The organism is Hoeflea sp. TYP-13 (genome assembly GCF_040932035.1).
Classification (GTDB): domain Bacteria; phylum Pseudomonadota; class Alphaproteobacteria; order Rhizobiales; family Rhizobiaceae; genus Hoeflea_A.
On the sequence record NZ_JBFRBB010000001.1, the window covers coordinates 914,364 to 1,142,032 of the forward strand.

217 protein-coding genes (2 of these 217 cut by a window edge) are annotated in these 227,669 nt (G+C 58.5%); 127 read left to right on the plus strand and 90 right to left on the minus strand.

All coding sequences use genetic code 11. From position 1 onward, the window contains the following. Together ABVT35_RS04240 and ABVT35_RS04245 are read left to right on the plus strand one after the other, a co-directional pair. A protein-coding gene (locus tag ABVT35_RS04240) for an ArsC family reductase (RefSeq protein ID WP_368465032.1) crosses the window boundary here: on the plus strand, positions 1 to 234 show its 3' portion. Its footprint begins 111 nt before the window's first position; the window shows 234 of its 345 coding nt (coding positions 112-345); its start codon lies off the left edge, out of view; it ends in the stop codon at positions 232 to 234. 147 nt (positions 235 to 381) lie between these two features. Beyond that, positions 382 to 1,416 carry a LacI family DNA-binding transcriptional regulator gene (locus ABVT35_RS04245; RefSeq protein WP_368465033.1) on the plus strand — a complete coding sequence of 345 codons (1,035 nt, stop codon included), beginning with the start codon at positions 382 to 384 and terminating at the stop codon, positions 1,414 to 1,416. A gap of 200 nt (positions 1,417 to 1,616) precedes the next feature. On the opposite strand, the gene ABVT35_RS04250 is transcribed toward ABVT35_RS04245, so the two are convergent. Continuing rightward, positions 1,617 to 2,843, minus strand: coding sequence for a PotD/PotF family extracellular solute-binding protein (locus tag ABVT35_RS04250; RefSeq protein WP_368465034.1), 1,227 nt, complete (start codon positions 2,841 to 2,843; stop codon positions 1,617 to 1,619). 78 nt (positions 2,844 to 2,921) lie between these two features. Then, positions 2,922 to 3,929 carry a GntR family transcriptional regulator gene (locus ABVT35_RS04255; RefSeq protein WP_368465035.1) on the minus strand — a complete coding sequence of 336 codons (1,008 nt, stop codon included), beginning with the start codon at positions 3,927 to 3,929 and terminating at the stop codon, positions 2,922 to 2,924. A gap of 196 nt (positions 3,930 to 4,125) precedes the next feature. Here ABVT35_RS04255 and ABVT35_RS04260 point away from each other — a divergent pair, with 196 nt between their 5' ends. The 11 genes from ABVT35_RS04260 to ABVT35_RS04310 all read left to right on the plus strand — a co-directional run bounded on the left by ABVT35_RS04260 (position 4,126) and on the right by ABVT35_RS04310 (position 14,684). Beyond that, positions 4,126 to 5,232, plus strand: coding sequence for an ABC transporter ATP-binding protein (locus ABVT35_RS04260; protein WP_368465036.1), 1,107 nt, complete (start codon positions 4,126 to 4,128; stop codon positions 5,230 to 5,232). Next, entirely contained in the window at positions 5,232 to 6,128 is an 897-nt protein-coding gene (locus ABVT35_RS04265; protein ID WP_368465037.1) for an ABC transporter permease, read from the plus strand. The genes ABVT35_RS04260 and ABVT35_RS04265 overlap by 1 nt, the downstream gene beginning before the upstream one ends. Before the next feature lie 10 nt (positions 6,129 to 6,138). After that, positions 6,139 to 6,996, plus strand: coding sequence for an ABC transporter permease (locus ABVT35_RS04270; protein WP_368465038.1), 858 nt, complete (start codon positions 6,139 to 6,141; stop codon positions 6,994 to 6,996). Continuing rightward, on the plus strand, positions 6,993 to 7,739 hold the full coding sequence (locus ABVT35_RS04275) for an SDR family NAD(P)-dependent oxidoreductase (protein ID WP_368465039.1): 747 nt from the start codon (positions 6,993 to 6,995) through the stop codon (positions 7,737 to 7,739). Before ABVT35_RS04270 ends, ABVT35_RS04275 begins: the two co-directional genes overlap by 4 nt. 11 nt (positions 7,740 to 7,750) lie before the next feature. After that, positions 7,751 to 8,509 carry an SDR family NAD(P)-dependent oxidoreductase gene (locus ABVT35_RS04280; RefSeq protein WP_368465040.1) on the plus strand — a complete coding sequence of 253 codons (759 nt, stop codon included), beginning with the start codon at positions 7,751 to 7,753 and terminating at the stop codon, positions 8,507 to 8,509. Between the two features lie 121 nt (positions 8,510 to 8,630). After that, positions 8,631 to 9,773 (plus strand): PotD/PotF family extracellular solute-binding protein, encoded by a 1,143-nt coding sequence (locus tag ABVT35_RS04285; protein ID WP_368466269.1) that lies wholly within the window; start codon positions 8,631 to 8,633, stop codon positions 9,771 to 9,773. Between the two features lie 65 nt (positions 9,774 to 9,838). Continuing rightward, positions 9,839 to 10,945, plus strand: a complete 1,107-nt coding sequence (locus ABVT35_RS04290) for an ABC transporter ATP-binding protein (protein ID WP_368465041.1) — start codon at positions 9,839 to 9,841, stop codon at positions 10,943 to 10,945. Positions 10,946 to 11,010: 65 nt separating this feature from the next. After that, entirely contained in the window at positions 11,011 to 11,892 is an 882-nt protein-coding gene (locus ABVT35_RS04295; RefSeq protein WP_368465042.1) for a polysaccharide deacetylase, read from the plus strand. A gap of 20 nt (positions 11,893 to 11,912) precedes the next feature. Continuing rightward, positions 11,913 to 12,236 (plus strand): hypothetical protein, encoded by a 324-nt coding sequence (locus tag ABVT35_RS04300; RefSeq protein WP_368465043.1) that lies wholly within the window; start codon positions 11,913 to 11,915, stop codon positions 12,234 to 12,236. Further along, the gene (locus ABVT35_RS04305; RefSeq protein ID WP_368465044.1) at positions 12,233 to 13,288 is read left to right on the plus strand and encodes a GTP-binding protein; all 1,056 of its coding nucleotides are present in this window, start codon (positions 12,233 to 12,235) and stop codon (positions 13,286 to 13,288) included. Before ABVT35_RS04300 ends, ABVT35_RS04305 begins: the two co-directional genes overlap by 4 nt. Further along, on the plus strand, positions 13,281 to 14,684 hold the full coding sequence (locus ABVT35_RS04310) for an amidase (RefSeq protein WP_368465045.1): 1,404 nt from the start codon (positions 13,281 to 13,283) through the stop codon (positions 14,682 to 14,684). Before ABVT35_RS04305 ends, ABVT35_RS04310 begins: the two co-directional genes overlap by 8 nt. Before the next feature lie 240 nt (positions 14,685 to 14,924). Here the strand turns inward: ABVT35_RS04310 and ABVT35_RS04315 are convergent, their stop codons facing one another. The 3 genes from ABVT35_RS04315 to ABVT35_RS04325 all read right to left on the minus strand — a co-directional run bounded on the left by ABVT35_RS04315 (position 14,925) and on the right by ABVT35_RS04325 (position 17,736). Further along, a complete protein-coding gene (locus ABVT35_RS04315) occupies positions 14,925 to 15,767 on the minus strand; it encodes an MBL fold metallo-hydrolase (RefSeq protein WP_368465046.1) in 843 nt (280 codons plus the stop codon). A gap of 81 nt (positions 15,768 to 15,848) precedes the next feature. Then, entirely contained in the window at positions 15,849 to 16,721 is an 873-nt protein-coding gene (locus ABVT35_RS04320) for an NHL repeat-containing protein (protein WP_368465047.1), read from the minus strand. 193 nt (positions 16,722 to 16,914) lie between these two features. After that, the gene (locus ABVT35_RS04325; RefSeq protein WP_368465048.1) at positions 16,915 to 17,736 is read right to left on the minus strand and encodes a cysteine hydrolase; all 822 of its coding nucleotides are present in this window, start codon (positions 17,734 to 17,736) and stop codon (positions 16,915 to 16,917) included. A gap of 127 nt (positions 17,737 to 17,863) precedes the next feature. On the opposite strand from ABVT35_RS04325, the gene ABVT35_RS04330 reads away from it, so the two are divergent. Then, positions 17,864 to 18,784 (plus strand): helix-turn-helix domain-containing protein, encoded by a 921-nt coding sequence (locus ABVT35_RS04330; RefSeq protein ID WP_368465049.1) that lies wholly within the window; start codon positions 17,864 to 17,866, stop codon positions 18,782 to 18,784. Positions 18,785 to 18,790: 6 nt separating this feature from the next. On the opposite strand, the gene ABVT35_RS04335 is transcribed toward ABVT35_RS04330, so the two are convergent. From ABVT35_RS04335 to ABVT35_RS04350, 4 genes are read right to left on the minus strand one after another with little or no spacing between them, the layout of a single operon-like run. Beyond that, on the minus strand, positions 18,791 to 19,846 hold the full coding sequence (locus tag ABVT35_RS04335) for a 4-oxalomesaconate tautomerase (protein WP_368465050.1): 1,056 nt from the start codon (positions 19,844 to 19,846) through the stop codon (positions 18,791 to 18,793). Then, on the minus strand, positions 19,839 to 20,510 hold the full coding sequence (locus ABVT35_RS04340) for a 4-carboxy-4-hydroxy-2-oxoadipate aldolase/oxaloacetate decarboxylase (protein ID WP_368465051.1): 672 nt from the start codon (positions 20,508 to 20,510) through the stop codon (positions 19,839 to 19,841). Before ABVT35_RS04340 ends, ABVT35_RS04335 begins: the two co-directional genes overlap by 8 nt. Then, entirely contained in the window at positions 20,510 to 21,463 is a 954-nt protein-coding gene (locus tag ABVT35_RS04345; RefSeq protein WP_368465052.1) for a catechol 2,3-dioxygenase, read from the minus strand. The genes ABVT35_RS04340 and ABVT35_RS04345 overlap by 1 nt, the downstream gene beginning before the upstream one ends. A gap of 4 nt (positions 21,464 to 21,467) precedes the next feature. After that, positions 21,468 to 22,205: a PIG-L deacetylase family protein gene (locus ABVT35_RS04350; RefSeq protein ID WP_368465053.1), complete on the minus strand. Its 738-nt coding sequence runs from the start codon at positions 22,203 to 22,205 to the stop codon at positions 21,468 to 21,470. Positions 22,206 to 22,344: 139 nt separating this feature from the next. On the opposite strand from ABVT35_RS04350, the gene ABVT35_RS04355 reads away from it, so the two are divergent. Then, entirely contained in the window at positions 22,345 to 23,529 is a 1,185-nt protein-coding gene (locus ABVT35_RS04355; protein WP_368465054.1) for a LysR family transcriptional regulator, read from the plus strand. A gap of 23 nt (positions 23,530 to 23,552) precedes the next feature. Here the strand turns inward: ABVT35_RS04355 and ABVT35_RS04360 are convergent, their stop codons facing one another. From ABVT35_RS04360 to ABVT35_RS04380, 5 genes are all read right to left on the minus strand, one after another. After that, complete coding sequence (locus tag ABVT35_RS04360; protein ID WP_368465055.1) at positions 23,553 to 24,908, minus strand: MFS transporter; 1,356 nt, start codon at positions 24,906 to 24,908, stop codon at positions 23,553 to 23,555. A gap of 90 nt (positions 24,909 to 24,998) precedes the next feature. Then, complete coding sequence (locus ABVT35_RS04365; RefSeq protein WP_368465056.1) at positions 24,999 to 25,538, minus strand: GNAT family N-acetyltransferase; 540 nt, start codon at positions 25,536 to 25,538, stop codon at positions 24,999 to 25,001. A 179-nt stretch (positions 25,539 to 25,717) separates the two neighbouring features. Next, a complete protein-coding gene (locus ABVT35_RS04370; RefSeq protein ID WP_368465057.1) occupies positions 25,718 to 27,121 on the minus strand; it encodes an aspartate aminotransferase family protein in 1,404 nt (467 codons plus the stop codon). Further along, a complete protein-coding gene (gene fdxA / locus ABVT35_RS04375; protein WP_368465058.1) occupies positions 27,118 to 27,441 on the minus strand; it encodes a ferredoxin FdxA in 324 nt (107 codons plus the stop codon). Before fdxA ends, ABVT35_RS04370 begins: the two co-directional genes overlap by 4 nt. Continuing rightward, complete coding sequence (locus ABVT35_RS04380; protein ID WP_368465059.1) at positions 27,438 to 28,868, minus strand: KamA family radical SAM protein; 1,431 nt, start codon at positions 28,866 to 28,868, stop codon at positions 27,438 to 27,440. Before ABVT35_RS04380 ends, fdxA begins: the two co-directional genes overlap by 4 nt. A gap of 187 nt (positions 28,869 to 29,055) precedes the next feature. Here ABVT35_RS04380 and ABVT35_RS04385 point away from each other — a divergent pair, with 187 nt between their 5' ends. From ABVT35_RS04385 to ABVT35_RS04400, 4 genes are all read left to right on the plus strand, one after another. Further along, the gene (locus tag ABVT35_RS04385) at positions 29,056 to 29,964 is read left to right on the plus strand and encodes a LysR family transcriptional regulator (protein ID WP_368465060.1); all 909 of its coding nucleotides are present in this window, start codon (positions 29,056 to 29,058) and stop codon (positions 29,962 to 29,964) included. A 257-nt stretch (positions 29,965 to 30,221) separates the two neighbouring features. Further along, complete coding sequence (gene dctP, locus ABVT35_RS04390) at positions 30,222 to 31,196, plus strand: TRAP transporter substrate-binding protein DctP (RefSeq protein ID WP_368465061.1); 975 nt, start codon at positions 30,222 to 30,224, stop codon at positions 31,194 to 31,196. Positions 31,197 to 31,323: 127 nt separating this feature from the next. Continuing rightward, positions 31,324 to 31,845, plus strand: coding sequence for a TRAP transporter small permease (locus tag ABVT35_RS04395; protein WP_368465062.1), 522 nt, complete (start codon positions 31,324 to 31,326; stop codon positions 31,843 to 31,845). Continuing rightward, entirely contained in the window at positions 31,845 to 33,158 is a 1,314-nt protein-coding gene (locus ABVT35_RS04400) for a TRAP transporter large permease subunit (RefSeq protein ID WP_368465063.1), read from the plus strand. Before ABVT35_RS04395 ends, ABVT35_RS04400 begins: the two co-directional genes overlap by 1 nt. 86 nt (positions 33,159 to 33,244) lie before the next feature. Here ABVT35_RS04400 and cofH read toward each other — a convergent pair whose 3' ends face one another. From cofH to ABVT35_RS04455, 11 genes are read right to left on the minus strand one after another with little or no spacing between them, the layout of a single operon-like run. Further along, positions 33,245 to 35,608, minus strand: coding sequence for a 5-amino-6-(D-ribitylamino)uracil--L-tyrosine 4-hydroxyphenyl transferase CofH (cofH, locus tag ABVT35_RS04405; protein WP_368465064.1), 2,364 nt, complete (start codon positions 35,606 to 35,608; stop codon positions 33,245 to 33,247). Next, positions 35,605 to 36,270, minus strand: coding sequence for a 2-phospho-L-lactate guanylyltransferase (gene cofC / locus ABVT35_RS04410; RefSeq protein ID WP_368465065.1), 666 nt, complete (start codon positions 36,268 to 36,270; stop codon positions 35,605 to 35,607). Before cofC ends, cofH begins: the two co-directional genes overlap by 4 nt. Then, positions 36,267 to 37,229 (minus strand): 2-phospho-L-lactate transferase, encoded by a 963-nt coding sequence (cofD, locus tag ABVT35_RS04415; protein ID WP_368465066.1) that lies wholly within the window; start codon positions 37,227 to 37,229, stop codon positions 36,267 to 36,269. Before cofD ends, cofC begins: the two co-directional genes overlap by 4 nt. Then, positions 37,226 to 38,059 (minus strand): coenzyme F420-0:L-glutamate ligase, encoded by an 834-nt coding sequence (cofE, locus tag ABVT35_RS04420; RefSeq protein WP_368465067.1) that lies wholly within the window; start codon positions 38,057 to 38,059, stop codon positions 37,226 to 37,228. The genes cofD and cofE overlap by 4 nt, the downstream gene beginning before the upstream one ends. Beyond that, positions 38,013 to 38,687, minus strand: a complete 675-nt coding sequence (gene npdG / locus ABVT35_RS04425; RefSeq protein ID WP_368465068.1) for an NADPH-dependent F420 reductase — start codon at positions 38,685 to 38,687, stop codon at positions 38,013 to 38,015. The genes cofE and npdG overlap by 47 nt, the downstream gene beginning before the upstream one ends. Positions 38,688 to 38,724: 37 nt before the next feature. After that, complete coding sequence (locus ABVT35_RS04430; protein ID WP_368465069.1) at positions 38,725 to 39,156, minus strand: PaaI family thioesterase; 432 nt, start codon at positions 39,154 to 39,156, stop codon at positions 38,725 to 38,727. Positions 39,157 to 39,165: 9 nt separating this feature from the next. After that, positions 39,166 to 40,098, minus strand: coding sequence for an LLM class flavin-dependent oxidoreductase (locus tag ABVT35_RS04435; RefSeq protein ID WP_368465070.1), 933 nt, complete (start codon positions 40,096 to 40,098; stop codon positions 39,166 to 39,168). 29 nt (positions 40,099 to 40,127) lie between these two features. After that, a complete protein-coding gene (locus tag ABVT35_RS04440; RefSeq protein ID WP_368465071.1) occupies positions 40,128 to 41,630 on the minus strand; it encodes a class I adenylate-forming enzyme family protein in 1,503 nt (500 codons plus the stop codon). A gap of 9 nt (positions 41,631 to 41,639) precedes the next feature. Next, a complete protein-coding gene (locus tag ABVT35_RS04445) occupies positions 41,640 to 42,659 on the minus strand; it encodes a TIGR03617 family F420-dependent LLM class oxidoreductase (protein WP_368465072.1) in 1,020 nt (339 codons plus the stop codon). Between the two features lie 13 nt (positions 42,660 to 42,672). Continuing rightward, positions 42,673 to 44,355 carry a hydantoinase B/oxoprolinase family protein gene (locus ABVT35_RS04450; RefSeq protein ID WP_368465073.1) on the minus strand — a complete coding sequence of 561 codons (1,683 nt, stop codon included), beginning with the start codon at positions 44,353 to 44,355 and terminating at the stop codon, positions 42,673 to 42,675. After that, complete coding sequence (locus tag ABVT35_RS04455) at positions 44,352 to 46,424, minus strand: hydantoinase/oxoprolinase family protein (protein WP_368465074.1); 2,073 nt, start codon at positions 46,422 to 46,424, stop codon at positions 44,352 to 44,354. Before ABVT35_RS04455 ends, ABVT35_RS04450 begins: the two co-directional genes overlap by 4 nt. Positions 46,425 to 46,752: 328 nt before the next feature. On the opposite strand from ABVT35_RS04455, the gene ABVT35_RS04460 reads away from it, so the two are divergent. From ABVT35_RS04460 to ABVT35_RS04485, 6 genes are all read left to right on the plus strand, one after another. Further along, positions 46,753 to 47,253 carry a MarR family winged helix-turn-helix transcriptional regulator gene (locus ABVT35_RS04460; protein WP_368465075.1) on the plus strand — a complete coding sequence of 167 codons (501 nt, stop codon included), beginning with the start codon at positions 46,753 to 46,755 and terminating at the stop codon, positions 47,251 to 47,253. Between the two features lie 274 nt (positions 47,254 to 47,527). After that, positions 47,528 to 48,724: a DegT/DnrJ/EryC1/StrS family aminotransferase gene (locus ABVT35_RS04465; protein WP_368465076.1), complete on the plus strand. Its 1,197-nt coding sequence runs from the start codon at positions 47,528 to 47,530 to the stop codon at positions 48,722 to 48,724. A 115-nt stretch (positions 48,725 to 48,839) separates the two neighbouring features. Further along, positions 48,840 to 49,727 carry an NAD(P)-dependent oxidoreductase gene (locus ABVT35_RS04470; protein ID WP_368465077.1) on the plus strand — a complete coding sequence of 296 codons (888 nt, stop codon included), beginning with the start codon at positions 48,840 to 48,842 and terminating at the stop codon, positions 49,725 to 49,727. Between the two features lie 40 nt (positions 49,728 to 49,767). Next, positions 49,768 to 50,397, plus strand: a complete 630-nt coding sequence (locus ABVT35_RS04475; RefSeq protein ID WP_368465078.1) for a flavin reductase family protein — start codon at positions 49,768 to 49,770, stop codon at positions 50,395 to 50,397. 4 nt (positions 50,398 to 50,401) lie between these two features. Next, entirely contained in the window at positions 50,402 to 51,268 is an 867-nt protein-coding gene (locus ABVT35_RS04480) for a fumarate hydratase (protein ID WP_368465079.1), read from the plus strand. 8 nt (positions 51,269 to 51,276) lie between these two features. Beyond that, positions 51,277 to 51,894, plus strand: coding sequence for a fumarate hydratase C-terminal domain-containing protein (locus ABVT35_RS04485; RefSeq protein WP_368465080.1), 618 nt, complete (start codon positions 51,277 to 51,279; stop codon positions 51,892 to 51,894). Positions 51,895 to 51,960: 66 nt separating this feature from the next. On the opposite strand, the gene katG is transcribed toward ABVT35_RS04485, so the two are convergent. Then, positions 51,961 to 54,162 (minus strand): catalase/peroxidase HPI, encoded by a 2,202-nt coding sequence (gene katG / locus ABVT35_RS04490; protein WP_368465081.1) that lies wholly within the window; start codon positions 54,160 to 54,162, stop codon positions 51,961 to 51,963. Positions 54,163 to 54,431: 269 nt separating this feature from the next. Between katG and ABVT35_RS04495 the strand changes: the two genes are divergently transcribed. The 3 genes from ABVT35_RS04495 (at position 54,432) to ABVT35_RS04505 (ending at position 56,239) form a co-directional block, all read left to right on the plus strand. Continuing rightward, complete coding sequence (locus ABVT35_RS04495) at positions 54,432 to 55,361, plus strand: LysR substrate-binding domain-containing protein (protein ID WP_368465082.1); 930 nt, start codon at positions 54,432 to 54,434, stop codon at positions 55,359 to 55,361. 174 nt (positions 55,362 to 55,535) lie between these two features. Next, entirely contained in the window at positions 55,536 to 55,844 is a 309-nt protein-coding gene (locus ABVT35_RS04500) for an ArsR/SmtB family transcription factor (protein ID WP_368465083.1), read from the plus strand. Further along, positions 55,841 to 56,239 (plus strand): VOC family protein, encoded by a 399-nt coding sequence (locus ABVT35_RS04505; protein ID WP_368465084.1) that lies wholly within the window; start codon positions 55,841 to 55,843, stop codon positions 56,237 to 56,239. Before ABVT35_RS04500 ends, ABVT35_RS04505 begins: the two co-directional genes overlap by 4 nt. Before the next feature lie 360 nt (positions 56,240 to 56,599). Here the strand turns inward: ABVT35_RS04505 and ABVT35_RS04510 are convergent, their stop codons facing one another. Beyond that, positions 56,600 to 57,442 (minus strand): helix-turn-helix domain-containing protein, encoded by an 843-nt coding sequence (locus tag ABVT35_RS04510; protein WP_368465085.1) that lies wholly within the window; start codon positions 57,440 to 57,442, stop codon positions 56,600 to 56,602. 125 nt (positions 57,443 to 57,567) lie between these two features. Between ABVT35_RS04510 and ABVT35_RS04515 the strand changes: the two genes are divergently transcribed. Further along, positions 57,568 to 57,804: a DUF2061 domain-containing protein gene (locus tag ABVT35_RS04515; protein WP_368465086.1), complete on the plus strand. Its 237-nt coding sequence runs from the start codon at positions 57,568 to 57,570 to the stop codon at positions 57,802 to 57,804. An 87-nt stretch (positions 57,805 to 57,891) separates the two neighbouring features. On the opposite strand, the gene ABVT35_RS04520 is transcribed toward ABVT35_RS04515, so the two are convergent. Continuing rightward, positions 57,892 to 58,668 carry a DNA-binding transcriptional regulator gene (locus tag ABVT35_RS04520; RefSeq protein ID WP_368465087.1) on the minus strand — a complete coding sequence of 259 codons (777 nt, stop codon included), beginning with the start codon at positions 58,666 to 58,668 and terminating at the stop codon, positions 57,892 to 57,894. A gap of 110 nt (positions 58,669 to 58,778) precedes the next feature. Between ABVT35_RS04520 and ABVT35_RS04525 the strand changes: the two genes are divergently transcribed. Genes ABVT35_RS04525 through ABVT35_RS04545 form a run of 5 tightly spaced genes read left to right on the plus strand, consistent with a single transcriptional unit; the run spans position 58,779 to position 65,183 of the window. Beyond that, a complete protein-coding gene (locus ABVT35_RS04525; RefSeq protein ID WP_368465088.1) occupies positions 58,779 to 59,747 on the plus strand; it encodes a DUF6282 family protein in 969 nt (322 codons plus the stop codon). 41 nt (positions 59,748 to 59,788) lie between these two features. Continuing rightward, positions 59,789 to 60,778 carry a fumarylacetoacetate hydrolase family protein gene (locus ABVT35_RS04530; RefSeq protein ID WP_368465089.1) on the plus strand — a complete coding sequence of 330 codons (990 nt, stop codon included), beginning with the start codon at positions 59,789 to 59,791 and terminating at the stop codon, positions 60,776 to 60,778. 51 nt (positions 60,779 to 60,829) lie between these two features. Continuing rightward, on the plus strand, positions 60,830 to 61,978 hold the full coding sequence (locus tag ABVT35_RS04535; RefSeq protein WP_368465090.1) for a TAXI family TRAP transporter solute-binding subunit: 1,149 nt from the start codon (positions 60,830 to 60,832) through the stop codon (positions 61,976 to 61,978). A 1-nt stretch (position 61,979) separates the two neighbouring features. Further along, the gene (locus tag ABVT35_RS04540; protein ID WP_368465091.1) at positions 61,980 to 63,941 is read left to right on the plus strand and encodes a TRAP transporter permease; all 1,962 of its coding nucleotides are present in this window, start codon (positions 61,980 to 61,982) and stop codon (positions 63,939 to 63,941) included. A 36-nt stretch (positions 63,942 to 63,977) separates the two neighbouring features. Beyond that, a complete protein-coding gene (locus ABVT35_RS04545; protein WP_368465092.1) occupies positions 63,978 to 65,183 on the plus strand; it encodes an alanine--glyoxylate aminotransferase family protein in 1,206 nt (401 codons plus the stop codon). 14 nt (positions 65,184 to 65,197) lie between these two features. Here the strand turns inward: ABVT35_RS04545 and ABVT35_RS04550 are convergent, their stop codons facing one another. The 3 genes from ABVT35_RS04550 to ABVT35_RS04560 are packed head-to-tail and all read right to left on the minus strand — an operon-like array spanning position 65,198 to position 70,496. Then, positions 65,198 to 66,502: an NAD(P)/FAD-dependent oxidoreductase gene (locus tag ABVT35_RS04550; protein ID WP_368465093.1), complete on the minus strand. Its 1,305-nt coding sequence runs from the start codon at positions 66,500 to 66,502 to the stop codon at positions 65,198 to 65,200. Positions 66,503 to 66,531: 29 nt separating this feature from the next. Beyond that, positions 66,532 to 68,079, minus strand: coding sequence for a trimethylamine methyltransferase family protein (locus ABVT35_RS04555; RefSeq protein WP_368465094.1), 1,548 nt, complete (start codon positions 68,077 to 68,079; stop codon positions 66,532 to 66,534). Continuing rightward, the gene (locus tag ABVT35_RS04560) at positions 68,076 to 70,496 is read right to left on the minus strand and encodes an FAD-dependent oxidoreductase (protein WP_368465095.1); all 2,421 of its coding nucleotides are present in this window, start codon (positions 70,494 to 70,496) and stop codon (positions 68,076 to 68,078) included. Before ABVT35_RS04560 ends, ABVT35_RS04555 begins: the two co-directional genes overlap by 4 nt. A 91-nt stretch (positions 70,497 to 70,587) precedes the next feature. Here ABVT35_RS04560 and ABVT35_RS04565 point away from each other — a divergent pair, with 91 nt between their 5' ends. Both ABVT35_RS04565 and ABVT35_RS04570 read left to right on the plus strand, forming a co-directional pair. Beyond that, entirely contained in the window at positions 70,588 to 71,256 is a 669-nt protein-coding gene (locus ABVT35_RS04565; RefSeq protein WP_368465096.1) for a TetR/AcrR family transcriptional regulator, read from the plus strand. 489 nt (positions 71,257 to 71,745) lie between these two features. Further along, positions 71,746 to 72,471 carry a response regulator gene (locus tag ABVT35_RS04570; protein ID WP_368465097.1) on the plus strand — a complete coding sequence of 242 codons (726 nt, stop codon included), beginning with the start codon at positions 71,746 to 71,748 and terminating at the stop codon, positions 72,469 to 72,471. A gap of 34 nt (positions 72,472 to 72,505) precedes the next feature. Here ABVT35_RS04570 and ABVT35_RS04575 read toward each other — a convergent pair whose 3' ends face one another. The 6 genes from ABVT35_RS04575 to ABVT35_RS04600 all read right to left on the minus strand — a co-directional run bounded on the left by ABVT35_RS04575 (position 72,506) and on the right by ABVT35_RS04600 (position 80,255). Next, a complete protein-coding gene (locus ABVT35_RS04575) occupies positions 72,506 to 73,876 on the minus strand; it encodes a NahK/ErcS family hybrid sensor histidine kinase/response regulator (protein WP_368465098.1) in 1,371 nt (456 codons plus the stop codon). Positions 73,877 to 73,882: 6 nt separating this feature from the next. Then, a complete protein-coding gene (locus tag ABVT35_RS04580; protein ID WP_368465099.1) occupies positions 73,883 to 75,058 on the minus strand; it encodes an FIST N-terminal domain-containing protein in 1,176 nt (391 codons plus the stop codon). Positions 75,059 to 75,208: 150 nt separating this feature from the next. Beyond that, positions 75,209 to 75,592, minus strand: a complete 384-nt coding sequence (locus tag ABVT35_RS04585) for a DUF779 domain-containing protein (protein WP_368465100.1) — start codon at positions 75,590 to 75,592, stop codon at positions 75,209 to 75,211. Between the two features lie 76 nt (positions 75,593 to 75,668). Beyond that, positions 75,669 to 77,201 (minus strand): aldehyde dehydrogenase, encoded by a 1,533-nt coding sequence (gene adh / locus ABVT35_RS04590; RefSeq protein ID WP_368465101.1) that lies wholly within the window; start codon positions 77,199 to 77,201, stop codon positions 75,669 to 75,671. Positions 77,202 to 77,389: 188 nt separating this feature from the next. Next, a complete protein-coding gene (locus ABVT35_RS04595; RefSeq protein WP_368465102.1) occupies positions 77,390 to 78,355 on the minus strand; it encodes a GAF domain-containing protein in 966 nt (321 codons plus the stop codon). A 133-nt stretch (positions 78,356 to 78,488) separates the two neighbouring features. Continuing rightward, positions 78,489 to 80,255 carry a PQQ-dependent methanol/ethanol family dehydrogenase gene (locus ABVT35_RS04600; protein ID WP_368465103.1) on the minus strand — a complete coding sequence of 589 codons (1,767 nt, stop codon included), beginning with the start codon at positions 80,253 to 80,255 and terminating at the stop codon, positions 78,489 to 78,491. Positions 80,256 to 80,586: 331 nt separating this feature from the next. On the opposite strand from ABVT35_RS04600, the gene ABVT35_RS04605 reads away from it, so the two are divergent. Continuing rightward, on the plus strand, positions 80,587 to 81,561 hold the full coding sequence (locus ABVT35_RS04605) for an ABC transporter substrate-binding protein (RefSeq protein WP_368465104.1): 975 nt from the start codon (positions 80,587 to 80,589) through the stop codon (positions 81,559 to 81,561). Between the two features lie 118 nt (positions 81,562 to 81,679). Continuing rightward, positions 81,680 to 82,285, plus strand: coding sequence for an ABC transporter ATP-binding protein (locus tag ABVT35_RS04610; protein WP_368465105.1), 606 nt, complete (start codon positions 81,680 to 81,682; stop codon positions 82,283 to 82,285). Here the strand turns inward: ABVT35_RS04610 and ABVT35_RS04615 are convergent. The 6 genes from ABVT35_RS04615 to ABVT35_RS04640 are packed head-to-tail and all read right to left on the minus strand — an operon-like array spanning position 82,225 to position 86,876. After that, positions 82,225 to 82,764, minus strand: coding sequence for a tetratricopeptide repeat protein (locus ABVT35_RS04615; protein WP_368465106.1), 540 nt, complete (start codon positions 82,762 to 82,764; stop codon positions 82,225 to 82,227). The genes ABVT35_RS04610 and ABVT35_RS04615 overlap by 61 nt on opposite strands. Positions 82,765 to 82,775: 11 nt before the next feature. Further along, entirely contained in the window at positions 82,776 to 83,567 is a 792-nt protein-coding gene (locus ABVT35_RS04620) for an ABC transporter permease (RefSeq protein WP_368465107.1), read from the minus strand. Continuing rightward, complete coding sequence (locus tag ABVT35_RS04625) at positions 83,564 to 84,283, minus strand: ABC transporter ATP-binding protein (protein WP_368465108.1); 720 nt, start codon at positions 84,281 to 84,283, stop codon at positions 83,564 to 83,566. Before ABVT35_RS04625 ends, ABVT35_RS04620 begins: the two co-directional genes overlap by 4 nt. Then, positions 84,280 to 84,735, minus strand: coding sequence for a hypothetical protein (locus tag ABVT35_RS04630; RefSeq protein WP_368465109.1), 456 nt, complete (start codon positions 84,733 to 84,735; stop codon positions 84,280 to 84,282). The genes ABVT35_RS04625 and ABVT35_RS04630 overlap by 4 nt, the downstream gene beginning before the upstream one ends. Positions 84,736 to 84,752: 17 nt before the next feature. Beyond that, the gene (locus ABVT35_RS04635; protein WP_368465110.1) at positions 84,753 to 85,709 is read right to left on the minus strand and encodes a YVTN family beta-propeller repeat protein; all 957 of its coding nucleotides are present in this window, start codon (positions 85,707 to 85,709) and stop codon (positions 84,753 to 84,755) included. Positions 85,710 to 85,712: 3 nt separating this feature from the next. Continuing rightward, a complete protein-coding gene (locus tag ABVT35_RS04640) occupies positions 85,713 to 86,876 on the minus strand; it encodes an ABC transporter substrate-binding protein (protein WP_368465111.1) in 1,164 nt (387 codons plus the stop codon). A 161-nt stretch (positions 86,877 to 87,037) separates the two neighbouring features. Between ABVT35_RS04640 and pedF the strand changes: the two genes are divergently transcribed. After that, the gene (pedF, locus tag ABVT35_RS04645) at positions 87,038 to 87,733 is read left to right on the plus strand and encodes a cytochrome c-550 PedF (RefSeq protein ID WP_368465112.1); all 696 of its coding nucleotides are present in this window, start codon (positions 87,038 to 87,040) and stop codon (positions 87,731 to 87,733) included. Between the two features lie 13 nt (positions 87,734 to 87,746). Beyond that, positions 87,747 to 88,646 carry a substrate-binding periplasmic protein gene (locus ABVT35_RS04650; protein ID WP_368465113.1) on the plus strand — a complete coding sequence of 300 codons (900 nt, stop codon included), beginning with the start codon at positions 87,747 to 87,749 and terminating at the stop codon, positions 88,644 to 88,646. A gap of 38 nt (positions 88,647 to 88,684) precedes the next feature. Here ABVT35_RS04650 and ABVT35_RS04655 read toward each other — a convergent pair whose 3' ends face one another. Continuing rightward, positions 88,685 to 89,572, minus strand: coding sequence for an FAD:protein FMN transferase (locus ABVT35_RS04655; protein ID WP_368465114.1), 888 nt, complete (start codon positions 89,570 to 89,572; stop codon positions 88,685 to 88,687). After that, positions 89,569 to 91,665: a 4Fe-4S binding protein gene (locus ABVT35_RS04660; protein WP_368465115.1), complete on the minus strand. Its 2,097-nt coding sequence runs from the start codon at positions 91,663 to 91,665 to the stop codon at positions 89,569 to 89,571. The genes ABVT35_RS04655 and ABVT35_RS04660 overlap by 4 nt, the downstream gene beginning before the upstream one ends. A 112-nt stretch (positions 91,666 to 91,777) precedes the next feature. Between ABVT35_RS04660 and ABVT35_RS04665 the strand changes: the two genes are divergently transcribed. Beyond that, positions 91,778 to 92,566 (plus strand): ABC transporter permease, encoded by a 789-nt coding sequence (locus ABVT35_RS04665; RefSeq protein ID WP_368465116.1) that lies wholly within the window; start codon positions 91,778 to 91,780, stop codon positions 92,564 to 92,566. Between the two features lie 46 nt (positions 92,567 to 92,612). Here ABVT35_RS04665 and ABVT35_RS04670 read toward each other — a convergent pair whose 3' ends face one another. Then, complete coding sequence (locus tag ABVT35_RS04670; protein WP_368465117.1) at positions 92,613 to 93,299, minus strand: FadR/GntR family transcriptional regulator; 687 nt, start codon at positions 93,297 to 93,299, stop codon at positions 92,613 to 92,615. A 178-nt stretch (positions 93,300 to 93,477) separates the two neighbouring features. Between ABVT35_RS04670 and ABVT35_RS04675 the strand changes: the two genes are divergently transcribed. From ABVT35_RS04675 to ABVT35_RS04745, 15 genes are all read left to right on the plus strand, one after another. Next, positions 93,478 to 94,821, plus strand: a complete 1,344-nt coding sequence (locus tag ABVT35_RS04675; RefSeq protein WP_368465118.1) for an NAD(P)/FAD-dependent oxidoreductase — start codon at positions 93,478 to 93,480, stop codon at positions 94,819 to 94,821. Positions 94,822 to 94,887: 66 nt separating this feature from the next. Then, a complete protein-coding gene (locus tag ABVT35_RS04680) occupies positions 94,888 to 96,360 on the plus strand; it encodes a glutamine synthetase family protein (RefSeq protein WP_368466270.1) in 1,473 nt (490 codons plus the stop codon). A gap of 138 nt (positions 96,361 to 96,498) precedes the next feature. Next, positions 96,499 to 97,368, plus strand: a complete 870-nt coding sequence (locus ABVT35_RS04685) for a glutamine amidotransferase (RefSeq protein WP_368465119.1) — start codon at positions 96,499 to 96,501, stop codon at positions 97,366 to 97,368. Beyond that, positions 97,356 to 98,225 (plus strand): GXGXG motif-containing protein, encoded by an 870-nt coding sequence (locus tag ABVT35_RS04690; RefSeq protein WP_368465120.1) that lies wholly within the window; start codon positions 97,356 to 97,358, stop codon positions 98,223 to 98,225. The genes ABVT35_RS04685 and ABVT35_RS04690 overlap by 13 nt, the downstream gene beginning before the upstream one ends. A 22-nt stretch (positions 98,226 to 98,247) precedes the next feature. Then, complete coding sequence (locus ABVT35_RS04695) at positions 98,248 to 99,603, plus strand: FMN-binding glutamate synthase family protein (protein WP_368465121.1); 1,356 nt, start codon at positions 98,248 to 98,250, stop codon at positions 99,601 to 99,603. A 12-nt stretch (positions 99,604 to 99,615) separates the two neighbouring features. Further along, the gene (locus tag ABVT35_RS04700) at positions 99,616 to 100,029 is read left to right on the plus strand and encodes a hypothetical protein (RefSeq protein WP_368465122.1); all 414 of its coding nucleotides are present in this window, start codon (positions 99,616 to 99,618) and stop codon (positions 100,027 to 100,029) included. Positions 100,030 to 100,033: 4 nt separating this feature from the next. Further along, the gene (locus ABVT35_RS04705; RefSeq protein WP_368465123.1) at positions 100,034 to 100,882 is read left to right on the plus strand and encodes a carbon-nitrogen hydrolase family protein; all 849 of its coding nucleotides are present in this window, start codon (positions 100,034 to 100,036) and stop codon (positions 100,880 to 100,882) included. Next, positions 100,879 to 101,484: a hypothetical protein gene (locus ABVT35_RS04710; protein ID WP_368465124.1), complete on the plus strand. Its 606-nt coding sequence runs from the start codon at positions 100,879 to 100,881 to the stop codon at positions 101,482 to 101,484. Before ABVT35_RS04705 ends, ABVT35_RS04710 begins: the two co-directional genes overlap by 4 nt. A gap of 157 nt (positions 101,485 to 101,641) precedes the next feature. Next, positions 101,642 to 102,604, plus strand: a complete 963-nt coding sequence (locus tag ABVT35_RS04715) for an ABC transporter substrate-binding protein (RefSeq protein ID WP_368465125.1) — start codon at positions 101,642 to 101,644, stop codon at positions 102,602 to 102,604. Between the two features lie 92 nt (positions 102,605 to 102,696). Further along, entirely contained in the window at positions 102,697 to 103,719 is a 1,023-nt protein-coding gene (locus ABVT35_RS04720) for a glycine betaine/L-proline ABC transporter ATP-binding protein (protein ID WP_368465126.1), read from the plus strand. A gap of 3 nt (positions 103,720 to 103,722) precedes the next feature. Continuing rightward, on the plus strand, positions 103,723 to 105,693 hold the full coding sequence (locus ABVT35_RS04725; protein ID WP_368465127.1) for an ABC transporter permease: 1,971 nt from the start codon (positions 103,723 to 103,725) through the stop codon (positions 105,691 to 105,693). Further along, positions 105,693 to 108,062, plus strand: coding sequence for a DUF1989 domain-containing protein (locus tag ABVT35_RS04730; RefSeq protein WP_368465128.1), 2,370 nt, complete (start codon positions 105,693 to 105,695; stop codon positions 108,060 to 108,062). Before ABVT35_RS04725 ends, ABVT35_RS04730 begins: the two co-directional genes overlap by 1 nt. A 546-nt stretch (positions 108,063 to 108,608) precedes the next feature. Beyond that, complete coding sequence (locus ABVT35_RS04735) at positions 108,609 to 109,964, plus strand: ammonium transporter (protein WP_368465129.1); 1,356 nt, start codon at positions 108,609 to 108,611, stop codon at positions 109,962 to 109,964. Positions 109,965 to 109,990: 26 nt separating this feature from the next. After that, the gene (locus ABVT35_RS04740) at positions 109,991 to 110,209 is read left to right on the plus strand and encodes a hypothetical protein (protein WP_368465130.1); all 219 of its coding nucleotides are present in this window, start codon (positions 109,991 to 109,993) and stop codon (positions 110,207 to 110,209) included. Positions 110,210 to 110,479: 270 nt separating this feature from the next. Then, positions 110,480 to 111,325 (plus strand): bifunctional allantoicase/(S)-ureidoglycine aminohydrolase, encoded by an 846-nt coding sequence (locus ABVT35_RS04745; protein ID WP_368465131.1) that lies wholly within the window; start codon positions 110,480 to 110,482, stop codon positions 111,323 to 111,325. A gap of 42 nt (positions 111,326 to 111,367) precedes the next feature. Here ABVT35_RS04745 and ABVT35_RS04750 read toward each other — a convergent pair whose 3' ends face one another. The 7 genes from ABVT35_RS04750 to ABVT35_RS04780 are packed head-to-tail and all read right to left on the minus strand — an operon-like array spanning position 111,368 to position 119,286. Next, a complete protein-coding gene (locus ABVT35_RS04750) occupies positions 111,368 to 111,964 on the minus strand; it encodes a cysteine hydrolase family protein (protein WP_368466271.1) in 597 nt (198 codons plus the stop codon). A 12-nt stretch (positions 111,965 to 111,976) separates the two neighbouring features. Next, entirely contained in the window at positions 111,977 to 114,028 is a 2,052-nt protein-coding gene (locus ABVT35_RS04755; RefSeq protein WP_368465132.1) for a hydantoinase/oxoprolinase family protein, read from the minus strand. Beyond that, positions 114,025 to 115,764 carry a hydantoinase B/oxoprolinase family protein gene (locus tag ABVT35_RS04760; RefSeq protein WP_368465133.1) on the minus strand — a complete coding sequence of 580 codons (1,740 nt, stop codon included), beginning with the start codon at positions 115,762 to 115,764 and terminating at the stop codon, positions 114,025 to 114,027. The genes ABVT35_RS04755 and ABVT35_RS04760 overlap by 4 nt, the downstream gene beginning before the upstream one ends. Further along, a complete protein-coding gene (locus ABVT35_RS04765; RefSeq protein WP_368465134.1) occupies positions 115,761 to 116,627 on the minus strand; it encodes an oxaloacetate decarboxylase in 867 nt (288 codons plus the stop codon). Before ABVT35_RS04765 ends, ABVT35_RS04760 begins: the two co-directional genes overlap by 4 nt. Further along, the gene (locus ABVT35_RS04770) at positions 116,624 to 117,118 is read right to left on the minus strand and encodes a 3-isopropylmalate dehydratase (RefSeq protein ID WP_368465135.1); all 495 of its coding nucleotides are present in this window, start codon (positions 117,116 to 117,118) and stop codon (positions 116,624 to 116,626) included. The genes ABVT35_RS04765 and ABVT35_RS04770 overlap by 4 nt, the downstream gene beginning before the upstream one ends. Next, positions 117,115 to 118,395, minus strand: coding sequence for a 3-isopropylmalate dehydratase large subunit (locus ABVT35_RS04775; RefSeq protein WP_368465136.1), 1,281 nt, complete (start codon positions 118,393 to 118,395; stop codon positions 117,115 to 117,117). Before ABVT35_RS04775 ends, ABVT35_RS04770 begins: the two co-directional genes overlap by 4 nt. 36 nt (positions 118,396 to 118,431) lie before the next feature. Beyond that, complete coding sequence (locus ABVT35_RS04780; protein ID WP_368465137.1) at positions 118,432 to 119,286, minus strand: GntR family transcriptional regulator; 855 nt, start codon at positions 119,284 to 119,286, stop codon at positions 118,432 to 118,434. A 291-nt stretch (positions 119,287 to 119,577) separates the two neighbouring features. On the opposite strand from ABVT35_RS04780, the gene ABVT35_RS04785 reads away from it, so the two are divergent. Then, entirely contained in the window at positions 119,578 to 121,020 is a 1,443-nt protein-coding gene (locus tag ABVT35_RS04785; RefSeq protein WP_368465138.1) for an aldehyde dehydrogenase family protein, read from the plus strand. A gap of 20 nt (positions 121,021 to 121,040) precedes the next feature. Here the strand turns inward: ABVT35_RS04785 and ABVT35_RS04790 are convergent, their stop codons facing one another. Further along, positions 121,041 to 121,679: a TetR/AcrR family transcriptional regulator gene (locus tag ABVT35_RS04790; protein ID WP_368465139.1), complete on the minus strand. Its 639-nt coding sequence runs from the start codon at positions 121,677 to 121,679 to the stop codon at positions 121,041 to 121,043. 376 nt (positions 121,680 to 122,055) lie between these two features. Here ABVT35_RS04790 and ABVT35_RS04795 point away from each other — a divergent pair, with 376 nt between their 5' ends. From ABVT35_RS04795 to ABVT35_RS04855, 13 genes are all read left to right on the plus strand, one after another. After that, positions 122,056 to 123,165, plus strand: coding sequence for a sugar ABC transporter substrate-binding protein (locus tag ABVT35_RS04795; RefSeq protein WP_368465140.1), 1,110 nt, complete (start codon positions 122,056 to 122,058; stop codon positions 123,163 to 123,165). Between the two features lie 77 nt (positions 123,166 to 123,242). After that, positions 123,243 to 124,208 carry an ABC transporter permease gene (locus ABVT35_RS04800; RefSeq protein WP_368465141.1) on the plus strand — a complete coding sequence of 322 codons (966 nt, stop codon included), beginning with the start codon at positions 123,243 to 123,245 and terminating at the stop codon, positions 124,206 to 124,208. A gap of 6 nt (positions 124,209 to 124,214) precedes the next feature. Then, positions 124,215 to 125,720, plus strand: coding sequence for a sugar ABC transporter ATP-binding protein (locus ABVT35_RS04805; RefSeq protein ID WP_368465142.1), 1,506 nt, complete (start codon positions 124,215 to 124,217; stop codon positions 125,718 to 125,720). 11 nt (positions 125,721 to 125,731) lie between these two features. Continuing rightward, positions 125,732 to 126,673, plus strand: a complete 942-nt coding sequence (locus ABVT35_RS04810; RefSeq protein ID WP_368465143.1) for an ABC transporter permease — start codon at positions 125,732 to 125,734, stop codon at positions 126,671 to 126,673. A gap of 19 nt (positions 126,674 to 126,692) precedes the next feature. Next, positions 126,693 to 127,742 carry a zinc-binding dehydrogenase gene (locus ABVT35_RS04815; protein WP_368465144.1) on the plus strand — a complete coding sequence of 350 codons (1,050 nt, stop codon included), beginning with the start codon at positions 126,693 to 126,695 and terminating at the stop codon, positions 127,740 to 127,742. 54 nt (positions 127,743 to 127,796) lie between these two features. After that, positions 127,797 to 128,366, plus strand: coding sequence for a flavodoxin family protein (locus tag ABVT35_RS04820; RefSeq protein WP_368465145.1), 570 nt, complete (start codon positions 127,797 to 127,799; stop codon positions 128,364 to 128,366). Then, entirely contained in the window at positions 128,366 to 128,665 is a 300-nt protein-coding gene (locus ABVT35_RS04825; protein ID WP_368465146.1) for a putative quinol monooxygenase, read from the plus strand. Before ABVT35_RS04820 ends, ABVT35_RS04825 begins: the two co-directional genes overlap by 1 nt. Before the next feature lie 48 nt (positions 128,666 to 128,713). Continuing rightward, positions 128,714 to 130,213, plus strand: a complete 1,500-nt coding sequence (locus ABVT35_RS04830) for an aldehyde dehydrogenase family protein (protein WP_368465147.1) — start codon at positions 128,714 to 128,716, stop codon at positions 130,211 to 130,213. Then, complete coding sequence (locus tag ABVT35_RS04835) at positions 130,213 to 131,811, plus strand: GMC family oxidoreductase (protein WP_368465148.1); 1,599 nt, start codon at positions 130,213 to 130,215, stop codon at positions 131,809 to 131,811. The genes ABVT35_RS04830 and ABVT35_RS04835 overlap by 1 nt, the downstream gene beginning before the upstream one ends. Positions 131,812 to 131,961: 150 nt before the next feature. Continuing rightward, on the plus strand, positions 131,962 to 132,555 hold the full coding sequence (locus tag ABVT35_RS04840; protein ID WP_368465149.1) for a TetR/AcrR family transcriptional regulator: 594 nt from the start codon (positions 131,962 to 131,964) through the stop codon (positions 132,553 to 132,555). Further along, positions 132,552 to 132,812, plus strand: a complete 261-nt coding sequence (locus ABVT35_RS04845; RefSeq protein WP_368465150.1) for a hypothetical protein — start codon at positions 132,552 to 132,554, stop codon at positions 132,810 to 132,812. The genes ABVT35_RS04840 and ABVT35_RS04845 overlap by 4 nt, the downstream gene beginning before the upstream one ends. Next, positions 132,809 to 133,963 (plus strand): SRPBCC family protein, encoded by a 1,155-nt coding sequence (locus ABVT35_RS04850; protein WP_368465151.1) that lies wholly within the window; start codon positions 132,809 to 132,811, stop codon positions 133,961 to 133,963. The genes ABVT35_RS04845 and ABVT35_RS04850 overlap by 4 nt, the downstream gene beginning before the upstream one ends. Next, the gene (locus tag ABVT35_RS04855; RefSeq protein ID WP_368465152.1) at positions 133,960 to 135,021 is read left to right on the plus strand and encodes a 2Fe-2S iron-sulfur cluster-binding protein; all 1,062 of its coding nucleotides are present in this window, start codon (positions 133,960 to 133,962) and stop codon (positions 135,019 to 135,021) included. The genes ABVT35_RS04850 and ABVT35_RS04855 overlap by 4 nt, the downstream gene beginning before the upstream one ends. Positions 135,022 to 135,105: 84 nt before the next feature. Here ABVT35_RS04855 and ABVT35_RS04860 read toward each other — a convergent pair whose 3' ends face one another. Then, positions 135,106 to 135,924, minus strand: a complete 819-nt coding sequence (locus ABVT35_RS04860) for an aldo/keto reductase (RefSeq protein ID WP_368465153.1) — start codon at positions 135,922 to 135,924, stop codon at positions 135,106 to 135,108. A 236-nt stretch (positions 135,925 to 136,160) separates the two neighbouring features. Here ABVT35_RS04860 and ABVT35_RS04865 point away from each other — a divergent pair, with 236 nt between their 5' ends. The 3 genes from ABVT35_RS04865 to ABVT35_RS04875 all read left to right on the plus strand — a co-directional run bounded on the left by ABVT35_RS04865 (position 136,161) and on the right by ABVT35_RS04875 (position 139,391). Continuing rightward, positions 136,161 to 137,744, plus strand: a complete 1,584-nt coding sequence (locus ABVT35_RS04865) for an acyl CoA:acetate/3-ketoacid CoA transferase (protein ID WP_368465154.1) — start codon at positions 136,161 to 136,163, stop codon at positions 137,742 to 137,744. Between the two features lie 66 nt (positions 137,745 to 137,810). Beyond that, entirely contained in the window at positions 137,811 to 138,122 is a 312-nt protein-coding gene (locus ABVT35_RS04870) for a Dabb family protein (RefSeq protein WP_368465155.1), read from the plus strand. Positions 138,123 to 138,128: 6 nt separating this feature from the next. Further along, on the plus strand, positions 138,129 to 139,391 hold the full coding sequence (locus ABVT35_RS04875) for a glycerate kinase (RefSeq protein ID WP_368465156.1): 1,263 nt from the start codon (positions 138,129 to 138,131) through the stop codon (positions 139,389 to 139,391). Here ABVT35_RS04875 and ABVT35_RS04880 read toward each other — a convergent pair. Both ABVT35_RS04880 and ABVT35_RS04885 read right to left on the minus strand, forming a co-directional pair. Continuing rightward, the gene (locus tag ABVT35_RS04880) at positions 139,375 to 139,857 is read right to left on the minus strand and encodes a MaoC family dehydratase (protein ID WP_368465157.1); all 483 of its coding nucleotides are present in this window, start codon (positions 139,855 to 139,857) and stop codon (positions 139,375 to 139,377) included. The two genes, ABVT35_RS04875 and ABVT35_RS04880, sit on opposite strands and share 17 nt — an antisense overlap. A gap of 7 nt (positions 139,858 to 139,864) precedes the next feature. After that, positions 139,865 to 140,887, minus strand: a complete 1,023-nt coding sequence (locus tag ABVT35_RS04885) for an aldo/keto reductase (protein ID WP_368465158.1) — start codon at positions 140,885 to 140,887, stop codon at positions 139,865 to 139,867. Between the two features lie 191 nt (positions 140,888 to 141,078). Here ABVT35_RS04885 and ABVT35_RS04890 point away from each other — a divergent pair, with 191 nt between their 5' ends. From ABVT35_RS04890 to ABVT35_RS04910, 5 genes are all read left to right on the plus strand, one after another. After that, entirely contained in the window at positions 141,079 to 142,224 is a 1,146-nt protein-coding gene (locus ABVT35_RS04890; RefSeq protein WP_368465159.1) for an acyl-CoA dehydrogenase family protein, read from the plus strand. Next, a complete protein-coding gene (locus ABVT35_RS04895) occupies positions 142,221 to 143,000 on the plus strand; it encodes a 3-ketoacyl-ACP reductase (RefSeq protein ID WP_368465160.1) in 780 nt (259 codons plus the stop codon). The genes ABVT35_RS04890 and ABVT35_RS04895 overlap by 4 nt, the downstream gene beginning before the upstream one ends. Positions 143,001 to 143,008: 8 nt before the next feature. Continuing rightward, positions 143,009 to 144,160: a dihydrodipicolinate synthase family protein gene (locus ABVT35_RS04900; RefSeq protein WP_368465161.1), complete on the plus strand. Its 1,152-nt coding sequence runs from the start codon at positions 143,009 to 143,011 to the stop codon at positions 144,158 to 144,160. Beyond that, complete coding sequence (locus ABVT35_RS04905; RefSeq protein ID WP_368465162.1) at positions 144,160 to 145,035, plus strand: sugar phosphate isomerase/epimerase family protein; 876 nt, start codon at positions 144,160 to 144,162, stop codon at positions 145,033 to 145,035. Before ABVT35_RS04900 ends, ABVT35_RS04905 begins: the two co-directional genes overlap by 1 nt. A gap of 123 nt (positions 145,036 to 145,158) precedes the next feature. Beyond that, positions 145,159 to 146,931: a M14 family zinc carboxypeptidase gene (locus ABVT35_RS04910; RefSeq protein WP_368465163.1), complete on the plus strand. Its 1,773-nt coding sequence runs from the start codon at positions 145,159 to 145,161 to the stop codon at positions 146,929 to 146,931. Between the two features lie 68 nt (positions 146,932 to 146,999). Here ABVT35_RS04910 and ABVT35_RS04915 read toward each other — a convergent pair whose 3' ends face one another. Then, the gene (locus ABVT35_RS04915; RefSeq protein WP_368465164.1) at positions 147,000 to 147,347 is read right to left on the minus strand and encodes a hypothetical protein; all 348 of its coding nucleotides are present in this window, start codon (positions 147,345 to 147,347) and stop codon (positions 147,000 to 147,002) included. A gap of 152 nt (positions 147,348 to 147,499) precedes the next feature. Here ABVT35_RS04915 and ABVT35_RS04920 point away from each other — a divergent pair, with 152 nt between their 5' ends. From ABVT35_RS04920 to ABVT35_RS04930, 3 genes are all read left to right on the plus strand, one after another. Beyond that, a complete protein-coding gene (locus ABVT35_RS04920) occupies positions 147,500 to 148,621 on the plus strand; it encodes a helix-turn-helix transcriptional regulator (protein WP_368465165.1) in 1,122 nt (373 codons plus the stop codon). Between the two features lie 200 nt (positions 148,622 to 148,821). Continuing rightward, positions 148,822 to 149,274, plus strand: a complete 453-nt coding sequence (locus ABVT35_RS04925; RefSeq protein ID WP_368465166.1) for a MaoC family dehydratase — start codon at positions 148,822 to 148,824, stop codon at positions 149,272 to 149,274. Next, complete coding sequence (locus ABVT35_RS04930) at positions 149,267 to 150,484, plus strand: nitrate/nitrite transporter (protein ID WP_368465167.1); 1,218 nt, start codon at positions 149,267 to 149,269, stop codon at positions 150,482 to 150,484. The genes ABVT35_RS04925 and ABVT35_RS04930 overlap by 8 nt, the downstream gene beginning before the upstream one ends. A 35-nt stretch (positions 150,485 to 150,519) precedes the next feature. Here the strand turns inward: ABVT35_RS04930 and ABVT35_RS04935 are convergent, their stop codons facing one another. Beyond that, positions 150,520 to 150,678 carry a hypothetical protein gene (locus ABVT35_RS04935; protein WP_368465168.1) on the minus strand — a complete coding sequence of 53 codons (159 nt, stop codon included), beginning with the start codon at positions 150,676 to 150,678 and terminating at the stop codon, positions 150,520 to 150,522. 232 nt (positions 150,679 to 150,910) lie between these two features. Beyond that, positions 150,911 to 152,251: an aspartate aminotransferase family protein gene (locus ABVT35_RS04940; protein WP_368465169.1), complete on the minus strand. Its 1,341-nt coding sequence runs from the start codon at positions 152,249 to 152,251 to the stop codon at positions 150,911 to 150,913. A 146-nt stretch (positions 152,252 to 152,397) separates the two neighbouring features. Between ABVT35_RS04940 and ABVT35_RS04945 the strand changes: the two genes are divergently transcribed. From ABVT35_RS04945 to ABVT35_RS05000, 12 genes are all read left to right on the plus strand, one after another. Continuing rightward, entirely contained in the window at positions 152,398 to 152,946 is a 549-nt protein-coding gene (locus ABVT35_RS04945) for a cupin domain-containing protein (RefSeq protein ID WP_368466272.1), read from the plus strand. 133 nt (positions 152,947 to 153,079) lie between these two features. Then, a complete protein-coding gene (locus tag ABVT35_RS04950) occupies positions 153,080 to 153,907 on the plus strand; it encodes a methyltransferase domain-containing protein (RefSeq protein ID WP_368465170.1) in 828 nt (275 codons plus the stop codon). A gap of 132 nt (positions 153,908 to 154,039) precedes the next feature. Further along, positions 154,040 to 154,246 (plus strand): dodecin, encoded by a 207-nt coding sequence (locus ABVT35_RS04955; protein ID WP_368465171.1) that lies wholly within the window; start codon positions 154,040 to 154,042, stop codon positions 154,244 to 154,246. A gap of 24 nt (positions 154,247 to 154,270) precedes the next feature. After that, entirely contained in the window at positions 154,271 to 154,732 is a 462-nt protein-coding gene (locus tag ABVT35_RS04960; RefSeq protein WP_368465172.1) for a metallophosphoesterase family protein, read from the plus strand. Between the two features lie 346 nt (positions 154,733 to 155,078). Further along, positions 155,079 to 156,815: an ABC transporter substrate-binding protein gene (locus tag ABVT35_RS04965; RefSeq protein ID WP_368465173.1), complete on the plus strand. Its 1,737-nt coding sequence runs from the start codon at positions 155,079 to 155,081 to the stop codon at positions 156,813 to 156,815. Positions 156,816 to 156,954: 139 nt separating this feature from the next. Beyond that, positions 156,955 to 158,019: an ABC transporter ATP-binding protein gene (locus tag ABVT35_RS04970; protein WP_368465174.1), complete on the plus strand. Its 1,065-nt coding sequence runs from the start codon at positions 156,955 to 156,957 to the stop codon at positions 158,017 to 158,019. A gap of 12 nt (positions 158,020 to 158,031) precedes the next feature. Continuing rightward, a complete protein-coding gene (locus ABVT35_RS04975; RefSeq protein ID WP_368465175.1) occupies positions 158,032 to 159,114 on the plus strand; it encodes an ABC transporter ATP-binding protein in 1,083 nt (360 codons plus the stop codon). Continuing rightward, complete coding sequence (locus tag ABVT35_RS04980; RefSeq protein WP_368465176.1) at positions 159,114 to 159,977, plus strand: carbohydrate ABC transporter permease; 864 nt, start codon at positions 159,114 to 159,116, stop codon at positions 159,975 to 159,977. The genes ABVT35_RS04975 and ABVT35_RS04980 overlap by 1 nt, the downstream gene beginning before the upstream one ends. Before the next feature lie 11 nt (positions 159,978 to 159,988). Beyond that, a complete protein-coding gene (locus ABVT35_RS04985) occupies positions 159,989 to 160,786 on the plus strand; it encodes a carbohydrate ABC transporter permease (RefSeq protein WP_368465177.1) in 798 nt (265 codons plus the stop codon). Further along, on the plus strand, positions 160,783 to 161,064 hold the full coding sequence (locus ABVT35_RS04990; protein ID WP_368466273.1) for a DUF2160 domain-containing protein: 282 nt from the start codon (positions 160,783 to 160,785) through the stop codon (positions 161,062 to 161,064). Before ABVT35_RS04985 ends, ABVT35_RS04990 begins: the two co-directional genes overlap by 4 nt. Before the next feature lie 125 nt (positions 161,065 to 161,189). Next, on the plus strand, positions 161,190 to 161,585 hold the full coding sequence (locus ABVT35_RS04995; RefSeq protein ID WP_368465178.1) for a BlaI/MecI/CopY family transcriptional regulator: 396 nt from the start codon (positions 161,190 to 161,192) through the stop codon (positions 161,583 to 161,585). Further along, the gene (locus ABVT35_RS05000; RefSeq protein WP_368465179.1) at positions 161,572 to 162,714 is read left to right on the plus strand and encodes a M56 family metallopeptidase; all 1,143 of its coding nucleotides are present in this window, start codon (positions 161,572 to 161,574) and stop codon (positions 162,712 to 162,714) included. Before ABVT35_RS04995 ends, ABVT35_RS05000 begins: the two co-directional genes overlap by 14 nt. A 50-nt stretch (positions 162,715 to 162,764) precedes the next feature. On the opposite strand, the gene ABVT35_RS05005 is transcribed toward ABVT35_RS05000, so the two are convergent. The 4 genes from ABVT35_RS05005 to ABVT35_RS05020 form a co-directional block, all read right to left on the minus strand. After that, entirely contained in the window at positions 162,765 to 164,078 is a 1,314-nt protein-coding gene (locus tag ABVT35_RS05005) for a TRAP transporter large permease (protein WP_368465180.1), read from the minus strand. A 10-nt stretch (positions 164,079 to 164,088) separates the two neighbouring features. Continuing rightward, complete coding sequence (locus tag ABVT35_RS05010) at positions 164,089 to 164,595, minus strand: TRAP transporter small permease (protein ID WP_368465181.1); 507 nt, start codon at positions 164,593 to 164,595, stop codon at positions 164,089 to 164,091. Between the two features lie 63 nt (positions 164,596 to 164,658). Continuing rightward, positions 164,659 to 165,681: a TRAP transporter substrate-binding protein gene (locus ABVT35_RS05015; protein ID WP_368465182.1), complete on the minus strand. Its 1,023-nt coding sequence runs from the start codon at positions 165,679 to 165,681 to the stop codon at positions 164,659 to 164,661. 133 nt (positions 165,682 to 165,814) lie between these two features. Beyond that, positions 165,815 to 168,166 (minus strand): cytochrome P450/oxidoreductase, encoded by a 2,352-nt coding sequence (locus ABVT35_RS05020; RefSeq protein WP_368465183.1) that lies wholly within the window; start codon positions 168,164 to 168,166, stop codon positions 165,815 to 165,817. 96 nt (positions 168,167 to 168,262) lie between these two features. Here ABVT35_RS05020 and ABVT35_RS05025 point away from each other — a divergent pair, with 96 nt between their 5' ends. Further along, complete coding sequence (locus ABVT35_RS05025) at positions 168,263 to 168,940, plus strand: IclR family transcriptional regulator (RefSeq protein WP_368465184.1); 678 nt, start codon at positions 168,263 to 168,265, stop codon at positions 168,938 to 168,940. Between the two features lie 12 nt (positions 168,941 to 168,952). On the opposite strand, the gene ABVT35_RS05030 is transcribed toward ABVT35_RS05025, so the two are convergent. Next, positions 168,953 to 169,456: a MarR family winged helix-turn-helix transcriptional regulator gene (locus ABVT35_RS05030; protein ID WP_368465185.1), complete on the minus strand. Its 504-nt coding sequence runs from the start codon at positions 169,454 to 169,456 to the stop codon at positions 168,953 to 168,955. Between the two features lie 227 nt (positions 169,457 to 169,683). Here ABVT35_RS05030 and ABVT35_RS05035 point away from each other — a divergent pair, with 227 nt between their 5' ends. The 13 genes from ABVT35_RS05035 to ABVT35_RS05095 all read left to right on the plus strand — a co-directional run bounded on the left by ABVT35_RS05035 (position 169,684) and on the right by ABVT35_RS05095 (position 183,998). Beyond that, positions 169,684 to 172,047, plus strand: coding sequence for a bifunctional salicylyl-CoA 5-hydroxylase/oxidoreductase (locus ABVT35_RS05035; RefSeq protein ID WP_368465186.1), 2,364 nt, complete (start codon positions 169,684 to 169,686; stop codon positions 172,045 to 172,047). A 4-nt stretch (positions 172,048 to 172,051) separates the two neighbouring features. Then, entirely contained in the window at positions 172,052 to 172,480 is a 429-nt protein-coding gene (locus ABVT35_RS05040) for an acyl-CoA thioesterase (protein ID WP_368465187.1), read from the plus strand. Positions 172,481 to 172,518: 38 nt separating this feature from the next. Further along, complete coding sequence (locus ABVT35_RS05045; protein ID WP_368465188.1) at positions 172,519 to 174,063, plus strand: class I adenylate-forming enzyme family protein; 1,545 nt, start codon at positions 172,519 to 172,521, stop codon at positions 174,061 to 174,063. A 31-nt stretch (positions 174,064 to 174,094) separates the two neighbouring features. Beyond that, positions 174,095 to 174,664 (plus strand): carboxymuconolactone decarboxylase family protein, encoded by a 570-nt coding sequence (locus tag ABVT35_RS05050; protein ID WP_368465189.1) that lies wholly within the window; start codon positions 174,095 to 174,097, stop codon positions 174,662 to 174,664. 67 nt (positions 174,665 to 174,731) lie between these two features. Further along, the gene (locus tag ABVT35_RS05055; RefSeq protein ID WP_368465190.1) at positions 174,732 to 175,886 is read left to right on the plus strand and encodes an ABC transporter substrate-binding protein; all 1,155 of its coding nucleotides are present in this window, start codon (positions 174,732 to 174,734) and stop codon (positions 175,884 to 175,886) included. Between the two features lie 35 nt (positions 175,887 to 175,921). Further along, complete coding sequence (locus tag ABVT35_RS05060) at positions 175,922 to 176,848, plus strand: branched-chain amino acid ABC transporter permease (protein ID WP_368465191.1); 927 nt, start codon at positions 175,922 to 175,924, stop codon at positions 176,846 to 176,848. Next, entirely contained in the window at positions 176,845 to 177,834 is a 990-nt protein-coding gene (locus tag ABVT35_RS05065) for a branched-chain amino acid ABC transporter permease (protein WP_368465192.1), read from the plus strand. The genes ABVT35_RS05060 and ABVT35_RS05065 overlap by 4 nt, the downstream gene beginning before the upstream one ends. Further along, positions 177,831 to 178,580 carry an ABC transporter ATP-binding protein gene (locus ABVT35_RS05070; protein ID WP_368465193.1) on the plus strand — a complete coding sequence of 250 codons (750 nt, stop codon included), beginning with the start codon at positions 177,831 to 177,833 and terminating at the stop codon, positions 178,578 to 178,580. Before ABVT35_RS05065 ends, ABVT35_RS05070 begins: the two co-directional genes overlap by 4 nt. Beyond that, positions 178,577 to 179,272 (plus strand): ABC transporter ATP-binding protein, encoded by a 696-nt coding sequence (locus ABVT35_RS05075; protein WP_368465194.1) that lies wholly within the window; start codon positions 178,577 to 178,579, stop codon positions 179,270 to 179,272. Before ABVT35_RS05070 ends, ABVT35_RS05075 begins: the two co-directional genes overlap by 4 nt. Before the next feature lie 26 nt (positions 179,273 to 179,298). Further along, positions 179,299 to 179,754, plus strand: coding sequence for a cupin domain-containing protein (locus tag ABVT35_RS05080; RefSeq protein ID WP_368465195.1), 456 nt, complete (start codon positions 179,299 to 179,301; stop codon positions 179,752 to 179,754). A 9-nt stretch (positions 179,755 to 179,763) separates the two neighbouring features. Then, positions 179,764 to 181,014: a flavin-dependent oxidoreductase gene (locus ABVT35_RS05085; RefSeq protein ID WP_368465196.1), complete on the plus strand. Its 1,251-nt coding sequence runs from the start codon at positions 179,764 to 179,766 to the stop codon at positions 181,012 to 181,014. Next, a complete protein-coding gene (locus ABVT35_RS05090) occupies positions 181,011 to 181,406 on the plus strand; it encodes a RidA family protein (RefSeq protein WP_368465197.1) in 396 nt (131 codons plus the stop codon). The genes ABVT35_RS05085 and ABVT35_RS05090 overlap by 4 nt, the downstream gene beginning before the upstream one ends. A gap of 174 nt (positions 181,407 to 181,580) precedes the next feature. Beyond that, positions 181,581 to 183,998: an FAD-dependent oxidoreductase gene (locus ABVT35_RS05095; protein WP_368465198.1), complete on the plus strand. Its 2,418-nt coding sequence runs from the start codon at positions 181,581 to 181,583 to the stop codon at positions 183,996 to 183,998. Between the two features lie 45 nt (positions 183,999 to 184,043). On the opposite strand, the gene ABVT35_RS05100 is transcribed toward ABVT35_RS05095, so the two are convergent. The 3 genes from ABVT35_RS05100 to ABVT35_RS05110 are packed head-to-tail and all read right to left on the minus strand — an operon-like array spanning position 184,044 to position 187,091. Continuing rightward, complete coding sequence (locus tag ABVT35_RS05100; RefSeq protein WP_368465199.1) at positions 184,044 to 184,922, minus strand: LysR substrate-binding domain-containing protein; 879 nt, start codon at positions 184,920 to 184,922, stop codon at positions 184,044 to 184,046. Further along, positions 184,919 to 185,920 (minus strand): GlxA family transcriptional regulator, encoded by a 1,002-nt coding sequence (locus ABVT35_RS05105; RefSeq protein ID WP_368465200.1) that lies wholly within the window; start codon positions 185,918 to 185,920, stop codon positions 184,919 to 184,921. Before ABVT35_RS05105 ends, ABVT35_RS05100 begins: the two co-directional genes overlap by 4 nt. 37 nt (positions 185,921 to 185,957) lie before the next feature. Continuing rightward, positions 185,958 to 187,091, minus strand: coding sequence for an aminotransferase class V-fold PLP-dependent enzyme (locus ABVT35_RS05110; protein WP_368465201.1), 1,134 nt, complete (start codon positions 187,089 to 187,091; stop codon positions 185,958 to 185,960). Between the two features lie 249 nt (positions 187,092 to 187,340). Here ABVT35_RS05110 and ABVT35_RS05115 point away from each other — a divergent pair, with 249 nt between their 5' ends. Further along, a complete protein-coding gene (locus tag ABVT35_RS05115) occupies positions 187,341 to 188,048 on the plus strand; it encodes a Crp/Fnr family transcriptional regulator (RefSeq protein ID WP_368465202.1) in 708 nt (235 codons plus the stop codon). Next, complete coding sequence (locus ABVT35_RS05120; protein WP_368465203.1) at positions 188,045 to 188,632, plus strand: DUF4202 domain-containing protein; 588 nt, start codon at positions 188,045 to 188,047, stop codon at positions 188,630 to 188,632. The genes ABVT35_RS05115 and ABVT35_RS05120 overlap by 4 nt, the downstream gene beginning before the upstream one ends. Here the strand turns inward: ABVT35_RS05120 and ABVT35_RS05125 are convergent. The 17 genes from ABVT35_RS05125 to ABVT35_RS05205 all read right to left on the minus strand — a co-directional run bounded on the left by ABVT35_RS05125 (position 188,627) and on the right by ABVT35_RS05205 (position 207,515). Then, complete coding sequence (locus ABVT35_RS05125) at positions 188,627 to 188,893, minus strand: cytochrome C oxidase subunit IV family protein (protein ID WP_368465204.1); 267 nt, start codon at positions 188,891 to 188,893, stop codon at positions 188,627 to 188,629. The two genes, ABVT35_RS05120 and ABVT35_RS05125, sit on opposite strands and share 6 nt — an antisense overlap. 4 nt (positions 188,894 to 188,897) lie before the next feature. Next, positions 188,898 to 189,455, minus strand: coding sequence for a cytochrome c oxidase subunit 3 family protein (locus ABVT35_RS05130; RefSeq protein WP_368465205.1), 558 nt, complete (start codon positions 189,453 to 189,455; stop codon positions 188,898 to 188,900). Beyond that, a complete protein-coding gene (locus ABVT35_RS05135; protein WP_368465206.1) occupies positions 189,452 to 191,395 on the minus strand; it encodes a nitric oxide reductase activation protein NorD in 1,944 nt (647 codons plus the stop codon). Before ABVT35_RS05135 ends, ABVT35_RS05130 begins: the two co-directional genes overlap by 4 nt. 9 nt (positions 191,396 to 191,404) lie before the next feature. Further along, a complete protein-coding gene (locus ABVT35_RS05140) occupies positions 191,405 to 192,214 on the minus strand; it encodes a CbbQ/NirQ/NorQ/GpvN family protein (protein WP_368465207.1) in 810 nt (269 codons plus the stop codon). Continuing rightward, a complete protein-coding gene (locus ABVT35_RS05145; protein ID WP_368465208.1) occupies positions 192,214 to 193,584 on the minus strand; it encodes a cbb3-type cytochrome c oxidase subunit I in 1,371 nt (456 codons plus the stop codon). Before ABVT35_RS05145 ends, ABVT35_RS05140 begins: the two co-directional genes overlap by 1 nt. Before the next feature lie 12 nt (positions 193,585 to 193,596). Beyond that, positions 193,597 to 194,049 carry a cytochrome c gene (locus ABVT35_RS05150; protein ID WP_368465209.1) on the minus strand — a complete coding sequence of 151 codons (453 nt, stop codon included), beginning with the start codon at positions 194,047 to 194,049 and terminating at the stop codon, positions 193,597 to 193,599. Between the two features lie 227 nt (positions 194,050 to 194,276). Further along, a complete protein-coding gene (locus ABVT35_RS05155; protein WP_368465210.1) occupies positions 194,277 to 194,987 on the minus strand; it encodes a hypothetical protein in 711 nt (236 codons plus the stop codon). A 161-nt stretch (positions 194,988 to 195,148) separates the two neighbouring features. Next, complete coding sequence (locus tag ABVT35_RS05160) at positions 195,149 to 195,544, minus strand: c-type cytochrome (RefSeq protein WP_368465211.1); 396 nt, start codon at positions 195,542 to 195,544, stop codon at positions 195,149 to 195,151. 24 nt (positions 195,545 to 195,568) lie between these two features. Further along, positions 195,569 to 196,504, minus strand: a complete 936-nt coding sequence (locus ABVT35_RS05165) for an FAD:protein FMN transferase (RefSeq protein ID WP_368465212.1) — start codon at positions 196,502 to 196,504, stop codon at positions 195,569 to 195,571. After that, entirely contained in the window at positions 196,501 to 197,028 is a 528-nt protein-coding gene (locus tag ABVT35_RS05170) for a nitrous oxide reductase accessory protein NosL (protein ID WP_368465213.1), read from the minus strand. The genes ABVT35_RS05165 and ABVT35_RS05170 overlap by 4 nt, the downstream gene beginning before the upstream one ends. Further along, complete coding sequence (locus ABVT35_RS05175) at positions 197,025 to 197,849, minus strand: ABC transporter permease (RefSeq protein WP_368465214.1); 825 nt, start codon at positions 197,847 to 197,849, stop codon at positions 197,025 to 197,027. The genes ABVT35_RS05170 and ABVT35_RS05175 overlap by 4 nt, the downstream gene beginning before the upstream one ends. Then, positions 197,846 to 198,775, minus strand: a complete 930-nt coding sequence (locus ABVT35_RS05180) for an ABC transporter ATP-binding protein (RefSeq protein ID WP_368465215.1) — start codon at positions 198,773 to 198,775, stop codon at positions 197,846 to 197,848. The genes ABVT35_RS05175 and ABVT35_RS05180 overlap by 4 nt, the downstream gene beginning before the upstream one ends. Then, entirely contained in the window at positions 198,772 to 200,031 is a 1,260-nt protein-coding gene (locus tag ABVT35_RS05185; RefSeq protein WP_368465216.1) for a nitrous oxide reductase family maturation protein NosD, read from the minus strand. Before ABVT35_RS05185 ends, ABVT35_RS05180 begins: the two co-directional genes overlap by 4 nt. Before the next feature lie 2 nt (positions 200,032 to 200,033). After that, positions 200,034 to 201,935: a TAT-dependent nitrous-oxide reductase gene (nosZ, locus tag ABVT35_RS05190; RefSeq protein WP_368465217.1), complete on the minus strand. Its 1,902-nt coding sequence runs from the start codon at positions 201,933 to 201,935 to the stop codon at positions 200,034 to 200,036. Next, the gene (locus ABVT35_RS05195; protein ID WP_368465218.1) at positions 201,928 to 203,958 is read right to left on the minus strand and encodes a 4Fe-4S binding protein; all 2,031 of its coding nucleotides are present in this window, start codon (positions 203,956 to 203,958) and stop codon (positions 201,928 to 201,930) included. The genes nosZ and ABVT35_RS05195 overlap by 8 nt, the downstream gene beginning before the upstream one ends. 238 nt (positions 203,959 to 204,196) lie before the next feature. Next, positions 204,197 to 205,384, minus strand: coding sequence for an NnrS family protein (locus ABVT35_RS05200; protein ID WP_368465219.1), 1,188 nt, complete (start codon positions 205,382 to 205,384; stop codon positions 204,197 to 204,199). Positions 205,385 to 205,439: 55 nt separating this feature from the next. Next, on the minus strand, positions 205,440 to 207,515 hold the full coding sequence (locus tag ABVT35_RS05205) for a 4Fe-4S binding protein (protein WP_368465220.1): 2,076 nt from the start codon (positions 207,513 to 207,515) through the stop codon (positions 205,440 to 205,442). A gap of 130 nt (positions 207,516 to 207,645) precedes the next feature. Between ABVT35_RS05205 and ABVT35_RS05210 the strand changes: the two genes are divergently transcribed. From ABVT35_RS05210 to ABVT35_RS05270, 13 genes are all read left to right on the plus strand, one after another. Further along, positions 207,646 to 209,400, plus strand: coding sequence for a cytochrome D1 domain-containing protein (locus ABVT35_RS05210; RefSeq protein WP_368465221.1), 1,755 nt, complete (start codon positions 207,646 to 207,648; stop codon positions 209,398 to 209,400). 64 nt (positions 209,401 to 209,464) lie between these two features. After that, positions 209,465 to 210,256, plus strand: coding sequence for a uroporphyrinogen-III C-methyltransferase (gene cobA / locus ABVT35_RS05215; RefSeq protein ID WP_368465222.1), 792 nt, complete (start codon positions 209,465 to 209,467; stop codon positions 210,254 to 210,256). Continuing rightward, positions 210,249 to 210,560 carry a cytochrome c gene (locus ABVT35_RS05220; RefSeq protein ID WP_368465223.1) on the plus strand — a complete coding sequence of 104 codons (312 nt, stop codon included), beginning with the start codon at positions 210,249 to 210,251 and terminating at the stop codon, positions 210,558 to 210,560. The genes cobA and ABVT35_RS05220 overlap by 8 nt, the downstream gene beginning before the upstream one ends. Next, a complete protein-coding gene (locus ABVT35_RS05225; RefSeq protein WP_368465224.1) occupies positions 210,557 to 211,723 on the plus strand; it encodes a cytochrome D1 domain-containing protein in 1,167 nt (388 codons plus the stop codon). Before ABVT35_RS05220 ends, ABVT35_RS05225 begins: the two co-directional genes overlap by 4 nt. Positions 211,724 to 211,726: 3 nt before the next feature. Further along, on the plus strand, positions 211,727 to 212,719 hold the full coding sequence (locus ABVT35_RS05230; protein ID WP_368465225.1) for an AsnC family transcriptional regulator: 993 nt from the start codon (positions 211,727 to 211,729) through the stop codon (positions 212,717 to 212,719). Next, positions 212,716 to 213,180 (plus strand): Lrp/AsnC family transcriptional regulator, encoded by a 465-nt coding sequence (locus tag ABVT35_RS05235; protein WP_368465226.1) that lies wholly within the window; start codon positions 212,716 to 212,718, stop codon positions 213,178 to 213,180. The genes ABVT35_RS05230 and ABVT35_RS05235 overlap by 4 nt, the downstream gene beginning before the upstream one ends. Beyond that, positions 213,177 to 213,668 (plus strand): AsnC family transcriptional regulator, encoded by a 492-nt coding sequence (locus ABVT35_RS05240; RefSeq protein WP_368465227.1) that lies wholly within the window; start codon positions 213,177 to 213,179, stop codon positions 213,666 to 213,668. Before ABVT35_RS05235 ends, ABVT35_RS05240 begins: the two co-directional genes overlap by 4 nt. Beyond that, positions 213,668 to 214,876 carry a heme d1 biosynthesis radical SAM protein NirJ gene (nirJ, locus tag ABVT35_RS05245; protein WP_368465228.1) on the plus strand — a complete coding sequence of 403 codons (1,209 nt, stop codon included), beginning with the start codon at positions 213,668 to 213,670 and terminating at the stop codon, positions 214,874 to 214,876. The genes ABVT35_RS05240 and nirJ overlap by 1 nt, the downstream gene beginning before the upstream one ends. 4 nt (positions 214,877 to 214,880) lie before the next feature. Beyond that, positions 214,881 to 216,398, plus strand: coding sequence for a cytochrome D1 domain-containing protein (locus tag ABVT35_RS05250; RefSeq protein WP_368465229.1), 1,518 nt, complete (start codon positions 214,881 to 214,883; stop codon positions 216,396 to 216,398). Next, positions 216,355 to 217,107 (plus strand): sirohydrochlorin chelatase, encoded by a 753-nt coding sequence (locus ABVT35_RS05255; RefSeq protein WP_368465230.1) that lies wholly within the window; start codon positions 216,355 to 216,357, stop codon positions 217,105 to 217,107. Before ABVT35_RS05250 ends, ABVT35_RS05255 begins: the two co-directional genes overlap by 44 nt. Continuing rightward, positions 217,104 to 217,370, plus strand: a complete 267-nt coding sequence (locus ABVT35_RS05260) for a hypothetical protein (protein ID WP_368465231.1) — start codon at positions 217,104 to 217,106, stop codon at positions 217,368 to 217,370. Before ABVT35_RS05255 ends, ABVT35_RS05260 begins: the two co-directional genes overlap by 4 nt. 324 nt (positions 217,371 to 217,694) lie before the next feature. After that, a complete protein-coding gene (locus tag ABVT35_RS05265) occupies positions 217,695 to 218,120 on the plus strand; it encodes an antitoxin Xre-like helix-turn-helix domain-containing protein (protein ID WP_368465232.1) in 426 nt (141 codons plus the stop codon). Continuing rightward, entirely contained in the window at positions 218,117 to 218,797 is a 681-nt protein-coding gene (locus tag ABVT35_RS05270) for an RES family NAD+ phosphorylase (protein ID WP_368465233.1), read from the plus strand. Before ABVT35_RS05265 ends, ABVT35_RS05270 begins: the two co-directional genes overlap by 4 nt. A 14-nt stretch (positions 218,798 to 218,811) precedes the next feature. Here ABVT35_RS05270 and ABVT35_RS05275 read toward each other — a convergent pair whose 3' ends face one another. Beyond that, entirely contained in the window at positions 218,812 to 220,179 is a 1,368-nt protein-coding gene (locus tag ABVT35_RS05275; RefSeq protein ID WP_368465234.1) for a CoA transferase, read from the minus strand. Between the two features lie 77 nt (positions 220,180 to 220,256). On the opposite strand from ABVT35_RS05275, the gene ABVT35_RS05280 reads away from it, so the two are divergent. Both ABVT35_RS05280 and ABVT35_RS05285 read left to right on the plus strand, forming a co-directional pair. Continuing rightward, positions 220,257 to 221,390, plus strand: coding sequence for a citrate/2-methylcitrate synthase (locus tag ABVT35_RS05280; protein ID WP_368465235.1), 1,134 nt, complete (start codon positions 220,257 to 220,259; stop codon positions 221,388 to 221,390). A 197-nt stretch (positions 221,391 to 221,587) separates the two neighbouring features. Then, positions 221,588 to 222,028, plus strand: coding sequence for a hypothetical protein (locus ABVT35_RS05285; protein WP_368465236.1), 441 nt, complete (start codon positions 221,588 to 221,590; stop codon positions 222,026 to 222,028). A 31-nt stretch (positions 222,029 to 222,059) separates the two neighbouring features. Here ABVT35_RS05285 and ABVT35_RS05290 read toward each other — a convergent pair whose 3' ends face one another. From ABVT35_RS05290 to ABVT35_RS05305, 4 genes are read right to left on the minus strand one after another with little or no spacing between them, the layout of a single operon-like run. Then, entirely contained in the window at positions 222,060 to 222,791 is a 732-nt protein-coding gene (locus ABVT35_RS05290) for a FadR/GntR family transcriptional regulator (RefSeq protein WP_368465237.1), read from the minus strand. 30 nt (positions 222,792 to 222,821) lie between these two features. Next, positions 222,822 to 223,562, minus strand: coding sequence for an ATP-binding cassette domain-containing protein (locus ABVT35_RS05295; protein ID WP_368465238.1), 741 nt, complete (start codon positions 223,560 to 223,562; stop codon positions 222,822 to 222,824). Next, positions 223,559 to 224,572: an ABC transporter permease gene (locus ABVT35_RS05300; RefSeq protein ID WP_368465239.1), complete on the minus strand. Its 1,014-nt coding sequence runs from the start codon at positions 224,570 to 224,572 to the stop codon at positions 223,559 to 223,561. The genes ABVT35_RS05295 and ABVT35_RS05300 overlap by 4 nt, the downstream gene beginning before the upstream one ends. Positions 224,573 to 224,632: 60 nt before the next feature. After that, positions 224,633 to 225,613, minus strand: coding sequence for a substrate-binding domain-containing protein (locus ABVT35_RS05305; protein WP_368465240.1), 981 nt, complete (start codon positions 225,611 to 225,613; stop codon positions 224,633 to 224,635). 190 nt (positions 225,614 to 225,803) lie between these two features. On the opposite strand from ABVT35_RS05305, the gene ABVT35_RS05310 reads away from it, so the two are divergent. The 3 genes in view from ABVT35_RS05310 to dgoD are tightly spaced (at most 39 nt apart) and all read left to right on the plus strand, a layout consistent with a single transcriptional unit that may run on beyond the window. Next, positions 225,804 to 226,574, plus strand: coding sequence for an SDR family NAD(P)-dependent oxidoreductase (locus tag ABVT35_RS05310; protein ID WP_368465241.1), 771 nt, complete (start codon positions 225,804 to 225,806; stop codon positions 226,572 to 226,574). A 39-nt stretch (positions 226,575 to 226,613) separates the two neighbouring features. Further along, the gene (locus tag ABVT35_RS05315) at positions 226,614 to 227,375 is read left to right on the plus strand and encodes an SDR family NAD(P)-dependent oxidoreductase (RefSeq protein WP_368465242.1); all 762 of its coding nucleotides are present in this window, start codon (positions 226,614 to 226,616) and stop codon (positions 227,373 to 227,375) included. 21 nt (positions 227,376 to 227,396) lie between these two features. Further along, a protein-coding gene (gene dgoD, locus ABVT35_RS05320) for a galactonate dehydratase (RefSeq protein ID WP_368465243.1) crosses the window boundary here: on the plus strand, positions 227,397 to 227,669 show its 5' end (the start). The gene runs 903 nt beyond the window's last position; only the first 273 of its 1,176 coding nucleotides appear in the window; it begins with the start codon at positions 227,397 to 227,399; the stop codon falls past the right edge of the window.

The window sequence follows — 227,669 nt, forward strand, 5'->3', positions numbered from 1 at the left end:
GTTGAACGCCTCAAGGCGCAGATCGACCGGGCGGGATTGGAAAACCTCGTCAATAAAAGAGGAACGACCTGGCGAAAACTGCCCGAGGAAGACAAGGCCAAACTGGTTGACGGAGACTCTGCCATAAACCTGCTTCGGGAAAATGCATCCATGATCAAACGTCCGGTCCTTGAGGTTGGCGATGATGTGCTCGTCGGTTTCAACGAGGAGATATGGAGTGAACGGCTTACCTGATGTAAGACGGCGCGTTGCCACGTCGCCGGGGCCTGTCAGGATCCGCGCGACGTGGTAGAACCTTCAAGCTGCAAGTCGCGAAAGCAGAATTTGTACTTTGCGGCTTTGAAAGTTTCGGCCAGGCAAAACAGGCGTTTGCTCTGAGTGATGACCAAAATAGAACCAGGCAAAAACAACCCGACGGTCCAGGACGTGGCCCGTGCCGCCAATGTCTCGACGGCAACGGTCAGCCGTGCTCTGTCCGCGCCTGATCGTGTATCGGAAAAGGCACGGGCACGCGTCGCGGAGGCCATTAAACAGACCGGCTATGTTATCAACCATGCGGCGCGCAATCTGCGGCGCCGGCAGACGGGCACCATCGTTGCGCTTGTTCCGGACATTGGCAATTCGCATTTTTCAAACATCCTCAACGGCATCGAAAGCGTATGCGCGGAAAATGATCTGAACGTGCTGATTGCCGATACGCGAAAATCCTCCATGTCACGCACAAGGCTGCAGACCTATTTCAGTCACAACAATTTTGATGGGATCGTGATCCTTGATGGCGAAATTTCGGTTGAGGAAATGCGCGGTTCGAATCTTAACCTGCCGCCAGTGGTTACCGCGGGCGAATGGTGTTCCGATCCAACGGTACCGGTCGCCCTTGTGGACAATCTGAAGGGTGCGGAATTGGCCGTCACACATTTGATCGAACAGGGTCACCGGTCAATCGGCCACATCTCTGGCCTGCTGACACACCAGCCCGGCAGGGACAGGCTTGAGGCGTTTCGCACAACGTTGTCCCAGTCTGGCATCGATCCTACTGGTGCCTGGGTCTGTCAGGGGGATTACTCGCTCGCGGCTGGCAAAAATGCCGCTCTTGCCTGGCTTGATATGAGCAGCAGGCCGACAGCCGTGTTTTGCGCAAGTGACCGCAGCGCGTTTGGATTTATCTCAACCCTGCACCAGGCCGGAGTTGTGGTTCCGCGTGACGTATCCGTTGTCGGGTTCGATGACATTGACGTGGCACAGCATTATATCCCGGCGCTGACCACGGTCCATCAACCGCGCAGAGCCGTCGGGTCGTCCGCCGCACGTCATCTGCTCGCGTTAATGAGTGGCCATATGCCGGAAAATCGGCTTTTGCGGCTTGATCCATGGCTTGTGGTGCGTGAGAGCACCGCTCCACCCGGCTCCGGTTGATGCAAAACTGGATGGTGTGCCGCCAGTGTCCAGTTGCTTATAATGGCGAAGCCCAGGCAGGGATTCCGCGCATAACGTCCGCGGCTATTGTTCATCAGCGTGACAGTATTTTTGAATCGGTTTCTCAAGTCATTGAATCAGGACTTGCGCCGCGGCCGGCAAACACCGGATTTTGTTGAAACAATCGAAGGACGACGGCTCTACGGGGAAATCGCGTGCTCCCAGCGCCTGACGAGATAATTGTGCTCTTCCATGACCGCATCCCAAACAACGATCCGGTCGATGCGGTCCTTGTAAGGGCCGCCGCCGCGGCTTTCGCCGACCTCGTAAACAATCTGTCCCTCAGAATCGGGAATTGGGCTTGCGGCCGGTTTGCCCTCGTACCAGAAGTCCCACTCGGCCGGTGTCAGATGTTCGCGAACCGCCTCCGGGTTGGACATGTAGGAGCCTTGGCGGGCCATGACCGCGCCGGCGTATCCGTCAAGCCACCAATTCAGATAGTCGTAGGCAGCGTCCAGTTCGCGGCTTTTGAGATGGGCCGACAAAGCCATTCCGCCGAACCAGCCGCGATATCCCTCAACCGGTGCGACCATTGTTACCGGGACACCCAGTCGCCTGAGCTTGACGGCACCCGACCACCACAGGCTGCCGATCAGGTTCGCTCCGCCCCGCATGGCCGCAATCGCTTCCGCCTCGTCCGCCCAGATCTGGCGAAAGTGCCCGCGAGAACAGTATCCTGCCAATCTGTCCGTCACCGCTTCGATCTCCTCGAGAGACAGATTTCCCATATCCGCAACGTGCAGATCATTGCGGGCCTGCAACGCCAGCAGCATGTCCAGGCAGCCGATGGCGGCATCGCGCTGCAGGATGACCTTGCCCGACCACTCCGGATCAAGCAGACTTCCCCAGCTGTTGATTTCATTTGCATGATCGCCGACCACTGCGAAGCTGTCGGCGTTGTGCACGGTCGGGACCATGCTGATGCGGTCCGACTGAGAAGCGCCAAGGGATCCGTCAAGCTGAACGTAAAGGCGTCTGCTGGGATCGCCTCCCGAGGTGGGGGTCGCCGACGGGGAGAGTTTTCCGGTTTTTGGCAGATCGTTGATCTGGTCCCAGCGGTCGATCCTGTCGATGTCAATTCCGCGAATGGAGCCGGTCGGCCAGATAAGGTCAAGATCGTGGAACCACTGGTCGTAGACATCGAAACTGTGCGGGGCCATGGCACCGCGCCGCTGCGCTTCTGTTCCGTCGAGAGTGATGAAGTCCAGTGACAAGCCGAGATCACGCTCTGCCGCATGCTTCAGCGGCTCGATCTGGGTGACGGACGTTCCCAGCACACGCAGGGTCGGTTTGCCGGCATTGACGGCCGGCGTTGCCAGTTCCGCATCCGCAGCTGCGACATCATCCGTTGGCTGGCCACTATCCATCGACAAATCAATCCTTGGGGAAAATCGACTGTTGTTCTAGTTCATCCCGTATTGGCAGTCCACCGGATGGTTATCCGGCTACGGCACGCGCTTGACAAGGTATCTCGGAAACTCCGGTTCCGGAAACACGGACAGCGTCATGAGCCTTTGCCGGGTGCGGCGCGCGGCCAGATGCAGATGCTCTTCGAGTGCCTGGGCCGCCATCTGATAGGCGCCGCGCATGATGAATTCCAGAACGATCGCGTGTTCGCGCAGAGAGTTGTTGAATGGACCCGTGCCGATGAACGACGCGAATACGCGGTTCACGACAAGTGCCAGCTGGCTTTGATGAACCATGCGCATCAGGTGCCCGTTGCTCGAGCCGGCGAGCAGCCTGACATGCATGTCGGTTTCCAGTTCTTCCAGCTTGTCGCTCGAAAGGTCGCTCCCCTGGTCGAGGCCGCTTTGGAGCCTGCTCCACATAGCCTTGATTTCGGTGGCGGGAAGGCGCGGCGCGCTTTCCTCGAGCGCCAGCGGTTCAAGTTTGCTGCGTACCGCGAAATACTGAGCAACCTCGCGGGCGGTCAGCGGGCCGATGATCCAGTGCGAACGGCGGTTCTTGTCGATCAGTCCGCGATCCTGCAGCCGGGAGAGCAGTTCACGCACGACGGTGCGGCTGACATGATAGTGGTCGGCCATCGCCTGCTCGTTAACGCCGAACCGGCCAAACGGCAGGGCGTGAACCAGGACGGTTTCAAAATCCCGCGCAATACGCTGGGATGTGACGGGCGCCGGATCGGCGGAATCCTCTTCCGAAAGGCCGAGCATCGCATGGGTAAGCGCGGTGCGCACCGGATCGCCCGGACCGTCTCCCTTGACGACAAATCCCCGCCCTTCGAAGCGCAGCAGGAGGCCGCGGTCGCACAAACGGTTCAAGGCAACGCGCACCGGCGTACGGCTGGTGCCGCAGAGTTTCGATATGGGCCCCTCCATCAGCACAGTCTTTGCGGGCAGGGTTCCGCTTTCGATGGCGCTGGCGACCAAGGTTTCGATAACCGCGTATCGCGGTGCGGACTGATCAATTGAGGAGGTTTTGTTGTTGCTCATGTTGCCCTGTTTCTTTAAATGAACATTGTGTACTTGATACAATAAATACGAAAAATTATCCAGCAAAATATGCCGAAAAGATCGGAAAATCGAAAGAATTTACACTTTTTTGAAATCAATAATTGACTTTTGAACACAAAAAGCATTATTGAGTCGTTCCCATGGATTTGGTTCTTCGAATTGAATGGGGGCGCAGATGATGGAACTGCAGGGGCTGACGAAGTCATATGATGGCGTTCCGGCCATCGCCGATTTCAGCCTCGACATCCGGGATGATGAATACGTAACGCTCCTCGGGCCGTCCGGTTCGGGTAAGTCCACGCTCCTGCGTTTGATCGCCGGGCTCGAGCGTCCGGATGCCGGCTCGATCATTCTCGACGGCACGAACCTGACGGGAACGCCTACCCATCTGCGGGGGCTCGGTTTCGTTCAGCAAAAGTTCGGCCTCTTCCCGCATATGTCGGTGCGCGAGAACATTGCCTTCGGTCTGCGCTATCGGCAGATCGATCCGGTTACCGACCGCAATGAGCTCGATGCACGTGTTGAAGACATGCTCGAACTGGTCGGTCTGGATGGCTTCGGCGATCGTATGGTTGGCGAGATTTCAGGGGGGCAGCGGCAGCGCGTCTCGCTGGCGCGGACGCTTATTTGCGAACCCAGAATATGTCTCCTCGATGAGCCGCTGGGCGCACTTGACGCCAATCTGCGTGAGCGCATGACAATCGAATTGCAACGCATCCGTTCGACCCTTGGCGTCACCTTCATGCATGTCACCGGAAACGAGGCGGAAGCGCTTGCCATGGGTGATCGCATGATTGTCCTGAATGAGGGACGGGCTATACAGATCGACACGCCCGACACGATCTTCAACCACCCCGGATGCGTGCAGGCGGCAAGGTTTCTCAACACCTACAACATCCTGCCCGGCGGCATGGAAAACGGCCACTTCCTCAGCGCCGGCACACGCCTGGCCGCTCCGCGCGGCATTGGCGACGCAGCCCACTATGTCATTCGCCATGACCATATCGACATACGCGCCGGGGGCACCGAGCCTCGCGAGGGTTTCGCCCACATGGAAGTGGAATTCATCGCCAGTGAGTTTCTTGGCGCACGCGTGATTTACTTCTTCCGGCGTCCCGACGGCGGCGTCATCGAAGCCGAACGCCATCTCAGCGTTGTGCGACCCAAAGACATCAGGCGAGGCGAAACGCGTGTGCTGCATTGGCCGGTCGATGATGTCCTGTTCTACGACCGCGACGGCGACCTTCTCGAAACCCAATCGTCAGTTCTGGAGGCCGTGTGATGAGCGTATTGTCTGCCGAGGCGGTTGGTGAAGCCCACCGCGAGAGTTTCTGGCGCCGACATCTGCATGTCTTTCTGCTTGCGCCCGGCGTTGCCTGGATGGTGCTGTTTCTGATCGTTCCGCTGATCATGATGGTCTATGTCAGCTTCTGGACACAGACGACCTTCGCAATCAATTCGACGCTGACGACAAAGTCCTGGTCCACATTCTTTGCTTCCGAAACTTACTACGGCGCGCTTGTCCGCACTTTGAGGCTCTGGCTCACGGTGCTTGCGCTGACCTTCATAGCGGGTTACCCGACGGCGCTCTTCATCGGGCAGTTCGTGCGCAACAAGACCTTTCAGACGGTCCTGCTCGTAACCTGCGTCATACCTTTCTGGACGTCTTTTCTGATCCGGGTTCTGGCATGGCGGCCGATGCTCGGCAAAGAGGGCGCTATCAACATCGTGCTTGAGAAACTCGGGCTGATATCGGGGCCGATCGAAGTGCTGTTGTTCACAGAGCTCTCGGTCATCATCGGCATGGTGCAGATCTATGTCGTGTTCATGGTCGGGCCGATTGCATTCATGCTTGCGCGCATTGACGACAGTCTTCTCGAGGCAGCTCGTGATCTCGGCGCATCACCGATGACGATCTTCCGTAAAATCATCTTCCCGCTCAGCCTGCCGGGCGTTGTGGTTGGCGCGATCTTCGTGTCCGTCATGGTGCTTGGTGAGTTTGCAACCGCCTCGGCGCTGTCGGGCCGCAAGGTCAATCTTCTCGGCAACATCATCGTTACCCAGGTCGGGTCACTGAAATGGGCCTTCGCCGCCGTTGTCGGGGTCGTGCTGACCGCCGTCATGGCGGTGGTGATCACGGGCCTGTTGCGGCTCGTCAATCTGCAAAAGGAATTGTGAGGAGCTGGCCATGCATCATCTTGTCGGACTTCGCTGGCTTCTCGGGCTCTACACGGTCCTGTTCATAGCCTTTCTCTACGGGCCCTTCGTCGTCATGGGCATTCTCAGCTTCCAGCAGGGGCCGGAGGGCGGACCGCAATTTCCAATCCGCGAATGGTCGACCTTCTGGTACGAGCACGTTCTGGGGTTTGCGCCGCCGTCCCGCATTGCGCCGCTGCCGATTGCCGAAGCGCTCACCCGATCGGTCTCCCTCGCATTCGCGACTATGGTGGTTTCCACCGTGCTCGGCACACTCACCGCACAGGCCTTTCGCACGAAGTTCAAGGGCTCCGGCGCCGTCTTCTATCTCGTGGTGCTCGGCATGATGGTGCCCGGCGTTCTGCTCGGCCTTGGCATGGCGCTCGTCGCCGATCAGTTCGGTATTGACCGGACCTGGTGGGGCACGGCCTTCGTGCTGCACGTCGTCTACACCTATCCCTTTGCCTTTCTGGTCATGCTGGCGATCTTCAACCGCTTTGACCGCTCGGTGGAGGAGGCGGCCTGGGCGCTCGGCGTTCCGCCCGGCCGCACATTCCGCAAAGTCACCTTTCCGATGATCTTCCCCGGCGTCCTTTCCGCCATGCTGTTTGCGCTGACGCTGAGCTACGACGAATTTCCCAGGACCCTTTTTACCAGCGGTTCCGACGTCACCATGCCGATTGCGATCTACGGCACCTTTGCCGTGGAGATCCATCCCAACCTCTTTGCATTCGGCATTTTGACGACGCTGTTCTCCTTCGCGGTCCTCACCGTTTACGGGATCCTCATGGGCATTTCGACACGCCGGGCGCGTGCGCGGTTTGCGGATCTGCAGGAGGAGATCGCATGAGCGCCCTGTCGATGCACAACGCGATCGTGACGGGCGCCGGCGCCGGTATCGGCCGGGCAATTGCTCAGCGGCTGGCAGCCGAGGGTGCACGGGTGGTCGTCAACGATCTGGCGCGGCACGCAGCCGATGAAACAGCGTCACTGATCAGGTCGGCCGGCGGTGCGGCGATGGTCAGCAATGGGGACATCTCAACGCCCGAGGGCATTGAGGACGCATTCCGGCAGTGCGAAGAAAACTGGGGCTACTGCAGCCTGTTGGTCAACAATGCCGGCATCGTGCAACAAACCCGTTTCAGCGAAATGGATTTGGACGACTGGGACCGCATGATCGCGGTGCATCTGCGCGGCTGTTTTCTCGGATGCCGGCGCGCCATCGGATCGATGCTGGAACGCGGCAGTGGCGTCATCGTCAACATTGCCTCGCAACTCGGCCAGATCGGTGGTGTCGAGCTTGTCCATTATTCAGCGGCAAAGGCCGGGATCATCGGATTGACCAAGGCGCTCGCCCGTGAAGTCAGCGCGCGAGGCGTGCGGGTCAATGCGGTTGCGCCAGGCCCGGTCAACACCGAGCTCGTCATGGCGCTTTCGCAGGAATGGCGTGAGGCCAAGGCGGCGGATCTGCCGCTCGGGCGGTTCGGTGAACCGCAGGATGTTGCCGCAACAGTGGCATTTCTCGCGTCAAAAGACGCCAGGACCTATGTCGGCCAGACACTCGGACCGAACAGCGGCGACGTGATGTTGTGAGGAGCCAGGAAATGACATCCCAGACAGTTTTGATAACAGGCGCCGGCATCGGCATCGGCAAGGCCACGGCATTGGCTTTCGGACGCGTCGGGTACCGGGTCATCGTCACCGACATATTGAAAGATGAAGGCAGGGCGGTTGCCGAAACACTCTTAGGCGAGGGCGCTTCAGCCGAGTTTCTAAGCCTGGATGTCTCATCGACCAAGCAGTGCGACGCGGTGGTCCGCGACATCGAAGACCGTTTCGGCGCACTGGATTGCATCGTCAACAATGCCGGCATTGCCCACAAGGTACCGCTCGACGAATTGAGCGACGACAAGTGGGATCACACGCTGGATGTGGATCTGAAGGGCATGATGCGTCTGGCGCGCGCCGCCGCACCCAAGATGAAGGCGAGGGGTTCCGGTTCGATCATCTGCCTGTCCTCGATCATGGGCGTTGCCTATGGCTGGGACAGCCACGTCCATTATTCGGCCGCCAAGTCCGGCGTGGTCGGACTGGTTCGCGGTCTTGCCGTTGAACTTGCAACGAGCGGCATCAGGGTCAACGGCGTTGCGCCCGGTTACATCCGCACCGCCCAGGCCCTTTCCGAGGAACATTCGCTCGGACCTGCGGGCCTTGAGGCAGCAGCGTCTTTCATACCGATGGGCCGGGTCGGCGAGCCTGAAGACATCGCCGACGTCATCGTCTTTCTGGCGTCCGATGCGGCGCGCTACCTCACCGGGCAAGTCATCACGGTCGACGGAGGACTTCTGGTCGGCCGCTACTGAATAACAACAAGAAAAACGCACGTTTGAAACCAACTGATTAGGGACGAACACCATGAGAAACTTCACTATGAACCGCCGCCAGTTCCTGGCAACAACCGGGGCCGCCGGGTCAGCCGCCCTTATGCATCCGGGCATGTCATGGGCGGGTGGCAATCTGAATGGGCTGCAGCTCAGAACGGTTGGCCTGTCGGTCACCGTTCAGGAACGCATTCTGAATGACTTCAAATCCAATTCCGGCGTCAGCGCGGTCTCCGGCAAAGCCGATATTTTTCCGAATACCCAGACGGAGCTGTTGTCGGGCTCCAATGCCTATGATTGCTGGGAAACGATCGGCGAGCGGCTTCCGGCCATGACAGAGACCAACACCATCAAGCCGATTGCCACCTCGGATCTTTCGAACTGGGGCAACATCCGCTCGACATTCATCGATACGGATCCCCGGATTGGAGCCGACGCACAGATCTCGGGACAGATCTGGGCCGATGAGGGCAAGACCCAGCTTTGGATGGTTCCCACCGTCTATAATTTCGACTCCATCGGCTATCGGCCGGACCTCGTGAGCGCCGAGGAAGCCAATACCTGGACGGCATTGTTCGATCCGAAATTCAAGGGCAAGACGGGCCTGAACGTCGATCCGCTGATTGCCTTTGGACAGGCTATTCTTGCCATGAATTCGCTTGGCCTGCTGGAGGTCCAAAATCCCGGCAACCCGAATGCCGAGGAAATCGACGAAGCCGCGAAATTCCTGATTTCCAAGAAGAAGGACGGTCAGTTCAGGGCCCTTTGGGGCGATTTCGGCGAACTTGTCAATCTGCTCGCATCCGGTGAGATGATACTCGCGGATGCCTGGCAGCCGGCGGTCATGGCGGTCAAGGCGCAGGGAATCGAGTGCTCCTATGCGGTTCCCAAGGAAGGCTATCGCGGCTGGTCGATCGGTATTTCACTCATTGGCAACTCCCCGAATGCCGATGCCGTGAAAGCCTATGCCGATTACTGGCTGTCAGGACCGCCGGCAATCATCGTCTCCGAGCAGGGTTACTACTCGCCGACAACGAACATCAAGGACGTCATGTCACCGGAAAAATACGGCTTCTGGTACGAGGGCAAGCCATGGGTCGGCCCCGGCGAAAGAGGCATCAAGGAAGGCGATGTGCGCGATGGCGGCTCGCTCGATCAGCGTGCCAGCCACGTATCCTACTGGCATCAGTGGCCCGCCGAATATGACCACCTCATCATGCGCTGGGACGAGTTCCTGAGCGCCTGACCGGCAGCAGCGGGAGGGGCCCACCGGCCCCTCCCATCAGGCCCCAATCGAAGAAGATATCGACCATGAAGCAATACGATCTGGAACTGCTCAACATCGGCAAAGTGTATCCGGGAGGCAACTCGGCGGTGGAGGCTTTCGATCTGCAGGTCGAGCCGGGAGAATTCATTTCATTTGTCGGCCCGTCGGGCTGCGGCAAGACCACAACGCTTCGAATGATTGCGGGACTTGAGGACATCACATCCGGAAAGCTGCTGATCCGCGGCCGTGACTACACGAGCGTATCGGCAGAAAGGCGCCCGACCTCGACGATCTTCCAGAACTACGCGATTTTTCCGCACATGACCGTTCGCCAGAACATCGGCTTCGGACTTGATGTGCGCAAGGTCGAGGCGGGTGACAAAAAGCGCCGCGTAGACGCGATTATCGACAAGCTGCAGCTCGGCGATGTTGCCGGTGCAAAAGAAGGCTCGCTGTCAGGTGGACAGAAACAGAGGCTGGCGCTCGCCCGCGGATTGGTAACCGAACCCGATATCCTGCTTTTGGACGAACCGCTAGGCGCATTGGACGCGAACCTTCGAAAATCCATTCAGGAAGAGCTGAAACTGCTGCAGCGGTCGCTGAACATAACATTTGTGTTCGTCACCCACGCCCAGTCGGAAGCCCTGTCGATGGGCGACCGGGTTGTGGTCATGAACGACGGCCGGGTCGAACAGATATCAGCGCCCTATGAGCTTTATACCCGTCCGAAGTCACCCTTTGTCGCCCGGTTTATCGGCCGCAACAACCTGTTTGAAGGAACCTTGAAAGAAATCCGCAAGGATCGGGTGGTTGTGAATACGGTGTTCGGCACGCTGCGGGGCACACCGGGATTCGATGTCGAACGGGCACGGTCGGGAAGCGAGGCGATTGTCGTCGTACCATCCGAATATATCGAAATTGACGGCGCAGGCACCAAGGCGGCGGATCCTGATTTCGACAGTGTCGATGGTGTGGTCCGATCCGTCGATCAGGTCGGCCAGCTTGTCTATCCGACAATCGTCATCGATGGCGGCCGTGAGCTGCGCCTCGAAACCTATGCCGAAAAGGTCGCCGGCCGCGGGATCGAACCGGGCGGCAGGGTGACTTTGCGGTGGAAGCCGGTGCGGGCAACAGTCGTGTTTGATCAGTAGCCGGCAAATCAATTTGTATATCAAGCAAGGGCCTTTTTCAGGTCCGCAACCTGGAGGAAGTCAAAATGGCTAAGGAAATTTTTTGTGCCTTTGGTGTCGATGTGGATGCTGTCGGCGGCTGGCTCGGTTCATACGGGGGTGAAGACAGCCCCTGCGATATTTCGCGGGGACTGTTCTCCGGCGAAGTCGGCTCGATGCGCCTTTTGAAACTGTTTGATCGCTGGGGCATCAAGACGACCTGGTTCATCCCGGGACACTCCATCGAAACCTTTCCCGAGCAGATGCGTGCAGTGGTCGAGGCAGGCCATGAGATCGGCATGCATGGCTACAGCCATGAAAATCCGATTGCCATGACGCCCGAACAGGAAGAAGCGGTGATGGATAAATCCATTCACCTCATCGAAAAGCTCTGCGGCCGCCGCCCGACCGGTTACGTCGCACCCTGGTGGGAGTTTTCACCGGTCTCCAACGAATTGCTGCTCAAGAAAGGCATCAAATACGACCACTCGCTCATGCACCGGGATTTCGAGCCTTACTATGTGCGGGTCGGAGACAGCTGGACCAAGATCGACTATTCCAAGCATCCGGAAGAATGGATGAAACCGCTGGTGCGCGGTCATGAGACCGATCTCGTGGAAATCCCGGCCTCCTGGTATCTGGACGACCTGCCGCCGATGATGTTTATGAAGGCGGCGCCCAACAGCCACGGTTTCGTCAATCCACGGCATCTGGAAGAAATGTGGCGCGACCAGTTCGATTGGGTCTACCGCGAAATGGACTACGGCGTCGTCACCTTCACGCTCCATCCGGATGTATCGGGCAAGCCGCAGGTCCTTTTGATGCTCGAGCGTCTCTACAACCACATCATCAGCCATCCGGGCGTCAAGTTCACCACATTCGACGCGATCGCCGATGACTTCACCCGGCGCTCACCGCGCGCGGCGTAACCGATCGGGAGCTTGAAAACATGTGCGGTCTTTGCGGATTGCTGGGCATCGTCCACTGGACGGAAATATCGGCCCACCGGCAGGCCTTTACCGGAATGGCCGCTCCGACAGTGCGCTCGGAGCGGATCGCACGGACCAAACTCATCAATGCGGTGCTGGAACCCCGGCGCATCAAGGTCGGTGATTTTCAGGCGGCGAGCTATGTCGTCTCTTCGCCGACCGGGCGGCGGGAAATCGTCGATGATCTTCAGGCCGTCTGGACGGCGATAGAGCGTCTTTCCGGCACACCGGTCGATCCGCTGGACGAGGGCTATCTTCAAGACCTTGCGCAGGTGCGTCGATGATCCCGGTCAATGTCATCACGGGATTTCTCGGTTCGGGAAAAACCACGCTGCTTAAGGAAATTCTGCGGCATCCGGATTTCTCCGATGCGGCCGTGATCGTCAACGAGTTCGGCGAAGTCGGCCTCGACCACATCCTGCTTGAGCAAGTGGAAGAAGGGGTTCTTCTGCTCGAAAACGGCTGTGTCTGCTGTACGATCCGGTCCGATCTCCAGCAGACGATCCGCGCGCTGCAGGACAATGTGGCGGCGGGACAGATCGAACCGTTTCGGCGGGTATTCATCGAGACGACCGGATTGGCGGACCCTTCGCCGATCGTCTCGACGTTGCTTGCCGAACCTGTCATACGCAATCATTTCCGTGTTGGGAACATCCTGTGCACGGTCGATGCCGTTACCGGCTTGCGCGCGCTTGAACAACAGCCCGAGGCGGTCAAGCAGATTGCCGTTGCCGACCGGATCCTGATCACCAAATCCGATTTGGCGGATGAGCCTGCAACGGATCTGCTTGAAAACGAGGTTAGGCGGCTGAACCCGTTCGCACCGACACGCCGGACGATCGGCTCCGGCTTCGAGGCCTCCAGCCTTTTTGCCCGCGATGTCGGCACGGAAGAAGGGCGGGCAAGGGAGGTTGCAGACTGGTTTGAAAATACCAGCCATTCGCACGGCCATCAGCATGACCACAGCAACCAATCCGGTTCGGCACGGGCCTTTACGATCGAGTTTGCAAACCGGATCGACTGGGCCGCCTTCGGTATCTGGCTGACCGCGCTGCTGCACGCCCATGGGGAAAGGATCTTGCGGGTTAAGGGCATTTTGAATGTTCACGAAAGCCAAACGCCGGTCGTTATCCACGGCGTGCAGCACATGGTTCACCCGCCGCTTCATCTGGTGCGATGGCCGGATGAGAGCCGCAAATCGCGTTTGGTGTTCATTACGCGCGGCATTGAAGAAGCCAGAATACGTGCATCCTTGAAAGCCTTCCTTGCGTTGGCGGAACGAATGAAGGGCGGTACCGAAATACCGGCCGTCGATGGAGTTGAGTATCATGGTTGATCTGGAAGAACTGTCTTCCCGTTCCGCGGCCGCCGTCGGGCGTGCGCTTGCGGCAGGCGAGGCGAGCCCTGTCGCCTTGGCAGAACACCTTTTGAAAAAGGCTGAAGCCGGCAGATCCGGCAACATTTTTATTGCGCTCACCCACGAACGCGCCATGGCCGAGGCGAGGGCGGCTGAAAAGCGGCTTGCATCAGGCCAGCCCCTGTCACCGATGGACGGTGTTCCCATTGCCTGGAAAGATCTGGTGGACCTTGCCGGGCAGCGCACAACTGCTGCCTCGAATATCTATCGGGGAAGCGAACCGGCGCGGATCGATGCGCCAGTCGCTTCAAATGCGACGGCCGCCGGTATGGTGACATTAGGCAAGGTGAATCTTACAGAATTTGCTTATTCCGGTCTCGGACTCAACCCGCATTTCGGAACGCCGCACAATCCTCACAGCAACGGTGTGCCGCGTGTTCCGGGCGGGTCTTCGTCCGGTTCGGCGGTGGCGGTGGCGGCCGGTTATGTTCCCTGCGCCATTGGTACGGATACGGGCGGTTCAATTCGCATACCGGCTTCGTTCAACGGTATTGTCGGCTACAAGCCGAGTGAGAGGCGCATTAGCAAGGAAGGGGTTTTCCCGCTGTCGCGTACACTGGATACGGTTGGCCCGCTGGCCCGTTCCGTGGAGGACTGCGTGCTGTTGGATGCCGTCCTGCGCGGTGCGGTAACAACTGGGGTGCGGCGCAGATCCATCTCCGGCCTGAAGATTTGCGTTCCCGAAGCCGTAGTGCTGGACGATCTCGAACCGGCGGTCGAAGCCAATTTCCGTGACAGTATCAATCAGCTCGAGGCGGCCGGTGCGCGCATCATTCGAGGCCCTTCGGAAATCTTCAGAAAAACCGCGCAGCTTGCGCAGGACCACGGTACGATCACGGCGGCCGATGCCTATGCGGAGCACCGCCATCTGGTTGACGGATCGTCCGTTCGGAAAATCGACGCGCGGGTCGTCTCCCGCATTATGGGCGGCAAGGCGATGTCGGCTGCGGACGTCATAACGCTCAGCCGTGAAAGGGAAGCGCTCGCAAAGGAGCTGGCACAGTTCGTTGATGACGGTTTGATCGCAATGCCGACAACGGCCATCACTGCGCCTGAGGTCAAACCGCTGGAAGCTGACGAAGAGCTGTTCCACAAGACCAACCTGAAAGTGTTGCGCAACACATCGCTCGGAAATTTTCTCAATATGCCGGGGCTCGCCCTGCCCAACGGAACGGATACCGAAGGTCTGCCGACAAGCCTGTTGATTTGCGGCACCAGTGGAACCGATGAGCGACTGCTCAGCTTTGGCCTGGAGATTGAACGCACATTGGGCAACCGTGAAGGTTTCAACAGCGCTCCCGCACGCAACCGGTGATGAGCCGGAAGCGGTCTCCCGCATTGCGCATCGGCCGTGCCGCATGATTCAGTTTGTGAACAACGTCATTCGCAGTCTTCATCATGTTTCGTAAGCCGGTGAAATGATTCATGCAATCAGCATCGCTGTTTGCCTGTGTGGGGCGAGCTGAGTTACCGGGCGTTGGCAGAAGAAACCGGCATGAAGCGGGCCGGGCGTCACGGCATCTGGCTGCGTATGACAGGCTCAGGCCCGCAAATCTTAGTTCACCTGTCCGCTTTCGGTCAGGAACCGGGCCATGCCGCGAATATTCGGCTCGCGCCATGTGTCGTATTGCCCCCAGTCGCTGAAATCATCGAGCATGATGGTCGATACCAGTTCGTCGACGCTTTTTCCGGCCTTGAGACCGGTCAGCACCTGGGCACGCAGCATTTCCATATAGATCCGCGCATCGATCGCGTCGGCTTTAACCCCGACATTGCCATGGGCCGGTGCGAATATTTCGAAGTCGAGGGTTTCAATCTTGCGCACCTGGTCGATCCAGCCGTCGATGTTGGAATTCGGCATGTCCCGGAAGGGCAGCCGTTTGGGCGATGCCGCATCGGTGATGAACGCGACATTCTCCGGCCGCACCACAACGGCGATCAGGTCCTTTCCGTGGCCTTCGCCGAGCCAGGTAAGCTCAATCGTCTTGCCGCCGATATTCAGCGTGTGAATGTCGTCGAACCGCTTCGTCGGTGCAACACCGTCGATGGCGTCAGGCGCATTGGCATGGGCTATCACCTCAATGCCATCTGCAAACACCTGTCCGCCAGAGGCGTGATCGAGGTGGCTATGGCTATAGATCAGATGGGTCACTGGTTTGTCCGTAATGGTATTGAGGTTGTCTTTCAGCCATTGCGAAGCGTCCGTATTAATCGTGTCGACCAGGACGACACCCTCGTCAGTCACCACCAAAAGACCGAAGTGAAAATTATTCTGGAACCGGTAGACGTCACCTGCCACATTTGTGATGCCTCGCTTGGCGTCCTGGGCGCCGGCGACTGTCATTGCAAACGCCGCTGCTGCTGCAATAGCCAACAGTCTCAAAAGGATCTTTGTCATGGAGTATCTCCTTTTTCCGGGTTCGGTAATTGCTCTATTTCTTTCATCGCAGCCGTGGCGAATGGACCGCGGCGATGCGGCTTAGTTGACGACAATCGTGTACCGGACGATGCGGTTGTTGTCGGAATCGGCGATGTAGTAGTTGTTGCCGTCAATCGCGACACCTTCCGGATCATCGAACAGATTTGGGCCCTTGCCCGGCAGGCCGCTGCCCAGAACGCCGAGAAGGCTGCCGCCGTTGGGCCCGTCCGGATCAATCAACAGCACCCGGTGCGCATCCTGATCGGCCACTACCAGCCGTCCGAACGGATCCACATCGAGGTAGCGCGGCCCGGCAAATCCGAACTTCGGATCGTCCAGTGTCTGCAGGAGGGTCAGGTCGGGCGCGAATTTGACCAGCCGGCGACTGAAATTATCGGCCACCCACAAATTGCCGTCCCGGTCCTCAGCAACGTCATGCGCACCAAAAAGGCCCTGGACCGCGGCTACAGCCGTGCCGTCCTTGTAGGCGACGAGTGTGCCTGTGCCGCTTGCCATTGCGTAGATCGTGCCGTTCGTGTGGATCACCGCCCCTTCGGTGCGCGGCGCGGCGAGAATGGCGGATGGCTTCGGATCACTTCCCTCGAGACGGTCAAAGACCATGACGGCACCAAGGCCCGTGACGGCAACGGCAGCACGACCGTCAGATCCGAAAGACACATCATGGACACCCGGCAACCGGCCCGCGGCAATCACCTCGACCAGTTCCAGGGAATCGGCGTCGAGCACGGCGATCCGTGAGCCGAATTTGTCCGCGACATAAAGCCGTCCGTCGGGTCCGATAGCCAGATCATGCGGATCGTTCAAAACGGATGGACCGGCGAGGTCAAAGGACGCAAATGGTCTTGGACCATCATCGGCCAGTGCGATGGAGCCTGTGGCGGCGGCGAACATCAGTGACAAAAACCAACGCATCGGCAAATCCTCCAGACAGCAAAGCCTAGCATCGGTACGGGGCAACGCCAGCGTCGCGGCGGTAACATTTTCGCGACACGCTGCACTCGGGCCACGCGGTACGGGATCCACCACAGCCTATTGTCAGCAGCAATTTGTCCGGGGAATGCGCTTAAAAGGCGTGCGCACCGCAATGGGTGCGCACGCCTGCAAGTCAGCCTGCCTCGTCGATTTTCTGCACCACCTCATCGGTGGTCCACACCGCATTGGCCATGTAGCGGAAATTGGTAAGCGCGGCGAGATAACCGTCGCCTTCAGGCAGCATCGCGGCAGCCGTCGCGTCCTTGATGACAGCAATTTCAAATCCCTGCTCGAGCAATTCGCGCATATGCGATTCCGTGCACAGATTGGCGGACATGCCGGCGAGGATTATCTGATCGACCCCGTTCTTGCGCAGTTGCAGGGCAAGGTCGTTCGACTCGTTGCCGTAAAGCTTGTGCGGCGATGTAACGATGGTCTTTCCGTCATTGATATATTGCTTGTACTGAGGCATCCAGTCGGCGCCCGAGTTCTCGAACCCTTCTGTCGTCAAAGCACCTTTTCGGTCAAACATGCCGATCTTGTGCATGAGTTTTTCCAGAGCGCCCTCGAACCGCCACCCCTTGTCGGTCGGGTAGTAATAGTGAGGCGAGACCGCAACGGTCAGGTCGCTGGCTTTAGCAGCCTTGAACAGCCGTTCGATGTTTTCAACGGTGTTATTGCGCTCGACGCTCGCGCCGACGACGGCCCAGGTCACACCGTCGGGGCTGAGGAAGTCGATTTGCGGATCGGTCACCACAAGCGCGGCGCGGCTGAGGTCGAGCTCCATGTCGCTGGGCGGCAGGGCCGGCTTTGCCGGATCGGCATAGGGGTCGTCCTCGGCGCTGGCATTTTTCGCGGCCAGCGTGGTTGCGGACGCCGCAGCAGCCGCCACCGCGATGCCGCTTTTCAGCGCCTGGCGCCGGTTGATGGTTTTATGGTTGTGATGTTCGCACATGGTCATTCTCCCTGCTGGCTTGTGTGATGCCTCAAGGATGCACCCAAAAATGTGCCTTTTTGTCCGAAATATGTCCTTTTAGGCATAGGAATGTATTATTCAGTCCAGCCGCTGCTATGATCATGCCATGAAGTTTGAACATGTTTTCAACGAGATGGAGATTGAAGCCGATCCGTTTGCGCTGTGCGAATTGAACGGCAGATGCGATCTGGGGCTCGGGCGTTTATCTGGGGCAACGCTGCACTACATTCTTTCAGGGCACGGGGAAATCATACTGCACGACCGGCCGTCCATCGGGGTGGAGCAGGGATCACTTGTGCTGATACCGGCGCTTCACTCCCACACTTTGCGAAACTTCGGTGAACCGGGCCAACCCATCCCGAAATGCCGTCCGGCTGAACTCAGCCTTGCACAGCATTTACAAGGTGATCCATCGTCGCGCCCGGGCACCAAATTGCTGGCGATCTGCAGCCGCGTGAATGTCGGCCTGCGCGGTGTCGACGGTCTGGTGGAACTGGTGCGCGAGCCACTCGTTGAAAGTGTCGGAACAGACAGCGCGATGACAGGCCCGATTGAGCAACTTCTGCAGGAATTATCCAGACCGGCACTCGGCAGCCGGGCGATGATCAGGGTGCTGCTGCTTGAATGCATGATCCGGCTTTTGCGCAAGCGGCTTCTGGCACGCGACCCGGCACTGGACTGGATGGCGGTTCTCGTCGACGGGAGGCTCTGGAGCGCACTGCGTCTGATGCTCGACAAGCCTGGGGATCCGCACAGTGTTGAAAGTCTGGCGAGCGCTGCCGGCATGAGCCGCTCGTCATTTGCCGAGCGTTTTTCTGCCGCCTACGGCAGTGGTCCCATGAGACTTCTGCGGGACCTGCGTATGAAGCGCGCGGGCTCGCTGCTCGAGCAAACCGAACTGCCGGTGAAACGCATTGCCGAGCAGGTCGGATTTCAAAGCCGCAGTGCGTTCACGCGAACATTCGAGAATGTGACCGGGAAAACACCGCGTGGCTTCCGCGCTGAAGCCCGGCGAAATGCGGAGTGAGGAAGGTTACAGAAAGACAATTCCGTCAAAGAGCTTCCTTGCCGTGCGCAGCATGCCGGTTTTGATTGCAGCCCCGTCCAGACCCGGCTCGACCAGCACAGGTGTCTGGCCGCTGGGATGCTCTATCTCAAGCGTCTTCTTGTCTCCCTCCGGCAGGTCAGCGACTACATGGGCCACAGAGCCTGGCAACATGGCTGCGTTCGCAACGCTGGTGGCTCCGAACACGCCGATCGATGCATGGCAACGGTGAGGAATGAAGGTGCGGGTGCATATGGTCCCGCCATTTTTGGGTCCGGCGACCAGCGTCATTTTCGGAACCGATTTTTCGCGCACGTCGCCAATATTCATTTCAAGGCCCGCTTCGAGCCGGATGGCCTCCACCTGGTTGCGCAGCGCGTCATTGGCTTCGAGCGCCTCGCGGGTCTCATAGCCGGTTATGCCGAGATCCGTTGCTCGAAGGATAACGCAAGGCATACCATTGTCGATGAGCGTGGCATCGAACCCGTTGATACGATCGACCGGATTGCCGGTCGGAAGGAGCGCGCCGCAGGTCGAGCCGGCGATTTCGTTGAAATTCAACGCCACCGGTGCATGGGTTCCGGGCACGCCGTCGATCCGGGTGTCACCCCTATAAGAGACCTTGCCGCCCGGTGTCTTCACCAGCGCTTCGGCTGTAGTACCGGTGTTTTCCATAAAGATGCGCACGCACGTAACGCCGTCCTGCGCCTCTACGAAGCCGCGCTCGATTGCAAACGGCCCGACACCGGCAAGGATATTGCCGCAGTTCTGGGCGTCCGTGACGATCGGCTGGTCGACAAAGACCTGAAGGAAAAGGAAATCCACATCCACGTCTGAACGCCCGGAGGGTCCGACAACGGCAACTTTCGAAGTCAGCGGGTTGGCACCGCCCAGCCCGTCGATCTGGCGCGCATGGGGAGACCCCATGATCGACATCAGCATTTGATCACGCTTGGCCGGGGAGGCGGGCAGATCCTCCTTCCGGAAATAGCCGCCCTTTGAGGTGCCGCCCCGCATCCACATGGCCTGAATGCCCTCAGACATATTTCAGACCCTTTAATTCGAGCCGCTCACGCATGCCGTAGATATCAAGTCCAAGTTCTCCGGCGGCGAGGCGGCTTCGCTTTTCTTCCTCGGCCTGCAGCCGCGCACGTGCTTTTTCAAGTACGTGTGCGGCCTCCTTTCTGCGCACGACGCACACGCCGTCATCGTCAGCAACGATCACGTCGCCCGCCTCAACATAGGCTCCGGCGCAGACCACGGACACATTTACGGAACCCGGCGTTTCCTTGACTGTTCCCTCTGCCGAGATTGCCTTCGACCAGACTGGAAATCCCATTTCGGTCAGGTCGCGCACATCGCGCACACCCGCATCGATAACAAGACCGGCCCCGCCGTGCGATTGCATTGACGTTGCGAGCAAATCGCCGAAATAGCCGTTGTCGCATGGCGATGTTGGCGCCAGGACGAGAACATCACCGGCCTGCACCTGCTCGATCGCCACATGCACCATCCAGTTGTCGCCGGGCGGCGCTGAGATGGTGACCGCGGACGCCGCAAGTGCGGCGCCCGGGTAAATCGGTCTCATATAGGAAGCCATGAGGCCTTTGCGGCCTTGCGCCTCGTGCACTGTCGCCACACCCGCATCGGCAAGACCGGCGATGACATCCGGACCGGCGCGTTCGATGTCCTGAACGACTATGCTCATTACGCTTGCGCCTTTTTGTCGACAGGAGGTGTTCCGTGGGTATGGAAGCTTTCGATCGTCTTTAATCCCCAGGCCTGCCCCTTCATGCGCTCGGCCTCGGTCCAGATCACCGGTTCCCAATCGGGCGCCAGCAGAAGCCGGGCACCGGCATTGGCCACTTCCACCCGGTTTCCGGCGGGTTCATAGACGTAGAGGAAGAAAGTTCCCTGCACCGCATGCTTGTGCGGACCGGTTTCGATGTAAACATCGTTTTCCAGGAAAATATCGGCGGCCCTGAGCACATCTTCCCGTTGGTCGACCGCATATGTAACGTGATGAAACCGGGCCGGCACGCCGGTAAGATCGCGCGTGAAAGCAATGTCATAGGTCTTGTTGTTGACCGTGAACCAGCATCCGGCAAGGGTGCCGTCATCAAGAACGATCTGTTCGGATACCGTGCTCCCGAGAGCCTTCGTCATGAAATCCCGGATCGCTTCGACATCCGGCGCAAGCAGGTTGAGATGGTCGAGCCTGCGGGGTGCGACCCCGCGCCCATGGAAGCGTTGCGCAATGTTCTTCAGAGCCGGTTTTTCTTCCGGCGGCGCCTCGTAGCGGCGTGTATCCCAGTAAATCTCGAAGATGTGACCGGCCGGATCGCGGAACCGGTAGGCGCGGCCATGCCCCAGGTCGCCATCGGTCCAGCCGATGCCGCAACCCATTTCTTCTATGGCCGCAACCCGCCTTTCCAGCGCCTCGGGAGAACTGACCCGGTAAGCTATGTGGCCGACGCCGGTTGTTTCATGCGCCGTCAGCTTGAGCGTGTGGAACTCGTAGTCGTCCCAGGCCCGCAGGTAGACGGAGTTGCCTTCATGGCCACTCTCGCTCAGCCCGTAGACCCGTGTGAAGAAATCAAGGCTTTCATCGAATTTGTTTGTGTAGAGCTCGATATGCGCCAGGTGTGCTACATCATTCATGGTTTTATAGCTCGTCTATTGTCCGTGGATATACCGATTGAAATCCCTCTGCATAACGCGCTGTTCTCCCACCTGCCTGTCCGCCTGAGTTGCGCCGGAAGTGGTTGCCGCGGTTCTGTGCCGCGTTCGTGTAGTAGTCCCAAAGGTGTTCCTGGCCCCGCATGCATTCGATGGCGGCCCGTTTCCTGTCCCAGACGTCGGTGATGTCGAGGAAAGTGTCGGGCTTCCAGCCCATCTGCTCTGTCTGATGGGGTTCGAACAGATAGAGCTGCGGAGCGCCGAGGACCTGTTCGCCCGGGTTGTGTCCCCAGGCCTGAGCGATCATCCTGCACTCCATGGCTATGCGGGTCGCATAGGCGTGGTCGGTATTGTACGGATCGTGGTGCGAGTGGCTGAGCATGAATTGCGGCTGCACCGCGCGGATTACGTCCACAAGCCGGAATTTGGCGTCCCGGTCCATATCAAGCGGATAGTCGCCGAGGTCGAAGAACTGGATATCCTTGACCCCCAGCGCCTGAGCGGCGTTTTCGGCTTCGGCACGTCTTTCCGACTTGACCCGTTCAAGTGTCATGCCGTCCTGCTTCCAAAGCTTGGCGCTCTCGCCACGCTCGCCATAGGACAGACACACAACGCTCACGTCGTAGCCGAGTTTGACGGCGTGCAGGGCGATCGCCCCGCCGCATCGCCAGACGAAGTCGGCGGAATGGGCGCTGATCACAAGAGCTGTCTTTTTACTGGTCATAGGTGCGTGGTGCTCGATCCTGGTGTGAGAATACCCTTTCATTTGATCGCAGCGAATTCTGAAAGCCAGTTGAATTCTTTACCAGTGTGATAAGTTTTAGCTATAGACGATGAACACATCGCACTGATAAAGAGCGCAGATGAACTACAATTTTCGTCACTTGAGAGCGTTTCTGTCGATTGCGGAGAAAGGGTCCGTAACGCAGGCTGCGAGTCAAATCCACCTGTCGCAGCCGGCATTGACACAGGCTATTGCCAAACTTGAAGCAATGCTCGGTGTTTCTCTGTTCGAGCGAACAAACCAGGGAATGTTCCTTACCGAAGCCGGCAGGATTTTTGAAAACCGCGTATCGCGCGCCATTGATTTTCTGATGGGTGCGTCCGGGGTCCGGCCCGCTCTGCGGCTGCGCCATCTGCCGTCCAACTCGCAACTCACCGCACTGTTGGCGGTGGTCGATGCCGAGAATTATTCTCTTGCCGCGCGAAGGTTCGGTATAGCCCAGCCCACCGTTTACAGGGCCGTGAAGCAACTGGAAATGGACGCGGATCAGCCGCTCTTTGAAAAGACCTCACACGGGATAAGGGCGACAAGGGCAGGGGAGATGTTGGCTTTGTCCGCCAGGCTCGCATATGCGGAATTGGCCCAGGCGGAGACCGAACTGGCAAGTTGGCAAGGCATTGAAGCCGGTGAAATAGCCATCGGTTCGCTGCCGCTTGCCCGGTCGTTTATCATACCGGCCGCCATATCCTCGTTCCGGCAGGAAAATCCGAAAACACGCATTCGTGTCGTCGACGGGCCCTATGACGATCAATTGGGCTGGTTGCGCAGCGGTGAGATTGATTTTCTCGTCGGGGCATTGCGGTTTCCAGTGCCCATAGAGGATATCGAGCAGGAGGAACTGTTTGCAGATGTCCTGACGATTATAGCAGCACCAACCCACCCCCTTGTTAAAAAGGGATCTGTTTCATTGGAGGATCTGTCCCGGTATCCTTGGGTTGTTGCGCGACAGGGAACGCCGACGCGGCATTATTTCGACGCACTCTTTTTGCCGCTCGGCAATGATCTTCCCGGCAATCTCGTGGAATCCGGTTCATCAATTCTGATGCGGCGCCTTCTGATGGACGATCGCCATCTGGGGTTTATTTCCCGCCACCAGGTGCAGGGCGATATCGAGCAGGGGCTGCTGGCCCAAATTGAGTTTGAACTGGGTGACACGCCCCGGCCAATCGGTATATCGTCACGTCGGAACTGGAAACCCACCGCAGTGCAGGAAGGCTTTTTATCGCTCTTGCGCAATGTTGCCCGTGACCGCCGGGATAGCTGATATTGCAACGGCCAATTCGGCCATCAGGATTTGCCGTCGCTCTTGCTTTTTGCCGAAAAAGTTGACGGCGGGGCAATCTGCCGTGAGATCACGGTTGTGAGGGCGGCAGTGATGAGGATGGTCACCGCTGAAAATACAAACACCCACGATCCGACCCAGGTGTAAAGCAAACCTCCGCCAATCAGCCCGGCGATGCTGGCCGCCGCGCCCATGCTGCTCGCAAGGCCCTGGACTGCTCCCTGAAGCTGATCGCCTGCCTGTTTGGAAAGCATGGCCATAAAGGTGGGCCACATGAGGCCGTTGCCGAGCGCTATCAAGGCACCGGCGCTATAGACAAATGCCCACTGGTTCCAGATAAGCAGAGCGAACCCGCCGCCAAGAATCAGGCTTCCGGTCACGACAAGTGTCTTGTCCGGGACCCATTTGGACAATGCGGAAAGCAACGGTCCCTGAACAAGCACCATCAGCAGGCTCAAAAAGGCAAAGAACGTTCCGGTGTCGGTAACGGTCCAGTCCAGCCCAATGGCCGAATGGGTTGGAAAGGCGACATAGAAAAAGCTGAATCCCAGCATCACAAGAAAATTCACCGCAAGCATTGCCGGCATCTGCGGTATCTTCATGATGTCACCGGCAGGAGTCTCGTCGCAGCCGCTCAGCTTGTAGCCTTCCTTGGTTTCCTGTCCGAAAATCTTGCAGGCGTTCGGCATGCCGGGCTTGTAATCGAGCAGCTGTTGTCTGCTCTCTTTCAAACCGAACGCGATCAGCAAGGCGGCGAAAACCGAGATCAATAGCGCGGCGATAACAGGCAAGACCTCGCCATAGATTGTGGCGCCGAGGATACCGGCAAGGGCAGGGCCAAGGATAAAACCCGCATTGGTCGACATCGCCATGCGGCCGAAATTTTCCGCCCGGTGCTCCTCATCGGTGATGTCGGCAAGGTAAGCGTTGGCGACGGACACATTGCCTCCGGTAAGGCCATCGGCGGCGCGGGCGGCAAATAAGATGACGAGAGGCAATGTCAGTGTGAACTGGCCGAGAATTCCTGAATCGACTTCGAACAGCGCATCGGCAGGCAGGAAAAATGCTGCAAGGAAAATGACCCAGGACAGCAGCGTACCCAACTGGCTTATGAGCAAAACCCTGCGGCGGCCGATACGGTCGGACCACCTGCCGAGAAACGGAGCGCCGATCAGCTGAAAGGCTGAATAGGTTGATGCCAAAGCGCCGAAGATGATGGCATTCCCGCCCCATTTGGCGACCAGGAAAACCATGAACGGCAACACGATGCTGAAGCCGAGTGTGCCGACAAAATTGACGGACAAGATAGGCAGCAATGGCAAGAGGCCAAAAACAGGCGATCCGTTTTGATCTTTAGGCAATCGAACATCTCCCGATCCTGCAGACATCCTAAGGTCAGGACCCGCATATATGAAAGGGAGTAACGGATATATGGAGCCCAGACCGGCTGGTCACCAAAGCTCTGGTTTGTCGAGTGCCTCGACACAGCGAGACGGACCCGACAACGGCTCTTGTTCCATGCCAGACAGCGATAGTCCCAACCAACCATGCGGTTGGTTCAATTTAAGAGGCGCCTGGGCAAACTCTTCGGTGATCGGCCGGAACCCAACCCTGGAATAATAGTTTGGGTCGCCATAGGTTACGGCAATATCAATTCCCTTTTGGCGCAATTCGTCCAACCCGTAAGCGATCAGCTTCTGTCCGACACCCTTCCTCTGCCGGTCGGTCTTTACCGCAACCGGAGACAGGATGAAAACCGTGCGATCATCCTGTTCATAGTTCAGGCGGGAAAAGAAGATACAGCCGACAAGTGTCTGGTCGTCATATGCGGAAAATACAAGCAGGTCCTGATCCGGTGTTGTCTCCATCAGCTCGTCCACCAGCCGGCCGATGATCTTACCTTCCTCGGCGCCCTCAGAAGCAGTAAAGGTCGCCGAAAAAAGTCCGGAAATCTCCCTTTCACGACCGATATGGCCGGAAAAGAACTCCATTATACCTCTCCATCTCAGGCGGAGGTCCGTCGTTGCTTCGTTAGACCGCCACTGCATGTTGTTGAAGGCGTTTTATCAGCGCTTCACAAGTCTGCAAAATTGGCAATCCACACGCATGCAGTATCAATGCCTGCATCCGTAACCTTTCGGTGCGGAACACGTTCATTACCGGTGCTGTTCTATTCCTGGTGAGCCATCGATTTGGCGTCTTCCGGCGATTGTGCGGAACGGGGCGGATGCTGAGGCGCGGGCTCGTCTCCCTTTTCGAGAAGCGGCCTTATCGCGACAAGCGCACCGTGGACCGCATCGCAAAGCCTGTCGATCTCGGCGTGACCCATCGGCGTCGACAGAACCGCGGAACCTGTGTGGATCAACATGACGCCGCGCTCATAAAGCGCGGTGATAAATGTGCCAAGGGCGCGCTTTTCATTCGGCGACGGGTGCGCCTCGCGGTAATTGCAGGGCGCGTTCGCCTTCAGATGGATACGCATCAATGAACCGGCTCCGGCCACGCTGGCGGGCACGTCAGCAACGCTGATCGCCTCGGTAATGCAAGCGCGGGCGTAATCGCCGAGTTCGTTAAGCCGGCTAACGCCTTCTTCATCATATGCGGACATGGCCACCAGGCCAGCCGTCATCGTGACGGGATTGGCCGAAAACGTGCCGGCAAGAGGCAGTCTCAATCCCTGTTTGCCCTGTTCGAACACGGCCATGACGTCTTCATGTCCGGCCAGCGCACCGACCGGGAATCCGCCGCCGATCATTTTACCAAGCGAAACAAGGTCGGGCCGGACACCGAGATTCGTGTGCACGCCGCCATAGCCGTTGCGGAAGGTGATGACCTCATCGAACATGAGCAATACGCCGTTCCTGTCGGTCCATTCGCGCATAGCTTTGGCAAATTGTTGGGAAACCGGGATCATGCCGATGCGATGGGGGACCGGATCGACAATGACGCAGGCGATCTCGCTCCTGTGTTCGTCCAGGATTGCGATGGCTTTTTCCGCGTCGTTGAACGGCAGAACAACCATGTTCTCAGCAATGGCCTCCGGCGTTCCCCGGGCGAGGGGAACCGCTCGGGGGTGGTTTGCGTCGCCCCAGTTTTCAGGCGTGGAACCCTGGCTGACCTCGGCGAAGTCATAGGCGCCGTGATAGCTACCCTCGACCTTGGCGATCTTTGGGCGGCCGGTGAAGGCGCGGGCGGCTTTCATGCCCGCCATGACCGCTTCCGTGCCGGAATTGACGAAACGGATCTTGTCGAAGGCAGGCGAGCGTCCGCAAAGATGCTCTGCAAACTGCACTTCGGCTTCGGTCGCCATAGTAAAAGCCGTTCCGCGCCGCAGCTGCTCGGCCACGGCCTCAACAATCGGTTCATATGCGTGGCCATGGATATGGGCCGCAACATTGTTTGCAAAATCGAGGCGCTCAGTGCCGTCGACATCGAAGACCCTGCAACCCTTGCCATGGCTGACATAGCGCAGCGGACCATCGGAAAGCAGCGTGTTGCGGCTCACGCCGCCCGGCAAAACCCGCCGGGCGCGGTCAAACAGCATTGCGCTTTTTGAAGATGTCTTTGCGGTCATCGCTCCAGATACTCCAGTTTTCCCGAAACCCCGTCCCATTTGGCCGCATCAGGCATCGGCTCCTTGCGCTCCGCAATATTGGACCAGATCTGCGAAAGCTCGCTGTTGATTTCGGCGAACCGTCTTTGCTCGTCGCTAAGATCGCTGTCGGCGACGATGGCATTTATCGGGCAGGCCGGCTCGCAGTCTGCACAGTCGATGCATTCATCCGGGTGGATGACGAGGAAGTTCGGCCCCTCGTAAAAACAATCGACCGGGCAGACCTCGACGCAATCGGTGTATTTGCACCGGATGCAGTTTTCGGTGACGACGAATGTCATGCCGCCTTTTCCAGGCCTTTGAGGCTGATGCCGTACATGGAATAGAGCTCTGCCTCGTCAAAAAGCACCCGGTCGTCATAACCGCTGAACCAGATGGCTTCCGGATTGCGTCCGACGATGGTCACCTTGGCCCGGTCCGGTGCATCCGCCGCCGATCTCAGGAGCTTGAAGATGAGGACGCCGTTTTCAGCGCCCGGCAGCCCCGGTATCGGTTCGTTGGTGACGGCAGCGACTTCGGTCTTGCCCTTATAGTGGGTGATGGAAAGCCGTGCATGCGCCTCGACGCCCGACAGGCCCTTTTGCGATTCATTGAGGATTGTCCAGGCTTCCTCGATCGGAACGTTGAAGGCCTTGTGGCCGACAATGTCACGGCCGCAGAAGAAGTAGTGGTTCTCGACGCCGTTGCGCTTCAGCTCGCGCTGCATGATGCGAAGCGCATCGGGATCGTTGTTGATGCCCTTTATGATCGGCGCCTGATTGTCGATGTTGATCCAGTTGCGCCGGCGCAGGCCCTTGACCGCCTCTCGCGTGTTGTCCAGCCACTGCAGGCTGCCGTTGGAATTTTCAACATAGGACCCGTCCGCCGCTTTCTTCAAAAACTCGTCCGGGTGGTTGAAATGCACCATGATGCGCAAATTGGTTTCCGGATAGGTTTCATGGAAACGGTCGAGCATGTCGAGAAATGCATCGTCAAAGCGGTCCGGAAAGAAGGCCAGTTCCTTCGTGCCGATGCGGATGGATTCGATACCGGCTTCGGCAAGGGCGGCAAGCCAGGCTGCAATGTTCTTGTTGCCGAGAACCATCGGGTCTCCGCCCGACATCAGGATTTCGCGCAGCTTTTCACGGCCGGTATCCGGATGCCTGCCGCCATTTTCGTCAACAAGGCGGTTGTGTTCTTTGATGTAGGGGATGAGTTCGCTGATCTGGGCAAGGCCCTTCGGGGCAACGGTTCCGTCGGGCCTGGTGACTTCCTTTTTTGCTATCAGCTCTTCGCGATAGCAAAACCGGCAATGGGCCGAACAGGTTGAAGCGACATAGATAAGACCAAGCTCGTATTTGTGGATCAAACCCTCGACCGGGCTGTAATCCATCTGCTTTCCGGGGTCTTCCGCTCCGTCCAGATCCACGGTTTCCTTGGGGCTCGCCTTGATCAGAACCTGCATCGGAAGGCTGTTTTTGGCCTGTTCGAAATAGTGGCGCGTGATCTTGACCGGCATGCGTTTTTGAACGTCGCGATCCGAATTTTCCAGCGCCGCCAGAGCGTCCAGTTCACCCTGCGAGTAGAAGGATTTCATATCGTCCGGGACATCGCCGGTGAGGAACTTTTTGATGCCGGTAATGATCTCGCGGTTGTATTTCGCGTTTTGAACCTGGTCCAAAAACGCCTGTTCCCGTGCGGATGGGACATATTTTTCAGGCTTTGTCATATTACCAAAAGTCCTATTATTTGCAGCAATGTTGCCGTCGGATTCAATGTGCATGGTTTGTGTCCAGGTTCGCATTTGCGCAAAAAGCCCGGTTTTATTGCAATGCTTGCCCAATGACGGTCATATCGTCTACAGTCGAGCGCGAAAGCTCAAACGATTTATCGTCATCAATTAGTTACTTTTGGTAATGGAAGAATTCTATCCAAGAAGATTGTTGCCCAGCACCAGTATGCTCATCGCATTCGATTCAGCTGCCCGAACAGGCAGCTTTACCGCTGCTGCCGAGGAGCTCAATCTGACGCAGGGAGCGATCAGCCGGCAGGTGCAGGCGCTGGAAAACCAGCTCGATGTGAAACTGTTCCGGCGTGCCAACAAGAAAATCACCCTGACCGATGCCGGAAGAGCCTATGCGCGGGAGATCAACGTAGCGCTGAAGCGGATACAGACCGCGTCGCTGTTCATCAAGACGAATCCGCGTGCCGGCCTGTTGAACATAGCCATTTTGCCGACCTTCGGCACACGCTGGCTGATGCCGCGCTTTCCCTCGTTTCTTGAACGCAACCCGGAGATCACCGTCAATTTCGTAACCAAGCTGTCGCAGTTCGATTTTGGCGAGGAGGGCCTTCACGCCGCCATTCATTTCGGCCTGCCGGACTGGCCGAATACGGTGAGCACGTTTTTGATGCGCGAGGAATCGGTTCCCGTCGCCTCGCCGCAGTTTTTGGAGCAGCGGGAGATAAAGCAGCCCGAAGATCTTGCACAAGCTCCCTTGCTGCACCTGACCAGCCGTTCACAGGCGTGGGCGGACTGGCTCGAGGCAAACGGCGTATCGGCATTCGAGCGCCAGGGGCTTTTGTTTGAGCAGTTCTCAACCGCCGCACAGGCCGCGGCGGCCGGGCTCGGCGTGGCGCTGTTGCCCAAATTTCTGATCAACAAGGAGATCGGGCAGGGGGAATTGAGCGTGATTTTCGACAAATCCGTTCCGACCAGTTCGGCCTACTATCTCATGGTGCCCAATGAGAGCACCGATTACGCGCCGGCTGTTGCCTTCAAGGACTGGCTTCAAGAGATGGCCGGAGAGCAATCCCATCAATAGGATGCTTTGATCGGCCGTTGCAGCGGTCTGCGTCCGCCGTTTTAGTCATCAACGCGACCGGTCCCATTCTCCCATCGTCGATTCTGCATTGTGGATTTTGATGGATAATCGAAAATTACCCAATGAATTCAATGGTTGACAAAATAGGTAGTATACTACATAATATTGGCCACAGCGTCGGGAGTTTCCGACAGTTGACCGGATCGGAAAAAGCAGCGGGAACAGTTGCGATCCAAACGGCAAATAGGAGGATACAAATGAACAAGCTTCTGAAAATTTTGGCAGCCGCAACAGTCGGATTGGCTGTTTCGACAGCCGCATCGACCGCCGCGGACATGAAGATGTTGACGGCGTGGGGTCCAAATCACTCCGGCACAGCCAACATGGCCTATGGCTATATCAAGCTGGTGGAAGAGATGACCGGCGGCGAGGTGTCGATCAAGCCGAGCGGGCCTGAAGTGGTTCCGGGCGGCAAGCAGCTGCAGCCGGTCTCATCGGGTGTTTTCGATCTTATCTACACACACGGTCTCTATCACACCGGTACCACCGGCATCGGTGCCGCCATTGATGCGGTGAACGGCGACATCGAAAAACGCCGTACAAGCGGCGTGTGGGATTGGGTGGACAAGCACTATCAGGAAACCCAGAATCTGAAGGTCCTGTCCATCCCGACGGCGACAACCGGTTTCCGGTTTTTCCTCAAGGACGAAATGGATCCCGGCAAGAAGCTTGACGGCATGAAAATCCGTGCACTGCCCTCATACAACAAGATTGTAGGTTCCCTTGGCGGAACGGCGGTGGTCATTCCTTTTGGCGAACTCTATTCAGCCGCTGAAAAAGGTGTGATCGACGGGCTGGTCTGGCCGAGCGTCGGCGCAGTCGGCTTCAAGTTCCATGAGGTTACCCCTTATCTTGCCGAGCCAGCATTCGGTACAGTGTCCTATCTCATCATGATGAATCTGGACAAGTGGAATGCGTTGGACGCGGACACGCAGAAAGCCATGCTCGAGGCCGGTCACAAGCTGGAACAGGACACGGTCGGCGTTTTCAACAAGTTGCTTGAAGAAGAAAACGCGATGATGGTTGAAGGTGGAGCAAAGACCACCAGCATCGGCTATTCGCTTGAGGAAGCAAACAAGCTGTTTGCCGATCGCGCCATGGAAGTTGCCGTAGAAAAGTCCGGAGCCACCGGAGAAGCATTCCGGGACTTCGTCGCCTCGAAAGGCATGTAAAATCACTCCCTGGACTTATCCGCCGTGGTTGCCACGGCGGATCTTTTTCAGCAATGGACATGTTTCCGGCTGACACGCTAGGCTGGAATCAAAGGCCTCACACCGCGCCGACGGGACAACATTCGCCATGAATAGAGTTCTTGCCAGGTTCTTTGCTATCCACGATTGGCTTACGCAGGCAGCGGCTGTCCTTGCCGCGTTCGGGTTGATTGGCATCGTCATTTCCTATGTCTACGAAGTGGTCACCCGCTACTTTTTCAACGCGCCAACGGCATGGGTCAGCGACTTCGTGTCATACGCCTTGTGCGCATCGATATTCCTTGCCTTGCCGAAAGTCACGAAGGACAAAGGACACGTCGCGGTGACAATTCTGGTCGATATCGTGCCTAAAAGAATTGCCGACACGATGCACACCTGCATCAACCTCATCGGCTTTGGCTGTCTCGGCTTTGCCGCCTATATCAGCCTTCAGGAAAACATCCGCCAGTACACCAAGAACATCGAGACCCTGGCGATTGTCCCTGTTCCCCAGTGGTGGATTTCGAGCTTCATTACCTTCGGTCTTGCGCTCAGTTCGATCTATTTCCTGCGTTATGCCCCGGCATCGCAGCGGGTTCAAAACGACGTTCTAGCTGAGAGGCCCGGCTGATGGAGTGGTATATTACCCTTTTGGCCGGTGTCGCGATCCTGTTCGCGCTGTTTTTATCCGGCGCGCCGATTTTCCTGGCGTTTCTCTTTGCCATCCTGACCGGTGTCTATTTCATCATCGGACCCGCCGGTTATCCGATGTTTGCCAACAGCATTCTGGACACCGCGTCCATAACGTCGCTGGCCTCCATACCCCTTTTTATTTTGATGGGCGAGTTGCTGTTCCGCTCGGGAACGATGGATGTGCTGTTCGATTCCATCGATAAGCTCGTTGGCCGGGTGCGCGGACGCCAATACGTGCTCGTCGTCGTTCTGTCGGCCGTATTCGGCGCGCTGTCCGGCGTCGCCATGGCCGTCGCTGCCATGCTTGGGCGTGCGATCATGCCGGGCATGCAGGCGCGCGGCTACGACCGCGATATTGCCGCCGGTCTGATCGTCAGCGGCGCAAGCCTGGCGCCGATCATTCCCCCAAGTCTTCTGGCAATCATCGTCGGGTCCATTGCCGATGTCTCGATTGCAAAACTCCTGATCGCCGGTGTCATGCCAGGTCTTCTGCTCGGCGGGATATTCCTGGTCTACGTGTTTGGACGAATTGCCATGAATTCGAAACTGGCACCGGCCAATGTCAGCACTGAGCGCGGCGACATTTCCTTCGGTGAGCAGGCAATGGCGCTGGTGCGCGTATTGCCGTTTGCGATCGTCATTTTCTCCGTGATGGGTTTCATTATGCTGGGCATAGCGACGCCGTCGGAATCGGCTGCGACCGGTGTTTTGGGCGCGCTCATCACAGCAGCCATCTACCGCAATCTCAGCCTGAAGATGATCGGGGATTCGGTGATGGCGTCAATCACCGTCTCGGCAATGATCCTCGCCATCATGGTCATGTCGAAGATGTTTACGCAACTGCTCGCTTTTACCGGCGCGACCAGCGAGCTTGTCCAGCTTGTCGCCAATCTCGGCTTCGGCCCGATTATTATGCTGATCATCATGCTCGCGGTGCCGTTTGTACTATGCATGTTCATCGACACGATTGCGGTAATCCTTCTGACCATACCGATCTATCAGCCTGTCGTGACAAGCCTCGGGTTCGATCCGGTCTGGTTCTGGCTTCTGTTCCTGATCAACATCACCCTCGGCGCGATCACGCCGCCCTTCGGCTACACGCTGTTTGCCTTTAATGCCGTGGTGCCGGAAATGACCATCAGCGATGTCTACAAGGCGACCTGGCCGTTCGTGGTTCTGTTTCTGGTCGGCATTGCCGTCATTATCATGTTCCCGGGCATCGCAACCTGGCTGCCGAGCCTGACCGGGTGAGGCGTTCAATCGACAATCAGTGAAATGGATGCACATCGCGGACGGCAGCGTGTCGTCCGCGATGTGTGTTTTCCGTTAAGTTACAGTCAGATAATTGCTGGCGCGGTCAATGATGCCTGGCGGCGCTCGGGCGTGGCATTGCCGTAAAGGGTCGTGCGCTGGCGTGACGGCCTGCCGAGTTTTTCGAGCAGCGCCTCCATGGCCTCGGGCGTCATTTCCTGGCCGTGTTCGGCCCCGGCAGAGCGGGTGATCGTCTCGTTCATCAACGTACCGCCGATATCGTTGACGCCGGCGGACAGGCAAGCCGCGAGGCCTTGCGGACCAAGCTTCACCCATGATGCCTGAATATTGGTGATGAGCGGGTTCAGTGTCAGCCGCGCCACCGCATGGATCAGCAGCGCCTCACGCCATGTCGGACCGCGTCTGGAGCCGCCCTTGAGGTAGATCGGCGCTTCCATGTGAACGAAGGGCAGGGGCACGAACTCGCTGAAACCGCCGGTGCGTTGCTGCTGTTCGCGCAGCCTGAGAAGGTGCCTGGCCCAGTGCCGGGGCTGATCGATATGGCCGAACATGATCGTGGCGGTGGTTTTCAGTCCCAGCCGGTGGGCTGTATCGACAACCTCGAACCATTCGTCGGTGTTGATCTTGTCCGGGCAAAGGCGCGCGCGCACCTCGTCATCGAGGACCTCGGCGGCGGTGCCGGGCAGGCTTCCGAGCCCCGCATCGATCAGCTGTTCGAGAAAGGCGGCAATGGGAATGCCGAGTGTCTGTGCGCCCTGATGGATTTCAAGCGGCGAAAACGCATGGACATGAAGTCCCGGCACTTCGGATTTGATCGCTTTCAATATTTCCAGGTAGGTCCGGCCGGTATAGTTCGGGTGAATGCCGCCCTGGAGGCAGACCTCCACTGCACCGCGGTCCCAGGCCTCTTTGGCCCTTCGGGTAATTTCATCAAGGCCGAGATCATAGGGCCGGCCTCGCAGGTTCTCGCTCATCTTGCCCTTTGAAAAAGCGCAGAAACGGCACTTGAAATAGCAGATATTCGTATAGTTGATGTTGCGCGTCACGACGTAACTGACGGTATCGCCGCAGACCCTTCGGCGCAGTGTATCTGCGGCCCGGGTGACCTGCCGGATTTCTCCGTCACGCGCTGCCAGCAGCCGCTCGATTTCGGGCAGCCGCAAATCACTGCCGTCTATGGCTCGGTCGAGGATCCGGTCGAGTGCCCGGTCCTTGATGAAATTCGGTGTTCGTTTTTGTCGCGGCAGCGTTTGCTCTGCAATGCCGGGAAACCAGTCATCGGTGCGTGCCAGTCCGTCCGCATCGATTGCGTCAAGCACCTGCGACCGAAGGCCGGCATCGAGCCACTGATCTCCGTCCTCGGCAAATCGCGGATATATGCCGAGCCTTTCAACAAGGATCTTGCCGCAAGAAGCGGTATCGTCCGCGAGATGGTCGAGATGCGGCCAGGGGGCTTCCGGATTGACGTGGTCGGGCGTAACCGGTGACACGCCGCCCCAGTCGTTCAGGCCGCTGGCAAGCAATTCGGAGGTGCATCCGGCAGAAAGGTTCGGCGGTGCCTGGATCGATATGTCCGGCCCGAATATCAGCCGAGCAATGGCAATTGTCCATTGCAGGTCGGCAAGGTCCGGTTCCGGCGCGTCAGCCATGCGCGTGCCCGGCTTGGCGCGGAAATTCTGGATGATGATTTCCTGGACATGGCCGTAGCGATCATTGAGATCGCGCAGGGCCAAAAGGCTCTCGATCCGCTCGCGCCGGGTTTCGCCGATACCGATCAGGATGCCGCTGGTGAACGGCACCTTCTGCCGGCCTGCTTCTTCAATCGTGGCAAGCCTGACCGTCGGATCCTTGTCGGGCGAACCGTGATGGCAACCGCCCCGTTCCAGGAGCCGCGGCGACACGCTTTCCAGCATAATGCCCATCGACACGGAAACTTCCCGAAGGGACGCGATTTCATCCGTATCCATGATGCCCGGATTGAGGTGCGGCAACAGGCCGGTCTCACGGAAGACCATTTCGGCCATGGCGCGCAGATAGGCAAGGGTGCATTCATAGCCCAGATCATCCAGCGCCTTGCGCGCCGCCGCATAGCGCAGTTCCGGCTTGTCGCCGAGGGTAAATAGCGCTTCCTTGCAACCGGCCTCCTTGCCCTGCCGGGCAATTTCCAGCACTTCCGCCGGGCTCAAATAGGCGGCCCCGAGGTTTCTTGGCGCCTTTGCAAAAGTGCAATAATGGCAGACGTCGCGGCATAACTGGGTCAGTGGGATGAACACCTTGCGCGAATAGCTGATCAGCCTGCCATGGCCGGTGTCGCGAACCGCTGCGGCGCGGGCAAGCAGGGCGTCCTGCGGCTGTTCAAGCAGCGCAAAAGCCTCTGCCTCTGACAGGCGCGATGCCATTGCACCGATATTGATCATCATGGTGTTCATGCTGCCCCCCTGTCGATCATCTGGTTAGTCACCGAGCCGCGCAATTTGCCGAGAAACTCATGTGTGGCGCCGGCAGCGGTGCACATTGCCAGATCGTGAAGATCGGCGGGTGTGTCTATGTCGAGGGCCATGCCCGGGGCGTCCAGTATCTCCGGCTGAATTCCGCACGTCTGTGATGCATATTTGTAGCCGGCAAAACTGTTCGGGCCGAAAGCCGGCCGGATGTGGCCCTTGGCGGAAAGGAACAGCCCGTTGGTGCCTTCCTGATCACGCGCTGCGACAAGACGAATGGTTTTTGCGCTTTTGTCCGCCGGTGCAATCAGCGCGGCAATTTCCGTGCTTGTTGCCAGTGGGATATCGCCCGGCAGAATGGCGGCATTCCGTTCCGATGAAACTTCCGCCAGTCCGAGAATGACCGCCTCGTTATAACCCTTCGCCTGCGTTTCCCGGACCGTTTGCGCTCCATATTTGCGGGCGATGTCGAACACCGCATCGTTGCTTGCGACAACAAGGGCGCCGCTGTGATCGAGCGCACTGACGGTTGCAAGCAGATCCTCCAGCATGGCCAGCACCAGCCCGGAGCGTTCTGAAGGGGTCAACACACCGGAAAGGCGTTGTTTGGCCAGCGTGAGGTTCTTTATCGGGATTATGATCTTGGTCAACGTTCAATACCTCCACTCAGCCGGGCGGCAAAGCCGACGGTTCGGTTGGCAAGTTCAATGCGGTCGTTCAGATCGTTCATGATGGTCGGTGCAACCTCGACCTCCATTCCGAGATCGGCAATGGCGGGTGCGAGTTCGGCGTCCATTTCGTCGATGACCAGCCCGTCGATAAACCCGCGATAATGCCGCGCGATTTCAAGGGCCGAAGCCGGCATGCCCAGTTCCTTCATCATCTTTGCCGCAGGTCCCTTGAGCGCTTCGCCGCCGACGATGGGCGAGACGGCGACAATGGGTGCTCCGCTTTTACGCAACATATTGCTCAGTTCCGGCACGGCGAGGATCGGCGCGACGCTGACGAAAGGGTTTGAAGGCGCAATGATGATCACCGCGGGATTTTCCTTCAGCGCGGCAACAACTGCCGGGTTGGGCTGTGCCTTCTCGATACCCTCGAATTCAAAGCCGGTCACCGTGGGCGCGCAACGCTCGCGAACGAAGTAGTGCTGAAAGGCAAGTCGGCCTTCGGGCGTATCGACCATGGTTGCGACGGGCTGGTCGCACATTGGAAGAATGGGAATCTTGATGCCCAGCGCGTCCGAAATTTCCGCCGTGACCGCACTGAGGCTTGAACCCTTATTGAGCCGGTCCGTGCGCAGGACATGCAGGGCAAGGTCGCGGTCGCCGAGATTGAACCAATCCTCGCCGCCGATCTGGCGCATGGCTTCCATGAAACCCCAGCTTTCGCCGGCACGGCCCCAGCCGCGCTCGCGGTCTGCAAGGTCTGAAAGCGTGTAGATCACCGTATCGGTATCGGGGCAGATCCGCAGGCCGAAATGATCGAAATCGTCGCCGGTGTTGGTTACGACCAGCAGCCGTTCGGCGGGCAGTGCGTGTGAAAGGCCGAGGACCAGCTTTGCGCCGCCGACGCCACCGGACAGGGCAAGGATACGGTCGTTGCTCATCGGAACAAATCCTCGGATATGTCGCGGATGAGGTCCGCCGCGGGCCGGGCAGGGGCGTTGTCCGATGCGCTGAATTCAAGCCCGCGGATCAGAACCACGGGCCGGCCCTCTGCGCCCTGTCCCTGAACAAGAGAGGCGGTTGCGGCCAGTTCGTCGGCAATCGCCTGCTGACTGACTTGGAGTTCACGGCCGAACATGTCCTTTTCGCCGCGCTGGTCCCAAAGGCTTGGAACGCCGGCAGCGCCAATCGCCACGCCCGTTGTCCCGAGCCGCCACGGACGGCCGAAACTGTCATTGATGATGACACCGACATCAGCATCCGCGCGAATGCGAAACTGCTCTCGAAGCTCCCCGCAGGACCGGTCAGGATCGGTAGGCAGTAGCAGCACGTTGTCTTCACCATCCTCAGAGGCGACATTGGAAGCGTCTATACCGGCATTTGCCATGACCCAGCCGTTGCGGTGTTCGGTGACCAGAACACCCGGCACCTGACGAATGACCGCGCGGCTTTCGGACAGGATCACCTCCGCCAGCCGTGGATCCTTGTCCGTGGCCTCAGCCACGTCTCTGGCCCGCTGGCTCGGAACGACCGTGTTCAGATCAACCAGCCTGCCTTCCGATTTGGAGACGATCTTTTGCGCTAGGACGACAATATCGCCGTTTTCAAGTGTCAGGCCGTTGCTCTTCAGAACATCGACAACAATATGCGCCAGATCGTCTCCGGGAACGATCATGGGAAAATTGTCGAGCGCCTGAATGGTCAAGGCCTTGGTCATGTCGCTGTCAGCTCTGAGCTGGCGCTGGATCGCCTGTGATTCGAATACCGGCACCGGGAATCTTGTACTGACCGTTGATGAAGATCAACGCCGATGTCAACGCTTCGGCAACGGCTGAATTGTCGATCCGCCCCGCATGCCAGGCTTTCATGCCGGCGTCGGTCGCAAGCGCAACGACCTGGTTCCGCGCCTCAGGGTCGTTTCCGCATACCAGCACATCGCAGTCGATAGCGTGATCGAGATCGGCCAGATGCGCAGCTGCAACGTTCTGAAAAGCCGAGACGACACGGACGTTCTCGCCCAGAATTTGTTGCACTGCCTTGGCGACCGATCCGCCCTCGGGAAGTTGCACGGTGCGCACCTTGGGTGGCATCAGCGGGACAGTGACATCGATCAGGATTTTGCCGTCAAGATGCGGGCGAATGGTTTCAAGCGTGGCTGCGTGGCTGGCATAGGGCACCGTCACAGCAACGATGTCGCCCTGTGCGGCGGCCTCCGCGTTCTCCAGCCCGGCAATCTCGGCTCCGGCCTTGGCCGACAGCTCGCCTGCTATCTCCTTTGCCCGCGCACCATCGCGCGAACCGATTGTCACGGCATGGCCGGCCCTTGCCCAGCGAAGGGCCAGTCCGGCGCCCAGCGCGCCCGTGCCGCCGATGATTGCAATTTTGATTTTGTCGGTCACGGTTCAGTCCTCCCAAACCAGTTTCAATTCTTGACGGTTAAACATTGTTCTTCGGTGGCCGGATCGCGTAGCAGGCGCGGCCGACGGCGACCAGGGTTCCGTCATCGTCGCAAATATCGACGTCCACAAAGCCCGCCGTTCGCCCGGACCGCCGCACTTTCGCGGTGGCTGTCAGGTCCGATGCGCCGGCAAGTCTTAGAAAGTCGGTGCTGAAATTGAGCGTCAGCATTGGTCCTGCCGCGACCAGCATCAGAGCATAGCAACCGGCTATATCGACCAGTGAGGCAATGACACCGCCATGCCATTGGTTGGTGTCGGGCTGGCGCTCGAATTCGGGACGCCAGTGAACCTTGAGAACCAGCGATTGCCGCTCGTTATCAACCTCCAGCACCTGCGGGCGGAAGAGCTGATGGTACAGCGATCGGCTGATCCGCTCCTGTATGTCCGATACCGTGAGTTGGTTGCTCATGGGTTCCCCTCAAACCGTGGTCATTTTCTGCAATTGCGGCAGGATTTCCGTAGCGCATTTGTTGACATAGTCCATGCGCTCTTCCGGCGGCATGACGAGCGCGATAACGATGTGGTTCGCACCGGCCTGTACATACTGACCGAGTTGCTCGACGATCCTGTCCGAAGGGCCGTAGGCGCAATATTTGTCGACTATCTTTTCAAACGGCATGTTGAAGCGGAAGCTGAGCTGCTCGATGGCACGGTTGCGCGCCTCCTGAACGTCGTCATGCATGCTGACATACATGAAGCTGGTAAAGGCGAAATCATCGGCCAGCGGACGATTGTATTCCTCGGCAAAGCCTCTGATCTTCTGCACCGATTCCGCCAGCAGGTCCGGCGTGTACATATAAGGCTGCCAGCCGTCGCCAAGGCGCGCGGCGCGGCGCATGGCCGGATCGCTCCTGCCACAGACCCAAAGGGGAGGGCCGCCCGGCTGGTGCGGCGTCGGCAGCATGTCGACGTCCTCCAGCTTGAAAATCTCGCCGTCATAGCTGAAGCGCTCTCCGCTCCAGTATTTGCGCATGATCTCGATGCCTTCATTGGCCCGCTTGCCGCGCTCGCCCATGGAAACGCCGCAGGCCTGGAACTCGCGCGGATAGTCGCCGCCAATGCCGACCGATGCGACCAGCCGGCCCTTCGACAGGATATCGAGCGATGTGAGTTCCTTGGCCATGATGGTCGGATGCCGCAGCGGTAGGATCAGCGTCGACGGTATCAGCTTGATCTTTTTAGTCACCGCCGCCGCATGGGCGAGAACCGTGACGACGTCGAGAATGGGGCGAAAGAAAACCATGTGCTCGCCCGTGGTCAGGAAGTCGTAGCCGGCCTCCTCGACCCCGGTGAGCTGTTCGGGTTCCCAGACGTCTCCGTCTACGTGAAATCCGACCTGAACCCTTGCCATCTTGTTCTCCCGTGCCTTTTGCCCGGCCCTCAGGCCGACTTGCGTTGTTCGATTTGTTTCTGGACCAGTTCTTCGAGATCGTTGCGACGCACTTTTCCGATGGCCGACAGGGGGATCTCGTCAATCTCAGTCATGAATTCAGGCCATTTGGCCTTGTCCAGACCGACCTCTTCACAATGCGCCCGCAGATCGTTGAGCGTGACCTCACCTGCCGCAACGACCACGGCCGCAAGGCGTGAGCCAAGCCTGTCATCCGGATAACCGACGATAGAGACATCGGTCACCGCCGGATGCCCGAGAAGCACATTCTCGATTTCCAGCGGTGAGATGTTCTCACCGCCCCGCAGGATGATATCGCGGGCCCGTCCGATCATTCGGATATAGCCGTCCGGACGCTGTTCGGCGGCGTCGCCGGTAGCGTACCAGCCATCGGGTTTCAGCTTTCCACCCGGATCGCCGCTCCAGTAGCCGGTCATCATCTGCTGCGGGCTGTGAAGCTCCAGCTCGCCGTCGACCACCCGTGTTGTTGTGCCGGGCAGGGCAATGCCGTCTGTCTCGAGCCGACGTTCAAGTTCCGCGTCGAGCGGAACCGCCGTCACGGCCCCGGCCTCCGAGGTGCCGAAATAGGACCAGATCTGGCAGTTCGGCAGTGCTTTGAGCCCGCGCTTTACCAGCGGCCGTGGCACCGGCGCGCCGGCGGAAGGGAAGAAACGCAGCGTCTTTAACCGGTCGCCGCCATTTTCCTCTGCCCACGTCACCGCATCCATGAGAAACGGCGTGGGGGCGACCGTGAAAGTACATCCGTGCCGCTCGATCAGGTCAACCGCCGTCTCGATGCGCCAGCGCGGCACCAGAACCATGACCGAATTCAGCAACAGGGACATGCGAACCCCGAACAAAAGCGCCACCGCGTGACCCACAGGCGATGAAACCAGGATCGGATCATCCGCCGTCAGGCCGAAATGCTGCGCAAAGACTTCCGTTTGCCGCTCGAGTGTCGCAGCGGTATGCATCGCAGCTTTCGGCGTGCCGGTCGTGCCCGATGTGCAGGCCAGCCAGACGATATCGTCCGGCTTCGTTGCGATGGGCTCTTCCGGGCCGATGGGTGCATCCTCATTCGGGCGGAAGCGGCGTTCTCCCAACTGGTCGAACAAAGGATTGTCGCCGACGAGATGTTCGGTCAGGATGACGCAGCTTGCATCGAGGATTTCTGCCAGTTCCGTGATGCTGGTTCCCGCTGCCCATGGCAAATTGACCAGGACCGCACCGCACAGCCGGATTGCCAGGTAGTCGACAACGAATTCAATGACATTGGGCCGCGCGACAATGACACGGCTGCCCGGGGTGACGCCCTGCGCGATCAATTGTCCGGCCCGGGCCCGGGACTGGGCGATGAGTTCGCCCACGGTAATCTGCCGGTCGGGCTCGGCAACGGCGAGCGAGTCCGGGTCACGCCCGCAAAGACGCGCCCATTCCTCGGCAATGAAGTCGCGGTCCGTCGCGATGCTGTCCATGTTTGCGCTCGTGCTCATGCCGCCCCACTAGATCTTCTTGATTTCGGTAACCAGATTTCCGACTTGCTCGTCGGTCAGCCCTTCGAACCAGGTTTCGTCGATCTGGATTCGGTTGACCTTTCCGCCGTAGCGCTTCTTCAGCGCACCCGGCAACGCATCCGGCTTGGCGATCACCGCATAGGCTTCCAGCATCTCGTCGGTTACGAGATTGCCCATCTCCTCCCATTTGTTTTCGCGGGTCATGGCCGCGAAATCCTCCTGGCTGACGGTCCAGCCGTGCATTGACAGCATTTCCTTGTATTCGGGTGTCGAGGCATAAAGCGCCACGCGCTCCTTCAGCCCCTTGACCACCTTGTCGATGCCGGCATCCGACGTGGCGCATCCGATAAAGCCGTAACCGCCGAGGTCGAGGTCTTTCAGCTTTCGGCCCGAGCGTTCCAGGCCGATTTCAAGGTTCGGCAGCATAACCTCCTCGTGCCATTTCCAGGTGATCGGATCGCCGGGAAGATGGCCATCGGCGAGTTCGCCGCACAGACGGCACATATATTTGTTGATCGCCGCCAGGTGTATTTCCGGGAAGCCGGATTCCAGCGGCCCCGGGTTGTAGTAGGGGATCATCAGATTGTGCTTGTAGTAGATCCCGTCATAGTCGAGCCTGGTGCCGTTCTGCCAGCAGTCCCAAATCGCCCGCAGCGCGTTGATGTAGTCCTTCATACGCCTTACGGGCGGCTGAAAATCCATGCCGAAGCGACGGGTCAGATGCGCCTTGATCTGCGAGCCGATACCCAGTTGAAACCGGCCTCCCGACAATTCGTTCAGCGACCAGGCGTCATAGGCGGTGGCCATCGGGCTGCGCGGGAAGGCGACAAACACCCCCGTCATCATCTTGATCTTTTCCGTCACCATCGCACCGGCAGCGGCCGAAAGCGTCGGCGGAACGGTGAGTTCCAGAAGGGTGGTGCCGTCATAACCGAGCCGCTCCGCCCGCGCGATCGCATCGGGTATCGCGGAAAGCTTCTTTGGCCGAACCATGGAATAAACGTGCATTTGCCTTACTCCGTCAGTTTGCTTGCTTGTAATGGCGATCGACAAACTCGTCAGAGTACTTGCCGCTGTTGTGATCCCGCGCGACCGCTTCCGGGTCGCGTTCTGCGGGATTACCGTAACCGCCGGCCCCCGGCGTCTCGACCGCTATGAGGGCGCCGAGCCGGACTTCCACCTCGTTTGGCTTGTCATCCAATCGCCGCTCGCCGTCCTTGTCGCGGATCAGGAACCGCCCCGAAGCGCCGTCCTCGCCGCCGAACAGCCCCCAGGGCTGATACCGGAACCGTTCGCCCGCTCCGTTAAACACGCATTCATGATCCACCGGGGTCAGAACCCGGCGCAGTCCCATACCGCCCCGGAACTTGCCCGCACCGCCGGAATCCTCAACGAAACTGTATTCTTCGACCCGTAGCGGATATTCCTGCTCGATCGATTCCACCGGCAGGTTCGACGTATTGGTGATGCCCACCTGCACCCCGTCCTTGCCGTCCTTTGTCGCCCGTGCGCCCATGCCGCCACCCAGGGTCTCAAAATAGAGGTAGGGTTTTCCGGTACGCGGATCGACGCCGGAAAAGACCGCGGTGGTGTTGGCTCCATTGGCTGCGGCGATTACCTTGTCTGGCAGCGCCTTGCTGAGCGCACCGAGCGTGACGTCGATCACCCGCTGGCAGGCATGCGCCCGTGCCGCAACAGGCGCGGGAAATTCGCAGCTCAGCAGCGACCCGGATTCTGCATGGATGTCCACGACATCTAGCACTCCCTGGTTGCTGGGCATCTCTGAATCAAGGGCGGCAATCAGTGCATAATTCACGCTGGCCTGCACCGCGTTGATCGTGGTGTTGATGTTGCCCTTTACCTGCGGGCTGGTGCCCGAGAAATCCAGATGGATGCGGTCGCCGCTCACCGTCAGCTTCAGACAGATCGGGATATCGAACGTATCAATGCCGTCGCCGTCCATGAAGTCGCTGAATTCGTAAACCCCGTCGGGGATTTCGGCGATGATCGCCCGCATGCGCGTTGCCGTGCGCGAGATGATCTCGTCGAATGCGGTCAGGACGTTTTCAAGCCCGTGGACCCCGACAACTTCCATGAACCGTCGCTGGCCCAGCCTGCATGAGGCAATCTGCGCATTGTGGTCGCCGCGCCGTTCTTCGGGCACGCGCACGTTCAACAGCATGATGTCCATGATGTCCTGCTGCAGCTCGCCCCTGCGAAACAGCTTGACCACGGGAATGCGCAGGCCTTCTTGATAAATCTCCGACATGCCACCGGCCATCGAGCCTGGAACCATACCGCCGATATCGGCGTGGTGGGCGATGTTGCAGACAAAGGCGACCAACTCGCCCTCGACGAAAATCGGCATCGCATAGTTGATGTCCGGAAGGTGCGTGCCCCCGGCGGTGTGAGGGTCGTTGGCGACGAATATATCACCTTCGTGGATGTCATCGCCGAACTTTTCCAGCACGCATTTCATCAAGCCGCCCATGGACGCGATATGGATCGGCAGCGTCAGCGCCGCCTGCACCACAAGCCGGCCTTCACGGTCGACGATAGCAATCGAGTGGTCCTTGCGTTCCTTGATGTTGGTCGAATAGGACGACCGCATCAGCGCCACAAAGCATTCATCGGCGATCGAGCGCAGCCCGTTGGCAATGATCTCCAGCCGGATAGGGTCGAGTTCAGGGGCGTCGATGCTCATGCTGTGCCCTCCTTATTGATTTTGATGATCAAATGTCCGTCGGGCGTCATTTCCGCGACGTCGCCGGGATAGACCGGCGTCGTCGTGTCCATCTGCTCGATGACCGCCGGACCGGTGATGCGTTGGCCGGGCTGCATTTCCGCGCGATCATAGATCCGGGCCTCGACCGGTTCATGAGCCTCGAAATACACCGGGCGCCGGTCGCGCGGGGTCGGCGTGCCGGGATCACCGGCCACATCCGGTTTGTCGGGGAATTCATGCAGCTTGGCGCTGGCCGAAAGCCGCACGTTGACGATTTCGATCGGGTCGGTGTCGCTCGAATAACCGTAGGCCACGTCATGCGCCTTGCAGAAGGCCGCATGAAGGTCCGCCGCGTTGGGCACATCGGTTCCGCTGAGCGTCGAACCGCCGGCAACCGGAACGGCCAGCTCGAAATTCTGGCCGACATAGCGGGCGTCGACCACCAACTGCACATGCCGCCCGCCTTGCGGGGCGTCTTCGCCGTCGAACCACTCGACGGCCCGGTCGTGCAGTTCCTCCAGCGTCAGCGCCAGTACCTTGACGCCATCCTCATCGATGGCAAAACGCCGGCTCGATACGAAATCTTCCTTCAGATCGGAGACCAGCAGCCCTTGCGCGCAGACGATCCCGGGCGCCGCCGGTACGACCATTTCGTGCATCCCCAGACTCACCGCCACGTCGCGGGCGTGCAACGGGCCGGCGCCGCCAAAGGGCATCAGGACGAATTCACGCGGGTCATGGCCGCGTTCCACAGAAATGGTGCGGATCGTGCGAACCATGTTGGCGACCACAATGCCGAGAACGCCGTGTGCCGTGCGTTCTACGGAAAATCCGAGGCGGTCGGCTATCGGCTGGTACACCTTGCGCGACAGTTCGGGATCGAGCCCCATATCGCCGTCGAGCAGGCCCCGGGACGACAGGCGTCCCAGCAGAAGATTGGCGTCGGTCGTGGTCGGCTGGTCGCCGCCGTTTCCATAACAGGCGGGGCCCGGATAGGCCCCGGCGCTGATCGGACCGGCCTTCAGCAGACCGTCACGGTCGAACCAAGCAACCGAACCACCACCCGCACCGACTGTTTCAACGTCGACGCAGGGCATCCGGATCGGGAAGCCGGCAACGTCGCGGTCGAATGCAAGATCGACTTTGTAGTCGCGGATCAGGGCGACGTCTGCGCTGGTGCCACCCATATCAAGGGTGATGATGTTCCGGCGACCGGTCTGGCGGGCGACATGGGCTGCGCCCACGGCTCCTGCAGCCGGACCGGAAAGCGCCGTGCGGACGGGAAACTCCCGCGACCGTTTCACCGACATCAGGCCACCGCTGGATTGGTTGATGCCCAGGTTGGCGTCAGGAGCACGGTCCGCAACACCCTTTTCAAGCGTCTGCAGATATTCCCACATGACCGGCTGCAGATAGGCGTTGAGAACCGTTGTTGAAAGCCGTTCGTATTCGCGGAATTCGGGCTGCACCTCCGACGACAGCGATACGGCGATTTCCGGTGCGCGCGAGCGAAGCGCGGCGGCGAATTTCTCCTCATGTTCCGAATTGCGGAAGGCGAAGAGGAAGCCGATGGCGCAGGCGCCGGTTCCGCTGGCGATCACCGCATCGATGGCTGCATCAATATCGGCATCGGTCGGGCTGCGGACGACCTCGCCCTGTGCGCCAATGCGTTCGTCCAGCTCTATGCGATGCTCACGGTCGGCCAGCGGAGCGGGGTGATCGTTTTGCAGGTCATACATATGAGGACGTGTCTGGCGACCGATTTCCAGCAGATCCCGAAAACCCTTGGTCGTGACAAGGGCGACACCGCTGCCGGTCCGCTGGATCAGCGCGTTGGTGCCAACTGTTGTTCCATGGGAGAGGCGTTCGATGTCATCAAGCGGAATCTCATACCGTTCGCACAGGTCAGAGAGACCCGACAGGATCGCCTGTGCCGGGTTTGCTGGCGTTGAGGGCGTCTTTCCGACATGAAAAATGCCCGCTTCGTCGTTGGCCGCGTAAAAGTCGGTGAAAGTTCCGCCGACATCCACACCTATTGTCCAGCCCATCCAACTGCCTCCCGGAAGAACATTGAGTAAAAAGTGCGTGCAAGAAACAGCTGTATGACAGCCCGTTTGCATAATAGGTAGTATACTACGTAATTTTCGGGAGTCAACGCTAATGACCGCGTCAGTGTCTGTCTCGCCGCTGTGCTGCAAGCTCCGGTTCAAACGGCGTCGATTGTGAGGTGGCATTGAAGAATGGATGCGGCAGGTTTGCAGGCCTGATGGCCCTCGGCTGGCGAAGGAAAGGCTTTAAGCTTTAAATAAGTGAAAAAATTGGGTAATCACTTTTCAGCCAATTTGCCTGCAACCGATCCATGGAAATCGAAACGTTATGAACGAGACGACACCGAAACGACGCGACTTTACCAGCTTGTGGGATCGGCCGGGGTTTCTCATCCGGCGGCTGCATCAGATTCATGTCGCTCTGTTTTTGGAAGAGTGCAGCGAATTCAACATCACGCCTGTGCAGTTCGGTGTCCTGACAGTGCTCTATGATCGAGAGACACTCGACCAGGTCACCATTGCCAACCAGATTGGCGCTGACAGAAATACCGTCGCGGATGTCATCCGGCGACTGGAGCGGCGCGGCCTGCTTGAACGGCCGGTCAGCGTGGCGGACAAACGCGCCAAGCTTGCGCGCATCACCGATGAAGGTCATGCATTCGTTGAAGCGGTACAGCCCAGGATGATCGAGGCACAGCGCCGTTTCACGCAACCGCTCGAGCGCGAAGAATACGATATTCTGATGAAATTGCTGCGCAATCTCATGCAGGAAAACAACGAAGCAAGCCGCGCACCGATGCGACCGGGTGTGCTGCAGCACGATGCCTGACTGTCCTTCATAGCCGGAACGGTTCGGATTGACGACCGGCAGCAGCGCGTGATTCTGTTTGTGAAGTGAGTGAAGCGATGCCTACGGCCCGGGCCGTAAGCCAATGAAATGAATCCTGATATCGGACGAGTACAAGGCCCGATTGCCGTGAATGGCGCGAAGCAGCGTGACTGGTTTGTTCTTCGGAATTGGTCACATGCACCGTCAGCCCTTTTGCCTATGATATGCCGTCGATCGCCAAAATCACCGGCTGAACAACAGGGCGGACCAATTCATGGCATCTCGTTCATTCCGAGGCAGTTTCACACAGCAGGAGCCGATCCCTGAGGACGCAATCGATGCGGCGGTTTCTGTTTTGCGCAGCGGTCGCCTGCATCGCTACAACCTGGCCGAGGGCGAACCCGGTGAAACCGCGCTTTTGGAGCGGGAATATGCCGACTGGCAGGGCAGCGCCTATTGTCTCGCGACGGCATCAGGTGGGCAGGCGATGCAGATTGCGCTGCGGGCTTCGGGTGTCGGACCCGGAGACAGGGTTCTCACAAACGCCTTCACGCTGGCGCCGGTGCCCGGTGCGGTTGCGGCGGTGGGCGGCGATCCCGTGCTCGTCGAAATTGACGAGAACCTGCGGCTGGACATGAATGATCTCGACGCAAAGGCGCGCGGCAGCGGTGCAAAATACCTGCTCGTGTCCCATATGCGGGGCCACCTTTGCGATATGGACCGGCTGATGGAAATAGCTGCACGGCATGGTCTGAAGGTGATCGAGGATTGCGCCCATACGATGGGCACGCGCTGGAACGGCAGGCGATCGGGCAGTTTCGGACTGGCCGGATGTTTTTCGACGCAGACCTACAAGCACCTGAATTCAGGAGAGGGCGGTTTGCTGACGTCGGACGATCCCGATCTGATGGCCCGCGCCACGATGCTTTCGGGAAGCTACATGCTGTATGCCCAACACGGCGCGGGGCCCGATGAATCCCAATTCGGCGAGGCGCGCTATCAAATGCCCAACATGTCGGCCCGGATGGATGCGTTGCGTGCCGCGATCCTCAGACCGCAACTGCGCGGGCTGGATGACAACATCGCGCGCTGGAACGAGCGATACGAGGCCGTCGCGTCGCGATTGCGAAGATGCCACGCCATCGCCATGCCCGAACGCCCGGAAAGCGAAGACATGGTCGGCTCGTCAATCCAGTTCCGCGTCCCGTCGCTTGACCCGGATGCTTGCCGCGGCCTGCTTGACGCCTGTGCTGCGCGGGGCGTCGAACTGAAATGGTTCGGCGGCACAGAGCCCAATGGTTTTACCTCCGCACACGGCTCCTGGCGTTACATGCGGGAACAGGATCTGCCGCGAACGGATGCAATCATGGCGGCGCTTTTCGACATGCGGCTGCCACTGACATTTTCGCTGGAAGACTGCGCGTTGATCGGGGACATCATCGTCGAAACTGCCATGGAAGTAGCACAGTGAAGGCTGAAATGCGGAAAGCCGCTGACCTGATGATTGGTTTGCCCTGCAATTTCAACACGTGAAACGCATTTGGAATTTGATTTCGCATGCGTTTTCTATGGCCTAGTAATGTTGCATGACAAATGATCAATCAAAGCGGCCTGACATGCACGTCGGAATCATCGGGCTGGGAAAAATGGGAAGCGCCATGGCCTCGCGCCTGGCGGAAGCGGAATTCATCGTCTCCGCGTGGACGAGGCGCGGCGTCTCAGAACAGGATGCCGAGGCTCTTGGAATAGAGGCAAAGCCGGACATTGCCTCCCTCCTTGAAGAATGTGATGTGGCCATTCTGTCGCTCCCGGACGATGCTGCCGTCATCACGGTTCTTGACCAGATTTGCCGTAGCCGACTGGATGGCAGGCTGATCGTTGATACCAGCACTGTCAGTCCCGATACATTGCGCAGCCGTATTGCAGCAATCGAAGCCGCCGGTGGTTCGGCGATCGACGCACCGATTTCCGGCTGGCCGCAGATGGTCGCGAGCGGCAGGGCCGGAATCTATATCGGCGGAAAGGAAGAGGATGTCGCGCGTTTCATGCCGATCGCCGCAGCCCTTTCCAACCGCATTCACCACGTCGGTGAACCGGGCGCGGGCGCAGCGGCAAAGATTGTCAACAACATGATGCTGACCGGCTATTGGCAGTGCCTCAAGGAGGCAATGCAGATTGGAAAGAAAGCCGGTTTAAGCGCTGAAAAGATGTTGGAAATTCTATCTGGAAGTCCCGCGGCAAACGGGTCCCTTGCAGGCAAGGCACCGGTCATATTGGGGCAGTCCGATGCCGTGAGTTTTACTGTCGACGGCGTTGTCGGTGATCTGACGCTCTTTACCGAAACGGCGGATCGGTTGGGTGTCGACACCCCCGCCATCGCCGCCGCGCTTGCCAGTTTCAAAGCCCATGGTGAAGCCGGCAATGGTGATGCCGATTTCATTACCATGGTGCGCAATGCCTATGATCAGGCGTAGCGTGAGGTCTTCACCCTGTTGAAACAGCACAAAGAAAAACATGTTTTTTGAACCCAAAAACGGGCACGGTCTGCCCCACAATCCGGTTGCCGCCTGCGTCGCGCCACGCCCGATCGGCTGGATTTCCACCCTGAGCAAGGACGGGATCGGAAACCTGGCGCCCTTCAGCTATTTCAACCTGGTGCACAATTTTCCGCCGACGGTTGCCTTTGCCTGCAACGGTCTGAAAGCCGATGGAAAGCCCAAGGACAGTTGGGTGAATGCGAAGGAAACCGGTGAATTCGTCTACAATGTCGCGACCTACGAACTGCGGGAAAAGGTCAATTTATCTTCGACGTCATGGTCGGCCGATATCAATGAAATGCATGAGGTTGGCCTGACACCCGAACCGTCACGGATCGTCAAGCCGCACCGGGTGGCGGAATCGCCGATCCATTTCGAATGCAAAACCATCGATATCCTGCACCTGCCGACCGAAAGGGAGGAAAACCCGAGCACCGTTGTCTTTGGGCAGGTGGTTGGCGTGCACATCGCCGAAGACTGCCTGACCGGCGGACTGGTGGATTACGATAAGGTGCAGCATCTGACCCGATTGGGTTATCTCGATTTCGCGACCATCGGTGAACGTTTTGCCATGCCGCGTCCCTATCACAAGACCGAGCAGGATTGAGACCGTGATTTCCTACGATCAGATCAAACAGGTTTCCGCCGATCTCTATGAATGGTCTTTGAAGAAGATCCCCGAAGACACCAAGCTGCGGCTGGCCGAAGCCTATGCGGAAGAGAGCGGCGAGGGCGCCAAAAAAGTGCTCAATTTCATGATCCGCAGTGCTGAAAGGGCCGAGGAAAAAGACCGGTTTTTGTGTTCGGATGCCGGCGTTCCGGTCTATTCGGTCAAGATCGGCTCGCAGGCCGTGTTTTCCGGCGACATCAAGCGCGCCTTTGCCGACGGTTTCGAGGATCTGGTAGGCCGTATCGATCCTCCGCTTTTGAAATTCGTGCAGAACCCGCTGACCAACGAGCGCTCGTACAAGGGCAAGGACATGCCCATTGTCAGTTGGGACGTGATCGACGGCGCCGATTACATTGACATGACCTGTTCGCCGAAGGCGCTGGGTTCCGGCCGCTGGGCGGCACTGGAGATCTTTGTCTATCCGAGCCTTGAGGACATCGAAAAATACATCATGGAAACCGTCATCCGGGCGGGCTCGCAACACTGTCCGCCGGTGATGATCGGCGTCGGCATAGGCGGCTCCTTCGATCACGCCGCCAAGATGGCGAAACAGGCAACACTGCGTCCGATGGGAACGGAAAATCCCGAGCCGATCCTGGCCGATATGGAAAAGCGCCTGTTGAAGGCCATCAACAAGACCGGCTTCGGGCCAATGGGGCAGGGCGGTGATACCACGGCGCTCGGCATCCATATCGACTTTTCCGCCGGCCATGGCTTCACCCCGGTCGCCGTCTGTTTCAATTGCTGGATCAACAGGCGCACCCGTGCCCGCATCTATAATTCCGGCGAAATCGAGCGCGTCGAATAGAGGCCTGAATGAGCAAGACCCATGAACTGACATTGCCGCTCACGGATGCCGATATTCAAACGCTCGAAATCGGCGATCTCGTCTATCTGACTGGCGACATCGTCGTCACCGTCGGTCTGCCGACGCACAAGCGGATCGCGGAGTTCATCGATGCCGGCAAGAAACTGCCGATGGATATTGAGAACGGCATACTGTGCCAGGTCGGCTGTTATGTCGAAGAACAGGGCGGCAAAAAGGTCAGCCGCTATATCAACCCGTCAACGAGCACCCGGTTCGAACCGTATCTTCCGACGATCATCGCCGGAACCGGTGTGAAAGCCATTGGCGGCAAGGGCGGGGTCGGGCCTGAAACCATTGCGGCGATGAAAAAGCACGGCTGCGTTTATCTCTCCTTCATCGGCGGCGCCAGCGCGCTGACTTCGGAGGCGGTTCTCGATGTTGTCGACGTCGCGTGGGAGGATTTTATCGTCCAGTTCCGCCTGACCCGTTTGCGGGTCAAACAACTTGGCCCGCTGACGGTGGGCGTCGACGCGCGCGGCAACTGTCTCTACACAAATCTGAAAAATGACGCGCAACAGATGCTCGACGGGTTGATGGACGAACTCAATCGCGACCGGCGGGTTTAGAGCCAACCCGGATTTGCTTCGGAGCGCGGCCGGGTTCCAGCCGCGCTCGAATGTCATATGACTAGGTCAGGCAAGGTCGAACCGGTCGAGGTTCATCACCTTGTCCCAGGCAGCTACAAAGTCGCGCACGAATGTCTCCTGCGCGTCCTGGCTTGCATAGACTTCCGCAACGGCCCGGAGCTGGGAGTTCGAACCGAAGATGAGGTCGACACGGGTGCCGGTCCATTTCGGCTCGCCACTGTCGCGATCGCTCCCTTCGAAGACATCACCTTCATCTGAAGTCGCCTTCCAGGCCGTACCCATGTCGAGAAGGTTCACCAGGAAATCATTGGAGAGTGTCTCCGGCCGATCGGTAAATACGCCGTTTTGGGACTGTCCGACATTGGCGTTCAATACGCGCATGCCGGCAACCAGCACAGTCATTTCGGGCGCGGTCAGGGTCAGCAATTGCGCACGATCGATCAGAAGCTCCTCCGCTGATACGGTGTATTTGCCCTTGAGATAGTTGCGGAACCCATCGGCGACCGGCTCGAGTACGGCGACGGATTCCACGTCGGTCTGTTCCTGTGACGCATCGGTCCGGCCCGGCGTGAACGGCACCGTCAGATCGTGTCCGGCGTTCTTCGCTGCCTGTTCCACGCCGGCGCAGCCGCCGAGGACGATCAGATCAGCGAGGGACACTTTTTTCCCGCCCGACTGCGCGCTGTTGAAGTCCTGCTGAACCCCTTCGAGAGTTTCGAGCACCTTCGCCAACTGCGCGGGCTGGTTGACTTCCCAGTCCTTCTGCGGCGCGAGACGGATCCGTGCGCCGTTTGCGCCGCCACGCTTGTCGGAGCCGCGGAAGGTGGCTGCCGATGCCCAAGCGGTCGAGACCAGCTCTGAAACAGACAGCCCCGATTCGAGGATTTTCGCCTTGAGACCGGCAATGTCATCCTCGTCGATCAGTTCATGATCGACTGCCGGAACCGGATCCTGCCAGATCAGCTCTTCGGCCGGGACTTCAGCGCCCAGATAGCGCGAACGGGGACCCATGTCGCGGTGCGTGAGCTTGAACCAGGCCCGGGCAAATGCATCTGCAAACGCGTCCGGGTCTTCATAAAAGCGCCGCGATATCTTTTCGTATTCGGGATCGAAGCGCAAAGAGAGGTCTGTGGTCAGCATCGACGGCGTTTGGCGCTTTGACGGATCATGTGCATCCGGCACCGTGCCTGTTCCCATGCCGCCCTTCGGGATCCACTGCTGGGCGCCGGCCGGGCTCTTTGTCAGTTCCCATTCATAGCCGAACAGGTTCCAGAAGAAGTTGTTGCTCCATTTTGTCGGTGTTGTCGTCCAGATAACTTCCAGGCCGCTGCCGATGGCGTCGCCGCCCTTGCCGCTGCCGAAGCTGCTCTTCCAGCCAAGGCCCTGCTCTTCAATGCCGGCGGCCTCGGGTTCGGGGCCGACAAGCGCCGCATCGCCCGCGCCATGCGTTTTGCCGAAAGTGTGACCACCGGCGATCAGCGCAACGGTCTCCTCATCGTTCATGGCCATGCGGCCAAAGGTGTCGCGAATGTCATGTGCAGCGGCAACCGGATCCGGATTGCCGTTCGGCCCTTCCGGATTGACATAGATCAGGCCCATCTGAACGGCAGCGAGCGGGTTCTCGAGATCCCGGTCTCCCGTGTAGCGCTTGTCTTCCAGCCAGACGTCTTCGGCACCCCAGTAGATGTCTTCTTCCGGCTCCCAGACGTCTTCGCGTCCACCGGCGAAACCGAAGGTCTTGAAGCCCATAGATTCCAGCGCGCAGTTGCCGGCAAGGATCATCAGGTCGGCCCAGGAGATTTTCCGGCCGTATTTCTGCTTGATCGGCCACAGCAGCCGGCGTGCCTTGTCGAGGTTGACGTTGTCGGGCCAGCTGTTGAGCGGTGCAAAACGCTGCGTGCCTGACGACCCGCCCCCACGGCCGTCCGCCGTGCGGTATGTACCCGCGCTGTGCCACGCCATGCGGATGAAAAGCGGACCGTAGTGACCGAAGTCGGCCGGCCACCAGTCCTGCGAATCCGTCATCAGCGCATAGAGATCGGCTTTCAACGCTTCAAGGTCGAGGCTCTTGAATTCCTCGGCGTAATTGAACGCCTCGCCCATCGGATCGGACAGGGAAGAGTTCTGGTGAAGCATCTTCAGATTCAACTGATTGGGCCACCAGTCCCGGTTAGACCTGGCGCCAAGTGACGTGCTTCCGTGCATTACAGGGCATTTGCCTGCGTTCTCAGCATTTTTTCCGTCCATATTTCTCTCCCATTGAGGCTAACTGAATTGAACTGTTCAAAGGACGAACATCATTTATGTATTGCATAGCGGGCCGGTTTCACGGCCTGTGCGAACCCAAAGTGTCAGCATAGCAGATGTTCGGGAAATCAGTGACATCTGCATTGTCAGTCTAGGTGACACGAAGCGGTATTGGCACTGGCTGCTCCTGATCGTCGCTTTACCTCCTATATCAAAGCCAATCCATTAGTTTAAGTTGGATTTACTGATTGTTGTGATAAGATCATCTTATGATGAATCTGACCCTCAAACAGCTTCGATATTTCGATGCCCTTGCACGGCACGGTCACTTCGGGCGCGCGGCTGATGCCTGTGCGATCTCCCAGCCGGCATTGTCGATGCAGATCAAGGAGCTGGAAGAAACACTGGCGACGGAGCTCTTCGAGAGAGGTGCACGCCAGGTCCGGCTTACCGGCTTTGGAGAGGAGTTTGCCGTGCGGGCGCGCGACATCCTGCGCTCGGTGAATGAACTGGGAGACCTGGCGCGTGCCTCGCAGGAGCAGCTTGTCGGTCGGTTGCGGATAGGCGTTATCCCGACAATCGCGCCTTACCTGCTGCCCACGATAATCGGCAACCTCACGCGCATGCATGAAGGCCTCGATATTCATGTGCGCGAAACCCAGACCGCGAAATTGATTCAGGAACTGGCGGATGGCCGTCTTGATACGGCAATCGTTGCTCTGCCGGTGTCGGAACCCTGGTTGACCGAGGTAGCGCTGTTTGCCGAGGAGTTCGTTCTGGTCCGGCCTGGTGAGGATGAGGGAAAGCCGGTGCCCGATCGTGAAATGCTCCGTGAAATGCGCCTGCTTCTTCTTGAGGAGGGACACTGTTTTCGCGACCAGGCACTGTCGTTCTGCAATTTGCGCTCGGCGCTTCCACGCGAGTTGCTGGATGGCAGTTCCCTTTCCACCCTGGTCCAGATGGTCGGTGCCGGCATCGGTGTTACCTTGATCCCGGAAATGGCGGTGGCCGTGGAGACACGTTCGGCTTCGGTGTCCGTTGCCCGCTTCAACAGTCCCCAACCCTCGCGGACAATCGGCATGGTCTGGCGAAAGACAAGCCCGCTGGCAATGCAGCTCATACAGATTTCCGAGGTCGTCCGGCAGTCAGCCGATACACTGCGCGAGCAGCACAGCCGGAGCGCGGATATCCGACAGTGATCGTCCCTTGACAACGGTCCCTTGTGTCAAGAGCGCATGTCCAAAAAAGCGGCCTTTCAATAAACGCACCTTAACGACTGCAACGCGGACGAAACTGCCGTTCGTTCCGCCAATTGTGAGGTCCGCTTCGCAATCAAACTTGATATGCAGTAAAATTACTGCATATTAGAACTGATGACAGATGATCAGCTCGATCTTATTTTCAAGGCTCTTTCTGACAGCACGCGCCGCCGCATCATCGACCATCTGAGCAAACAACCCGCTCAGTCATTGTTCGAGGTATGCGCGGCATCGGTTGCAGAGGATGGCATCGCTTTGTCCCGACAGACGATTTCCCAGCATCTAGCTGTTTTGGAGAAAGCTGGGTTGATCGAGACGACATGGAAGGGACGGACGAAAGCCCATTCGTTGAGCGTCAACGAAGATCATATCGCTGCTGCAGCATGGCTCGTGAATTACAAACAGAACGGAGAAAAAACATGAAAATCTATGTGACTAACGTCTTTGTCGACGAACAAGACAAGGCAGAAAAATTTTACACTGATGTTCTCGGCTTCACGGTGAAAAACAATATCCCATTGGGGGAAAATCGTTGGCTGACAGTCGTGTCGAGCGAAGACCCCGAAGGAACAGAGTTGCTGCTCGAGCCAAGCGACCACCCTGCTGTGAAACCCTACAAGGAAGCACTGGTTTCAGATGGCATCCCTGCACACTCTTTTCAGGTGCAAGATCTTGACGCGGAGCGGCAAAGGTTGGGCGACCTTGGCGTAGAGTTTACTGTTGAGCCAATGGATGCTGGGCCGGTTCGCATGGCGGTTTTAGACGATACCTGTGGGAACCTTATTCAGCTGATCGAGATGAAGGACGCCGCCCCATAGTAACGTCACATAAGTCAACATGATCTCGACCCGAACGACAAATACCAGCCGTTCGGGCAAGGGGCGGTCGCTCCTGTCACAACAGCTACGCGTTCGCAGTTGGCGGCGTGTTGTCGAATGATCTCCGCGATGGCATCCGGTTCCGATGGAACCGCTCCTTCGAAAGGTCTCGCGCCACCATCATCAAGAGCGCAGATATGCGTATCGGCCACTGATACGTCCAAACCAACGTAGGTCTTTCTGATCTCTGTCTCTTCTTTCATATAATGGTCCCCCAAATAACGGTTCAACATGCACCGATATTGGAGGTGGAGTACCGGACCATTGTCACTCTATATCAAATCCGCGCAGGGCCGATGATCATTGTTTGATCAGGGAATTGATATGGTCCGGAACATGACGTGCATCCACCTTGGCTTCACGGACCAGCCAGTCAAAGTGTTCGGTTAAAGAACGCACCCGGTCCAGCTCGCGGAATGTCAGATAGCATTGACCGATATAGACAACGGCAAGGTTGGGACCGAATATGGTAACGGGGGCGCTGAACTCCGTATGCGCGTCGAACAGAAAGATCCTGAGCCTGGGGAACATTTCCCGACACGTGGCGGAAATCACCTGCAATTGTTCATTTCGAATGTCCTGAGAAAGCCCTTCGTAATACCCGGTGCCTTCGGCGCAGGCTTTAAGCTCGTGGATCGGCAGCGATATCTCATAGTCCGATGCGCCCGTCTGCAACCAATCGAGCTGGCCGCGCGTTGATTCGACCGCTTGCGCCAAATGCCTGCCGCGAAACGAGGAATATTCCCAGTCCAGCATCCGTTCCGTTTTCAAAATGTCGGGCATGGTCGCCGGAACATGCCGTATCTTGTAACCGGCTGATTCCCGGTGCCAGGCTAGAAGCTGTTCGTCGGCGGAGCTGCGCTCCGCGGGGCTGAGAGCCATTGCGGCGGCAACAATATCTCCGGGCCGCTCGGGCCGGTTTGTCAGCCCCAAGAGCCAGTCCGCGCTCACGCCAAGTGCCGAGGCAAGGTCGGCCACAAGCTGTCCATTGGGCAGGCGCGGCAAGTCGGCATTGAGGAGCTGACCGATCGTTGAACGGTCGACTCCTGTTTTCCTCGCCAGTTCGCTGCGCGAAACCTTTTCGTGCTCCATCGCCTCGTGCAAGCGGCCCTTGAACATTTCGGAACGATCTCGCCTGTCCATTTCTAACACCAATGCAGAATAAAGTCACCAAAGCAGATATATTGCAGCGTAAACACAGAATGTCCAGCCCGGAGCAATTGCGATAGAGGATGGAAAACAAACAGATTTTCAGATTGGACGCCAGGATGGACAGCAAAAAGAGACTCTTCACAAAGTCCGTAACGTGGCAGCTCGCCGGAGTTGCAACAATGACGCTCATTGGCCTGCTGTTCACTAGATCCGTTTCGGCGAGTGGCGGCATCGCAATTACCGGCTCACTTGTCGGGTTTTTCAGCTACTTTCTGCACGAACTGGCCTGGACGAAGATACCCTGGGGCCGCGTCAAGGCGGAAGGCATAAACACCGACGGAAAAGAGGTTTGACCACTTCGGACATGAGGGCGAGAGCCGAACCGTCGCACATTTTCACAGCGCAACCGATGCCGTTTGAAGTGCCATGCCTTCGTCCCGCTAGCTCAAGCGGCTGATGTCCCTTGAAATTCTGTTGACCGCTGTTTGCAGCTTGCCGGAAAACTTTTGAACGGCATCCTGGCGCCGGTGGGCGGCTCGATAGTAGGTAATGCCGAGCGTGCCGAGTACACGCTCGCCGTTCATGACCGGCATGGCAATCGTGTTGGACGATCGCGGTTCCATATTGGCGTCGCGCTCAGCAAAGCCCTGTTCTTTGACGGTCCTTAATTTGCGCCGCAAAAGAGTTTCCTTTTCGGCAATCTTTGCCTTGCTGCCTTCTTCGCGCTGCATCAGGATTTTGATCAGCATGTTTTGCTGTTCGGGAGGGCAGAACGCGAGATACGCAAGACCCAGCGCGTGATGGTTGAGGGACAGCCGCATATTGACCGTGGCGTGGAATGGCGAATTGGGACTGTCGGGAATGGTTGAGTAGCGCACAATGACACAATCGTCATGCAGGATTGCGATCGTCGCCGGCCACATGAAGTGGTTGGTCAGGGCCGCCGCATGGGCGCGGCCTGCCTCCACCACCAGCGGGTCTCCATGAAATCCTGCGCTCAATGAGGTCACTTTCGAGGTGACCTGATAGCCACCGTGACGTGGATCGTTAGACACATATCCGGTCTGTTCCAGTGTCTGCAGCAGACGCACGATTGTCGGCTTCGGCAGTCCGGTCGCATCATGCAGGTCAGAAACGCGCGTCACCCGGTTCTGGTTCAGATGTTCGAGTATCAAAAGCGTACGCTCAACCGCGCGTACCGGTGAAAATGACGTCATGTCCGGGCCCCGTTTTGTCTTCGCTCAAATACCGAAAAATTTCATACCGTGAAACGATGCGAATAACAAATTGCGACGAACAGGCGCCGTATCTACCGTCCGAGGCATCGATGATGCGTAATCTGGAGCAGGAAATGTTGAACCCGAACGAACAGCAGGATGATGGCGGGCAGATGTCGGAACGGGTCGACGCTCTCATGAAGGGCTCGATCGATCTGCACGTCCATTCCGGCCCCTCGGTGATGGCTCGCAAACTCGATCACATCGACGAGATCAAGGAAGCGGCAGCGGCCGGGCAGCGGGCCATTCTGATCAAGGACCACTATTATCCCGGCGCTCCGATCGTCAACCTGCTGAAGCCGCATATGGAAGAATACGGCGTCGAACTTCTCGGCGGCATTCCGCTCAACAATACGTCGGGTGGTCTCAATCCCTTCACGGTCGACACATTCCTCAAAATGGGCGCCAGCCTTGTCTGGATGCCAACCTCGTCGGCGGCCAACCATATCCGCTCTACCCATCGCAAGAAGCGCCTTGTGACTGCCAAACCGATGCGCCCGGCCGAAGGCATCTCGGTCGTCGACAACAAAGGCAACCTTGTCGACGAAGTGAAGGAAATCCTTGATCTGATCGCGGAATTCGACGCGGTTCTGTCTTCCGGGCACCTTCACATCAGCGAGATCTGGCCGCTGTTCGAGGAGGCGAAGGCCCGCGGCGTCAACCGTCGCCTCGTCAATCACCCGACCTATGTGGTGGGTTGCAGCCTCGCCGATATTACGGAGCTCACCGAGGGCGGCGCAGTCGTCGAGCATTCCGCCGCGTTCTACATCGAAAGCAAATTCACCTGCTACACGCCCGAAGAGCTTCGCCAGCACATCGATGCCGGTGGTGTCGACCGCACGGTGCTTGGTTCGGATCTCGGCCAGAGCGGCAACCCGAGCCCGGTGGAGGGCATGCGCACCCTCATCGAAATGTGCCTGAACCTCGGATACAGCGATGAGGATATCCGCAAGATGACCACCACGAACTGTGCCCGCATCATTGGCTTTGAGGGCGCGAATTTTGATGGATCCAACTGAGTTCGGATCGGCGAAAACAACAGAAACAGGAAATTCCGACTATGAAATTCTGCCGGTTTCAACGCAAAAACGGTCAAAAGGCGATCGGTCTTGGCTGCAATGACGATCGGGATATTGCCGACCTTGCGCCGATCTACGAAAAACTGAAGGAAACCGATCCTTCTCTAGAGGCATACCTTTTTCCCAACAGTCTCAAGACGATGATCGAAGATGGTGATTTGGCAATCGCGGCGGCTCGCGCGGTACAGCGGGCGGTCGAGGGCGAAGCCGCCGATTCAAACGGGGCTTCAGCGCACATCATTCCCTTTGCCGGAACGCACATCTTCGCGCCGGTGGACGACCCGCAGAAATTCTTCGCCATCGCCATCAACCGGCACGGCGGCTGGGATACGGCGGTCAAGCCGGACAACCCGCATGCCACCTATTTTACCAAGCTTCCGTCCTGCATCGTTGGCCCCGCAGACACCGTCAGGATCCCCGATGTTGGACAGGTCGGTCCTGAAATTGAGCTGGTGATCGTCATCGGCAAGGGTGGTTACGACATACCGGAAGAAAAGGCGCTGGACCATGTGTTCGGCTATGCCGTTCACAACGACATCACCGCCCACGATATGCGGAAGAAAACGGAATGGATCCGCATGAACCGGGCTGACGGTTCGCAGGAACACCTGACCTATCCGGGGCGCTACAAGAATTTCGACACGTTTTCGCCGATGGGGCCGTGGCTTGTCACCCCTGACGAGGCGCCGCATCCAGATGAGGCGGTTCTGGATGCCTGGCTCAACGACGATCACGTGCAGCACGGAACGACCGCGGAGCACGTATTCAACGCGGCTCACCTCATCTCCTATCTGTCGCGCGCCCACGCGCTCAAACCGGGTGACATCATTTCCACCGGCACGGTCGGGCCCGTTGAGCCATGGACCATGGCGACGATCGATCTCGGAAAAATCGGCGGAACCATGCGCTCGTCGATCGAAGGTCTTGGAAGCATGGCAAATCCAATCGAATTCGTGCCCGGCCTCAAATAACGGCCGGGTGGATTGCTGTCGCAACAACGAATTTTCAAGGGAGGAAGAACAGTGAGTATCAATTTCGCAAAATTCACGGCAACGGTGGCGCTCGGCGCGCTCATTGCCGGAAGTGCACTGGCGGCCGACGATGTCGACCTGCCAAAGACCGTGTCCTGGACGGCGTACAGTGTCGGCAGTACGGGTTACGGCCAGTCGGTCGCGATCGGCAAGGCGCTTCAGGACGGGTATGGCGTTACGTTGCGCGTGGTGCCGGCCAAGAACGATGTGTCGCGGGTCATTCCCGTCATGAAGGGGCAAATCGACTTTTCTGCCGCGGGATCAGGTGTCTTTTATGCCGTCGAAGGGGTACTGGGTTGGGCAAAGCCCGAACTCGGGCCGCAGCAATTGCAGATGGTCATGAGCTCGACCGGCAACAACTGTCTTGCGCTTGGCACGGCCAAGGATGCCAATATCAAAACAGCGGCAGACCTGAAAGGGAAACGGCTGCCATGGGTTTTGGGATCGCCGTCGCTGCAGACGAATGTGACGGCATTTCTGGCCTATGGTGGCCTGACCTGGGACGATGTCACCCGCGTTGATGTTTCGGGATTCGATGCTGCGTGGAAAGCGCTGGTCAACAACCAGGCCGACGCCATGACGTCGTTCACCACCGGCGGCGGCACGGAACTTGACGCATCGCCGCGTGGCCTGGCATGGCTGGAAACACCCCATAGTGAAACTGAAAACTGGAAACGAATGCAAATGGTCGCACCGCACATGGCCAAGCGCGTGGCAACAGCCGGCACTAACCTGTCGAAGGACAATCCGCTCGAATGCGGTGGATTTCCGTACCCGATCCTGGTTACGGCGCCCGACCGGGACGAGGCTCTGGTGCACAATATGGCCAAGAGCATCAGCGAGCAGTTTGACAATTTCGTCGAGGCGGAGCCGTCAGCCGTCGGCTGGGCCGACGGTCGCCAGAACTTCCAGTGGGTGCTGCCCTACCATTCCGGTGCAGTCGAATTCTGGAAGGAAAAGGGAATGTGGTCGGATGAGGCCGCGGCCCACAATCAGAAACTGCTTGATAGACAGGCGATCCTTGCCGCCGCGTGGGAAGGCATGGCCGACAAGAGCGGTGACGATTTCAAGGACCGCTGGATGGCCGTTCGCGCCAAGGCGCTGACGGATGCCGGCATGGCACCGGTTTGGGATAAGTAGCGTGCAGGAAGACGACGACAAGGCGGCACCGAGCCGCTTCCGCTCACTCCCGGCGGGCTGGTTGTGGCCAGTCAGGGCAGGGGCTCTCGCCCTTGTTCTGCTGGCCATAAACCAGGCATTCAATCTGCATTTCTTTATCGGTGAAACGCTGCTGGCGAACCGGTATATCTACACGATCCTAATGATCGTCATTCCGTCGATCTATGTCCTGCTGCCGATGCATGCGCGGGCGCCGAAAGACCGGGTGCCGTGGTACGACATTGTCCTGGCGGCGCTGTCCGTCGCGGTGATCGGCTTCCTCGTCGCCAATTCATTGCGGATGATCGAGAACGGCTGGGAGCTGGCGGCACCGCAAAACGCGGTCTATGTCGCAATGGTCTTCTGGGCGCTGATCTTCGAGGCGTCGCGTCGTGCGGGTGGCACATCCTTGGCCGTCATTGTCGGCTTTGCCTCGCTCTATCCGCTCTTTGCCGATGTCATGCCGGGCCCCATCGAAGGTTTCTCGTTCCCGATAGACACCGTCGCCGCCTATCACGCGATGAGCAATGAAAGCGTCATCGGCATTCCGATGCGGGCCTTTGCCAATCTCGTCATCGGCTTCATCATTTTTGGCGCCGCTCTGCAACACACGGGCGCCGGTTCCTTCTTTATCAATCTTGCATTCGCGCTGCTTGGCCACATCCGTGGCGGACCGGCCAAGGTGGCGATCGTCGCCAGCGGACTGATGGGTTCGATGAGCGGTTCCGTGGTCACCAATGTCATGACGACCGGTGTCATGACCATCCCGGCCATGCGCCGCATCAAGCTGACCGCGCCCTTTGCGGCAGGTGTTGAGGCCTGCGCGTCGACCGGAGGCGTCCTGATGCCGCCGGTAATGGGGGCGACCGCCTTCATCATGGCGAGTTTCCTTGGCGTTTCCTATGCCAGCGTGGCGCTGGCGGCGGTCATCCCGTCCTTCCTCTATTTTCTTGGCCTATTCGTGCAGATCGACGCACGGGCCGCGCAGGAAAAGATCGAGGGGCTGGACCGTGCGGAACTGCCATCATTGAAAAAGACGCTGAAAAGCGGCTGGTATTATCTTTTTGCCTTCGCGCTGCTTGTTTACCTGCTTTTGTATTTGCGCCGGGAAATGCTCGCGCCCTTTTACGCGACGCCGGTGCTGATCCTGATCAACCAGTTTGCCTCGCCGGAAACCCGCTGGGGCTGGAAAGAACTATTCGGCTTTTTCGACACACTAGCGAAGCTCTTTGCCGAACTGGTCGGCGTACTGGCCGGCATCGGTCTGATCGTCGGTGCCTTGTCGATGACCGGGCTTGCGGGCACTCTGGTCAACGATCTCCTTTCGATTGCCGGCGGTTCGCAATTGCTCCTGCTCATCATCGGCGCGGCAACCAGCTTTGTTCTCGGCATCGGCATGACGGTGACAGCGGCCTATATATTCCTCGCCATCATTCTGGCGCCGGCGCTGATTGCCACCGGGCTCAATCCGCTGGCCGTACATCTCTTCATCTTCTATTGGGGCATGCTTTCCTTCATCACCCCGCCGGTGGCGCTCGGCGCGTTCGCGGCCGCATCGGTCGCCAAGGCCTCGCCCATGATCACCGGTTTTGAAGCGATGCGGCTCGGCAGCGTGATCTATTTCATACCGTTTTTCTTCGTGCTTGATCCATCGCTCATTCTCGAGGGAAGCATCTTGCAGACCCTTGCCGTGCTGGCTCTTGCCATCGCGGGCATCGTGTTCTTCGCCAGCGCCATGCAGGGTTATCTCGTCGGTGTAGGCAGGCTCAAATTGGTTGAGCGGATTTTCTTCCTGGCCGGCAGCCTGCTACTGCCGCTTCCCGGCGAAAGCGTCTTGCCATTGGCGCGGATCGAAATATTGTTGCTGAGCACGGCGCTGATCCTGCCAATGCTCGCACTGGCGGCCCGGCGCAATCTCAAACCCAATGAGCTCGTCAGCGCCTGACGAACCGTTCCCAGTTTGACGAAGTGAGTAGCCGCGATGACGCTTGCCAATGGCCGCGAGTTTGTACTGATCCCCGGACCTTCGATCCTGCCGGACCGGGTACTGAATGCCATGCACCGGGCGGCGATGGATATCTATGCCGGTCCGATGCTCGGCGTGACCGACGACTGTCAACACGGCCTGAAACGGATATTCGGAACGGACGGCGACACCTACATCTATGCCTCGAACGGTCACGGTACCTGGGAGGCCTCCCTGACCAACCTGTTTTCCAAGGGCGAGAAGATCCTGGTCCTGGAATCCGGACGTTTTGCGACCGGGTGGGGGGAAATGGCGACCATGCTGGGCCTCGATGTCGAGGTGCTTGCCTGCGACTGGCATTCGGCTATTGACCTTGACCGGCTTGAAGAACGGCTGCGCAATGACAGGGAGCAGGCGATTTCGGCTATCCTGGCCGTCCAGGTCGACACCGCCAGCGGCGTCGTCAATGATATCGGCGCGTTGCGCAAGGCAACCGATGCGGCCGGGCATGGCGCACTTCTCATGATCGACGCGGTTGCTTCACTTGCCACCATGCCCTTCGATTTCGACGGATGGGGCGTCGATGTTGCCGTTTCCGGTTCCCAGAAGGGGCTGATGTCGCCCGCCGGGCTGGGCTTCGTCGCCGTCAGCGCCAGGGCCAAGGACAAACACCGGCAGGCCGGCTTGCGCACCCCCTATTGGGATTGGACGGCGCGCGACGGCAAGGTCCATTATCAGAAATATTGCGGAACGCCTCCTGAGCAGCTGCTGTTCGGCCTGCAGGAGGCGCTGAAAATGATCTTCGAGGAAGGCCTTCCGTCTGTCTTCCGGCGACACGAGGCCATTGCAGATGCCACCCGGGCAGCAATCGCTGCGTGGGAGGCGGCGGGGGCAACCTTCAACATCCGCGAACCCGCCAGCCGCTCCAATTCTGTTTCGGTGTTCTGCTTCGAAGATGATCTTGCGACGAGGATTATTGACTATTGCAAGGTCAACTGCGGCGTGACGCTCGGTGGCGGGCTCGGCCAACTGGTGGATCAGACAATCCGCATCGGCCATATGGGCCACGTCAACCCGCCGACCATTCTTGGCTGCCTGGGCAGTATCGACATGGCTCTGGCCTCCATGGGCAAACAGCTTCCGCAGACGGGCGTCGGCGCGGCTTCCATGGCGCTTGGCCGATACGCAGCGGAAACGTCACATGCCCAGGCACAGGCCTAGAACGGCAGCGCGTCTTATCCAAGCACCGAAAAGCTGCTTTCCTCATTGATTTCCCGCTTGCGCGAGTAAAAGCCGACATCGATCCGGCGCTGGATTTTCGGCAGGTCGAACTGCAGCGAGGCTTCATCGTGGTCATTGCCTGCTTCGCAGTACTCAACGAGGCGGGCCATCATCTTGCCGGCAATCGGCGCGTTCTTGAACTGGTTGCCGCTTGAGCCGATGGCCATGTAGTAGCCGGGCAGTGCCGATTTGTCGTAAATCGGGATCCAGTCGTCCGAAACATCGTAGAGATCGACGACGCCCTTCGTCTGGTTAGGAATGCCGATGCCGGGAACGCGCTGCGCAAACCGGTGCGCCTGATGGGTCCACTGGTCCGTGAAATTTGTGTTGTAGTCGTCGGGATCGACCCATTCGCGTGGATCGCACTCGGGGTCTTCGCTGCCGACCAGAATGAAATTGCCCTTTTCCGGACGGCAGTAGCAGGCGATATCGCTGTCGGACGTAACGAAAGCCTTGCCGAAAAAGTCGAAATTCTCGGGCGCCGGCATATGCACGACTTCCTGCCGCAGCGCCCGGGTCTGGATTGTCATGTCGTCCAGCACACCGGCCATGGCGTTGATTTTTGCCGAATGGGGCCCGGCGATATTGATGACGACCGGGGCATGAACTTCGGTGCCGTCGTAGAGTTTGACACCCGAAACGCGCCCGGATTCGGTGAGCACTTCGACTACGGCCCGGTTGAACAGGAATTCACCGCCGGCCGATTCCGCCGCGCGCTGGAGATTGTGTGTGGCAAGCTGCGGGTCGGTGATATATCCGGCGGTGGGGAAATGAACGGCGCTTTCAACGCTGCCGGTACCGGGTAGTCCGAAACCCGGATCGTCCATGCGTTTCGCTGGCCAGTAGCTCGTCAGATCGTAGATCGGCAGCCGTTCTAGGATTTGCCCGGTGCCCCAGCGTTCAAAGGGTATGTCGAGCTCCTCGCAAATGTCGGTGTGCTTGCGCATGAACCCGTTCTGTTCGGTGCACATGACAAGGCAGCCGGTTTCCCTAAATTCGGCAAGGCCGCGCTCATCCTCGACGCCCAGATAGTCGGCCCATTCGCGCCAGTAGTGATAGCCCTCATAGGCAAAGGCCGTGCCTTCAAGCGTCGAGTAATGCACCCGGATGATGGCGCAGGAACCGCTGGTCGAGCCGTAACCGGCGGCCGGGTTCTTGTCCACGGAGATTGTACGTATGCCGGATCTGTTGAGCTCCAGCGCGGTTGCAGCGCCGATCACACCGGCACCGATGACAATTGCATCTGTCGTTAGAGCCATTCGATATTTCCCTCTGGTTGGCCGAACGATTAATCGACGGGAGGCGCGCCGCCCTCGCGTTTTCTTCTTTCAACAAAATCGGTTATCGCATCGAGCCGGTCCTGCGGCAGTGCCGGCGGTTCGAAGTCCCTGATAATCTGCTTCCACATCGTGTGCGCCTGCTCGACCGTCTGCAGCCCGCCGGCTTCTTCCCACTGGCCGAAATTCGTCCAGTCGCGGATAAGCGGTTCGTAAAACTGGTCGGAGTAGCGCGCCATCGTTTGTTGGGCCTCGAAGAAATGCCCGCCCGGCTGCACTTCCGCTATGGCCTCGAAGCCGATCGCATCTTCCGTTGCTTCAACCGGTTTCATAGCCTGGGCGATCGTCTGGCAGACCTCCAGATCCATGATGAATTTCTCGTAGGATATCGTCAGGCCGCCCTCCAGCCAGCCGGTCGAGTGTATGATGAGATTTGCGCCGCCGAGGACCGCGCCCCAAATGCCCAGTTGCGTTTCTGCGGCGCTTTGCACGTCGGGCGCATTGCCGGCCGTACCGGTCGCGGACCGCCAGGGAATACCGAGGCGGCGGGCCAGTTGGCCGGCTCCGAAATTGGTTCTGATATGTTCGGGCGTGCCGAAAACCGGGGCGCCGGACTTCATGTTCACATTCGACGAGAATGCGCCGTAAATAACCGGAGCACCGGGATTTACCGCCTGTGCGAGTACTGTTCCGGCCATGGCTTCGGCGTGGCTGAGTGTGAGCGAACCGGCTTCGGTTATCGGCGCCATAGCGCCGGACAGGCAAAACGGCGTGATTATTGACGGCTGCCCCCAGCGGGCAAAGTCGATAATGCCCTGCGCCATCGGAACGTCGATCTGGCGGGGGGAATTGGTGTTGATGACCGTATAGGTCCAAATCCGCTCCCTGAAAGCCTCTTCGCTCAACCCGCGGGCAAGGCGGATCATCTCGAAGCTGTCGAACACCTGACCGCTGCCGCGCGCATAGACCCAGGGCACCTTGTTCGAAGTTTCCAGCTGCACCTTTCCGGCCAGAAGGTGGCGCTCATGGATGGGAACATCCTGCGGCTCGATCGACGGCGCCAGGAACGGGATAATGTCGAAATGCTGCTGCAGTTTGGTAAAGTCGACATAGTCTTCAAGCGTGCCGGGCCTTCGGCCCCGTTCCGTGTCGGTAACGTTCGGGCAGCCCGCACCCGGTCCAAAGAGCAGCGCGTCCTGATCGATGTCGAGGGCAATGCCGTCACCGCCGTTCCAGACCATCGAATGCGGTGCCTTAGATACCAGTTCGGTGACGAGCTCGCTCGGGAAATGCACCATCATCTCGTCGCGTATCTCGCAACCGGCATCGCTCAGGATGCGCCGCGCCTCGTCGTTGAGGACGCGAATCCCGAGTTCCTGAAGCACACGCAGCGATGTCCGGTGGATCGCCTCTACTTCGTCTTGCGACAGGACTTCGACGCGCGGCAGCGTGTTTTTGATATGCTTGTAGTAGCCTGCGTCAGCGTGGCTCTTGTCGGCGCTTTGCGCCTGCCGTCGCCGTCCGCGCCTGCGGGCGGGCGTATTTAAATCCGTTGTCACACGCGCATCCTTTCGCCTTTCGGGTCATGCGGGCATTGCGCTATCACCTTTGCCGCCCGTTCCCTGCCGACCACGTGGGTGGTGAGGTCCGTGCCGACTTGCGCTATCTCGGGATCCAGAAGCGCAAGAGCGATGCTTTTGCCCACACAGTGACCATAGCCGCCCGATGTAATGAAACCCACCCGCTTGCCGTCGCGCCACACTGGTTCAAAGCCTGACGCGTCTGCGTCGTCTGCGTCGATTTCCAGTGTCACCAGCTTTTGTTTTGCTGAATTCTGCTGCTTTTCGCGCAGCGCTGCTTCACGGCCGATAAAATCGACTTTCCCGAAGTCAATCCAGCGATCCATGCCTGTCATGCCGGGCGTGTAGCCCTGTGTGAACTCGGCTGACCAGATGCCAAAGCTTTTTTCGAGCCGCAAGGCGTTCAACGCATAATATCCGAATTCGCGGATGTTGTGCCGGGCACCGGCCTCTAGCAGCATCTCGCGCAGCGTGACATGCTCGCTGGCGTGGCAGTTGATTTCAAATCCGAGTTCGCCGGCTACCGACAGCCGCCCGACCCGGGCGCGGATCAGACCGACATCAAGCGGTCTGCAGCCCATGAATGGCAGCGCACCGTTGCCGACATCCTCGTGTGTCAGTGCCTCCAGCACCTCTCGGGACTTTGGCCCGGCGAGCGCAAATCCGACGATGTCATCCGAGATATCACGAAGCCGCACGTCGCGCTCGGCTTCGCTCAGATGTTCCTCGAACCAGCGCATGTGCCATTCGCGCAGATAATAGGAACCCATGATCCACCAAACACCGTCTCCCCAGTTGAAGACCGTCAGGTCACCCTTCAGGCGGCCATCATGGCCAAGCATCGGCGCAAGCCGTGCGTGACCGGCACCGGGCAGCCTTCCGGCCAGGATACTGTCGAGCCAGGCTCCGGCGTCGTTGCCCCTGACTTCGTAGCGAGAAAAGCCCGAAATATCGATAAGGCCGACACTGCTGCGCACGGCACGGCATTCCTCGCCGACGATTTCGAACGCATTCGAACGCCGCAGGGTTGGCGTTTCCTCAAATCCATGCGGGGCGAACATCAGCGGCACTTCAAGGCCCCAGCTGCAGCCCCAGATTGCTCCGGCCGCATCCATTCCCCCATAGGCCGGCGCCTTTTTCAACGGCCTTCCGGCAGGAAGCTGCTCGTTGGGATAGGTCATGATGAACCGGCGCGAATAAAACTGCCCGGTCGTCTGCTTGATATATTCGCGGTTCGAGGCAAAGTCTCCATATCGCGCGATGTCCATCGACCATGCATCGGCTTCCGGCTCTCCATGGATCATCCATTCGGCAAGCGTCTTGCCGACGCCTCCGCCCTGCAGGAAGCCGGCCATCACGCCGCAGGCGAGCCAGTAATTCCTAACGCCGCGCACCGGCCCGACCAGCGGGTTTCCGTCGGGAGAGAACGTGAAGGCGCCATTGACCCAGTTTTTAACGCCCGCATTTTCAAGCACCGGATAGCGCTGGAATGCCATCACAAGTTCTTCGGAAATCCGGTCCGTGTTTTCCTGCAAAAGTTCAATGCCATAGTCCCAGGGTGCGCCGTCGACACTCCAATGGGCGGGGTTGGTTTCGTAGATCCCGACAAGCACGCCTTTCTGATCCTGCCGCATGTAGGTGAACCGCTCCAGATCCACCATCATCGGCAGTTCCCGGTCGAGCGCGGCAACCTCCGGAATGGTTTCAGTCAGGAAATAATGGTGCTCAAGCGGGGAGACCGGCAGTTCGAGGCCGACCATGCGGCCAAGCTGCTTGGCCCACAATCCACCGGCATTGACGACATGCTCGGCATGCACCGTGCCTCGTTCGGTAATCACATCCCAGCTCGCATCGCTGCGTTGCCGCAGTTCGATAACCCGGTTGTGTTCAATGACCTTCGCACCGTGCTTTTTCGCCGCCCCGGCATAGGCCTGAACGGTCCCGGTCGTGTCGACATAGCCTTCACGGTCCGCCCACAGGCCGCCGATCACATCGCTGGTGTCGAAGATCGGGCATTGTTCCTTGATCTCGTCCGGCGTCATGAGGCGGCAATCATCAATGCCGATAGTCTGGAATACCCGGTATGCCGATTGCAGCCACTCCCAGCGGTCCGGCGCGGACGCAACGGAGATGCCGCCGGTCATGTGCATACCGATGGACTGGCCGGATTCCTTTTCAATTTGGGAAAGAAGATCAATCGTGTAGGCTTGCAGCGCGGCCATGTTGGGGTCGGCGTTCAGCGCATGAACGCCGCCCGCCGCATGCCAGGACGATCCGGCCGTCAGAACGGAACGCTCCATCAGGCAGATGTCACTCCATCCGAATTTCGCAAGGTGATAGAGAACCGATGCGCCAACCACTCCACCGCCGACAACGACAACACGATAGTGATCCATTTGACCCTCCGCGATAAAATCCGACCGTGACTGTAGCTCAAAAAATGAGGCTGGACTAGACATAAGTGTCCAGATGTTGGAAATTGACAATATGACCACAACCAACACATTGAATATTGAAGAAAAAGACTCTGACAATGCCAAGCGCACGACGCGCGAAGAGTGGATCGACCTTGCCAAGGACATTCTTGTCGGCGAGGGCGTTGAAAACCTGAAGGTGATGTATCTGGCGCAAAAGCTGAACGTGTCACGCTCGAGTTTCTACTGGTTCTTCAAAAGCAGGCGTGATCTGCTCAACCAGCTGCTGCATCATTGGGAGCACAAGAATACCGCCAGTATCGTCGAACGGGCAAAGCGGCCGTCCCACACCATAACCGAGGCGGTGATGAATGTGTTTGAGTGCTGGATAGACGAAGCTTTATACGATCCGGGGTTGGATTTTGCTGTCAGGGAATGGGCAAGACGGTCGGCCGACGTACGGCAGCTTGTCGACCAGGCGGACAGCACCCGGGTCTTGGCGATTGCCGATATGTACCGTCGTCACCAGTACGACGAGACCGACGCTTTCATCCGAGCGCGCGTTCTTTACTTCATGCAGGTCGGCTATTACGCGCTTGAGCTTCGCGAGCCGATGGACCTCCGTCTTTCCTATCTCGAGGCCTACGTGCGCAGTTTCACCGGCAAGGATCCGTCAGCAAAGGAACTCAACCGCTTCCGCAATATTGTGAAGAAATATGCAAAGCCTTCTGGCGGAAACTGAATTCCATCTCGCCAGCAGGGCTAAATACGCTCGATACTGTACATATTTGTACAGATTTCGCAAAACTTCGTTTTCGTGGTGGTTGAGCTGCTGATCACGTCAACTCACCGGTTGATGAAAATGTTCCGGAATGAGGTATGGGCCTGGATCCGGGAAAGTGTACAAAGCCGTTCGCGATTGTCTTGAACAACCTGTGAATGGGCAGGATTTCGCCGCAGTTAAACAAGATCGGCGCCACTTGTTATGTTACCAATGGCTTATATATCTACTTATTGGGGTAAGCGCGAAAAACAGGAACGGATTTGAACACAGATTAATTACGGCTCCAGGTAAAACGCGCTTCAAACAAAGATCGATAGGGGTGATCGGGCGTTTGTTGCGAAACATGAAAAAAGCGGAAACCAACCCGCCTGGGACTTCTCAGGCCATGTGCCTGCGCGCTTTCGCCTGCGGTCGGCCGGAGTTTGCATTAAGTTCGGATATGCTATCATGACCGGACATTGTTCTGCATTTTCGATGGAAAAGATGGCGAAGGTACTGATTGTCGATGATCATCCACTATTCAGCGAAGCGCTTCTTAGCGCTCTGAAAGTGGCCTATCCGAAAGTGGAGACCATCGATACGACAAGTGTCGGCAGCGCGATCGAAATTCTGACGCAGGACCGGAAATTCGACCTCGTGCTCCTTGATCTCAACATTCCCGATGCTGACGGCTTCAACGGCCTGATGAAAATTCGCGGGCTCTTTCCGCGGCTTCCCGTGGTGGTGGTCTCCGGTCACGATGATCCAAGGGTTATCGAGGAGGTGATGTCCTACGGTGTGGCCGGCTTCATTCCAAAATCGACCAAGAAGGCGGAACTCGCCAATGCTGTTCAGGCGGTCATGGAAGGCGCGGTATATCTACCGGAAGATTTTCAGCCCCGGCAGCCAAGTGACGACGATTTGAAGCGCAAGGAGATGATCTCCCGGATTGCCACGCTGACGCCCCAGCAAATGCGCGTCCTGCAGATGATGCGGGAAGGGCTGTTGAACAAGCAGATCGCCTACGAACTCGACGTCGGCATGACCACGGTCAAAGCCCATGTCTCCGAGATTTTACGCAAGTTGAACGTTTACAATCGAACCAAGGCGGTCATTGAGGTGTCCCAACTGGATGCGGCGGAATTGCTTGATCTGATGGGACCCGAAAATCCGGCATCAAATGATCCCGCATAAACCAGAAATGCTCTAGAGCGAAGCCGCCGCTATTTCAGTACATTCCGTAGTTGGTTGCCCGGTTGCGTTTGCGCGACAGCAAATTGGCCATCAGCGCGCGCAGTTCGGCAGGCTTCAGCGGCTTGTGCATCAGTTCCAGGCCCAATGCACGTACATTTTCCGCAAGTTCGTCGTCTGCATCGGCCGTGATGATGACCGCCGGCACGTCTGCGCCCAGATGACGACGAATGTCACTGGCGATCTGTGTGCCGAGTTCGTCATTGTCGAGATGCTGGTCTGCAAGAACGATGTCGGGCTGCCAATCCCGGTTGCTGAGCAATTTTCTGACATCCTCGTACGAATAGGCAATTCGCACCGAACATTGCCAGCGTTCCAACAGGCTGGTCATTGCCTGCACGACTGCGGGATCGTTTTCAATCAAGAGGACATGAGCGCCGTAAAGAGCGTTGACGGGCTGCTGCAGATTGGAGCTGCCATCGCGTATTTGAAAGGCGATCGCGGGGTTTGAGATGGGCAGTTGCAGTGCGAATTTCGTGCCCCTGCCGGGTTCTGATGAGACCGACAGTTCGTGACCGAGCGCCGCAACCATGCGCTGAACGATGGAAAGGCCCAGTCCGAGACCACCACGATATGCGCGTTTGACAGAATTGGGCTGCGCGCCGCGGTAGAATTCCTCAAAGACGGCTTCGATACTGTCTTCCGGAATACCGATTCCCGTATCGATTATTTCGATGCGCAGATGACTGCCGCGTTCTCGCGCACCGACAAGGACACTGCCTTCCGGCGTGTAATTGATCGCGTTGGAAATGATGTTCTGTAATATACGGCGCAGCATCGTCCGGTCAGACGCGACGAAGTGGTCCGACTGCCGAAAGCGCAAGTTCAGGCCACGCTCGGCTGCGATTGGTTCAAAATCAGTGCGCAGTCCTTCGAGCAGTGCCTTCAACGAAACGTCCCGCACGTCCGGCTTCATGACACCGCTGTCGAGCTTGGAAATATCGAGCAGCGTCTTGAGCAACTCGTCCATTGTCGCCAGCGACTTTTCGACCTGCCTTGCAAGGGATTTGCCTTCCTCTGTGGTCTGCAGGTCGGCAAGTGTCGAGATGGAAAGACTGGCGGCGTTCAGGGGCTGCAGGACGTCATGGCTTGCAGCGGCCAGGAACCGCGTTTTGGAGATATTGGCTTCTTCCGCTGCCTCCTTGGCAGCATTAAGCGCCTGGTTGGTATCTTCAAGCCGGCGCAGCGCGAGAGCCAGTTCGTCGGTGCGTTCGCGCACCTGTTTTTCAAGGCCGATTGCGGTCTGAAAAAGCGAAAACGCATTGCCCTGCTGATCCATGGAGCGTTCAACCTGCTCCATAAGAGCCGCATTGATCCGCTTCAGTTTTTCAATCTCGCTCAGGGCCATTGTCGCTTACTCGGCAAGGTCAGCGGGGGCGGCGCCGAATGCAATTCCGGTCAATGTCTGGTTGAGGTGCATGGAGCGGAATTGTTCGCCGTAGGTGCAAAAACCAGCAACATGGTGATCTTTGTAAAGGGCTGAAAGCGCCGTAAAACTCTGCCGGTTTTGCGCATCCAGTTTTCTGAGCACACAGTCAAACCCGAGCAGCACGTCGATGCCGCCGAGTTCTTCGTCCACTTCCCGCAATTTTTCGCTGGTCGATTCCACCATGCCTTTCGGCTGGGCGATCGTCAGGACGATGCCATTGTCGATTGCGCAGAAAAATGAAAGCGATCCGTCCGGATTGAGTTTTTGAATGGAACGGCAATAGAAATCGCCGCCGATCCGCACGACAACAGGATGGGAAGCGAAACTCATTGGCCCAAGCGAACCCGGATCGATTCCGATGGCTTCCGCATAGGCCTTTGCCGCAGGTTCGGCGTTGAGTTCCATGACTGTACGGCTGTCCGGATCCGATGCGGTAACAACCAGCTTTTGGGTGGTCGGCACAAAATTGTCCGTCTTGAAAACGCGAAACGGCACCTTGCTGTGCACGAATATGACAATGGCGGAGTCGCTTTTGACCTGACCGTTCATGATCAGCTTGGTGTTGTGGAACCTGAGATTGTCACCGGCCGACCCGCCGATCAGTGGAATGTTGTCCAGGCTCCAATAGAGCGCCGATGTAAAGGCCTCTTCCGCGAGAGAAAGGCCGTCAATCAGCAATACGCTGAAGATGGATGATCTGTCGCTCTCCTGTTTGCCGTTTTCCATCTCACGGCGCATGTCGCTGATTTGCGTGACGACATCGTCCATCGAGCAGGTGGACAGATCCTCAATAAGGGTTGCGGATGCCGAGAAACGGTCGGCCGGAAACAGCATGGCGACGATCTGGCCCTCACTATAGCCGGCCGGGGTAATTTCCCCCGCCGTCGAGCAGCCGGCATATCTCAGATCCGGCGCCCGGTCGCTGATGGCGCGTGCCAGCGCCTCGGCCTCAAATTTTTCCTGACAAAAAAATATCGAGGCCAGGGTTGCGTTGGCTTCTGCTGCCGCAATCGCGAGATCGTCAGCGAATTCCTCCGCGGAAACGTCGCTTCCGAATACGATGACGATACCGCAGGAATATGCCGTGCGTTCGCACTTCACCGCCTGCTGTTCCTCCCTGTTGGCGATCCTGCGATCGCGGGCTCAGTATCTATGTCGATGAAAAAAGATGCAACCGGGTATGCGCTCCATCGCCCGATCGGATGGCGATCCGGTGATGCTGAACACGTGCCGAAGCCGGGCTGAATCGGCCTAGCCCTCGGCCTGTTCGAGTGCGGTGAGTTCGCCTTCGCTGAAGATGCGCGACCGGGTAAGGAAGCGGCGCTCCCTGCCATTGTCGAGAGAAAACATGCCGCCGCGGCCGGGCACCACGTCCAGGATCAACTGGGTATGTCGCCATACCGAAAATTGCGGCCCGCTGATATAGACGCGGATGCCGGCAATCTCGCCGAGACAGACATCCTGTTCGCCGATCTTGAAGTCGTCCGTTGGATAGCACATGGGGGATGAACCGTCGCAGCAGCCGCCGGACTGATGGAACAGAATGTCCGGATGGTCTCTCCTGATTTCTTCTATCAGTTCCAGTGCGGCCGGTGTCGCTGTTACCCTCGGCGGTATTGATGCTTTGTCTGCCATGTGTGCATTCCTGCCTGTTTACGAATGCAAACTCCCGCGGTTCAGCGACCGCGGGAGCAAGCATGGTTTCAAAGGCTCAGAAGAAGCCCAGCGCGTTGGGGCTGTAGCTGACAAGCATGTTCTTTGTCTGCTGATAGTGGCCAAGCATCATCTTGTGGGTTTCGCGGCCGATACCCGACTGCTTGTAACCGCCAAACGCCGCATGCGCCGGATAAAGGTGGTAGCAGTTGGTCCATACGCGACCCGCTTCGATTGCCCGCCCGAAGCGGTAGCAGGTATTGGCGTCACGGCTCCAGACGCCCGCGCCGAGGCCGTAGAGCGTGTCGTTTGCGATGGCGAGAGCCTCGTCTTCGTCCTTGAAGGTCGTGACCGAAACCACCGGTCCGAAGATTTCCTCCTGGAAGACACGCATCCGGTTGTGGCCTTTGAGCACTGTTGGCTTGATGTAGTAGCCATTGGCAAGTTCACCCGGCATGGAAGCTGCTTCGCCGCCGGCAAGCACCTGGGCGCCTTCCTGCCGGCCGATATCGAAGTAAGAGAGGATCTTTTCCTGCTGTTCCGAGGACGCCTGCGCACCGATCATCGTGGCTGAGTCCCTTGGGTCTCCCTGAACGATCGCCTCGACGCGCTTGAGCGCCCGTTCCATGAACCGGTCATAAATGGATTCATGGATGAGGGCGCGGGAAGGGCAGGTGCAGACTTCGCCCTGGTTGAGAGCAAACATCGCAAAGCCTTCGAGGGCCTTGTCAAAGAAGGCGTCGTCTTCGTTGGCTACATCCTTGAAGAATATGTTCGGAGACTTGCCGCCGAGCTCAAGGGTCACCGGAATGATGTTGTCCGAAGCATATTGCATGATCAGCCGGCCCGTTGTCGTTTCGCCGGTGAATGCGATCTTTGCAATGCGGTCGGACGAAGCGAGCGGCTTGCCGGCTTCAAGGCCAAATCCGTTGACGATATTGAGAACGCCGGCGGGCAGGAGATCGGCAATCATCTCGGCCCAGAGCACGATGGTTGCAGGCGTCTGCTCGGCAGGTTTAAGAACGACGCAATTGCCCGCCGCAAGCGCCGGCGCCAGCTTCCAGGCCGCCATCAGCAGCGGGAAGTTCCAGGGAATGATCTGTCCGACAACACCGAGCGGCTCATGGAAATGGTATGCGACCGTATCGGCGTCGATCTCGCCCATCGTGCCTTCCTGTCCGCGGATGCAACTGGCGAAATAGCGGAAATGGTCAATGGCCAGCGGAACGTCGGCTGCCGTCGTTTCGCGAATGGGCTTGCCGTTGTCCCAGGTTTCAGCAAGCGCCAGTGTTTCCAGATTGTCTTCCATCCTCTGGGCGATTTTCATCAGGATGTTGGACCGTTCCGTAACGGACGTCTTGCCCCAGCCCGTCTTCGCAGCGTGGGCGGCATCGAGTGCGGCATTGATATCGTCCGCGTCGGACCGGGCGACCTCGCAGATTGCGCCGCCGGTCAGCGGCGAGATATTGGTAAAATACCGTCCGGCGCGGGGAGCGGCAAATCCGCCATTGATGAAATTGTCGTAGCGCGCGGCAAATGGCGATCCGGACGCTGAACCGGATTGCGGGCGTTCGAGGGTATCGGTGGTCATTTCGGTTTCCTCCACATGTAGAAGTCAAAATGCGTGCAGTCATTTCGATGCAGCACAAACGCCCAAAGCGGCGTCTGGGTGCAACCTAACGAGAGGAAACAGGCAATCAATCCAATGGTTTAAATGAGGCGCCTCGTGTTGTTTCAAATGTGAGACAACTTGGCGAGACAATTCAAATCTTGGTTATTTTAACGCAGGCCAAGGCTCTTGAGGCGCCGGTACATGGTGGCGCGTCCGATACCGAGATCTTTGGCCGCTTCCGAGATATTGCCCTTTGAACGTGCAAGCGCCCTTTGGACTTCCCCGCGTATGGCGGTGCTGATATCCGAGCGCTGGCGCCGGCCGACAAGAACGTCATTCGCCGGCCGCGGTGTGCTTGACCAGCCGTCGCGCAATTTGAAGAGTTTTCTGGCGGCGCGCGTTGCGCCGACGATCAGGTCATCCTGGTCGATTGCGAGTAATACGGGACCGCTTTTCAAGCCGGCTTCGGCAACGACAATGCGCGCTTCCGAATAGGCGGCGTGAAACAGCTGCGCCTCGATATGGCGGGCGGCGTCATTGACGACCATGGCCATGATCCGGGCATTGGACTCGGTGTGATCGGACCTGCAGGTGGACACATCGAGGGCGGCGATCAAACGTCCGCGATGATCAAAAATAGGCGCGTCGATGCAGCTCATTTCCGTATTGCGGGTGTGAAAATGCTGGCTCCGGTGAACGATGACGGGTTGTTTCTCCGCAAGGCAAGTTCCGATGCCGTTTGTGCCCTCGGTCTCCTCGCGCCACACACCGCCCCGGTGCAGTCCGACCGCGGTGAATTCTTCCTGATCTCCGGGCTTGCATCTTATGTCGCATACAACGCCATCGGCGTCTGTCATGATGACGCAGCAGCCGGAATCGCCAAGCGCGCAAAACAGCCGGTCGAGAGCAGGTTGGGCGAGTGAAAGCAGTTCGGATATCCGGTCCTTTGCCTTGTTGAGTTCTGATGCGGTCAAGGCGCAGGGGCGTTGCTGTGCTTCCGGGTTCAGGCCGTGATAGACGAGGGACCGGCGCCACGACGCCGCGATAGGCGATTGGGCAACAATGGCAGAACCCGTTATGCCGTAAACATTGTCGGCATGGTTCTGTCCGGGATCCAAATTGAGTACTTCCACGGTCTCCTCCCTGGATAAAGACGCTCTTCGGATCTTTCATGTCGGCCGGTCTGCGTTATTCGGCCCGCGCTCCGTATTGAGCAAAAACGCGCGCCGGAGGGCGCGCGTTGGACGGTATTTCAAGCACCGGTCATCAGTTCGAGGACGCCAGTTGCTTGGGCAGTTTGAAGGTCCAGAGCGTCCCGCCCTGATTGAGGTAGTTCACCTTTTTGGCGACTTCCCCGCCCCAAAGCGGAACGGCGCCGCCCCAGCCCGATATGACGGAGACATATTGCTCGCCATCCTGTTCCCAGGTAATCGGCTGGCCAACGATGCCGGAACCGGTCTGGAAGGACCAGAGGACCTCTCCCGTCTCGTCGTCGAGAGCGAGGAACTTGCCCTCGGGCGTTCCGGTGAAGACAAGACCACCAGCTGTGGTCATGACGCCGGCCCAAAGCGGTGCCTCGTTCTTGTACTCCCATTTGACCTCACCGGTGTCAGGGTCGATCGCCTTGAGAGAGCCGATATAGTCTTCGAACAGCGGCTTGATGGTGAACCCGGAGCCGAGATAGGCGGCGCCCTTCTTGTAGGTGATCGGCTCGTTCCAGATATCCATGCCCCATTCGTTGGAAGGCACATAGAAATTGCCCGTCTTTTGGCTGTAGGCCATTGGCATCCAGTTCTTGCCACCCAGGAATGAGGGAACGGCAAAGACGGTTTCACCCTTTTTGCCGTCAGCCGCAGAAGCCGGGTTGCCCGGACGGTTGTTCTCGACATAGATCGGACGCCCGTTTTCGTCGATGCCTTCCGCCCAGCTGATTTTCTGCACGAACGGATAGGCATTGACGAACGCGCCATCTTCGCGGTTGAGCACGTAGAAAAAGCCGTTCCTGTCGGCCGTCGCAAAGCGCTTGTTGCCGCTCTTGTCGGTATAGGCAACGACTTCGTTGACACCATCGAAATCCCATCCCTCGCGCGGCGTCGTCTGGAAATGCCATTTGATTTCGCCGTTGTCCGGATTGATGCCGATGCGCGAGGCGGCGTAGAGATTGTCGCCCGAATTGTCACCCGTCGGCTCACCCGCATTGCGCAGCCAGCTGTTCCACGGGGCAGGGTTGCCGGCACCGAAGACCAGCGTATCGGTTTCGATATCGTAAGAGCCGCCGAGCCAGGTTGCCCCGCCGCCGGTCTTCCACATGTCGCCAGGCCATGTGGCGTTGAGCGTACCTGTCATCGAGCTTTCTTCGCCCTTGAAGGTGCCCATGTGGCCTTCGATGACCGGACGGGTCCAGACGATCTCGCCGGTATCGGCATCACGAGCCTGAACTTCGCCGACAATACCGAATTCGCCGCCGGAATTGCCGGTTATGACAAGTCCCTTCACGATCAGCGGTGCCGCCGTATAGGAATAACCTTCCTTGTAGTTGGCGATTTTCTTGCGCCAGACGACATCACCTGTTTTCAGGTCGAGCGCGACGATACGGGCATCGAGCGTGCCGAAATAAATCTTGTCGCCATAGATAGCGGCGCCGCGGTTGATCACGTCGCAGCAGGGCAGAATACCTTCAGGAAGGCGGGCATCGTATTGCCAGACTTCTTCACCCGTTTTCAGATCGATCGCATAGAGTCGCGAATAGGACCCGGTGATATACATCATCCCGTCATAGACAAGGGGCTGGGTTTCCTGTCCGCGCTGTTTTTCGCCGCCGAGCGAAAATGCCCACGCGGGCATCAGGTTCTTTACGTTGTTCTTGTTCAGGGTTTCAAGCGGGCTGTAGCGCTGCAGATGACGCCCCATTCCGTTTGTGACGATCTGCGATGTGTTTGCCTGATCGTTCGCCAAATCCTGTTCCGTGACGTCGGCCTGTGCGACGGTCATCGCAAGCAGGCTGACGGTCGCTGTCATCATCAATCGACGCATTTGCTTCCTCCCAGAGCTATCAAAATCCGCACGCATCCGGCTGGTTGCAGGCGGCAACTCTGGACTTATCCCAAGAAAGAAAGAGCGGCGGTATTGCACCAAGGTACAAAGCACGCACGGCATGGCGTCGGAATTGAAGCGTAAGGCGAGCGGTGTTTTGGGTGTTGCGAAACAGGCGGAATAAGCGACACTTTATCAATGGGTTAGGACGGCGTTGTCGCGTCATGCATGATGGTTGCTGAATAGGCGGAAGGTAGCGTGTGTTCTTGTCCTTAAGTCCAATTCCGGGATCGGACGATGGTGTTAGGGTCAGTCAAAATGGGAGGAAACCATGCGTGCAGCAACAGCCCTTTTGGGGGCGTTCCTGGCCGTCGTCGCTTCGTGCGCCGCAGCCTTTTCCGAAACACCGACAATTCGCATCGCGGTGCTCAAATTCGGCACGGTCAATTGGGAATTGAACACTATCAAGTTCCATCAGCTTGATGCCGAAAGGGGCTTTTCTCTCGATATCAAGGGCATGGCCGGCGGACCGGCCGCAAGGGTTGCGCTTCAGGGCGGGGAGGCGGACATGATCGTTGCCGACTGGCTCTGGGTCGCGCGCCAACGAGCAGCCGGCAAGGACTATGTTTTCATTCCCTATTCAAAGTCGGTGGGCGGGCTGATGATCCCGGCAGACAGCAAAGCCACGACTCTTGCCGATCTTGCAGGCAGCAAAATCGGTATTGCCGGCGGGCCGCTCGACAAGAGCTGGCTGATCCTCAATGCCTATGCCAGCAAGATGCACGGCATCGATCTTAAGAACGAGACCGAGCAGGTGTTCGGAGCGCCGCCTTTGATCTTCAAGACCGCGCTTTCGGGCGATCTCGACGGGGCGATCAACTATTGGCACTTCACAGCCAAGATGGAAGCGGGCGGCATGCGCAAGCTGATTTCGACATCCGACGCTGCCGAAGCTCTTGGCCTTGATCCCGACATGCCTCTTCTTGGCTACGTGATTGACGGAAAGCTGTTGCGGGACAATCCGGGCCTTGTCGAAAATTTCACCGGGGCGTCGCGGGCCGCCAAGGCGATTTTGGCGGAAGACGACGGCGAATGGGACCGTTTGAGGGATGTTATGAAGGCAAAGTCCGACGGCCAGTTTGAAGCATTAAAAGCGGGTTTTCGTGCCGGAATTCCGGCCGCGGGACCGGTTGACGAAGACTCGGCGAGGCGCATGTTCAATCTTATGTCCGAGCTTGCCGGTGAAGAGCTGGTCGGCAAGGCAACAGAGTTGCCAGATGGCATATTTGTCAATCCCGGAAGTTGAGGCGGATCTGACGGCGTCAGGCCACAGAGGGGCCGGTTGCGGAAACAGCAGGTTGGATCCGCAACCGGCCTGCCTGTCTTTGGCGCTGCGATCTTTTTCTTATGGGCACGAACCCGTATTGGGTGCCATAGAGCTGACATTGCAGCCGGGCGAGACCGCAGCAATTACCGGGCGGTCGGGGATCGGCAAGACCACATTGCTGCGCATTCTGGCCGGACTGGAAACGGCGTTCGAAGGTGAATATTCGGTCCCGGCGCGTTTGAGCATGGTTTTTCAGGAGCCGACGCTGCTGCCATGGCGCTCCGCGAAAGATAATCTTTGCCTTGTGGCCGGTGTCGATGACGCTGCGGCATGGGCAACCCTTGCCGAGGTCGGACTTGAAGGCAAGGGCGACATGTTTCCCGATCAGTTGTCCCTTGGCCAGCAGCGCAGGCTGGCATTGGCGCGCGCCTTTGCCAACGACCCGGATGTTCTTTTCATGGATGAACCGTTCGTTTCACTCGATCCGGCCATGGCGGACGAAATGATGGCCCTTTTCGCACGGCTGCGCGCCCACCGATCCACCGCCACCGTACTTGTAACCCACAGTCAGAGCGAGGCCGATAAGCTTGCCTCCCGCATTTTAACGCTGGACGGATCGCCCGCCTGCATCACCCGGGAGCGTCAGAACAGGGGTGCGTATTTCCAGTTGTCCGCATCCGGCGTTACGACATCAAAGTCGTAACCGGAATCCCTGAATACCTGAGCAGGCGCCAGCCCTTCACGTGCAGCTTCGTCAATCATACGCCGGCCAAGCGCTTCGTTGCGGGCAGTGCCGTGGCCGCGCATCAGGTTGATGCCGTGATTGAACTTGCCAATCGGGTCGCCGGCTTCCGCAGCGCGTTTGTCCCAATCAGCGGCGGCATCCGGATTTTCAGACGCGCCCAGACCGTTGTTTTCCATCTGGCTCATCCATGTCATCGACCCTGTGTAACCGGCCCTCGCGCAGACCTCGAAAAGTTCGCGGGCCAGTTTGTGCCGACCAGCCTTGGTGATGAAATAACCTGCCGCGCAGGTCGCCATGTCGGTCTTGCCCATACGGATGTTTTCCATCACACGGTTTACCGTCATTTCTTCCGGATTCAGTGTGCCGCCAGGTTCGATCTGAGCCGAAACCGGACCGGTGGCCAAGGTCGCAGCAACGAATACTGCATATTTCAACATGATCGGTATCCTCATTTTTTCCGGCGCATCGTTCCACGCGACGGGTCATATCCCCAAAGGGCCAGCGCCATGAAAATGCCGGCCGCCAATAGGGTCCACAGGAGCGCCGTTCCATTCCACTTTGCATAGAGCGCAAACCGGATCAGCTCGACAGCGTGCGTAAAGGGATTCAACGCGCATATCTGGTAGAGCAGGCGCGAACTCTCGGCCATCTTCCACAGCGGGTAGAGAGCCGAAGACAAAAAGAACATCGGGAAGATGACAAAATTCATGACCCCGGCGAAATTCTCCAGCTGCCTGATCAGAGAAGACAGCGCAAGGCCGAGCGCGCCGAGCATCAGTCCGGCAGCAAGGAGCGCAGGCAACACCAGGATGTAGCCAAGCCAAGGCATCGTTATGCCGAAGATCGCCGATATCGCCAGAAAAACGGCGACCTGAAGGATCGAGATCGCCGTGCCCGCCAGCAGTTTGCAGAACAGCAGCCACCAGCGCGGCAGTGGGCTTGTCAGCAACAGGCGCATTGAGCCCATTTCGCGGTCGTAGACAAGCGAGAGCGAAGACTGCATTCCGTTAAAGAGCAGGATCATGCCGCACAATCCCGGCACGATATAGGTCTCATAGGTGATGTAGGTCTGGTAGGGCGGTATGATGGACAACCCAAGGGCCGCCCTGAATCCGGCGGCGAAGACGAGAAGCCAGACGAGCGGGCGGACAAGCGCCGCAACAAAGCGGCCGCGCTGATGCATAAAGCGCTGAATCTCGCGCTTCAATATGGCACTAAGGGCAATTATCCAGGCGGTCATCCCGGCGTGGCCGTCATCTGAAGGAATTGCTCGGAAAGCGGCTTTTTGTCGGTGATCTCCGCAGCCACGCCGTCTGCCAGAACGCTGCCTTCGTGAAGAACGACAAGACGGTCTTCCGGTCGCACTTCGTCGGTCAGGTGTGTTGCCCACAGCACCGTCAGTTCGCTGCTGTAGCAAAGCTCGTGCACATGGTTGGTGATGCCGGCCCGCGAAGCCGCATCGAGACCCGCCGTTGGCTCGTCGAGCAGGAGAACCGAAGGCCGGTGAATGAGCGCCCGGGCAATTTCAGCGCGGCGGCGATGTCCGCCATTGAGGTCGCGGGTGCGTTCATTTGCCCGCTCCCGCATGCCGAGACGGTCCAGCGCCGCCTCGATAGGCATGCCCGCCTGACGGCCGGAAAGACCGTGCAGCGCTGCAAAATACTGCAGATTGCTTTTGACAGTCAGGTCGAGATCAAGCGTTGTTTGCTGGAAGACCACGCCGATTTCCGCCAGCGCCTTGCGCGGCGCTCTCGCAAGGTCGTGACCGGCAATGCTGATTTGGCCCAGCGGGGTTGTGAAAAGGCGGGTCAAAAGCCCGAACAGGGTCGACTTACCTGCGCCGTTGGGGCCGAGCAGGGCGCAAAAGGCACCTTTCCCGATGCTGAAGCTCACATTGTTGAGCGCGCGCTTTGGGCCATAGGAAAATGAAATCTCCGATACGGACAGACCGGTCACTTTATGATGATCTCCAATCGCTGTGTCTCGCCGGTGGAGCCTGGGACCTTCAGGAAGTAGCTGCCGGGTTTGACGGCAATAAAGCCGACCTCCATGGTTCCCGCTTCGTCGAATTCAACGCTGTCCAGCCCCAGCGGCCGGATTTCCAGGCCTTTGATGACGATCTCGTCGATCCAGATCGCACGGAAAAACTCCGCACCGACAAGCGCCAGTTCCTGGCTGCCGTCGGCTTCGATTTCGATTTCGTAGTAAGTGCCCGACTTCAACTCGAGGGGCGCAGCGGCAAGCGGCATGCCGGCCGAAAGCGTGATCGGCGGCAGGTCTTCCTTGTTTCCGCCTGACAATAGGCCGGCGAGGCCAAAGCCGTTGTCATCGTCGTCGTCATTTTGCCCGGCCATTGCACCAACCGGGATCAGCAGCATGATAGCCAAAAAGGCGGCAAATCTCTTCATTGTTATCTCCTACGGGTTCAGGGGCGCAGTGCGGCACCCCAGGGGAAGCGGCCCACTTTGATTGTCTTGATGGCCTTGCGGTTCGCCACATCGATCACAGTCACATCGCCGGAGACGCCGTTGGTCGTAAAAAGCTGAGACTTGTCAGGCGAAAAGGCCATATGCCAGACTCGGCGTCCGACGAGGATGTAGTCCTCGACTTCATTGGTTTGCGTGTTAACGACGGCGACATGGTTCGCCGGCCCGAGCGCCACGAAAGCGTATTTTCCATCGCCGCTGAATTCGAATCCAACCGGTTGAACGCGGTCGCGGTGTATTCCCTGGATCTCGAAGCCGATCTTGGCCATTTCGGCTTGGTCTTCGACGTTGAAGATCGTGATCGTTCCGCCGATTTCGGAACTCACCCACAGGTCGCTGCCGTCCTCTGTGAATTCGGCGTGACGAGGCCGGTTGTCGACGAGCGTATTGGCAAATAGCTCCTGCGTTTCCGTATCGATCCAGTGGGCCATATTGGTCGTTTCGGAGGTCGTAATCGCAATTTTTCCGTCCGGAGATACCGCCATGCCTTCAGGCTCGACACCGACATTGATCTGCGCAATGACCTTGCGCGTTTCCGTGTCAACCACGGTGGTGACTGCATCGTCCTCATTGGCAATATAAAGATGCCGGTCGTTGGGATGCAGCACGAACTGCTCGGGATCCTCGCCCGAGGGCAGGTCGTGCAGTATCTTGCCTGTCTCCGGATCCATTACCTGAACCGTGTCACTGTCCGAAGCGCAGATATAGAGACGGCTGAAATCCTTCGAGAAAGTGATGCCCCTTGGGCGCTCGCCGGTTTCGATTGTGCGGATCACTTCGAGCGTTGCGATATCGATGACGCTGATCGTGTCGTCTTTCTCATTGGTGACCCAGATTTCCGCCGAATGGGCCGGCATGGCGAATATGAGCGCGAATATCGATATGAGTCGTCTCATCGGTTACTCCGTAAAGGCCTGGCATTTACTTTCGGGCTGATCGAGCCCCAGCGTGTCGAGCTCGGTTCGCTGATGCAGAAAGCCCTCAAGTGGCGCCATCGCGACAAGGGCGCGGGGATGAACAATCGGTATGGGCTGCCGCAGCTGGCCGTTCCAGCTTCGGTAATTCATCGGTCGCCCCTTGAACCCGGCCAGCTCGAACTCGTCCGAGATCAAATATTCCCGGAGCGTGGCTGCATCGGCGGACTTAGTCCGTGTCACGGCCTCGCCGATCGACCGAATGGCCGCCCAGGCCGCATAGTCCTTTGATTGCATGCCGCGACCCGCAAAGTCGGCAAACCGGCTTTGCAGCTGGGCCGCGCCCCATTGTTCGACGACCGGAGCCCATGTAACGGCCGTCAGTCCTTCCGAGCCAGTTACAGGGCGGGCCTGCCAGGTGTTGTAGAGAACATAGCGCCCGAAATCCCCGGTCTCGTCGGCAATCAGCAGCGCGTCATAGTCGCCGAGATCCTGGGTAAAGAGCGGCACTTCCTGAGCCGCATTGCGCCGCATGTCGGCGTCAAACGCCCAGGTCTTCTCGGTGTCGATATCAAGGCCGAATTTTGCCGTCGAGTTTCTAAGCGTATCAGCGAATGCAACATCAGCCGGATGCACCCCCGCAACGAGCGCGAGATCATCCCAACGTTTGCGCACCAGGAACTGTGCCAGCGCATCCGTGCGCATGGCATTTGATGGCAGTGTGTGGAGGATGTTACCGCGACAGTCCTCGCTGCGCAGGCGCGCTTCCGGCGCGGCGACATTGAAGATCACCGCCCCGGCGGCCTTGTCTAAATCAGCGACGGCAAGCAGATCGTCCGGCGGGGCATCAATGACCAACAACTGCGTGTCGGCGAGTGCGGCATTCGCTGCCTCTCTCAGATCGTCATCGGGCGCGATGGCAGTGTATGTGAGTTCGTAGCGCTGACCGAGAAATGATCCGGTTGTCTGATTGTCGGCCAGACCGACCCGGGCACCGGCGAGGCCCAGATTGTCAGGAGGTGAATCCAGATTTGACAACGTCGGCGGTGCTTCGACATCCTTGCGCAAGTAGTGAATACGCAGATCGACATCGGCAAGTGCCGTGCCGGCAAAAAAGATCCCGCCCAAGCACCAGACAATGCGAAACATGACGTCCTCCTGACGGAGAGCCTCGCAACGAATTGTCGGGAATAAAATTGCACTTAGGTCCAAGGCAAAGCCTTGGCACCAAAGTACACTACCGCCACCGGGGCGGCGGTCCTAATCATGTGGCGAACAGACAGTTTCGTGCATGTTATTGGGAGGAAACAATGGCAACCACGCGCACGCGTATGTTTATGGCGATGTTCGGCCTCGTGGCTGCAACCGGCCTCGCATTTGCTCATGGAGATGTGGCGCCTCAACCCGTCGACACGGATGCCTTGCCCGATATCGGCGACGAATGGCTGACGGAAAACCCCTACCGGGATATGGGTGAAGATGTCTGGCGGACTGCGATCGACATCGGCTCCTCCGGTTACAACCAGAACTGCGCGCGCTGCCACGGGCTTGGCGCGATTTCCGGCGGACTGGCGCCCGATCTTCGCTATCTAGAAGCCGAAGAGGAAGGCGATGAGTGGTTCATGGATCGCTTTCAGACCGGCTATACGCAGAACGGCATCACAAAAATGCCTGCCTTCGGCGAACTTCTGGGCCAAAAGGCGGCCTGGGCAATCCGGACCTATGTCGAAACCCGTCCGGATGAGGGTGCATTGGACGACTTCACACCGCGCCTGAAGGAATTGCGCGATCTGCTGGCCGAATGGGGCCAGTCCGACGGCGATGGTGCCGATCCGAAAACGGTATCCATGGAGCTTGCCGAAATTGCGACAAAGATCGAAACCGGCTCCGGTGCGCCGACGGCTGACAGCGTCGCCTTTCGCGCCTCCCGTCAGATCGACGGAACAACGGCATCCTACAAGGCTGCAGCGGAAACACTGACGGTTGGCCTGTCCGCGGCCGAGTAGATATGGATGGTCAATGCACGGGGCGATTGGATACCTGATTTTGACGCTTGCGGTCAGCCTCGCAGCGAGCGGGACTGCATCCGCCCGCTGCAAGGATTTTGTACCCGGACCAAAGCCGCAAAATGTGGGTCGCGACATTGTCGGACAGGAACTTGATCAGATAATCGACCGCGGTTTCATCGAGTTCGCGGTCTATGAGGATTTTCCGCCTTATTCATACAGGAAAGGCAGCGCCAGCCGCGGCATCGATATTGAGATCGGCCGGATGATTGCCGCTGATCTGGGCGTGGAGGCGCGATTCAATTTCGTTGCCGCCGGTGAAAATCTCGACGCGGACCTCAGAAACAACGTCTGGAAAGGTCCGATAATCGGCGGTCGTGTGTCGAACATCATGCTGCATGTCCCCTATGACGGTGAATATGCGTGCCGCATCGAGCAGGTCGTATTCACGGGCCAGTATTTCGAAGAGGCGATCGCCATTGCCTACAGCGAAAGCGAATACGGCGACGAGCCGCCTGTGCCTGCTTATTTTCGCTACGACACCGTGGGTGTCGAGAACGATTCCATATCCGATTTTTACCTCACGACGCTCTTTGGCGGTCAGCTCGGCAAAAACATCCGGCGTTTTACGACCGCCGCCGAGGCGATGGCGGCGCTCGCCTCGGGCGAGGTGAAAGCCGTCATGGGTCCTATGGCGCAGCTTGAATTCGGTTTGAACGATGAAGTCGGCATTCATCAGCCGCCGCTTCCCGGATTCGCCGTCGGTCGCTGGACGCTAGGCGTTGCCGTCAATTTCCGCTACCGGCCGCTTGCCTATGCGGTTGACGATTCCATCCGCAACGGTCTTGAGAGCGGCCGTGTGGAGGAGATTTTCGAGAGTTATGGTCTGACGTTTTCACCGCCTGTGCGTTGAGGTGCTAAACGTATTTGGTTTTGAACGAGCACGTCCCGTCAAACGGTAACCATATCTCCGGCACTGTCGATGAGCGTGACGCGTTTGATACCCGGAAGCCGCTGGGAAATCCTTTGAACCAATTTCAGATCGGCATGACAAAGCGCGGTCGAAAGGCCGTCGGCAATGGTCGCCGAATGCGCCTCGACACTGACGGTGGACCAGACCGGCGGGCCGCCGGTGACCGGATTCAGTATGTGGGATTCGGCGGCAGAAAGCTGCAGGGCGCCGGGGCTGGATGTTGCGATGGCACAATTCGAAAGTGTCCGCTGCGCCAGCAATCCATGCACAGGATCCGAAATGCCCACACGCCAGGGGCCGCCGACAGCCCCAAATTCTCCCATATTGACGAGTGTTCTTGTTGCGCCAGCCTGGCGCATAAGGTCGACGATGAGGTCAGTAGCAAACCCCTGCGCAATACCGTTCAGGGTTATTTCCTGACCCGGTGAAAGCCTGATGTGGCTTCCATCGCGCCTGATGCGATGCCAGCCTACAAACTGTCGTTTTGGAACATCGAGATTTCCTTCCGCAAGCGCCCGCCATAACGGCTGGACGGTCGGATCGAACAAGCCGTCCGTGGCGCGGTGGACTATCCCCGCCAGTTCCATGAGCCGGTGAAACCGCGCGTCCTTCTCAATCAGAAAGCCTTTGCCATTCAGACGGGACAGCGACGATTGTGGATCGAAAAGGCTGAACAGATTTTCGACATCGCGAAGCGTCTTTTCTGCGTGCTTCAGCAGCGGCAAAGCCCATTCGTCTGGTCCGTGCAGCGTGATCTCGGCGTCGGCGCCAAACGCCCGCCCTTGCCACCTGACAGGCGATGCCGCGGCTGCCGGTGAAACGGTGCACGCTGCCGCCAGCGTGAGGAAGCGTCGGCGGGTAATCATTCGGCGGCAACCTTGCTGTACTGCTTTCGCGCCGCAAGAATGAGCGGTACGCATTGTTTTTCGTCGTCGTGGATTTTTACGCAGTCGAGGCATTGGAAACATTCCGAATAATCAACCGTGCCAGACTGCGAGATAGCGCCATATTTACACTTGACCTTGCAGAGCTGGCAGGGGCTGCCGCAGGCGCTGCGCCGGTCGATCCAGTCTCGCCCGCGGAACAATCCGCCAATGGCCATAACGGCGCCGAGCGGGCAGACATAGCGGCAGAAACCCTTGAACAGCATCGTTCCAAGCAGCAGCCAGGAAACCGCGTAGACGACGAAATACCATTCGCGCACGAAATAAACGGTGATGGCGGTTTTGAACGGTTCGATTTCGGCGACGGTGTCGATTTCCCCAGGTGCGACAAAGACGGTTCCGACGAGCCCTGCCAGAAGCACATATTTGATGCATTTGAGCCAGGCGTCCCAGCGCCTGGATGGCTCGTATTGCGGCAGACGCAGCAATCGTCCGATATGATGAGCAAATTCCTGAAGTGCGCCGAACGGACAAAGCCATCCACAGAACAGACCGCGCCCCCACAGGACAAATCCGACTATGGCCGCCACCCAGATGAGCAGCGAAAACGGATCATAGAGCAGGAACGAAAAACTGGCCCTGTCGATGCCGGCGCGCAACGCGCCAAGGACCGTGACGATCGAAAGCTGTCCCTGTCCCCACCAGCCGACGAATCCGACGACAAAAGCCAGAATGCCGAGCCTTGCCGGTGTGAATTGCTCCAGAGAGGCCATTTTGCCTTGCTGCCAATATAAAATGCCCATCAGGCCGATAAGAAAGGCGGCCAGTACGATCAGATCAGGCGCGCGGTTGAATAGGGCGTCCTGCCAAGGGGGAACCGGCTCCACGATGCCGGGGCGCATAAAGAAACGTTCATCGGTGCTGTGGGTTGAAGACAGCGTCACGCTGCCGACATCCGGCTGGAAAATACCGTGCTCACGAACCGCCTGAACATTCAGCGTCCAATCGCGTGTCGGATCGAAGCCGAGCCGCCTGTCGGTGCGCAGGATCATGGCTGTTCCGTCATGAAGGTCATCGGGCAGGTCGTCATTCAACTCGACCAGCAGATCAGCATCGCGCAGCGCCACCGGAAGCCCGTCCTGTTCCGCGGAAAGCCAGTCCGGCGCCGTATTGCGGACAAAGGCATCGGATACCAGACCGTGCCGTCCCGCATCGATGATCAACAAAGGTTCATCATAGGTCGATATAGACAGAAAGTTCTGCAGCTCATCAAAACTGTCGTCGGACAGGACCGTCCGCGCAATGGATGGCGGACCAAGATCGATGATCCACAAATCGAGATAGACGCCGTCCGGATCATCTTGTGCTTCCGGATCGTCCTCCTCCCACAGGGTGCCTGCAAAGGCCGCATCGACCTCGTGGTTCTGCACCGTTTTACGGGTAACAAGACCGGTGTCGACGAGATCCTGCCAGGTAAGCGTTTCGTCATGATCCCTGTCGGGGTAGGCGGGCGGACCTGTTGAAACGCCCTGCATCTTTTCACGGGCAACCGCGAGTGTCGCTGCAAGAACGCTCTCATGTGCAATGCGGATACTCGCGGTCGCTTTGGTGACACCATCGAGATAGACGAGCGAACTTCCGGCATCGCCGTCGCCATAGGGTGTTCCGACAACAAGTGACGACGAAATGGAGTGGCCGCGATACTGTTCAAAGAACTTTTGAAAGGGCGCTTCGCCGAGGCCTGAAACAAAGATCGGTTCATTGTGCGTGATCAGCCGCACATCCATGAACCGGCCGTCGAGGTCGAGGATCACGAGAATATTGATCGGCGTGCCGGAAAAGCCGGGCAGGGGGGCAAGCGGCTCGGTCTCGAAGACAAACCCCGCTTCAGCGCCGCCCGAATTCAGCAGTGTCCATACACCCTTGTCATTGACCGCCGGGCCTATTGAGAAGGGCGGCATGACATAGTCCGCCAAAATCTCCTTCGGCAGGCTTTCGGCGCGCGCCGGCAGAACCGACAGGCAAACCGCCGCGAGCAGCACGCATAGGAACCGGATATATCGAAACTCTCCCATTGTGCGGGAGCTTAAAGGCAGACAAATGCGCCAAACATTGTACCTAAGTCCGAAATAACCGGCGCCGGATGTGCTCTATCATGGGCCCGTTGCGAAATTGGATCTTTAAGGGATGCCGGTGCAATTGCAGGAACAGCGCGAAACCCGCTCGCGGGATTTCGGCGTCATGGGTCTTTCCTTGATCGGCCTGGTGGGCGGTTGGGCTGCTCTGGCGTGGGCGCTGAATGATGCGACAATTCTCCCCGGGCCGGCAACCGTGTGGAACGTGATCGCAGCTGAATTCTGGTCCGGTGCGCTTATCTTCCACACTGCCGCAACACTCGCGCGCGTGTGCGCGGCATTTCTGTTGGCGATGTCCATCGGAACGTTTGCCGGACTGGTGCTCGGTCTGGTTCCGCGCCTCAATAGGTGGGCCGATCCGTGGGTCGTCTTTTTTCTCAATCTTCCGGCCCTTGTGGTGATTGTCCTTTGTTATCTGTGGATCGGGCTGAACGAGGTGGCCGCCATCGTTGCGGTCGCAGTCAACAAGACTGCCATGGTGACCGTAACGATCCGCGAAGGTGTGCGGGCGATGGATCCCAAGATTGCCGATATGGCGGCCGTATACCGACTTGGTCTTTGGAAGCGACTGCGGCACGTGTGGCTGCCGCAATTGACCCCGTTCTTTTCGGCAAGTGTGCGCAATGGTCTGGCAGTCATCTGGAAAATTGTATTGGTCGTCGAATTCCTCGGCCGCGCCAACGGGGTCGGATTTCAGATTCACCTTTATTTCCAGCTCTTCGATATCGCCTATGTGCTTGCCTATTCGCTGACATTTGTCGCGGTCATGCTGTTCATCGAACGTGGTCTGGTTCAGCCCTGGGAGGCGCGGGCGTCGCGTTGGCGCCGGCGGGCTGCATGAGGCATTTGGTTCGGTTTGTGCTATTGGCCTGAAGCAGCCATTAAGCTCAGGTCGCCGCTGCGCGGGTGAGCGACAGCCGGGCTGTCTCCAGGTGGCTCTTCATCAGTGTTGCCGCGCGTTCAGGTTCGCGCGTGCGGATGGCGTTGAGCAGTTGGCGGTGCTGGGTGTTGTATTGGCTGATCGTTGCTTCATTGAGCGTTAGGCGCAGCATGCGCGACCACTGTTCTTGACTGCGGACCGAGTTGATCTGTCCGACCATCCAGATCAACAGGCTGTTGCCGGTGATCTCCGCCAGAAGATTGTGAAATGCCGCGTCTGCGACTGAAAACCCGGTGGGGTTGGAAACGCAGGATTCCATTTCCGACAGAAGCTCTTCAGCGCGCACAAAATCCGGCTTTCTGGCATGAAGAACAGCCAGCCTGCAAATATGCGGCTCCAGTGCAAACCGGGCATCGATCAGCTCCAGCGGCCGGGCATTGGCAACGATCGTATTGGTTTCCTCGACAGGCTCGAAGGTCACATAGGTACCGCTGCCCGGACGCACATCAACCAGCCCTTCCTTCTCGAGCTGATTGAGCGCTTCACGGATCGTGCCACGGGCAACATTGTAATCTTCGGCAAGTTTGCGCTCAGGCTGCAGCCTTTCGCGCGCGGCCAGTCGGCCTGCCTGGATTTCGCGCCGCAGCAGTCCGGCAATTTCGGCTGAACCCATTCGCGTCTGCTGTTGATTCATGGTGTCTCCTTGTTCCAAAATTGTACCAATATATCTAAAAACAGTCAAATTTTAAAAAACTGGACCAAAATAGGTTGCACTCTGGTACACTTTGGCATAGCGTTCGATGTCAGCGGCTCTAGAATGTGTTGGTCTGTCGAGCGGTTTTCAAGGCAGATCATGGATACTGAGGACAGTTATGGGTTTTCCGGATCGTGCAGAATACGTCATCGTTGGAGCGGGAATCCACGGTCTTTCGACTGCCTGGCGGTTGGCTGAACGCCTGATTGAGCAGGGCAGGGAAGTTGAAGGTCGCATAATTGTTCTCGACAAATCAGGAATCGCCTCGGGTGCCTCCGGTATCGCTTGCGGCGTTGTTCGCAACAACTATTTCCAACCGGCCATGCGCAATTTGATGGCGCATTCGGTGGGTGTCTGGGAAAGCGACCCGGAAGCCTTCAGCTATCACCCCGTCGGATACATGCAGATTTCCTGCGAAGCAATGCATAATGACATTGCACAAATCTATTCCGAGCAGCAGGCAATCGGATACGAGAGCGTTTTCATCGAGGGTGCAGACGCGTCAGCCAGCTACATGCGCGGCATATTCGACGACTGGCAGGCCAAGGGCATCACCTCTGTTCTGCACGAAAAGCGCGGCGGCTACGCAAACAACACGACATCCATATACGGCCTGGCCAAGAAGGCTGAGGCACTGGGTGTCCGCATAATCACCGGCGTCGAGGTCAAGGGCTTCGTCACGCAAAACGGGTCGGGAGCGGTGGCTGCCGTCGATACAAACCGCGGCATGATTTCCTGTGAGCATGTCGTCATCGGCGCCGGACCGTGGGTACGCGATTTCTGGAACATGCTTGATCTGCCGAAACAGATCACCGTGAAGGATCTCGACGGCACTATTCACGACAATGTGGACATGTGGCGGTTCTGGCAGCTGGAGGAGGGCGTTCTTCAGGTCGATCCGGGAATGATGCTGACCAATGACGGCAAGATGCCGCCGGTCATCCATGTCGATACCGACGCGCCGCTTTATTCGGATGTCGACAAAAGCCTCATAACCGACGAGATGTGGGGCATCTATTACAAGCCTGACTGGCACTTCGGTGGAATTCAGGGTGGCGCCTCCCCCTACAAGGTGGAAACACCGGTGGATGAGGTGGCGATCGACCCATACGGGCCGTCCAGTCCGGAATTCGTTTCCAGCCATGAATTTGCCCATATGTGGGTATCGGCCCTGGCCCATTGCCAGGCGCGATTCGAAGGTAAAATGCCCAAATATCACCGCGAACCATCGGGCGGTATCGGTTGCTTCACACCAGACAGCTTCCCGGTATTCGATCGCTTTCGCGAAAACGTTTCAATCATTGCCGACAGCAACCACGGCTACAAGATGCTCGGTGTCGGGCGCCTGGTCGCCGATGAGGTGATGGGTGACGAACAGGAGTTGCTGAAACCATTCCGTTTTGACCGTTTCAGTAAGGGCGCGCTCCATCCGACATCGAGCAGCCCGTTTCCGTGGAGCTGACCGACGGCATTTGAAAGGGACCAGAGATCCCGTGGCCATTAAATAGGGAGGATATCCGTGGCACGTATGGATATTGAGAATTTTGTAGAAGCCGATGGCAGGGACGCACAGATAAAGGAAGTGCGTGCCAAGATCGATGAGCTGGGTATCGAGTATCTTTACCTGCAGTTCGTTTCCGTCACCGGAAAAATCATGGGCAAGGGCATCCCGGCCGACCACTGGGAAAGCGTTGCCAAAAAGGGCTTTCAGCTGGTTTACGGCGCCACGGTGAACCTTTTCACCAACCGGCACGGCGAATATCTCGGCTACGGGCCGGAAGCGGCCGAGCTTGTGGGCATTCCGGAGCCGGAAACCATGATGCAGTTGCCGTGGGACAAGCGCATCGCGCGTTTCTACTGCACGCTCTTTCGCAACCGGGAGGAAAAAGAGGATCCGGGTGGTTTCCTGACGTCCGATTGCCGTGGCAACCTTCGGCGCCTTCACGCCGATTTTGCCGGAAAACACGACGGTCTGCGCCTGCGCATGGGCACGGAACCGGAAATGATGTGGCTGAAGAAGGACGAAAACGGCAAGCCCGCGGGTGGCTTTTCCAAACCCTATTGCTATCACATCGATCAGTTCGAGAGCCTTCGTCCGGTCTATATGAAAGTCATGGAATACTCCCGCGCCATGGGTCTCGACATGATCCAGGGCGACCATGAGGATGCGCCGGGTCAGCTTGAGCTCAACTGGATGTTCGACGACGTTCTGCGTAACGCCGACCGGTTGACGACCTATCGCCAGATCTGCGCCCAGGTTGCGCGCGAGTTCAACCTGATCGCCTGTTTCATGACCAAACCGTTCATGGGTGTTTCCGCCTCCGGCTGCCACCACAATATGTCGCTGTGGCGCGGCGGTGAGGACCATCTGCGTCCGACCGGAAATGATCCTGAAAACCTGCCGGGCATGAGTGAAAACTACATGTATGTCTCGGGCGGCACGAACACCTTCATGCCGGACGGCGACGACGTTCAGATGCCGGGCAAGGCCGGACTCGCGGCCATTGGTGGCATTGTCCACCATCTTCGGGCCCTCACGGCCATCGGCTCGTCCACGGTGAACTCATATCGGCGTCTCTGGGACACCGGATTCTGGGCACCGGTTTTTGCCGACTGGGGTTTCCAGAACCGGACCACGGGTCTGCGCGTCTCTGCACCGGGCCGGTTTGAGTACCGTTCCGTTGATTCCATGGTCAACCCGTATCTGATGGGCGCTGCAATCCTGGCGGCCGCCGATGACGGGATCGACAACAGTCTCGACCCGGGCGAACCGGAAGAACGCAACATCTACGAAGCCATCGAGGCCGGCAAGGATGTCAAAAAGCTGCCGATGTCGCTTGGCGAGGCGTTGGAGGCTCTGGCCGCGGACGAGGTCGTTCAGCGGGGTCTGCCTGGTGAAATGTACCGTCTGTACCACGAATACAAGTGGGACGAGTGGGAGCGTTTCATGCACACGGTCACCGAATGGGATCAGGACACCTACATGGAATGCCTGCCTTAAGGAAAAACAGCGCGGCGTCGCAACGGACGCCGTCAATCAGACAAACACGTTAATATTGGAGGATCGCATTCCATGTGTGGGATTGCAGGACTTATCCACCGAAGTGGCAGTTCGAATGTTGGTCTGGAAATGACCTCGATGCTGCAGGCCCTTAAGCACCGTGGACCGGATTCAACCGGATTTGCGGTCTACGGCCCGCCAAATCCAGGCGACTACGTTATGCGGGTGAAGGTGGCCGAACGCGAGGATATCGAGCGTGGGCATGGCATCATGGACGTTATATCCGGACGCATCGCAGAGTTGGAAAAAAGACTCGACGCGCACGGAGCCAACGTCAAGCAGAAGGACGAGGCAACGCCTTATGCACTGCGTTATGTCATGAGCCATGACGGCGACACGGCGGCGATGGCCGCTAATATTGAGGAGATCGACGGGGTTGAAATCCTTTCCTTCGGCAACGGCCTTGAGCTTATCAAGGACCTTGGCGATGCCGGCGAGGTTGCCGAAACCTACCAGCTGAATGATTTCAACGGAACGCATGCTATCGGTCACACCCGCATGGCGACGGAGTCGGATGTCGATATCCGCTCGGCGCACCCCTATTGGGCATTCCCGTACAACGATGTTTCGGTGGTGCATAACGGTCAGATCACCAACTACTGGCTTATGCGCAGACAGATGGAGCGCAAGGGCCACCGGTTCATGTCGAACTGCGACTCCGAACTGTTGGCCGTCTACACGGCGCACAATCTCGCCAATGGCGTCAGCCTTGATGACAGCCTGCGGCGTTCGATCGAGGAAATCGACGGGGTCTTTACTTATCTGGTTGCAACGAAAGACCAGCTCGGCATGGCCAAGGATACGATGGCGGCCAAGCCGCTTGTTCTCTACGAGAGCGACGACCTGATCGCAATGGCCTCCGAGGAGGTCGCGATCCGCGCCATTCTTCCACAGGAAATTGACACTTACGATCCGTATGACGAGGAGGTTCGGGTATGGCAGGCGTAACGGACACTGAACTTCAGGGCATGACCCAGGAGGAGCGCGCCGATGCGCTCGGCATGACCACCGAACAACTGACGGGACGTTCGCTCTTTGTCGAATTCGACCCTGACGCGGAGGCCCGGTTCACCTATCCGTGGGCGCCGGAGGTCGACTACAACAAGCGTATCGAAATCGATACCGACGATCTGACCACGACCGAAGTGAACGACAGGATGCGGGCGCTGATGGATGAGGGCTACGGCACGATCGTTGTCAAGAATCCGCGCGGAAAACACTCGCTGGGCGTTGGAGTCCTCAGCCGCCTGAACCTGATTTTCGAAGGTTCGCTCGGTTATTTCGCCGTCGGTCTCATCGACGGGCCCAATGTGCGCATCAACGGCCGTGTCGGCTGGTCATGCGGTGAAAACATGATGGCCGGCACTGTGCTCGTGGAAAAGAATGCGGGTTCGACATTCGGCGCGGCGATACGTGGCGGCGATCTTGTCTGCCGCGGATCTGTCGGCTCGCGTACCGGCATTGACCAAAAGGGCGGCACCATCATTGTCGGTGGCGATACTGGTGCGCTCTCAGGTTTCATGATGCAGCGCGGCCGTATGATTGTGTGCGGCAATGCGGGCAAGAACCTCGGCGATTCCATGTATGACGGAACGATTTATGTCGGCGGCGAAATTAAGTCGCTGGGTGTCGATGCCATCAAGGTCGATCTAACAGATCTCGATCGCAAATGGTTGACGCGCAAGCTGACGCAATACGAGCTCATGCCGGACAACGGCGTCGAGCATTTCACCAAGGTTGTCGCCGGAAAACAGCTCTGGAACTACGACAATCTCGAACCAACCGAAAAGAAACTCATTCTCTAAGTCACGGAAAGGACTGCGAATAATGGATCAGATACGCAAAAAACCGCTTGACCGTGACGTCTATCGGCTTGGAAACTCCTTCGTCTTTCCACCGCATGTCATTGACGATATTCACATCAAGTCCGAACTCGGGCGTTATCGCATGCGCGGATTTTCACTGTTCAAGAAAATCCCCCATTGGGACGACCTGACGTTCCTGCCGGGAACGCTAACGCGGTTTGTGATCGAGGGTTATCGCGAGAAATGCGAAACCAGAACCGTTATCGGACCGCGTGCAAAACGGCCGCTTGATCTGGACATTCCCGTCTACATCACCGGCATGAGTTTCGGCGCCCTGTCCTACGAGGCCAAGACGGCCTTGGCGCGCGGAGCGACAATGGCCGGCACTGCAACCTGCTCCGGCGAGGGCGGCATGATCCCGGACGAGCGTCGCTATTCGACCAAGTGGCTTTATCAGTGCATTCAGTCGCGCTACGGCTTCAATCCGCATCACCTCATGCTGGCGGACGGCGTTGAATTCTTCATCGGGCAGGGCTGTAAGGTCGGTCTCGGCGGCCACCTGATGGGTCAGAAGGTTACGGACCAGGTGGCGGAGATGCGTTCCCTGCCGGCCGGTATCGACCAGCGCTCGCCCGCACGTCATCCCGACTGGCTCGGGCCGGACGATCTTGCCTTGAAAATCCAGGAGATCAGGGAGGCGACGGACTGGCAGATCCCGATCCAGCTGAAACTGGGCGCAGCGCGCGTCTATGACGATGTGCGCATGGCGGTCAAATGTGATCCGGACTCCATCTACATTGACGGCATGGAAGGCGGAACGGGCGCCGGGCCGCATCTGGCCACCGAAGACACCGGCGTGCCGGGGATTGCAGCAATCCGACAGGCCCGCAAGGCCATTGATGACCTTGGCAAGACCGACGACATCACGCTGATCTATGCTGGCGGTATCCGAAACGGCGCCGATGTCGCGAAAGCCATTGCGCTCGGGGCGGATGCCATTGCCATCGGTCACTCGGCAATGATGGCGCTCAACTGCAACAAGGATATTCCCGAAGCAGACTTTGAAGAGGAAATGGGTGTTGAGGCCGGCAATTGCTACCACTGCCACACAGGCCGTTGTCCGGTGGGCGTGGCGACACAGGATCCGGCGCTACGCGCCCGCCTTGATCCGGACGAGGCAGCCGAGCGGGTCTACAACTTCCTGCACACGCTGACCATCGAGGCTCAACTTTTTGCACGCGCCTGCGGCAAGACCAATGTCCACTCGCTTGAACCTGAAGACCTGGCGGCCCTGACCATGGAAGCCTCGGCGATGGCAGGCGTTCCGCTTGCGGGCACCAACTACACGGTTGGCGTCGAAGATTATCACCATCTCTAGGGAGAAGTGCGAATGGCTGGCACACAATATCGCGGCTCCGACATCAAGGACGTCAATCAGTTTCTGGAGGACTCCGCCGGGCTGGAGAGTGAACGCGAAAAGGAAATCGGGCAGCACATCGGCTACCGGTATGACGTCAATCTTGTTCCGGATTACGAGCGGCTGACCCCCTTCCTGAAGGAGTATATGGAGGTCATGGGCTGGGATGATCTGAACTGGCTGGAAGATATTCATATGGGTTACGAGGACGGCAATGCCGCCGTGTTCGACCGAAATATCAATGGCTGGGTACGGGTGCCCGACACCATCGAGCTGCCGGACAATCAGCAGGACCGGGACATGATCGCCCGCGAGTTGCTGCTCAAATATCAGATGTCCGACCGTCATCCGCTCGTCAATCTCAGAAAGGCGTACAAAAAGTTTTGAAACAATGAACAGGCCTGTCAACATAGCCTGCCTGCAAACACGGCCCCAACCGGATTTCGATTCCGCGCTGGCCGAAGCGTGGATGCTGGCCGAGACGGCGGTCAGTGTCGGGGCACAGTTGATTGTCCTTCCTGAGTATTGCGGCGGACTGCGCACCGAAGGCGCGGCATTCGCGCCACCTGCGACGGCCGAAAATACCCACCCGGTGCTCGCCGGACTGCGCGATTTTGCCCGCAGTCAGGGGGTCTGGGTGGTCATCGGTTCGCTTGCGGTGACCGGACCTGCGGGCAAGATTTACAATCGTGGCTTCGTCATTGACGATGATGGCGCCATACGGAGCCGGTACGACAAGATTCATCTCTTTGACATCGATCTGTCGGAAACGGAATCCTATCGCGAAAGTGCTTTGGTGTCGGGCGGCAGGCAGGCGGTTCTGGTGGAAACGCCATTCGGCGTTCTGGCGCACACCATTTGCTACGATTTGCGGTTTCCGGGCCTGTACCGGGAGCTGGCGCAGGCCGGTGCTGAAATTCTGCTTGTACCTGCAGCCTTCACCAAGGTTACCGGCGAAGCGCACTGGCATATTCTCAACCGGGCGCGCGCAATAGAAAACGGAGCGTTTGTCGTTGCGCCCTGCGCGGTTGGGCCCGTGGAAGGTGGCGGTGAGAGCTACGGACACTCGCTGATTATCGATCCCTGGGGGGAGGTTCTGGCCGACGGCGGCGACCTGCAGGGCATCGTGCACGCAACGATCGATCTCGGTCAGGTTGCCGAAACCCGCCAGCGCATTCCGAGCCTGTTCAATGACCAGCACTTTGCTCTGTCCAAGGGACACGGGAGGGATGTCGCGTGAATTCACTGGCACAACTGGATGACCTTATGCATGCGCCGCACCCCGAAAAAAGCCGGTTTTTACGCTGGCAGTGCCGCGTGCGCCAGATGGCCATGCGCGGAAAGTCCGGGCAGCCGGACGACGGCGTCATGCCGGCGGTCCTGCTGCCCGGCGAGGATGCGCCCATGGGTCAGATCGTCACCGTCCTTTCCAAACGGGCGCAGTACTCGAAAACGCCCGAACTGATGCACATTGCCCGGCGCACAAACGATCCCGCGCAACGCCGCGAAAAGGCTCTTCAGTATTTTTCCGAAACCTATTTTCAAAAGGCCAACGAGTTCTCGGATGTACTGACCGCGGTGTTCTCTCCGAATTCGGCCGGTGCAAGGAGCATTGAAGACGCAGGAACCTGCAATTTGCTCTTTGACGCCTATGGTCAGCATTTTGATCTTGCGTGCACCGTCAGTCGCCTGGCGCCGGACCATTGGCAGCATCAGGCAACGTGGTGGCACAATTTTCAGTTCAACCCGCATTTGCACCCGCAATCGGTGGTGCTCGCTTTCAAACCGGATTGGGACCGTTGCACAGCCGATGAGGCAACGCAGCGGAATAATGGCAATTAGCCGACAATCGTGTCCCCGGGATTGATTTTCCGAGGCGCAACATACGGAGGATAGAACGACAGATTTTTTAGTTGGCCTGTATGCCGAATAAAAAGAATCCAACAGACGTGTGCAGGCAATTTGAACAGGTAAATCTCATCAATCGGGAGGATGAAAAATGAGTAAATTCAAGCACCTGCTGGGCGCTACCAGCCTTGGCACGGCCCTTGTGATAGCTGCGCCGGTTTTTGCGGAAGACAGCAAGGATCCAATCATTATTCCAATCCATAACTGGTCGAGCCAGATCGTCATGAGCAATGCGGTCGGTCAGATTCTGGAGTCCATCGGCGACAATGTTGAATATGTAACGACGGACAGCCAGGCCGTTTATGAATCGGTTCGTCTTGGTGACGTCCATCTGGAACTGGAGGTCTGGGAAGGGGCCTTCGGCAAGTCATTCCGTGAGGCACTCGAAAAGGGCGGTCTGCATGATGCGGGCGACCACGATGCCGTGACCCGGGAGGACTGGTGGTATCCGATGTGGACCAAGGAATCCTGTCCGGGACTGCCGTCCTGGGAAGCACTGAACGAATGTGCCGCCCTGTTCGCAACGCCGGAAACCGGTGACAAGGGCCGTTATCTGGATGGCCCGGTGGACTGGCTTAAGCACGGCAAGGAAAGGGCAGAAGCACTCGGCTTGGACTTTACCGTGATCAATGCCGGATCAGCCGCCGCACTATGGGCGGAAATCGGCGCTGCCGAAAAGGACAAGAAGCCGGTTCTGGTTTTCAACTGGACACCCAATTTTGCTGAAGCCGTGTGGCCGGGTGAATTTGTTGAGTTTCCGGAATGGGAAGACGGTTGTGACAAGGACCCGACAAAGGGCCCCAACAAGGAAGCGCTCTACGACTGCGGCAACCCGGCAAAGGGCTATCTGAAAAAAGCAGCCTGGGACGGCATGAAGGACAAGTGGCCCCGGGCTTATTGCGTTCTTACCAAGGTCAGCTTCACCAATCCGCAAATTGCGCAAATGGCCAAATTGGTCGATGTGGATGAACAGGAGCCCGAGGAGGCGGCCGAAAACTGGCTCGCCGACAATGAGGGTGTCTGGAAACCCTGGGTGGAGGCCTGCCCGGGTTAGTCTGTCATTCGTGGCAAATTAGCTGCATACTTTTGTTTCGGTATGAACGGGCATCCCGGCTTGTTCGGGGTGCCCAAAACCTGGGACCGCAAATGACTGATTCTCAACCGGTAATCTCCTGCCGCAATGCCTGGAAAATATTTGGATCGGATCCGGAGCAATTCTACGCGAACATAACTGCGGACATGTCCTTTGAGGACATGCGTGCACAGGGATATATAGCCGGTGTACGCGACGTTTCGGTGGATGTGGCAAAGGGCGAAATGCTCGTCATCATGGGTTTGTCCGGATCGGGAAAATCCACGCTTGTACGTTGCCTTTCACGACTGCATGACATCACCGCCGGCAGCATAATCGTCGATGGCCAGGACCTGGGCTCGCTCAGCGAAAAGGAGCTCATCGAGCTTCGGCGACGCAAAATGGGGATGGTTTTTCAGAGTTTCGGCCTGTTGCCGCATCGCACTGTACTGGAGAATGTCGCCTTTCCACTGGAAATGCGCGGCCAGGACAAACATGAGCGCCGGCAGCGGGCATTGGAGGTCATTGATCTCGTCGGCCTGTCCGGAAGAGAAGAGTATTTTCCACGCGAGTTGTCCGGCGGGCAGCAGCAGCGTGTCGGAATTGCCCGTTCGTTGGCAATTGAGCCCGACATCTGGTTTCTCGACGAACCGTTTTCCGCATTGGATCCGCTGATCCGCCGTGAAATGCAGGATGAATTTCTTCGCCTGCAGGAAATGCTCGGCAAGACAATTGTTTTTATCACGCATGATTTCGACGAGGCGCTCAGACTGGCCGATCGCATCGCCATCATGAAAGACGGCGCTGTTGAACAATGCGATACGCCGGACCAGATCGTACTCAATCCGGCGACCGAGTATGTCGCCAAATTCACAGAGGACATCGACAAGGCGCGCGTTGTTCACGCCGGGGCGATTGCCAGGCCCCTGAACGGTCAGCCCGCAACGGGTACGCCGGTTTCCTCGGGCAAAACGATTCAGGACCTTGCCCGGTTGCTGGTTGACGATACACGGGACCAGATTCCAGTCGCAGCCGATAGCGGAACGATCATTGGAAGCCTTGACCGGATCGAGGCATTGGACATTTTGTTGAGATAGCTGATGACGGTAATCGCAACACAAATGCCAGCCCGGGTCGACAGTTTGTCGAATGTGCGCGTCGCTACTGTCCTATTTGCAATTGCGGTTGTTCTTGCAGTTGCGAAGCCGATTTTACCCGATCTGCTAATCAGGCTTCCAGATTGGATGATTTTGCCGTGGGCGCAATGGCTGCAGGCCCTGTTCGATTTTGTGCGTGAGGATCTTGGCCTCATATATGTCACCCGCACAATCACTGCCGGTCTGGAATTTGTCCTCGACGCAACGGCCAACATTCTCTACGGCAAGCACCGCTGGCCGTATCTCGGACCAATTTCATGGGCAAGTGTTGCTGGTGTATCCGCAGTTTTGGGCTATTGGCTCGGTGGGAAACGGCTGGCAATCATTGCCGGCGGCACATGGGTCTGGACGGCGGTGATCGGCCAGTGGAAGCTGGCAATGGAGACCATGTCGGTCATTGTCGTCGCAGCTCCGATCGCGGTGGCCATCGGCGTCGGGCTTGGTATCCTGGCCTGGAAACACAGGCCGGTTGAAACCGCCCTGCGCCCGGTGTTGGCTGTACTGCAGACACTGCCGTTCTTCACCTATCTGCTTCCGGCTGTGATTTTCTTCAAGGTGGGCCCCACGGCGGCCGCTGTAGCAACAATCATTTTTGCAATCCCACCGATGATCCTGATGACGACGCTTGGGCTGAAAAAGGTATCGCCGGATGTCGTGGAGGCGGGCCAAATGAGCGGCTCAACACGCTGGCAGATGCTTCGTCATGTCTATTTGCCCGCAGCGAGGACCGAAATCCTGGTGGGCGTGAACCAGGTCATCATGCTTTGTCTTGCGATGGTGGTTCTGACGGCCTTTATCGGCATGCCCGGGCTTGGCGCCAAACTGCTGGCCATGATGGGATCTTTCAAGCTGGGGCGGTCATTCGAGATCGGGGTCACGATTGTGCTGATCGCGGTCATGCTTGACCGGCTTTCAAAAGCCTGGATCGTCAAGCAACCCGTTCATTTCGAAAAAGGCACACCCTGGTCGCAAAGACACTTTTTCCTTCTTGCGGGCATTGCTGCTTTTGTGCTGCTTGCCTTGCTTGCCTGGGTGGTTCCCTATTTTCATGAGGTCGGCCGCAGGCAGGATTTGTCCATGGGCAAGGAGATCGACTACGCGATCAAGTGGGTCCTGGACGTCGATGCGATTCAGGCAACCACCCAGTGGTTAAGATGGTTTCTCAACACCAAGATTCTGATCCCGTTCCGTGACTCCATCCTGTGGCTTCCGACCTCATCGGTCATCCTGCTGTTTTCCGCCGCTGCCTATTATATCGGTGGGCTGCGGTCGGCGCTTGTGATTGCCTGCTTCTTTGGAATTGTGGCTTTAAGCGGCTGGTGGGATCGTTCCATGATCACTCTTTATACGGTCATCTCCGCAGTCATACTGGCAACCCTTCTGGGAATTCCGCTCGGAATATTCGCCAGCCGGAGCGAAAAGTGGTCAGGCAGAATTTTGCTCGCATGTGACACCGCGCAGACCTTTCCGAGCTTCATCTACCTGATTCCCGCCATCATGCTTTTTGGCGTCAATGACGTGGCGGTGATCTTTTCCATTCTGATCTTCGCCATGGTTCCGCTGGCCCGCTACACGATCGAGGGGCTTCGCGGGGTCCCGGTTGAATTAACCGAAGCCGCGGACATGGCGGGATCAACGCGCAGGCAAAAGCTTCTGCACGTGCAGTTGCCGCTGGCGTTGCCGACAATGGCTGTCGGGTTCAACCAGGCAATCATGTTTGCGTTTTTCATGGTGATCATCGCGGCCTTCATCGGCACGCAGGATCTTGGGCAGGAACTGCAACGGACACTTGCGGGCAATGAGCTTGGCAAGAACTTCGTTCTGGGGACCTGCGTTTCGGTGATGGCACTCGCGTTCGACCATGTGATCAGGCGCTGGGTTGCCGTCCGCAAAGCGGCATTGGGACTGGACTGATGGGTGTGAAACCGCTGCTTGAAACTCCATATGAGCGGGCTGGCGTCATTACGCCTGGCCTGCCCGTTTTGCCACATGGCGTTGAACGGCACCCGATTCCGGGCGGCGGCTCAAGGGCCGTCCGTCTCGAAAAGGGAGACGAGTTCTCCGTCCTTGACCGGGAGGGGCTGCAGCCGGCTGAATTGGTTTTTTTTGCGCCCGATGGAACATCGGATGCAGCCATGATCGGAGCCCGTGGCGGCGGTGAGGCTTCCGGGTTGAAGGCTGCCCTCGTATCCGACGCATCCGGACAAAAGGTTGCAAGGGCACTCGATGCAGCAGGATTTGACATCGGACGGGCCGATGCGGTCCGGTTGTTTGAAGAAGGTTCCAGGGCCGGTGACATGGAGACCTTCCATGCCGCCTGCGACGGCCTGTTGATAGCCTGCGCGCCTGCGCGGCCGATGCTGCCCGAGGAGCAGGATACGGCAACCGAAATTATCCTTTACATCCGACGGGAAAGACCCGGCGAAGGCAAGGGCGGGCGCAAGCCGCCGGATCCGCTGGCTGACAGCCTGCTCGACACCAATATCCAGCCCGGCAATGCCACCGCCTACGAAGTCCGGGCCGGACAGTTTATCCAGATCGTCGATATACAGGGCAGGGAGTGTTCCGACTTCCAGGCATTTTCCGCGCGTGCCCTTGATCAGGGGCTGGAACGCGAAATAGACCCGACAACGACCCGCTCGCTGATGGGATCACTCTATCCCGCGCCCGGAATATTCTCCAAATATTTCAGTGTCGACCACGAGCCGCTGGTCGAGATCGTGCAGGACACATGCGGGCGCCACGACACGTTCGGTCTTGCCTGCACCGCGCGGTATTATGAAGATCTCGGCTACCCCGGCCACGTCAATTGTTCGGACAACATGAACCGCGAACTGTCACGGTTTGACGTTCGCCCGCGTGGCGGCTGGCCGGCGATCAACTTCTTTTTCAACACCATGCTCGATGACGCCAACGCCATCGGCATGGACGATCCCTGGTCGCGTCCGGGCGACTATGTGCTGCTTCGTGCACTGACGGATCTTGTTTGCGTCTCGAGCGCGTGCCCCTGCGATGTCGATCCGGCCAATGGCTGGAACCCGACCGATATCCAGGTGCGGGTCTATGGCGAAACTGAGGATTTCCAGCGTTCGATTGGCTGGCGTAAAACTGCGGAGGCAGATGTGGAAGAAACCAGAAAAACCGCATTTCATGATTGCTTTGCGCGGCACACACGCGATTTCGCCGAATATAACGGCTACTGGCTTGCCAATCAGATGACCAATCACGGCGCAATCGCCGAATATTGGGCGTGCCGTGAAAAGGCGGCAATCATGGATCTGTCGCCACTGCGCAAATATGAGGTGACGGGTCCGGATGCCGAGGAACTGATGCAGCTTTGCGTCACGCGCAACATGAAGAAACTCTCTGTCGGTCAGGTTGTTTACACCGCCATGTGCTACGAACACGGCGGCATGATCGACGACGGCACTGTGTTCCGGCTTGGCGAGACCAATTTTCGCTGGATCGGAGGCAATGACGACAGCGGGATATGGCTGCGCAAGCAGGCTCAGGAACGAGGCCTTGACGCGTGGGTCCGCTCATCGACGGATCAGCTCCACAATGTGGCCGTGCAGGGGCCGCTCTCGCGCGACATATTAAGAAAGGTCTTTTGGACTGCCCCAACCCAGCCGACGGTGGAAGAATTGCCGTGGTTTCGGTTCACGATTGCGCGTGTCGGTGATTTCCACGGCGCCGCCGTCGTCATCAGCCGGACCGGATATTCGGGCGAGCTGGGATATGAGGTTTTCTGTCATCCTAAAGATGCCGAGACGGTTTTTGATGCGATCTGGGAAGCGGGTGAACCGATGGGGATGGTTCCGCTTGGTCTGGCAGCGCTGGATATGCTGAGGATCGAGGCCGGCCTGGTGTTCGCCGGAATGGAATTCTGCGACCAGACAAATCCCTTCGAGGCCGGTATCGGATTTACCGTGCCGCTTAAAACCCAGGAAGATGATTTTATCGGCAGAGCTGCAATAGAAGAACGCAAGGCGCATCCTCAACGCAAGCTCGTCGGGCTTGAAATAGAGGGTGGAACCGTGCCGTCGACCGGCGACTGTATCCGGGTCGGCAAGGCTCAGGTTGGAGAGGTCACATCGGCCATGAAGTCGCCCATCCTCGGCAAAGTGATTGCACTGGCGCGTGTGGATGTGACTCATGGCGAACCCGGTACCGAAATCGAGGTCGGTCAGCTCGACGGCCTGCAAAAGCGGCTGAAAGCCAAAGTCTGCGCCTTTCCGCACTTCGATCCGACAAAGGAGCGGGTGAAGGGCAATTACGGATAAGCCTCCCGGCGTCGGATGCTGATTTGCCGGTCACGGCATGATCGGGTTGGCGCTTTTGCCTGCCGAAGATCGGCGTTTTTGTCAGCCGGCTAACGGTCGGCCGAAGCGGCCCGCTGGTGTGAATCTTATGTCCGACTGTCTCCGAACACTGACGAACACCCGCTGACGGGTCGGACCAATCTTAGCCACAGCCCTGTTGGATTCCCGAAGCTGTTGATCTGTCGCAAAAATTTACTGAAAAAACTGCTCCAAATGCCCATTTTGGTATAGAAATGGTACAAGTTTGGCTAAAAAACGTTAGTGATTGGTTTTGTTTTGGTTATAATGCGGCGGCTAATAAGGGGACCTGCCGCAACACCCACCCGGGAGTACGTGGGGCATTGGCCAGCTTTCGCAGTGGCCTTTGCGTGCATATGAGGGCCTACAGGAAATTTCTCCTAAGGAAAATATTTTTCACTAGGGTTGAAATTTCGCCTCGTAATTGGTAGTCTTTTTCGGATTAGCTGGGCTTTGAACGTTAATTGAAAAAAAGGGGAGGGAGGCTCCATGGGGAACAATCTGGACGCCCTGACCACGATATTTACCGAGTTTTACTACTGGGTGACCGTTGTCTTTATGTTTCTGATCCATGTTGGATTCTGTTTATACGAGGTGGCGGCAAGCCGCCGGCGCAACCATCTGCATACGCTGATGAAAAACACCATGCTGATCCCGCTGGTGACCATCACATTCTTTTTCTTTGGCTGGTGGATCTATTTCGCGTTTCCAAACGGGCCGTTCATCAATGGCGGCATCAACTTTGATGCGGCAACCGGGGCCAGACCCTGGGATCCGGCCATGGGCACCAATCTGTCGGATCATATCAACGGTGTATTCTGGGCCGCGTTCCTGTTGTTCTCATGGACTGCGGCATCCATCGTATCGGGATCGGTGATCGAGCGCATTCGCTCGGGAGCTTTCTGGCTGCTGGCGATACTGATAGGTTCGTTCACCTGGATTATCGACGCGTCCTGGGGCTGGCACTGGGACGGCTGGATGGTGAAGCTGCTGGGCTATCATGATGCCTATGCATCCGGCGTCATCCATGCCATCGCCGGCGGATTTGCACTTGGTGTGCTGGTGGTCCTAGGGCCTCGGCTCGGCAAGTTTGCGGCCGACGGCACACCGCGCGATATTCCGCCACACAACAAATGGCTTGTAACCCTCGGCCTTTTCCTCATCTATACGGGTTTCTGGGGTTTTTATGCCGCTTGCAACGTGCCGATCATTTCGCCGGAAGCCATTGGCGGACAAATCACCGGTGAGACCTGGACCGCGACCAATATCTATCTGGCGCCGACCACGCTCTCAGCCATCACCTTCAACTTCCTGATGTCGCTTTCGGGTGGACTGATGATGGCCTATGTCGTCTCCAAGGGCGATCCGTTCTGGACCTATTCCGGCGGACTGGCGGGTATCATTACTGCATCGGCGGGTAACGATCTCTATCATCCGATTCAGGCTATGATCATCGCCGCAATCGGCGCTTGGGCCGCTTACAAACTCCACTACTGGGTTGAGCGCAAATTCAAGATCGATGATGCTGTCGGCGCGGTTGCCGTGCATGGCTATGCCGGTTTCATCGGGCTCGTGATTGCAGGCTTTGTGCTTTGGGGACAGCCGTCCTCGCCGTATGAAGGCTACGCCACGATCAATCCGCTTGGTCAGTTCGCCGGAGCCATCATCATGTTCTTTGTTCTCGGCTTCGTGCCGGCCTGGATCGGTTCGAAGGTCCTGAACGGCCTGGGGCTTTTGAGAGTGCCGGAAAAAGTCGAACTCGAGGGCCTCGATTTCGAATCCGAGCAGGAATACCAGGCTGCGATGTCAGATGTCATCTCGGCTGAAAAAGCGCTTGTGAAATAAGCAGGTGAACAGAAAGGAGAATGATCATGTCCACGAATGGATTGAGTGACTGGGCCGTTGATCTGGCACAAACCGCCGCGGTCTATCCGTTTCAGGGGTTTGAATTCCCGATGTTCATCATCGGTTTGGCGTTCTGGATCTGGTGGCACTGGTTACAGTTGCGCCAGGAAGCGACGGAAATCCGGCACGAAACCGAGGCGGACGCATCGGGCGATGCCGCAAGAGATGCCATAGACAGATACTGAGTGTCTTTGGACTTTTCCTGAATCCGGGCCGGCCGTTCGCGGCCGGCTCTCCTTTTGGCAAGTATTGCAGCCGGATAAACATGTTTGCAATTCTTGCAGCAGAAACAATGCGTTACGCTATAACCTCTGATCAGCTCCAAAGTTATTCAGAAATTCTTTGAAAATCCGGCGCCCGTTTTACGTTATCAAAGTGGACAATAACCTTCCTGAATCCGGGTTTACCCGTTTTTACGGTTGGGACGATGCCTCGCCCATGAAGGATTTGTCCAGATGACGAACGAAAGCACACGACCCCGGCCGCGTCAGAATTCCTATCATGTCCCTGAGGGCGGGTTGCCTCCGCAGACCCAGTTGATGACCGATCGCGCTGTGTTCACAGACGCCTATGCGGTCATTCCCAAGGGTGTCATGCGCGACATCGTCGTCAGCTACTTGCCGTTCTGGACCAAAACCCGTGCATGGGTGCTGGCCCGCCCCCTGTCCGGATTTGCCGAAACATTCTCCCAGTACATAGTCGAAGTGGAGCCCGGAGGCGGCAGCGAGCAGCCTGAGACCGATGAGGGTGCCGAGGCGGTGTTGTTCGTCGTTGACGGTGAGTTGACGCTGACCGTCAATGGCAGCGAGCACAAGTTGGAGCCCGGGGGTTATGCCTACATTCCTCCGGCGGCTGACTGGACGGTTATGAATGATGCCCAGTCGCCGGTCCGTTTCCACTGGGTGCGGAAGGCCTATGAGTTTGTCGAGGGACTGGGTGTTCCGGACGTGGTCATTGCCAACGAACACAACATTGAACCGTCGCCGATGCCGGATACGGACGGCAAGTGGGCGACAACGCGTTTTGTCGATCCTGCGGACCTGCGCCACGATATGCACGTGACCGTCGTCACCTTCGAGCCCGGTGCGGTCATTCCCTTTGCCGAAACCCACGTCATGGAGCACGGCCTATACGTGCTCGAGGGAAAGGCTGTCTATCGGCTGAACCAGGATTGGGTGGAAGTCGAGGCGGGTGATTTCATGTGGCTGAGGGCCTTCTGCCCGCAGGCCTGCTACGCCGGTGGTCCCGGCAAATTCCGCTATCTGCTCTACAAGGACGTCAACCGGCATATGGCGCTGTAGGCTGGCTGGGCCGGTCCGCCGCGGTTGCTACCGCACTGTTCTTCAAAGCATCTCCAGCGCCTCGGCACAGGTCGCGATTTCCGAAACGGTGGAAAGATCGCCGATCGCGCGGTCATGGACCTCCTGCGAGAATGCGGCGCAGCCGTCCGACAGAACAATCGTGCGGATGTCGCGCACATGGGCGTCTCTGACGGTCGATGCCACGCCGCCATTGGTCACGATCCCGCCGACGATAAGCGTGTCGACACCGGCTTTGCGCAGCGCCCACTCAAGATGCGTCTGATAGAAAGCCGAAAATGCGAACTTTGAAATCGAAAGGTCCGCCGGCTGCAGCGCCTCATGGAGTTGATGGCCCCAGGCGCCCGGCTGAAAATCCCCTTTTTTTAAAAACGGCCGCAGTGTTTTCAGGTGCGGCGAAATAAATGGTTCGCCGCCCTTGCCCGGAACAAGCGTGAACTGGGTCGATATGATCCAGCCGTCTTTTTCTCTTATCCTGTCCGCCAGCGGCTTGATCCGGTCGGGCAGCGCGGAAATCGCTGCGCTAGTCTGGTCTGCGCGGCCATAGGCACCGTCCGGATGCAAAAAATCATTCTGCAGATCAACGATCAAAAGCCCGGTTGACGTGGGGTTGAGGGGCATATTTGCCACGGATCAGTCCTCCTCGCGGATGATGAGATTGCCAAAACGGTCGACCGTTGCGGTCAGACCGGGATCGACAAAAATGGTTGTATCGGGCTGCTCCAGAAGGGCAGGGCCCTTCAGCTTTGTTCCGATCTCAAGGTCGAGCCGCTCATAAACAGGTGTCGCCCATGTCTGGCTATTGGCGTAGACGGAGCGTGTTTCGGCGCGGCAGGCATCTGCCGGCTTGCCTTCCGTTGGCGCAAACAGCTTCATATCCAGACCGGGCCGGCGACCGGCGACGGCGATCCGGTAGTTCATCACACGCATCGGAATGCCGTCGAGCAGCCTGCCATAGGCGGCCCTGTAGGCGGTCTCAAACGCATCTGCGATCATTTCCCCGGTAAGCGCGCCCGCGGTCAATGCGACAGGAACGGCAACGGTATGAGTCTGGCCGAGATAAAGCATATCCAGTTCGAAAATGCGGTCGATATCCGAAAATGCGATATCGGCACTTTTGAGCAGCTCCTCCATTTCATCGGCATCGGCGCTCATCTTGCTGCCAAGATCTGCAGCGTCCAGCTGATCAAGGAGCTGATTGACTGTCTGGACCCGGTCGTGGCGCATATCGGCGACGACGCAGCCAAGGGCCGAGGTGACGCCCGGAAATCTGGGAATGAGCGCCGAGCCGAGACCCACATCCTTGATAAGGGCACCGGCATGCAATGCGCCGCCGCCGCCGAAGGGCATCGCCGCGAATTTTGACGGGTCATGTCCTTTCTCGATCGAAACCAGTCGGATTGCGCCGGCCATCTTGGCGTTCGCAACCCTCAGGACCGCCTCGGCCGCGTCCTCGATCGACAGGCCGAGCTTCTGACCGATATGGTCGGCAATTGTCTGACGTGCAGCACCGAGATCGAGATGCTCCAGCTTGCCGCCAATGGGGCGGGCCGCATTGATCCTGCCAAGCACCAGATTGGCGTCCGTCACCGTCGGGGACGTGTTGCCAAGGCCGTAGCAGACCGGGCCCGGATCGGAGCCGGCGGATTGCGGGCCTACCTGCAACAGGCCGCTGCGATCGACCGAAGCGATGGACCCGCCACCGGCGCCAATGGTTGTGATCTCGATCATCGGTGTTCTGACAACCATGCCGAAATCGATTGCGGTCTGTGCCGCCAGCGCCGCCTCTCCCCCGGCAACCAGCGAAACATCGAAGGATGTTCCGCCCATGTCGCAGGTAATGATGTTTTCAAAACCCGCAGCGCCGGCAATTTCGGTTGCCGCAATAACGCCTGCGGCCGGTCCCGAAAGGGCGGTGCGCACCGGCGTGCGTTTCGCTGTCTCCACCGCCATGACGCCGCCATTAGACTGGACAATCAGGATATCGCCATCAAACCCTTGGCTTTTCAGACCGGCTTCGAGACGTTCAAGATAAGAGGAAACAACCGGTTGCAGATAGGCATTGAGCGTCGCCGTGGATAGCCTCTCGAACTCCCGGATTTCCGGCAGGATTTCGGTTGCCGCTGTCACGTAAGGGTTCGGCCAGACGGACCGCACGGCTTCGACGGCGCTGCGCTCATTGTCGCTGTTTGCATAGCCGTTGATGAAGAAAACACAGATGGCTTCACAGCCGCTCTCGGCAAGGGTCCTTGCCCTTGCGCGCACGTCATCTTCGTTGACCGTCTTTAATATGGAGCCGTCGGCCAGCACCCGCTCGCAGACTTCAACGCGATCCGGCCTTTCGACCACGGGCGTGAAAGCGCCTTTCAGCCCCCAGGTCGTCGGGCGGTCGCGTCTGCGCATTTCAAGCACATCCCTGAAACCCTCAGTCGTGATGATACCGGTGCGTGCGCCTTTTCTTTCTAGCAACGCGTTGGTGCCTACCGTTGTGCCATGCACGACTGTGGCGATATCGTCAAAGTTCTCGACACAGGCGGTAATGCCCTCGATGAAGCCTTTCGACTGGTCACCACGGGTCGAGGGAACTTTCGCCGTCGTGATCGTGCCGGCTGCTTCGTCGAGCACAAAGACGTCGGTAAATGTTCCGCCGACATCCACGCCGACAACATAGGCAGGCTTTCTCATTCTCCTGCCTCCCTGGCGCGCAGTCTTGCTGTACCGTCAAGATCCGCCGTTCCATCGGCAGAGATTGCCACGCCATAATCCCGCTCGGCGTTTTCAACGCTGACATAACCCAGCCGGACATCATCGGCGACTTTTGCCGGATCGCGGGACCGGGCATTGCCGTATCCGCCGCCGCCCGGCGTTTCCAGGCGCAGTTTTTGATCCCGGCGGATGTGAATACCGACCATCTTGGAGACCATTGGCGGCATGAGTTCGCCATCATCCTGCTCGTAGGAAAAGCGGGTTGTCGCGCCGGGATGGCCGCCGACAACACCCTGCGGAGGGAATTTGCCACGCTCGCCAAACAGGAACACGTCTGCTTCCTCTTCCAGCAGCGCGATCTCATAAACCGCGCCAAGCCCGCCCCGGAATTTGCCGGGTCCACCTGAGTCCTGCCTGAGCGCCCACTGGGTAAACCGCACCGGATAGGCAGCTTCCAGTATTTCCAGCGGCGGAATGGTCGCCGTAGAAATCGGTGCGTTGCCATGGTTGAGCCCATCGCCGTTTCCGTGGGCACCGTGCCCGCCGCCGAAGAAGGAAAACATCACCCAGCGCTGGCCGCTCCGGCGGTGGCCGGCAAGCGAAAGCGCGTTGATCGTGCCATAAGCGCAGGCCATCGCCGGCTCAGGGGCGATTTTTGCAACCGCCTGAAAGACGACATCGATCAGCCGCAGGATTGTTTCCGTGTAGCCGCCGACCGGTTTGGGTGCGGTCACCGCAAGCAGCGAACCTTCATCTATTCTAAATTCAACCGGCTCCAGCACCCCGGCATTGGCCGGCACGTCCTCGAAGATATGCTTCAGCGCCACATAACAGGCGGCAATGGTTGTCGAGCGTGAGATATTGACCGGACCGGCGCAGGCCGGTGATGACCGCGAAAAATCCATCACCATGCGGTCGTCTTCAATTGTCAGGTCCAGCGCAATCTTCAGCGGCTCGTCCCTGATGCCGTCATTGTCGAGGAAATCTTCCGCCGAAACGGTGCCTTGCGGCAGGTCGCTGATCTGGGCGCGCATCATCTCTGCCGCGCGGGCTTTCAGCTCAACAAGGCTTTCAGCGACGGTCGCATCGCCATAGTCATCCAGCAACGCCGCCATGCGCTTTTCACCGAGATCAAGCGCATTGATCTGCCCGTTGAGGTCTCCGTAAAGTGACAGCGGCAGGCGGGAGTTGGCCGAAAGGATATCGACAATATCCTGCCGGAAGACGCCCTTGTCATAGAGCTTGACCGGCGGGATCAGCATGCCTTCCTGGAAGCTTTCGGTGGCTGCCGGATTATAGTTGCCGGGCACATTGCCGCCGACATCGTGCCAATGGCCGACAGAGGCTAGGAAACAGAATACCTCTCCGTTCCTGAAGATCGGTTTGACGAGCCGGAAGTCCGAAAGATGCGTGCCTCCGTCGTAAGGGTCATTGAAAATCCAGACATCGCCTTCGTGGATGCCGCCTTGCGTCTTTGCTTTTTCGATCACCGCCTTTACCGCAAAGGCCATGACGCCGACGAAGATTGGAAGGCCGGACTTGCCTTGGACCAGGGTGTCCCCGGTTTTCGCGTCGTAGATGCCGTGGGAAGCGTCGTGGGCTTCAGCAATGATCGGATTGAAGGCGGAGCGGAAGAGCGTTGCATCCATTTCATCGGCGATCTGCTCCAGTCGGCCCTTCAAGATGGCAAGGGTTATGGAATCGATTGCCATCATGGCGCTCCCTTGTCGTAGCGCCGGCCGTCATTGAGCATTCGGTCGGTGCCGATAAGGCCGTTCAGGCCGGCAAAGTCGAACATGCGGCTGCGGAAAGCATCGTTCGATCCCTGTTCAATGAGATTGTTGTAGTAGTCGCGTGCGGTGGCGGCGATGGCGCGTACGATACCCCCTGGAAAGACAACGAAACTGAAGCCGATCGTCTCAAGGGCTGCCGCGTCGACAACCGGACTTTTGCCGCCCTCGACCATGTTGGCCATCAGTGGGACGTGCCTGCTGAAATGCGCGGAGATTTGATTGAATTCTTCAACGGATTGCGGCGCTTCGATGAAAAGCATGTCCGCGCCGGCTTCGACATAGTCCTCGGCCCGCTCAAGGGCAACATCAAATCCTTCAACAGCGATCGCGTCGGTCCGTGCAATGATCAGCGTGTCATCGCCGGCGCGCGCATCGCAGGCGGCTTTGATTTTGCCGGTCATCTCCTGTTTCGATATCAGTGTTTTACCGTCGAGATGCCCGCAGCGTTTGGGCAGCGTCTGATCCTCCAGTTGCAGGGCATTCGCCCCCATGCGCTCGAAGACGCGTACGGTGCGCTGAACGTTGAGGGCATTGCCGAAGCCATTGTCGGCATCGACAACGATCGGAATAGAAATCCGGTCACACACCGCTGCGATGGTATCCGCGACCTCGCTCATGGAAACGAGCCCGATGTCGGGGCGTCCGAACCGCGTATAGGCAATGGCGGCGCCGGAAAGAAAGACGCTCTCGGCACCGGCCTGCTCGGCGATCAGTGCTGTGAGGGCATCATAAACACCGGGTGCGACGAGAATCCTGTCTTTTGCCAGTCGTTGCTTCAGCGTCATTGGCTCGGCTCCCTTGCGAAGCGCTTTTTCAGATGCGGTATCAGACCACCATCGGCAAGAAGGACCTTCAGATTGTCCGGCAGCGGTTCAAGTGCGATCGTCACAGCGCTATCGGTCAGGGTCAGCCGCCCGGCTTCAAGGTCGAGTTCCACATGGGAGCCGTCTTTCAGCGCCGAGATATCCTCGCACACGAAAACCGGCAGGCCGAGATTGATCGCATTCCGGTAAAATATTCCGGCGAATGAGCTGGCGACAACGGCACGTATTCCGAGGTGTTTCAGGGCTTCGGCCGCCTGTTCCCGCGATGAGCCCACGCCGAAATTCCTGCCGGCGACGATAATGTCCCCCGGTTGCACGGAGGCGGCGAATTCCGGCCGAAGACCTTCCAGGCAATGCGCGGCAAGCGCTTCGACGCCGCCCCGCATATATTGGCCCGGGGCAAGCTGGTCGGTATCGACATTGTCGCCGAAAAGGAAAATCCGACCGCTCATGACGCACTCCTGTTGTCGGACAGGAATTCGCGCGGATCGGTGATCTCTCCTGTAATCGCCGATGCGGCAGTGGTGTAGGGGGAGGCCAGCCAGACATTGGATGAGGGTGCGCCCATTCGTCCCTTGAAATTGCGGGCGGTGGACGAAATGCAGGTTACATCCTCGCCAAGCCTGTGCGTGCCGTATCCGGCGCAAATACCGCAGGCATTGGGCAATATTTTTGCTCCCGCCGCTTCGAATACGGCCATGATTCCCTCAAGCTCGGCACGCTCCTGATCAAGCCTTGAAGCCGGCGCGACGAGCAGCTCAACGCTAGGCCGTACCGAGCGGCCCTCAAGAATGGATGCCGCATATTTAAGGTCTTCATATTTGGCGCCGGTGCAGGCGCCGATATAGGCAACATCGACCGGGACACCGGCGGCCTCACGAACCGGCGCGGCGTTTGCAGGCGAGTGCGGGGCCGCGGCCTGCGGTTCCAGTTCCGCCGCATCGAAGACGTGATGCGCCTCTAGCGGCGCGTCGGCATCCGTCTTCAGTTCTTGCCAGTTGCCGGCATCGCCGCCGGCCTTTGAAATATAGGATGCGGTGGTTTCGTCCGGTGCGATGAGACCGGCCTGGGCTCCAAGTTCGGCGGCCATATTGGAGAGCGTCATGCGCTCCTGCATGGAGAGCGCGGCAATCGCCTCACCGGTATATTCGACGGCCTGATACCGGCCTCCATCCATGCCCAGACGGCCGCAAAGCGCCAGCATGATGTCCTTTGCGGTAACGCCTTCGCAAAGGCGGTTTCGCCATTCGATCAGGATTGTGCCTGGGACCGTCAGCCAGATCTCGCCGGTGGCAAGAACGCCCGCCATTTCGGTCGCGCCGATGCCGAAAATATAAGCGCCGAAGGCGCCGCCTGTCGTTGAATGACTGTCACCGCCAACGACCAGCATGCCGGACTGCAGGTGACCCCGTTCCGGAAGCACAACGTGGCAAATGCCCTGCGCGTCATAAAATGCGACCTGGCGTTTTTTCGCCCAGTCTCGGGTCAGCGCCAGGATCTGCGCGCCTTCTTCCGTGTCGCCGGGCACAAAATGATCCGAGATCAGGACGACCTTTTGTGCGTCGAACAGGCCGACGCCGAGTTCCCGCAGGATCGGCTCCACCCGGCGCGGACCGCCGCTGTCGTGGATCATGGCTAGATCGACGGATACGGTTACGACTTCACCAGGGGTGACCTGTTCACGGCCTGCCGCACGCGAAATGATCTTTTGTGCAAGCGTCGTTTTCATAACGTGCGCTCCGGGCAAGGGCGCTTCAACTTCTGTTCAGTCATCGGGTCGATCCGTAACCGGCGCGGAACCGGTCGTCGTCCAGTGCGGATCGCCCTCATCGGTTATGCGGCGCATGGACATTTCGAAATGATAGAGATCCGGCCGATAAAGGACGCGAATATATTCGACCGGCCGGTCATTGCGGTCCCGCACCACGCGCCGCACTTCGATCAGGGGCGCGCCCGCCGGGCTCTCAAGGACACCGGCGACTTCTGAATCGCAAATGGTTGCGGAGATAGTCTGGCGTGCCGAGGCGACATCGACACCCGCACGCTCAAGAAGATGAAGCAACGGTTTGGTATTGAGGTCGTCGCGATCGTATTTGCTTCCGATGTCTTGCGGAACAAAGGTCACCAGATACGACATTGGCTGCCCGTCGAGGCGACGCACGCGCACAGCCTTTTGGACCTCAGTTCCGGGATCGATCTCAAGCGCGGCTGCAATGTCCTCTCCGGCGGGCACGTAATGGAAGTCAAGGACCTCCGCCTCTGTCGACAGTCCCATCAGCGAGATGTTTTCCAGCCAGCCCTCGATTGAAGACGTCACGGCGGGGACAGGCGGGCGCTGGATTACCCGCGTTCCGCGGCCGCGCTCGCGGATAACAAGGCCGGCGTCTGCCAGTTCGTTCAAGGCGCGTTTGGCTGTAATGCGCGATATGCCGAACTCAAAGGTCAGATCCTGCTCGCTCGGTACGAGGTCTCCAGGGGTGAGTTCTCCGCCGTAGATCTTGTTACGGATGATCAGAAATATCTGGTGGTAAAGCGGAACGGGGCCGGACGGATTTAACCGGCCGTGGGCACCGTTCGCGGTCCCCGCCGTGTCTTTGACTGCTTCAGCCTGCCGCGCCATCCATACCTCATCTGATCATCAGATTTAAATGATATGAGAATATACCATTATGTCAATTAGAGCTGGTTCGCCAGGGTTGCGAAAGTTCGGGTGCCTATCGTGTTCGCGCAGCCAATTGGACTGGTTGAATCAGTCAAAAGTGGTTCTTTTCAATTGACAAATTTACGGTAGAACGGCAAGGCAGCCAATGTGTCCGCACGCCGAAAATGAACGAATTCCGGGCCAACGGCACGGCTGGGCAAGCAAACCGATATTGAAGCGTGACAGTGTAATCATCCGATGACGATTTTGATGAACGAAACGGTTGGCCATCTCGTTGATGGCGTGTGGATAAGACCGCAATCCGGGCGCATTCTCGAATTGTCAAATCCCGCGGACGGCCAGCTTCGGTGCAGATTGCCACTGGCGAGCGCCGATGAGGTCGCGGATGCTGTAAGGGCCGCGCGGCGGGCATTTGACAATGGCTGGGACCGCAGTGAGTTATCCGACCGGCTTGCCATCCTCCGCAGCCTGATCAACCAGATCGAGAGGTATTGGGAAGAATTTGCCCAGCTGATATCGTTCGAGATCGGAGCGCCGATCGACTTCGCACGCAAGCACCAGGTCGAAGCCGCGCTTGGTCATCTGGCCGCGACGCTTTCTGCGGCCGAGCGGGCGCAATTTGATCATCCCGAACCAAAGCAACAGCCGGAACATCGGGTTCGATATGAAGCGGTTGGTGTTGCAGCTCTTATTACGCCATGGAACTGGCCGCTCAACCAGGTGGCGCTGAAAGTCGGTGCGGCTCTTGCAGCCGGATGCACGATGGTGCTCAAGCCGTCCGAACTTGCGCCGATGACCAGCACTTTGCTGGCGCAATGCATGGCTGATAGCGGCGTGCCGGATGGTGTGTTCAACATGCTTATCGGTGATGGCGAAACCGGCGCCGCGCTCGCGAAAAATACCGACATTGATATTGTCTCGTTCACCGGCTCGACCCGGGCGGGCAGGGCCGTGGCGACGGCCGCCACCCGCAATTTCACCCGTACCGCGCTTGAACTCGGCGGTAAATCCCCGAATATCCTGTTTGAAGACTGCGATCTCGAAACCGCGATCGCACAGGGTGTGGCTCACTGTTTTCGCAATGCCGGACAGTCCTGCAACGCCGCATCGCGAATGCTGGTCGAGCGCACCATATACGATCAGGCAGAGGAGTTGGCGGCCGACGCCGCGCGTGCCACCGATGTCGGGCTTCCGAACGCAGCGGGCACGCATATCGGACCGCTGGTCAGCAATGCCCAATTTGAGCGGGTACAGACCTATATCCAAACCGGTCTGAATGAAGGAGCGAGACTTGTCGCCGGTGGTCCCGGACGGCCGGAAGGGCTCGAGACAGGCTATTTCGCCAGACCGACAGTTTTTGCCGGTGTGGCGTCAAACATGACAATTGCCAGGGAAGAGATATTCGGTCCGGTTCTCGCAATCAGCCCGTTCGAGGATGAAGAAGACGCAATCAGGCAGGCAAACGATACGGAATATGGGCTCGCCGCCTATCTGCAGACCGAGGATCCGGCAAAGGCAGACCGCGTATCGCGCCGGCTGCGCGCCGGCATGGTCCAGATCAATGGCACCAGCCGCGCGCCCGGCGCGCCGTTTGGCGGCGTGAAAGCGTCGGGCATCGGACGGGAAGCCGGCATCTGGGGCATCCGCACGTTTCAGGAAATCAAATCGATCAGCGGTGCAGCGGCCCTTTAGCCGTCTGCCGGAATTAATAGCTAAGCGCGAACAAGCCGCATGACCGTATCGATGTTGAATGCCAGCCTGGTGTCGAGATTGTCTTTTTCCATGAAGTCGCGCTCGAACAGGATCGAGCCCGTGAAGCGGTTGGTCAGATAATAGTAGCCGATCGCCGCGATCGTGATGTTAAGCTGAACGGGATCGATTCCCTTTCTGAAAACGCCTTTTTCTTCACCACGTCTCAGCAGGTCGCCGACCATGCCGACGAATTTGCGGCTGACATCCATCAGAACGGTCGACCGTTTCAGATGCTTTGCCTTGTGCAGATTTTCACTGTTGACCAGTGTCAGGAACTCCGGATTTTTCAGATAGTAGTTCCATGTGAAGGTGACCAGCGCCTCAAGAGCCTCTTCCGGCGCAAGGTGATCCAGTTCGAGTTTCTGCTCTGCAGACCGGATATCCAGATAGGCGTCCTCCAGCACTCTTTGAAACAGGTTCTCCTTGCTTTCAAAGTAATGGTAGATCATGCGCTTGTTGGCTTTGGCGCGCTCCGCGATGACGTCGACCCGCGCACCGGCCAGACCGTTTTTGGCGAACTCCTTTTGTGCCGCCGACAGGATCCTCTTTTGGGTGGCATCCGCATCACGAATGCGTCTTGGTTTTGTGTTTGTCGTCATCACACACCGCTTCTTCGTTTGCGATCCGGTTTATCGTGCAGCACTTTGCGCGGACCCCGTCCATGTGCTGCTTTTCGTACTTTCTTGCCAATGCCTCAGGAATTTCAATCGCTTGCGAATCAAGCAATACAGCCGGTTCAGAAAGTTCCATAGAAATAACCCGTTAGTTAAAAAAGGCAAGTTGGACATCCCTCGTTTTTTGTGGATGCGGTGCGTTTCCGCATCTCCGCTCACTCGTAAAGTGGTTGACAGTTTCAAATTAACGAAGTAACTAGTTAGTGCATTAACGTCAAATTGACGACCGCCATAACGTTGCATTTTTTGATCATCGGCGGCTTTGAAATCTGACGAGTTGATCCATTCCAGGGAGAGAGAAATGTCGTTCATAAAGAAGTTCATCGAGGAGGAGACGATCAATCGTCGCAAATTCCTGCTCGCATCTGCGATGGGGCTGGGCGGCGCGGCCGCAGCAGGCGTATTGGGATCGGGTCCGGCGCGCGCCGCGCTCAGCGATCCGACGATCGCCTGGAGCTATCGCAACCGCACCAACCCGTACTGGAACGAAATCGTGTCAGGAGGTGAGGCCTTTGTTGAGAGCCTCGGTATGCCGAAGAGCGCGCTCGTCCATCTGATCAATGACGGCTCCAGCGAAAAATCACTCGCCGATGTCAAGGCGCTGCTTGCCAAGGAGAACGGCAATGTCGCGCTGGCTATCGATACGAACGATGCCCCCAACTGCCGTCCGATCGTCGAAGCTGTTGCTGCATCCAAGGGTTATGTCTCTACAATCTGGAACAAGACCGACGATCTGCATCCATGGGATTTCGGTGACCACTATGTTTCCCACATGACCTGGTCTGATCTCGGCCCGGCGGAACAGACGGCGCGCATCCTGTTCAAGAAAATGGGCGGTAAGGGCGGCATCGTCGGTCTTGGCGGCATCGCCTCCAACAACCCTGCCATTGAGCGCAAGCAGGGCCTGCTCAACGCCATGAAGGATTATCCTGACATCGAACTTCTCGATTATCAGGCCGCTGACTGGGACACCCAGAAAGCCAACCAGATCATGTCGAGTTTCCTCACCCGCTTTGGTGACGAAATCAAGGGCGTCCACTGCGCCAATGACACAATCGGTTACGGCGTGCTCGAAGCGCTGCGCGCCGAAGGGCTTCAGGGTGTCATTCCGATTGTCACCTATGACGGCAATCCGCAGGCGGTGGATCTGGTCATCAAGGGCGATATCGAAGCGACCGTCTTCACCAATCCGCATTGGGGCGGAGGCATCACCGCGGCGCTCGCCTATTATGCGGCAACCGGTCACTTCAAGCCCTCGGACGAGCCGCACGCGAACCGCGAGTTTTACGGCCCGACAATCATGATCACGCCGGACGACGCCAAGGCGTTCAAGGCGGAGTATCTGGACAGTGTTCCGACCTACGACTGGAAGGATTTCTGGGGGCCGGGCAACGGTCAGATCAGCTACTGATCCAATGTACGACAGGCCCGCGCACCGCTAGGCCGGTGCGCGGGCCGGTTTTTTATCTTGCCTTCGGGAGGGGCACAGTGTCGCAAGTCATGTCGCGCGAAAACCTGCAGAAATGGGCTCCGGTTCTGGTTCTGATCGCTTTGATCCTGTTCTTTTCCATAGCGAATCCGAACTTCATGTCGGTGCGCAATTTTGCCCGGATCGCCATGGCGGCAACGCCGGCGCTGATGATCTCGATTGGCATCACCTTCATCATCATCATGGGTTCCATTGATCTTTCAATGGAGGGAGCCGTCGCCGTATGCGCGGTTGTCTTTGCCACACTCTTTCTGAGCCTCGGTGGGGCTTTGGACAGCTGGGCATGGGTGGCGCTCCCCGCAACGCTGGTCGTTGGCGCATGTTTTGGCCTTGTTAACGGGCTTGTCCACGTCAAACTCAAGATACCCTCATTCATGGCGAGCCTTTCGATGGGTTTTGTCGGTATCGGCTTGTCCTTGCTGATGACCGGGGGCGACCGCATCCGCGTCGAGGACCCTCTATTCCGGTCGCTGTTGACAGAGCGTGTCCTGAATTTTCCGCTGATGGTCTATTTCGCAGGGCTGGCTCTTCTCGTCGCCTGGTTCATACAGAGCCGCACAAGAATCGGGCGCAATTTCTATGCCGTCGGCGGCGGTGAGGAACTGGCGCACGCTTCCGGTCTCAACGTCAACCGCGTTCGCGTGCTCGGTTTCATGATTGCTGGTGCTTTCTACGCGCTTGGAGCGCTGTTTGCCGTTGCGCGTATAGGCATTGCCGAAACCGCGACGGGCTATAATCTGATGTTCATCTCGATTACCTCCGTCGTAGTTGGCGGAACCGCACTTTGGGGCGGCACCGGTGGTGTGTGGAATTCTCTGGTCGGTGTTCTGATCGTCAATGTCATTGCCAACGGCATGATCGTCATCGGCCTTCCGCGCTACGTGCAGGACGGTGTTCTCGGCGTCCTGGTCATTTTGGCCGTTTATCTGTCGACCGACCGCAAGTCGCTCGCATTCGTGAAGTGACGCGCCATGTTTGAATTGCAAAAAGTCGACAAGATTTTCCCCGGCGTGCACGCGCTCAAAGCCGTTGATTTCGAGATCAAGCGCGGCGAAATCGTCGGGCTTGTGGGTGAGAACGGTGCCGGCAAGTCGACGCTTATGAAAGTCATCTACGGTGCTTATCAGCACGACGGTGGGCAGGTCTTTGTCGACGGCAAGACGGTCCGCTTCCACAACCCGCGGCAGGCCATGGATATGGGCGTCGGCATGGTTTTCCAGGAACAGTCGCTCATTCCGAACCTGACCGTGATGGAAAACATCTTCCTCGGCTTTGAGAAGCAGTTCGTGAATTTCGGTGTCATCGACTGGAAGAAGATGGCGGAGGCGGCACGCCACCAGCTCAAGAAAGTCAAGCTCGATATCAGCCCGTCGACCACAACCTCGCAGCTGTCATTCGCACAGCGTCAGCTTGTCGAACTCGCCAAGGTGCTGACTTTGGAGGAGCGGGTTCAGGGGGATCTCGTTATCCTTCTCGACGAACCGACCTCAGTGCTCGCGAAAGACGAGATCAAGCTCCTCTTCGAACTCGTTCGCGACCTTCGCTCACGCGCCTCGTTCATCTTTGTCTCGCACCGCCTGGACGAAGTCATCGATCTGTCGGACCGCATCTACGTGCTGAAGGACGGTGAAGTTGTCGATGTGGTCAATGCCGACGAAGCGGATGTGGACTCCATCCAGCGCGAAATGGTCGGACGCAACATCAACAAGGAATATTACCGCGAAGAACAGCAAAAACCCTATGACGACACCAAGGTCCTGCTTGAATTGGAGAGTGTCGGCAATTCAGGCAAGTACCGCGACATCTCCTTGAAACTGCACGCCGGCGAGGTGCTTTGCCTGGTTGGAACCGAGGGTTCGGGCCGCGAGGCGATCCTGCGCACGATATACGGTCTGCAGCGCCCGGAAAGCGGAAGCGTAAGCATCAAGGGACAGGCGCTAAAGGGCTTCAGCGCAAAGTGCGGTGTTGAAAAGGGCGTTGCCTATGTGCCGCGCGAAAGGAAGATCGAGGGCATCGTCGGCGGCATGACCGTCTTTGAAAACATGACCCTTTCGCAAATGGGCAACTATTCAAGGGCAGGCGTGCTTGACGTCAGGCACGAAAGGGCACTGGCCCGCGAGTGGATCGAAAAACTCTCCATAAAGGCGTCATCCGAAAACGCCGATTGCGGAAACCTCTCCGGCGGAAACCAGCAGAAGGTGGTACTGGCAAAATGGCGCAGCGGCGGATCGGACATCATTCTGCTCGATCATCCGACGCGCGGCCTCGATATCGGTGCGAAAGAAGACGTCTACGACATGGTCCGTGACATGTCGGCTGCCGGCATCGGGATCATCCTGGTCGCCGACACGCTGGAGGAGGCGATCGGCCTCAGCCACACCATTGCGGTCGTCAAGGACGGTGAGATCCAGAAATGGTTCGACTGTAAGCCCGGTTGCAAGCCGTCCCTCTACGATCTCATCCATTACATGATTTAGAGGCTGTGACCATGGATCTTGAAAAACTGAAGCGTCACTTTCCCTGGATCACCCTTGTGGTGCTGACCCTGCTGGTTGGCCTGATGGATCCGAATTTTTTGCGCCCGCATAATCTCATCCAGCTGGCCGGTGATATATCGACGCTGTTCATCATGGCGCTTGGCATCACCTTCGTCATCTATATCGGCGGCATCGATCTGTCAGCCCAGTCGGTTGCCAATATGACCACGGTTCTGGCGACGATTTCGCTACCGCTGTTCGGCGTCTGGGCAGGTGTTTTTTGCATCGTGATCGGGCTGGGTTTCGGGGCGGTTTCCGGCTTTGTTACAACCAGGCTGAAAGTACCCTCGTTCATCGCGACGCTCGCCGTTGGTGGCCTGGCGCTTTCAGTCGGGCAATACGCATCCGGCCAGCGCGCCCTTTATATGGACGCGACGCTTCGCGATCAGGCATTTGGATGGATGATTGGAACGACAGCCGGCATTCCGCACGAACTGATCATCGCGATCATCCTCCTTCTCCTTGCCTATTTTGTGCAGAACCGCACGACAACCGGACGAGCGCTGAAAGCCATCGGCGCGGGTGAACTTGCCGCTGTCGCATCCGGTCTTAAGGTCGATCAGTACAAGATCATGGCCTTTGCGTTTTCCGGAATGTTCGCGGCCATTGCCGGATTGCTGTTCTCGGTAAAGCTTGCCGGCGGATCACCGACACTTGCCGAGGGCTTTCTGCTGCCGGCAATCGTCGCTGTTCTGGTTGGCGGAACGCCGCTGACCGGCGGTGTCGGCGGTGTGCTCAATACCGCCATTGGCGCGATGATCGTTGCCGTGGTGCGCACCAGCATGCTTTATCTGGAGATACCGGCAACCAGCCAGCAGATTTTCTTCGGTGTCGTTCTCATCGCGGCAATTGCACTGACGATCGACCGCAGCAAAATGCGGATCGTGAAGTAGCGATGGGAGGGGGCCGATCATGTCAACAATGAAAGCGGCGGTGCTGGTTGCTCCGGGACGGTTCGAAGTGTCAGACGTGCCTATGCCAGAAATCGGGCCGGATGAGGTTCTCATCTGGGTCGAGCGATGCGGCATATGCGGCACCGATGTCCATATTTTTAACGGCCACTATTCGGCGCATAACCTCCCCTTGATCCCCGGGCACGAGCTCGCCGGAACCATTGCCGGGCTCGGTGAAAATGTTACCGGTCTGGAGATCGGAAGAAAGGCCGTCGTCGACATAAATTTCGGATGTGGCAACTGCTTTTACTGCCGCAGAAACGAGATTCTCAATTGTGCATCGGTTGAACAACTCGGCATAGGGAGGGACGGTGCCTTTGCGGAATTTGTCAGCGTTCCGCAGCGCCATGTCATCACTGCGCCGGACGATGTACCGTTTGAGATCCTGGCGCTGGTCGAGCCGGTTGCCTGCGTCGTTCGGGCCACCAGGAAGGCGAATGTCGGGATCGGGCAATCCGCCGTGGTGCTTGGGGCAGGGCCGATCGGCAACATGCATATTCAGCTCCTGCGCCTTGCCGGGGCCGCGCCCGTTGTCGTTCTTGAGGCCAATCCATACCGCGCGGAACTTGCCGTTGCCGCAGGCGCGGACGCTGTGGTTTCGGATGCGCTGGAACTGAAAGCGGTCGTTAGCGATCTCACAGACGGACGTGGTGCGGATGTCGCTGTGGAGTGTGTCGGCATTCCCGAACTCTACCGCCTGGCGTTCGATGTCATTCGTCCGGGCGGACATGTGTCCGCCTTCGGACTGGCGGCAGAGGGGGAATCCCATTCCCTGCCGTTGCTCGAGACGGTGCTGAGAGAAAACTCGCTCAAGGGTTCGGTCGCCGGGATGGGGCAAGACATGCACGATGCTCTGGTGCTGCTGCGGCATGGGCGGCTTCGCACAGATGCTTTTACCGGCAGCGCCATCGGCATCGACAGGATTCAAACCGCCTTCGAAGGCAATGACATGCCTTCCGGTCAATTAAAGATGTCCGTGGTGATGGATAGCGCTGCCGTATCCGCGTGACGGCGGAATGCAGCGCGCGGATTGAATATCAAACGTTCATGGATGGAGTTTGTTTTGGGAAAGATACTGGTCATTTACGACAGCGAAAGCGACAGGCGGTTCACCGAAAGTTCGGTCCAATATGTGCGCCAGGGGGCGGAGCGGGTCGAAGGCATGGATATTCGGGTCAAGCATGTAGACGAGGCCGAGACGAAAGACGTCTTTTGGGCAGATGGTATAGCCGTTGGCTGTCCAACCCATCTGGGCGGTGTTTCCTGGAAGATGAAACGGTGGTGGGATGACCGCACGCCGGATATCTGGTTCAAGACCGATGGCAAATTCGCCGTTCCGTTCACGTCGGCGGGATCGCTGGGCGGTGGCGGCGAGCTGTGCTGCATGGCGCTGTCAATCATGATGATGAACATGGGCTATTTTGTCTTTGGCATCACCGACTATGTGGCCAAGAAAGAAAGTCTTCACTACGGCGCCGTCTTTGCGGGTGAGCCGCGCTCGGACGCAGCCATTGAAGCATGCCGCCGCGCCGGTCAGCGCCTTGCCGAGTGGGTTGGCTACTACATGGAGGGCCGCAAGGACCTGCACCCGCTTGATGCAAAATATCAGCGTTTCTGGGAGCTCGCGGACTGATGGAAAAAGCGCGTCTTCTAGTCGAACTCAACGTTAAACCGGAAGAGCTGGACGCTTTCCGCAAGATGTTTCACGAGGAGTTCATGTCACGCTCGCGGAGCGAGGATGGTTGCGAATTGTACCAGCTTTGGCATGACCCGATGGCACCTAACAAGATGACCATCGTCGAGGTCTGGTCAAGCCAGGCCCATCTCGACGCACATCTGGCACAGGAATGGTTCACCGAATGGGCGCCCAGAATGGAAGCCGCTCAGGCGACGCCGTTGCAGGTGCGGGTAATGGCAAATTTCGAAGACTGACAATTCGGCCCCGCAGTATCCGGGGCCACAAGATCTGACGGAGATCCCATGAACCAAGCAAGCAACATTCTGACGCTGCCAACCGAACCCCGCGATTTCGGTTTCTATCTCGATGGCGGCTGGATTGCGTCGGGGGATCGCGAGGTATTCGAGCGGGCGTCACCAGCCCATGGGGTGCCGGTAACGCGCATTCCGAAATGCACCGGGGATGATCTGAACGCCGCCGTTTCCTCCGCAAGGGCCGCATTTGAAGACCGCCGCTGGTCAGGCCTTTCCGGCGCCGAACGCGCGGCGGTTCTGCTGAGGGCAGCAGCACTGATCCGCGAGCGGTCCGAGGAGATCGCCTATTACGAAACGCTCGAGAACGGAAAGCCGATTTCGCAGTCGCGCGGTGAGGTTGAAGGTGCGGCGAGCATTTACGAATATGCAGCCGGTGCCGCACGGTCGCTGCATGGCGATACGTTCAACAATCTCGGCGACAAGATGCTCGGACTGGTGACGCGCGAGCCGATTGGAGTCGTCGGCCTGATCACGCCCTGGAATTTTCCGTTTTTCATCCTCGCGGAGCGCGTGCCGTTCATTCTTGCCTCAGGCTGCACGATTGTCGCCAAACCCAGCGAGGTGACCTCCGCGACGACGCTTCTGATGGCTGAAATCCTGACGGATGCTGGGTTGCCAGCAGGCGCCTTCAACGTGGTGACCGGGTCCGGAAGCGAGATCGGCCAGGCGCTTATCGAGCACAATGATGTCGACATGGTTTCCTTCACCGGCTCGACAGCCGTCGGGCGCAGGCTCTTGCAGGCGGCAACCGGCAATTTCAAACGCCTCGGGCTTGAGCTCGGCGGCAAAAATCCGCAGATCGTCTTTGCCGATGCGAACCTCGAGGACGCCGCCGATGGCGTCGTCTTCGGCATTTGCTTTAATGCCGGCCAGTGCTGCGTCAGCGGCAGCCGGCTTTTGGTGGAGCGCTCCGTTGCAGCGGAATTTGAGGCCCTGCTTGTCAAAAAACTGTCGCAGGTCAGAACCGGCGACCCGCTCGACCCGCAAACCCAGGTCGGCGCCATAACCACGCCGGCGCAGGCCAAAACCATCCTGCGGCACCTGCGCGGCGGCCCGGAAGAGGGTGCGCGGTTGGCCTGTGGCGGCAGCGTGATCGAGACGGATGCGGGACAGTTCATCGAGCCCACTTTGTTTTCTGACGTGACGCCCGAAATGGCGCTTGCAAGTGAGGAGATTTTCGGCCCCGTTCTTTCAATGCAGAGCTTTGGCAGTGTCGGCGAAGCTGTTGAAATGGCTAATGATACCGAATACGGCCTGGCCGCCAGCATCTGGACGAAGGACCTTGACAAGGCAGTCGCGACAATGCGCCAGGTGCAGGCGGGCCGTGTCTGGGTTAATACGACGATAACCGGCGGTCCGGAGATGCCGATCGGCGGTTTCAAGCAGTCGGGCTGGGGCCGCGAGACCGGCGCCTATGGCGTCGAGGAGTATACGCAGGTTAAATCTGTCCATATTGAGTTGGGCGAGCGGGTGCACTGGGTTTCGTGATGACAAAAAAGGGTTACGACTACATCATAGTTGGCGGCGGATCTGCCGGGTGCGTGCTTGCAAACAGGTTGTCAGAGCTTCCCGATGCACGGGTATTGCTGCTGGAGGCTGGCGGCCGTGACAGAAACCCCTTCATCCACATGCCCGTCGGCTTTGCCAAGATGACCTCCGGGCCTCTGACCTGGGGTCTTGCGACGGCACCGCAAAAACACGCCAAGAACCGGGAAATCCCTTATGCGCAGGCGAAAGTCATCGGCGGTGGCAGCTCGATCAATGCCGAGGTCTTTACGCGCGGAAATGCGGTCGACTATGACCGCTGGGCGCAGGAAGAGGGATGCCCGGGCTGGTCGTTTAAGGAAATCCAGCCCTATTTTCTCCGTTCCGAGGGCAACAACAGGCTGGCCGGCGACTATCACGGTACCGATGGTCCGCTTGGCGTATCCGATATCAAGTCTCCGCAGCCGCTGACACTTGCCTTCGCGCAGTCCTGCCAGCAACTCGGTATGCCGCACAACCCGGATTTCAACGGACCCGTACAGGAAGGGGCAGGGGTCTATCAGACAACGATCCGAAATGCGCGCAGAAGTTCGGCAGCCGTCGCCTATCTTTGGCCGGTCGCAAGTCGCAAGAACCTGACCATCGAAACCGGCTGCACGACGACCCGCATTCTTTTTTCAGGAAACCGCGCGACAGGGGTCGAGTATAGAAGGGGCGGCCAGCTGCGCCGCGTCATGGCCGACAGCGAGGTCATCGTCACGGCCGGTGCCATCGGTTCACCGAAAATCATGATGCTGTCCGGGATCGGGCCGGCGGATCATCTCAAATCGCATGGGATCGATGTTGCCCACGACCTTTCCGGTGTCGGGCAGAACCTGAATGACCATTTCGGCATAGACATCGTTTGCGAGCTGAAGGGTCCGACGAGCCTCGACAAATACAACAAGCCGCACTGGATGATGTGGGCCGGACTGCAATATGTGCTGTTCAAGTCGGGACCGGTTGCCTCGAATGTCGTCGAAGGCGGCGCCTTCTGGTATGGCGATAAGAGCCAGCCGGTGCCGGACCTGCAGTTTCACTTCCTGGCAGGCGCCGGCGTCGAAGAGGGCGTGCCGGCGATCCCGTCCGGTTCAGGATGCACGCTCAACTCCTACACATTGCGACCGAAAAGCCGGGGCACCGTTACGCTGCGCACGGCAAATCCGGCGGACAACCCTATCGTCGATCCGAATTTCATCGCCCATCCCGACGACCTGAAAACCTCCGTCGAAGGCATCAAGATCAGCCGCGAGATCGTGAACCAGCCGGCGCTCGGCAAATATGTCAAGCGTGAGCACTTCCCGAGTTCCGACGTAAAGACGCAAAGTGACTACGAAGAATATGCCCGCCAGTACGGTCGCACCTCCTATCACCCGAGCGGCACCTGCAAGATGGGCTCTGACGACATGGCGGTCGTCGATCCGCAATTGCGTGTACGCGGGCTGGAGGGCATCAGAATCTGCGATTCCTCCGTGATGCCCAGCCTGATCGGCTCAAACACCAACGCGCCGACGATCATGATTGCGGAAAAGGCCAGCGACATGATCAGAGGCAACCAATAATCACATCCTCCCAAGCAAACTGGGCGGCCATTGAGCCGCCCTTTTTTGTGAGATCTGGTCTCTGGACCAATCAATCAATAAACTGTCATTATTGACAGTTTATTGATTGATTCCTACATACCGGTCAATCGCATTAACCGGGATTGAAAAATGGCCCGCCCTTCGCTGAAGAATGAAAGAAGAGAACAGATACTGACGGCCTATGTGAGTACGGTCTCCAAGCACGGGCTGTCTGGTGCAACGCTGGAAGCCATTGCTTCGGAAGCCGAGCTGAAACGTCCCCTGGTCAGGCACCATCTGGGCAACAAGGAAGCCATGTTCGAACAGTTGGTCGAACATGTCATCGGCGAGTTCAGCAAACAAACCAGGCAACTGATGGATGTTCTTCCGCCATCCGGTCGCGTTGAAGCGTTGATAGAAATCCTCCTGGGAGCACCTCAGGATAAGACCACCCCGGAGTTGGTCTTCGCTTTTGCCGAACTCACGATGAAAAGTGTTTCCGACAGGGTCTTGGCTTCCAGGCTCGCAGCCAGCGTTGCCGAATTCGAGACTGCTTTGGCCACGGAAATTCACCACGAATATTCGTCTGTTCCGAAGGCCAGGATACGCGCTGTCGCCCATGGCATTGCGTCCATTTACTTCAACAGCGTTTCTTTGGCCCCTCTCGCACTTGGCACGTCGGAAGCCCGAAGCGCTGCCGATATCCTCATCCAATCCCTAAGAGAAAAGAAACGGACAAAATGAACGCACGTGTCTCCAATTACATCGCATTTGCGGCACTCATGGTCTCCACCGCCCTTGGTTACTGGTTCGTCTGGGGGCTCCTGTTTGTGTATTGGGCGATCCCGAGTTTCTATTCCGGTCATGCCTTTCTGCTCACAGATGTTGTCCGGGACGAAGATCCGGCCCTGTTCTGGCTGGTGCAAATTGCCTGGATCGTCCTTGGCGCGCTTCTCGTCATGCACGATGTCTTCCCACAGATCGGAGTTGGACGCTCATGAGCAAGATGCTGCATAATTTGCCTGTTGAGGCCTACACATCTCAGGACTGGTTCGATCGTGAACAGCGCCAGATCTTTTCGAATACCTGGCGCTATGCCGGTCTCATGGAAGATGTCAGCGAGCCGGGGCAATACATCAGCGTCCAGGCGGGTTTGAACAACATTTTCATCGTCATGGGGCGCGACAGGCGTCTAAGGGCGTTCCACAATATTTGCCGTCATCGCGGAACACAGCTCATTCGCGCGGTCGGCAAGACGCAAAAGGCGCTGACGTGTCCCTACCATGACTGGACCTACGATCTTGAAGGCAATCTGGTTTCCGTCCCCGACGAGGAGCGGGAGTTTGGGGAGATTGACAAAACCTGCCTCGGGCTGAAACCCGCCGGTGTCGACATCTGGAAAAGCATGATTTTTGTGCATCCCGACCCGAATGCGGGCTCGATCGTGGATTGGTTTGGCAAGATTGACGCCCTAATCGGGCCTCATGTTCCAGAAGAGCTGCCGGAATACGAAGAGGCCCGAAACAGCTACGAAATAAAGGCGAACTGGAAGATTGTCGTTGAGAATTACATCGATGTCTATCATCTGTCGCACCTGCATTCAGGCACGCTGCATATGTATGACCACGCCAAAGCGGAATATGGATTTGTCGGGCCGCACTTCATGTTCTGGGAGCCACCGGTCCGGGAATATTCAGAGGATCAGGACAAGAAACTGGCCGCGCCGCGCATTATCCCCAAGGATCAGAACGGCGTCTGGGTGCCGATGCTGTTTCCCGGCATCGGTATTGGCGCCGCAGAGGATGGCTGGAACATCTTCATTGTTGAACCCCTCGCGCCAAATCTGACACGGGTCACCAACCGAAGCCGTGTCGCGAATGCAAGCGCCTGGGAATTTTCCAAACAAGAGATGCGGTCAGCCGGTTTCTGGTCGAATTTCGGTTTAAGTGGAAAATACGAGGCTGACGACGCACAATCCGGTGATGATCCGATGGCGAGTGGCGATTTTACGGCTGAGGACATCTACGCCTGTGAACAGCAGCAGAAGTCCCTCTATTCCCCGCACTATGAAGTCGGTCCTGCCGCCGCTGGAGAAAGCCCCGTACTGGATCATCAAAAGATTGTGCTGGAATGGCTGGAGGGAGCGACGTGAGCCGCGAGTTCCACCCTCTGACCGTTCTCGACGTCAGCGACGAAATCGGCGGCATGGCCAAAACCGTTGTATTTGACATGCCGGATCGTCTGAAGGAGACCTTTGCCTGGCGAGCGGGGCAGCATCTGTCTGTCCGGTTCGTCCTGAATGGCAAAGAGGAGCGTCGCAGCTACTCGATTTGCTCATCTCCGGTGTCAGGTGAATCTCTGCGGATCACGGTCAAGCGTAATAAAGACGGGCTTGTCAGTAATCACATCAACGATACCGTGAAAAAGGGCGACGTCATTGATGTGATGCCTCCCTTTGGTACGTTTTGCCTTGATGCAGCGCCAAACCTGCGCCGGACGCATTATTTTTTCGGAGCCGGGTCGGGCATCACTCCGCTGTTTGCGATGTTGCATTCGGTGATGTGCTGTGAACCGCACTCTACGGTCCATCTCGCATACGGAAACAAAAACGCCGAGAGCATTTTGTTCCGCGAATCCCTCGCTGAGCTCAGCGAAACCCACGCAGGCCGGCTAGGCATACATCACGTGCTGTCGGCCCCTTCCATGTGGTCCGGATTTGCCTGCTGGCGAAAGGGGACTGTCGATGAAACGGCCGTCGAAGCGCTCATCACCGGGAATCCGCCTTATGCCCAGGACGCCCAATATTATGTCTGCGGTCCGGGTGGAATGAACAAAACCGTCAGGCAGGCCTTGATGTCACTCGATGTCCCCGCCAACCGCATTCACATGGAAAGCTACTGCAACACGGCCGAGATCGATGACACGATCAAAGGCGTTGCGGCGACCGCCAGGATTACTCTCAAAGGCAAGACCCGTGACATTCAGATTTCGCAAGACCAAACGGTGCTTGAGGCCGCACGACGCGCTGGATTGGTGCCGCCCTTTTCGTGCCAGTCCGGAGTGTGCGGTGCCTGCCGGGCAAATCTGAAAGACGGCTCGGTCCATATGCGCGCGAGAACGGCCTTGGAAGATGCCGAAATAGACAACGGGAAAGTGCTGACCTGTCAGTCGGTTCCCACATCGGAACGCCTCTCAATCGTCTATGATTGAGTGCCCGGGTCCTGCTGAGGCGGGCAAAAGCCTGTTGTCGTCGTCGGGCTGTTCTTTGTCGATGGCCCTGATTGGGCAGGGGACTTAATCCCAATCGGGCGCCCAGGGCACCAGGCTTTCGTCGACGATGCGGAAGCCGGTCCCGGTTAATGCATCGATCCTTGCCATATCGATGTTGGAGAGGGTGAAATCCATGACGTCGAAATTGGCGCTGATGTTGTGAGGCTTGGTCGACATCGTGTTGATTGAAACACCCTTTTGCAGGATCCAGCGCAGGACGATCTGGCCCGGCGTTTTGCCGTAGGCTTCGGCGATTTCGGCAAAGAGCGGGTACTTGAACACCTCACCGCGTGCCACCGAACAGTAGGATGAAAGCGGAATGCCCGTCTCCAGCGAAGCGGTGTGCAATACATCCTGATTAAGCAGAGGGTGGAACTCCACCTGGTTGGTGGAAAGCGGCGTGTCGATGATTTCTTTCGCGTCGCGCATCATCTGCGCCGTGTAATTGGAAACGCCGATATGCCGCGCGTAGCCTTGCTTATGTGCCTTTTCGAGCAGCTTCAGGGAAGGCGCGATGTCGCCACCGACCGGAGGCCAATGCAGGAGAAGTACGTCGACATAGTCGGTGCGCAGCTTTTCGAGGCTCTCTTCAACAGACGGCAGGAAGTGCTCCTCGGGAAAATTGTCGGGGTGAACTTTTGTGGTCACACACAATTCGCTTCTCGGAATGCCAATCTGTTGCAGCGTTTCGCCGACCTCTGCCTCGTTGCCATACATTTGCGCCGTATCGATTGACCGGTAGCCGGTTTCGATGGCGTGCATCAGCGATTGCTTCAGTTCCTCGCCCTTAAGCGGGAAAGTTCCGAAGGAACGCTGATGGGTCTTTTCAAAATAGATTCGCATGGCCGGTTCTCGCATATAAAACTAACTGGTTACTTACTAAAGCCTAATTTGGCTGTTTTGGCAAGAATGACGGCATTCACGATTTTCCGCAATGGCTGAATCGGTGGGCTGGAGGTGTTTTTGAAAATTGTTTGTCGGAAATATGCAGCCGGAGCGCTTGATTATCAGGGTGAAATCAGCATATAAATAACGAACTAGTTACTTAATAAAGGCAATCGGAACGGCGAGGGACGGATATGTCGAAAATCAAGAGCGCATCCGAAGCAGCGGGACAGGTGAGGAATGGTGCCGTCATCGCCGTCAACGCGTCGAGCGGCCTTTGCTGCCCCGATCAGGTGCTTGAGGCAATAGGCCAACGCTTCGACCGGGAGGCCGCGCCGCGCAGCCTTACAATGGTTCATCCCATTGCCGCCGGAGATATGTTCGGAACCAAGGGGATAGACCACCTTGCCAAGCCCGGGCTGATCTCCACCATCCTTGGCGGCTCTTATCCTTCTGGACCGTCTTCGGCAGAACCGCCACTGATCTGGCAGATGCTCGGCAGCAACGAGATCGCGGCATACAATGTTCCGAGCGGCATTCTGTTCGATATCATGCGCGAGGCAGCGGGAAAACGGCCGGGTGTCCTGACCAAGGTCGGTCTCGACACATTTGCGGACCCGGATCTCGAAGGCTGCGCCATGAACGACGCTGCGCGCGGCAAGCCGATTGTCAGGAAGGTGGAATTTGAAGGCGAGGAGTGGCTTTATTTTCCGGCGCTTGCACCGGACGTCGCTATCATCCGGGCAAGTACGGCGGACGAACGCGGAAACCTGACATTCGAACACGAGGGGGCGTATCTCGGCGCCATGGAGCTGGCGCTCTCGGCGCACAACAATGGCGGCGTGGTGATCGCGCAGGTCAAGCGCATCGCCAAGGCCGGAACGCTCAAACCGCATGATGTCAGGGTGCCCGGCATTCTGGTGGATACGATCGTCGAGGCGCCGGAGCAGTTGCAGACGACCGCGACGAGCTATGATCCGGCCATATCCGGCGAACTGTTCCGGCCGCTCGACACCTTCCGGACCGGCGACTTCGACGTTGCCAAGGTGATTGCGCGGCGTGTCGTCCAGGAGCTTCGATCCGGTTGGGCAGTCAATATCGGCTTTGGCATTTCCGCCAATGTTCCGCGTATCCTGCTTGAAGAGGGGCGCCATGGCGATATCACCTGGGTGATTGAGCAAGGCGCCGTCGGCGGTGTGCCGCTTCTCGACTTCAAATTCGGCTGCTCTTCCAACGCCGAGGCCTTCGTTTCTTCGCCGCACCAATTCACATATTTTCAGGCTGCGGGCTTCGATGCATCGCTGCTTTCGTTCCTCCAGATTGACCGCAACGGATCCGTCAATGTCTCCAAGCTCTCCGCCCGCCCGCATGTGACTGCAGGCTCGGGCGGTTTCGTCGATATCACCGCCAGGGCCGAGCGCATTGTCTTCTCCGGCTATTTCAATGCCGGTGCCAGGCTCGGCATTGCGAGCGGACGGCTGGTTATCGAAAAGGAAGGCAAGATCGCCAAGATTGTGGACGAAGTGGAGCAGGTATCGTTTTCCGGCCGCCGCGCGGTGGAGCAGGGGCAGGACGTCACCTACGTTACCGAGCGCTGTGTGATGAAACTGTCGCCTGCCGGTCTTGTTGTCACCGAGATCGCGCCGGGTGTCGATCTTCAGAAGGATATCCTCGATCAGGCCGGCACACCGTTGACGGTCTCCTCCGAGTTGAAGGTGATGGATGCGGCGTTGTTCTGCCCCGAGCCCTTTGGCCTTGAACTCAGACCGGCTGCGTAACGGCGCAAATTGGCGCCAGATATATGCGGCAAATTTCAAAGACCTTGTCGGGCAAAGGACAAAAACATGATACGCCACTTCGTCATGCTCCGGTTTCGCGATGATGTGACTTCGGAAACCAAAAAAAAGCTGTTTGCGGCGCTGGCGGGTCTTCAGGAGCATCTGCGCGGAATTCGAGGCTTTCACGCGGGCCCCAATGTCAGTGTCGAAACCGATCTCATAAGCGGGTTTCATGATGCTTTCTGGTTTGATTTTGACAATGAGGCGGCACGGGATGCCTACCTGACAGATGGCAGGCACCAAGCCGTCGGAGCGCAAATCGTGGAAAACACGGTCGGTGGAATTGATGGTGTGGTCGTGGTCGATTTGCAGTATTGAAGTCGGATGACAGATGATTCCCGCACCATCCTGACATCGCTGTTCGATGCTGCGATCGCCGCTGCCGATCCGGAGCGCACGATCCGGGCCCATTTGCCGCAAAAACCCAAAGGCAGAACGATTGTTGTTGGAGCAGGCAAAGGGGTCGCCCAGCTTGCCCGCGCGCTCGAAAACAACTGGGACGGTCCGCTCGAGGGCGTTGTCGTCACCCGATACGGCTTCGGTGTTCGCTGCAAGCAGATCGAAGTGCTGGAGGCCGATCATCCGGTGCCGGATAAAAGCGGCCTTGCCGGTTCGCGCCGCTTGCTTGACGCGGTAAGTGACCTCGGGCCGGACGATCTCGTCATCGCGCTGATTTGCGGCGGAGCATCGGCGTTGCTTCCCTGTCCTGCTGAGAATCTGACGCTGGAGGATGAGATTGCACTCAACAGTGCGCTTCTTGCGTCCGGAGCGCCGATTTCAGCAATGAATGCAATCCGCAAACAGGTGTCCGCAATCAAGGGCGGCAGGCTGGCGGCGGCGGCATTTCCGGCAAGAGTGGTCAGCCTGGTTGTCTCGGATATTCCCGGCGATAATCCGGCCGATGTTGGTTCAGGCCCGACCATTGCCGACAATACGACCGCAAAGGATGCCTTGGAGGCAATTGAACGCTACCGGATCGCGCTGCCCGCACAAGTCCTGTCGCATATCAAAGTTGCCGCTTCGCCGGCGCCTTTGCCCGACGACAGTCGTTTCGGCGGTCACGAACATGCCGTCATCGCATCGGCGGGCGTGTCTCTTGAGGCCGCCGCTGAAAAGGCGAGAGCTCTGGGATTTGAGGCCGCGATCCTTTCCGATGCAATCGAGGGCGAAGCGCGCGAGATTGCCCATATGCATGCTGCGATTGCCCGCGAAGTGGCTTCACGCAACCGGCCTTTCAAAAAACCGGTTGTGCTGCTGTCGGGCGGCGAGACGACCGTCACACTGCGCGGTAGCGGCAAAGGCGGAAGAAATACCGAATTCCTGCTGTCCTTCGCGATGGATATTGACGGGCTTGCAAATGTCACGGCCATTGCGGCCGATACGGACGGGATCGACGGGTCGCAGGACAATGCCGGCGCATTTGCCGATGGCTACACGGTCGCCGCTATCCGGCAGGCCGGGCTGGATCCGGCGGCGCTGCTTGCCGGCAATGACGCATGGACAGCATTCGATGCGGTGGGTGCCCTGTTCGTGCCCGGTCCGACGGGCACGAATGTCAATGATCTCAGGGCTATTCTGATCCGTTAGACATTGATCTGCGGAACACCATCAACTGGTTCGATCCAGTCTGGACGATATCGCCGTTCTGATTGGCGACGTCGCATTGCAGTTTGACAATGCCCTTGTCGGGATGCCGCGTGGCACGTTTATCGATGACACACAGCGTTGCCTTGATGGTGTCGCCGATCAGCACCGGCCTTTTGAATGACCAGTCCCAGCCGAGCGAGGCGACCGCGTCAAACCTTGCTTCCGCCCGGTTCTTGAGCCCGTCCACGAGTGAAAGCACCAGAAGCCCGTGGGCGACACGGCCCCCAAAACCATATTGCCGGGCCGTTTCGTCGGACATGTGGATTTCGAAACGGTCGCCGGTCAGGTCGGCAAACCGGTCGATTTGCGAAGCGGTAATTTCCAGAGCCGCGGTTTCAAGCCAATCGCCGATATTCAACGTGTCGTAGTCGTAACGAAGGCATCCCAGTTTCCGCTGTTCCTGCACGACCAATTCAGTTCCCCGCCGGTGTCGGCGCGTCGTCGCGCAAAAGGCCTTTCCGCTTCAGCTCGGCCCAGAATTCCGCCGGGATCGGGTGGCTGAACCAGGCAAGGTTCTTTTCCAACTGCTCGACGGTGCGTGTGCCCGCCGCGAAGGCCGGGACCGCCGGATGGGCGACGACGAACTGGATGGCGGCGGCCGGCAGTGGGACCCCATGCTCGCGGCAGACGGCCTCAATGCCGGAAACGCGTTCCATGATCTCCTTTGGGGCAGGGGCGTAATTGTATTTCGCGCCCTCAATGGCTCCGGTTGCCAGGATGCCGGAGTTGAAGCCGCCGCCGACGACAACTGCGGCATTGCGTTCTTCGCACAGCGGCAGGAACTCGTTGAGTGAATCCTGTTCGAGCAATGTGTAGCGTCCGGCAAGAAGGAAGCAGTCGAAATCCCGTCGCTTCAGGGCTTCATGGCAGACCTCCCACTCATTGACCCCGACGCCGATTGCTTTGACAACGCCTTCGTCGCGCAACTGCGACAGGGCTTTCCAGGCGCCGTCCATCGCATGTTCGAAGACTTCCGGCTGCTCGTTTCCGCGCGTGAAGACGTCGATGTCGTGGATGAAGCAAATGTCCATATGCTCCAGTGCCAGGCGCTGCAGCGAATCCTCAAAGGCCCGCATTGTGCCATCGTAGGAATAGTCAAAGATCATCTCGTTGGGCGCTGCATCGGTCCACGGCGCAAAGTCGATTTCGGAACGTTTTTTGGGCTTGAGGATCCGCCCGACCTTGGATGACAAAACGAGGTCATCGCGGTTTTTCCAGCGCAGCGAGTGGCCGCAGCGAAGTTCCGAAAGGCCGTGCCCGTACATGGGCGCGGTATCAAAATAGCGAACACCCGCATCCCACGCCGTCTGGATCATGGCGTCGGAGGTTTCTTCGTCGATCGGGCGGAAAATATTGCCGATGGGAGCGGCGCCGAAAGCGAAGGGTGTCACGTGCAGATCCACTCTGCCGAATTTCGATTTGTCGGTTAGGTTCATATTCGCCTCACAAGTAACTAGTTAGTTATATAGGATACATTCAATTGCGAAATGCGCAAGCAAATTTTGCTTGTATCGATCTGCCTGACGGGATTGGAGGGGAGGCTTTCCGGCAATTTCCGGCGCCGTCTTGACGTTCCGGAATTGGGCTGCTATTTAAGTAACTAGATAGTTACAATATTGGTGAACGCATGTACTTGACCGATACCCATCAGCAGGTTCGCGATATGGCCCGGCAGTTTTCACAGGATGTCATATGTCCGGCGGCTGAGGCATTGGACCGGGATGAGCGATTTCCCGAGGAGATCTACCGGCAGATGGGCGTGCTCGGTCTGTTTGGCATCGGCGTTCCGGAAGAATTTGGCGGGCCCGGATTTGACACGCTGTCCTATGCGCTTGTCATGGAAGAGCTGTCCCGCGGTTATTCTTCCGTTGCAGACCAGTGTGGCCTGGTCGAGCTGGTTTCGACGCTGCTTGTGCGCCACGGAACGGCCGGGCAGCGGCAGCGGTGGCTTGGCCCGATCATGTCGGCGCAGGCGCGGGCGGCCTATTGCATAACCGAGCCGGAAGCCGGAACCGATGTGTCGGGAATTCGCACCACGGCGACAAAAAACGGTGACGGCTGGGTACTGAACGGCGGCAAAATCTGGATACACAACGCACCGGTTGCGGATGTTGGGTTCGTTTTGGCACGGACCGACAAGGATGCCGGCCACCGCGGCATGAGTATCTTCATCGTCGACCTGAACTGCGAGGGTGTCGAACGTGGCCCTAAAGAGCACAAGATGGGACAGCGCGCCAGTCAGGTCGGCGCATTGACTTTCACCAATGTTGCGCTCTCCGCAGACGCGCTTCTTGGTGAAGAGGGGCGCGGTTTTCACATGATGATGAGTGTCCTCGACAAAGGGCGCGTGGGCATCGCAGCGCTGGCCGTCGGCATCGGGCAGGCGGGGCTTGAAGCTGCCCTGGACTACGCCCAGCAACGCAAGCAGTTCGGCTCTAAGATAGCTGAGTTCCAGGGCGTACAGTGGATGTTGGCCGATATGGCGAAGGATATCGAGGCAGCCCGGCTGCTGGTTCACAGCGCGGCCGTCGCCATCGACGAGGGCAGGGACGCAACCAAGGCCTGTTCCATGGCCAAATGCTTTGCCGGCGATATGGCGGTTGCGCGCACTGCAGATGCCATCCAGGTCTTCGGCGGTTCCGGCTATATCCGAGGTTTTGAAGTCGAGCGCCTCTACCGCGACGCAAAAATCACCCAGATTTATGAAGGCACAAACCAGATCCAGCGCATGATTATCGCGCGTGAGCTGGTCAAACATGGAGCACGCACATGACTAAGGTGCAGCATGCCGCCTTCGTAACGGGCTCAAGCCGGGGAATTGGTCTCGGTATTGCAATTGAACTCGCGAAAAGCGGTTTCAACATCGCACTCAACGGAAGGCAGGACAATGACGAGATGGAAGCCGCGGCAAAGGCGATTGCGGCCGAAGGTGTCGCAGTCGTCAAGATTGCCGGTGACGTTTCGGATCTGTCGCAGCACGAGCGGATGCTCGATACGGCAGAAGAGGCGGTTGGGCCGCTGTCGACGCTCGTCAACAATGCCGGCGTGTCAGTTCTCCAGCGCGGCGATCTTCTCGAAGCCAGCGAGGAAAGCTACGACCGCTGCATGGCGATCAATGCCAAGGCGGTGTTTTTTCTGAGTCAGGCCTTTGCCAGACGTCTCGTGTCGCGCGACCGTAGCGATGGCAAGTTTTACAGCATCGTCAATGTGACCTCGTCCAACGCGGTCGCGGCGTCCGCGCCACGGGCCGAATACTGCGCTTCCAAGGCCGCAGCCGCAATGATTTCAAAGACCTTTGCGGTGCGGCTCGGCGGGGAAGGCATTGCGGTCTACGACGTCCAGCCGGGTCTCATCGAGACCGACATGACCAGGACCGTAAAGGGAACCTATCAGCGCCGTATCGAGGAGGAGGGGTTGACGCTCTTTCCGCGCCTCGGTCAGCCGGACGAAATGGGGCGTATCGTTGCAACGCTCGCCACCGGCGGCCTTCCCTATACCACCGGTCAGGCGATTTCCGCCGATGCCGGCATGCTTGTTTCGCGCTTTTGAGGTGATTTATGCCAATTCGGCTTCCAGATGAAACCGGACGGGTGTCCGACTATGAAATGACGGGCCGGACCGTTGAAACGCGGCCGCTCGGAACTGAAACCTGCCGCATCATCTATTCTGCGGCCCATGTTGTGGCAGACCGCTTTGCGGACTGTGATCCTTCGGGACCGGCTGCGGTGGACTGGGAGGCGACGATGGCCTTCCGTCGGCACCTGGCAGACCTCGGTCTCGGCATTGCGGAGGCTATGGACACAGCTCAGCGCGGCATGGGGCTCGACTGGAACGGCGCCCTGGAACTGATCGCTCGGACGAAGGCCGAACTGCCCGATGCCCGGATCGCGAGCGGTGCGGGAACGGATCAGCTCGACGCCGCGGATGCACGTACAATCGATGATGTGCGCGACGCCTATCTGGAGCAGGTAGAAGCCGTGCAGAAAACCGGCAGCCGTATCATCCTCATGGCGAGCCGGGCGCTCGCAAAAGTCGCCCGGGGACCGGGCGATTATGAAAGCATCTACCGCGATGTGCTGGCGCAATGCGACGAACCGGTCATTTTGCATTGGTTGGGGGCGATGTTTGATCCGGCCCTTGAAGGTTACTGGGGCGGTTCCTGCTTTGAAGAAGCGCTGGAAACCTGTCTCACGGTCATCGGGGACAATCAGGCCAAGGTCGATGGTATAAAGGTGTCGCTGCTCGACAAGGACAAGGAAATCGCCATGCGACGGCGCCTGCCCGATGGCGTCAAAATGTATACCGGCGATGATTTCAACTATCCCGAACTGATCGAGGGCGATGAAGATAGTTTTTCCCATGCATTGCTTGGCGTGTTCGATCCTTTGGCCTCCCACGCCGCGCTGGCGGTGTCGCGGCTGAGCCAGGGTGATAATGGCGGTTTCCGTTCGGTTCTCGATCCGACCGTTCCGCTTGCACGCCATATTTTCCGAACCCCGACACAGTACTACAAGACCGGCGTTGTGTTCCTCGCCTGGCTGAACGGTTTCCAGGATCATTTTGTCATGCTGGGTGGTGCACAGGCGATGCGTTCGCTGCCCTATTTTGTCGATGCATTCAAATTCGCCGACCAATGCGGCCTGTTCCGCGATCCGGATCTTGCAGCCGGGCGGATGCAAACTTTGCTTGACCTTTATGGGGTTTCGTGATGCCCGACGTCCGGTTGCGTGATTTTTCCGAAGACCACTCGGCGCTGGCGCTCAACACCGCAACGCTTGGCCATAATATGGACGGCTGCGGAGCCGGCTGGTCGCCCGAACAGGTTATCGATGCCTGCGCCGAACGCGGTTATGGCGCGATTACCTGGTGGCGGCGGGAAATCGGACAGCGGGCCATGGAGATCGGCGAGCGGACGAGAGCCGCCGGCATGCAGGTTTCAGGCCTTTGCCGCTCGCCGTTTCTGGTCGGTCCGCTTGCGCCGCGAACACGTCAGGGCGTTCTGGATGACTTTTTCGGTTCCATCGAAATGGCTTCAGACCTCGGGGCCTCCTGCTTGACCATATGCGTCGGTGGTGTGGTGGAAGATACGCACAGCATTCGCGACAGCCTCAAAGAAGTCGCGACCATCGTGGCGGAAGCCGCACCGGTGGCGCAGGCCGCAGGGGTCCGCCTGGCGCTCGAACCGCTCAATCCGGTTTACGGCGGCAACCGCTCCTGCCTCGTCACCGTTCGCGATGCGGTCGACATGTGCGATGCGATCGATCATCCGGCGTTGGCGTTGGCGATCGATGTCTATCACGTTTGGTGGGACACCACTCTTGGTGCCGAGCTCAAGCGCGCCGGCGCCGGACGCATTGCCGGATATCATCTTTGCGACTGGCTCGCCGACACACAGGACGTGCTTCTGGACCGTGGCATGATGGGCGAGGGTGTTGCCGATCTGAAAGACATCAGAGGCGCCGTCGAAGGTGCCGGCTACACGGGCTTTTGCGAAGTCGAGATTTTTTCCGCCGGTAACTGGTGGAAGCGGGATCCCGCCGAGGTCCTCGACATCTGCGTGGAAAGGTTTCGCACCGTGTGCTGAACGGTGCAGACAACTGCAGACGCAAATTCAATCAATGATGGTCTTGAGAATGTTCGGGCGCCGGGTAATCTGGCCCCGACCTCCTTGCATTCGAAATTTCGAACTTTCTGGAAAGACCATCTGATGATCGAGCCTGGAACCACCCTGTGCGATGTTCAAATCAATGCCAGCCTTGATAAACTGGTGGGTATGTTCTCGTCGCCGGAATTTGCCGGCGCCGAGGTTGAGCTATGGGTTTTTGACGGGCGCGAGCGCCGTGAGAAAGCACGCAAGGCCCTTGAAACCGAAGGTGTGATAGCGCGTGTCCGCTCCGCCTATAAGCCGCTGGTTCATGCAGTGCTCGAGGAACTGGATTTCGATGGAGTCAAGGAAATCAGCATCCGGTATCCGGTTGTGGATGGCGTTCTGGAAAACCGGTTTCTGCTTGAAACATACCCCGTTGGCGAACTGGTCGGTGCGCGGCCTGTGACCTTTGAGCCTTCTGAACCCGTCGATGGATCAGGACTGATTTCCTATCAACTTGTGCTGAAACGAGGTGATGGCTCTCAGCTATTTGTCGATGTGCCGGCCCCAAATCTCTTCCGCCCGGATCATGTGGGTCATGGGATCTACACCGCCACCGGCTGGATACGCGTCCGTTCTCCCGATCGTCCTGATCTTGACCGGAACGAGCCTTACCGGACCGATCAGGAGCAGGCCTTCGATGCAGTGATGACGATCCTGTCAGAACGGAACTGGGAAGGCGAAGAACCTTTTTTCGACCGTCTCAACATGCGTGTTGAAGCCCCTTTTTATGACAGGCCACTGCCTTTTGCGCACGAATGTCTGAGCACCGCCGAGGCGATGCATGAAGACCTCTATTTTTCAGCCCTTGATATGTTCAAGAAGGCGCGCGGCCTGGATCTGGAAGATCGAACGCTGCGGCCAGGGCAACTGGTGCCGCAGATCGTGCCACGCACTGGCCCGTTGCGTGTCGTCATCGAGACCGGGAGCGATCCGTATCTCGAAACCGACAGATCCGTGCAGCCCGGGCCGTTGACTGATCTGGAAACCGCCGGGCATTGGCTAGAACCCGGCGTTATCAAGGCCCATGTCGACGACCTTGGCGGAGATTATTATGAGGTTCGCTCGCAGCGCGGCCGCCCTGTCTGGAGCACGCACATCGCCGGGCAGGGACCGGCCATGGTGATAACAGCCGGGCAGCATTCAAACGAAACCTCCGGGCCGATCGGGGCATTGAGGGCGGCCAGACATATGGCTGATAAGGGCCGGACCGGATTTGCCGTCTCGCCGCTCGTCAACCCGGACGGCTACGCGCTGTTTCGGGAACTGTGCCGCAATTACCCCGATCACATGAATCACGCCGCGCGTTTCACGGCCTCTGGTTGCGATCTGCAATATGTCGAACGCGGATTTGAAAACGAGGCGCATCATATCGGCCAGGAAAAAACCGGGGCCAGGCTGCACCTCAATCTGCATGGATATCCGGCACATGAATGGACGCGGCCCTTTTCCGGCTACGTTCCGCGCGGCGCCGAATTGTGGACAATTCCCAAGGGCTTCTTCCTCATCCTGCTGCATAAACCCGGTTGGAAGTCTCAGGGAGAAGTGATCCTCAATGCAATCATTGAGGAACTGTCCGGTTATCAGCCGATTGTCGATCTGAACCGGGAACAGTGCGGGCGCAGCCGGCTTTACACGAACGCCTCACCATTCATGATCCGAGAAGACATCCCCTACACCGTGGAGGAAGTCGAGGACAGTCTTTTCCCAGTGACGATCATCACGGAAGCGCCTGATGAGATGGTTTACGGCGACGCATTTTCATTGCTTCACACAGCCCAGATGAAGTCGGTCCTGGCTGCAGCCGATGCCTGTCCGTCCGCCTTTTCGTAAAATATCCTGAGTATGATGCTGATATTCTTCGGTACTCAGGGTTAGCCGGTCGTGTGCCATCCCGGCATTCACCGTGAAAGAACGCCACCATCGCTTGCCAATATTTTTTTGCCCTTCTTGCTATATGTATCGCATCGCTCCTTGCCGCCTCTGATTTTGTTGTATGACGTGCACATCTTGTTTCCCTTTATTTTCCAAGTGCCCCTGTCCTTTTTTATGTTCGTATTTGTGGTCACGTTAATTGACCCGCTTTTGTTGAACCTGATTGTTCCGTAATATTTTCCCTTATTCCATTTCCATTTTTTGCCAATCACTTCGGTTTTTATTTCGTTTGCTGTCAAATTAGCTGCGAATGAAGCTTCGGAAGTAAACAAAAAAGCAACACCGAAAAGTGCGTATTTCGCGAACGTTAACATATCGAATCTCCTGAAATGCCGGAGTAGTCAATCGAGTTTCGATTTTAGTCGCATCCCCCAAATGGGGCTAATATTGCCAATGCAATCAACTATTGGTAGAATAATTATACTGAACAACTGTTTAAATTATACTTCTTGCAGGTTGTTAGGCGGTGTCAGAGGGAACTTTCATAGCAGCCGTCGAGGCCGTTTATGCGGCTGCCAGCGAACCGGAATTGTGGCCAAATGCTCTGGATTCTGTTGCCACGTGCTTCGGCGCGGTTGGAACGGTAATGATCGTGCAGCAACAGGACGGCTCTTTGTCCACGATTGTCTCGCCAGCACTGACCGACGCACAGCATGAATATGATGCTGGTGGCTGGAAGCTGGATTTTATGGCGTCCCGCCTGTTTGAGAGAACATCGTTGTCGGAGTGCGGGTGTTTGACGGAACAGGATCTGGCGTCCCCGGAAGAAATTGCCACCCACCCGTTTTTTACCGATTTTCGAGCATCGTTTGGACTTGGCTCGGCTCTTGTTGCCACCGTGCTGCCCCACCCGCGAATGCCTGTGCTGGTTGCCGTACAAGGCGTGTTGGGCCAACCGCCATTCTCGGCAAGTGACAAATCACTATTCGAGCGCATCATAAGGCACTTGGAGAAGGCACTCACGCTGACTGTTCGGCTATTGGAAGCCGGCAGGGGGCAACGCGCACTTTCCGAAACACTGTCGCAGCTTTCATGCGGTGTCTTCTTGCTGGACCAGGGTGGCTGGGTCGTATTTCGGAACGCTGAGGCTGAACGACTTCTTGGCGGACGGTTGATCCTGCAGGAAGGCCGATTATGCGTAGAAGGTCCAGAACGCGATTTATATTTGAACGCTTGTCGATGTCACCTCAGTGATAATTCAAACAATGATCATTCAAAAACCCAGCCGCTGGTTGTAGAAGGTAGAGAGAATAGACATGTTATCGTTCATGTGCTGCCAGTCGATCCGCGAAATATAGCTGAACAATTTTTATCGGCTTCTCGCCTGCTGATACTGGTCATCGAGCATTCGGCGGCCCAACCGATCGATCCATCGCTGGTCAGGGATCTGTTGGGCCTGACCCTTGGTGAGGCGCGTCTCGCATCTCTTGTTGGCGCCGGGCATCCTCTTCGCGGTGCAGCACAAGAGCTCAATATCACCGAGGAGACAGCACGCACGGTACTTAAACGTGTGTTCTCGAAAACGGGCGTGTCGCGTCAGGTGGAATTGGCAACGCTGTTGTCCAATGTTGGCTTGCATTCATTGTAAAGTACGCCAACTTGGTGTGACCTCAGTTTGTTCAGCTGAGCTCAAAAGAGTGCAATTCTCCAATGGCTTATAGCAATAGGCAACAATGCCCTAGCGATAGCGATGGAACCGACATGCGGGCCACGTACCCGTGATTGGTGAAATTATTTTCTGTTTTGTACTGTGTGGGTAATGGAAAACAAAAAAGGGACGGGGTTGAAATGACCGAGCCAAAAGATGGTTGGGCCGGTGTTGTGAAGGGCAAGCCTTCCGTTGGGCAATCGGCGGAACGGTCGCGAATGACGCGCATGGCAGACATCGTTGCCTTTACCGAAATGACCGGCGATCGCAATCCAGTTCACTACGACCGCGCGCTCGCTGAAAAGACACCTTTCGGCAAACTTATTGTCCAGGGTGGCGTGACAACCGGCATCCTGAATGCTGTTGTGGCAGAGGATCTGCCGGGTCCGGGAACCGTGTTTCTGGGCGTGGAATGGAAGTTCGTCAAAGCCGTTGGTGTCGACGAGACGATAACGGGCCGCGTGGTTGTCACTTCGGTGCGTGACGACAAGCCGATCTGCCGGTTGGAAACAACCATCCGCGACGGCGAAGGGGATATCTGCCTCGAAGGCACCGCCACGACCTTTACCATGGCGCTCGAAGGCCTTGACTGACACGGCGAATGCGCGCTGGACTGCGCTTCTGGTGATTTGCGCCGGTGTTGTCGGCGCGCTGGCGACGTGGTTTTCGGCAACCGCAATCATACCGGAACTGCAGAAAGACTGGGCGTTGTCGCCGACACAGTCGGCATGGATGACCAATGCGGTCCAGCTCGGCTTTGTGGTCGGAGCGCTGGGTTCCAGTCTGGTGAATATCCCGGACATCGTCCGCATGAACAGGTTGATGGCTGCATCGGCCCTTGTTGCAGCGCTCGCCAATGCCGTTTTGCTTGTTGAGCCGGGTCCTTCCACAGCGATTGCAATGCGCTTTGTAACCGGTGTGGCATTGGCTGGCGTTTACCCTCCGGCTTTGAAAATCATGGCGACCTGGTTCCTGAAGGGCAGGGGGCTTGCTCTCGGGATCCTGATCGGGGCGCTCACGCTCGGCTCGTCAATGCCGTACCTCTTTAGAGCTCTCAGCGGCGGGGTTGATTGGCAAAGCGTCGTCATTGCCACATCGCTGGCCACCGGTGCGGCTGCGGTTTTCTTCGCGGTGGCATTGCGTGAGGGTCCGCATGCGTTTGCACGCGCGACATTCAATCCGCGCCAGTTCCTGGCGGTCTTTACGAACCGGCCGCTCTTTCTCGCCAATCTCGGCTATTTCGGCCACATGTGGGAACTTTACGCCATGTGGGCCTGGTTCCTGGCTTTTGCAGCGGCCGCCGAGGCCGGACTTGTTGATTTTCCCTTTGGGAACGCTTCGATGCTGACATTCATCGTTGTTGCCTCCGGCGCTGTCGGCGGCGTACTTGGAGGGGTGCTTTCGGACCGTATCGGACGTTGCTACACCACTGCGCTGATGATGGCGGGATCGGGCGCGTCAGCAATTCTCATCGGATTTGTGTTCGATGGTCCGGCCTGGGCGTTGGCGCTGGTGGCTATATTCTGGGGAATAACAATTGTCGGCGATTCGGCGCAGTTTTCCGCGGCGGTCACGGAACTTGCCGATCAGCGTTTTGTCGGTACCGCCTTGGCCCTGCAACTGGGCATAGGTTTTGCGCTTACGGTAGTGACCATCTGGATTACACCGCTCTTTGCCGAGTGGATCGGCGGATGGCGGTGGGCATTTCTGCTGCTGGTGCCCGGTCCGGTAATTGGCGCAGTTGCCATGCTTAGGCTGCGGAGGCTGCCTGAAGCTTCGAAGCTTGCGGGTGGTGCCGGCTGACCGGCGGCGGCCATCCGCGTTTGGTTCAGGTCAAATTACTTTGTCGAAAAGATATCGTCGATCCCAAGCGACTGGAGGTCGCGCCTGTCGGGTTTCAAGCCCTTTTCCAGTGCGGATGCAACGCGGGCAGCACTAGGGACTTTCCCCAGCAGATCAAAAATGCCGCGGGCGGTTGTCAAATAGCGACGGGTCATCCGGATTCTCCTTTTCATTGCACTCCTTTTATCTCAGCTGGCATTGGAGAATATTGCTCATTGGGAATGGCAGTTCGGAGATTTGTGCATGGCTGTCGCTGCTGTTGCCACAAAAAGCACAGCCTGCCTTCGGTTCCCGGGGGATTGAGGGTGCTGGGGCCGATGCAGGCTGTGAGGGCTTAAGCGCAGTCCCGTTGGAGGCGCGGCGGCGCTCAGCCGGAATATTTGTCCGTCAATCGGTCTGCTCGATTGCCTCGCGCAATGTGCCGATCAGCCTGTCGATATGTTCCTCCTCGAAAGAAAGCGGTGGCGACAGGGCGACAATGTCGCCGGTAACCCGGATAAGCGCACCGGCGCGATAGCAGGCTGTAAAGACGTCATAGGCACGCGTCCCCGGTGCTCCGTCACGCGATGCAAGTTCGATACCTGCAATCAGTCCGATGTTGCGGATATCGACGACGTTTGGCGCGCCTTTCAGCCCGTGCACGGCTTCTTCCCAATAGGGTGCGATCCTTGAGGCGCGGGTCAGAAGGTCGCCGCGCTCATAGATGTCGAGGGTTGCGAGACCGGCAGCGCAGGCAACCGGATGGCCGGAATAGGTGTAGCCGTGGAACAGCTCGATCAAATGATCCGGTCCGCTCATGAAAGCGTCGTGAATGTGGCTTTGAGCAAAGACAGCGCCCATCGGGAGCACGCCGTTGGTCAGGCCCTTGGCCGTTGTGAAGAGATCGGGTGTCACGCCGAAGAACTGCGATGCGAAAGGTGCGCCGAGACGACCGAAACCGGTGATCACCTCGTCGAAGATCAAGAGGATGCCGTGGTGGTCGCAGATCTCGCGCAGGCGCTGCAGGTAGCCTTTCGGCGGGATCAGCACACCGGTTGAACCGGCGACGGGCTCGACGATCACGGCGGCGATCGTTTCCGCACCGTGAAGCGCTACGATACGTTCCAGGTCATCGGCCAGATGTGCGCCCCACTCAGGCTGGCCGCGCGTATGGGCGTTGTGCTCTATGTCATGGGTGTGCGGAAGATGATCGACGCCGGTCAGCAGTGAGCCGAAATGGCGCCGGTTGTTGACGATGCCGCCGACCGAAATGCCGCCGAAGCCGACGCCATGATAGCCGCGCTCGCGGCCGATCAGCCGCGTCCTCGTCCCTTCGCCGCGCGCTTTGTGATAGGCGAGCGCAATCTTCAATGCAGTGTCGACGGACTCGGAACCTGAACCGGTAAAGAAAACATGGTCGAACCCGTCCGGCGCGATATCCTTCAGCCGCTCGGCAAATTTGAACGCAAGCGGATGGCCCATCTGGAAGGTCGGCGCGAAGTCGAGGCTCATGAGCTGCTGGTGCACGGCATCGGCAATTTCCGGATGCCCGTGCCCGGCATTGCAGCACCACAGACCGGCCGTGCCGTCGAGAATGTCGCGGTCATCGTCGCTACGGTAGTGAACGCCCTTGGCGCCGACCAGCATGCGCGGATCGGTCTTGAACTGCCGGTTCGCGGTAAACGGCATCCAGAAAGCTTCCAGGTCGCGATTGGATGTTTTGGCGTCGATCATCGGGTCTGCGCTCATGTCCGGTGCCTCCCATATTGACTCCCCCTATCAACGCATGATTTTCAATGCCGAAAAAGTCTGTTTTTTATCTTGGATAAAGTATTGTAATAAAAGAGTCTAAGCCTAAAATGTTCAGGATATTTAACATGGAAAACACGGATGACATTGCACGGGACATCGGTGCGCGGCTGCGCGCGTTGCGTCAGATACACAAATTGTCCCAGCGTGCGCTGGCAAAGAAAGCGGGCATTACCAATGCGACAATATCCCTGATCGAATCGGGAAGGATGAACCCGTCCGTGGGCGCATTGAAACGGGTTCTTGACGGAATCCCCATCGGCATGTCGGAGTTCTTCGCATTTGAACCCGAACGCGAGGAGAAAGTATTCTTTGCCGCGGAGGAATTGAAAGAGATCGGCAGGGGAGGCGTGTCCTTCCGGCAGGTCGGCAACAATCTCTTCGGCAAGCGCCTGCAGATCCTCCACGAACACTACGCGCCGGGCACGGGCACCGGCAAGGTCCGCCTTTCCCATGAGGGCGAGGAGGGCGGTATCGTCATTTCCGGACGTCTCGAGGTGACGGTCGGCAATCAGCGCAAGCTCTTGGGGCCGGGGGACGCTTATCTTTTCGAAAGCAGCAAGCCGCACCGCTTTCGCGCCGTCGGTGAACAGGAATGCGTCGTCGTCAGCGCGTGTACGCCGCCGACATTTTGATGCCTCGGTCGCGGGTATTTACCGCAAGGGAGAGACTTGCGCGCTTTTCGCGTTTGCCTTATCGCCAGTGCGGATAGCGCCACTGCGATAGCTGGCGCTCTTGCCTTTGACCGAGCAGGAAGAATTCAGGATTGTGAGCGGGTTTGACAAAGAGGCGGTAGCCGAAGCGTATAATCGTGGTCTGGCGCTTGAAAAGGCCGGCGACCGTGACGGGGCGGCCGAGGCCTATCGCCAGGCGCTGGCCCTTGATCCGGACGACCACGGCGGTGCGTCGGTTCGATTGGCCGCGATGGGCAGGGGCGAAACGCCGGAGAAGATGCCGGACGCCTATGTTGAAACCCTTTTTGATCAGCACGCAGACGATTTCGACGACATTCTGGTCAATCAACTACGCTATTGTGTGCCGTTGCTTCTGCGCGAACAGCTTCGCACCCATGCAGACGGAGCCTTCAACCGGGTGCTTGATCTTGGCTGCGGAACCGGGCTGGCCGGGGTTGCACTGAAGGATTGCGCAAAGCATATCACCGGCGTTGATCTGTCCGAGCGGATCGTGGAACTCGCCTATGATCGGGAGGTCTATGACGATCTCTATGTTGGTGAAGCTGTCGGGTTCCTGCGGGAATTTGAGGAAGAAGAAAACGCCAATCCCCGCTGGGATCTGATCGTTGCGACCGATGTTTTCCCATACCTCGGAGACGCCGGCCCCTTTGTCACTGCAGCCGCAGCGCGCCTGAACCGCGATGGCCTATTGGGATTTTCTACCGAAACGCTGCCAGAGGAAGCACTTAAGGGCAGACCCTACAAGATTGGACCCGACAAGCGCTTCGCCCATGATCCCGGCTACATTGCCGAGATACTTGCCGATGCCGGCTTCGAAACACTGGCCATGGACGACATCGTTGTGCGTCTCGAAGAAGGCTCACCCGTTCCGGGTCATCTAGTGCTTGCACGCTTGGCTTAGGCAAGGCTGGGCTCAGTGGAAACAAACTATCCGCAGCCTGTTGACAGCTTTGGCATTCGCGCCTTGGATGAATAAGGGCGTATGCCATGAGGCCGGCATTCATGCCGAGGCCGCAACAGGATGGAGAGTGTTATGAGTGACGCAGTCTATAAAACGGTCGACATCGTCGGCAGCTCTTCCGAAAGCGTCGAGGACGCCATCGAGGGAGCCGTCGCCAAGGCTTCGAATACCATAAAGAACATCAACTGGTTCGAGGTCGGGGAAATCCGCGGCCATATCGAGGACGGCAAAGTGGCGCATTACCAGGTGGCCATGAAGCTCGGCTTCCGGCTGGATTAGCATACGCGCGTTGGATTGTCCGGCGTGACCACTGTCGGCGTCATATCGGACACGCACGGCCTGCTTCGTCCTGAAGCACTTGAATATCTTCGGGGATCCGAACTGATCATCCATGCAGGTGACGTCGGACCTGAGCCCATTCTCGATAGGCTTGGCGAGATCGCGCCGGTGCGGGCGGTTCGCGGCAATGTCGACAGGGCGCCGTGGGCTTCAGCTCTCAACGAGGACGAGGTCATTGAGCTGACCGGGCGGTTCATCTATGTGATACACGATCTCAACGGGATCGAAATCGACCCGTCGGCCGCCGGTTTTGACGCCGTCATTTCCGGTCACTCCCACAAGCCCGGTATCGTGAAGAAGGACGGGGTCCTGTATTTGAACCCTGGCAGCGCCGGACCAAGACGATTTCGCTTGCCGATCTGTCTTGCAAAATTATATGTCACCGCAACGAAGGTCTCCGCTGAATTGCAGGAACTGGAACTCTGAAAATGGCTGTTGTCGTTGCCCCCTGCGGTCTCATATGCGATGTCCATGCTCGCCTATAGGTTGCAATTAGGCCGGGCGGCGCACATCGATTCGGGGCGGATTGCATCGGCGATCAAAGGCCGGGAACGGTTTGCTCTTGGACCAGCAATGATCGTGAAGATTCACTCAGATTCTGTGCGGTCATTTTGATTTGCCTTTCGCAACGATATAATTCGTGATGAAAAATCAATGCGTTATAAAAAAGTCGCTCTTCTACTAAATTTTTAGTTTGACTTTTTGTCACTGTTGGCCAGAGAATTTGCGAGCCAGATTTTGCTGGTCGAAAGAAATCTCGGGAGGTGAAGAGATGCGTAAGTATCTGCTATCCGCAGTAGCAGTCGCGGCGGTGGTCGCGGGGACGTCAGCAGCACATGCAGACGCAGCTGCGGCAAAGAAATGGATTGATCAGGAATTTCAGCCCTCAGTGCTCAGCAAGGATGAGCAGATGGCCGAAATGGAATGGTTCATCGAGGCTGCCGAACCGTTCAAGGGCATGGAGATCAACGTTCTCTCCGAAGGCATCCCGACCCATTCCTACGAAAGCGAAGTGCTGACCAAGGCCTTCGAAGACATCACCGGCATCAAGGTGAACCACCAGATCCTTGGCGAGGGCGAAGTCGTCCAGGCCGTGCAGACCCAGATGCAGACCAAGCGGAACCTTTACGACGCCTATGTCAACGACTCCGATCTGATCGGCACGCATTCACGCCTGCAGCTTGCCTACAACCTTTCCGACTGGATGAAGGGCGAGGGTGCTGCTGTTACCAACCCCGGCCTCGACCTTGACGATTTCATGGGCACGCAGTTCACCACCGGCCCGGACGGTGATCTCTACCAGCTGCCTGATCAGCAGTTCGCCAACCTCTACTGGTTCCGCAAGGACTGGTTCGACCGCCCGGACCTGCAGGAAGCCTTCAAGGCCAAATACGGTTATGACCTTGGCGTTCCGGTAAACTGGTCTGCCTATGAGGATATCGCCGAGTTCTTTTCCAAGGACGTCAAGAACATCGATGGTGTCGATATCTTCGGCCACATGGACTACGGCAAGCGCGCACCGGACCTCGGCTGGCGCATGACCGACGCGTGGCTTTCCATGGCCGGCGCCGGCTCCAAGGGCGAGCCGAACGGTATCCCGATCGACGAATGGGGTATCCGCATGGAAGAGGGCACCTGTAACCCCGTCGGCGCATCTGTGTCACGCGGCGGCGCGGCAAACGGCCCTGCGGCAGTCTATGCGATCCGCAAGTGGGACGAATGGCTTCGCAACTATGCGCCTCCAGGAGCCGCCTCGTTCGACTTCTACCAGTCGCTGCCGGCGCTCAGCCAGGGCAATGTTGCCCAGCAGATATTCTGGTACACGGCCTTTACCGCCGACATGGTGAAGCCGAAATCGGAAGGCAACAACACGGTTGATGATGACGGTAATCCGTTGTGGCGCATGGCCCCGTCGCCGCACGGCCCCTACTGGGAAGACGGCCAGAAGGTCGGTTATCAGGACGTCGGTTCCTGGACGATCCTGAAATCGACGCCGGTTGATCGTGCCAAGGCTGCATGGCTCTACGCCCAGTTCGTGGTCTCCAAGACCGTCGATGTGAAGAAGTCCCATGTGGGTCTCACCTTCATCCGCGACAGCTCGGTCAACCACGAATCCTTTTCAGAGCGCGCTCCCAAGCTCGGCGGCCTGATCGAGTTCTACCGCTCGCCTGACCGTGTTGCCTGGTCGCCGACCGGCATCAACGTGCCCGACTATCCGAAGCTCGCCCAGATCTGGTGGCAGCAGATCGGCGATGTCAACTCCGGCGCCTTCACGCCGCAGGAGGCTATGGACCGGCTGGCCGAGGAGATGGACATCACCATGGCCCGCATGCAGGCCGCCGACGAGCAGGCCAATGTCTATGGCGGTTGCGGACCGCGCCTGAATGACGAGAAGGATGCGGCCTTCTGGTACGAAAATGGTGGCGCCAAGCCGCCGCTGGAGAATGAAAAGCCGCAGGGCAAGACGGTCAAATATGAAGACCTCGTCGCCCGCTGGGCTTCCCAGTAAGTATTCTCCCTGTCGTGCCCACATTTCCTCCGGGCCGACCTGGCCGGGACCCTTGGGTCCCGGCTTATTTCCAAAAGTGAATTTTCCGAACGGAAAGCGCCAGCGTGGATATCCGTCCACCGCCGAAAGATACGCGAATATGGCCCTTGAACTCAGAAACGTAACAAAGCGCGTCGGCCTCGACACCCATATCAAGGAAACGAACCTTCGTCTGGAGCCCGGGCAGTTCAATGTCCTGCTCGGCGAAACCGGAGCCGGAAAGACTTCGCTCATCAAGTTGATGGCCGGCCTTGACCGGGTGTCCTCCGGGCAGATCGTCATGGACGGCCGCGACGTCACGGACCTGACGACCCAGAAGCGCAATATCAGCCTGGTCCACCAGTTCTTCGTCAACTATCCGCATATGACGGTTTTCGACAACATCGCCTCGCCCCTGAAGATCGCCGGAATGGCGAAATCCGAAATTCAAGGGCGGGTAGAGGAAGCCGCCGATATACTGCAACTCCGCCCGATGCTGAATCGCCGGCCGAGCGAATTGTCGGGCGGTCAGCAGCAGCGCACCGCGCTTGCCCGCGCCATCGCCAAGGAAAGCAACGCGGTGTTTCTGGACGAGCCGCTCGCCAATCTCGATTACAAGCTGCGCGAGGAATTGCGCGACCAGTTGCCGGAACTCTTTGCCGGACGGGGCGCCGTCGTTGTCTATGCGACCTCGGAACCCGAGGAAGCCCTTCTGCTCGGCGGCTATACCTGCCTGATGGATGACGGCAGAGTCACGCAATTCGGCCGCACAGCTGAGATTTACCGAAATCCGCGGGATCTCGTGTCTGCCGAGGTGTTCTCCGATCCGCCGATCAACACCGCTCCCATTCAAAAGCATGGCAATGAGGCGCGGCTCAATGCCAATGTCAGGTGGACACTTGAAGGTGCCGCTGCTGCTCTCGCCGATGGAGACTACACCGTTGCGGTGCGTCCCAACCATGTCACGCCGGTCAAACGGTCCGGCAATCTCGTTCCGATGATGGGTACCGTTCAGGTAACCGAGCTCAGCGGATCGGAAAGCAGCGCTCACTTTCTGCTTGGCGATCGGAGCTGGGTGTCGCTGGCGCCGGGCGTGCATCCATACCACGTCGGAGAAGATCACCAGTTCTTCATGGATCCGTCCAAGTGCTTCTATTTCGCACCTGACGGCAAATTTGCAGCTTAAGAGGCGGATACAATGGCAAAGATCACACTGTCCAAGCTGCGGCACAGCTACTTTCCCGAACCCGCCGGACCGCAGGACTATGCGCTTAAAGAAATCGACCTCGATTGGGACGATGGCGGTGCCTATGCGCTGCTCGGCCCGTCCGGATGCGGGAAATCAACGCTCCTGAACATCATTTCCGGTCTGCTCGTCCCGTCGGAAGGAAACATCCTGTTCGACGACCGCGATGTCACCAGCCTGCCGCCGGCCGAGCGCAACATTGCCCAGGTGTTTCAGTTTCCGGTGATCTACGACACGATGACGGTGTTCGACAACCTCGCTTTTCCGCTGCGCAATCGTCGCGTGGGAGAAGAAAAGGTCAAAGCGCGCGTCAACGAGATCGCCGCCATGCTCGAAGTGACCGACATGCTGCAGACCCGTGCGTCAAATCTCTCTCCGGACAACAAGCAGAAGATTTCGATGGGGCGCGGTCTTGTGCGCGACGATGTCAATGTCGTCATGTTCGATGAACCGCTGACCGTCATCGATCCGCACCTGAAATGGAAGCTGCGCTCGAAACTCAAGGAACTGCACCAGCGTGTTCGGGCGACGATGATCTATGTCACCCATGACCAGACCGAGGCGCTGACATTTGCCGACCAGGTGGTGGTGATGCAGGAAGGTGAGATTGTCCAGATTGGAACACCCGTCGAACTGTTCGAGCGCCCGGCCCACACATTTGTCGGCCATTTCATCGGCTCGCCGGGCATGAATGTATTGCCCTGCGAAGTTCGCAGCGGCGGCGCATTTCTGAATGGTACGGCAATCGCTCTGGAGGGGGCGATCGGCACCAATGCAACGGGCGATACGCAGATCGGCATCCGCCCGGAATTCGTATCGCTCGGTAAAACCGGGCTTGAGGCAAAGGTCCGAAAGGTTGCCGATGTCGGCCGCCATAATGTCGTCGAGGCAATGGTTGGTGAAACGCGCGTCAACGCGATCGTCGAAGGCGCAGCACCCGCGCAGGGCGAAACCGTGCACCTGAATTTCCAGCCGGCCCAGACCCGCCTTTACAGCGACGGCTGGATCGCAACCGAGCCGGGGGAGGCAGCCTGATGAAAACCGAATATCAAAGAGCCTGGCTGTTCGTCACACCCGTCCTGCTGCTTGTCGCCTTCAATGCGCTCATTCCGATGATGACGGTGGTGAACTACTCCGTCCAGGAAACCTTCGGCGACAATCTGTTCTTCTGGCAGGGCCTCGACTGGTTCGAGAAACTGTTGAATTCGGACCGGTTCCATGCCGCCCTTGGCCGTCAGTTCCTGTTCACCGGCATCATCCTCGCAATCGAGGTTCCGCTCGGCGTCATCATCGCGCTGGCAATGCCGCGAAAGGGGTTCTGGGTGCCGGTGTGCCTGGTCACCATGGCGCTTCCGATGCTCATTCCGTGGAATGTTGTCGGCGCCATGTGGAACATCTTCACGCTGCCCGATATCGGCCTCCTCGGCTATTTCATGAACCATACGCTGGGTGTGAACTACAACATGACCCAGGATCCGCTGGCTGCCTGGGTCACCATCATTGTCATGGATGTCTGGCACTGGACGTCGCTTGTGGTGCTGCTGAGCTACGCGGGTCTGGTCTCCATTCCCGATGCCTATTACCAGGCCGCCAAGATCGATGGGGCGTCCAGCTGGTCGGTGTTCCGTTACATCCAGCTTCCCAAGATGAAACAGGTGCTGACCATCGCCATACTGCTGCGCTTCATGGACAGCTTCAACATCTACACCGAACCCTTCGTTCTGACCGGTGGCGGACCCGGCAACTCAACGACATTGCTGTCCATTGACCTCGTCAAGATCGCCCTCGGCCAGTTCGACCTCGGTCCGGCAGCCGCCATGTCGCTCATCTATTTCGCAATCACACTCCTGGTCTCGTGGCTCTTCTACACGCTGATGACCAGAAACGATGCCCGTTAAGGTAAGGACAGATGCAGAAAAGAAGCCTTATACCAATCATCTACATCCTTTTCCTGCTTTTGCCGATCTACTGGCTGGTGGCGATGAGCTTCAAGACGACGGGCGAGATCCTGTCCGGCTTCTCGCTGTTCCCGCAGACCTGGACCTTCGACAATTACCGGGTGATCTTCACCGATCCGACCTGGTACTGGGGCTACATCAATTCGATCATCTATGTGTCCCTCAATACGGTCATATCGGTTGTCGTTGCACTTCCCGCAGCTTACGCATTTTCCCGCTACAACTTTCTCGGCGGCAAGCAGCTCTTCTTCTGGCTTCTGACAAACCGGATGGCGCCTGCGGCCGTTTTCGCGTTGCCGTTTTTCCAGCTCTATTCCGCCGTCGGCCTGTTCGATACCCATCTGGCTGTGGCGCTCGCCCACTGCCTGTTCAACATTCCGCTGGCGGTATGGATTTTGGAAGGCTTCATGAGCGGCGTGCCCAAGGAACTCGATGAAACGGCCTATGTGGACGGCTATTCCTTTCCGCGGTTCTTCATCCGGATCTTTCTGCCGGCGATCAGTTCCGGCGTCGGAGTGGCGGCCTTCTTCTGCTTCATGTTTTCCTGGGTTGAATTGCTGCTGGCCAAGACGCTGACGGCCGTTGCCGCCAAGCCGATCGCCGCTACCATGACCAAAACCGCATCGAGTGCCGGTTATGAGCTGGGGCTTCTGGCCGCCGCCGGAACCCTGACGATCATTCCGGGTGCCATCGTCATCTACTTCGTCCGCAACTATATAGCCAAGGGCTTTGCCCTGGGGAGGGTCTGATGCTGAGCTGGATGGCATGGACATGGCCGACGGCCCTGGTCTTCATCGGAATCTTTATGGCCATGGGCGTATTGACGGTTCTGGAAATCCGTTACCCGGGAGGCGCGGAGCGCAAGGGCGTTTTTGGTCTTGTGACCACCCGCGGAGACCGGCTGTTCATCTCGCTGTTGGGAACCGTCTACATATTCCTCGCCTGGCTCGGCATCATGGGCATGCCGCTGTGGGCGCCGCTCGGGCTCAGCATCGCCTGGGGCGTGTTCTGTTTCTGGAAAGTGTGAGAATCGAGTGCCGCTTCGCGCGCCTCTCCCCGATAATCAATAGGGCGGAAAAATATGCCTTGGAAAAACGAAAGATTTAGTATTTAGTGGTGCGACGCGCGGTTTGTCTTGGGACGGGATGATTGATGAGACAAAAGAAGAAAGCTGAATTTCTGACTGAAGTCGAGCTTGAATTCATGACCCGTCTTTGGGAAATCGGCGAGGGGACCGTGCGTGATGTCCTGGCCAAACTGGCTCCGGGACGCGATCTGGCCTACACGTCAGCGGCGACGATTATGAGAATCCTTGAGCAAAAAGGATTCGTTACCAGCACCAAACAGGGCAAGACATTCGTCTACAGGGCGTTGCTCACCAAGGACGCCTATCAATCCCGATCCTTGAAGGACCTTTCCGAAAAACTGTTCGACAACACGCCGGCATCGCTCGTTGCCCGGTTGGTCGACGACAATGATCTTTCGAAGGATGCGCTGAACGAGATCCGTGAACTGCTCGATAGGAGGTTGAAAAATGATACCGACTAGCGCCGTTCTTGACGCCTATCTCAACTTTAACATCCTGCTCGCCTTTGTCTTCGGTCTGTGGCTCCTCGCGCGTTTTATTCTCAACCGGCTGGGCATGAAACATGCCTATGTTACCCAGTTGCGCCTGCTGAACGGCCTGTTTCTTGCCGTAGCGCTAAGCCCGGTTTTTGTTCTCTGTTTCGGCCTGATATCGAAAACAGGCGTGCTTTCACCGGATGTCCCGGTGACACTGTCCGACATTATCGTCGCCCAGTATTTGCAGGGCCGCTTTGAGATGAACCCGTCACAGTTGGAAGCGTTTCTCGGCCTTCGCAACAGCATGACCAGCGATCTGTTCAACCTCAACAACCAGCTTGGCATCATTGTTTCTGCTTTCCTGCTGTCCGGAATGTTGTTTTTTGCAGCGCGCCTGGCAATCAGCATCTACCGGCTGCACAGGATTATCGACAACAGCTATGTCTGGCGCCGCTTCGGTCGTCTTCATCTGTTGTTGTCGGATACCACCCGGGTACCGTTCTCCACGCGCACACTGCGCAAACGCTTCGTTGTCATTCCAACGAGCATGCTTGCCGACGGAGAGGACCTGAAGATCGCACTGGGTCACGAACTCCAGCATTTGCGCCAGTCGGACATTGAGTGGGAACTGGCGCTCGAGTTTTTGAAACCCGTCTTCTTCTGGAACCCGGTCTACTACATCTGGAAGCGTCAGGTTGAGCATCTGCGCGAACTGTCCTGCGATCAGCAGGTGATCGCCCGCAACCGCTATGATGTGGAAGCCTATTGCCGTTGCCTGCTGAGAGTTTGCCAGAACAGCCTGCGCCGTGACCATCTGTTCTCCGTATCGCTGCCCAAAGTTGCCCTCTTCAAGCCCGACCGTTCGCTGTTTGGCCGGACACCGGCAATCCTGCTGCGCCATCGGCTGGTTTCGCTGTTTGAAGGCAAGGTCGACAAGAACCGCAAATCGGCTCTTGTCTGCCTGATGATACCGCTGCTTGCTGTCGTCGGTGCCGCAACAGTCGCGATCCAGAAGCCCAATGACTGGAGCCAGGACAGGATCATGTTGTCGACCATCATCAATCTGGAACGCCTGGCAGAACGGAATGATGTCGTGCCAATGCTGAACCAGTAGGGCTGCGCTTCCACCATTCTGGCGTTTGGGCGGGCTTCGGCCCGCACAATTTACATTCTTCCGGGCAAAAACAGCGTGATTGCCGGAATCAGTACGAGGAGCGCCAGGCGGAAAATGTCGGCGACCCAGAACGGCGTGACGCCCCTGAATATGGTCGCTGTGGTTACGTCGCCAACGACGCCCTTCAATATGAAGACGTTGAGGCCGACCGGCGGCGTGATCAGGCTGATTTCCGTGACGACCACGACAATGATGCCGAACCAGACCGGGTCATAGCCAAGCGACATGACCAGCGGGAAGAAGATCGGCACCGTCAGGAGCAGCATGGAGAGGCTCTCGAAAACGCAGCCGAGGATAATGTAGATCGCCAGGATCATCGCCATGACCATGAAGGGCGAAACGGCGTTGACCGTCACGATCTCGATCAGCGCTTCCGGCAGACCTGCCAGGTTGACGAAATTGGAAAAGATCTGTGCGCCGATCAGCACCGCGAAGAGCGCCGCGGCTGTGGATGCGGTTTCTTTCAATACGCCAAGCGTAGCCCGGAAGCTTAGATTGCCCCGGGAAAGTGCGATCAGGAATGCGCCCATTGCACCCATGCCGGCTGCTTCAGTCGGTGAGAAGGTCAGATGGATCGGGTAGAAATCCAGCGCACCGTAGAGCCCGCCGATCACCAGGAAAAACAGCACCAGCACCGCCCACACGCCCTTGACCGCGCGCAGGCGCTCGCGCCAGTGCACGCGTCCGGCCGCAGGGCCGGCTTCCGGATTCCTGTGAACCGTCCAGCGCACAGCGAAGAGATAGAACAGAATGCCAAGCAGGCCCGGAATGACGCCGGCGATGAACAGTTTGCCAATCGAGGTTTCGGTCAGAAGGCCATAGATCACCAGGATCACCGAAGGCGGGATCAGGATGCCGAGCGTTCCGCCGGCGGCAATCGAAGCCGTGGAGAGTTCGTCCGAATAGCCGAAACGGCGCATTTCCGGCATCGCCACTTTCGACATGGTTGCGGCTGTCGCCAGCGACGAGCCGCATATCGCAGAAAAACCGCCGCAGGCGACGACCGTCGCCATTGCCAGCCCGCCGCGCATGTGGCCGAGAAAGGCGTGGGACACGACGTAGAGCTCTCGGCTGAGGCCGCCTTTGCTGACGAACAACCCCATCAGGATGAACAGCGGAACGACGGACAGTCCATAGTCCTGGGCCGTGTCCATGATCTGGCGTCCGACCATCGACATGGCGCCGTTAAAGCCGCGTATGTGGATATAGCCGAGCGTGCCAACGAGGCCCATGGCAAAGACGATGGGCATACGGATGAGAACGAGAATGAGGACTGCGGCAAAACCAAATAGGGCGAGTGTCATGGGAGATCTTTTAGATTTGCGATGTGTCTATGAGCGATGGCTTGAAGAGGACAATCAGACCTTTGACCACCAGCACCAGGGCGGTGAGCGCCGTCGCGGCGGCAATAAACCAGCCGATCAGATATTGCGGTATCGCCAGATACTCGGTGACGTCGCCATAAGAGCGCGCGCGTTCGGCCAGAACCCATACCCTGTTGGTCGGCCACCAAAGCATCAGACCGCTGACAAGCGTAATGATCCCGTCGCGAAGGCGGGTTAGGCGGTATCGGTCAAACAGGCCGTCGGCAAGATCGACTGCAATGTGCTCGGATCTGCCCGAAATCACGGGCATGACTGAAAACACCAGAATGGCCATCAGTATCCTGGTCAATTCGGTTGCTGCTTCGATTGGAGCGTTGAATGCAGAACGCAGAACCACGTCGCAAAATGTCATGATCATCAGGACAAAAAGCGCTGCGGAGGCCAGGTATATGGGCGCATCGGACAAGCGCCTTGCCACCGTCTCAAGTGGTTTCATGGCATAGCCTTGCTTTGGCAGGGGAGGCGGGTGCTGACGCACCCGCCGGTTTCTTGATGTGGGTTAGTTTGCGGCCATTTCCGCCTTGACGGCTTCGTGTGCGGCCTTGGCGTCGACGCCCTTGTCGGAAAGTTCCGTCAGAACCTTGTCGATCACTTGTGCCTGGATGGCACCATAGGCTTCACGGTCCGCGTCCGAAGCCGCGTTGATCGTGTTGCCTTCAGCAGCGACCGTCGCCTCGCGTCCGGCTGCATCGATCTCGTCCCAGATCGCGCCGAGTTCGCGGCTCAGCCGCTCGCCGAACACCTTTTCCTCCAGCGCGGCCTGCAGGTCGGCCGGAAGATCGGCGAAGGCGTCTTCATTCATGATGTATGCGAATGAACCGCGATAAAGGCCGCCCGGCAGTTCATATACGTTCGGAGCGACTTCCGTCAGCTTGAAGCCTTTGCGGCTTTCGAACGGCATGACGACACCGTCGGCAGCGCCCGAGGCCAGTGTCTCGTAAACCTTGGGTGCCGGCACCTTGATGCCTGTTGCACCGAGCGCCGCGCCCACATCGCCGCCGACACCGCCGGGGATACGAACCTTCAGGCCGCTGATCTCATCGAGCGACGATACCGGTTCGGCGCTGTGAAGCTGAGCCGGGCCGTGCGTGTGCAGGGCGATCAGTTTGACGCCGCGATGCTCATCGAGATCGGCAAGATATTTGTCATGAACGCGCCAGTAGGCGACCGAAGCCTGCTCGGCATTGCCTTCATAACCCGGCAGTTCGATCAGCTTGGTGCCTGTGAAGCGGCCTGCCTGATAGCCGTGAAATATGATCGACAGATCGGCTGCGCCATCCATGACGAGATCCATCTGTGCGGGCGGCGGCGCAAGACCGAATTTCAGCTCAGCCGTCACCTTGCCGTCGGTCGCTTCTTCAATCATTTCAACGAATTTAGGCCACATCTTCGAGTTGATTCCGTGCGTCGGCGGAGCCCAGCTCGAGATCGTCAGCGTATGGTCCGCCGCAAATGCCACCGCGCCGGAAAGGGCAACGGTTGCTGCTGTGGCAAGTGCCAGAATTTTTGAAAGTTTGATCATGTTTTCCTCCTTCTGCGAGCCTATTCATAAAATTGACCGAACGTTCGGTCAAGTAATTCAATGCATTTGTGCGTGTGACGTTGTGGCGCGCTGCACGACAGGACCCGCACTTCGGCACCGAATTTGCGTCTTGCTACAGTGCCAGTGTGACCTTGCTTCCCTTTGCGCGTGAGCAGCAGGTCATCAGGCGATTATTTGCATTGCGTTCCGACATGCTCAGCACCTTGTCGCGATGATCGATATCGCCATCGAGAACCGCAACCTCGCAGGATCCGCAAAGACCCTCCTGGCAGTCGCAGGGCACATCGATGCCCGCCGCCTGAAGGGTCTGCAGAAGCGTTTGATCGGCGGGGACTGTGACCGTCAGACCGGAATCGCGCAACTCCGCTTCGAAAGCGTGTTCCTTGTCCGGGTCGAGTGCTGAATCGACGGCGGAAAAATGCTCAATGTGGAGTGTGTTTTCCGGCCAGTCATCTGCCATTTGCTGCAATTGATCCAGCATACGCTCAGGCCCGCACGCATAGACTTGCGTTGCATTGTCGAGGCCGTCAAGCAGATGAACCATATCCATCCGTTTGCCGTCGGCCTTCGCATAGAGGCTGAGAAAATCGCCGTGGTCCTGTTGCAGCCGCTTGATGAATGACATCGACGCCGTCGCGCGCCCGGCATAATGGAGCTCGTATGGTTTGCCGAGCACCTTCAACCGGTCCGCCTTGGCTAGGATCGGCGTGATACCGATGCCGCCGGCGATCAGGATATAGCGTCCGGCCGTCTCATCGAGGCGGAAATGGTTTTTGGGGCCGCGCATTTTGATAGTCGCGCCGGTCTTCACGCTCTCATGGATATGAACAGAGCCGCCGCGGCCGTCGTCTTCGCGCAGGACCGCCACCTGATAGCATGACCGGTCGTCGGCATCACCGCAGAGCGAATATTTGCGCTCGTAGTCGCCAACGAGGAGATCGACATGCGATCCGGGGCTCCAGCGCGGCAGCTTGCGTCCACGGGCATCCTTGAGGACAAGCCGTATGACGCCATCGGCTTCCGGCTTGATTTCGGCGACCGTGATCTGCCGTGCAATATCCGCTTTTGACGGTGCGCCGATGCTGTAGGTGCGGCGTCGGTCCAGGATCTCCGGGTTCATGCGTTCCGGGTTCTTCGCCGGATCCCATTCAACCCAAAGATTGTGCGGTCCACGAAAGGATGTATTGGGCAGATAGACGAATTCCTGATCGGCCGCGAGCTTCATATGCGGCAGACGGCGGGTGAATTCCTCGAGGAATATCCGCATTTCCATACGCGCGAGGTTCTTGCCGAGACACTGATGGCTGCCGTAGCCGAATGTCAGGTGATCCGTCGTGTTGTCGCGGTAAATGTCCAGCTCGTCCGGATTTTCGAAATGGCGCTGATCGTGATTTGCCGATGTCATGACGATAAGCAGCTTCGAGCCCTCGGGGATCGGAACGCCGCCAACCGACGTGTCCCCGGTCGCGATACGCCGCCAGGCGACAATGCTTCCCGAGGCGCGCAGGCATTCTTCGACTGTGTTGGGTATAAGGGTAGGGTTCTCACAGACCTCTTCCCAGACATCCGGGTTTGAGAGCAGCAGGCGCATGGCGTTTGCCATGGCATGCGCAGTCGTTTCGTGCGCCGCCACAAGGCCCGCCATCATCATGGAGTGGAGATAGGAGTCGGTAACGACATCCGGCAGTTCCTGCTGCCGTCGGATGGAAAAGCGCATCCATCCGTGGCCTGACGGATCGGCGCGCATCTTTTCAATGACCTTGCCGGAATACTGCCAGAACCTGCCGACGGATTCTGCAACAGCCACCTGTTCTTCCTGTGAGGGCCGTCCCCAGGTGTTGACGGTGTGAGCGACTGAGAACGCCTTGAGCGGCGCCATATCCTCTTCCGGCACGCCGAGGAAATGCAACGCCACGGTCAGTGGGATTTCGTAGAGCATTTCGTCGACGAGGTCGGCCTTGCCCTTGTCTATGAAACGGTCGATGAATTCGGATGTCAGCCGGCGCACCATCGGCTCGTGATTGGCGAGCTCGGCCGGCTCGAACGAGTGCATAAGAGCACGCCGGCGTGCCATATGCTCCGGTTCGTCCTCGTTCACAAGCGTGCGGTTCATGCCGTAGTCGTAGCGCTTGAGCGTATCCTGCGCTTCCTGCGAAACCGGCGTGATCTTTTCGAGCGCGATCGCCGGCGAGAACACCAGATTGTCGCGGAAAACCGCCTTCACATCGTCATAGCGCGTGACCACCCAATAGCCGAGCTTCGGACTGTAGAAGACAGGTTCCTGTTCACGGGACCAGCGCAGGGCTTCGGCGGGGTCGACCTGATACGGCCCCTCGAATGGATCGAATTCAGCGGCCCGCACGGAGACCGGGCAACCATTCGGCGCTGTCAGGTCGTGCGGAAACGGACACCCGTCGGCGATTGAAGCCGCGGCCCTGTCGTCACGTTCGCCTGTGTTCGTCATGCCAATTCCCTCAGTATTTACTTTTATCGCACAAAATGTACCTTATAATGCACACAAGCAAATGAAGCGGACCAAGTCAAGAAACCGGAAATCCCGATGGCGACACTTCAGACTTTGGACAGAGGCATCAGCGCTCTGCAGATTATCGCAGCCCGCAGGGACGGTGTCGGGGTTGCGACCCTGGCCGAGGAACTCGGCGTGGATCGCGCGATCGCCTACCGCATTGCCGCGACGCTTGAAGAGCGTGCCCTCATATCCCGTACTGCCGGGGGGCGCTTGATTTTGGGCGTGGGGGTGCTGGAGCTTGCCACGCAATTCGGGCCGCAACTGCGCATTATTGCACAGCCCATCCTTTCAGACCTTGCCCGCCGCACAAGCGCAACGGCCTTCATCTCAGTCGCCAGTGGCGAGGAATGCGCGGCTCTTTCGGTTGCCGAGCCGGATGAGGGATTACTGCGTGTCGGCTATCGGGTTGGAAGCCGTCATCCGATCGACCGCGGCGCGGCGGGCATTGCAATCCTTGCCGGCAGGAAAGAACTGCCCGATGACAGCGATGCGGTGAAGGAAAGCCGCCGGCTGGGATTCAGCGTTACGCGCGGTGAATTGCAGCCGGGTGCAGTTGGCGTTGCCAGCCCGATTCTTCCCGACGGCCGTCAGGTCGCGAGCTTCGAAGCGTCGGTCGGTGTCGTCGCGATGGAGGATCTTGACGTAGACACGGCGTCGGTCGCGGTCGTGGCCTGCGCGAAGGAACTCGCCTCGTTCGTGAACCGGTAAGGCCCGCTCGCGTCAGTCGCAGATATCCGCAATGGAACCGAGTTCGTCATGCAGCCGGTCGAGTGTTTCGTCGTCGATGGCGGCAAAGGCGCCGGCCACCCAGTGAGCATTGGCCTGCGCCATCTCGTCAAAGCGGGCAAGCCCTTTGTCTGTTAGTCGTATGAGATACCGGCGGCGGTCGTTCGGATCGGCGACACGCAGGACGAGGCCATCGGCTTCCATCCGGTCGAGCAGCGAGGATATGTTGCCCGAAGGGGCAAGAAGGCTGGCGCCGAGATCGCCCACCGACAGGCAATTGTCCGGTGCCCGATAAAGCTGGGAGAGAACGTCGAAGCGTACGAACCGCACTCCGAAGGTCTTCTGCATCTGAGCGCTGACGTCGGATTCGATGCGCCGGGATGTTCGCACCAGCCGCAGCCAAAGCCGCAATACGCGTCGTTCGCGTTCGCTGTAGCTTTCTTCAACCATTGAACCTTTTGCAGGTCCGGCCGGGATGGTTTGCGCGTCCTTGTCCATGCGACCGGGATATCATCAGGCGCAGACGGTGCCAATCCGTTTGTGCCTGGTCGGCATGTGAAGAGGACTTCTTTTCCCGGTTATTCAGCGCGTTCGGCACCGTGTCCGGCTCGGACTTTGATCTCCCTGCTCAAAAAGCTGTTGCATTTATCTTATATATGAAATATTAATATATAAAATAAATTTAGGCGCGTCGAGTCGAGATGCGTTTCGATAGGGAGTGCATCATGAAGATCACGGTAGTGGGCGGCGGTCCTGGCGGTCTCTATTTCGCGTTGCTGACAAAGAAGCAGCGCCCCGATTGGACCATCGAAGTTTTCGAGCAGAACCGGGACGACGACACGTTCGGTTTCGGCGTGGTTTTCTCCGACGACACACTCGATGAATTTCTTTCCCGCGACCCCGAGACCTACGAGAAAATCCGCGATCACTTTGCCTATTGGGATGATATCGCCATCCATTTCAAGGGTGAGGAGGTGCGCTGCGCCGGCAACGGGTTTTGCGGAACGTCACGCTTCACCCTGCTCAGAATTCTGCACGAACGCTGCGAGGAACTGGGCGTTGTTCTGAATTTCTCGGATCGCATTGAGCCGGCGGAACTCGGTGTCCGTTTCGCCGATTCCGACATCATCGTCGCTTCCGACGGGATCAATTCAGCCATACGCGATCATTTCGCTGACGCTTTCCAGCCAAGCATAACGATCAAATCGAACCGTTTCTGCTGGATGGGTTCGACCCGGCCCATGGACGAATTCAACTATTTCTTCCGCATGACCGAGCACGGCATCATCTGCGCCCACACCTACCAGTACCAAGCCGACGCCTCGACCTGGGTCTTCGAAATGGACGAGGCCTGCTGGCAGGGTCATGGCTTCGAGGAGTTCGATGAGGAAGGTTCGAAAGTAAAGCTCGAAGCAATATTCGCCGACGAACTGCAGGGCCACGGCCTGCTGTTGAATCGCTCCAACTGGCGCAAGTTCCCGCGCATATTCTGCGAAAAATGGTATCACGAGAACATTGTCATCCTTGGCGATGCCAAGGCGTCTGCGCACTTTTCCATCGGCTCCGGCACCAAGCTCGCCATGGAATGCGGTATCGCCCTTTCCGATGCGGTGCTCGAGCACGGCGAACAGTCTGTGGAAGTGGCCTTCAAGGCCTATGACGATGAGCGCCGCACCCCTTGCCAGATCATCCAGCACAATGCCGACGTGTCGCTTGCATGGTTCGAACATATGGGCCGCTCCTGGGACATGGACCCGATGCAGTTTTCCATGGTCGTTATGTGCCGGGCAAAATCCATTACCTATGACAACCTCATTTTGCGCGATCCGTCCTATGTCGAGGCTGTCGATACCGCCTGGTACGAACGCTACTACCGTGAGACCGGCATCGATGTGCGTAGGTCGCGTCCGACGCCGATGTTTACGCCGTTCAGGCTGCGCGAACTGGAGATCCCGAACCGCGTGGTCATGTCACCGATGGCGCAATATTCCGCTGACGAGAACGGCGACCTGACCGACTGGCATTTTGTCCACTACACCTCCCACGCGCTCGGCGGCATGGGCATGATCTATTGCGAAATGACATGCCCGTCGCCGGACGCGCGCATCACGCTTGGATGCCCCGGAATGTGGACCGACGATCACGAGGCCCAGTGGAAACGGATTGTCGATTTCGTCCATGCCAATTCCGACACCAAATTCTGCATGCAGCTGGGGCATTCCGGCCGCAAGGGCTCGACCCAGCTCGGCTGGGAGAAGATGGACTACCCGATTGCCGACGCCGACAAGAACTGGCCGCTCCTTTCGGCATCGCCGATCCCGTATTTCGAAGGCATTAGCCAGGTTCCGCAGGAGCTGGACCGGGCTGGCATGGACCGTATCCGCGACGATTTCGTTCAAGGCGCGGAACGGGCCGCGCGTGCCGGTTTTGACATGCTCGAACTGCATTGCGCTCACGGCTATCTTTTTGGCTCGTTCCTGTCGCCTCTCACCAACCGGCGTACCGACGCATATGGCGGCTCGGTTGAAAACCGGCTGCGCTTTCCGCTTGAGATATTCGAGGCAATGCGCGCCGTCTGGCCGCAGGAAAAGCCGATGTCCGTGCGTGTCTCGGCGACCGACTGGAAGGAGGGCGGCCTGAGCGAAGAAGATCTGTTCGCAATCGCCAATGCCTTCCACGACGCCGGCTGCGACCTGATCGACGTATCCGCCGGCCAGACGGTGCCGGATCAACAGCCCGTATACGGGCGCATGTTCCAGGCGCAGTTTGCAGAAGCCGTGCGCAACGTGCCGAAGATCGCCACCATGGCGGTGGGCAACATCACCGAGGCGGCGCAGGTCAATACGATCCTTCACACACGGCGCGCCGATCTGGTCGCGCTCGCCCGTCCGCATCTGTGGGATCCGTATTTTACAAGACGCGCCGCCGCGACCTATGGCGCAGAGGTCGGTCACTGGCCGCCGCAATATCTAACGGGCCGCGATCAGGCCTACCGCGAGCAGGCAAAGGCACGCGAAAGCGCGCTTGAACTGCAGCGCAAAGCGCGTCCCAGCCAGCACGTCAAACCCGTGGCGCTGGCGGCGGAGTAGACACATGGCTGGTGTTTTCACAGTCACGCGGGTTTTGCGGTTTGCCGATTGCGATCCGGCAGGCATCGCTTTTTATCCGCGGCTGCTGGAACACGTGAACAATCTGGTGGAGGATTGGTTTGCAGGACCGCTGGAATGCTCGTTCCACGACCTGCATTTCAAGCGCAATAAAGGCCTGCCCACCGTCACGGTGAATGTGAACTTCCTGCGCCCGGCAGAGCTCGGTGACGAGATCGACTGGAGCCTGAGCGTCAAGGCGCTGAACCGGTCGTCAATGACCCTGTCGGTCCGTGCGAAACGCCCTGACGGGGAGGAACTGCTGCATGCCGAGCCGACACTCGTGCACAGCGATTTTACCCGCGACCCGCCAAGATCGGAGCCGTTTCCGGACGAACTGAGAGAAAAAATCGAGACCTACCAAGACCCGCAATAATGGGCGACGCCGCGATATGCGGCGACAAGGTGAGGGATATGGAACGCAAAAAGGACACTCTGTGGAGCTGGCTCGAGCTCCATGCGCAAACGTCACCGGACACGCCGGCCATCATCGGCCCGGGCGGTTCGACGGGCTACGGCGAACTGGCGAACAAGGTCCGGTCCGTTGCGGGCGGTTTGCAGGCCTTGGGGCTGAAAAAGGGCGATGTGGTAGCCGTCCAGATTCCCAATATCGAAGCCTATGTCGTGGCGTTTCTTGCCATAACCGCTTGCGGTGGCATCGTGCAGACATTGCACATGCCCTACAGACAGGCGGAACTGCGGCACCTCCTTGAACACAGCGGCGCGCGCATGGCAATCGGGCTGTCCGTCTTCAAGGATATGTCTCCCGCCGCCGAGATGCACGCCATGAGCGCCGAGTTGCCGGCTCTGCGGCAGGTGATCGCCGTCGGCGAACCTGTGGAAGGCACACACGCATTCGCGGACCTGATGTCGGGCGATGCCAATGGCACTTTGCCGGAGCTCTCGCCGGACGATCCATTCCTGCTGCTCTATACATCCGGAACGACGGCAAGCCCCAAGGGCGTGCCGCACTCCTATCGCGGATTTCTCGGCAATGCGGCGCGTTCGGCCGAGCAGCTTGGCATTACCGCCGATGAAAAGATGCTGTCGGTAGCGCCCTATACGCATCTTTACGGTTTGTTCGTCATGCATATGTGCCTCGCCACCGGCGCTGCGCAGGCTCTGTTGCCGGTTTTTGATCCGAAAAGCTTCCTGCCCACCCTGGCGGAAGTGAAACCGGGCGGGATATTTGCCGCGCCCGCACATTTCGCGCCCTTCTGTGCAGCCGGCCTGCTAAAGGCCGAACACCTCGCCCATACGCGTTTTACCTGTCTTTCCGGCTCCACCGTACCGCCGGCGCTCGCCGAGCAGGTCGACGATCTTATGGAGCAGGGCAGCGTCATCCAGCTCTGGGGCATGAGCGAATTGCAGGCCGGCGCGTTCGGCCGTCCTGACGATCCGAAACAGACGCGCCTGACCTCCGCCGGGCGTGCCTCTGAGGCAACCGAACTACGGACGGTCGACACGGAGGGCCAGGTTCTCGACGCCGGCGAAGAGGGTGAGTTGCAGGTCAGGGGGGCGTCGGTTTTTGCCGGATACCTCAATAACCAGGCCGAAACAGACGCCGCATTCACCGATGGCGGCTGGTTCAGAACCGGCGATCTGGCGGTGCTCGACGCCAATGGCTTCTTGACCCTGACCGGACGTGTCAAGGAAGTGATCAACCGCGGCGGTGTCAAATACAACCCTATAGACATCGAGGCGCTGCTTATGGGGCATGAAGCCATCGAAGCCTGCGCCATCGTTCCCTATCCCGACCCCGATCTTGGTGAAAGAGCCTGTCTTTGCGTGCAGATTTGCGAAGGCAATGAACTGACGCTGGAAGACGTCACTGCTCTGCTCGAAGAACAGGGCATTGCCAAATACAAATGGCCCGAACGGCTCGAATTCGTTGAGGCCATGCCGTTGACGCCGACCCGGAAAATCATGCGCGGCAAGCTCAAACAATTGCTTGCCTGACACAAAACCCCGAATGATCCGAGGAAAGAACATGACGGAATTTACGCTCTACACCCCCGAAAACGCGCCCGGCAAATCCGGCGAACTGCTCGACGGGGCGCTCAAGAAGATGGGATTTCTGCCCAATCTCTACGCCAAGCTCGCCGAATCCGACACCGCGCTCGAAGCCTATTTCTCGCTATCGTCCCTGGTGTCGAAAACCAGCTTCTCGCCGGCCGAACAGCAGCTCATTCTTTTAGCGGCAAGCGTCGAAAACGAGTGCAATTACTGCGTGGCCGCACACTCGTCCGGTGCGCGTATGGCAAAGCTCGACAAGGACGTCATCGAAGCGGTGCGTACCGGAAACCCGATTGCGGACGAGCGGCTTGAAGCACTGCGCAAATTCACCGAAGCACTGGTTATCACACGCGGCCATGCCAAGGGCGAAATGGAAGCCTTCATTGCCGCCGGATTTGACCGCAAGAACGTTATGGAAGTGGTTTTGTGCGTCTCCATGAAGACGCTCTCCAACTATTCGAACCACCTGATTGATACACCCCTCGATGCAGCCCTGCAGCGCATGGAGTGGACCGGAAAAAGCGAACTGCAACAAACGGGCTAACCGGGGCCAGGGATACTCGCAACAGGGCCGGACAACGGCCGGAATGAAAATCATAGGGAGGAAGAAAATGAAAAAGCTCATTTGTGCTCTGGGCACTTTACTGCTGGCAACAACGGCGAGGGCGGAAGACCTGAAGATCGGTCTGGTGGTCACGCTTTCCGGACCCCCGGCGGTTCTGGGCAAGCAGATCGAAGACGCCTTCAAACTGGCTGTTGACGATATGGGTGGAAAAGTCGGTGGCCTCGATACGGAGCTGTTCGTGGTCGATTCCGAATTGAAACCCGACGTCGCGCTCACCAGGGTCAAGGGTCTGCTTGAAAGGGACGAAGTCGATTTTGTTGTCGGCACCGTGTTCTCCAACGTGCTGGGCGCCATCTTCAAACCGGTCACCCGGTCTGAGACATTCCTGATCAGCCCGAATGCGGGGCCGTCGACGCTCGCGGGCAAGAACTGCAGCCCGTATTTCTTTTCGACATCCTATCAGAACAACCAGAACTTCGAGGTGCTCGGCCAGCATGCCCAGGAACAGGGTATCAAGAGCGTCTTCATGATGGCGCCCAACTATCAGGCCGGGCGCGACGCGATGAACGGCTTCAAGAAATACTACAAGGGTGAAATCACCAACGAGGTCTTTACGCCGCTTGGCCACAAGGACTTTTCGGCTGAAATCGCGCAGATGTCGACATCCGACGCAGAAGCTCTGTTCACATTCATGCCGGGCGGCATGGGCGTGCGCTTCGTCAAGCAGTTCCGCGATGCCGGGCTCGCCGACAAGATGAAGTTCCTTTCCGCCTTCACCGTGGATGAGGCAACCCTGCCGGCACAGAAAGACGCTGCTCTCGGTTTCTTCGGCGCCACCACCTGGGCGCCCAATCTGGATTTGCCGCAGAGCGAGGCATTTGTTGCCGCCTTTGAGGGAAAATACGGCTACATTCCGGGCGGTTTCGCCATGCAGGCCTACGACGCGGCTCTGCTGATCGACAGCGCCGTTCGCGCCGTCGGTGGGGATCTCTCGGATAAGGACGCCCTGCGAAAGGCGCTTGAAGCAGCCGACTTCCAGTCGCTGCGCGGCAAGTTCAGTTTTAACAACAACCATTTCCCGGTTCAGGATTTTTACCTGCTGCGTGTCGCCCAGCGCGATGACGGTAAATACTGGACGGAAATCGATACGAAGGTGTTCGAGGACTATACGGACAGCTTCGCATCCGAATGCAAGATGTAGCTGAAACTTGAACAGCTCTCCCGGGGCGCGATCAGATGACATTCACGCTTCTACTCATCCAGATCCTCAATGGAGCGCAGTACGGTGTGCTGCTGTTTCTGATCGCCGCCGGGCTGACGCTGGTCTTCGGCGTCATGGGCTTCATCAATCTTGCCCACGGCGTGCAGTATATGATCGGCGCCTATCTCACCTTCATGTTCCTGAGCATCACCGGCAATTTCTTTGTGGCGCTCCTGCTCGGGCTGATAACGGCGCTTGTCCTTGGTCTTGCGCTGGAAGTCCTCATTTTCCGCCATCTATACGACCGGGATCATCTCGATCAGGTTCTTGCCACCTTCGGTATAATCCTGTTCGTCAACGAGGCCGTGAAAGTGATCTGGGGGCCGGGAACACTGACGATTCCGACCCCGGAAATTCTCTCCGCCTCGCTTCAACTCACCGATAATCTGCTTTATCCGGTTTACCGGCTAAGTCTCATCGTCGTCGGCATAATCGTTGCGGCGGGTCTTTACCTGATCGTCACCAAAACGCGCGTCGGCATGCTGATCCGGGCAGGCGCCACCAATGCCGATATGGTGAGCGCGCTCGGCGTCAATATCCGCCGCCTGTTTACAATCGTCTTCGGCTTCGGCGCCATGCTGGCCGGCTTCGCCGGTGCTCTTGCCGCACCTGTATTCACCATCGAGCCCGGCATGGGCGACGATCTGCTCATCGTGGCCTTTGTCGTCATCATCATCGGCGGCATCGGATCGATCCGCGGAGCCTTCATCGCCGCGCTGCTCGTCGGCCTGATAGACACTTTGGGCCGGACACTTGCGACTGATGCCATGAACCTCATCTTCGACGCTTCGGCCGCCAATCAGATCGGCCCGTCGCTCGCCTCCATGCTGATCTACATCTTCATGGCGGCCGTTCTGTTCTTCCGGCCGCAGGGGCTTTTCCCGGCAAGAGGTGCGGTATGAGAGAACTCTCCGTGGCCGGCGCCGAAACCCTATCCGGCAAGCAGCGTATCGACCGGTCGCTGCTGATCGGCATTTGCATTCTGGCCGTGTTGGCGCTGACCCCGTTCGTGACTGAAATTGCCGGCGGCAACTATGTCCTGAACCTTGTTTTGAAGGCCATGATCCTGGCGATCGCCGCTGTCTCTCTCGATCTGCTGATCGGCCATGGCGGTCTTGTCAGCTTCGGCCATGCCGCGTTTCTCGGGCTCGGCTCCTACGTCACCGGCATTGCCCTGACAGAGGGCATCACCAACGCGCTGCCGGTCCTGGGACTGGTCTTGCTGATATGCGGGCTCTTCGCGCTCATCACCGGCGCGATCTCGCTGCGCACATCAGGCGTCTATTTCATCATGATCACGCTGGCCTTTGGCCAGATGCTGTTCTTTTCGCTCTCGTCTCTGTCTTCCTATGGCGGCGACGACGGACTGACCTTATGGGACAGTCCCGTCCTCTTCGGCCAGAATGTGTTTCTTGCAGGTTCTGGGCTGTTCTATTCGACCCTGATCATCCTGGCGCTGACCTGGTTCTTCGTCGGCCGTCTCTCCGTGTCGCGCTTCGGCCGTGTGCTGCGCGCCGGCAAGGAAAATCCGGTGCGTGTCGGCACGATGGGCTTCGATATCTTCCATTATCGGCTGATTGCCTATGTGATCGCCGGATTACTCGCCGGCGTCGCCGGATTCCTCACTGCCTGTCATGCCGAGTTTATTAGCCCGTCCACCGCCGCGTGGCAGAATTCCGGCAATCTCATCATCATGGTTGTCCTTGGCGGCATGGGCACCCGCAACGGTGCGCTGCTTGGCGCCATATTCGTTGTGCTGATCGAGGAAAGCCTGTCGCTGATCACCCATGAGTGGAAGCTGATTTTCGGCCCGCTACTGGTCTTTATAGTGCTGTTCGCTAAAGGTGGTCTTGTCAGCCTGATTACCCGTCCTGGAGGCCGCGCATGAGCACCATCCTGGCGCTTGAAGGGCTGGTCAAGAATTTCGGATCGCTGCGCGTGACCGACGATGTTTCCCTGGAGTTGCGGCGCGACGAGTGCCACGCGCTCATCGGACCCAACGGCGCGGGTAAATCGACCCTGATCAACCTGGTTTCGGGAAATCTGGGTGTGGAGAGCGGCAAGGTGGTGCTCGATGGCGCGGATATTTCGCATTATTCGATGCCGCAACGCGCCCACGCAGGCCTCGGCCGGACATTTCAGATCACTTCAATCATCCCGAGTTTTTCCGTGCTTGAAAATGTCGCGCTGGCGGCTCAAGCGAAGGCGGGCTCAAGCCTGCATTTCTTCGGCCGGGCTGCCGAGGAACAGGAGTTGAATGAAAAGGCGCGCAGCGCACTTACTATGCTCGGTCTTGCCGACCGGCAGGATGTGCGCAGCGCCGATCTTTCCCATGGCGAGCACAGGCTCCTCGAGCTGGCGATGGCCATCGTTGGCGAGCCGAAGGCCTTGCTCCTCGACGAGCCCATGGCCGGCATGGGCAAGGGCGAAAGCGAGACGCTGACCGACACGCTGCTGACTTTGAAAAAGACCATGCCCATGCTGCTTGTGGAACACGACATGGAAGCCGTCTTCAAGCTGGCTGACCGGATTTCGGTGCTGGCCTATGGGCGGGTCGTTGCCACCGGAACCCCGGATGAGGTGCGTGCCGACGAGCAGGCCCGCGCCGCCTATCTCGGGAGCGATACGCCATGACCCTGCTTGAAGTCAGCGGCCTGCAATCGGGTTACGGTCTTTCCCAGGTGCTTTTCGGCGTCGAACTGAAGATCGACCACGGCGAGGCCGCGACGCTGCTCGGGCGCAACGGCATGGGCAAGACCACCACCGTGCGTTCGATCATGGGGCTCTTGAAACCGTCGGCTGGCAGTATCCTGTTCAAAGGCAGGGAAATCACCGCCGCTGCGCCATTCCGGGTGGGGCAGGCAGGGATCGGACTTGTGCCGGAAGGACGGCAGATATTTCCGACCCTGTCGGTCGAAGAGAATTTGCGGGCATTTGCTCGCCCCCGCGGCGACTGGAGCCTTGCGAAAGTGTATGCGTTTTTCCCGCGGCTCGAGGAACGAAAGAAAAACCTCGGCTCGCAGCTCTCGGGAGGCGAACAGCAGATGCTGGCGATCGGTCGGGCGCTGATGACCAATCCGTCGCTGCTGATCCTCGACGAGGCGACAGAGGGCCTGGCGCCGCTCATCCGCGAGGAAATCTGGGCAAAGCTCGCCGCGCTCAAATCGGAAGGGCAGGCCATTTTGGTGATCGACAAGGACATCGATGCGCTCTCGAAATTCGCCGACCGGCACACCGTTCTGAACAAGGGAGAGGTGGTCTGGAGCGGCACCAATGCCGTTCTGAGCGCCGAAGCCGATGTCGTTGAAAGCTATCTGCATTTGTGATCCGCACAGCAAGAAAGGGATGAACGATGAATGAGATGCCACTTGGAATAACCCGCGCCCGCGAGGGAATGGAAGGCATCAGCTGGAACATCCTGGGTCAGACCTATGTGCCCAAACAGCTGAGTGAATCGTCGTTTTCTTGGCATGCGACGCTGCCGCCGGGCACGTTCGTGCCGCCGCATATCCATCCAACGCAGGACGAGTTCCTCTACATACTCGAAGGCCGTTTCGATTTCCTGCTCGACGGAAAGGAAGATTATGCCGAACCCGGCGATCTGGTTCATATGCCGAGGGGCATTCCGCACGGCATATTCAACAAGGGCGATTCAACCATAAAGACGCTGTTCTGGGTTTCGCCCTCGCAGCGGCTCTATGATCTGTTCTGGGCGATCCACAATATGGGTCCGGAACCGGATCCGGCAAAGCTCGTTGCCATATCCGCCGAGCATGAAATTGATTTTCTGCCGCCGGAAGAAGAATAGGAGGCTACGATGGAAGTGCTGATAGCCGGCGCCGGCATAGGTGGCCTGACGACAGCCCTCATGCTGCACCAGCGCGGTATCCGGTCGCGCATTTTCGAGCGGGCGGCGCAGGTGCGCGAAGTGGGCGTCGGGATCAACACGCTTCCCCATGCCATCGAGGAACTGGCCGGCCTTGGCCTTCTGGAGAGGCTCGATGCGGTTGCGCTCAGGACGCGCGAACTGCGTTACCTCACCAAGCACGGTCAGGAAGTCTGGCGCGAACTGCGCGGGACCTACGCCGGTCACGAGATGCCGCAATTCTCCATTCATCGCGGCAGGCTGCAGAAGGTTTTATACGACGCCGTCATCGAACGGCTTGGAGCCGATACGGTGCAGACCGGCGCACAGCTTTCGGGCTTCATCCAGGATGAGGGCGGTGTGACAGCCAATTTCACAGACAGCATCGATGGCGGAAACAGCCGCACCGAACGCGGGGAGATCCTCATCTGTGCGGACGGCATACACAGTGTAGGACGACGCACCTTCTACCCCGACGAAGGCCCGCCGAGTTGGAACGGTGTCGTCATGTGGCGCGGTGCGACCGAATGGCCGGTCTGGGAGGACGGGGAAACCATGGCCATCGGCGGCGGCATGGGCGGCAAGTTCGTGCTCTATCCGATTGCGCCCAAGAAAGGCGGCAAACAGCTGATGAACTGGGTTGTGGGTGTCCGCGTCGCTGACGGCGCCACGTCACCGCCGCCTGAAAAGAGCTGGTCGAAGGTTGCGCATCTTTCCGAAGTTCTGCCGCATGCAAAGCGGTTTTCCATTCCGGGCATGGATATCGAGGCGCTGGTGCGGGCAACCCCTGCTATCTACGAATACCCGATGGCCGACCGCGATCCCCTGCCGCGCTGGACCCACGGCCGGGTGACGCTGCTCGGCGATGCGGCGCATCCCATGTATCCGGTCGGATCGAACGGTGCCTCGCAGGCGATACTCGATGCACGCTGCCTTGCAGACGCTCTGGAAGCGTCAGAACATCCCCGCGAAGCGCTTTATGTCTACGAAAAGGACCGCCTGCCTAAAACGGCGGAGGTGGTGCGGCTGAACCGGGGAGGCGGGCCGGAACGGGTCATTGACGAAGTTGAGAAGATCAATCCCTACTTGTTTGACAATGTCGACGATGTGTTGAGCCACGACAAGCGTGAGGCGATCGTCAAAGGCTATGCCGGCACCGCCGGTTTCCTTGTGAAAAAATCAAAGAAAAAGGCGGCGTCATGAAGTTCCTGGAACCGGCGGGCTGGAAGCCCGCAAAAGGCTATGCGAACGGCATTCAGGCAAGCGGCGACATTGTCGTGACCGGCGGTCTGGTCGGCTGGAGCAAGGACCAGGTCTGGGAAACGGACGATTTCGTCGAACAGTGCGAGCAGACCTTTGCCAATATCGTCGCGGTTATCAATGAGGCGGGCGCCGGTCCTGAGCACATTGTGCGCCTGACCTGGTATGTCACCGACAAGGCCGAATATCTCGCCCGTCCCAAAGAGCTGGGTGAAGCCTACCGCCGCGTGTTCGGGCGGCATTTTCCGGCCATGGCCGTCGTCCAGGTGACGGCCCTCATCGAGGACCGCGCCAAGGTCGAGATCGAGGCGACAGCTGTTATCCCGCGCGATTGAGCGGCATCACTCCTAATGCTGGCAACTGACATTGCTTGACCAAGGAAATCGGGGTCAAAGAGCAGGATTTATTCGTGTGCAAATCGGTGTAGGCGGCACTAACACTTTCACAATACGTGCTTGTTACACCAGAGGCGGCGCGCAGCCGGGCCTCGAACGAAGGAATTTTTGAAAATGAGGACCCATGCGCAAGTTGTGGTCATCGGCGGCGGCCTGGTCGGCTGCTCCATCCTCTATCATCTGGCCAAACTCGGCTGGACGGATTGCGTGCTGCTTGAACGGGACGAATTGACCAGCGGTTCCACCTGGCATGCCGCAGCAAATATTCACGGTTTGCACGACAGCACCAATATCAGCCGCATTCAGCACTACACGATGAACCTCTACAAGGATCTGGAAAAGGAAACCGGGCAGGGCTGCGGTGTCTTTCAGCCGGGTTCCCTCTACCTTGCCCAAACCGAAGAGCGCGAACACCAGCTTCGCCTTCAGGCGGCGAAGGCAAGATATTACGGCATGAACTTTCACGAAATCAGCCGTGAAGAAGCCGAAAAGCTGCATCCGCTGGCCAATTTCGATGGAATTCGCTGCATCATGTTTGAACCGGACGGCGGCAATGTCGACCCGTCCGGTGTCACCATGGCCTATGCCGCCGGTGCGCGGCAGATGGGCGCTGAAATCGAGCGTTTTACACCAGTCACGGCAACCGTCCCGCAGCCCGACGGAAGCTGGATCGTTGAGACGACGAAGGGCAACATCCACACACAGTGGATCGTCAACGCAGCGGGCCTGTGGGGACGTGAGGTTGCGGCCATGGCCGGCCTTGAATTGCCGCTGGTGCCCACCGAACATCAGTATTTTGTCACCGAGACCTTGCCGGAAATCGACGCGATGGACCGGCGTCTGCCGTCGATCGCCGACCGCGATGGCGAATACTATCTGCGCCAGGAGGGAAAGGGCCTGCTGATCGGCGCCTATGAAAAGGACATGCGATTTTGGGCCGAGGACGGCACGCCGCTGGATTTCGGCCACGAGCTCTTTGCCGACGATCTCGACCGGATCATGGACAATGTCATGCGGGCGATGGACCGTGTTCCGGCCGCTGCAAGCGCAGGCGTTAAACGGGTGATCAACGGTCCGATGATCTGGTCGCCCGATTCCAGCGCGCTGTTCGGCCAGGTGCCCGAACTGAAGAACTATTTCTGCTGCAACGGCATCATTCCCGGATTCTCGCAATCGGGCGGCCTCGGTCTCATGACCGCCGAATGGATCGTCGAGGGCGAGCCGACGCTCGACATGTTCGCCTGGGACCTGGCGCGGTTCGGCGAATGGGCCGACAGAAAATTCACCAGGGCCCGTGTCGAAGACCAGTACACTCACCGCTTCAGTATTCACTTTCCCAATGAGGAACGAAGTGCGGGCCGTCCGGCGCGAGTACGCCCTGCCTACGAGATGCAAAAGGAGATCGGCGCGGTCTTCGGTCTCAACTGCGGGTGGGAACATCCCCTGTGGTTTGCCGACAAGGCCGGCGTTGAGGAAACCAACGGATTTACCCGCCAGAACTGGTTTGAGCCGGTCGGCCGCGAGGTCAACATGCTGCGCGAGAGTGCGGGCGTCATCGATATCTCCAACTTCGCCAATTACATGATCAAGGGGCCGGGTGCTGCCGATTGGCTGAATGCGCTTTTGGCCAACAAGGTGCCGACAAAGATCGGGCGCTCTTGCCTCAGCCCGCTGATCGGCGTGCGTGGCGGCGTTGCCGGCGATTTCACCGTCACCAAGCTTGCCGAGGATGAATTCATGATGGTGGGCTCGGGCATGGCCGAGCGCTACCATAAGCGCTTCTTCGATATGGTCGAATTGCCCGAGGGAACGACCTTCGAAGCCAAGACCGACGATATCTGCGGCTTCAATGTTGCCGGACCCAAATCGCGCGAGCTCCTGCAGCGCCTGACCAATGCCGATCTTTCAACGCCGGAATTTCCCTTCATGAGTTCCAGGCGCATTGATGTTGCCGGCGTCAAGTGCATCGCCATCCGTGTGAGTTTCACAGGCGATCTCGGGTGGGAACTCCATTGCGCCGAGAAAGATCACATGCAGCTGTGTGCATCGTTGCTGGACGCTGCAAAGGATGTCGGCGGCGGTCCGGTGGGTTCGCGTGCGCTTGGAAGTCTGCGCATCGAAAAGGGCTATGGAAGCTGGGGCAGGGAATACAGCCCCGAATACTGGCCCCACGAAGTCGGCCTGGAGAAACTGGTCAAGCTCGACAAGGATTTCCTCAACAAGGAGGCCTTTCTTGCCGTCAAGGACAAGGCCCCGCGCGAGCGCCTGTCGGTTTTCGAGGTCAAGGCCGACAACGATGCCGACGCGTCGGGCGGTGAGCCGATATTCCTCGCCGATGGCACGCCGGTCGGACGCGTAACCTCCGGGGCCTACGGCTATTCCGTCGGCAAGTCGCTGGCCCTTGGCTACGCAAAGGAAGGTACTGCAAATCCGGGAGATACGGTGGAAATCTTCATTCTCGGCAAGGCGCACAAGGCGACTTTGCTTGCCGAGCCGCCCTTCGATCCGGCAGGTGGACGGCTTCGCGCATAAATCTCAAGCCGGGTGGGCGATTAATGCGGTCGGCGAGGTAATCCGTCAGGTCGTGATGTTCTTTTGAAGCCAGTTTCGAAACGTCTTGGCGGGCTGGCTCATGGACGGCGTTTCGTCCGACAGATAATAGAGCCACGGGCTTTCGATATTCAGTTCAAACGGCACCACCAGCAGATTGCGTGCGAGGTAAATGCCGACCAGTGAGTTCGGGACTGCTGCGCAGCCAAGGCCCTGTGAAGCCAGTTCAAGGGCAATGGCTGTTGAGTTGGTCTTGATGCCGCCGTCGGAGTTGATCGACTTGAGATTGAATTCCGCCGCGATACTTTGCCAGTGAACCGGGCGGCCAAGCACATGGATAAGATCGGCTTCCTGTAGTTGGCGGGGTTCCGCCAGGCGCTTGCCGGCAACTTTATAGTCGGGTGCGCAAACGACGGCGAGCTTTTCGGCCCAAAGCGGCACCACGCCTGCCGGTGCGTCATCCTGATGATTGATGGTCAGTCGAATGTCGGCGACCTCCGGTTCCACATCGGTCCAGATGGTTCCATGGACAGTAATTTCGATATCCGGATGAAGTGCCTGGAACTCCCGAATGCGGCCCGGAAGCCAGTTTTCCGACAGGCTGATGGGACAGGAAACGACAACGCTCTTCTTGTGGGTGCCAGATATGATCGCTTCCGTTGCCGCGTCGATCTGCTTGAGCGCCTGCCTGACGCTTGCAAGATAGGCAACCCCAAGCTCCGTCAACGCAAGGCTTCGCGAATAGCGAATGAAAAGCGGACGCCCGATGAAGTCTTCCAGCGACCGCACATGGTTGCTGATGGCGGATTGCGTGTAGTTCAGTTCCTCCGCCGCCGCGGTGAAACTGAGATGGCGTGCGGCGGCCTCGAAAGAGCGGACATAGGAAAGGTGAGGCGTGTGTTTCATTGGGCAAACCCCTGTCGCCGTCTTCCAAACAGCTTTTCCTTGCGCAGCCCGTGCGGGGAATTGTCAAAGCGCCGCCGGAAAAGCTTGGAAAAGTGAGCCGGAGAGGAAAATCCGCAGGCAACCGCGATATCGATGATTTTCATGTCTGTTTGCTCCAGCAGATTGCGGGCACGCTGCAGGCGAAGTTCGGTAAAATAGCGCTTTGGCGTTTGTCCGAGATAGCGCTGAAACAGCCGCTCCAATTGCCGGGTTGAGATGTTGACCCGCTTGGCCAATTCAGACGAGCTCAGGCCGTCTTCGATATTCTGCTCCATCTCGTGGATCACATGCGACAGTTTCGTATGGCGCAGATTGATCCGGTCCGGAACCGAAACGCGGGCATCATGCTGGATCACCCGGATGCTTGAATAATTAAGCTGCTGGGCCACCGCATCGGCAAGCTCTTCTCCTTCGAGTTCGGAAACCAGGTGCAGCATCAGGTCTATGCCCGAAGTGCCGCCGGCCGTCGAATACCGGTTCTCGTCGCCCGTATAGGTCCAGGTTGTCAGATCGACCTGCGGGAACGCCTCCCGGAAGCTGTCCTGGTTCTCCCAGTGGATTGTTGCCCTTCTGCCGTCGAGGAGACCAGCCTTGGCCATCGTGTAGGCGCCGGTGCAAAGTCCGCCAACGGAAAGACCCTTGCGGGCTTCGCGGCGCAGCCAGTGAACAACGGTCTGGGTCGTCGCCTCGTCGATATGCGCACCGCCGCAGATCAGGATCGTGTCGTCCCTGGACAGGACCTCGAGCCCTGTATGCACCTCGAAGTCCGTGCCGAGGGACGAACGCGCCGGCTGTCCGTCCTCCGAGCAAAGAACCCACTCGAACAGTTTCCTGCCTGCGATGCGGTTGGATATCCGCAATGTCTCGAGGGCAGTGGAGAGCGACAGGATCGAAAAATCCGTCAACAACAAAAAGATGTAACGCTTTGGTTTTTCGACGCTATCCGCGTTTTGTTCCATGATCGCCGTCCGCAGGCCGAATTGTCAGGTTTACCGGTTATCTCAGCCCCACGCGATCAAGCGCGGTGGAAAGGGTTGCAACCGTACCCTCGATGTCACCAAGCTTGTCGAGGCCGAAAAGGCCAAGCCGGAAGGTTGAGAAACCCTCGGGTTCGTCGCAGCGCAAAGGCACGCCGGCGGCGATCTGAACACCGTTTTGCACAAAGGCGCTTCCATTTTGCACGGAGGCGTCGTCGGCGTAGCAAACAACGACCCCCGGAGCTTCGTAACCGTCGGCGGCAACCGATACCAGGCCACGCTGCTTGAGCATGTCGCGAACCCGCTTTCCAAGCTCGAATTGCGCGCCTTTCAGCTTTTCAAAGCCGACTTCGCTGCATTCCAGGATGACGTCGCGGAACGCGGCCAGCGCGTCGGTCGGCATTGTTGCGTGGTAGGCATGCCCGCCGTTTTCATAGGCCGTCATAATATTCGACCAGGTTTTGAGGTTTGCGGCGAAACTGTCCGATTCGGTGGTTTCGAGACGCGCGAATGCGTCCTGGTTCATCATCACAATCCCGGCGCAGGGCGATGATGACCAGCCCTTTTGCGGTGCTGAGATCAGGACGTCGACGCCCAGTGCCTTCATATCGACCCAGATGCAGCCCGAGGCGATGCAGTCGAGAACCAGCAGTGCTCCCACGGAATGCGCGGCGGCCGAAATCTCTTTGATGTAGTCGTCCGGCATCAGTATCCCGGAGGACGTTTCAACATGGGGAACAAAGACGATGCCGGGTTTTTGCGTCCGGATAGTTTCAACCGATTCTTCGACCGGAACCGGCCGGAACGGCGCCTTTGGTTCCTGTGCGGTCTGACGGGCCTTCAAAACCGTGTGGCTGCGATTGAACTTCCCGGCGTCCAGAATCTGCGTCCAGCGGAAGGAAAACCAGCCGTTGCGGATGGTGACGACATCGGCGTCCTGGGCAAACTGCCTGGCGACCGACTCCATGGCGAATGTACCGCCGCCGGGCACCAGCGCCAGGTGGTCCGCGCTGTAGACGGATTTCAGGTTGGATGAGATGTCCCGCATCACATTTTGAAACCGCTGGCTCATATGATTGAGGGAACGGTCTGTGAAAACCACTGAAAACTCGACGAGGCCGTCCGGGTCAACCTTGGAAGCGGATTTGAGCATCGGTCTGTGATCCTTGTTTGCGGGGCAATTGGCTTTGCCGGAAATGAAAAAACCTGCATTGCGCTAAATAGGCCCCGTGTCAAATTTCGTTTTCTTAGTCAAAGGCTAAGAAATAGTCATTTGGCGCGTAAGAGGCTTTGCGGGCGGCGCATTCGCTGGCAGTATGGACGCCTCGCTTTGACCTAGCTCAATGTGATAAAATCTGCGCTTTGCTAACTTAACGCATTATCTCAAGTGGGAAATATGATCATGCAACAGATCGGCGACCGGCAGATTGCAATGGAGTCGATCCTGTTGGCGAGTGCGCCTGGGGATGTTGCCGACGCCATTCTTGCGCAATCCGAAGCCCGCAGTTTTGATCGGGGTGCAACGATATTCCTGCAGGCCGAACCCGCTCACAGCGTCTATGTCGTGCTCGGCGGCTGGGTAAAGCTGTTCCGTATATCGCAAAACGGCGCGGAGGCCGTCGTCAGCGTTCTGACAAAAGGCCAGAGCTTCGGTGAAGCTGTGGCGTTTCGCAATGATGTCTACCCGGTTACCGCTGAGGCGGCGACCGATTGCAGGGTCTTGCAGGTGCGCGCCAGCCTTATTTTGACAATGATGAAATCGCGTCCGGAAGTCTGCACGGCGATGCTTGCATCGACCTATAAACACCTGCACGACCTCGTAGCACAGGTGGAGCAGCTAACGGCCCAGACCGGAGCGCAGCGGGTGGCCGAATTTCTGCTGGAATTGTGTCCGGTAGACGAAGGCCCGTGCGCCGTGACGCTTCCATACGACAAGGTACTGATAGCCGGCAGGCTGGGCATGAAGCCCGAGAGCCTGTCGCGCGCCTTTGCGCGTCTGCGCTCCATCGGCGTGAAGGTAAACCAGAACCATGCCGCCATTTCCGACGTTGCGCGTCTGCATAATTATGTCGAGTCTGACAGGGCCGAAGCCTGGAGCAGGGCACAGTGAACGGCAGGCTCGACAAAGTCTATTCCGCTATCGATGCGGCCAACTCGGCCGACCCGACACTCGAGCATGATGAGAATGCCGAGCTGCCGGCGGCGCTTCTTTACGGGCACCGCATGTCGGCGGAACTGGAGCGCATTGCCCACGGCGCCAGCGAACACCTGAAGATCGCAGCGCGAGGCCAGCACATCGAGCGCTGGAAAATGCCGCGCAATTCCTATCCCGAAGGCCGAGCCGGATATCTGACCTGGCGCAAGGCGCAGGCGGCCTTTCATGCGCAGCGCGTCGCCGAGATCATGGCGGGAGCCGGCTACGACAGGAACGATCGCGATCGGGTGGAACAATTGCTGCGCAAGGAAGGCATCAAGCGCGATGCGGAAGTGCAGATGCTCGAGGATGTCGCCTGTCTGGTGTTTTTGAAGTGGTACTTTAAGGAATTTTCTGAAGGACATGAAACAGAAAAGATTTTGAGAATCGTGTCAAAAACGGCGCGCAAGATGTCGGCGGAGGGCCGAGCGCGGGTACTTGCCGAGTTCGAGTTGCCGCCCGAGCTGCGTGCCGCGGTGGACATTCAGGCCGATTTATAGCCCGGGTATCAAATAGAGCGCGAGCAGAAGCGCCATGAACAAACCGATGGCCAGATTGAATCCGCGCAGCCAAAAAGGCGCTTCGGCAAGCCCCAGATAGTGCGATAAAATCAGCCGCGCCTTGAAATAGGCAAGCATCAGAATTGCAGCTCCCGCAACATGTCCGGCATCGCCGGTGTCGACGGCCAGCGCTGCCGCGGTGCTGCCGAAACTGAGCGCCAGGAGCCAGCCCCAGCTGCGCCATAAAACATCGGCCATCATCGCCTTACCTCAACAGATAGATCACCGGAAACAAAAGCACCCAGACGAGATCGACCATGTGCCAGAAGGCGGTTCCGGTTTCGATGTTGCGCGGACTGTCGCGCCAGGCAGCGAGCGCCAGAATGATGATGCCAGCCACCACATGGGCCGCGTGAAAACCCGTCAGCAGATAATAGAATGTGAAGAACGGATGGGTTTCCGTACCAATACCGGCGGACGCTTTGTCGATATATTCGATGGCCTTGACCCAGAGGAAAACCCCTCCGAGGCCCGCCGCAGCGCCAAGCCACAGTCGTGCCTCAACGCGGTTGCCGGCGGTGCTGAGCCGCGCTGCGAGGGCGGCGCACAGGCCGCTTGTTATCAGCACCGCAGTGTTGATGCCGCCCGCCGCACGGTCGAGATGATCCTGCGCGGCTGCAAAGCCTGCCGGATCAGTGATCCGGACGGATAGAAAGGCGGCAAGTCCCGCACCGAACACCAGCAATTCGCTGACGATGAGAACCCACATCATCAGATCGCCGGGCAGTTGCGAAAGCGCGTCTTCTTCGCGTTGCGCCGTCATTCGCCCACCAGTTGGCGGTAAATTTCAGGCAAGGCCGTGGTCAGCCTGTCGGGGTTGGATATCACCGCGTAGCCACCACGCCCGAAAATGCGGGGAAACCAGGATTTAGCCTTGGCATCGATTGTGACACCGAAAACCGCTTGTCCGGCCCGCCGGGCCTCGCGGATCGCCATTCGGCTGTCCTCGATGCCATGGCGCCCTTCATAGTGGTCAAGATCGTTGGGTTTGCCGTCGGTTATGACAAGAAGCAGCCGCCGCTGGTGTGGCTGCAAAGCCAGATCGGCTGAGACGTGCCGAACCGCTGCACCGAGGCGCGTGTAAAATCCGGGCTTGAGCCCGGCGATACGTGCCTCGACTTCCGCATCCATCCGTTCGGAGAAATCCTTGCAGCGGCGGAGATAGACACGGTCCCGGCGCAGTGACGAGAAAGCATTAATGGCAAAGTCGTCGCCGCAGGCGGAAAGACCCCAGGCGAGGGCGGTCAGCGCCTCGCGCTCGATGTCGATAACGGCACGTCCCGTCACTGCGCTTTCGGTGGAGCGGGACGTATCGAGCAGGATTGAAACGGCCAGATCACGCGCCAGCGGACGTACATCGCGCCAGATACGCTGCGTGCCGCGGCCGTTTGCCTTCAGGTCAACCTGCGAGCGAACGGCGGCTTCGAGATCCAGATCGTCTCCATCCGGCTGGCCGGGAAGGGAGATGCGCCGCGGCTGGAGTGCCTCGAATTGGCGCCTGACCGCACGAATCCGGCGATGGGCGTGGTCGTCGGTATTGAACGGCGCGGATTCGTCTGTCGTTTCCGCTTCACTGGCCAGCACCCGGCAATGTTCGGGAAGATAGTTGCCTGAGCGCGCATCCCATTCGGGATAGACATGCGCGCCCGAAAGCCGTTCCCGATCGACATCCTCGGGAGCAAGATCGAGGTGCAGTTTCAGCCGCGTCGCCGGCGCTTTCGATATTTGCCCAAGCACGATTTCGTCGTGATCTTCGGCCGCCTTTTTGGCATTGTCAGGGTCGTCGTCATCAACCCTTCGGTTGATATTGAGAAATTCGGTCCAGGACAAAATTGCCTCGAACCGGTGAAGGTTCAGGCTGTCGCCGCGCTCTGCCTGGTCGGTCTTTCTGCGCCTGGCGCGGTGTGCACCTTCCTTGCTCTCCTGCGGTGCTCCGTCGGTGTCGGGCGTTTCCACCTCCGTTGCGGCGGAGCGGGCGAGTTGACGCAGGTCCGGCCACAGCGGAACCGGAAGAAAAGGTCTGTAGCCCTTTGGCGCAACAAATGCGCCCAGCTCTGCGTCAGCGTTCTTGACGCATGCGATCATCTCGCATGCCAGCCGATCTTTCGGAGATTCACCACCCAGCAGTGCATGAATGGTCTGCTCTACGGCCTTTTCCACGGCCGGCAGGCTTCGTTCGCGGCGGATGTCCCGGCTGCTTTGTGCCAGCATATCAAAAAGGCTGCGCAGGCCGGGGCAATCGGCAAGCGTGTTTTGCGTCATGCGCCATGCGGCCGACAGCGCTCGCAGATCGGCACGTAGCGGATCTTCTTCGATGATTGGCTCCACCGCATGGGCGGCTGTTGCCGTCAGCCAGAAAAACAGCGAGGCATTGGCCTCCCTTTGCGGAAACTCGGCAATGCGTGACGGCAGACGCAGGCATTCGCCATCGAAACTTGATCTGGCAATGCGTTCGTCGGGTGTCGCCACGCGCCGCCGCCAGGACAATCGATGCCTGCTGATTTCAGGCGTAACGGATTTGATTTCCACGGCGCGCCCGCCGCCGAGCCCGCGGAAAAAGACTGCCAGCCGCCCGTCGACCTCATCGAAGCCGACCGCGGCCCCTTCATGCACCTCAGGTGCATCCAGACGGCTGGCAAAGCTGTGCCATAATTTCCCGACAGTTTCTTCGGGTTCCCACAGCTCATATTCGATCCCGGTCACCGCCGTACCTCACCCGATAACAGCGGTTACGAGATCAAGGAGCCCGCGTTTCACATCCTCATCGTCAGTTAGCGGCTCAATCATTGCGGCCAGAATAGCCCGCTCAACGGGCATGCCCTGGCAAATCAGGGTTGCGCAGTAAACCAGCAGGCGCGTAGAGACGCCTTCTTCCAGATCCTGTCCCCGCAAGCCGCGCAGCTTGCCGGCAAGGCGCACCAGTGGCGCAACGCGCTCGGCAGGCAGGCCGCTTTCGGCGGCGACAACTTGCGTTTCCTGCTCGGCGTTCGGAAAATCGAACTCGATGGACAAAAAGCGCTGCCGCGTCGACGGCTTCAGCGTCTTCATGATGTTCTGGTAGCCGGGGTTGTAAGAGGCAACCAGCATGAAGCCGGGGGCTGCCTCGAGTTCTTCGCCAGTGCGATCGATCGGCAGGATACGGCGGTCGTCCGTCAGCGGATGCAGAACGACAGTCACGTCCTTGCGCGCTTCCACCACCTCGTCCAGATAGCAGATGGCGCCGGCACGAACTGCCCGGGTGAGGGGCCCGTCGACCCAAACCGTCTCGCCGCCTTTCAGGAGATAACGCCCGATCAGATCGGCCGCCGACAGATCGTCATGGCAGGCGACGGTATAGAGCGGGCGGTTGAGCCGCGAAGCCATGTGGGCAACGAAGCGGGTCTTGCCGCAGCCGGTCGGGCCCTTCAGGAGAAGCGGCAGGCCATTGGCATGTGCGGCGGTAAAGACATCGCATTCGTCGCCCTGCGGCAGGTAGAAGGGGGCCTGAGCCCCCTCCAGCGCACGTGAACCTTCCATGGTCATCACTCCGCCGGCATCCGGTGAGCGGGACCAGGTTCGATGATTTCCTTACGCGGCACGAGCACCGCATAGATGAAGAGCACCGCTCCAAGAACCACAGCGACACCGGCCCCAAAACGCATCAGGTAGAAGATGTGGAGCTGTTCCTGAACGCTCATGAAGTCCTCTCCCATGACCCGCTGCAGGTGGGTCTGAACCGTGCCCGCAAAGGTCAGGACGAAGGTCATGAAGGTCATGCCGCCGGCCATCAGCCAGAAGGACGCCATATTCAGCACCTGGTTATAGGGGTCGCGGTTCTTCAGGATCGGGAAGGCGTAGGTGAAGATCGCCAGATTCAGCGAGACATAGGCCCCGAAGAAGGCGAGGTGCCCGTGCGCTGCCGTGATCTGCGTGCCGTGGGTGTAGTAGTTCACACCGTGCAGCGTGTGCAGAAAGCCCCAGACGCCCGCTCCGAAGAAGGCCAGTACCGCGCAGCCGAGAGACCACAGGAGCGCCGCCTTGTTGGGATGATCGCGATGGCCTTTCCAGACCATGACGAAGGCAAAGGCCATCATCGCGAAGAACGGAATGACTTCCAGCGATGAGAAGACGGATCCGATCCACTGCCAGTAGCCCGGCGTTCCGATCCAGTAGTAGTGGTGACCGGTTCCAAGGATGCCGCTGAACAATGCGGTTGCGACGATGACATAAAGCCATTTTTCAACGATTTCGCGGTCGACACCGGTCAGTTTCAGCATCAGGAACGCCAGGATCGATGCCATGATTAGTTCCCATACGCCCTCGACCCACAGGTGAATCACATACCACCAGTATTGCTTGTCGAGGCTGAGATTTTCCGGGTTGTAGAAGGCAAAGAGGAAGAGCAGCGCCAGACCCCACAGACCGATCAGCAGAACGTTGGTGATGGCCGTTTTCTTGCCCATCAGCACCGTCATCGTGATGTTGTAGAGGAATATCAGAGCGGCAACCACGATGCCGACCTTGACCCAGAGCGGCTGTTCGAGGAATTCGCGGCCTTCCTTGCCGAGAAGAATATTGCCTTCAAACAGGTTGAAGACATAGGTGACCACAACGCCAAGCGTTCCGAGCACCAGTATGGCAAGCTGCAGATAGGCCAGCATCGGCGAATGGATTTCCCGCTCCGATTCTTCCGGGATGAGGAAATAGGCCGCTCCCATGAAGCCGAGGATGAGCCACACCACCAGACTGTTGGTGTGCAGCATGCGGATGATGTTGAAGGGCAGCAATTCGCTGAGCGTGTTCGGCGCAACGTAAATCCACCCTGCGAGCAGTCCGCCCAGCACCTGTATGGCGAAGAGCCCCATGGCGACCAGGAAGTAGACCTGCGCGATCTTCTGTGTTTGGTATTTCATTGCCTTGTCTCCTCAGCCCGCGTCGTTGGGTGGCCATTCCTGGGTTCGGATACTGTTGGTCCACAACAGGAAATCGGTGAGATCGCGGACCTCTTCGTCCGTCAGGTTGAACTGCGGCATCTGCCGCCGTCCTGCCACCTGCGTCGGCTGGGCGTCCATCCAGGTCTTCATTACGTCAAATGCGGCGTCCGGGTCGTCCGCAACGCCCCAGCGGGTCATCACATTGCCGACTTCGGGCGCGAAATAGGCGCCTTCACCCAAAATGGTGTGACAGTTGACACAGGCGTGCCGTTCCCAAAGGCGTTTTCCGCGGGCGACGCTTTCGGTCAGTGTTGCCTTATTCGTCGATGTTTCTTTGATGTAATAGTGACTGTGGATCGACAAGCCGATGAAGATGACGATAAAAAACAATGACCCGCCGTAAAATATGTTCCGGGCCATGGATTTGGTCATGATTTCGCGCATAGCGCATTCCCTCCTCGGAGTGTTTCCGGTGGCGGGAAAATGACTGGTGCGGACGAGTCGGGCCTTAACGAAAGTCAAGATGCGCGGATTGTTCGCATGCAGGGTGTTAAGAGCTGGCAAATATCAGACATGGGTCGTGCTTCGGCCCAATTGATTTACGGAATCCGAATACAAGCAGTCTTCCAAAGACAATGAAATTCCCGATTGAGGACATTGCTGCCGTTGAATTAGTCATGTATCTCGACTTTTTTTGCAGGCTTAGTGAGGGTTGGGCTGGTGACGATCTGGTAGAGCCATCCGGAAATTTCATAGATTGCCGAAGGTTCTTTTGCTCCGATTTCGTGTCTGTCCAGCTCGCTAACGACTACTGAAGTAACTGCGCCCACAATCGCTGATCTTACGTCTTCAAGCTCTTCGGCTATCGAGTCGAGCTTTCCTTGAGCTTGTTCAATCTCTGCCTCGGCACCTCCGTTTTGAAATCGGTCCTTGAAGAATTCAAGCGCTGTGGTCTCTTCTGTCCACGCAGCTTCCAAGCTGTGGAGTTGTCCAATTTTCGAGCTGATATCCGATGGCGTATCGCGGTAGAAAACTCTAACAAGATCAAGTACATCATCAGCATTCTCAACACCCATCTCGAAGGGAAACACCTGCCGATACTTTGCAAATACAACTTCGCTCTTTGGACGTTCAAGCACTCCGTCTAACTTGTGCATGATACCTTCGATTGCGTCGAGTTGTGCACGATTCGCCCTAGTGATTTGCGAAATTGCGTCGCCCATTCGACCTTGCTTGCGAAAAGCTAAAGCGGACGCAATGAGGGCACCAAGACTGTCGCGGGTGGTAACGGCAACGAGTTCACTTTCGAACTGGGCCAATTCTATGGCTGGCAAGTCTCCGTCACCAATCACCCGGCGAATTGTTTCGATGAGTGGCGACATTTGTTTCTCCTCATAGATGGTCTCGCACGATCGCCAAACAGCCGCAATGGGCTCAAAGCGGTCGCGCCACCCATTCGGATTGACCGGTCAACAGCCGGATCATCGCAGACAATAAAAACCCGCCGCCACGGCTTGCGCGACGGCGGGCGAAAGGTAAAGACTTATTCCGTGGCAGGCTCGAAGGTCTGCAGATAGGCGATGACGTTCTGCCGGTCCTTTTCCTTTTTGAGACCCGCAAAGCTCATCTTGTTGCCGGGAAGGTATTTTTTCGGTTTGGTCAGATAGGCGTCGATTTCCTCGACTGTCCACACGAAACCCTCGTCCTTCTTTTCCAGGAAGATCTTTGAATACTTAAAATCCTCGACGGATCCGATGGTGTTGTCCACGATGCCGTTAAGATGCGGTCCGACCTTGTTTTTCGCGCCGTCGCCCACGGCGTGGCAGGCCTTGCATTTCTTGAAGACCTTTTCGCCCTTGGCGACGTCGCCGTCGGCGAATGCAGGTCCTGCAAGGCCGGCGATAAGGGCGGATAATAAAGCGGTTTTAACGATCGACATAATAACTCCTTCGCAAATCTTCGATCAGACGAGAATTTCCAGTGAAACGTCGGTATTTGCGGCAACAACGGCATCGATTTCGATGCGCGGCATCAGGCAGAAAGCTGTTGAGAGACCGTCCGCAAGGGCTGCCCGTTCGGCCGATACGGAAACGAGTTTCCAATGCCCTCCCGGCTTGCCGGTGAGGGGATCGAGGATATGGCCGATGGACCCGGATGGATCGAGCACGGTGCCGAGCGGGGCAGATGTTGCCAGTGCCCGGTTCTCGAGCGGGATTTGCCGCACGATGGTGCCGTCAGGCGCCGAAATGCCGGCACGCCAGGACTCACCGGCCGGACCCCGGCCCAAGGCCACGACTTCACCCATGTCGATGGCGATGTCGGTGAGGCCCCGTTGCCGCAGGAGGGCTGCAACCTTGTCGGTGATGTAGCCCTGCGCGATACCGTTCAGCGTCAGCGCCATGTCGTCCCTGGCAAAGGAAACCGAGCCGCCGTGTCTGATCAGGTGCTCCCATCCACACCGCTTTCGTGTTGCCTCGATTTCTGACGCCGAAGGTACGCTGCCGTTTGAAGTGGCGCGTGCATAAAGCTGCCAGAGCGCCTGGATCGTCGGATCGAATGCACCGCCGGTCATGGTGTGAAGCGCGTCGCTGAGGCTGAGCAACTCGGCCAGTTCCGCAGGCGCGGATTCCAGCGCGCCGGACCTGTTGAGGCGGGCAAGGGCCGAATTTTTCCGGTAGAGGCTGAAGATGTCCTCAAGCCTTGAGATCTCGGCCTCGACGGCAGCAAATATGCCGCTGGCCTCACCTTGATCAATGCCTTTCAGGGTCATCGATGCGGCTGCTCCGAGCGCAACGCCACGCCATTTGGCCACCGGCGCGGCTGCGAGCGCCGGGCCGGGCAGGGCGGCGGCAGCCGCTGTCAGCGTCAGGAAACGGCGACGGGTCAGATTGAGCGTCATTGTGTTTTCTCCCCGGGCAATTCGAATTCCACGGCGCTCAGGACCGTTTCGTCGGGTATCCCGTCGAGCGTCGTCACCCGGCCGCCCCGACCCGCCATGAACTTGTTAGCATCGGCCTCGTTTTCGAAGGGAACGACTTCCGGCGCGCCCATGCCGCCTTTGGCGTCGGATTCGATGACAAAGCTCGCCTTGCCGGCATCGATCCAGTTGGTTGTGCCGGGCTCATCCCAACTCTTTGCGGCCGACATGTTGCTGACATAAACGGCGGCAACGGGGGCCTCGCGCTCGGGGCTGCGCAGATAGGCAACCGCATCGCGGACCTGCGCGAAGAACAGCGGATTTTGCATGCCTTCCAGGTGAATCTGCGCCTTCGGGCCGCCATGCTCGGACACCCACATCTGGCAGTAGTGGCTGAGGGCGCTTTCCGTCAGCGGCACGGGGTCCGGAATTTGCGCTTTTTCTTCGCTGCACGCGGCAAGGGCGAGCGGCGCGATGAAGGCGAGTGCGATCAGGTCGATTCTCATGGTTGAACCCTTCCGAAAGCGCGGCGCGCCAGAATGAAGGCCAGCACCGGCCACAAAATCAGCGATGCCGGGGCGGCCCAGGCGGGCAGGGCGCCTGCGGCGCCAGTCATGCCGTTGGCGAGCGCAACATTTTCCGATGCCGCGACATTCCACAGGCGGAAGGCGTCGGCCGGATTGAAGGCAAGCATCCACGGAAACACCGTCCGCGTGAAGAAACCGCCATCGTCGAATACGACCGCGCCGAGCATGCCGAGATCGTAGAGCACCACGAATACCAGCCAGAGGCCGGCAGCAAATCCCGCAGCGGCGGTCGAGCTGTTCGCGAAGGCGGACAGGGCGTATCCAAGCGCCAGAAAGACCGCACCGAGTAGGATGGAGGTGGCAATCAGCCGCAACAGAGCAACGATGCTCTCGGCACCAGCTCCGCCGGTCACTGCGGCGGCAAGACCGGCAGCACCGAAGCCGATGACCATTGCCAGCGCAATGGTGCCGATATGGGCGAGGAATTTGCCGAGGAGGATTTCGCCACGCGAAACCGGATAGGTCAGGAGCAGGGCAAGGCCGCCGCGCTCATTCTCTCCGGCAATGGCGTCGAAGGACATCATCAGTGCCAGCAGCGGGGCGAGATAGACCGACAGTGTCGTCATCGAGGCAACGGATACGGTCAGGAGGTCGACGCCGAGCGCACCGGTGGGGGCAGCGCCGGCAAAGGTGAGGGCCAGCGCAAACAGCGTCATGATGAGGCTGGCCATCACGACCCACAGATTGCGCCGGGCGATATGGAGTTCGGCCGCTGCAACGGCCATGACGCGCGAAATCATTTGCGGTCCTCCCCTGAATAGTGGCGGTAGAGATCTTCAAGGCTGGGCGGGTCCATCTCGACATCGATGACGAGGTCTCCAAGGGCCGCTATGCGCGCCAGCCTTTCCATCTTGTTTTCCGGCTGGCAAAGCAGCTCGACAGACGCGCCGTTGATGCGTTCGCCGCCGAGGCGCTCATGGATTTCGGTGGCATCGTTGTTTTGCGCCGTCAGCCGCAGCCTGATCGGCAGCTCTGCGCGCGAGCTCAGCCGGGTGAGCGTGTCGTTGGCAACAAGCCGGCCCTTGCGCATGATGGCGATGCGATCGGTGCGCGCCTCGACCTCCGTCAGCGCATGCGAAGCGATCAGCACCGCTGTTCCGTGCGAGGCCATTTCGTCGATGATGGCGTAGAGATCGTGGCGCGAAATCGGATCGAGACCGCTGGTCGGCTCGTCGAGCAGCGCGATGCGGGGCTTGCCCAAAAGAACCTGTGCAAGACCAAGGCGTTGGCGCATGCCCTTCGACCAGGTTCCGATGCGCCGGTCGGCGGCCTCTGCGAGGCCGACACGCTCGAGAAGCGGCCCTGTGATCTTGGGCGATTCTCCGGCAAGGCGGGCAAACATGGTCAACTGTTCGCGTCCGGTAAGCGCCCTGTGAAAGGCGACCGCTTCCGGCAGATAGGCTGAAGCCCTGCGCGCTTCCTGGGTGCCTGGAATGGCGCCAGCGACGCGGATTTCGCCTTCGCTGGGTTTCCAAAGGCCGAGGATGAGCTTCATCAGCGTCGTCTTGCCGGCGCCGTTGTGCCCGAGCAGGGCAACCCGTTCGCCCGGCTGCAATGTCAGATCGACATTGTGCAGTGTTTCGGTCTGGCCGTGGCGTTTTATCAGCCCCTTGATAACCAGGACATTGTCGCTGTCGGTCGGCGATGTGTTCGGGTGGGTATTCATGACGGATCTCCGAATTCGGGAATCTCGATCTCGACCGGACGCATCAGCGGGCGGCTGTCGATCACGCCGCCCGGCAGCAGCGCCGGAAATGAGGATTGGGCCCAGCGGACCAGTTGCACGGCCGGAGCGCCGAGCAGAAGTTTGGCGGAGGGCTGGGTCCAAAGGATATGGTCCATGCGGTCATTGGGCCTGTAGGGCGCATCGGCGACGCCGTCGCCATTGATGTCGTAGGCGGCGAAATCGCTCCAGTGATTGCCGCGCCCGCCGGCCGACCAGTCGACCCAGCGAGAGCCGACATACTTGACCTGCGTGCGGTTGCCGATGAAGGCATTGCCCGCAATATCGTTGCGCTCCGAGCCGGCGGTGAAGTGAATGCCGATGGCGCAGCGTTCGAAGCGGTTGTCTTCTATCTTGTTCTTGTGGGCGTTGTACAGGAACACGCAACGGTTCTTGCCGTCGCGGATGAGGTTGCCCCGGACCTCGGACTGGTTGGCGTAGTTGAGCATGATGCCGTGTTCGGCATCGCCGACGGATATGTTGTCCGTCACCTTCACGCGTTTGGAAAACATCACCGCATAGCCGAGATCGTTTCCGATCGAGATGTTGCCGGAAACCTCGCTGTCATTGGCGTACATGTAATGAACCGCAAAGCGCAGGTCGCGGAAGCGGTTGTTGGTGAATCTGTTGTTTTTCGACGTATTGACGAAGATGCCGTCGCGGCCCCAGCGAATGTCGTTGCCGTCGACAACGGCGCCGGGCGCGTTCCAGACATAGACACCGTTGCCACGGTCGTTGACCCGGTGGTCCTGGCGGCCGACGATGACATTATTGGCGACGCGTGAATTCTCGGCCCCGTGAATATCGACGCCGTAAAGATTACCGATGATCCGGTTGTTTTCGACGACGGCGCCGCCGGCCTCTTTTCCGAGGCTGACGCCGGCATCGATGGTCTCGTGGGATGAGCCGGAACCCTTGATGGTGAGGCCGCGCAGGGTAACGTCCTGCGCGGCAACAGTGATTACGCTGCCCCTTCCGGTGCCTTCGATGGTCGCCGTGCCCTGGCCCTCAATGGTCAGTGGACGGTCGACTGTGAAGTTGCCGGCATGGACACCTGGAGCAAGGCGCAGGATGTCGCCATCCTCCGCCTGCTCTAGAGCAGTGGCCAGCGCCCCGGTCTCGGCCGGCACCTGCCGTTCGCCGGCCAGACAGGTCAGCGGCGTCAGCAACAGTGCAAGTATGAGTCCGGAACGCATCATGATCAGGCCGCCCGCGGTTCGACGAACATGCGGCCGCGCATTTCCATGTGCAGCGCGTGGCAGAACCACTGGCAATAGAACCAGTGGACGCCCGGCCGTTCGGCAACGAAGGTCACCGACGCGGTCGCCAGCGGCGCCACTTCCATGGCAATGCCGAAGTTGGACAGGCAGAAGCCGTGCGTCAGATCGTCGATGTCATCGAGGTTGGTGACGTAGACCGTAACCTCGTCGCCCTGTTTCACCGTGAACTTCTCCAGGCTGAAGGTCGGAGCGACCGATGTCATGTAGACGCGCACCTTGTTGCCGTCGCGGATCGGCTCATCGGCACCTTCCTCCAGATCGACACCGTCGGCTGCGGCCTGTTTGCGGGCCTCCTCGAATGTCGGGTCGTTGCGGTCCCACACGGTAACCGGATTGACCTTGGAGCGGTGGACAATGATCGAGTCATGCGGTTCGGCAAAGGTCGGACCGTCATGCACCACCTTCATCTCGTCACCGGAGATGTCGATGAGCTGCTCGTTCTCGGGCTTCAGAGGACCGACATTGAGGAAGCGGTCCTTCGAGAACTTGTTCATCGAAATCAGCCACTTGCCGTCGGCTTCCGCGGTTTCGCCCATGGAGGTCGAGTTGTGGCCCGGCTGGTAATGAACGTCGACCTTGGAGATGATCGGATCGACATCCTCACCGGCATAGGCGCGAATGGCCTTGTCGATGTTCCACTTGGCGACCTGGCTGTCGAGGAACAGCGTGGTGTAGCCGTTGCCCTTGCCGTCGAAAGCCGTGTGGAGCGGTCCAAGGCCAAGCTGCGGCTCGGCGACGACGCAGGAGCGCGGATCGGCGTCCGTGTCGAAGAGTGCCGGGATTTTTTCCACGTCTAGAACGGAAACGGTCGGAGACAGCTTGCCGTTGATGACGATGTGGCGCTTGTCCGGGGCCGCGTTACAGCCGTGCGGGCTGTTCGGGATCGGCACGTAGCGGGTGAGCTTGGAGCCCTTGCGGCCGTCGACGACGGGCACGCCGTGGAGTTCCTGATAGTCACCGGCTGCGACTGCTTCCTCGATGGCCTTGATGTCGAAGATGACCACATGGTCGGTTTCGCTTGCCGTCATATCGGCAAGGTTCATGCCCATCTCGGAGTTGTAACTGGTGGCAAATGCATATTTGCCCTGATAGTCGCAGTCGCAGTTGTCGAGATTGCCCGAGACGATCACCTGCCAGGCCACCTTCATCTCATCGCCATCGATGGCGGTGAAGATGTTGACGTATTCCTCCGGCTTGTCGAGGATCTTGCCATCATTGACCAGCGGAGCCTCGTGCTCGCCATTGGCAAAGACATAGCCGGTACGCGGGAACTTCTGCGGACGCAGGCCGTGAATGTCCTTGGCATTCGGGATCTCGATGATCTTGTCGCACTTCATCACGTCACAGCGGACACGGGCGACGCGCGTGTTTGCCTTGTCGTTGGCAAACAGGTAGCGGCCGTCATAGGTGCCGTCGGTGAACGACATGTGCGGGTGGTGCAGATCGCCATTGTCGTAGGTGACCTTACCCTGCGCTTTCAGATACTGCTTGGATTCGGGAAGCAGTCCCTCGGTCAGGATCTTGAGCGACTCGTTGGTTTGTCCCCAACCGGTTGCCGAGCAGCGGTTGAAGACCGGAATGCGCATGAATTCGCGCATGGACGGAACACCCAGGATGCGAATCTCGCCCGTCTGGCCGGAAGACCAGAAGCCGTAATACTCATCGAGTTCGCCGGGTTCCAGCGCAAACTTGCCGGCGGCACGCGCAGGCTCACCGGAGGCTAGCAGCCCACCCGTGCCGGCTGCGGCAAGAACCGCTCCACCGGCCGTGGCGCCGAGCAGGTCCCGTCGGTTGATGGACCATGATTTCTCTTTGTCAGACATTGACTTTCTCCTTCTTCATAGCCGGTTTCGCGGCAGCCACAGGTGGTGCCTTGAAACTCTCCTTGTTGCGGGCTTCAAAAGCCTTGCGGCTTTTCAGCTTGCGCATGACGACCGGGCATTTTGTGCCCGATTGATACAGAACCTGGCAGTGCAGGCAGTTGACGCATTCGTTGGGGTTGATTTCGCCGGTCGGATGAATGGCCTGGACCGGGCAATCATTTGAGCAGGTCCGGCAGGGATGACCGCACTCGTGATAGCGTTTGAGCCAGTCGAACATGCGAATGCGGGCAGGGATCGCCAGCGCCGCACCCAGCGGACAAAGATAGCGGCAGTAAAACCGCTCGACGAACAAACCGATGATGAGCAGGCCGATAGCGAAGACCACGAATGGCCAGGCGCGGGCGAATTTCAAGATGATCGCGGTCTTGAAGGGTTCGACTTCGGCAAACGACTCTGCAAGTGGTATCGACGCGAGAGAGATGCCGAAAAGCCCGAAGAAAATCATATATTTGACGGGCCACAGCCGCTCATGCAGACCCCATGGAAGCTCCCATTGCGGCACTTTGAGCGCCCGGGCGACCTTGTTGGTCAGTTCCTGCAGCGCGCCGAAGGGGCACAGCCAGCCGCAATAGGCACCGCGTCCCCAAAAGACCAGCGCGGCGGCAACGGAGAACCAGAGGATGAAGATCATCGGGTCGAGCAGGAACGCGTCCCAGGTAAAGCCTTCCTTCAGCGCACCGGCCAGCGCCATCAGGTTGACGACGGAAAGCTGGGCATTGGCGTACCAGCCAAGAAAGACCAGCGTCATGGTCAAGAAGCCCATGCGGAACCAGAATAAGAATCGCTCGTTGCGGGTCCACTGGAACTGGAAGAAGAAGACGGCGGTCAGCACGGTCAGCATGGCGGCAAGCACACCGACTTCGATCTTGCGGTCGAGCCAGATACGCTGCCACAGCGCGGCTTTTGCGGCAGCTTCTTCGGCGGCTGTGTCAGCCGCTGTTGCGAGCGGTTGCAGGTATTTTTCCGGCAACCGGTAGCCGAGATCGAATGTCAGAAAGCTCTTTTCGACCGGTCCGGTCGCGCGCTGGGCCAGCAATTGCAACCGCCAGGGTGCGGCGGGATCGAACCCGGAATCGGCCGGTATCTTGAAGATATCCAGTTCGGTGAAGCTGGGAGCGCCGCCGGCTGCGACCGTACCGAGCCTGCGGTGCTGCTTGTCGAAGAAGCGCACCGAGCGGTCGCCTTGGATAAGCTGGATGCGGTCGAAGATGCCGCCCCGCACATAGCCCGAACCCTTGAAGGAATAGCGGCCGTGTCCGGCAACCAGGATGGCGTGCTCACCCTCTTCAAGCCAATTCTCAAGATTGGCGTATTCAGCCTCGCCAAGCAGGCTGAGGCCAATGGAGGGCACGCTGACCAGCGCGGCCTTCATGTCGATGTAAGTGTCCGTTTCCGGTCCTTTTTCCCGCCGCCGGGCCGCCTTTGCATCGCCGGACTTCGCAAAGGCGTTGTTGATCTGTCCGACGTCGAGGGTCAGCGCTCGGATCGAACCGTCACCGGCGAGGGTCAGCCAGTCTTCCGTGGTACGCAGCTCGGAATTGACCTGACGCTGCGGTCCACTGGCGGTTAGCGGGGCCAGGCCGCCCAGACCCAGCGCACGGGCAACCTTCAATCCGCCGCGCACGATCGAATCGTCTATCACCATGATTGTGACGGTGGCGCCTGAAATGATGTCGAGCTCATGCGCCGACCCGCCTGCCGCTGCCTCCGCCTTGAGGTCGAGGCCGGCATAACTCTGCGTCAGCCGCTGTACCTTGGCATCGGGTATGCCGATAAGCACGATCGGTTCGGAGTGTTCGACAAGCTGGACGCCGGTCAGCACCGCATCCTTGTCGACGGCGGCGACCACATGGATAGGCTTGCCGGAGTAACCCGTCGTGCCGACGAAATCGGACGTCAGAAACGCCCAGCCGACAGTCTCACCGCCCTTCAGAACCGGAGCAACGGGTATATCCTGCCGCAAATTCCCAAACCCCGTGGCGCCAGGAAAAAGCGAATCGGCCTGCAACTTCCCCAGGAAACGGGGTAGTTCCGCTTGATCTGCGGCGAGCACCGGCTGCGCGCACAAAAAGGCCGCAAGGACCAGAAATGTTCTCAAAAACGTACGGACGCGCACAGGTATTCTCCTAAATTCAGGAGAACCTTTGTCACCTTTGCAATTGACCGGCCTTGACCTCAGTCAATTGTATTGACGGTCGTGATTACAATTTCTTCGGCGTGACAAGAATGGGGAAAAATACTGCTACGAAAGTAGCAAACGCGGCGATCCAAAGGGCGCCGGAAGACAGTGTTGCGACGTTGTACCAGTCCAATCCGGCCATCGATCCCGAGGCGCGCAGGATGGCGGCTGCACAAACAAGACCATAGGCAACGGCTATCGGACGCGATGCGACGAGCGGCAGTCCGGCATGTCCGAGAATCGCCCGGCTCATCACTGCCAGGGTCATGCCGCCGACAGCGCCGATGCCTAAAATGTGCAGCGCCGCGATTTCACTGGTAAGTCCAAGATAGGCCAGTCCAAGCGCGAAATATCCGGCGGCAAGCATGGCAAACCCCAGATGCAGGCTCCACAGGATCGGCTGCTTGAGGCACCAGGCCGTGCGCCAGCCTGAAAGGCGAAGCGCCTGCGCCACACCGGCAATGATCGCGACCACACCGATAACCGTGTCGGAGGGGTCGAATGCGACGAGCAGGGGCAAAAGGATCGCTGAACCGATGCCGGCTATTTCCAGTGGCCGGCGTGAGCGCGGCAGATGCGTTTCGACGCCGGACCGGGTCATGGCATTGCGCGTAAAGGCCGGCGTGACGCGCCCGCCGATGACGGCAATGATGGCTGTGATACCCAGGAGCCCCAGCCGCAGCCCGGGCCATACGCCATTGTTGATGGCGCCGGTCCACTCCAGATGAACCAGGAGGTTGCCACTCCAGATGATCGTCAGCAATGCCAGGAACATCATATTCTGCGGCTTTGGCCGTTTGATGAGCTGCGTTGCGATCTTGGCCGCAAGCACCGGCAGGAATGCAAGGTCGATGACGGCGACAAGAACGGGATCGATGTGTCCCGACCACCAGATAACAAGGCGGCCGGCGAGCCACAGGCTTGAGACGGCAAGGATGAATGTGTGGCGGGAGGCCTTGGCGCCGGTCCAGTTGGGTACTGCGGTCAGGAAAAAACCACCGAGTGCGGCGCTCGCATAGCCGAAGATCATTTCATGGGCATGCCAAAGGTGGGGCGGCGGCGCAAACGGCATGGACGTGACCAGCCCCCCGGTTGCGTGAATGCCGAGCCATCCCTCCCACAGCGTTACCGAGAAAACCGCAAAGAGGCCGGCGGCCAGAAAGAAAATCCGAAATCCCTCACCGAAAAGGGTTCGCAGGCTGGTAATCATTGATATTCCTTTTTTCCGAAAAATGTGCGCCGGCGATTTCAAAGACAACGCGGCGTCATGACGCGCCCTTTTGCTGGACCGGGCGGGCGGACCGCGTGGCGCGTCTTTTCAGGATCGTACAGGTGCTGGGATCGTGATAGATCACCTGGCAGCGCAGGCACAGCACGCATTCATTGGGGTTTATGCGGCCGATCGGATCGATCGCGCCGACCGTGCATTTTTGTTCGCAGAGCCGGCATTCCCGGCCGCATTGCGAGCGGCGGCGCAGCCAGTCGAACAGTTTCAGCTTTGCCGGTATCGCCAGGGCAGCGCCCAAGGGACACAGATATCGGCAATAGAAGCGCTCAATGAACAGGCCAGCGACGAGCAGGGCGACGGCAAAGAGCACAAACGGCCAGGCACGCATGAACCGCATGGTCATGGCTGTCTTGAACGGCTCGGCTTCTGCGAGCATCTGCGCCTGTTCCACCGAATAGAACGACAGGCCGAGGATGATCACGAACAGCGTGTATTTGATTGCCCAAAGCCTTTCCTGCACCACAAAGGGTACAGCGATCTGCGGAACGCGGAGGCGCTGCGCGACGATGTTGGTCAGTTCCTGCAGCGCACCGAACGGGCATAGCCAGCCGCAATAGACACCGCGTCCCCAAAAGAGCAGTCCCAGTGCCACAAACCCCCAGAGGATGAAGATCACCGGCTCGATCAGGAATGTCTCCCATTGGAAGCCGTTCACGAGCGACTGCAGGAAGGCGACGACCTGAACGACCGAGAGCTGCCCGCCGGCTATCCAGCCGAGCCACACCAGTGTCACGGTCAGGAATGCGGCTCTTCCCCAGCGCCACAGTCTGGGGCGCTTCACGAAGGCCGACTGAAGGAATAAAATTGCGCCAAGTGCGGTAAGCATGACCAGAACGCCGGCAATCTCCAGGCGCTTGTTTTGCCATGAGGAAACCCACAATGGCGGAGCCTGTTGAACTGCTGTAGCCTGTGAAAGGAAGCGCGGCGGCAGTGTATAATCGACCGGTATGCGCATTTCCACGTTACCGCCATCCGCCGTCTTTCGGCTTGCCAGAACCGCCACCTGGAAGGGTTGCGCCGGGTCGAACTGCTCGGCGGGCAGTGCAAAGACACTGATTTCCTTGAAAGCCGGCGCATCCTCAATGGCAAGCTTGTCGATGCGCTGATAATGGTCCGCATCCGGTTTGAAGACGCGGTTGCCCTGCGTGATTTCGACCCGGTCGAATATGTCCGAACGCCGCCAGGCGGTCCCTCTGTGTGAGTGAAGGCCGCGAGAGGCGACGAGCAATGCGGATTCGCCAGGGGCGAGGGCGGCCATGATGCGTGTGAAGTCGGCTTGTCCGAGCAGGTTGGCGCCGATTGTCGGCGGGTCGATAACGGCCACGCGCAGGTCGAGAAAGGCCGCTTCGCCATCCGGAACCTGGTTCTTTGCGGTGGACAGCGCCGTTCGCGCCTCATCCAGCTTTACCGTGGTCGCGACGATCGCGCCCTCAGTCTCAAGCATGCGCCAGGGCAGGGGCTCGTAGCTGACGCGGTCTATCCCGCTGCCGGTCCTTTGCGCGATGGCGCTTTGGGAGGTGACGATCTGCGCCGTACGCAGGATCGCATCGCGGATGACACCGGTGGAAACGGTCGCCCCTGAAATGATATCGGGCAACTCTCCGGGCTTGCCGGCTGCGGCAGAGACCAGGTCAATCCCGGAAAATTCGTCGACATAGCGTCTGATATCGGCGGTTGAAATGCCGAGCGTCAGGATCGGTTCGTTATGGCGCACAAGCTCGGCGCCAGCTATGTGCCCTTTTCTGTCGACGGCAACGAGAATGTCGATCGGCCGGCCCGAATAACCGACGGAGCGTACAACCTCCCAGCTAGAGGCGATAAACCCGATACTGACGTTGGCGGATGAAACAAGCCAGCCAGGAACCGGGTTTTCCCTGCGGGAAATCCGAAGCGACTGCCGGCCGCCAAACAGGTGCGACACCTGCTCCTGGTCAGGCCTTGTTACCGCAATTGATTCCTCGCTGGCCACAGTTGTGGCCGCAGAACCGGGCTGCCAGACAGCGAGGGCCGCGACCACTGACAGGAACACAGCGAGTACTCTGACGAGCAGCATCGCAATCTCCGCTTTTGTGTGCGGACCCTGCCGACCGGGCAGTGGTCCTGCCTTAACGAAAGTCAAGGCGACTCGACCGGCCGGAGGACAATCTTGTCTCCGCCTCACCAGCGCAACGGAGAAACTCGGCATGACCAGCTTTCGCGAATTACGAAGGTTCGCACTCCTCGCCAGTGTCACGCTTCCAATGGCAATTGCCGCCAACGGAGTGTTAGCTCAGGACAAACCCAAAGAGCACGCGGACACGCCAGCGGCGGCCTACGAGCCTTCCATGACTACCCTAGGACAGATCAATGTCGAGATACCGGGGCGAAAGCCCGGTGACCCGGTCATTACCCCGTCCGAATTCCAGGCCGCCAACAAGGTCTATTTTGAACGCTGCGCCGGCTGCCACGGTGTCCTTCGCAAGGGTGCGACAGGCAAGCCGCTGACACCGGACCTGACGCGTGAACTTGGCTTTGAGCATCTGCGCGACTACATCAACTACGGATCGCCCGGTGGCATGCCTAACTGGGGCACATCCGGCCAGATGACCGATGAACAGGTGGACGCAATGGCGCGCTACCTGCTGATCGAGCCGCCGGCACCGCCGGAATTCGGCATGGCCGAGATGCGTGAAACCTGGAAGGTCCTGGTTGCTCCTGAAGACCGACCAACCAAGAAGATGAACGACATCGATATCGATAATCTCTTCTCGGTGACGCTGCGCGACAGCGGGCAGGTTGCACTGATCGATGGCGAATCCTACGAGATCCATAACATTATAGAAACCGGCTATGCTGTTCATATCTCTCGTATTTCAGCCTCGGGCCGTTATCTCTACGTGATCGGCCGCGATGCGCTGATCAACATGATCGACCTTTGGATGGATCCGCCGCAAACGGTCGCCCAGATCAAGGTCGGCGCGGAGGCGCGCTCGGTTGAAACGTCCAAGATGAAGGGCTGGGAAGACAAATACGCCGTTGCCGGTGCCTATTGGCCGCCGCACTACGTCATCATGGATGGCGACACGCTGGAGCCGAAGAAAATCGTCTCCACCCGCGGCATGGTCTACGACACGCAGGAATATCACCCTGAACCCCGTGTCGCAGCGATCCTGGCGTCGCACTACCGGCCCGAATTCATCGTCAACGTCAAGGAAACCGGCAAGATCCTTCTTGTCGACTATTCCGACATCAAGAACCTCAAGGTTACTGAAATCGAAGCCGAGCGGTTCCTGCATGACGGCGGATTCGATTCGACCAAGCGGTACTTCCTGACAGCGGCGAATGCGCGCGGCAAGGTCGCCGTGATCGACACCAAGGAAGGGTCGCTGACGGCCATTCTCGAGACCGAGGGCGAAACGCCGCATCCGGGCCGTGGTGCGAACCTGGTTCACCCCGACTTCGGTCCGGTCTGGGCAACCTCGCATCTGGGTGACGAAACTGTCGCGCTGATCGGTACGGATCCGGAAGGCCATCCCGACAGCGCCTGGAAGGTGGTTCAGCAGCTTTATGCCCTTGGTGGCGGTTCGCTGTTCGTCAAATCGCATCCGAAATCAGGACACCTTTACGTGGATGCGCCGCTCAATCCGGATGCCGAGATTTCCGCATCGGTTGCCGTCTTCAAGATCAACGAACTGGGCCAGGAAGAGCCGGAATATACCGTTCTGCCGATCGGCGAATGGGCTGGCATTGCCGAAGGGCAGCCGCGGGTTGTCCAGGGCGAGTTCAACCAGGACGGCGATGAGATCTGGTTCTCCGTCTGGAACGGACGCGATCAGGAATCGGCGATCGTGGTCGTCGATGACAAGACGCTGGAACTCCGTCACGTGATCAAGGATCCGCGCCTCATCACACCGACCGGAAAGTTCAACGTCTTCAATACGCGTCAGGACATCTACTGACACGTGAGGGAGGGCGGCCGCCGCCGCCCTCCTTTCCTGCCAACACATTTGCCGGGAGCGCATCATGAAAAATCTGGGACGGGTATTTCTGGTCGGTGCGGGTCCGGGCGACCCCGAATTGCTGACCCTCAAGGCGGTACGCATGCTGCGCGGTGCAGAGGCAATCGTATACGACCGGCTGGTCTCGAAAGAAGTGCTTGAACTGGTCCCGTCCGCCGCCCGGATGATCCCGGTCGGCAAAGCACCAAAATCCCACCCCGTTCCCCAGGAACGCATCAATGAAATTCTCGTCGAGCTTGCACGCGAAGGATTGTCCGTCGTGCGCCTGAAGGGAGGCGACCCGTCCATATTCGGCCGGGGCTGCGAGGAAGCGCAGGCTTTGAACGCCGCCGGAATTCCGGTCGAGATCGCACCGGGCATAACAGCGGCTCAGGGCGCCGCCGCCTCCACCGGCGTTCCGCTGACACATCGCGGCGTTGCCAGCAGCGTCCGCTACGTCACCGGCCACTGCCGCAGCGACATGCCGCTCGATCTGGATTGGTCCGGAATGGCCGACCCGCAGACCACGCTGGTCGTCTATATGGGGGCGGCGAATATCGGGGAGATTTCAACCCGGCTTATCGGACAGGGCATGCTCGCCTCGATGCCGGCCATGGCGATTGCCAACGCGACGACACCCCGTGAAGAGCGCTTCATCTCACATCTCGACGAAATCGCCAATGTTGCCACCGAAGCGGAAATCGAAGGCCCCGTTCTTTTCATCATCGGTTATGTCGTCTCGCTCTACCGCACATTGCCGGCCGATGTTCTGGCGCAATATGCCGTCGAACCAGTTTTGGAACGGGTTCATGTCTAGGGTATTTGCCGCAATGCTCATTGCCGCGTCTCCGGCAATGGCAAGTGAATTGCCGTTAGAACGGGCTGCAGAACTGGAGCGTCTGGTCATCCAGGACTGCGGGTCCTGTCACGGGATGACGATGAAAGGCGGGCTAGGTCCCGATATCAGGGCCGAGACGCTTTCCGGAACCTCGGCCGACGTCCTGGCGCAGATCGTTCTCGATGGCGTGCCGGGTGGTGCGATGCCGCCATGGCGCCCACTCCTGAGCGAAGCGGATGCGCAATGGATTGCGGAGTATTTACTGAAGGAAGATGCAGAATGAACCGCGCCTTTTCTCTCATGTTGATTGTCCCGGCGCTGATTGTGTCGATTGGTGTTGGCTCTTCTCGCGCGGACGAATTGCGGGCCACCGGTGACCTCGGTGTCGTGGTGGAGCGCATGACCGGTTCGCTGCTGATCGTCGACCAGTCCGAAAGGGCGGCCATCGGCCGGGTGGAAGGATTGGGCGATCTCTCCCACGCTTCCGTCGTATTCTCGCCGGACCAGCAATATGCCTTCGTCTTCGGACGTGACGGCGGACTGACCAAGGTGGATCTCCTGATCGGTGAGATTGCCGGGCGGGTGGTGCAGTCCGGCAATGCCATAGGCGGGGCGATTTCCGATGACGGAAAACTTGTCGCCGTCTCCAACTATGAGCCGGGAGGCGTGCGCGTCTTCGATGCGTCAACGCTGGAATTGGTGGCGGACATTCCAACCGGATCGAAGACCATCGGCCTTGTTGATGCGCCCGGTCGCCGGTTCGTGTTCACACTCTGGGATCTCGGCGAGACCTGGATAGCCGACTTCTCCTCCGGAATGCCGCAAATCACCAAAATCACGGGCATTGGCGACAGGCCCTATGATGCGCTGATCACCGCCGACGGCCGGCGATACATTGCCGGTCTGTTCGGTGAAGACGGTCTTACGGCGCTCGACTTGTGGGAGCAGCAGCCCACGCCGGAGCGCATCCTCGCGGGCTATGGCCGCGGCGAGGATGCGTTACCGGTCTACAAGATGCCGCATCTTGAGGGCTGGGCCCTGGCGGGCGAGCGTTTCGTGCTGCCGGCGGTCGGCCGTCACGAAGTCCTTTGGGTGGATGCGCGGACCCTTGAAGAAACCGGCCGCACAAAAACCCACGGCCAGCCGGTCTTCGCCGTTGCCCGGCCGGACGGGCGCCAGGTCTGGGTCAATTTTGCCCATCCGCTCAATGACACGGTTCAGATCATCGACACGCCGAGCGGCGAGGTGGTTCACAGCCTCAAGCCCGGACCGGCCGTTCTCCATATGGAATTCACGCCGCGCGGCCATGAAGTCTGGGTGTCGGTGCGCGATGCGGGTCGCATAGACATTTACGACACGCGCACATTTGAAAAAACCGGTGAGATAGCCGCTGATAGTCCGTCGGGTATTTTCTTCACGGCGCGTGCGCACCGTACGGGGCTTTGATCCATGAACCTCGCACTCGACCCCATCGACAACGCCCTTCTCGACCGCTGGCAGCGGGATTTCCCGCTCGTATCGCGCCCGTTTGAGGTGATTGCGGAAAGTCTGAGCCTCTCCGAAGCCGAAGTGCTGGAGCGACTGCAAAAGCTCAACATGGCAGGTGCGATCAGCCGTATCGGAGCCACGTGCCGGCCGAATACAGCCGGCGCAAGCACGCTGGCGGCGGTCTCCGTGCCGGAGCTTCAGGTCGATCACATAGCATCAATCATTGGATCGGAAGCCGGTGTCAACCATTCCTACCTTCGCGACAATCACTGGAACATCTGGTTCGTGGCGACGGGACCGAACCGCCTCCATGTCGATGCGACGCTTGCGCGGATCGAGAGCGCAACGGGCCTGCGCGTTCTCAACCTGCCGCTGGTGCGCCCGTTCAACATAAGCCTTGGATTTTCCCTGGATGGATCGGGCCGCATGCCCCCGCCGCGAAAGAGCGTCGATGCCGAGGTTCTGGAACCTGGTGATGAGGCTATTATGCAGGCGCTGTCGACCGGGCTTGCGCTGACATCGCGCCCCTTTGCCGAACTTGCAAATACACTCGGCAGATCCGAAGCCGAAGTGCTGCGGCGGGTCGAAGCCCTCTCGGCCGCGGGCCTCCTCACGCGCGTCGGTGTGATCGTGCGTCACCGGGCGCTCGGCTGGCGATCCAATGCCATGGTGGTCTGGGAATTGCCGGAAGCTGAAATTGAAAGCGTTGGACCGGCCCTGGCTGCGGTCCCCGGTGTAACTTTGTGCTATCAGCGCCGCCCGGTGCCCGGTGTCTGGCCCTACACCCTCTATTGCATGATCCATGCGCGCAGCCGCGCCGAGGCCTTTGGCATATTGGAGCGCGCCTGTGACGATGTCGGGCTGGCGTCCGTTCCCCATCAGGTCCTGTTCAGTGTCCGGTGCTTCAAGCAGACCGGCGCGCTCATCACCGAAGCCAAGGAAGCGACGGGATGAAACGCGCGGTCTGTGACATTGACGCGATCGATAGCCGCATCATCAACGCGCTGCAGGAGGGTTTTCCGCTCTCCACACGGCCCTATCGTGACGCGGCAACACAGTTCGGTATTAAAGAAGACGAACTCATCGCGCGTCTTGCAAGATTGAAGAAGGAAGGCGCGGTTACCCGCTTCGGCCCTTTCTACAATGCCGATGCCATGGGCGGTGCTTTCTGCCTCTGCGCAATGGAGGTTCCGAAAGACCGATTCGATACGGTCGCCGGTATCGTCAACGCATTGCCGCAAGTGGCCCACAACTATGAACGTGATCACAGGCTCAACATGTGGTTCGTGCTGGCGACTGAAGCCCCCGAGGGGATTGAGGCGGCGGCCGAAACGATCGAAGCGGAAACAGGTATCTGCGTATTCCGCTTCCCCAAGCTCAAAGAGTTCTTCATTGGTTTCAAGGTGGCCGCATGATCATCGACGAAACCGACCGCAGGATTATTGAAGAGACCCAGTCCGGTCTGCCGCTGGTTCCCGAACCCTATGGCCATATCGCCGCCGCGCTCGGCCTGGAAGAAAGCGACGTGATCGAGCGCCTGTCTGCAATGCAGGCGCGCGGTGTTATCCGCAGGATTGCCGTTGCGCCCAATCACTACGCATTGGGTATGACGGCCAATGGCATGACTGTTTGGGATGTCCAGGACGATGCAGCAGAGCAACTCGGCGCTAAAGTCGGCGCACTCGATTTCGTTTCCCACTGCTATCTTCGTCCGCGCGCGCTCCCGGACTGGCCGTACAACCTCTTCGCCATGGTGCACGGCACCACCCGGACCGAGGTGGGGGAAAAGCGCGAGGCTATTGCCGCGCTCCTCGGTCCGGCATGCCGCGCCGGCACAATCCTCTATTCAACGCGAATCTTGAAAAAGACCGGCCTGAGGCTGGCCCGGAAAGGAAAACACTGATGTTTCGCCTGTCGGAATATATGCGCCAGATCGTTGAGCCGAGGCCTGTGCGCCGGCACAAGGGACCGGTCAAACCGGTGGTGATCTGGAACCTGACGCGACGCTGCAACCTGCGTTGCCGCCATTGCTATACCGTTTCGGCCGATGTCGATTTTCCGGGTGAACTGACCCATGAACAGGCAATGGACGTGCTGGAAGATCTGGGCGGATTTGGTATTCCAGCACTGATCCTGTCGGGCGGCGAGCCGCTGGCCCGGCGGGATCTGTTTACGATCGCCGAGCGCGCGCGACAGCTGAAAGTGCATCTCGCGTTGTCGACCAACGGCACGGCAATCATTGGCGAGACTGCCGACCGGGTAGCCGATATCGGATTTGACTATGTCGGCATCAGCATTGACGGGATCGGCAAGACGAATGACTGGTTCCGCGGCCAGGTCGGGGCCTTCGATCAGGCCCTGGCCGGCGTGCGCGCCTGCAGGAAACGCGGCATCAAGGTAGGTCTGCGCTTCACCCTGACCGAAGACAATGCCGATCAGTTGCCGGATTTGCTGGCACTGGCGGAAGACGAGGGCGTCGACAAATTCTATCTCTCCCATCTCGTCTATGCCGGTCGCGGCGACAAGAATCGGGGCGGCGATGCAAGCTGGGCCCGTTCGCGCGCCGCGATGGATCTTTTGATAAGCCGGGCGTGGAAGGCCGCCGATGAGGGCAGGCCCCTCGATATCGTCACCGGCAACAACGACGCTGATGCGGTCTATTTCCTGCAGTGGGCGCAAAAGCGCTTCACCAATCAGCAGATTGATCATCTGCGGGCGCATCTTGAGGCCTGGGGTGGCAACTCGGCCGGGGTGGGCGTTGCCAATATAGACCCGCAGGGCAATGTACATCCGGATACCTACTGGTCCGACTATACGATTGGCAGCGTCAAGGAACGGCGCTTTTCCGAATTGTGGACCGGCGACGATCCGATGCTTGCAGCGCTCCGGCTCCGCCCGCGTCCGCTGAAAGGACGCTGTGGGGCATGTGCCTACAAGGCCGTTTGCGGCGGCAATACCCGCATCCGGGCGCTGCAGGTAACCGGCGATCCCTGGGCCGAGGACCCAGCCTGCTACATGAGCGACGAGGAGATCGGCGTTGAAAGTGGCGACCGCGTAACCGTGACACCATTTCGAGGTAAGAGCAGTGATCCGATTCATCGCTTTGTTTAGCTGCATGGCTTTGCTGAGCGGTCCGGCGCTTGCTGGGCCCGAGGCAATTTATGAAGAATACTGCGCGGTCTGCCACGGCGCCGACCGCCTTGGACGGACGGGGCCTGCATTGATCCCCGAGACCCTGAAGCGCATGCGCGGACCCAGGCTTGCCGATGTCATTTCAAATGGCCGCGCTGCCACGCAGATGCCCGCCTTTGCCGAAACGCTGGATGCCGATGAAATTACCGCTCTGGCTGAATTCGTAAAGGTGCCGCTTGCCGAAATTCCGCAATGGGGCGTCGATGAGATCACAGCCAGCCGGTCGCTCAATACCGATTACCGGCCGGCTGAAAAACCGGTCTTCGAAGCCGATCCGCTGAACGTCTTTCTGGTTGTGGAGACGGGTGACCACCATGTCAGCGTATTGGATGGCGACAGGTTTGAGGTCATGGACCGCTTCGCAACGCCCTTCGCGGTGCATGGCGGGCCGAAATTCACTCCGGACGGGCGCTATGTTTTCATCATGTCTCGCGACGGCTGGGTGCAGAAATACGACCTTTGGAGCCTCGCCGAAGTCGGGCGTATCCGCGCCGGGCTAAACAGCCGCAACATCGCAATCTCCAAGGACGGCAGACATCTGGCCGTCGCCAACTATCTGCCGCGCACACTGACGATTTTGTCTGCCGATGACCTATCGGTTGAACGCATATTCACGGTCAAGGCAAAGGACGGCACTGCCTCGCGCGTTTCGGCGGTCTATCAGGCGCCGCAGCGCGACAGCTTCATTTTGGCGCTGAAAGATGCGCCCGAGATCTGGGAAATCGCCACCGACCCCGATGCCGATCCGGTTTATGAGGGCTACGTCCACAGCCATGAAAAGGGAATGATCGAAGCACTTGCCTCATCCGAAGGCCTGTTCGCATTGAGGCGCATCGAGGTTGGTGAGCCGATTGACGATTTTTTCTTTACACCCGATTACCGCAATCTCATCGGCGCGGCGCGCGATGGAGAACGCGGCGTCGTGGTCAATCTCAATGTCGGGCGCGAGATTGCGGAACTGCCGCTCCCGGGACTGCCGCATCTGGGCTCCGGGATCTCGTGGTTCAGGGGTGATCGCCGCGTCATGGCGACGCCGCATCTCAGGGAAGGCCGGCTGTCCGTCATCGATATCGAGAATTGGGAGGTCGTCAACACGATTGAAACGCTTGGCCCCGGCTTTTTCCTGCGCAGCCACGAAAACGCCGACCACGTCTGGGCCGATGTGTTTTTCGGACCGAACCGCGATGCGCTTCACGTGATCGACAAGCAGTCGCTGGAGATCGTCAAGACACTGCGGCCGGTGCCGGGCGCAACGGTCGCCCATGTCGAATTCGACCGCTATGGACGCTACGCGCTGGTGAGCGTCTGGGAGGATGACGGCGCGGTCATTGTCTATGACGCAAAAACACTGGAGGAAGTCACCCGCCTGCCCATGAGGAAACCGTCGGGAAAATACAATGTCTGGAACAAGATCAGCTTCTCCGATGGCACCAGCCACTGAAAACCGGTCGGTGCTTGTTGTCGCACACGGTTCGCCATCGAAACCGGAAGCGCAGGACCGTGTGCTGGCTGAGACAGCGGGCTGTGCTGCCGCCTGCCTTCCCGGATGGACCGTTCGTGGGGCGACGCTGGCGGGCAGGGACACGCTAGAAGCAGTTGCGGGCGAATTGCAGACGTCCAGGCCTCTCGTCTACCCTTTGTTCATGTCTGACGGCTGGTTCGTGAGAAAGGAGCTGTCGCGCCGCTTGCGAGCGCTTGGTTTGCGGGAGTTCGAAATCCTCGCGCCGCTTGGTCTTGATCCGGCAATCCATTCTCTTTGCCGCGATCAGGCACACCTAGCCGCCATTGCCGGCGGCTGCGATCCGATGGAAACAACCGTCGTTCTGGCTGCCCATGGCTCCCTGACAGATCATCGGCCGCGGGCAGCAGCACAGGCCGCCGCGGATAAGCTTTGCAAGTTGTTCAAGCGCGTATCCGTCGGATTTCTTGACGAGACGCCGCGTTTGTCTGAGGCGGCAAAGGTTGATGGACAGGCGCTTTGCCTGCCGTATTTTGCCGGAAGGTCGCGTCATGTCGAAACAGATGTACCGGCCGCACTTGAAAAGGCGCGCTTCTCGGGCCCGATACTCGATCCGGTTGGAATATGGCCGCAGGTCCCACGCATCATTGCAGCAGCTGTGTCTGACCATTCCGTGAGGATGGCGGCTTGAGCAAAGATCATCCGGCGAACCAGGAAAAGGAAACCCGCTGGACGGTTCAGCGCATGGCGCTTCTTGCCTATCCGTTTGCCGCCGGCGCAGTAGCCATCAATATCTTCTTCATAGGATTGATGGCACAGGCGATCGGTTTGGATGCACTGACGCCGCTTCAGTCGATTGGTCTGGGGCTGGTGGGTGGAGTTCCCGCCGCGTGGTGGTTCGCCGGCAAGATACGTGGCCTAATGGATGAAGCGGACGGAATAGACCGGTCGTGAACCGAGGCCATCCGGTTTGAGTGCAGCATGCCCACCCGACGCTTTATGGCGGCGCCTTACCGAATTATATTTTTAACAGCGTGAATCAAAACGTGCATGTCGCACGTCAAGGTTTTGAAAATATTATAAAAATCAATGAATTCGGTGTGGTTTATGCACAGCTGTACAGCCTCAATGACGGTTCAGCCACATTGCTGACATCACTGCATTGTTGCCTGAAAATATGCATTGCGGGGCGGATTCGTTAGCTGCCGCAGTGAAGTCAAAACCCTTGATATTTGCCATTTGGCAAGGTATTTTATGCCAATTGGCAAGGAGCGAATGATGGCATTGCAACCCGTCCTGCAGGAATTTGCCGGTCCAGGTGCCGGGCTCTCCGTCTATGACAACGACCGTGTTTCGACAGTCGCCGCCAAGGCCTACACCCGCATTGCCGCCGCCTGGAAGCTTAACAACAGGACCGCTGCTGAACTGATAGCGGTGAGCCCGCGCACATGGGCGCGTATGAAAACCGGCGAATGGACGGGCCGGCTCAATCGCGATCAGTTGTTGCGGGTCAGCGCCATTACCGGCCTCTACAAGGCGCTGCATCTGTTTTTTGGCGAAACCCTCGCGGACCGCTGGGTTGGACTGCGCAACAAGGGACCGATGTTCGCCGGCCGTGAACCTGTTGAAATCATGATCGAGGGCGGCCTGCCGGTGATCATGGAAACGCGGAACTATGTCGATGCGCTAAGGGGCGGTGCGTGACGCCGCCTCTAACGACAATCTGCCAGCAAGCAACCGTCCGCCTCGTTCCCACCGCGTACTACAAGCCCCCGGTTCTGGCCCCGCTTGTCGATGGCGAAGAGGAACTGGCAATCCTCGCGGAGGTTGAGGGGCTGACCAACCGCCGGCTGAAGGCGCAGAGTTCGGGTTTGCCGGATCTCGATCCGCGCGAACTGGCTTTCAATGTCTGGGGTCAGTCCTATATCAACGCGGCATTCGCCTATACGAGGGCCGGCGGTAACCGTTTCAATGACGACGGAAGGGGCGCCTGGTATTGCGCCTTTGACGATCTGACGGCGATAGCCGAGGTTGCCTTTCACAAGACCCGTGAACTCGCGGCAATCGATGTGTTCGAGGATGAGGCGGTGTATCAGACGCTGCTTGCCGCATTCATCGGCGATTTTCACGATGTGCGCGGACTGGACGAACCTGTGCCTTACCTCGGTAAAGAACCGGAAACGGCGTATCCCGAAGGGCAGGCGTTTGCCGCGGGGCTGCGGGACAATGGCGGTCGCGGCATCATCTACCCGTCGGTCCGGCACACCGGCGGCACCTGCCTTGTGGCCTTCCACCCGTATCTGGTCCAGGACGTGCGTCCCGGTGCCCGCTGGAAACTGATCTGGGATGGTTCGCCCGAATACACCGTTATGGCAGACTGAACAGCGCGCCGGGATCACCACACAGGTTCGGCTGACCGCAGCATTCCCGCAGGATGCTCCCAAGCCGGCGCGATGCCGGTGATTTGAAGCGGGAATTTCACACGGCGGGCGGGTCCCCATGCGGTCCGCTCGATGCGCGGATCGGCATCATCCTCAGTCTCTGCCGGCATGGCTTGCGCCAGATCCGTTCGCCTCGTGCCGCACAGAAGGCGCGCCACCCCGGCTAGCGACAGACGGGCGGAGGAAATGCGGCCCGTTGCCATCCGGTCCCGAAGTGCATGCAGGGTTGCGGCGGCGAGCAGATATCCGGTCGCCTGGTCGAGCGCCTGGACGGGCAGGGGCACCGGCCTGTCTGCACCGCTCATTTTCATGCCGTAATCGGCAATGCCGCTGCTCATTTGCACCAGGCTGTCGAACCCGCGCCTCCCTGACCAGGGGCCGGACCAGCCGTAGGCGTTCAGCGATGTGTCAATCATCGCCGGATTGATACGGCGCAGCGTTTCAAGATCATAGCCGAGATTGATCAGGGCATCCGGCCGGTATCCGTGCAGAAGAACATCAGCCCCTGCAAGAAGGCGCTCAAATGCAATGCGGTCATCATGGTCCTTCAGATCAAGACCGGCACACCGTTTTCCGAGCGTAACCTCCGGTATGACGCCGGGCTCGTCCCAATAGGGCGGATCGATGCGCAACACATCGGCGCCATAAGCTGCCAGAAACCGGCCCGCGACCGGACCGGCAAGCACCCGCGTCAGATCCAGTATGCGGATGCCGGCAAGAGGCCGGTCGGTAACAAATCCATGCGGTTTTGGATCGACACTGCCATGCGCCTGCCAGAGTATCAGCGGCTCCTCCGAGACTGCGCTGCCCTGCGGGTGGTTTTCCCAGCCTGTGAGATCGCGCATGGTTGCGGCGCAGCCGCCGGCCTCGACAATGGCATATTCCAGATCGTCGGATTCCCATTTGAGCACGGCCGGTTCAAGGCCGGCGCGGTCGCTGTGCCGGCCCAGAACCGAAAGCGCGGCAGCCCGGTGATGGGGCGCATTGGTGTGCAGGCGGATCCACCCGTCCTTTGTGTGGTAGTCGCCGGCGATCGGATCCCAGGGCGAGGGCATTTCCCAGCCATGCGGCCTGAGCGTCATGCCGAACCACAAGGAAGCAAGCCGCCTGTCGATCTTGATGCGTGGTCTCCCATCGAGATGTGGTTCGATCAAGCGGGCCAGTTTCGCTCCGGCTATGCCGATTGACGCCACCGCAAGGTTCGTAACTTCGAACCACGAGGGTAACGCGCCTGCGCCAATTGCCGAAACGGTGTGTGGAGTGGCGGTGTCATCAGTGTGGGGAAAGGCAGTTTGAATCTCATCGAACATGGGAAGCGTCATCGCAGGTCCTTTGTTTTGAATTGCCTGAAACTTCCCCGGCATTTGACAGCGGGTCAATCTTGATCAAGATAATCAATATGAAAAATCGAACTGACAGTGATTACTGCACCGTTCGTTCCGGTGAAGCCTGCGAGCGGCTCGGCATATCGCGTGATACGCTCTACGCCTATGTCAGCCGTGGCCTCGTCAGGACAATTGCCCAACCGGGAGACGCGCGCAAAAGCCTTTATGACAGGCGCGATATCGAAGCCTTGCTTGTACGCAAAAGCCGGGGACGGTCGCGCCGGTCGGTCGCCGAATCGACTATAAACTGGGGCGAGCCGGTTCTAATATCGAAGATCACCCGCATCGCTGACGGCCAGTTTTACTATCGCGGAAACAACGCGGTCGAAATGTCCCGGTCTCGTACGCTCGAGGATATTCTCCATACCCTCGCCGGCGTTCGGTCAAAGTCCCCGGCACGTTCCAAACGGGTTTTCCCATTGCAGGACGGTCTATCTCCGTTCAACCGGATTTTGGAGATGATGGCCCGGCAGGCAATTGAGCATCGGGCAGGCGACGGCCGGCCGCGGGCGGGTGAGATCATGCGGCTGACGGCACTGAGTGCGGCAGGCTGCGACCGGTGTCTAAACGTGCCTGTTCACGCACTGCTCGCCAAAGAATGGTCGGATGATCCGGGCGCCGCGGATCTGTTGCGGAGAGCCCTTGTACTATGCGCCGATCATGAGCTGAACGCATCGACTTACGCCGCTAGAGTGGCGGCATCCGCAGGTGCCTCTCTTCCGGCGGCTCTGCTCGCCGGATTGTCAACATTGTCCGGTACCGGCCATGGCGGGATAACGACACGTTTTCTCGATTGGATGGATGGATTTGCAAGCGGGAAAACGCTGTCTTTGCAGCCCGGCGACGCACCACCGCCGGGTTTCGGCCATCCTCTCTATCCGGATGGTGATCCGCGGGCCAGGGAGCTGTTGCGTCACTGTCCGATGCCTGCCGCCTGGCGGGACGCAATGAGGCAAGTGAATGATGCGACCGGAGCCCGCCCCAGTCTGGATTTCGCGCTGGCGCTGCTGGAGCGGCACTTGCGGCTGCCGCAAGGAGCAGCCCTCGGAATATTCGCTGTAGGGCGAACGGCCGGCTGGATTGCGCACATATTCGAGCAGCGTCGCACAGGCAGGCTTATCCGCCCGCGTGCCGCTGTCGACGGCTAAATAGCTGTCGTCGCAGCGTTTTCTGGCATTCCTGTTGGTCCGATTTTACGTCCGGTCAAGGGTTCAATGGCTGGCTTTACATAACTTTACATTGGCGAAAAACAGCCGCAACACGCGCTCCCTATAACCGGCGCCGAAGAGAGTGCGTTTGAACTTCGATTGGCATTAAATTGCCGCAATCATCGGGAGTGACCATCATGAGCCGGAACCTGCAATTTTCCACCGTCCGCCTGATATGCCTGGGCGGTTTCTACCTGCTGCTGCTTGTTCTTTATGCAACTGCGGCTCCGGCACAGAATTTGTCGAATATTGACGGGAAACCAGGGGCCGAACGCATCCAGGAACTGGTGGTGCGGCTGCAACTGAGCGATGAGCAGCGCACGGCGATCCAGCCGATCATGGAAGAATTCGTCGTGTCGACCCGGGCGGTGCTGGAAAAACACGGCGTCGATCCGAAATCGGGAAACCGGCCGCCATTGCGCGTGCTGCTCGCCATGCGCGGCGACATGGAGAAAAACAGGACGCGCATGGAAGGACAGATGTCAGCCGTTCTTTCGCCCGGCCAGATGGATGAATTCCGGAAAATTCAAAAAGAGCAGCGCGAGGAACGGCGCGCACGCATGAAGAGGGCAGGCTAGTTTCGCATCATGTCGCTTCACCGGTGGTGGTTTAGGCCAGACCGGAATCGTAAAGCGCCGCGCGTGCAACCTCGAAATGACGCGACATCAGCTGGACAGCATCTTCGCTCCGTCGCTCTGCAATAGCCTCCGTCAGTTGCTCATGGATCTGGATGTGCTCCAGAACCATGTCGCTGCCGCCGAGTGCGGCCCAGCCGATCGGACCTGTGCGCCGCATGACCGACTTGAGTGACTCCATATTGACGACAAACAGCGGATTTTTTGCAGCCCTTGCCCAGGCAAGGTGCAGATTGATGTCCGCTTCGGTCAACTCATCGGTATTGCCAAGAGCGTTTTTCATCCGCTCGGTCATAAGCCGCATGTTGGCAATATCGCTGTCTTCACGCCGAAGCGCCGCAAGGCGCGCAACCCTGATCTCCAGGGTTTGTCTGAAGTCCCAGGTCTGCACGACCGTAACCTGAGAGGTGCGGACTGCGTGGTCGATCAGCACGGCCAGTTTTTCGCCGGTGAACGCCGCGACCGTTGCCCGTCTGCCGTTGCCGACGTCGAGAACGCCCAGTTGCGAGAGCGCCCGCACGGTTTCGCGGACGGTGCCGCGGCTGGCGCCGAAATCCAGCGCCATCTGACCTTCGCTCGGCAGTTTGTCTCCGGGCTCAAGCCCGCCGTCCTGAATGAGGGACAGCATCGCCTCAAGCACGTTGTCGGTAGCCGTTTTGCGGGTCTCTTCCGTATCAGCCGCGATTTTTACCGCCTTGTCATCCACCGTCCAGTTTTCCTCACACTGCAGGACACGTCACAGAAGTGACTCGATTTTCGAGATTGTCAGCGCCTCGGACTTCTCGTCGGCAACGATACGCCCGCGCGACATCACAACTATGCGGGAGCAACAATCGAAAACATGCCCCAAGTTGTGACTTATGAAAATACCCGAGTACCCCCGGTTGGGAAGATTCTTCGTAAAATCAATGACATTGTTGGTCTCTTTAACCGATATGTGGTTTGTCGGTTCATCCAGGATCATTATTTTCGACTGGAACTGCAGAGCCCTTGCGATGGCAACGCCCTGGCGCTGCCCTCCCGACAATTCACCGACCTGGGCATCGGGTGAGCGCAGGTGAAAACCGACATTGCCAAGCGAAGCCTCGGCCAGCCGCCGCATTTCCGACCTTCTCAAAATCCCGAAATTGCCGATGCGACCGGCAAGCATTTCCCGACCGAGAAATATGTTCTCCGCGACGGACATGGTGCCGACTGTGGAATTATACTGATGAATGGTTTCTATCCCGGCGCGCATAGCATCGCGCGGCGATTGCATTTCAACCGGCTCACCGCGAAGCATGATCTGTCCGCCCGTCGGTTTCTCGGCGCCCGAGATCATCCGGATCAGCGTTGTTTTTCCGGCGCCATTGTCGCCGAGAAGACCGACGACTTCATTGCTGGAAAGCTTGAAATTGACATCCTGGACTGCCTGTACCGCTCCGTAGGATTTGGACAGGTTGCAGGTTTCGACGACATAATCGGTTGACGTGTTCATTTGTCGTCTCCAGCCGCATTTGTCTTGGCGTATTTTGCGATGCTGGCATGCAGGATGACGGCGACGATCATGATCGATCCGGTCGCGAATTTGAACCAGTTCGCCTCGACACCCACCAGGATGAGGCCGTTTTCAATGACCTTGAGCAGCAGCAGACCGAGTACCGCACCGATGACCGAGCCGACCCCGCCGGTCAGAGCCACGCCACCGATCACGGCTGCAGCGATCACCTGCAGTTCCAGCCCTTCGCCGAGGGAGGGCAGGGGCGATCTCAGTCGGAACACCTGAAGCAGGCCGGCAAATCCGGCAAGGGCGCTGCACAGCATGAACGCTGCCATCTTGACGCGGAATGTGTTGATGCCCACCGACTTTGCTACTTCCCTTTGGCCGCCCGTGGCATAGACCCACAGGCCGTAATTTGTCAGCTTGAGGCCAAAGGCAGCCAAAGCGAACAACAGAAAAAACCAGATCATCGATACCCTGACGGGCCCAATGAAATCGGAAAACAGAAATGTCGGCGCATCTGCGGCAAATGGGGGCGGAAACCCGTCGGAAACCGATACCGTGATGCTGCGAACCACAAACAGCATGCCCAGCGTCGTTATGAAGGACGGCAAACGGTAAACCTGGGTGATATAACCGTTGATGAATCCGACGATCAGTGAACAGGCCATTGCAATGGCAAGTGTCAGGCTGATCGGAAGGCCGGATTCGGCGAGGGTAAACGCGATCATCGGGGTCAGGGCAAAAACGGATCCGACCGAAAGGTCGAATTCGCCGGCGATCATGAGTATGGAAACACCGATAACGACAAGTCCGATCTCCGGCAGCACGGCAAGCACGTTGGAGACGTTGTAGGGGCTCAAAAGAATGCCGCCGCTCAGTGCCTGGAAGGCCAGCACGACGACTATCAGGATGGCCGCACCAAGAGCTTCCGGCTTGGCGGCAACGGCAATAATGCGGTTTGAAAACGATGTTCGTGCGGCCGGAGCCGAGGTTACGTGCGTCATACGAATTCCTGCGCAATGTCACCCCGCAGCAATACTTGCGGGGTGATGGCTTGCGCTTTCCTACCTGAATGTCTCAAGGGCGGCTTTCGCCTGCTCGATGGAAAATACGCCGCGTCCGGTGTCGACGCTCCACGCCGGCTGGGCATGCTGCCGCATCAAATAGACCTGCATGACCGGCAGGTACCCCTGAAGGTAGGGTCCCTGGTTGACGACGGTCTGGATATAGCCTTTTTCCATATAGTCGACGACCTCGGGAATGACGTCGAATCCGGACAGCAATATCTTGCCTGCGGGAATGCCGCGGTTTTCAAGTTCCCGGGCGACCGATGCTTCCCAAAAACCCATGTCGAAATAGGCCGTCAGGTCGGGATTGGCATCGAGATAGGCCGTCACCCTTTGCGCCGCGATGGCCAGATCGGTTCCTGAATCGATGCGATTGACGACGAGATCCCTGTCCGGGTTTGCTTCCCTGAAGGCATTAAGGGCTTTCTCGATGCCCTGGGCTCTTTGTTCTGACCAGGTTTGCCCCGGCGCCGAAATGCCGAGCAGCACGTGTATCGGACCCTCATCGGGAAACAGGGCGGCGGTCTTGTTGCCCAACACTTCCCCGGCATCGACAAAATTCTGGCCCATATAGGCTTCGCGACCGCACTCGGATTTCGACTTGGCATCGACATTGGATGCCAGAACGATGATCCCGGCGTCGCTGGCTTGCTTGAGCAGAGGGCAGATCGCTTCGTCATTGGCGATCGCGGTCACGATCGCATCGGGACGACGCGCAATTGCGGCCTGAATGTTGCTGACCTGCTCCGCGATTGAGCCCTCTGTATTGGTGAAGACCATCTGGCAGTCTGCATTGACCAGCGCGCAGGCTTCGTCGAAGCCGCGTTTGACGCCCCGCCAGAACGAGTTGCTCACCGATGAGTGGTGCGTAAACACAATCTCCAGCTCTTCAGCTTGTGCTGCGCCGGAATGGAGCGCTCCGCTCACGGTGAACGCCGATGCTGCCAGCGCGCAGCACAGTTTTTTCGATAGTTGCATGATTTCCTCCCACGGCAACCCGACTGAATTGACGATATCCACTAACCTATATGATAGGTATTGTCAACTGCTCGAAAATTAGCTAGGTATTGATGAAATGATCCATCGTATATGACAATATATGCAAAAATATATCGATACTTTGAGAATTTTGGCTCTATCTATTGGATAGCTTAAGGGGAAATAGGCAATGGTACCTCAAATTTCATCGGTTCTGATTTTCGGTGGTGCCCGGGGTATCGGTGCCGCGACGGCGCGCGCCTTTACCGATTCCGGCGCGCGGGTAACCATTGCCGATCTCCTCGCGGAGGAAGGGGAGGCTGTGGCGGCGGAGCTTGGTTCGGATCGGGCGCAGTTTGTTCGTTGTGACGTGGCCGAACCACAGCAGATCAGCGCGGCCTATGACCGCGCCGTGGAGAAGTTTGACGCCATCAATGTGGTCTTCAACAATGTCGGCATCGCCCGCTATGGCACCGTTGACGAACTCAGCCTTGATGACTGGGATTTCACATTGCGGGTTAATCTGACCGCACAGTTTGTTTCTTGCAAAAGGGCGGTGCAGGAAATGAAACGCACCGGCGGCGGTGTCATCGTCAATACGGCGTCGATCCTCGGACATGCCAGCCAGAAGACCACGGCCGCCTATGCCGCAAGCAAGGCTGCGGTGATGGGATTGACGCGAACCGTGGCGATTGACCATGCGGGTGACGGTATCCGTTGTGTCTCGATTTCGCCCGGCACCATTGACACGCCGCTGGTTCAGATCGCGGCACGAACCTTCAAGGACCGCAAGCCGGAGGATCTGGAGCGCGAATGGGCGGCACATCACCCCCTCAATCGTCTTGGAAAGCCTGAGGAAGTGGCTGCAGCGGTCGTGTTTCTGGCCTCGCCGCAGGCCGGCTTCATCACAGGATCGGATTTGCTCATCGACGGTGGAATCCGTTCCGAACTCTATGCCTGAGTGCGCGATAGATGATTGCCGAACAGGGAGAATGAAAACATGAAGCTGGATGGAAAAACCATTGTCATATCCGGAGCGGCGGGTGCGCTCGGCGTCGTGATTTGCAAGTCACTTGCAGAGCGCGGCGCCCGCGTCGTCGCACTGGATGTTGTGGATGATGCAGAGGCAACGGAGCGCTTTTGGGAATTGCCAATCAAACCCTATTATTTCCAGTGCGACATCAGCAATGAAGCGGATACCAAAAAAACACTGGCGCAGATTGCGGAAAAGGTCGGCATGCCTGATGTGGTTTGCTGCCACGCCGGTGTGGTTCATGTCGAAAAGGTTCAGGACTATGCCCTCGAGCAGTTCGACGAACTGATGAACGTCAATGTGCGCGGAGCATTTGTCCTCGCCAAGGCCGCGGTCAATCAGTGGTTGGGCGCCGAACACAGGGGCGCTCAACTCATCTTCACCAGTTCCTGGGTCCACGATGTGCCCTGGCCCGAGATCACACCCTATACGGCCAGCAAGGCCGCGATGAATGCGCTGACAAGGGGCTTTGCGCGCGAACTGGCGGCGAGCGGTATTCGCGCCAACGCCATTGCGCCCGGCATTGTCGGAGCGGGCATGGCACTGAAAACCTGGAACGAGAACGCCGAGTACCGGGCGCGTGCTGAAAAGGCGATCCCGCTCGGATTTCTGCAGCCTCCCGAGAGCGTTGCCGATGCCGTTGCCTTTCTGAGCAGCGACATGAGCAGCTACATGACCGGCTCCATCCTGACCGTCGACGGCGGGTGCAGCCTCTATCCGAATATCTGAATTGCAACGAAAGCCAGCACCATGCGCATAACAGATATCCAAACCCTGGTGGTGAATGCCGATATGCGGAATTGGCTGTTCGTCAAGGTGGTAACCGACCAGCCCGGCCTCCATGGCTGGGGTGAGGCGACGCTTGAGTGGAAAACAAGGTCGGTCGTCGGTGCCGTCGAGGATCTGTCCGATCTTCTGGTCGGGCAGGACCCGACACAGATTACGCAGTGTGTGCGGATCATGCGCAAGCAGAGCTATTGGCGGCTGGGCTCCATCGGTCAAAGCGCGGTCAGCGCCATTGAA

Bases quoted from the DNA above. Each gene is read 5' to 3' on its own strand.
- ABVT35_RS04245 (WP_368465033.1), top strand. From the start codon at position 382: ATGACCAAAATAGAACCAGGCAAAAACAACCCGACGGTCCAGGACGTG.
- ABVT35_RS04250 (WP_368465034.1), bottom strand. From the start codon at position 2,843: ATGGATAGTGGCCAGCCAACGGATGATGTCGCAGCTGCGGATGCGGAA.
- ABVT35_RS04255 (WP_368465035.1), bottom strand. From the start codon at position 3,929: ATGAGCAACAACAAAACCTCCTCAATTGATCAGTCCGCACCGCGATAC.
- ABVT35_RS04260 (WP_368465036.1), top strand. From the start codon at position 4,126: ATGATGGAACTGCAGGGGCTGACGAAGTCATATGATGGCGTTCCGGCC.
- ABVT35_RS04265 (WP_368465037.1), top strand. From the start codon at position 5,232: ATGAGCGTATTGTCTGCCGAGGCGGTTGGTGAAGCCCACCGCGAGAGT.
- ABVT35_RS04270 (WP_368465038.1), top strand. From the start codon at position 6,139: ATGCATCATCTTGTCGGACTTCGCTGGCTTCTCGGGCTCTACACGGTC.
- ABVT35_RS04275 (WP_368465039.1), top strand. From the start codon at position 6,993: ATGAGCGCCCTGTCGATGCACAACGCGATCGTGACGGGCGCCGGCGCC.
- ABVT35_RS04280 (WP_368465040.1), top strand. From the start codon at position 7,751: ATGACATCCCAGACAGTTTTGATAACAGGCGCCGGCATCGGCATCGGC.
- ABVT35_RS04285 (WP_368466269.1), top strand. From the start codon at position 8,631: ATGCATCCGGGCATGTCATGGGCGGGTGGCAATCTGAATGGGCTGCAG.
- ABVT35_RS04290 (WP_368465041.1), top strand. From the start codon at position 9,839: ATGAAGCAATACGATCTGGAACTGCTCAACATCGGCAAAGTGTATCCG.
- ABVT35_RS04295 (WP_368465042.1), top strand. From the start codon at position 11,011: ATGGCTAAGGAAATTTTTTGTGCCTTTGGTGTCGATGTGGATGCTGTC.
- ABVT35_RS04300 (WP_368465043.1), top strand. From the start codon at position 11,913: ATGTGCGGTCTTTGCGGATTGCTGGGCATCGTCCACTGGACGGAAATA.
- ABVT35_RS04305 (WP_368465044.1), top strand. From the start codon at position 12,233: ATGATCCCGGTCAATGTCATCACGGGATTTCTCGGTTCGGGAAAAACC.
- ABVT35_RS04310 (WP_368465045.1), top strand. From the start codon at position 13,281: ATGGTTGATCTGGAAGAACTGTCTTCCCGTTCCGCGGCCGCCGTCGGG.
- ABVT35_RS04315 (WP_368465046.1), bottom strand. From the start codon at position 15,767: ATGACAAAGATCCTTTTGAGACTGTTGGCTATTGCAGCAGCAGCGGCG.
- ABVT35_RS04320 (WP_368465047.1), bottom strand. From the start codon at position 16,721: ATGCGTTGGTTTTTGTCACTGATGTTCGCCGCCGCCACAGGCTCCATC.
- ABVT35_RS04325 (WP_368465048.1), bottom strand. From the start codon at position 17,736: ATGTGCGAACATCACAACCATAAAACCATCAACCGGCGCCAGGCGCTG.
- ABVT35_RS04330 (WP_368465049.1), top strand. From the start codon at position 17,864: ATGAAGTTTGAACATGTTTTCAACGAGATGGAGATTGAAGCCGATCCG.
- ABVT35_RS04335 (WP_368465050.1), bottom strand. From the start codon at position 19,846: ATGTCTGAGGGCATTCAGGCCATGTGGATGCGGGGCGGCACCTCAAAG.
- ABVT35_RS04340 (WP_368465051.1), bottom strand. From the start codon at position 20,510: ATGAGCATAGTCGTTCAGGACATCGAACGCGCCGGTCCGGATGTCATC.
- ABVT35_RS04345 (WP_368465052.1), bottom strand. From the start codon at position 21,463: ATGAATGATGTAGCACACCTGGCGCATATCGAGCTCTACACAAACAAA.
- ABVT35_RS04350 (WP_368465053.1), bottom strand. From the start codon at position 22,205: ATGACCAGTAAAAAGACAGCTCTTGTGATCAGCGCCCATTCCGCCGAC.
- ABVT35_RS04355 (WP_368465054.1), top strand. From the start codon at position 22,345: ATGAACTACAATTTTCGTCACTTGAGAGCGTTTCTGTCGATTGCGGAG.
- ABVT35_RS04365 (WP_368465056.1), bottom strand. From the start codon at position 25,538: ATGGAGTTCTTTTCCGGCCATATCGGTCGTGAAAGGGAGATTTCCGGA.
- ABVT35_RS04370 (WP_368465057.1), bottom strand. From the start codon at position 27,121: ATGACCGCAAAGACATCTTCAAAAAGCGCAATGCTGTTTGACCGCGCC.
- fdxA (WP_368465058.1), bottom strand. From the start codon at position 27,441: ATGACATTCGTCGTCACCGAAAACTGCATCCGGTGCAAATACACCGAT.
- ABVT35_RS04380 (WP_368465059.1), bottom strand. From the start codon at position 28,868: ATGACAAAGCCTGAAAAATATGTCCCATCCGCACGGGAACAGGCGTTT.
- ABVT35_RS04385 (WP_368465060.1), top strand. From the start codon at position 29,056: ATGGAAGAATTCTATCCAAGAAGATTGTTGCCCAGCACCAGTATGCTC.
- dctP (WP_368465061.1), top strand. From the start codon at position 30,222: ATGAACAAGCTTCTGAAAATTTTGGCAGCCGCAACAGTCGGATTGGCT.
- ABVT35_RS04395 (WP_368465062.1), top strand. From the start codon at position 31,324: ATGAATAGAGTTCTTGCCAGGTTCTTTGCTATCCACGATTGGCTTACG.
- ABVT35_RS04400 (WP_368465063.1), top strand. From the start codon at position 31,845: ATGGAGTGGTATATTACCCTTTTGGCCGGTGTCGCGATCCTGTTCGCG.
- cofH (WP_368465064.1), bottom strand. From the start codon at position 35,608: ATGAACACCATGATGATCAATATCGGTGCAATGGCATCGCGCCTGTCA.
- cofD (WP_368465066.1), bottom strand. From the start codon at position 37,229: ATGAGCAACGACCGTATCCTTGCCCTGTCCGGTGGCGTCGGCGGCGCA.
- ABVT35_RS04430 (WP_368465069.1), bottom strand. From the start codon at position 39,156: ATGAGCAACCAACTCACGGTATCGGACATACAGGAGCGGATCAGCCGA.
- ABVT35_RS04435 (WP_368465070.1), bottom strand. From the start codon at position 40,098: ATGGCAAGGGTTCAGGTCGGATTTCACGTAGACGGAGACGTCTGGGAA.
- ABVT35_RS04440 (WP_368465071.1), bottom strand. From the start codon at position 41,630: ATGAGCACGAGCGCAAACATGGACAGCATCGCGACGGACCGCGACTTC.
- ABVT35_RS04445 (WP_368465072.1), bottom strand. From the start codon at position 42,659: ATGCACGTTTATTCCATGGTTCGGCCAAAGAAGCTTTCCGCGATACCC.
- ABVT35_RS04450 (WP_368465073.1), bottom strand. From the start codon at position 44,355: ATGAGCATCGACGCCCCTGAACTCGACCCTATCCGGCTGGAGATCATT.
- ABVT35_RS04455 (WP_368465074.1), bottom strand. From the start codon at position 46,424: ATGGGCTGGACAATAGGTGTGGATGTCGGCGGAACTTTCACCGACTTT.
- ABVT35_RS04460 (WP_368465075.1), top strand. From the start codon at position 46,753: ATGAACGAGACGACACCGAAACGACGCGACTTTACCAGCTTGTGGGAT.
- ABVT35_RS04465 (WP_368465076.1), top strand. From the start codon at position 47,528: ATGGCATCTCGTTCATTCCGAGGCAGTTTCACACAGCAGGAGCCGATC.
- ABVT35_RS04470 (WP_368465077.1), top strand. From the start codon at position 48,840: ATGACAAATGATCAATCAAAGCGGCCTGACATGCACGTCGGAATCATC.
- ABVT35_RS04475 (WP_368465078.1), top strand. From the start codon at position 49,768: ATGTTTTTTGAACCCAAAAACGGGCACGGTCTGCCCCACAATCCGGTT.
- ABVT35_RS04485 (WP_368465080.1), top strand. From the start codon at position 51,277: ATGAGCAAGACCCATGAACTGACATTGCCGCTCACGGATGCCGATATT.
- katG (WP_368465081.1), bottom strand. From the start codon at position 54,162: ATGGACGGAAAAAATGCTGAGAACGCAGGCAAATGCCCTGTAATGCAC.
- ABVT35_RS04495 (WP_368465082.1), top strand. From the start codon at position 54,432: ATGATGAATCTGACCCTCAAACAGCTTCGATATTTCGATGCCCTTGCA.
- ABVT35_RS04500 (WP_368465083.1), top strand. From the start codon at position 55,536: ATGACAGATGATCAGCTCGATCTTATTTTCAAGGCTCTTTCTGACAGC.
- ABVT35_RS04505 (WP_368465084.1), top strand. From the start codon at position 55,841: ATGAAAATCTATGTGACTAACGTCTTTGTCGACGAACAAGACAAGGCA.
- ABVT35_RS04510 (WP_368465085.1), bottom strand. From the start codon at position 57,442: ATGGACAGGCGAGATCGTTCCGAAATGTTCAAGGGCCGCTTGCACGAG.
- ABVT35_RS04515 (WP_368465086.1), top strand. From the start codon at position 57,568: ATGGACAGCAAAAAGAGACTCTTCACAAAGTCCGTAACGTGGCAGCTC.
- ABVT35_RS04520 (WP_368465087.1), bottom strand. From the start codon at position 58,668: ATGACGTCATTTTCACCGGTACGCGCGGTTGAGCGTACGCTTTTGATA.
- ABVT35_RS04525 (WP_368465088.1), top strand. From the start codon at position 58,779: ATGATGCGTAATCTGGAGCAGGAAATGTTGAACCCGAACGAACAGCAG.
- ABVT35_RS04530 (WP_368465089.1), top strand. From the start codon at position 59,789: ATGAAATTCTGCCGGTTTCAACGCAAAAACGGTCAAAAGGCGATCGGT.
- ABVT35_RS04545 (WP_368465092.1), top strand. From the start codon at position 63,978: ATGACGCTTGCCAATGGCCGCGAGTTTGTACTGATCCCCGGACCTTCG.
- ABVT35_RS04550 (WP_368465093.1), bottom strand. From the start codon at position 66,502: ATGGCTCTAACGACAGATGCAATTGTCATCGGTGCCGGTGTGATCGGC.
- ABVT35_RS04560 (WP_368465095.1), bottom strand. From the start codon at position 70,496: ATGGATCACTATCGTGTTGTCGTTGTCGGCGGTGGAGTGGTTGGCGCA.
- ABVT35_RS04565 (WP_368465096.1), top strand. From the start codon at position 70,588: ATGACCACAACCAACACATTGAATATTGAAGAAAAAGACTCTGACAAT.
- ABVT35_RS04570 (WP_368465097.1), top strand. From the start codon at position 71,746: ATGACCGGACATTGTTCTGCATTTTCGATGGAAAAGATGGCGAAGGTA.
- ABVT35_RS04575 (WP_368465098.1), bottom strand. From the start codon at position 73,876: ATGGCCCTGAGCGAGATTGAAAAACTGAAGCGGATCAATGCGGCTCTT.
- ABVT35_RS04585 (WP_368465100.1), bottom strand. From the start codon at position 75,592: ATGGCAGACAAAGCATCAATACCGCCGAGGGTAACAGCGACACCGGCC.
- adh (WP_368465101.1), bottom strand. From the start codon at position 77,201: ATGACCACCGATACCCTCGAACGCCCGCAATCCGGTTCAGCGTCCGGA.
- ABVT35_RS04600 (WP_368465103.1), bottom strand. From the start codon at position 80,255: ATGCGTCGATTGATGATGACAGCGACCGTCAGCCTGCTTGCGATGACC.
- ABVT35_RS04605 (WP_368465104.1), top strand. From the start codon at position 80,587: ATGCGTGCAGCAACAGCCCTTTTGGGGGCGTTCCTGGCCGTCGTCGCT.
- ABVT35_RS04615 (WP_368465106.1), bottom strand. From the start codon at position 82,764: ATGTTGAAATATGCAGTATTCGTTGCTGCGACCTTGGCCACCGGTCCG.
- ABVT35_RS04620 (WP_368465107.1), bottom strand. From the start codon at position 83,567: ATGACCGCCTGGATAATTGCCCTTAGTGCCATATTGAAGCGCGAGATT.
- ABVT35_RS04630 (WP_368465109.1), bottom strand. From the start codon at position 84,735: ATGAAGAGATTTGCCGCCTTTTTGGCTATCATGCTGCTGATCCCGGTT.
- ABVT35_RS04635 (WP_368465110.1), bottom strand. From the start codon at position 85,709: ATGAGACGACTCATATCGATATTCGCGCTCATATTCGCCATGCCGGCC.
- ABVT35_RS04640 (WP_368465111.1), bottom strand. From the start codon at position 86,876: ATGTTTCGCATTGTCTGGTGCTTGGGCGGGATCTTTTTTGCCGGCACG.
- pedF (WP_368465112.1), top strand. From the start codon at position 87,038: ATGGCAACCACGCGCACGCGTATGTTTATGGCGATGTTCGGCCTCGTG.
- ABVT35_RS04650 (WP_368465113.1), top strand. From the start codon at position 87,747: ATGCACGGGGCGATTGGATACCTGATTTTGACGCTTGCGGTCAGCCTC.
- ABVT35_RS04655 (WP_368465114.1), bottom strand. From the start codon at position 89,572: ATGATTACCCGCCGACGCTTCCTCACGCTGGCGGCAGCGTGCACCGTT.
- ABVT35_RS04660 (WP_368465115.1), bottom strand. From the start codon at position 91,665: ATGGGAGAGTTTCGATATATCCGGTTCCTATGCGTGCTGCTCGCGGCG.
- ABVT35_RS04665 (WP_368465116.1), top strand. From the start codon at position 91,778: ATGCCGGTGCAATTGCAGGAACAGCGCGAAACCCGCTCGCGGGATTTC.
- ABVT35_RS04670 (WP_368465117.1), bottom strand. From the start codon at position 93,299: ATGAATCAACAGCAGACGCGAATGGGTTCAGCCGAAATTGCCGGACTG.
- ABVT35_RS04675 (WP_368465118.1), top strand. From the start codon at position 93,478: ATGGGTTTTCCGGATCGTGCAGAATACGTCATCGTTGGAGCGGGAATC.
- ABVT35_RS04680 (WP_368466270.1), top strand. From the start codon at position 94,888: ATGGATATTGAGAATTTTGTAGAAGCCGATGGCAGGGACGCACAGATA.
- ABVT35_RS04685 (WP_368465119.1), top strand. From the start codon at position 96,499: ATGCTGCAGGCCCTTAAGCACCGTGGACCGGATTCAACCGGATTTGCG.
- ABVT35_RS04690 (WP_368465120.1), top strand. From the start codon at position 97,356: ATGGCAGGCGTAACGGACACTGAACTTCAGGGCATGACCCAGGAGGAG.
- ABVT35_RS04695 (WP_368465121.1), top strand. From the start codon at position 98,248: ATGGATCAGATACGCAAAAAACCGCTTGACCGTGACGTCTATCGGCTT.
- ABVT35_RS04700 (WP_368465122.1), top strand. From the start codon at position 99,616: ATGGCTGGCACACAATATCGCGGCTCCGACATCAAGGACGTCAATCAG.
- ABVT35_RS04705 (WP_368465123.1), top strand. From the start codon at position 100,034: ATGAACAGGCCTGTCAACATAGCCTGCCTGCAAACACGGCCCCAACCG.
- ABVT35_RS04715 (WP_368465125.1), top strand. From the start codon at position 101,642: ATGAGTAAATTCAAGCACCTGCTGGGCGCTACCAGCCTTGGCACGGCC.
- ABVT35_RS04720 (WP_368465126.1), top strand. From the start codon at position 102,697: ATGACTGATTCTCAACCGGTAATCTCCTGCCGCAATGCCTGGAAAATA.
- ABVT35_RS04725 (WP_368465127.1), top strand. From the start codon at position 103,723: ATGACGGTAATCGCAACACAAATGCCAGCCCGGGTCGACAGTTTGTCG.
- ABVT35_RS04730 (WP_368465128.1), top strand. From the start codon at position 105,693: ATGGGTGTGAAACCGCTGCTTGAAACTCCATATGAGCGGGCTGGCGTC.
- ABVT35_RS04735 (WP_368465129.1), top strand. From the start codon at position 108,609: ATGGGGAACAATCTGGACGCCCTGACCACGATATTTACCGAGTTTTAC.
- ABVT35_RS04740 (WP_368465130.1), top strand. From the start codon at position 109,991: ATGTCCACGAATGGATTGAGTGACTGGGCCGTTGATCTGGCACAAACC.
- ABVT35_RS04745 (WP_368465131.1), top strand. From the start codon at position 110,480: ATGACGAACGAAAGCACACGACCCCGGCCGCGTCAGAATTCCTATCAT.
- ABVT35_RS04750 (WP_368466271.1), bottom strand. From the start codon at position 111,964: ATGCCCCTCAACCCCACGTCAACCGGGCTTTTGATCGTTGATCTGCAG.
- ABVT35_RS04755 (WP_368465132.1), bottom strand. From the start codon at position 114,028: ATGAGAAAGCCTGCCTATGTTGTCGGCGTGGATGTCGGCGGAACATTT.
- ABVT35_RS04760 (WP_368465133.1), bottom strand. From the start codon at position 115,764: ATGATGGCAATCGATTCCATAACCCTTGCCATCTTGAAGGGCCGACTG.
- ABVT35_RS04765 (WP_368465134.1), bottom strand. From the start codon at position 116,627: ATGACGCTGAAGCAACGACTGGCAAAAGACAGGATTCTCGTCGCACCC.
- ABVT35_RS04770 (WP_368465135.1), bottom strand. From the start codon at position 117,118: ATGAGCGGTCGGATTTTCCTTTTCGGCGACAATGTCGATACCGACCAG.
- ABVT35_RS04775 (WP_368465136.1), bottom strand. From the start codon at position 118,395: ATGAAAACGACGCTTGCACAAAAGATCATTTCGCGTGCGGCAGGCCGT.
- ABVT35_RS04780 (WP_368465137.1), bottom strand. From the start codon at position 119,286: ATGGCGCGGCAGGCTGAAGCAGTCAAAGACACGGCGGGGACCGCGAAC.
- ABVT35_RS04785 (WP_368465138.1), top strand. From the start codon at position 119,578: ATGAACGAAACGGTTGGCCATCTCGTTGATGGCGTGTGGATAAGACCG.
- ABVT35_RS04790 (WP_368465139.1), bottom strand. From the start codon at position 121,679: ATGACGACAAACACAAAACCAAGACGCATTCGTGATGCGGATGCCACC.
- ABVT35_RS04795 (WP_368465140.1), top strand. From the start codon at position 122,056: ATGTCGTTCATAAAGAAGTTCATCGAGGAGGAGACGATCAATCGTCGC.
- ABVT35_RS04805 (WP_368465142.1), top strand. From the start codon at position 124,215: ATGTTTGAATTGCAAAAAGTCGACAAGATTTTCCCCGGCGTGCACGCG.
- ABVT35_RS04810 (WP_368465143.1), top strand. From the start codon at position 125,732: ATGGATCTTGAAAAACTGAAGCGTCACTTTCCCTGGATCACCCTTGTG.
- ABVT35_RS04815 (WP_368465144.1), top strand. From the start codon at position 126,693: ATGTCAACAATGAAAGCGGCGGTGCTGGTTGCTCCGGGACGGTTCGAA.
- ABVT35_RS04825 (WP_368465146.1), top strand. From the start codon at position 128,366: ATGGAAAAAGCGCGTCTTCTAGTCGAACTCAACGTTAAACCGGAAGAG.
- ABVT35_RS04830 (WP_368465147.1), top strand. From the start codon at position 128,714: ATGAACCAAGCAAGCAACATTCTGACGCTGCCAACCGAACCCCGCGAT.
- ABVT35_RS04835 (WP_368465148.1), top strand. From the start codon at position 130,213: ATGACAAAAAAGGGTTACGACTACATCATAGTTGGCGGCGGATCTGCC.
- ABVT35_RS04840 (WP_368465149.1), top strand. From the start codon at position 131,962: ATGGCCCGCCCTTCGCTGAAGAATGAAAGAAGAGAACAGATACTGACG.
- ABVT35_RS04845 (WP_368465150.1), top strand. From the start codon at position 132,552: ATGAACGCACGTGTCTCCAATTACATCGCATTTGCGGCACTCATGGTC.
- ABVT35_RS04850 (WP_368465151.1), top strand. From the start codon at position 132,809: ATGAGCAAGATGCTGCATAATTTGCCTGTTGAGGCCTACACATCTCAG.
- ABVT35_RS04860 (WP_368465153.1), bottom strand. From the start codon at position 135,924: ATGCGAATCTATTTTGAAAAGACCCATCAGCGTTCCTTCGGAACTTTC.
- ABVT35_RS04865 (WP_368465154.1), top strand. From the start codon at position 136,161: ATGTCGAAAATCAAGAGCGCATCCGAAGCAGCGGGACAGGTGAGGAAT.
- ABVT35_RS04870 (WP_368465155.1), top strand. From the start codon at position 137,811: ATGATACGCCACTTCGTCATGCTCCGGTTTCGCGATGATGTGACTTCG.
- ABVT35_RS04875 (WP_368465156.1), top strand. From the start codon at position 138,129: ATGACAGATGATTCCCGCACCATCCTGACATCGCTGTTCGATGCTGCG.
- ABVT35_RS04885 (WP_368465158.1), bottom strand. From the start codon at position 140,887: ATGAACCTAACCGACAAATCGAAATTCGGCAGAGTGGATCTGCACGTG.
- ABVT35_RS04890 (WP_368465159.1), top strand. From the start codon at position 141,079: ATGTACTTGACCGATACCCATCAGCAGGTTCGCGATATGGCCCGGCAG.
- ABVT35_RS04895 (WP_368465160.1), top strand. From the start codon at position 142,221: ATGACTAAGGTGCAGCATGCCGCCTTCGTAACGGGCTCAAGCCGGGGA.
- ABVT35_RS04900 (WP_368465161.1), top strand. From the start codon at position 143,009: ATGCCAATTCGGCTTCCAGATGAAACCGGACGGGTGTCCGACTATGAA.
- ABVT35_RS04905 (WP_368465162.1), top strand. From the start codon at position 144,160: ATGCCCGACGTCCGGTTGCGTGATTTTTCCGAAGACCACTCGGCGCTG.
- ABVT35_RS04910 (WP_368465163.1), top strand. From the start codon at position 145,159: ATGATCGAGCCTGGAACCACCCTGTGCGATGTTCAAATCAATGCCAGC.
- ABVT35_RS04915 (WP_368465164.1), bottom strand. From the start codon at position 147,347: ATGTTAACGTTCGCGAAATACGCACTTTTCGGTGTTGCTTTTTTGTTT.
- ABVT35_RS04925 (WP_368465166.1), top strand. From the start codon at position 148,822: ATGACCGAGCCAAAAGATGGTTGGGCCGGTGTTGTGAAGGGCAAGCCT.
- ABVT35_RS04935 (WP_368465168.1), bottom strand. From the start codon at position 150,678: ATGACCCGTCGCTATTTGACAACCGCCCGCGGCATTTTTGATCTGCTG.
- ABVT35_RS04940 (WP_368465169.1), bottom strand. From the start codon at position 152,251: ATGAGCGCAGACCCGATGATCGACGCCAAAACATCCAATCGCGACCTG.
- ABVT35_RS04955 (WP_368465171.1), top strand. From the start codon at position 154,040: ATGAGTGACGCAGTCTATAAAACGGTCGACATCGTCGGCAGCTCTTCC.
- ABVT35_RS04965 (WP_368465173.1), top strand. From the start codon at position 155,079: ATGCGTAAGTATCTGCTATCCGCAGTAGCAGTCGCGGCGGTGGTCGCG.
- ABVT35_RS04970 (WP_368465174.1), top strand. From the start codon at position 156,955: ATGGCCCTTGAACTCAGAAACGTAACAAAGCGCGTCGGCCTCGACACC.
- ABVT35_RS04975 (WP_368465175.1), top strand. From the start codon at position 158,032: ATGGCAAAGATCACACTGTCCAAGCTGCGGCACAGCTACTTTCCCGAA.
- ABVT35_RS04980 (WP_368465176.1), top strand. From the start codon at position 159,114: ATGAAAACCGAATATCAAAGAGCCTGGCTGTTCGTCACACCCGTCCTG.
- ABVT35_RS04985 (WP_368465177.1), top strand. From the start codon at position 159,989: ATGCAGAAAAGAAGCCTTATACCAATCATCTACATCCTTTTCCTGCTT.
- ABVT35_RS04995 (WP_368465178.1), top strand. From the start codon at position 161,190: ATGAGACAAAAGAAGAAAGCTGAATTTCTGACTGAAGTCGAGCTTGAA.
- ABVT35_RS05000 (WP_368465179.1), top strand. From the start codon at position 161,572: ATGATACCGACTAGCGCCGTTCTTGACGCCTATCTCAACTTTAACATC.
- ABVT35_RS05005 (WP_368465180.1), bottom strand. From the start codon at position 164,078: ATGACACTCGCCCTATTTGGTTTTGCCGCAGTCCTCATTCTCGTTCTC.
- ABVT35_RS05010 (WP_368465181.1), bottom strand. From the start codon at position 164,595: ATGAAACCACTTGAGACGGTGGCAAGGCGCTTGTCCGATGCGCCCATA.
- ABVT35_RS05015 (WP_368465182.1), bottom strand. From the start codon at position 165,681: ATGATCAAACTTTCAAAAATTCTGGCACTTGCCACAGCAGCAACCGTT.
- ABVT35_RS05020 (WP_368465183.1), bottom strand. From the start codon at position 168,166: ATGACGAACACAGGCGAACGTGACGACAGGGCCGCGGCTTCAATCGCC.
- ABVT35_RS05025 (WP_368465184.1), top strand. From the start codon at position 168,263: ATGGCGACACTTCAGACTTTGGACAGAGGCATCAGCGCTCTGCAGATT.
- ABVT35_RS05030 (WP_368465185.1), bottom strand. From the start codon at position 169,456: ATGGACAAGGACGCGCAAACCATCCCGGCCGGACCTGCAAAAGGTTCA.
- ABVT35_RS05035 (WP_368465186.1), top strand. From the start codon at position 169,684: ATGAAGATCACGGTAGTGGGCGGCGGTCCTGGCGGTCTCTATTTCGCG.
- ABVT35_RS05040 (WP_368465187.1), top strand. From the start codon at position 172,052: ATGGCTGGTGTTTTCACAGTCACGCGGGTTTTGCGGTTTGCCGATTGC.
- ABVT35_RS05045 (WP_368465188.1), top strand. From the start codon at position 172,519: ATGGAACGCAAAAAGGACACTCTGTGGAGCTGGCTCGAGCTCCATGCG.
- ABVT35_RS05050 (WP_368465189.1), top strand. From the start codon at position 174,095: ATGACGGAATTTACGCTCTACACCCCCGAAAACGCGCCCGGCAAATCC.
- ABVT35_RS05055 (WP_368465190.1), top strand. From the start codon at position 174,732: ATGAAAAAGCTCATTTGTGCTCTGGGCACTTTACTGCTGGCAACAACG.
- ABVT35_RS05060 (WP_368465191.1), top strand. From the start codon at position 175,922: ATGACATTCACGCTTCTACTCATCCAGATCCTCAATGGAGCGCAGTAC.
- ABVT35_RS05065 (WP_368465192.1), top strand. From the start codon at position 176,845: ATGAGAGAACTCTCCGTGGCCGGCGCCGAAACCCTATCCGGCAAGCAG.
- ABVT35_RS05070 (WP_368465193.1), top strand. From the start codon at position 177,831: ATGAGCACCATCCTGGCGCTTGAAGGGCTGGTCAAGAATTTCGGATCG.
- ABVT35_RS05075 (WP_368465194.1), top strand. From the start codon at position 178,577: ATGACCCTGCTTGAAGTCAGCGGCCTGCAATCGGGTTACGGTCTTTCC.
- ABVT35_RS05080 (WP_368465195.1), top strand. From the start codon at position 179,299: ATGAATGAGATGCCACTTGGAATAACCCGCGCCCGCGAGGGAATGGAA.
- ABVT35_RS05085 (WP_368465196.1), top strand. From the start codon at position 179,764: ATGGAAGTGCTGATAGCCGGCGCCGGCATAGGTGGCCTGACGACAGCC.
- ABVT35_RS05090 (WP_368465197.1), top strand. From the start codon at position 181,011: ATGAAGTTCCTGGAACCGGCGGGCTGGAAGCCCGCAAAAGGCTATGCG.
- ABVT35_RS05095 (WP_368465198.1), top strand. From the start codon at position 181,581: ATGAGGACCCATGCGCAAGTTGTGGTCATCGGCGGCGGCCTGGTCGGC.
- ABVT35_RS05100 (WP_368465199.1), bottom strand. From the start codon at position 184,922: ATGAAACACACGCCTCACCTTTCCTATGTCCGCTCTTTCGAGGCCGCC.
- ABVT35_RS05105 (WP_368465200.1), bottom strand. From the start codon at position 185,920: ATGGAACAAAACGCGGATAGCGTCGAAAAACCAAAGCGTTACATCTTT.
- ABVT35_RS05110 (WP_368465201.1), bottom strand. From the start codon at position 187,091: ATGCTCAAATCCGCTTCCAAGGTTGACCCGGACGGCCTCGTCGAGTTT.
- ABVT35_RS05115 (WP_368465202.1), top strand. From the start codon at position 187,341: ATGCAACAGATCGGCGACCGGCAGATTGCAATGGAGTCGATCCTGTTG.
- ABVT35_RS05125 (WP_368465204.1), bottom strand. From the start codon at position 188,893: ATGATGGCCGATGTTTTATGGCGCAGCTGGGGCTGGCTCCTGGCGCTC.
- ABVT35_RS05130 (WP_368465205.1), bottom strand. From the start codon at position 189,455: ATGACGGCGCAACGCGAAGAAGACGCGCTTTCGCAACTGCCCGGCGAT.
- ABVT35_RS05140 (WP_368465207.1), bottom strand. From the start codon at position 192,214: ATGACCATGGAAGGTTCACGTGCGCTGGAGGGGGCTCAGGCCCCCTTC.
- ABVT35_RS05145 (WP_368465208.1), bottom strand. From the start codon at position 193,584: ATGAAATACCAAACACAGAAGATCGCGCAGGTCTACTTCCTGGTCGCC.
- ABVT35_RS05150 (WP_368465209.1), bottom strand. From the start codon at position 194,049: ATGCGCGAAATCATGACCAAATCCATGGCCCGGAACATATTTTACGGC.
- ABVT35_RS05155 (WP_368465210.1), bottom strand. From the start codon at position 194,987: ATGTCGCCACTCATCGAAACAATTCGCCGGGTGATTGGTGACGGAGAC.
- ABVT35_RS05160 (WP_368465211.1), bottom strand. From the start codon at position 195,544: ATGTCGATCGTTAAAACCGCTTTATTATCCGCCCTTATCGCCGGCCTT.
- ABVT35_RS05165 (WP_368465212.1), bottom strand. From the start codon at position 196,504: ATGACGCTCAATCTGACCCGTCGCCGTTTCCTGACGCTGACAGCGGCT.
- ABVT35_RS05170 (WP_368465213.1), bottom strand. From the start codon at position 197,028: ATGAGAATCGACCTGATCGCACTCGCCTTCATCGCGCCGCTCGCCCTT.
- ABVT35_RS05175 (WP_368465214.1), bottom strand. From the start codon at position 197,849: ATGATTTCGCGCGTCATGGCCGTTGCAGCGGCCGAACTCCATATCGCC.
- ABVT35_RS05180 (WP_368465215.1), bottom strand. From the start codon at position 198,775: ATGAATACCCACCCGAACACATCGCCGACCGACAGCGACAATGTCCTG.
- ABVT35_RS05185 (WP_368465216.1), bottom strand. From the start codon at position 200,031: ATGATGCGTTCCGGACTCATACTTGCACTGTTGCTGACGCCGCTGACC.
- nosZ (WP_368465217.1), bottom strand. From the start codon at position 201,935: ATGTCTGACAAAGAGAAATCATGGTCCATCAACCGACGGGACCTGCTC.
- ABVT35_RS05200 (WP_368465219.1), bottom strand. From the start codon at position 205,384: ATGATTACCAGCCTGCGAACCCTTTTCGGTGAGGGATTTCGGATTTTC.
- ABVT35_RS05205 (WP_368465220.1), bottom strand. From the start codon at position 207,515: ATGCTGCTCGTCAGAGTACTCGCTGTGTTCCTGTCAGTGGTCGCGGCC.
- ABVT35_RS05210 (WP_368465221.1), top strand. From the start codon at position 207,646: ATGACCAGCTTTCGCGAATTACGAAGGTTCGCACTCCTCGCCAGTGTC.
- cobA (WP_368465222.1), top strand. From the start codon at position 209,465: ATGAAAAATCTGGGACGGGTATTTCTGGTCGGTGCGGGTCCGGGCGAC.
- ABVT35_RS05220 (WP_368465223.1), top strand. From the start codon at position 210,249: ATGTCTAGGGTATTTGCCGCAATGCTCATTGCCGCGTCTCCGGCAATG.
- ABVT35_RS05225 (WP_368465224.1), top strand. From the start codon at position 210,557: ATGAACCGCGCCTTTTCTCTCATGTTGATTGTCCCGGCGCTGATTGTG.
- ABVT35_RS05230 (WP_368465225.1), top strand. From the start codon at position 211,727: ATGAACCTCGCACTCGACCCCATCGACAACGCCCTTCTCGACCGCTGG.
- ABVT35_RS05235 (WP_368465226.1), top strand. From the start codon at position 212,716: ATGAAACGCGCGGTCTGTGACATTGACGCGATCGATAGCCGCATCATC.
- ABVT35_RS05240 (WP_368465227.1), top strand. From the start codon at position 213,177: ATGATCATCGACGAAACCGACCGCAGGATTATTGAAGAGACCCAGTCC.
- nirJ (WP_368465228.1), top strand. From the start codon at position 213,668: ATGTTTCGCCTGTCGGAATATATGCGCCAGATCGTTGAGCCGAGGCCT.
- ABVT35_RS05250 (WP_368465229.1), top strand. From the start codon at position 214,881: ATGGCTTTGCTGAGCGGTCCGGCGCTTGCTGGGCCCGAGGCAATTTAT.
- ABVT35_RS05255 (WP_368465230.1), top strand. From the start codon at position 216,355: ATGTCTGGAACAAGATCAGCTTCTCCGATGGCACCAGCCACTGAAAAC.
- ABVT35_RS05265 (WP_368465232.1), top strand. From the start codon at position 217,695: ATGGCATTGCAACCCGTCCTGCAGGAATTTGCCGGTCCAGGTGCCGGG.
- ABVT35_RS05275 (WP_368465234.1), bottom strand. From the start codon at position 220,179: ATGACGCTTCCCATGTTCGATGAGATTCAAACTGCCTTTCCCCACACT.
- ABVT35_RS05280 (WP_368465235.1), top strand. From the start codon at position 220,257: ATGAAAAATCGAACTGACAGTGATTACTGCACCGTTCGTTCCGGTGAA.
- ABVT35_RS05285 (WP_368465236.1), top strand. From the start codon at position 221,588: ATGAGCCGGAACCTGCAATTTTCCACCGTCCGCCTGATATGCCTGGGC.
- ABVT35_RS05295 (WP_368465238.1), bottom strand. From the start codon at position 223,562: ATGAACACGTCAACCGATTATGTCGTCGAAACCTGCAACCTGTCCAAA.
- ABVT35_RS05300 (WP_368465239.1), bottom strand. From the start codon at position 224,572: ATGACGCACGTAACCTCGGCTCCGGCCGCACGAACATCGTTTTCAAAC.
- ABVT35_RS05305 (WP_368465240.1), bottom strand. From the start codon at position 225,613: ATGCAACTATCGAAAAAACTGTGCTGCGCGCTGGCAGCATCGGCGTTC.
- ABVT35_RS05310 (WP_368465241.1), top strand. From the start codon at position 225,804: ATGGTACCTCAAATTTCATCGGTTCTGATTTTCGGTGGTGCCCGGGGT.
- ABVT35_RS05315 (WP_368465242.1), top strand. From the start codon at position 226,614: ATGAAGCTGGATGGAAAAACCATTGTCATATCCGGAGCGGCGGGTGCG.